The sequence below is a fragment of the Methylobacterium sp. 142-1Y genome, from assembly GCF_057747795.1.
Map to the genome: position 1 here is coordinate 220001 of NZ_CM173224.1, position 223885 is coordinate 443885.

Annotated in this window: 203 protein-coding genes, 1 tRNA gene, 1 other RNA gene and 5 pseudogenes (2 of these 210 cut by a window edge); 108 read left to right on the plus strand and 102 right to left on the minus strand. The window is 70.6% G+C overall.

Annotated elements, in window-relative coordinates:
• A protein-coding gene (gene ubiG / locus AC3AOF_RS00970) for a bifunctional 2-polyprenyl-6-hydroxyphenol methylase/3-demethylubiquinol 3-O-methyltransferase UbiG (RefSeq protein ID WP_488347444.1) crosses the window boundary here: on the minus strand, positions 1 to 670 show its 5' portion. Its footprint begins 80 nt before the window's first position; only the first 670 of its 750 coding nucleotides appear in the window; it begins with the start codon at positions 668 to 670; the stop codon falls past the left edge of the window.
• Between the two features lie 202 nt (positions 671 to 872).
• Here ubiG and AC3AOF_RS00975 point away from each other — a divergent pair, with 202 nt between their 5' ends.
• From AC3AOF_RS00975 to AC3AOF_RS01015, 9 genes are all read left to right on the plus strand, one after another.
• Entirely contained in the window at positions 873 to 2108 is a 1236-nt protein-coding gene (locus AC3AOF_RS00975; RefSeq protein ID WP_488347445.1) for an aspartate kinase, read from the plus strand.
• A gap of 254 nt (positions 2109 to 2362) precedes the next feature.
• Complete coding sequence (gene ptsP / locus AC3AOF_RS00980) at positions 2363 to 4624, plus strand: phosphoenolpyruvate--protein phosphotransferase (RefSeq protein WP_236990507.1); 2262 nt, start codon at positions 2363 to 2365, stop codon at positions 4622 to 4624.
• 178 nt (positions 4625 to 4802) lie between these two features.
• Positions 4803 to 5882 carry a peptide chain release factor 1 gene (prfA, locus tag AC3AOF_RS00985; RefSeq protein WP_236990506.1) on the plus strand — a complete coding sequence of 360 codons (1080 nt, stop codon included), beginning with the start codon at positions 4803 to 4805 and terminating at the stop codon, positions 5880 to 5882.
• Positions 5883 to 5923: 41 nt separating this feature from the next.
• Positions 5924 to 6745: a peptide chain release factor N(5)-glutamine methyltransferase gene (gene prmC, locus AC3AOF_RS00990; protein WP_236992814.1), complete on the plus strand. Its 822-nt coding sequence runs from the start codon at positions 5924 to 5926 to the stop codon at positions 6743 to 6745.
• Between the two features lie 416 nt (positions 6746 to 7161).
• Positions 7162 to 8256, plus strand: a complete 1095-nt coding sequence (locus AC3AOF_RS00995) for a DUF4167 domain-containing protein (RefSeq protein ID WP_488347446.1) — start codon at positions 7162 to 7164, stop codon at positions 8254 to 8256.
• 161 nt (positions 8257 to 8417) lie between these two features.
• The gene (locus AC3AOF_RS01000; RefSeq protein WP_488347447.1) at positions 8418 to 9335 is read left to right on the plus strand and encodes an SDR family NAD(P)-dependent oxidoreductase; all 918 of its coding nucleotides are present in this window, start codon (positions 8418 to 8420) and stop codon (positions 9333 to 9335) included.
• 251 nt (positions 9336 to 9586) lie between these two features.
• A complete protein-coding gene (gene zwf, locus AC3AOF_RS01005) occupies positions 9587 to 11062 on the plus strand; it encodes a glucose-6-phosphate dehydrogenase (protein ID WP_236990503.1) in 1476 nt (491 codons plus the stop codon).
• Between the two features lie 186 nt (positions 11063 to 11248).
• The gene (locus AC3AOF_RS01010) at positions 11249 to 11914 is read left to right on the plus strand and encodes an invasion associated locus B family protein (RefSeq protein ID WP_488347448.1); all 666 of its coding nucleotides are present in this window, start codon (positions 11249 to 11251) and stop codon (positions 11912 to 11914) included.
• 42 nt (positions 11915 to 11956) lie between these two features.
• The gene (locus tag AC3AOF_RS01015; protein ID WP_488347449.1) at positions 11957 to 12151 is read left to right on the plus strand and encodes a hypothetical protein; all 195 of its coding nucleotides are present in this window, start codon (positions 11957 to 11959) and stop codon (positions 12149 to 12151) included.
• 270 nt (positions 12152 to 12421) lie between these two features.
• Here AC3AOF_RS01015 and ung read toward each other — a convergent pair whose 3' ends face one another.
• Positions 12422 to 13126, minus strand: coding sequence for a uracil-DNA glycosylase (ung, locus tag AC3AOF_RS01020; protein WP_488347450.1), 705 nt, complete (start codon positions 13124 to 13126; stop codon positions 12422 to 12424).
• A 6-nt stretch (positions 13127 to 13132) separates the two neighbouring features.
• Complete coding sequence (locus AC3AOF_RS01025; protein ID WP_236990691.1) at positions 13133 to 14644, minus strand: bifunctional metallophosphatase/5'-nucleotidase; 1512 nt, start codon at positions 14642 to 14644, stop codon at positions 13133 to 13135.
• 221 nt (positions 14645 to 14865) lie between these two features.
• On the opposite strand from AC3AOF_RS01025, the gene hemH reads away from it, so the two are divergent.
• Both hemH and AC3AOF_RS01035 read left to right on the plus strand, forming a co-directional pair.
• Complete coding sequence (gene hemH / locus AC3AOF_RS01030) at positions 14866 to 15948, plus strand: ferrochelatase (protein WP_488347451.1); 1083 nt, start codon at positions 14866 to 14868, stop codon at positions 15946 to 15948.
• A gap of 62 nt (positions 15949 to 16010) precedes the next feature.
• Positions 16011 to 16559, plus strand: coding sequence for a methylated-DNA--[protein]-cysteine S-methyltransferase (locus tag AC3AOF_RS01035; protein ID WP_488347452.1), 549 nt, complete (start codon positions 16011 to 16013; stop codon positions 16557 to 16559).
• Between the two features lie 148 nt (positions 16560 to 16707).
• Here AC3AOF_RS01035 and AC3AOF_RS01040 read toward each other — a convergent pair whose 3' ends face one another.
• From AC3AOF_RS01040 to groES, 4 genes are all read right to left on the minus strand, one after another.
• Positions 16708 to 17190, minus strand: coding sequence for a PIN domain-containing protein (locus AC3AOF_RS01040; RefSeq protein WP_236990694.1), 483 nt, complete (start codon positions 17188 to 17190; stop codon positions 16708 to 16710).
• The gene (locus tag AC3AOF_RS01045; RefSeq protein ID WP_236990695.1) at positions 17190 to 17432 is read right to left on the minus strand and encodes a type II toxin-antitoxin system Phd/YefM family antitoxin; all 243 of its coding nucleotides are present in this window, start codon (positions 17430 to 17432) and stop codon (positions 17190 to 17192) included. Before AC3AOF_RS01045 ends, AC3AOF_RS01040 begins: the two co-directional genes overlap by 1 nt.
• A gap of 142 nt (positions 17433 to 17574) precedes the next feature.
• Positions 17575 to 19215: a chaperonin GroEL gene (gene groL / locus AC3AOF_RS01050; protein ID WP_236990696.1), complete on the minus strand. Its 1641-nt coding sequence runs from the start codon at positions 19213 to 19215 to the stop codon at positions 17575 to 17577.
• A 104-nt stretch (positions 19216 to 19319) separates the two neighbouring features.
• Complete coding sequence (gene groES / locus AC3AOF_RS01055; RefSeq protein ID WP_048428985.1) at positions 19320 to 19607, minus strand: co-chaperone GroES; 288 nt, start codon at positions 19605 to 19607, stop codon at positions 19320 to 19322.
• A 209-nt stretch (positions 19608 to 19816) separates the two neighbouring features.
• On the opposite strand from groES, the gene AC3AOF_RS01060 reads away from it, so the two are divergent.
• Positions 19817 to 20830 carry a magnesium transporter CorA family protein gene (locus tag AC3AOF_RS01060; RefSeq protein ID WP_488347453.1) on the plus strand — a complete coding sequence of 338 codons (1014 nt, stop codon included), beginning with the start codon at positions 19817 to 19819 and terminating at the stop codon, positions 20828 to 20830.
• Positions 20831 to 20837: 7 nt separating this feature from the next.
• Here the strand turns inward: AC3AOF_RS01060 and AC3AOF_RS01065 are convergent, their stop codons facing one another.
• Positions 20838 to 21704 (minus strand): DMT family transporter, encoded by an 867-nt coding sequence (locus AC3AOF_RS01065; RefSeq protein WP_488347454.1) that lies wholly within the window; start codon positions 21702 to 21704, stop codon positions 20838 to 20840.
• A gap of 170 nt (positions 21705 to 21874) precedes the next feature.
• On the opposite strand from AC3AOF_RS01065, the gene AC3AOF_RS01070 reads away from it, so the two are divergent.
• From AC3AOF_RS01070 to AC3AOF_RS01100, 7 genes are all read left to right on the plus strand, one after another.
• On the plus strand, positions 21875 to 23119 hold the full coding sequence (locus AC3AOF_RS01070; RefSeq protein ID WP_488347455.1) for a glycosyltransferase family 4 protein: 1245 nt from the start codon (positions 21875 to 21877) through the stop codon (positions 23117 to 23119).
• 157 nt (positions 23120 to 23276) lie between these two features.
• The gene (locus AC3AOF_RS01075; protein WP_236990700.1) at positions 23277 to 24707 is read left to right on the plus strand and encodes a lipopolysaccharide biosynthesis protein; all 1431 of its coding nucleotides are present in this window, start codon (positions 23277 to 23279) and stop codon (positions 24705 to 24707) included.
• Positions 24708 to 24839: 132 nt separating this feature from the next.
• Positions 24840 to 26018: an FAD-binding protein gene (locus tag AC3AOF_RS01080; RefSeq protein WP_488347456.1), complete on the plus strand. Its 1179-nt coding sequence runs from the start codon at positions 24840 to 24842 to the stop codon at positions 26016 to 26018.
• A 21-nt stretch (positions 26019 to 26039) separates the two neighbouring features.
• Positions 26040 to 26450 carry a VOC family protein gene (locus AC3AOF_RS01085; RefSeq protein ID WP_236990702.1) on the plus strand — a complete coding sequence of 137 codons (411 nt, stop codon included), beginning with the start codon at positions 26040 to 26042 and terminating at the stop codon, positions 26448 to 26450.
• Between the two features lie 93 nt (positions 26451 to 26543).
• Positions 26544 to 27443 carry a metallophosphoesterase family protein gene (locus AC3AOF_RS01090; RefSeq protein ID WP_236990703.1) on the plus strand — a complete coding sequence of 300 codons (900 nt, stop codon included), beginning with the start codon at positions 26544 to 26546 and terminating at the stop codon, positions 27441 to 27443.
• 225 nt (positions 27444 to 27668) lie between these two features.
• Positions 27669 to 29315 (plus strand): tyrosinase family protein, encoded by a 1647-nt coding sequence (locus AC3AOF_RS01095; RefSeq protein WP_488347457.1) that lies wholly within the window; start codon positions 27669 to 27671, stop codon positions 29313 to 29315.
• A gap of 110 nt (positions 29316 to 29425) precedes the next feature.
• The gene (locus AC3AOF_RS01100; RefSeq protein ID WP_488347458.1) at positions 29426 to 30247 is read left to right on the plus strand and encodes a copper chaperone; all 822 of its coding nucleotides are present in this window, start codon (positions 29426 to 29428) and stop codon (positions 30245 to 30247) included.
• Positions 30248 to 30424: 177 nt separating this feature from the next.
• Here AC3AOF_RS01100 and AC3AOF_RS01105 read toward each other — a convergent pair whose 3' ends face one another.
• Positions 30425 to 32176, minus strand: a complete 1752-nt coding sequence (locus AC3AOF_RS01105; protein WP_236990706.1) for a flagellin N-terminal helical domain-containing protein — start codon at positions 32174 to 32176, stop codon at positions 30425 to 30427.
• 414 nt (positions 32177 to 32590) lie between these two features.
• On the opposite strand from AC3AOF_RS01105, the gene AC3AOF_RS01110 reads away from it, so the two are divergent.
• Both AC3AOF_RS01110 and AC3AOF_RS01115 read left to right on the plus strand, forming a co-directional pair.
• On the plus strand, positions 32591 to 32932 hold the full coding sequence (locus tag AC3AOF_RS01110) for a hypothetical protein (RefSeq protein WP_488347459.1): 342 nt from the start codon (positions 32591 to 32593) through the stop codon (positions 32930 to 32932).
• A gap of 125 nt (positions 32933 to 33057) precedes the next feature.
• Positions 33058 to 33657: a L,D-transpeptidase gene (locus AC3AOF_RS01115; RefSeq protein WP_236990707.1), complete on the plus strand. Its 600-nt coding sequence runs from the start codon at positions 33058 to 33060 to the stop codon at positions 33655 to 33657.
• A gap of 313 nt (positions 33658 to 33970) precedes the next feature.
• Here the strand turns inward: AC3AOF_RS01115 and AC3AOF_RS01120 are convergent, their stop codons facing one another.
• The 5 genes from AC3AOF_RS01120 to AC3AOF_RS01140 form a co-directional block, all read right to left on the minus strand.
• A complete protein-coding gene (locus tag AC3AOF_RS01120) occupies positions 33971 to 34489 on the minus strand; it encodes a prolyl-tRNA synthetase associated domain-containing protein (RefSeq protein WP_236990708.1) in 519 nt (172 codons plus the stop codon).
• Positions 34486 to 35442: a threo-3-hydroxy-L-aspartate ammonia-lyase gene (locus AC3AOF_RS01125; protein ID WP_236990709.1), complete on the minus strand. Its 957-nt coding sequence runs from the start codon at positions 35440 to 35442 to the stop codon at positions 34486 to 34488. Before AC3AOF_RS01125 ends, AC3AOF_RS01120 begins: the two co-directional genes overlap by 4 nt.
• Position 35443: 1 nt before the next feature.
• The gene (locus AC3AOF_RS01130) at positions 35444 to 36217 is read right to left on the minus strand and encodes an enoyl-CoA hydratase (RefSeq protein ID WP_236990710.1); all 774 of its coding nucleotides are present in this window, start codon (positions 36215 to 36217) and stop codon (positions 35444 to 35446) included.
• A 287-nt stretch (positions 36218 to 36504) separates the two neighbouring features.
• The gene (locus tag AC3AOF_RS01135; RefSeq protein WP_488347460.1) at positions 36505 to 37245 is read right to left on the minus strand and encodes a phosphatase PAP2 family protein; all 741 of its coding nucleotides are present in this window, start codon (positions 37243 to 37245) and stop codon (positions 36505 to 36507) included.
• Positions 37245 to 37757 (minus strand): 2'-5' RNA ligase family protein, encoded by a 513-nt coding sequence (locus AC3AOF_RS01140; RefSeq protein WP_236990712.1) that lies wholly within the window; start codon positions 37755 to 37757, stop codon positions 37245 to 37247. Before AC3AOF_RS01140 ends, AC3AOF_RS01135 begins: the two co-directional genes overlap by 1 nt.
• Before the next feature lie 99 nt (positions 37758 to 37856).
• Here AC3AOF_RS01140 and AC3AOF_RS01145 point away from each other — a divergent pair, with 99 nt between their 5' ends.
• Positions 37857 to 38792, plus strand: a complete 936-nt coding sequence (locus tag AC3AOF_RS01145; protein ID WP_236990713.1) for an alginate O-acetyltransferase AlgX-related protein — start codon at positions 37857 to 37859, stop codon at positions 38790 to 38792.
• Between the two features lie 62 nt (positions 38793 to 38854).
• A complete protein-coding gene (locus AC3AOF_RS01150; protein ID WP_488347461.1) occupies positions 38855 to 39832 on the plus strand; it encodes a glutathione S-transferase family protein in 978 nt (325 codons plus the stop codon).
• Positions 39833 to 40410: 578 nt separating this feature from the next.
• Here the strand turns inward: AC3AOF_RS01150 and puuE are convergent.
• The gene (puuE, locus tag AC3AOF_RS01155) at positions 40411 to 41853 is read right to left on the minus strand and encodes an allantoinase PuuE (RefSeq protein ID WP_488347462.1); all 1443 of its coding nucleotides are present in this window, start codon (positions 41851 to 41853) and stop codon (positions 40411 to 40413) included.
• Positions 41854 to 42157: 304 nt separating this feature from the next.
• Positions 42158 to 43438 (minus strand): glycosyltransferase family 4 protein, encoded by a 1281-nt coding sequence (locus AC3AOF_RS01160; RefSeq protein WP_488347463.1) that lies wholly within the window; start codon positions 43436 to 43438, stop codon positions 42158 to 42160.
• A gap of 256 nt (positions 43439 to 43694) precedes the next feature.
• Between AC3AOF_RS01160 and AC3AOF_RS01165 the strand changes: the two genes are divergently transcribed.
• The 13 genes from AC3AOF_RS01165 (at position 43695) to rcdA (ending at position 56465) form a co-directional block, all read left to right on the plus strand.
• Positions 43695 to 44015, plus strand: coding sequence for a rhodanese-like domain-containing protein (locus AC3AOF_RS01165; protein WP_236990717.1), 321 nt, complete (start codon positions 43695 to 43697; stop codon positions 44013 to 44015).
• 172 nt (positions 44016 to 44187) lie between these two features.
• On the plus strand, positions 44188 to 45321 hold the full coding sequence (locus tag AC3AOF_RS01170; protein ID WP_236990718.1) for an efflux RND transporter periplasmic adaptor subunit: 1134 nt from the start codon (positions 44188 to 44190) through the stop codon (positions 45319 to 45321).
• A gap of 81 nt (positions 45322 to 45402) precedes the next feature.
• A complete protein-coding gene (locus tag AC3AOF_RS01175) occupies positions 45403 to 48591 on the plus strand; it encodes an efflux RND transporter permease subunit (RefSeq protein ID WP_236990719.1) in 3189 nt (1062 codons plus the stop codon).
• 382 nt (positions 48592 to 48973) lie between these two features.
• Complete coding sequence (hisB, locus tag AC3AOF_RS01180) at positions 48974 to 49576, plus strand: imidazoleglycerol-phosphate dehydratase HisB (RefSeq protein WP_488347464.1); 603 nt, start codon at positions 48974 to 48976, stop codon at positions 49574 to 49576.
• Between the two features lie 38 nt (positions 49577 to 49614).
• On the plus strand, positions 49615 to 50106 hold the full coding sequence (locus AC3AOF_RS01185; RefSeq protein ID WP_488347465.1) for a DUF2628 domain-containing protein: 492 nt from the start codon (positions 49615 to 49617) through the stop codon (positions 50104 to 50106).
• A gap of 43 nt (positions 50107 to 50149) precedes the next feature.
• Complete coding sequence (hisH, locus tag AC3AOF_RS01190; protein ID WP_488347466.1) at positions 50150 to 50809, plus strand: imidazole glycerol phosphate synthase subunit HisH; 660 nt, start codon at positions 50150 to 50152, stop codon at positions 50807 to 50809.
• A gap of 42 nt (positions 50810 to 50851) precedes the next feature.
• Entirely contained in the window at positions 50852 to 51604 is a 753-nt protein-coding gene (hisA, locus tag AC3AOF_RS01195) for a 1-(5-phosphoribosyl)-5-[(5-phosphoribosylamino)methylideneamino]imidazole-4-carboxamide isomerase (RefSeq protein ID WP_236990723.1), read from the plus strand.
• A gap of 85 nt (positions 51605 to 51689) precedes the next feature.
• A complete protein-coding gene (locus AC3AOF_RS01200; protein WP_236990724.1) occupies positions 51690 to 52178 on the plus strand; it encodes a DUF29 domain-containing protein in 489 nt (162 codons plus the stop codon).
• Between the two features lie 188 nt (positions 52179 to 52366).
• Entirely contained in the window at positions 52367 to 52852 is a 486-nt protein-coding gene (locus tag AC3AOF_RS01205) for a DUF29 domain-containing protein (RefSeq protein ID WP_488347467.1), read from the plus strand.
• Positions 52853 to 52862: 10 nt separating this feature from the next.
• Positions 52863 to 53645 carry an imidazole glycerol phosphate synthase subunit HisF gene (gene hisF / locus AC3AOF_RS01210; RefSeq protein ID WP_203158668.1) on the plus strand — a complete coding sequence of 261 codons (783 nt, stop codon included), beginning with the start codon at positions 52863 to 52865 and terminating at the stop codon, positions 53643 to 53645.
• A gap of 96 nt (positions 53646 to 53741) precedes the next feature.
• Positions 53742 to 54065, plus strand: a complete 324-nt coding sequence (locus AC3AOF_RS01215; protein WP_488347468.1) for a phosphoribosyl-ATP diphosphatase — start codon at positions 53742 to 53744, stop codon at positions 54063 to 54065.
• Positions 54066 to 54091: 26 nt separating this feature from the next.
• Entirely contained in the window at positions 54092 to 55084 is a 993-nt protein-coding gene (gene coaA, locus AC3AOF_RS01220; RefSeq protein WP_236992829.1) for a type I pantothenate kinase, read from the plus strand.
• An 856-nt stretch (positions 55085 to 55940) separates the two neighbouring features.
• Positions 55941 to 56465, plus strand: a complete 525-nt coding sequence (rcdA, locus tag AC3AOF_RS01225; protein ID WP_236990727.1) for a protease adaptor protein RcdA — start codon at positions 55941 to 55943, stop codon at positions 56463 to 56465.
• A gap of 128 nt (positions 56466 to 56593) precedes the next feature.
• Here rcdA and rpmE read toward each other — a convergent pair whose 3' ends face one another.
• The gene (rpmE, locus tag AC3AOF_RS01230; RefSeq protein ID WP_236992830.1) at positions 56594 to 56830 is read right to left on the minus strand and encodes a 50S ribosomal protein L31; all 237 of its coding nucleotides are present in this window, start codon (positions 56828 to 56830) and stop codon (positions 56594 to 56596) included.
• A 213-nt stretch (positions 56831 to 57043) separates the two neighbouring features.
• Here rpmE and AC3AOF_RS01235 point away from each other — a divergent pair, with 213 nt between their 5' ends.
• The gene (locus tag AC3AOF_RS01235; RefSeq protein WP_236990728.1) at positions 57044 to 58849 is read left to right on the plus strand and encodes an ABC transporter transmembrane domain-containing protein; all 1806 of its coding nucleotides are present in this window, start codon (positions 57044 to 57046) and stop codon (positions 58847 to 58849) included.
• A 600-nt stretch (positions 58850 to 59449) separates the two neighbouring features.
• On the opposite strand, the gene AC3AOF_RS01240 is transcribed toward AC3AOF_RS01235, so the two are convergent.
• The 5 genes from AC3AOF_RS01240 to ssrS all read right to left on the minus strand — a co-directional run bounded on the left by AC3AOF_RS01240 (position 59450) and on the right by ssrS (position 63236).
• Positions 59450 to 60463 carry a peptidoglycan -binding protein gene (locus AC3AOF_RS01240; protein WP_236990729.1) on the minus strand — a complete coding sequence of 338 codons (1014 nt, stop codon included), beginning with the start codon at positions 60461 to 60463 and terminating at the stop codon, positions 59450 to 59452.
• Positions 60464 to 60488: 25 nt separating this feature from the next.
• Entirely contained in the window at positions 60489 to 61529 is a 1041-nt protein-coding gene (locus AC3AOF_RS01245; RefSeq protein ID WP_488347469.1) for a MotA/TolQ/ExbB proton channel family protein, read from the minus strand.
• A 118-nt stretch (positions 61530 to 61647) separates the two neighbouring features.
• A complete protein-coding gene (locus tag AC3AOF_RS01250) occupies positions 61648 to 62469 on the minus strand; it encodes a TIGR00282 family metallophosphoesterase (protein ID WP_203154019.1) in 822 nt (273 codons plus the stop codon).
• An 8-nt stretch (positions 62470 to 62477) separates the two neighbouring features.
• Positions 62478 to 63068: a 5-formyltetrahydrofolate cyclo-ligase gene (locus AC3AOF_RS01255; RefSeq protein WP_236990731.1), complete on the minus strand. Its 591-nt coding sequence runs from the start codon at positions 63066 to 63068 to the stop codon at positions 62478 to 62480.
• Positions 63069 to 63078: 10 nt separating this feature from the next.
• Positions 63079 to 63236: non-coding RNA, 6S RNA (ssrS, locus tag AC3AOF_RS01260), on the minus strand.
• Between the two features lie 322 nt (positions 63237 to 63558).
• On the opposite strand from ssrS, the gene AC3AOF_RS01265 reads away from it, so the two are divergent.
• On the plus strand, positions 63559 to 63978 hold the full coding sequence (locus tag AC3AOF_RS01265) for an MAPEG family protein (RefSeq protein ID WP_488347470.1): 420 nt from the start codon (positions 63559 to 63561) through the stop codon (positions 63976 to 63978).
• Between the two features lie 125 nt (positions 63979 to 64103).
• Here the strand turns inward: AC3AOF_RS01265 and AC3AOF_RS01270 are convergent, their stop codons facing one another.
• Positions 64104 to 64292 (minus strand): hypothetical protein, encoded by a 189-nt coding sequence (locus AC3AOF_RS01270; protein ID WP_236990733.1) that lies wholly within the window; start codon positions 64290 to 64292, stop codon positions 64104 to 64106.
• 111 nt (positions 64293 to 64403) lie between these two features.
• Between AC3AOF_RS01270 and AC3AOF_RS01275 the strand changes: the two genes are divergently transcribed.
• From AC3AOF_RS01275 to AC3AOF_RS01285, 3 genes are all read left to right on the plus strand, one after another.
• Positions 64404 to 65696, plus strand: a complete 1293-nt coding sequence (locus tag AC3AOF_RS01275; protein WP_488347471.1) for an RsmB/NOP family class I SAM-dependent RNA methyltransferase — start codon at positions 64404 to 64406, stop codon at positions 65694 to 65696.
• A 237-nt stretch (positions 65697 to 65933) separates the two neighbouring features.
• Positions 65934 to 66944 carry an alpha/beta hydrolase gene (locus AC3AOF_RS01280; RefSeq protein WP_488347472.1) on the plus strand — a complete coding sequence of 337 codons (1011 nt, stop codon included), beginning with the start codon at positions 65934 to 65936 and terminating at the stop codon, positions 66942 to 66944.
• A 106-nt stretch (positions 66945 to 67050) separates the two neighbouring features.
• Positions 67051 to 67986: an alpha/beta fold hydrolase gene (locus AC3AOF_RS01285; RefSeq protein ID WP_488347473.1), complete on the plus strand. Its 936-nt coding sequence runs from the start codon at positions 67051 to 67053 to the stop codon at positions 67984 to 67986.
• A gap of 49 nt (positions 67987 to 68035) precedes the next feature.
• Here the strand turns inward: AC3AOF_RS01285 and AC3AOF_RS01290 are convergent, their stop codons facing one another.
• Positions 68036 to 68272, minus strand: a complete 237-nt coding sequence (locus AC3AOF_RS01290; RefSeq protein ID WP_236990737.1) for a hypothetical protein — start codon at positions 68270 to 68272, stop codon at positions 68036 to 68038.
• A 141-nt stretch (positions 68273 to 68413) separates the two neighbouring features.
• Here AC3AOF_RS01290 and guaA point away from each other — a divergent pair, with 141 nt between their 5' ends.
• Both guaA and AC3AOF_RS01300 read left to right on the plus strand, forming a co-directional pair.
• On the plus strand, positions 68414 to 69970 hold the full coding sequence (gene guaA, locus AC3AOF_RS01295; protein ID WP_236990738.1) for a glutamine-hydrolyzing GMP synthase: 1557 nt from the start codon (positions 68414 to 68416) through the stop codon (positions 69968 to 69970).
• Between the two features lie 178 nt (positions 69971 to 70148).
• Positions 70149 to 72191, plus strand: coding sequence for a putative bifunctional diguanylate cyclase/phosphodiesterase (locus AC3AOF_RS01300; protein ID WP_236990739.1), 2043 nt, complete (start codon positions 70149 to 70151; stop codon positions 72189 to 72191).
• 37 nt (positions 72192 to 72228) lie between these two features.
• On the opposite strand, the gene AC3AOF_RS01305 is transcribed toward AC3AOF_RS01300, so the two are convergent.
• Positions 72229 to 73248 carry a TRAP transporter substrate-binding protein gene (locus AC3AOF_RS01305; protein ID WP_236990740.1) on the minus strand — a complete coding sequence of 340 codons (1020 nt, stop codon included), beginning with the start codon at positions 73246 to 73248 and terminating at the stop codon, positions 72229 to 72231.
• A gap of 283 nt (positions 73249 to 73531) precedes the next feature.
• Between AC3AOF_RS01305 and AC3AOF_RS01310 the strand changes: the two genes are divergently transcribed.
• The 3 genes from AC3AOF_RS01310 (at position 73532) to AC3AOF_RS01320 (ending at position 75445) form a co-directional block, all read left to right on the plus strand.
• Positions 73532 to 74275 (plus strand): lysophospholipid acyltransferase family protein, encoded by a 744-nt coding sequence (locus tag AC3AOF_RS01310; protein ID WP_236990741.1) that lies wholly within the window; start codon positions 73532 to 73534, stop codon positions 74273 to 74275.
• Between the two features lie 210 nt (positions 74276 to 74485).
• Positions 74486 to 74860, plus strand: a complete 375-nt coding sequence (locus AC3AOF_RS01315) for a GCG_CRPN prefix-to-repeats domain-containing protein (RefSeq protein WP_236990742.1) — start codon at positions 74486 to 74488, stop codon at positions 74858 to 74860.
• 156 nt (positions 74861 to 75016) lie between these two features.
• Positions 75017 to 75445: a hypothetical protein gene (locus AC3AOF_RS01320; protein ID WP_236990743.1), complete on the plus strand. Its 429-nt coding sequence runs from the start codon at positions 75017 to 75019 to the stop codon at positions 75443 to 75445.
• Between the two features lie 7 nt (positions 75446 to 75452).
• Here the strand turns inward: AC3AOF_RS01320 and AC3AOF_RS01325 are convergent, their stop codons facing one another.
• Positions 75453 to 76430, minus strand: coding sequence for an extensin-like domain-containing protein (locus AC3AOF_RS01325; protein WP_488347474.1), 978 nt, complete (start codon positions 76428 to 76430; stop codon positions 75453 to 75455).
• Positions 76431 to 76578: 148 nt separating this feature from the next.
• Complete coding sequence (locus tag AC3AOF_RS01330; protein WP_236990745.1) at positions 76579 to 77439, minus strand: DMT family transporter; 861 nt, start codon at positions 77437 to 77439, stop codon at positions 76579 to 76581.
• Positions 77440 to 77583: 144 nt separating this feature from the next.
• Here AC3AOF_RS01330 and AC3AOF_RS01335 point away from each other — a divergent pair, with 144 nt between their 5' ends.
• A complete protein-coding gene (locus AC3AOF_RS01335; RefSeq protein ID WP_488347475.1) occupies positions 77584 to 79026 on the plus strand; it encodes an aminotransferase-like domain-containing protein in 1443 nt (480 codons plus the stop codon).
• Here AC3AOF_RS01335 and AC3AOF_RS01340 read toward each other — a convergent pair.
• From AC3AOF_RS01340 to AC3AOF_RS01355, 4 genes and pseudogenes are all read right to left on the minus strand, one after another.
• Positions 78989 to 79075, minus strand: a tRNA-Leu gene (locus AC3AOF_RS01340). The two genes, AC3AOF_RS01335 and AC3AOF_RS01340, sit on opposite strands and share 38 nt — an antisense overlap.
• A gap of 362 nt (positions 79076 to 79437) precedes the next feature.
• A pseudogene (locus AC3AOF_RS01345) lies at positions 79438 to 80304 on the minus strand (efflux RND transporter periplasmic adaptor subunit); the annotation flags it as partial.
• 10 nt (positions 80305 to 80314) lie between these two features.
• Complete coding sequence (locus AC3AOF_RS01350; protein ID WP_488347476.1) at positions 80315 to 80509, minus strand: DUF1656 domain-containing protein; 195 nt, start codon at positions 80507 to 80509, stop codon at positions 80315 to 80317.
• Positions 80510 to 80512: 3 nt separating this feature from the next.
• Entirely contained in the window at positions 80513 to 82501 is a 1989-nt protein-coding gene (locus AC3AOF_RS01355; RefSeq protein ID WP_488347477.1) for an FUSC family protein, read from the minus strand.
• 131 nt (positions 82502 to 82632) lie between these two features.
• Between AC3AOF_RS01355 and AC3AOF_RS01360 the strand changes: the two genes are divergently transcribed.
• Positions 82633 to 83790, plus strand: a complete 1158-nt coding sequence (locus tag AC3AOF_RS01360; RefSeq protein WP_488347478.1) for a zinc-binding dehydrogenase — start codon at positions 82633 to 82635, stop codon at positions 83788 to 83790.
• Positions 83791 to 83861: 71 nt separating this feature from the next.
• Positions 83862 to 84275, plus strand: a complete 414-nt coding sequence (locus AC3AOF_RS01365; protein ID WP_488347479.1) for a DUF2147 domain-containing protein — start codon at positions 83862 to 83864, stop codon at positions 84273 to 84275.
• 348 nt (positions 84276 to 84623) lie between these two features.
• On the opposite strand, the gene AC3AOF_RS01370 is transcribed toward AC3AOF_RS01365, so the two are convergent.
• Together AC3AOF_RS01370 and AC3AOF_RS01375 are read right to left on the minus strand one after the other, a co-directional pair.
• Positions 84624 to 85031 (minus strand): DUF4345 domain-containing protein, encoded by a 408-nt coding sequence (locus tag AC3AOF_RS01370; RefSeq protein WP_488347480.1) that lies wholly within the window; start codon positions 85029 to 85031, stop codon positions 84624 to 84626.
• 66 nt (positions 85032 to 85097) lie between these two features.
• Complete coding sequence (locus tag AC3AOF_RS01375) at positions 85098 to 85556, minus strand: MaoC family dehydratase (protein ID WP_236990752.1); 459 nt, start codon at positions 85554 to 85556, stop codon at positions 85098 to 85100.
• Between the two features lie 290 nt (positions 85557 to 85846).
• Between AC3AOF_RS01375 and AC3AOF_RS01380 the strand changes: the two genes are divergently transcribed.
• Positions 85847 to 85978: a hypothetical protein gene (locus tag AC3AOF_RS01380; RefSeq protein WP_272913282.1), complete on the plus strand. Its 132-nt coding sequence runs from the start codon at positions 85847 to 85849 to the stop codon at positions 85976 to 85978.
• Between the two features lie 225 nt (positions 85979 to 86203).
• Positions 86204 to 87469 carry an MFS transporter gene (locus AC3AOF_RS01385; protein ID WP_488347481.1) on the plus strand — a complete coding sequence of 422 codons (1266 nt, stop codon included), beginning with the start codon at positions 86204 to 86206 and terminating at the stop codon, positions 87467 to 87469.
• A 103-nt stretch (positions 87470 to 87572) separates the two neighbouring features.
• On the opposite strand, the gene AC3AOF_RS01390 is transcribed toward AC3AOF_RS01385, so the two are convergent.
• Entirely contained in the window at positions 87573 to 88391 is an 819-nt protein-coding gene (locus AC3AOF_RS01390) for a ComF family protein (RefSeq protein ID WP_488348944.1), read from the minus strand.
• A 172-nt stretch (positions 88392 to 88563) separates the two neighbouring features.
• Between AC3AOF_RS01390 and AC3AOF_RS01395 the strand changes: the two genes are divergently transcribed.
• Positions 88564 to 88770 (plus strand): hypothetical protein, encoded by a 207-nt coding sequence (locus tag AC3AOF_RS01395; protein WP_236990755.1) that lies wholly within the window; start codon positions 88564 to 88566, stop codon positions 88768 to 88770.
• Positions 88771 to 88809: 39 nt separating this feature from the next.
• Here the strand turns inward: AC3AOF_RS01395 and AC3AOF_RS01400 are convergent, their stop codons facing one another.
• Complete coding sequence (locus tag AC3AOF_RS01400; protein ID WP_488347482.1) at positions 88810 to 89574, minus strand: restriction endonuclease; 765 nt, start codon at positions 89572 to 89574, stop codon at positions 88810 to 88812.
• A gap of 283 nt (positions 89575 to 89857) precedes the next feature.
• Between AC3AOF_RS01400 and AC3AOF_RS01405 the strand changes: the two genes are divergently transcribed.
• The gene (locus AC3AOF_RS01405) at positions 89858 to 90655 is read left to right on the plus strand and encodes a DUF1194 domain-containing protein (RefSeq protein ID WP_488347483.1); all 798 of its coding nucleotides are present in this window, start codon (positions 89858 to 89860) and stop codon (positions 90653 to 90655) included.
• A 60-nt stretch (positions 90656 to 90715) separates the two neighbouring features.
• Here AC3AOF_RS01405 and AC3AOF_RS01410 read toward each other — a convergent pair whose 3' ends face one another.
• The gene (locus tag AC3AOF_RS01410; protein WP_236990758.1) at positions 90716 to 91174 is read right to left on the minus strand and encodes a Ros/MucR family transcriptional regulator; all 459 of its coding nucleotides are present in this window, start codon (positions 91172 to 91174) and stop codon (positions 90716 to 90718) included.
• Positions 91175 to 91901: 727 nt separating this feature from the next.
• Positions 91902 to 92942 carry an adenylate/guanylate cyclase domain-containing protein gene (locus AC3AOF_RS01415; protein WP_442919371.1) on the minus strand — a complete coding sequence of 347 codons (1041 nt, stop codon included), beginning with the start codon at positions 92940 to 92942 and terminating at the stop codon, positions 91902 to 91904.
• Between the two features lie 323 nt (positions 92943 to 93265).
• Between AC3AOF_RS01415 and AC3AOF_RS01420 the strand changes: the two genes are divergently transcribed.
• Positions 93266 to 93499: a hypothetical protein gene (locus AC3AOF_RS01420; RefSeq protein WP_236990759.1), complete on the plus strand. Its 234-nt coding sequence runs from the start codon at positions 93266 to 93268 to the stop codon at positions 93497 to 93499.
• Positions 93500 to 93548: 49 nt separating this feature from the next.
• Here the strand turns inward: AC3AOF_RS01420 and lanM are convergent, their stop codons facing one another.
• On the minus strand, positions 93549 to 93956 hold the full coding sequence (gene lanM / locus AC3AOF_RS01425) for a lanmodulin LanM (protein ID WP_488347484.1): 408 nt from the start codon (positions 93954 to 93956) through the stop codon (positions 93549 to 93551).
• A 125-nt stretch (positions 93957 to 94081) separates the two neighbouring features.
• Positions 94082 to 95404, minus strand: a complete 1323-nt coding sequence (locus AC3AOF_RS01430; RefSeq protein WP_236990761.1) for a hemolysin family protein — start codon at positions 95402 to 95404, stop codon at positions 94082 to 94084.
• Between the two features lie 376 nt (positions 95405 to 95780).
• Between AC3AOF_RS01430 and purH the strand changes: the two genes are divergently transcribed.
• A complete protein-coding gene (gene purH / locus AC3AOF_RS01435) occupies positions 95781 to 97382 on the plus strand; it encodes a bifunctional phosphoribosylaminoimidazolecarboxamide formyltransferase/IMP cyclohydrolase (protein WP_488347485.1) in 1602 nt (533 codons plus the stop codon).
• A 110-nt stretch (positions 97383 to 97492) separates the two neighbouring features.
• The gene (locus tag AC3AOF_RS01440; protein ID WP_236990763.1) at positions 97493 to 98776 is read left to right on the plus strand and encodes a DUF3422 family protein; all 1284 of its coding nucleotides are present in this window, start codon (positions 97493 to 97495) and stop codon (positions 98774 to 98776) included.
• A 31-nt stretch (positions 98777 to 98807) separates the two neighbouring features.
• Here the strand turns inward: AC3AOF_RS01440 and AC3AOF_RS01445 are convergent, their stop codons facing one another.
• The 9 genes from AC3AOF_RS01445 to AC3AOF_RS01485 form a co-directional block, all read right to left on the minus strand.
• Positions 98808 to 99317, minus strand: a complete 510-nt coding sequence (locus tag AC3AOF_RS01445) for a GNAT family N-acetyltransferase (protein ID WP_236990764.1) — start codon at positions 99315 to 99317, stop codon at positions 98808 to 98810.
• 3 nt (positions 99318 to 99320) lie between these two features.
• The gene (locus AC3AOF_RS01450) at positions 99321 to 99614 is read right to left on the minus strand and encodes a type II toxin-antitoxin system TacA family antitoxin (RefSeq protein WP_236990765.1); all 294 of its coding nucleotides are present in this window, start codon (positions 99612 to 99614) and stop codon (positions 99321 to 99323) included.
• Between the two features lie 104 nt (positions 99615 to 99718).
• Positions 99719 to 101410, minus strand: a complete 1692-nt coding sequence (locus AC3AOF_RS01455) for a cation acetate symporter (protein WP_488347486.1) — start codon at positions 101408 to 101410, stop codon at positions 99719 to 99721.
• Complete coding sequence (locus AC3AOF_RS01460; RefSeq protein WP_488347487.1) at positions 101407 to 101715, minus strand: DUF485 domain-containing protein; 309 nt, start codon at positions 101713 to 101715, stop codon at positions 101407 to 101409. Before AC3AOF_RS01460 ends, AC3AOF_RS01455 begins: the two co-directional genes overlap by 4 nt.
• Positions 101716 to 102010: 295 nt before the next feature.
• On the minus strand, positions 102011 to 103960 hold the full coding sequence (gene acs, locus AC3AOF_RS01465) for an acetate--CoA ligase (protein ID WP_488347488.1): 1950 nt from the start codon (positions 103958 to 103960) through the stop codon (positions 102011 to 102013).
• Between the two features lie 148 nt (positions 103961 to 104108).
• Complete coding sequence (locus AC3AOF_RS01470) at positions 104109 to 104369, minus strand: hypothetical protein (protein WP_488347489.1); 261 nt, start codon at positions 104367 to 104369, stop codon at positions 104109 to 104111.
• A 465-nt stretch (positions 104370 to 104834) separates the two neighbouring features.
• Positions 104835 to 105725, minus strand: a complete 891-nt coding sequence (locus AC3AOF_RS01475; RefSeq protein ID WP_203156219.1) for a LysR family transcriptional regulator — start codon at positions 105723 to 105725, stop codon at positions 104835 to 104837.
• A gap of 112 nt (positions 105726 to 105837) precedes the next feature.
• Positions 105838 to 106830: a thioredoxin-disulfide reductase gene (trxB, locus tag AC3AOF_RS01480; RefSeq protein WP_236990770.1), complete on the minus strand. Its 993-nt coding sequence runs from the start codon at positions 106828 to 106830 to the stop codon at positions 105838 to 105840.
• A gap of 31 nt (positions 106831 to 106861) precedes the next feature.
• Entirely contained in the window at positions 106862 to 107848 is a 987-nt protein-coding gene (locus AC3AOF_RS01485) for a mitochondrial fission ELM1 family protein (RefSeq protein WP_488347490.1), read from the minus strand.
• A 252-nt stretch (positions 107849 to 108100) separates the two neighbouring features.
• On the opposite strand from AC3AOF_RS01485, the gene AC3AOF_RS01490 reads away from it, so the two are divergent.
• From AC3AOF_RS01490 to AC3AOF_RS01515, 6 genes are all read left to right on the plus strand, one after another.
• Positions 108101 to 109351 (plus strand): GTP cyclohydrolase II, encoded by a 1251-nt coding sequence (locus AC3AOF_RS01490; RefSeq protein WP_488347491.1) that lies wholly within the window; start codon positions 108101 to 108103, stop codon positions 109349 to 109351.
• A 34-nt stretch (positions 109352 to 109385) separates the two neighbouring features.
• Positions 109386 to 110621: a URC4/urg3 family protein gene (locus AC3AOF_RS01495; protein ID WP_488347492.1), complete on the plus strand. Its 1236-nt coding sequence runs from the start codon at positions 109386 to 109388 to the stop codon at positions 110619 to 110621.
• 35 nt (positions 110622 to 110656) lie between these two features.
• Positions 110657 to 111319, plus strand: coding sequence for a uracil phosphoribosyltransferase (upp, locus tag AC3AOF_RS01500; RefSeq protein ID WP_236992832.1), 663 nt, complete (start codon positions 110657 to 110659; stop codon positions 111317 to 111319).
• A gap of 66 nt (positions 111320 to 111385) precedes the next feature.
• Positions 111386 to 112393 carry an NAD(P)H-quinone oxidoreductase gene (locus AC3AOF_RS01505; RefSeq protein WP_236990774.1) on the plus strand — a complete coding sequence of 336 codons (1008 nt, stop codon included), beginning with the start codon at positions 111386 to 111388 and terminating at the stop codon, positions 112391 to 112393.
• Positions 112394 to 112533: 140 nt separating this feature from the next.
• Positions 112534 to 112851: a hypothetical protein gene (locus tag AC3AOF_RS01510; RefSeq protein WP_236990775.1), complete on the plus strand. Its 318-nt coding sequence runs from the start codon at positions 112534 to 112536 to the stop codon at positions 112849 to 112851.
• Between the two features lie 170 nt (positions 112852 to 113021).
• On the plus strand, positions 113022 to 113501 hold the full coding sequence (locus AC3AOF_RS01515) for a hypothetical protein (protein WP_236992833.1): 480 nt from the start codon (positions 113022 to 113024) through the stop codon (positions 113499 to 113501).
• Between the two features lie 31 nt (positions 113502 to 113532).
• Here the strand turns inward: AC3AOF_RS01515 and AC3AOF_RS01520 are convergent, their stop codons facing one another.
• From AC3AOF_RS01520 to AC3AOF_RS01545, 6 genes are all read right to left on the minus strand, one after another.
• On the minus strand, positions 113533 to 114414 hold the full coding sequence (locus tag AC3AOF_RS01520; RefSeq protein WP_236992834.1) for a 3-hydroxybutyryl-CoA dehydrogenase: 882 nt from the start codon (positions 114412 to 114414) through the stop codon (positions 113533 to 113535).
• Positions 114415 to 114561: 147 nt separating this feature from the next.
• Positions 114562 to 115512: an electron transfer flavoprotein subunit alpha/FixB family protein gene (locus tag AC3AOF_RS01525; protein WP_236990776.1), complete on the minus strand. Its 951-nt coding sequence runs from the start codon at positions 115510 to 115512 to the stop codon at positions 114562 to 114564.
• 43 nt (positions 115513 to 115555) lie between these two features.
• Positions 115556 to 116305 carry an electron transfer flavoprotein subunit beta/FixA family protein gene (locus AC3AOF_RS01530; protein ID WP_236990777.1) on the minus strand — a complete coding sequence of 250 codons (750 nt, stop codon included), beginning with the start codon at positions 116303 to 116305 and terminating at the stop codon, positions 115556 to 115558.
• Between the two features lie 152 nt (positions 116306 to 116457).
• Complete coding sequence (locus tag AC3AOF_RS01535) at positions 116458 to 117045, minus strand: cob(I)yrinic acid a,c-diamide adenosyltransferase (protein ID WP_236990778.1); 588 nt, start codon at positions 117043 to 117045, stop codon at positions 116458 to 116460.
• A 93-nt stretch (positions 117046 to 117138) separates the two neighbouring features.
• Entirely contained in the window at positions 117139 to 117741 is a 603-nt protein-coding gene (locus AC3AOF_RS01540) for an acyloxyacyl hydrolase (RefSeq protein ID WP_236990779.1), read from the minus strand.
• Between the two features lie 136 nt (positions 117742 to 117877).
• Positions 117878 to 118063 (minus strand): twin transmembrane helix small protein, encoded by a 186-nt coding sequence (locus AC3AOF_RS01545; RefSeq protein WP_236990780.1) that lies wholly within the window; start codon positions 118061 to 118063, stop codon positions 117878 to 117880.
• 377 nt (positions 118064 to 118440) lie between these two features.
• On the opposite strand from AC3AOF_RS01545, the gene AC3AOF_RS01550 reads away from it, so the two are divergent.
• Positions 118441 to 119211, plus strand: a complete 771-nt coding sequence (locus tag AC3AOF_RS01550; protein WP_488347493.1) for an outer membrane protein — start codon at positions 118441 to 118443, stop codon at positions 119209 to 119211.
• A gap of 102 nt (positions 119212 to 119313) precedes the next feature.
• On the opposite strand, the gene AC3AOF_RS01555 is transcribed toward AC3AOF_RS01550, so the two are convergent.
• The 6 genes from AC3AOF_RS01555 to AC3AOF_RS01580 form a co-directional block, all read right to left on the minus strand.
• On the minus strand, positions 119314 to 121935 hold the full coding sequence (locus AC3AOF_RS01555; protein ID WP_488347494.1) for a TIGR02302 family protein: 2622 nt from the start codon (positions 121933 to 121935) through the stop codon (positions 119314 to 119316).
• Between the two features lie 86 nt (positions 121936 to 122021).
• A complete protein-coding gene (locus AC3AOF_RS01560) occupies positions 122022 to 122231 on the minus strand; it encodes a hypothetical protein (protein WP_236990783.1) in 210 nt (69 codons plus the stop codon).
• Positions 122232 to 122426: 195 nt separating this feature from the next.
• Positions 122427 to 122834 carry a DUF2000 domain-containing protein gene (locus tag AC3AOF_RS01565; protein WP_236990784.1) on the minus strand — a complete coding sequence of 136 codons (408 nt, stop codon included), beginning with the start codon at positions 122832 to 122834 and terminating at the stop codon, positions 122427 to 122429.
• A gap of 32 nt (positions 122835 to 122866) precedes the next feature.
• Entirely contained in the window at positions 122867 to 123730 is an 864-nt protein-coding gene (locus AC3AOF_RS01570) for an AraC family transcriptional regulator (RefSeq protein ID WP_236990785.1), read from the minus strand.
• A complete protein-coding gene (locus AC3AOF_RS01575) occupies positions 123727 to 124386 on the minus strand; it encodes a YoaK family protein (protein ID WP_236990786.1) in 660 nt (219 codons plus the stop codon). Before AC3AOF_RS01575 ends, AC3AOF_RS01570 begins: the two co-directional genes overlap by 4 nt.
• 31 nt (positions 124387 to 124417) lie before the next feature.
• The gene (locus tag AC3AOF_RS01580) at positions 124418 to 127159 is read right to left on the minus strand and encodes a bifunctional acetate--CoA ligase family protein/GNAT family N-acetyltransferase (protein WP_236990787.1); all 2742 of its coding nucleotides are present in this window, start codon (positions 127157 to 127159) and stop codon (positions 124418 to 124420) included.
• 289 nt (positions 127160 to 127448) lie between these two features.
• Here AC3AOF_RS01580 and AC3AOF_RS01585 point away from each other — a divergent pair, with 289 nt between their 5' ends.
• Entirely contained in the window at positions 127449 to 127775 is a 327-nt protein-coding gene (locus tag AC3AOF_RS01585) for a hypothetical protein (protein ID WP_236990788.1), read from the plus strand.
• A gap of 196 nt (positions 127776 to 127971) precedes the next feature.
• The gene (locus AC3AOF_RS01590; RefSeq protein WP_236990789.1) at positions 127972 to 128877 is read left to right on the plus strand and encodes a peptidylprolyl isomerase; all 906 of its coding nucleotides are present in this window, start codon (positions 127972 to 127974) and stop codon (positions 128875 to 128877) included.
• 242 nt (positions 128878 to 129119) lie between these two features.
• Here the strand turns inward: AC3AOF_RS01590 and AC3AOF_RS01595 are convergent, their stop codons facing one another.
• Positions 129120 to 130844: a class I adenylate-forming enzyme family protein gene (locus AC3AOF_RS01595; RefSeq protein WP_488347495.1), complete on the minus strand. Its 1725-nt coding sequence runs from the start codon at positions 130842 to 130844 to the stop codon at positions 129120 to 129122.
• Positions 130845 to 131238: 394 nt separating this feature from the next.
• Positions 131239 to 132012, minus strand: a complete 774-nt coding sequence (locus tag AC3AOF_RS01600; protein WP_236990791.1) for an SDR family oxidoreductase — start codon at positions 132010 to 132012, stop codon at positions 131239 to 131241.
• A gap of 237 nt (positions 132013 to 132249) precedes the next feature.
• Here AC3AOF_RS01600 and AC3AOF_RS01605 point away from each other — a divergent pair, with 237 nt between their 5' ends.
• From AC3AOF_RS01605 to tkt, 5 genes are all read left to right on the plus strand, one after another.
• Positions 132250 to 133452: an acetyl-CoA C-acyltransferase gene (locus tag AC3AOF_RS01605; RefSeq protein WP_488347496.1), complete on the plus strand. Its 1203-nt coding sequence runs from the start codon at positions 132250 to 132252 to the stop codon at positions 133450 to 133452.
• 76 nt (positions 133453 to 133528) lie between these two features.
• Positions 133529 to 135634 carry a 3-hydroxyacyl-CoA dehydrogenase NAD-binding domain-containing protein gene (locus AC3AOF_RS01610; protein ID WP_488347497.1) on the plus strand — a complete coding sequence of 702 codons (2106 nt, stop codon included), beginning with the start codon at positions 133529 to 133531 and terminating at the stop codon, positions 135632 to 135634.
• Positions 135635 to 135926: 292 nt separating this feature from the next.
• Positions 135927 to 137135, plus strand: a complete 1209-nt coding sequence (pimC, locus tag AC3AOF_RS01615; protein ID WP_488347498.1) for a pimeloyl-CoA dehydrogenase large subunit — start codon at positions 135927 to 135929, stop codon at positions 137133 to 137135.
• A gap of 233 nt (positions 137136 to 137368) precedes the next feature.
• Positions 137369 to 138517, plus strand: coding sequence for an acyl-CoA dehydrogenase family protein (locus tag AC3AOF_RS01620; protein WP_488347499.1), 1149 nt, complete (start codon positions 137369 to 137371; stop codon positions 138515 to 138517).
• Positions 138518 to 138647: 130 nt separating this feature from the next.
• A complete protein-coding gene (gene tkt, locus AC3AOF_RS01625) occupies positions 138648 to 140624 on the plus strand; it encodes a transketolase (RefSeq protein ID WP_488347500.1) in 1977 nt (658 codons plus the stop codon).
• A 61-nt stretch (positions 140625 to 140685) separates the two neighbouring features.
• On the opposite strand, the gene AC3AOF_RS01630 is transcribed toward tkt, so the two are convergent.
• From AC3AOF_RS01630 to AC3AOF_RS01655, 6 genes are all read right to left on the minus strand, one after another.
• Positions 140686 to 141627, minus strand: a complete 942-nt coding sequence (locus AC3AOF_RS01630) for a dihydrodipicolinate synthase family protein (RefSeq protein WP_488348945.1) — start codon at positions 141625 to 141627, stop codon at positions 140686 to 140688.
• 38 nt (positions 141628 to 141665) lie between these two features.
• Positions 141666 to 142436, minus strand: coding sequence for a FadR/GntR family transcriptional regulator (locus AC3AOF_RS01635; protein ID WP_488347501.1), 771 nt, complete (start codon positions 142434 to 142436; stop codon positions 141666 to 141668).
• 113 nt (positions 142437 to 142549) lie between these two features.
• Entirely contained in the window at positions 142550 to 143614 is a 1065-nt protein-coding gene (locus tag AC3AOF_RS01640) for an endonuclease/exonuclease/phosphatase family protein (protein ID WP_236990798.1), read from the minus strand.
• Positions 143615 to 143701: 87 nt separating this feature from the next.
• A complete protein-coding gene (locus AC3AOF_RS01645) occupies positions 143702 to 144496 on the minus strand; it encodes a hypothetical protein (RefSeq protein ID WP_488347502.1) in 795 nt (264 codons plus the stop codon).
• Positions 144497 to 144714: 218 nt separating this feature from the next.
• Positions 144715 to 145635, minus strand: coding sequence for a site-specific tyrosine recombinase XerD (locus AC3AOF_RS01650; protein ID WP_236990800.1), 921 nt, complete (start codon positions 145633 to 145635; stop codon positions 144715 to 144717).
• Between the two features lie 27 nt (positions 145636 to 145662).
• Positions 145663 to 145809: a hypothetical protein gene (locus tag AC3AOF_RS01655; RefSeq protein ID WP_048433578.1), complete on the minus strand. Its 147-nt coding sequence runs from the start codon at positions 145807 to 145809 to the stop codon at positions 145663 to 145665.
• Between the two features lie 234 nt (positions 145810 to 146043).
• On the opposite strand from AC3AOF_RS01655, the pseudogene AC3AOF_RS01660 reads away from it, so the two are divergent.
• Together AC3AOF_RS01660 and aroB are read left to right on the plus strand one after the other, a co-directional pair.
• Positions 146044 to 146616, plus strand: a pseudogene (locus AC3AOF_RS01660) (shikimate kinase); the annotation flags it as partial.
• A gap of 177 nt (positions 146617 to 146793) precedes the next feature.
• Positions 146794 to 147912 carry a 3-dehydroquinate synthase gene (gene aroB, locus AC3AOF_RS01665; RefSeq protein ID WP_488347503.1) on the plus strand — a complete coding sequence of 373 codons (1119 nt, stop codon included), beginning with the start codon at positions 146794 to 146796 and terminating at the stop codon, positions 147910 to 147912.
• A 73-nt stretch (positions 147913 to 147985) separates the two neighbouring features.
• Here the strand turns inward: aroB and AC3AOF_RS01670 are convergent, their stop codons facing one another.
• Together AC3AOF_RS01670 and AC3AOF_RS01675 are read right to left on the minus strand one after the other, a co-directional pair.
• Positions 147986 to 148555 carry a Uma2 family endonuclease gene (locus AC3AOF_RS01670; RefSeq protein WP_488347504.1) on the minus strand — a complete coding sequence of 190 codons (570 nt, stop codon included), beginning with the start codon at positions 148553 to 148555 and terminating at the stop codon, positions 147986 to 147988.
• Between the two features lie 40 nt (positions 148556 to 148595).
• Positions 148596 to 149159 (minus strand): DUF3237 domain-containing protein, encoded by a 564-nt coding sequence (locus AC3AOF_RS01675; protein ID WP_236990803.1) that lies wholly within the window; start codon positions 149157 to 149159, stop codon positions 148596 to 148598.
• A 191-nt stretch (positions 149160 to 149350) separates the two neighbouring features.
• Here AC3AOF_RS01675 and AC3AOF_RS01680 point away from each other — a divergent pair, with 191 nt between their 5' ends.
• Positions 149351 to 151000 (plus strand): tannase/feruloyl esterase family alpha/beta hydrolase, encoded by a 1650-nt coding sequence (locus AC3AOF_RS01680; RefSeq protein ID WP_488347505.1) that lies wholly within the window; start codon positions 149351 to 149353, stop codon positions 150998 to 151000.
• Positions 151001 to 151157: 157 nt separating this feature from the next.
• Here AC3AOF_RS01680 and soxZ read toward each other — a convergent pair whose 3' ends face one another.
• From soxZ to AC3AOF_RS01715, 7 genes are read right to left on the minus strand one after another with little or no spacing between them, the layout of a single operon-like run.
• On the minus strand, positions 151158 to 151478 hold the full coding sequence (soxZ, locus tag AC3AOF_RS01685; protein WP_236990805.1) for a thiosulfate oxidation carrier complex protein SoxZ: 321 nt from the start codon (positions 151476 to 151478) through the stop codon (positions 151158 to 151160).
• A 2-nt stretch (positions 151479 to 151480) separates the two neighbouring features.
• Positions 151481 to 151948 (minus strand): SoxY-related AACIE arm protein, encoded by a 468-nt coding sequence (locus AC3AOF_RS01690; RefSeq protein ID WP_488347506.1) that lies wholly within the window; start codon positions 151946 to 151948, stop codon positions 151481 to 151483.
• Entirely contained in the window at positions 151945 to 152358 is a 414-nt protein-coding gene (gene soxX, locus AC3AOF_RS01695; protein WP_488347507.1) for a sulfur oxidation c-type cytochrome SoxX, read from the minus strand. The genes AC3AOF_RS01690 and soxX overlap by 4 nt, the downstream gene beginning before the upstream one ends.
• A gap of 11 nt (positions 152359 to 152369) precedes the next feature.
• Positions 152370 to 153626, minus strand: a complete 1257-nt coding sequence (locus AC3AOF_RS01700; RefSeq protein ID WP_488347508.1) for an FCSD flavin-binding domain-containing protein — start codon at positions 153624 to 153626, stop codon at positions 152370 to 152372.
• Positions 153623 to 153886, minus strand: coding sequence for a c-type cytochrome (locus AC3AOF_RS01705; RefSeq protein ID WP_488347509.1), 264 nt, complete (start codon positions 153884 to 153886; stop codon positions 153623 to 153625). Before AC3AOF_RS01705 ends, AC3AOF_RS01700 begins: the two co-directional genes overlap by 4 nt.
• Positions 153883 to 156078, minus strand: coding sequence for a xanthine dehydrogenase family protein molybdopterin-binding subunit (locus AC3AOF_RS01710; RefSeq protein WP_488347510.1), 2196 nt, complete (start codon positions 156076 to 156078; stop codon positions 153883 to 153885). The genes AC3AOF_RS01705 and AC3AOF_RS01710 overlap by 4 nt, the downstream gene beginning before the upstream one ends.
• Positions 156079 to 156089: 11 nt before the next feature.
• Positions 156090 to 156557: a (2Fe-2S)-binding protein gene (locus AC3AOF_RS01715; RefSeq protein WP_236990811.1), complete on the minus strand. Its 468-nt coding sequence runs from the start codon at positions 156555 to 156557 to the stop codon at positions 156090 to 156092.
• A 352-nt stretch (positions 156558 to 156909) separates the two neighbouring features.
• Between AC3AOF_RS01715 and AC3AOF_RS01720 the strand changes: the two genes are divergently transcribed.
• Positions 156910 to 157416, plus strand: coding sequence for a L,D-transpeptidase (locus AC3AOF_RS01720; RefSeq protein ID WP_488347511.1), 507 nt, complete (start codon positions 156910 to 156912; stop codon positions 157414 to 157416).
• Positions 157417 to 157580: 164 nt separating this feature from the next.
• Here the strand turns inward: AC3AOF_RS01720 and AC3AOF_RS01725 are convergent, their stop codons facing one another.
• The 3 genes from AC3AOF_RS01725 to AC3AOF_RS01735 form a co-directional block, all read right to left on the minus strand.
• The gene (locus AC3AOF_RS01725) at positions 157581 to 157898 is read right to left on the minus strand and encodes a cupin domain-containing protein (RefSeq protein WP_488347512.1); all 318 of its coding nucleotides are present in this window, start codon (positions 157896 to 157898) and stop codon (positions 157581 to 157583) included.
• Between the two features lie 68 nt (positions 157899 to 157966).
• Complete coding sequence (locus AC3AOF_RS01730; RefSeq protein WP_236990814.1) at positions 157967 to 158341, minus strand: PH domain-containing protein; 375 nt, start codon at positions 158339 to 158341, stop codon at positions 157967 to 157969.
• 10 nt (positions 158342 to 158351) lie between these two features.
• On the minus strand, positions 158352 to 158549 hold the full coding sequence (locus tag AC3AOF_RS01735; RefSeq protein WP_488347513.1) for a DUF1674 domain-containing protein: 198 nt from the start codon (positions 158547 to 158549) through the stop codon (positions 158352 to 158354).
• A 187-nt stretch (positions 158550 to 158736) separates the two neighbouring features.
• Between AC3AOF_RS01735 and AC3AOF_RS01740 the strand changes: the two genes are divergently transcribed.
• The 5 genes from AC3AOF_RS01740 to AC3AOF_RS01760 all read left to right on the plus strand — a co-directional run bounded on the left by AC3AOF_RS01740 (position 158737) and on the right by AC3AOF_RS01760 (position 166933).
• Positions 158737 to 160101 carry an RsmB/NOP family class I SAM-dependent RNA methyltransferase gene (locus tag AC3AOF_RS01740; protein ID WP_488347514.1) on the plus strand — a complete coding sequence of 455 codons (1365 nt, stop codon included), beginning with the start codon at positions 158737 to 158739 and terminating at the stop codon, positions 160099 to 160101.
• Positions 160102 to 160202: 101 nt separating this feature from the next.
• Positions 160203 to 161915 carry a heparinase II/III family protein gene (locus AC3AOF_RS01745; RefSeq protein ID WP_488347515.1) on the plus strand — a complete coding sequence of 571 codons (1713 nt, stop codon included), beginning with the start codon at positions 160203 to 160205 and terminating at the stop codon, positions 161913 to 161915.
• A gap of 171 nt (positions 161916 to 162086) precedes the next feature.
• Positions 162087 to 163247, plus strand: a complete 1161-nt coding sequence (locus AC3AOF_RS01750; protein ID WP_488347516.1) for a GGDEF domain-containing protein — start codon at positions 162087 to 162089, stop codon at positions 163245 to 163247.
• A gap of 142 nt (positions 163248 to 163389) precedes the next feature.
• Positions 163390 to 164418: an aldo/keto reductase gene (locus tag AC3AOF_RS01755; protein ID WP_488347517.1), complete on the plus strand. Its 1029-nt coding sequence runs from the start codon at positions 163390 to 163392 to the stop codon at positions 164416 to 164418.
• Positions 164419 to 164581: 163 nt separating this feature from the next.
• Positions 164582 to 166933, plus strand: a complete 2352-nt coding sequence (locus tag AC3AOF_RS01760) for an MHYT domain-containing protein (protein ID WP_488347518.1) — start codon at positions 164582 to 164584, stop codon at positions 166931 to 166933.
• A 236-nt stretch (positions 166934 to 167169) separates the two neighbouring features.
• On the opposite strand, the gene rnhA is transcribed toward AC3AOF_RS01760, so the two are convergent.
• Positions 167170 to 167904 (minus strand): ribonuclease HI, encoded by a 735-nt coding sequence (gene rnhA / locus AC3AOF_RS01765; RefSeq protein WP_488347519.1) that lies wholly within the window; start codon positions 167902 to 167904, stop codon positions 167170 to 167172.
• A gap of 269 nt (positions 167905 to 168173) precedes the next feature.
• On the opposite strand from rnhA, the gene AC3AOF_RS01770 reads away from it, so the two are divergent.
• Both AC3AOF_RS01770 and pucL read left to right on the plus strand, forming a co-directional pair.
• Positions 168174 to 169574 carry a nucleobase:cation symporter-2 family protein gene (locus AC3AOF_RS01770; protein ID WP_488347520.1) on the plus strand — a complete coding sequence of 467 codons (1401 nt, stop codon included), beginning with the start codon at positions 168174 to 168176 and terminating at the stop codon, positions 169572 to 169574.
• Between the two features lie 129 nt (positions 169575 to 169703).
• Positions 169704 to 170540 carry a factor-independent urate hydroxylase gene (gene pucL, locus AC3AOF_RS01775; protein WP_236990823.1) on the plus strand — a complete coding sequence of 279 codons (837 nt, stop codon included), beginning with the start codon at positions 169704 to 169706 and terminating at the stop codon, positions 170538 to 170540.
• Between the two features lie 342 nt (positions 170541 to 170882).
• On the opposite strand, the gene AC3AOF_RS01780 is transcribed toward pucL, so the two are convergent.
• Together AC3AOF_RS01780 and AC3AOF_RS01785 are read right to left on the minus strand one after the other, a co-directional pair.
• Positions 170883 to 172019 (minus strand): YbdK family carboxylate-amine ligase, encoded by a 1137-nt coding sequence (locus tag AC3AOF_RS01780; protein WP_488347521.1) that lies wholly within the window; start codon positions 172017 to 172019, stop codon positions 170883 to 170885.
• A gap of 179 nt (positions 172020 to 172198) precedes the next feature.
• Positions 172199 to 172963, minus strand: a complete 765-nt coding sequence (locus AC3AOF_RS01785) for a 16S rRNA (uracil(1498)-N(3))-methyltransferase (RefSeq protein ID WP_236990825.1) — start codon at positions 172961 to 172963, stop codon at positions 172199 to 172201.
• Positions 172964 to 173221: 258 nt separating this feature from the next.
• Between AC3AOF_RS01785 and AC3AOF_RS01790 the strand changes: the two genes are divergently transcribed.
• Positions 173222 to 173707 carry a hypothetical protein gene (locus AC3AOF_RS01790; RefSeq protein ID WP_236990826.1) on the plus strand — a complete coding sequence of 162 codons (486 nt, stop codon included), beginning with the start codon at positions 173222 to 173224 and terminating at the stop codon, positions 173705 to 173707.
• Positions 173708 to 173747: 40 nt separating this feature from the next.
• A complete protein-coding gene (ubiA, locus tag AC3AOF_RS01795; RefSeq protein WP_236990827.1) occupies positions 173748 to 174689 on the plus strand; it encodes a 4-hydroxybenzoate octaprenyltransferase in 942 nt (313 codons plus the stop codon).
• Positions 174690 to 174702: 13 nt separating this feature from the next.
• Here ubiA and AC3AOF_RS01800 read toward each other — a convergent pair whose 3' ends face one another.
• Positions 174703 to 175104 carry a DUF6101 family protein gene (locus tag AC3AOF_RS01800; RefSeq protein ID WP_236990828.1) on the minus strand — a complete coding sequence of 134 codons (402 nt, stop codon included), beginning with the start codon at positions 175102 to 175104 and terminating at the stop codon, positions 174703 to 174705.
• Between AC3AOF_RS01800 and AC3AOF_RS01805 the strand changes: the two genes are divergently transcribed.
• From AC3AOF_RS01805 to AC3AOF_RS01825, 5 genes and pseudogenes are all read left to right on the plus strand, one after another.
• Entirely contained in the window at positions 175103 to 175264 is a 162-nt protein-coding gene (locus AC3AOF_RS01805) for a hypothetical protein (RefSeq protein ID WP_236990829.1), read from the plus strand. The genes AC3AOF_RS01800 and AC3AOF_RS01805 overlap by 2 nt on opposite strands.
• Before the next feature lie 350 nt (positions 175265 to 175614).
• Positions 175615 to 176427, plus strand: coding sequence for a 3'(2'),5'-bisphosphate nucleotidase CysQ (locus AC3AOF_RS01810; RefSeq protein ID WP_236990830.1), 813 nt, complete (start codon positions 175615 to 175617; stop codon positions 176425 to 176427).
• A 509-nt stretch (positions 176428 to 176936) separates the two neighbouring features.
• Complete coding sequence (gene fumC / locus AC3AOF_RS01815) at positions 176937 to 178421, plus strand: class II fumarate hydratase (protein ID WP_488347522.1); 1485 nt, start codon at positions 176937 to 176939, stop codon at positions 178419 to 178421.
• A gap of 314 nt (positions 178422 to 178735) precedes the next feature.
• Positions 178736 to 179131 (plus strand): cupin domain-containing protein, encoded by a 396-nt coding sequence (locus AC3AOF_RS01820; RefSeq protein WP_488347523.1) that lies wholly within the window; start codon positions 178736 to 178738, stop codon positions 179129 to 179131.
• A 13-nt stretch (positions 179132 to 179144) separates the two neighbouring features.
• Positions 179145 to 179399: pseudogene (locus AC3AOF_RS01825) on the plus strand (malate:quinone oxidoreductase); the annotation flags it as partial.
• A gap of 17 nt (positions 179400 to 179416) precedes the next feature.
• On the opposite strand, the gene AC3AOF_RS01830 reads toward AC3AOF_RS01825, so the two are convergent.
• Positions 179417 to 180007, minus strand: coding sequence for an IS630 family transposase (locus tag AC3AOF_RS01830; RefSeq protein ID WP_236993125.1), 591 nt, complete (start codon positions 180005 to 180007; stop codon positions 179417 to 179419).
• Positions 179920 to 180492: a helix-turn-helix domain-containing protein gene (locus AC3AOF_RS01835; protein ID WP_236990882.1), complete on the minus strand. Its 573-nt coding sequence runs from the start codon at positions 180490 to 180492 to the stop codon at positions 179920 to 179922. Before AC3AOF_RS01835 ends, AC3AOF_RS01830 begins: the two co-directional genes overlap by 88 nt.
• Positions 180493 to 180583: 91 nt before the next feature.
• Between AC3AOF_RS01835 and AC3AOF_RS01840 the strand changes: the two are divergent.
• The 5 genes and pseudogenes from AC3AOF_RS01840 to cydB all read left to right on the plus strand — a co-directional run.
• A pseudogene (locus tag AC3AOF_RS01840) lies at positions 180584 to 181828 on the plus strand (malate:quinone oxidoreductase); the annotation flags it as partial.
• Between the two features lie 20 nt (positions 181829 to 181848).
• The gene (locus tag AC3AOF_RS01845; protein ID WP_488347524.1) at positions 181849 to 183135 is read left to right on the plus strand and encodes a threonine/serine exporter family protein; all 1287 of its coding nucleotides are present in this window, start codon (positions 181849 to 181851) and stop codon (positions 183133 to 183135) included.
• 268 nt (positions 183136 to 183403) lie between these two features.
• Positions 183404 to 185140, plus strand: a complete 1737-nt coding sequence (gene poxB, locus AC3AOF_RS01850) for a ubiquinone-dependent pyruvate dehydrogenase (RefSeq protein WP_488347525.1) — start codon at positions 183404 to 183406, stop codon at positions 185138 to 185140.
• Between the two features lie 56 nt (positions 185141 to 185196).
• Positions 185197 to 186621 (plus strand): cytochrome ubiquinol oxidase subunit I, encoded by a 1425-nt coding sequence (locus tag AC3AOF_RS01855; protein WP_488347526.1) that lies wholly within the window; start codon positions 185197 to 185199, stop codon positions 186619 to 186621.
• Positions 186618 to 187610 (plus strand): cytochrome d ubiquinol oxidase subunit II, encoded by a 993-nt coding sequence (gene cydB / locus AC3AOF_RS01860; RefSeq protein WP_488347527.1) that lies wholly within the window; start codon positions 186618 to 186620, stop codon positions 187608 to 187610. The genes AC3AOF_RS01855 and cydB overlap by 4 nt, the downstream gene beginning before the upstream one ends.
• A 112-nt stretch (positions 187611 to 187722) precedes the next feature.
• On the opposite strand, the gene AC3AOF_RS01865 is transcribed toward cydB, so the two are convergent.
• From AC3AOF_RS01865 to AC3AOF_RS01875, 3 genes are all read right to left on the minus strand, one after another.
• Positions 187723 to 188220 (minus strand): cytochrome b, encoded by a 498-nt coding sequence (locus tag AC3AOF_RS01865; RefSeq protein WP_488348946.1) that lies wholly within the window; start codon positions 188218 to 188220, stop codon positions 187723 to 187725.
• Between the two features lie 62 nt (positions 188221 to 188282).
• On the minus strand, positions 188283 to 189395 hold the full coding sequence (locus AC3AOF_RS01870; RefSeq protein WP_236990838.1) for a catalase family peroxidase: 1113 nt from the start codon (positions 189393 to 189395) through the stop codon (positions 188283 to 188285).
• 253 nt (positions 189396 to 189648) lie between these two features.
• The gene (locus AC3AOF_RS01875; RefSeq protein ID WP_236990839.1) at positions 189649 to 189999 is read right to left on the minus strand and encodes a hypothetical protein; all 351 of its coding nucleotides are present in this window, start codon (positions 189997 to 189999) and stop codon (positions 189649 to 189651) included.
• Positions 190000 to 190223: 224 nt separating this feature from the next.
• On the opposite strand from AC3AOF_RS01875, the gene AC3AOF_RS01880 reads away from it, so the two are divergent.
• From AC3AOF_RS01880 to AC3AOF_RS01895, 4 genes are all read left to right on the plus strand, one after another.
• Entirely contained in the window at positions 190224 to 191072 is an 849-nt protein-coding gene (locus AC3AOF_RS01880) for a sensor histidine kinase (protein ID WP_236990840.1), read from the plus strand.
• 97 nt (positions 191073 to 191169) lie between these two features.
• Complete coding sequence (locus tag AC3AOF_RS01885; protein ID WP_488347528.1) at positions 191170 to 193059, plus strand: PAS domain-containing sensor histidine kinase; 1890 nt, start codon at positions 191170 to 191172, stop codon at positions 193057 to 193059.
• Positions 193056 to 193691, plus strand: a complete 636-nt coding sequence (locus tag AC3AOF_RS01890) for a response regulator transcription factor (RefSeq protein ID WP_488347529.1) — start codon at positions 193056 to 193058, stop codon at positions 193689 to 193691. Before AC3AOF_RS01885 ends, AC3AOF_RS01890 begins: the two co-directional genes overlap by 4 nt.
• A gap of 130 nt (positions 193692 to 193821) precedes the next feature.
• Positions 193822 to 194229: a response regulator transcription factor gene (locus tag AC3AOF_RS01895; RefSeq protein WP_488347530.1), complete on the plus strand. Its 408-nt coding sequence runs from the start codon at positions 193822 to 193824 to the stop codon at positions 194227 to 194229.
• Between the two features lie 251 nt (positions 194230 to 194480).
• Here AC3AOF_RS01895 and AC3AOF_RS01900 read toward each other — a convergent pair.
• A pseudogene (locus AC3AOF_RS01900) lies at positions 194481 to 196233 on the minus strand (redoxin domain-containing protein).
• Between the two features lie 234 nt (positions 196234 to 196467).
• On the opposite strand from AC3AOF_RS01900, the gene AC3AOF_RS01905 reads away from it, so the two are divergent.
• The 5 genes from AC3AOF_RS01905 to AC3AOF_RS01925 all read left to right on the plus strand — a co-directional run bounded on the left by AC3AOF_RS01905 (position 196468) and on the right by AC3AOF_RS01925 (position 201509).
• On the plus strand, positions 196468 to 197214 hold the full coding sequence (locus AC3AOF_RS01905; protein ID WP_236990845.1) for a response regulator: 747 nt from the start codon (positions 196468 to 196470) through the stop codon (positions 197212 to 197214).
• On the plus strand, positions 197211 to 198551 hold the full coding sequence (locus AC3AOF_RS01910; protein ID WP_488347531.1) for an ATP-binding protein: 1341 nt from the start codon (positions 197211 to 197213) through the stop codon (positions 198549 to 198551). The genes AC3AOF_RS01905 and AC3AOF_RS01910 overlap by 4 nt, the downstream gene beginning before the upstream one ends.
• Positions 198552 to 198770: 219 nt before the next feature.
• Positions 198771 to 199820 carry an alpha/beta fold hydrolase gene (locus AC3AOF_RS01915; RefSeq protein WP_488347532.1) on the plus strand — a complete coding sequence of 350 codons (1050 nt, stop codon included), beginning with the start codon at positions 198771 to 198773 and terminating at the stop codon, positions 199818 to 199820.
• Positions 199810 to 200367: a cytochrome P460 family protein gene (locus tag AC3AOF_RS01920; protein ID WP_488347533.1), complete on the plus strand. Its 558-nt coding sequence runs from the start codon at positions 199810 to 199812 to the stop codon at positions 200365 to 200367. The genes AC3AOF_RS01915 and AC3AOF_RS01920 overlap by 11 nt, the downstream gene beginning before the upstream one ends.
• A gap of 110 nt (positions 200368 to 200477) precedes the next feature.
• Positions 200478 to 201509: an adenylate/guanylate cyclase domain-containing protein gene (locus AC3AOF_RS01925; protein ID WP_488347534.1), complete on the plus strand. Its 1032-nt coding sequence runs from the start codon at positions 200478 to 200480 to the stop codon at positions 201507 to 201509.
• A 670-nt stretch (positions 201510 to 202179) separates the two neighbouring features.
• Here the strand turns inward: AC3AOF_RS01925 and AC3AOF_RS01930 are convergent.
• Positions 202180 to 203127 carry a hypothetical protein gene (locus AC3AOF_RS01930; protein WP_488347535.1) on the minus strand — a complete coding sequence of 316 codons (948 nt, stop codon included), beginning with the start codon at positions 203125 to 203127 and terminating at the stop codon, positions 202180 to 202182.
• A 219-nt stretch (positions 203128 to 203346) separates the two neighbouring features.
• Here AC3AOF_RS01930 and AC3AOF_RS01935 point away from each other — a divergent pair, with 219 nt between their 5' ends.
• Positions 203347 to 203967 (plus strand): carboxymuconolactone decarboxylase family protein, encoded by a 621-nt coding sequence (locus AC3AOF_RS01935; RefSeq protein ID WP_488347536.1) that lies wholly within the window; start codon positions 203347 to 203349, stop codon positions 203965 to 203967.
• A gap of 49 nt (positions 203968 to 204016) precedes the next feature.
• Here the strand turns inward: AC3AOF_RS01935 and AC3AOF_RS01940 are convergent, their stop codons facing one another.
• The 4 genes from AC3AOF_RS01940 to gltB form a co-directional block, all read right to left on the minus strand.
• Positions 204017 to 206227 carry a TonB-dependent siderophore receptor gene (locus AC3AOF_RS01940; RefSeq protein ID WP_488348947.1) on the minus strand — a complete coding sequence of 737 codons (2211 nt, stop codon included), beginning with the start codon at positions 206225 to 206227 and terminating at the stop codon, positions 204017 to 204019.
• Between the two features lie 323 nt (positions 206228 to 206550).
• Positions 206551 to 207975: a glutamate synthase subunit beta gene (locus tag AC3AOF_RS01945; protein ID WP_488347537.1), complete on the minus strand. Its 1425-nt coding sequence runs from the start codon at positions 207973 to 207975 to the stop codon at positions 206551 to 206553.
• 11 nt (positions 207976 to 207986) lie between these two features.
• A complete protein-coding gene (locus tag AC3AOF_RS01950; RefSeq protein WP_488347538.1) occupies positions 207987 to 208622 on the minus strand; it encodes a glutathione S-transferase family protein in 636 nt (211 codons plus the stop codon).
• Between the two features lie 245 nt (positions 208623 to 208867).
• The gene (gltB, locus tag AC3AOF_RS01955) at positions 208868 to 213559 is read right to left on the minus strand and encodes a glutamate synthase large subunit (RefSeq protein WP_488347539.1); all 4692 of its coding nucleotides are present in this window, start codon (positions 213557 to 213559) and stop codon (positions 208868 to 208870) included.
• Between the two features lie 689 nt (positions 213560 to 214248).
• Between gltB and AC3AOF_RS01960 the strand changes: the two genes are divergently transcribed.
• Positions 214249 to 215310, plus strand: a complete 1062-nt coding sequence (locus AC3AOF_RS01960; protein WP_488347540.1) for a threonine aldolase family protein — start codon at positions 214249 to 214251, stop codon at positions 215308 to 215310.
• Between the two features lie 260 nt (positions 215311 to 215570).
• On the opposite strand, the gene AC3AOF_RS01965 is transcribed toward AC3AOF_RS01960, so the two are convergent.
• On the minus strand, positions 215571 to 216929 hold the full coding sequence (locus AC3AOF_RS01965; RefSeq protein WP_488347541.1) for an SGNH/GDSL hydrolase family protein: 1359 nt from the start codon (positions 216927 to 216929) through the stop codon (positions 215571 to 215573).
• A gap of 298 nt (positions 216930 to 217227) precedes the next feature.
• Between AC3AOF_RS01965 and AC3AOF_RS01970 the strand changes: the two genes are divergently transcribed.
• On the plus strand, positions 217228 to 217518 hold the full coding sequence (locus AC3AOF_RS01970) for a hypothetical protein (protein WP_488347542.1): 291 nt from the start codon (positions 217228 to 217230) through the stop codon (positions 217516 to 217518).
• On the opposite strand, the gene AC3AOF_RS01975 is transcribed toward AC3AOF_RS01970, so the two are convergent.
• Positions 217502 to 218146, minus strand: coding sequence for a transglutaminase-like cysteine peptidase (locus AC3AOF_RS01975; RefSeq protein WP_488347543.1), 645 nt, complete (start codon positions 218144 to 218146; stop codon positions 217502 to 217504). The genes AC3AOF_RS01970 and AC3AOF_RS01975 overlap by 17 nt on opposite strands.
• A gap of 156 nt (positions 218147 to 218302) precedes the next feature.
• Complete coding sequence (locus tag AC3AOF_RS01980) at positions 218303 to 219418, minus strand: multidrug effflux MFS transporter (RefSeq protein WP_236992839.1); 1116 nt, start codon at positions 219416 to 219418, stop codon at positions 218303 to 218305.
• Positions 219419 to 219856: 438 nt separating this feature from the next.
• Here AC3AOF_RS01980 and AC3AOF_RS01985 point away from each other — a divergent pair, with 438 nt between their 5' ends.
• Complete coding sequence (locus AC3AOF_RS01985) at positions 219857 to 220126, plus strand: hypothetical protein (RefSeq protein ID WP_236990860.1); 270 nt, start codon at positions 219857 to 219859, stop codon at positions 220124 to 220126.
• A 131-nt stretch (positions 220127 to 220257) separates the two neighbouring features.
• Positions 220258 to 220593 carry a hypothetical protein gene (locus AC3AOF_RS01990; protein ID WP_488347544.1) on the plus strand — a complete coding sequence of 112 codons (336 nt, stop codon included), beginning with the start codon at positions 220258 to 220260 and terminating at the stop codon, positions 220591 to 220593.
• A gap of 31 nt (positions 220594 to 220624) precedes the next feature.
• Here AC3AOF_RS01990 and AC3AOF_RS01995 read toward each other — a convergent pair whose 3' ends face one another.
• The 3 genes from AC3AOF_RS01995 to AC3AOF_RS02005 form a co-directional block, all read right to left on the minus strand.
• On the minus strand, positions 220625 to 221164 hold the full coding sequence (locus tag AC3AOF_RS01995) for a helix-turn-helix domain-containing protein (RefSeq protein ID WP_236990862.1): 540 nt from the start codon (positions 221162 to 221164) through the stop codon (positions 220625 to 220627).
• Between the two features lie 129 nt (positions 221165 to 221293).
• Complete coding sequence (locus tag AC3AOF_RS02000) at positions 221294 to 221800, minus strand: CC0125/CC1285 family lipoprotein (protein WP_488347545.1); 507 nt, start codon at positions 221798 to 221800, stop codon at positions 221294 to 221296.
• 15 nt (positions 221801 to 221815) lie between these two features.
• Positions 221816 to 222238, minus strand: coding sequence for a translation initiation factor 2 (locus tag AC3AOF_RS02005; RefSeq protein ID WP_236990864.1), 423 nt, complete (start codon positions 222236 to 222238; stop codon positions 221816 to 221818).
• Between the two features lie 536 nt (positions 222239 to 222774).
• Between AC3AOF_RS02005 and AC3AOF_RS02010 the strand changes: the two genes are divergently transcribed.
• Positions 222775 to 222918, plus strand: coding sequence for a hypothetical protein (locus AC3AOF_RS02010; protein WP_236990865.1), 144 nt, complete (start codon positions 222775 to 222777; stop codon positions 222916 to 222918).
• 13 nt (positions 222919 to 222931) lie between these two features.
• Here the strand turns inward: AC3AOF_RS02010 and AC3AOF_RS02015 are convergent, their stop codons facing one another.
• Positions 222932 to 223885, minus strand: the final stretch of a protein-coding gene (locus AC3AOF_RS02015; protein ID WP_488347546.1) for a DUF3772 domain-containing protein. Its footprint extends 1374 nt past the window's final position; 954 of the gene's 2328 nt are visible here — the last part of the coding sequence; its start codon lies beyond the right edge, outside the window; its stop codon occupies positions 222932 to 222934.

Sequence of the window (223885 nt, forward strand, 5' to 3'; positions counted from 1 at the left end):
TGAACACGACGCCGGTCGTATCCGTCACCGAGAGGCCGCCACCCTCGACGGCGCCGCGCAACTCGTCCGGCGTGACGAACTTCTCCCAGTCGTGGGTGCCCTTCGGCAGCCAGCCGAGGACGTATTCGGCCCCCACGATGGCCAGCGCGAAGGAGCGCATCGTCCGGTTGATCGTGGCGGCGAAGAGCAGGCCGCCGGGCTTCACGGCGTAGCAGGCCGTGCGCACGAAGGCCGGCATGTCGGTGACGTGCTCCACCACCTCCATGGCGCAGACCACGTCGAAGCGTTCGCCTGCCGCGACCACCGCCTCGATCGTCTCGGCCCGGTAGCGGACCGGCACGCCGGCCGCGTCGGCATGGGCTTGCGCGACCTTCACGTTTGTCACCGCCGGGTCGAGCCCGGTCACCTCGGCGCCCAGCCGCGCCAGCGGCTCCGACAGCACGCCGCCGCCGCAGCCGACATCGACGAGGCTCAGCCCCGCGAGAGGGTTGGGCGCGAGCGGGTCGCGATCGAAATGGCGGCAGACCGTGTCGCGGATATAGGTCAGGCGCACCGGGTTGAAGCGATGCAGCACCCGCATCGGTCCGGCCTCGTCCCACCAGGTCGCGGCGAGGCGATCGAAGCGGGCGACCTCGTCGCGGTCGATCGAGGGTCCGGTCGGTTCGCTCATCGGCGCCAGGCTTTCGTGCGGGGATAAGGAATTCATCTCGGCCGTCGAGGTAGCGCAGCCGCCGCCCCGGGCCAACCGCCGCGATGCCTCATGCGCGGGGCGATCCTGCGTCAACATTGACACCGCCCCGGACCGCTTGTACCCGCCGGACGCCCACGGCTTCGGCTCACGGCACACGAGAACAAAGTTCGATCGGATCCCCATGCCCCGCCTGGTGATGAAATTCGGCGGCACCTCCGTCGCCACGGTCGACCGCATCCGCAACGTCGCCCGCCACGTCGCCCGCGAGGTGCGGGCCGGCTACGAGGTGGCGGTCGTCGTCTCGGCGATGTCCGGCAAGACCAACGAGCTGGTGGCCTGGTGCAAGGACGCCTCGGCGCTCTACGCCCAGTCCGAGTACGACGCGGTCGTGGCCTCCGGCGAGCAGGTCACGTCGGGCCTGCTCGCCATCGTGCTCAACGAGATGGGCTTCAAGGCCCGCTCCTGGCAGGGCTGGCAGATCCCGATCGAGACCTCCGACCAGCACGGCTCGGCCCGCATCCAGAGCATCGACGGCGCCCGCCTCGATGCCGGGTTCAAGCGCGGCGAGGTCGCGGTGATCGCCGGCTTCCAGGGCATCCATGCCGAGACCGGCCGCCTGACCACCCTCGGCCGAGGCGGCTCCGACACCAGCGCGGTCGCGGTCGCGGCGGCGATCGGCGCCGAGCGTTGCGATATCTATACCGACGTCGACGGCGTCTACACCACCGACCCCCGGGTGGTGCCGAAGGCCCAGCGCCTCGAGAAGGTGGCCTTCGAGGAGATGCTGGAGATGGCCTCGCTGGGGGCCAAGGTGCTCCAGGTGCGCTCGGTCGAGCTTGCCATGGTGCACCGGGTGCCGACCACCGTGCGCTCCTCCTTCGACGACCCCGACGACGCCCGCCCCGGCACCCTCATCTGCGACGAGGACGATATCGTGGAACAGCAGATCATCACGGGCATCGCCTTCTCGAAGGACGAGGCGCAGATCACGCTTCGCCGGGTGAAGGACAAGCCCGGCATCGCCGCCGCCATCTTCGGTCCCCTGGCGGACGCCAACATCAACGTCGACATGATCATCCAGGTCGTGTCCGGCGACGGTGCGGCCACCGACATGACCTTCACGGTTCCGGCCGCCGATTACGAGCGCGCCCGGGCGATCCTCGACGCGCAGTCCGGCACGGTCGAGTTCGAACGCCTCGAGGGCGCCACCGACGTGGTGAAGGTCTCGGCGATCGGCGTCGGCATGCGCAGCCATGCCGGCGTCGCCGCCAAGGCGTTCCGGGCACTTGCCGAGAAGGGCATCAACATCCGGGCGATCACCACGTCCGAGATCAAGTTCTCGGTGCTGATCGACGCCGCCTACACCGAGCTCGCCGTGCGCACGCTCCATTCGCTCTACGGCCTCGACAAGGCCTGATCGCCATACGGGCAGAGTCCGATCTCGGCCCGATGGTGAAAGCGCCCCGCCCGCGATGCATCGCGGGCGGGGCGCTCGCGTTTTTCGGCCCCGGCATCCCCCGGTGAAAACCGACTCCCCCGGAAGGACGCTTGCCCGCCGGGCGCCGGACTCGCTATACGGCGGTAACGGGACCGATGCGTCAGGCCCGCGCAGGCCAGCCTCACGGTTGCGCCACACGCGGCCCGGCTCGCCAAAGGGTGGAACACGACACGATGCCCGCAGCGCCTGGAGGCCCGCGCCTGCTACTGCGCCGCCTTCGCGAGGCCATGGCGGAGCCGGTCGGCCCGCAGGCGCGCCTCGACCGCATCGTCGTCCTGATCGCGTCCAACATGGTCGCGGAAGTCTGCTCGGTCTACGTCCTGCGCGACGACGGCAACCTGGAGCTCTTCGCCACCGAGGGCCTGAACCGCGAGGCGGTGCACCTCACCACCATGCGGGCCGGCGAGGGTCTGGTCGGCCTGATCGCCGCCACCGCCGAGCCGCTGTCGCTCTCCGACGCCCAGTCGCACCCCGCCTTCTCCTACCGCCCGGAGACCGGCGAGGAGGTCTATCACGCCTTCCTGGGCGTGCCGCTGCTGCGGGCCGGCAACACGCTGGGCGTGCTGGTGGTGCAGAACCGCACCTACCGGGTCTATTCCGAGGAGGAGATCGAGGCGCTCCAGACCACCGCCATGGTGCTGGCGGAGATGATTGCCTCGGGCGAGCTGCAGGCCCTGTCGCCCGGCACGGTCAGCGCCTCGCGCCGGGCGCTCAGCCAATGCGGCGTGGCGCTGGCCGACGGCGTGGGCCTGGGGCACGTCGTGCTGCACGAGCCGCGCATCGTCGTGCGCAACCTGATCGCCGAGAACGTCGAGCGCGAAGCCTCGCGCCTCGACACCGCCATCGCGGAGGTGCGCGCGGCGATCGACGACCTCGTCGAGCGCGGCGACGTGGCGGGGGCCGGCGAGCATCGGGAGGTGCTCGAGACCGTCAGGATGTTCGCCCACGATCAGGGCTGGCTGCGACGGATGCGCGAGGCGGTGCTCTCGGGCCTCACGGCCGAGGCCGCGGTGGAGCGGGTCCAGTCGGACAACCGCGCCCGGATGCTGCGCCAGAGCGATCCTTACCTGCGCGAGCGCCTGCACGACCTCGACGACCTCGCCAACCGGCTGCTGCGCCAGCTCGTCGGCCGCCCGATCGGCGGGCAGGAGGCGATGCCCGAGAACGCCATCCTGGTGGCCCGCTCGATGGGCCCGGCCGCGCTCCTCGACTACGACCGCTCGCGCCTGCGCGGCGTCGTGCTGGAGGAGGGCGGGCCGACGAGCCACATCGCCATCGTGGCCCGGGCCCTGGGCATCCCGGCGGTGGGCGAGGTGGCGAATGCCACGGCGCTCGTCGAGAGCGGCGACGCCATCATCGTCGATGGCGGCACCGGTGAGATCCAGATCCGGCCGGGGCCGGAGATCGAGGCGGCCTATGCCGAGAAGGCGCGGCTCAGGGCTCGGCGCCAGGAGCAGTACCGGGCGCTTCGCGACGTGCCGGCGGTCACCCGCGACGGCGTCGCGGTCGGGCTGCAGCTCAATGCCGGCCTCATCGTCGACCTGTCGCACCTGAACGAGACCGGGGCCGAGGGGGTCGGGCTGTTCCGGACCGAATTGCAGTTCATGGTCGCCGAGCGGATGCCGAGTGCGGCCGAGCAGCAGGTCCTGTACGAGGCGGTGTTCGACGCCGTCGGCGACCTGCCGGTGACGATCCGGACCCTCGATATCGGCGGCGACAAGGTGCTGCCCTACATGAAGGCGCTGGAGGAGGAGAACCCGGCCCTCGGCTGGCGGGCGATCCGCATCGGCCTCGACCGGCCGGGCCTCCTGCGGATGCAGCTGCGCGCGCTCCTCAAGGCCGCCCGCGGGCGGCCGCTCAAGATCATGTTCCCGATGGTCGCGACCGTCGAGGAATTCGTCCAGGCGCGGGGAATCGTCGAGCGCGAGAAGGCGCACCTCACCCGCCACGGCCACCCGCTGCCGGCGGATTGCCGCCTCGGCGTGATGGTCGAGGTGCCCTCGCTCCTGTTTCAGATGGACGAGATCGCCGCGGAAGCCGATTTCCTCTCGGTCGGCTCGAACGACCTGATGCAGTTCCTGTTCGCGGTCGACCGCGAGAACCGTCAGGTCGCCAACCGCTTCGACCCGTTGAGCGCCGCGGCGCTCCGCGCCTTCCGGCTGATCGCCGAGCGGGCCAACGCCGCCGGGACACCGGCGACGGTCTGCGGCGAGATCGGCGGGCGGCCGCTCGAGGCGATGGCGCTGATCGGGCTGGGTTTCCGGGCTCTCTCGATGTCGCCGGCCTCGATCGGCCCGGTCAAGGCGATGGTGCTGGGGATCGATGCCGGCGCGGTGGCGGCGTTCCTGGAGCAGGAACTGGCGCGGACCAGGGACGGAGCGTCGTTGCGGCCGGCTTTGGCGGCGTTTGCCGAGGAGCACGGCGTGCCGGTCTGACGCATCGGTGCCGGATCCGCAAAGGGTCCCGCCGGCGCTCGGGACGCGATCACGGCTTTTGTCCACGGCCGCCACGACTCCCCATCCCCCGCAGACCTGCTATACGCGGCACCATCTCCGGCACCGGGCGCGGGCCGCCCCGGCTGAACCGGCCGATGCGAATGGCCATATCTCCTGCATGATCGCGATCCCGTCCGACCGTCTCGACGCCATCCTGGCCCGCCACGACATCGTCACCGCCACCTTGAGCGCCGGGGAGGCCGAGGCGGAGAGCTTCGTGCAGCTCTCGCGCGAGCTCTCCGAGCTCGATTCCGTCGTCGAGGCGATCCGCGCCTTCCGGGCCGCCGAGAGCGCCTTGCGCGGCGTCGAGGAGATGATCGAGGAGGGCGATCCCGAGATGCGGGCGCTCGCGGCGGAAGAGAAGCCGGAGGCCGAGGCCGCCCGCGACGCCGCCGCCCGGGCGCTTCAACTCCTGCTCCTGCCCAAGGATGCCGCCGACGAGAAGAGCGCCATCCTGGAGGTACGCGCCGGCACCGGCGGCGACGAGGCGGCGCTCTTCGCCGGCGACCTCTTCCGGATGTATTCGCGCTACGCCGACCTGAAGGGCTGGCGGGTCGAGGTCATCTCGGAGAGCCCCGGCACGATGGGCGGCTACCGCGAGGTGGTGGCCGAGGTGAAGGGCCGCGGCGTCTTCGCCCGGCTGAAGTTCGAGAGCGGCGCCCACCGGGTGCAGCGGGTGCCCGACACCGAGACGCAGGGGCGCATCCACACCTCGGCCGCCACCGTGGCGGTGCTGCCGGAGGCGGAAGAGGTCGACATCCAGGTCAACGAATCCGACCTGAAGATCGATACGATGCGGGCCCAAGGCGCCGGCGGCCAGCACGTCAACAAGACCGAGTCGGCGATCCGGATCACCCACGTGCCGAGCGGCATCGTGATCTTCGTCCAGGAAGAGCGCTCGCAGCACAAGAACCGGGCCCGCGCCATGGCGCTCCTGCGGGCCAAGCTCTACGACCAGGAGCGCAGCCAGAAGGATGCCGCCCGCGCCGCGGATCGCCGCGCCCAGGTCGGCAGCGGCGACCGGTCGGAGCGGATCCGCACCTACAACTTCCCGCAAGCGCGGGTGACCGATCACCGCATCAACCTGACCCTGTACAAGCTGGAGGAGGTGATGGCCGGCACCGCCCTCGACGAGGTGGTGGACGCGCTCATCACCGAGCATCAGGCGGCTTTGCTCGCCGCCGAGGGGATGGCGTGACGGCGATCACGCCTGGGACGAGCCGGATCGCGGCCCGGGCCATGGCCGCCGATGCCCTCGCGGCCCGCGGCATCGAGGCCGCCGCCCTCGATGCCCGTATCCTGGTCGAGGAGGCGTTGTGCATCACCGCCACCGACCTGGCGCTCCGCGGGGCCGAGCCGGTCGGCGAGGAGGGGGCTGCGCGTCTCACCGCCTACCTCGCCCGGCGCACCGCCGGCGAGCCGGTGGCGCGGATCATCGGCGCCTGGGAGTTCTGGGGGCTGCCCTTCGGGCTCTCGCCCGAGACCTTGGTGCCGCGTCCCGACACCGAAACCCTGGTCGAGGCGGCACTCGGGCTCAGGCCGGACGGCCCGGCCCGCATCGCCGATCTCGGCACCGGCTCCGGCTGCATCCTGGTGGCCCTGCTCACCGAATGGCGGCACACTTTCGGTGTCGGCCTCGACCGGTTGCCCGGCGCGCTCGGAACCGCGCGGATGAATGCCGCCCGCAACGGCGTCGCCGGCCGTGCCGCCTTCGTCGCCGGCGACTGGGCCGCGTCGCTCGCCGGACCGTTCGACCTCGTGGTGGCGAACCCGCCCTACATCGCCAGCGGCGTCGTCGATGGCCTGTCCGGGGAGGTGCGCGACCACGATCCCCGCCTTGCCCTCGATGGCGGGCCTGACGGGCTCGCCGCCTACCGTACCATCCTGGCCCAGGTGCCGCCTCTCCTCGTGCCCGGCGGGCATCTCCTGGTCGAGATCGGATACGACCAGGAGGCGGCGTTGCGGCAGCTCGCCGCCGATCACGGCTTGCGCGCGGAGGTGCGGCGCGACCTCGCCGGGCACCCGCGGGTGGTCGTCATGACCGCGGGGAACGCATCCTGACGTGGATTCTTCAGGTTCCTGTGGCCTTTGTGCGCAAAATCGGTGCGAGGTCACTTGGCGCGGCGGGTCTAACCCGCTAACGTCCCGGGGCAGATCGTGAACGGTCCGGACAACACAGCCAGGCTCAGTTCTCAGGCGCGACATTGAGCGCGGACCTTCGGACGATCTTCCACCACCGGGCAGACCAATGAGCGCGTAGGCGGTCCGGTGCACCGCATCTGTGGATCGACGGTGGCCGGATCGTGAGACGGCCCGCGGTCGCACAGGGCAAGGCGGACATCGCTGCGGAGACGGAACAGGGCCCGGCAGAGGCCCCCGGCTTCGCGGACGAAGACCCGCCGCGCGCGTGAAGTTCCGCCCTTCAAGTCGTCGAAGAGGGTCAGTCGAGGCCGATGAGACCGAACCAGAACAGGCGTATGCGTGGTCGCAACCGCACCAACAACAAGGGGCCGAACCCGCTGACCCGGGCCTACGAGTCGAACGGCCCCGATGTGAAGATCCGCGGTACCGCCCAGCACATCGCCGAGAAATACGCCCAGCTCGCCCGCGACGCCCAGGCGAGCGGCGATCCCGTGATGGCCGAGAACTACTTCCAGCACGGCGAGCACTATTTTCGCATCATCACGGCGGCGAACGAGCAATACCGCCAGCAATATGGCGCCAATTACGGCCGCCAGGGCTATGACGATGAGGATGACGGCGACGACGAGGGCGCGCCGGCCAACGGTTACCCGCAGCAGCAGGAGCGCGGCGGCGCCAACGGTTATCCTCAGTCCGGCTACGGCGCCGCCGACGATTACGGCGACCCCGGCCAGCAGCCGCAGCCCTACGACAGGGGCGGCGACGACCGCCCGTCCCGCTTCGACCGCCAGGACCAGCCGCGGCAGGATCAGCAGCGCCAGGACCGGCCCGACCGGCAGGAGCGCCGCGAGCGCTTCCAGAACCGCCAGGAGCGTCAGCAGCGCGACCGCCAGGAGCGGGTCGAGCAGCGGGCCGAGCGCCAGGACCGTCCTGAGCGCCAGGATCGTCCTGAGCGCCAGGACCGCCCCGATCGGCAAGATCGTCCCGACAGGCAGGCCGGCGAGCGCCAGGACCTGTCCCGTGCCGAGCAGCCCCGGCAGGAGCCGGTGCGTCAGGAGGCCCCGCGGCAGGAGGCCCCGCGGCAAGAGAACCTACGGCAAGAGAGCCCGAGACCGGAGGGCTACCGCGAGGGCGGCCGCTCCGAGTTCCGCCGCGAACGCCGCCGCGAGGAGCCCCGCTCCGAGCCGGTCCTGGCCGCCGACGAGCCGACCGGCCTGCCGGCCTTCCTGACCACCCCGGTGCGTCCCGCCGCCCCGGCGCCCGCCCCGGTCGAGGAGGCGCCGCCGGCACCCCCCGCCATGCCGGTCGAGGCGGAGGCCGAGGCCCCGGCGCCGCGGCCGCGCCGTCGCCGCCGCACCCGGTTCGAGGGGGCCGAGGGTGAGCCCGCCGGCGAGCTGTTCCCGAAGCCCGCCGAATCCTCGGGCGAGTGAATCACAGCCGAGCGACCCTGCGCCCGGCCTTCGGCAACGGAGGCCGGGCGCAGTGCATGGAGAGGCCCCCGACGATTTTTACGCCGTCGCCCGTGGTGTTTTCCGCGCGGCTGCCTACCTGCCGCCGTGACACGAGCCTCATGGTCCCGGCGGAGCGCAGAATGAATTACCACCCCGCACTCGCGAAGGGCCGCGTCGCCGTCGTTACCGGCGCAGCGAGCGGCATCGGCCTGGCGGCCGCCACCGCCTTTGCCCGGGTGGGCATGCGGGTGGTGCTGGCCGACCTCCCCGGCGAGGCCCTGGACCAGGCCGGCCGCGCGGTCGCGGCGGCCTCCCCCGGCGGCGAGGCGGATGTCCGCGCGGTGCCGACCGACGTGACGAAGCCGGAGGTGCTGGAGGCCCTGCGCCGAGAGGCCGAAGCCCTCGGATCGATCGCGGTGCTGATGGCCAATGCCGGCATCGAGGCCGGCGGCCGATTCTTCTCCGACGCCGCGACCTGGCACCGCATCGTCGACACAAACCTCTGGGGCGTCGTCAACGCCGTCCAAACCTTCGTGCCGGGGATGATCGAGGCGAGGCAGCCCGGCGCGGTGATCGTCACCGGCTCGAAGCAGGGCATCACGACCCCGCCGGGCAACACGCCCTACAACGTCAGCAAGGCGGGCGTGAAGGTGACGGCCGAGGCGCTGGCGCACGAATTACGCGAGGCGCGGTCGCTCGTCACCGCCCACCTGCTGATCCCGGGCTTCGTCTATACCGGCCTCACCCGCGCCCGCGGCGTGGCCGAGAAGCCGGCCGGCGCCTGGACGCCGGAGGAGACCGTGGATGTCCTCCTCGACAAGATGGCGGCCGGCGATTTCTACATCCTGTGCCCGGACAACGAGACCACCCGGGAGATGGACGAGAAGCGGATGCGCTGGTCTTCCGACGACGTGATCCGCAACCGCCCGGCCCTGTCGCGCTGGCACCCCGACCACAAGGCGGCCTTCGCCGCCCATATGGAGGCGCCCCTGGAGGGCGGGGCGAAAGGGGCGGACGAGGGGATCAAGGAGGCCGCGGCCACCCCGGCCTCGTTCTGAGAGCTCGTCTCTCGGAGAGGCAAGCACCAAACCCACCCTCGTCCTCCCGCTCGCGACCTCATCCTGAGGAGTGAGCGGCGCGAGCCTCGAAGGAGGGCTCCAGACAGCCCTGAGATTTCTGCAGCCCTCCTTCGAGGCTCCCTTACGGTCGCACCTCAGGATGAGGTTGCGGGTAGGACAATCCGCCGAAAGACACAGACTGGCCGCGCCCTTGCAGGGCCGGCCGGTCCCAGCGGGAGACCCGTCACCCGATGCACAAGATCATCCCCGTCGCCCCCTTCGATGCCGTCGTGTTCGGCGCCACCGGCGACCTGACGATGCGCAAGCTGCTGCCGGCGCTCTATTACCGCTTCCGCGATCGGCAGATCCCGGAGGAGAGCCGCATCATCGCCGCAGCACGCACCCATCTGAGCACCGGGGAGTACCGCGACCTCGCCGCCGCAGCGCTCGAGCGCCACGTCCCGGCCGCCGATCGCGAGTCCGACACGGCGACGCGCTTCCTCGACCACCTGGCCTATGTCGCGGTGGATGGGGCAGGGGATGCGGGCTGGGAGGATCTGGCGAACCTGCTCGCCGAGCATCCGAACCACGTCCGGCCCTATTATCTCGCCACCTCGCCGAGCCTGTACGGTGCGATCTGCCGCAACCTCAGCGCCCATGGCCTGATCGGCGAGCGCTCCCGCGTGGTGCTGGAGAAGCCGATCGGCCACGACCTCGCCTCGGCGCGGGCCATCAACGACCAGGTCGGCAAGGTCTTTCCCGAGAGCCAGATCTTCCGCATCGACCATTACCTCGGCAAGGAGACGGTGCAGAATCTCCTGGCCCTGCGCTTTGCCAACACGATCTTCGAGCGGCTGTGGAACGCCGACGTGATCGACCACGTGCAGATCACCGTGGCCGAGACGGTGGGGGTCGAGGGCCGCGGCGGCTACTACGACACGTCGGGCGCACTGCGCGACATGCTGCAGAACCACATGCTGCAGCTCCTCTGCCTGCTCGGCATGGAGAGCCCGCTCTCGCTCGACGCCGATGCGGTGCGCGACGAGAAGCTGAAGGTGCTGCGCGCCTTGAAGCCGATCCCCGCCCACGAGGTGCCGCTGCGCACCGTGCGCGGCCAGTACGTCGCCGGCGCGGTGAACGGCCAGCCGGTGCCGGGTTACGTCGCCGACCTCGCCGAGGACCGGTCGAGCCTGACCGAGACCTTCGTGGCGTTGAGGCTCGAGCTGATGACCCCGCGCTGGGCCGGGGTGCCGTTCTACCTGCGCACCGGCAAGCGGCTGCCGCAAAAGGTCTCCGAGATCGTGGTGCAGTTCCGCTCCTCGCCGTTCAGCATCTTCTCGGACGAGTTCGCCCGCGAGCCGAACCGGCTGGTGATCCGGCTGCAGCCGCAGGAGGGCATCAAGCTCGAGGTGATGACCAAGGAGCCGGGCCCCGGTGGCATGCGCCTGCGGGCGACCGGCCTCGACATCTCCTTCGAGGAGACCTTCAACCAGCGCTATCCGGATGCCTACGAGCGCCTGCTGATGGATGTGGTGCGGGGCAACGCCACCCTGTTCATGCGCCGCGACGAGGTGGAGGCCGCCTGGGCCTGGGCCGACACCCTGCTCAACGCCTGGGCCGACCGCCCGGAGCCGCCGCGCCCCTATCCGGCCGGGACCTGGGGTCCCACCGCCGCCATCGCGCTGATCGAGCGCGACGGCCGCACTTGGCACGAGGACATCGGCTGACGCCGATCAGGGCCTGGACACATCGACTGACGCAAAGGCGCTGATTGGAATAAATCCAAGTTATTTCAAGGGCATGACGGTGGGATCGCATCCGCCGCGGCTTCCCTTCCGGTGCGCCGCGCTCTAGAGCGGACCGCAAGTGTGAAGGCCCGCGCGCCGGCGTGCGCGGGCGTCGAGGATTGCATCATGTCGCCCTGCCGCCCGTCCCTCGCCAGCCTCCTGGTCCTCGCCGCCCTCGTCGCAGGGCCCGCGCGTGCCCAGGAGGAACCCGCCGGCGAGGCCCCGGCGGCCGAGGCCCCTCCGGCCCACAAGCCCGCGCCGAAGCCCCGCCGCCCTGCGCCGAAGCCCGCGCCGGCCCCGAAGGCCGAGGCGGCACCCGCCGCGGTCGCGGCCCCGACCGGGGCCTGGCCCAACGGCGCGAGCGCGGTCAGCGAAGTCTACGGCGACTGGACCATCAGCTGCACCCGCGACAACGACAAGCGCCAGTGCCAGCTGTCGCAGGCGCAAGGGGTGGCCCAGACCGGGCAGCGCCGCTTCAGCATCGAGCTGAATGCCCCCCAGGACGGCCGCAGTACCGGTCTTCTGCTGATGCCGCTCGGCCTGTCGATCGATCCCGGCGTGACCTTCAAGCTCGACGACGCGACCCTCGGCAAGGGCGCGCCCTACACCTCCTGCGTCCAGGCCGGCTGCATCGTGCCGATCAGCTTCCCGACGGTGGCCACCGACGCGATGAAGACCGCCGTGAACCTGCGCGTCACCGGCACAAAGCCCAACGGCGAGGCCGAGACCATCACGGTGCCGCTCGCGGGATTCGCCGCCGCGCTCGCCCGGATGTCGCAGCTTTTGAGCTGACGCGTTCACGGCCCGCTCAAGGTTTCGACGCAGGATGGCGGCATGAGCCTCAGCACCGCCTCCCTCATCTCCGGCGCCGTCTCCCAGCAAGGCGCCGCCTTCACCCGGCAGGTCGCGACCCTCGCGGTCCGCCGCCAGCTCGATGCCGAGCGCGCCGTCGCCGGCCTCGTGGCCGAGACGGCGGCGAATGCTCCCGCGCCGCCCGGGCAGGGCCAGCGGCTCGATATCCGGGTGTGATACGCAATCCGGAAGATCGCTTCCGGATTTCGTATCACCAGCCCGCGCGGCGCGTGAGCGAAGCTGATTTCCGCATCGCGAAGCGATCAATCGGAAATCGTATGAGGGATTGCTGGGGTTGCAGAACCAACAGCGCAGAAAAGCCTTCCATCCCATTCGCGACTTCATCCTGAGGTGTCAGTCCATCGAGATGGACCGACACCTCAGGATGAGGTCGCGTGTGGGACGGACTACGCTGATCAGACAAGCAAGATCTGACAGAAGATCCCTCTACGCCAGCCGCCAGTCGATCGGTTCCAGCCCGTTCTCCTCCAGCCATGCATTGGCCCGCCCGAACGGCCGGCTGCCGCGGAAATCCGCCTTGCGGTTGAGGGGCGAGGGGTGACCGGCCTCCAGAACCAGATGCTTGGTGCCATCGATCAGGGCGGCGCGCTGGCGGGCCGGTGCGCCCCAGAGCAGGAAGGCCACCGCCGGGCGCTCCGCCGAGACCGCTTGGACCGCCTGATCGGTCAGTGCCGACCAGCCGAGCTTCATGTGGGCGCCGGATTTCCCCGCCTCGACGGTGAGCGCCGCATTGAGGAGCAGCACGCCCTGGCGCGCCCAGGGGGTGAGGTCGCCGGAGGCCGGCACCGGGGAGCCGGTCTCCTCCGCCATCTCGGCCAGGATCACCTTGAGCGAGGCCGGCAGCCGGCGCCTGCCGACATACGAGAAGGCGAGGCCGTGGGCGTCGCCCGGAGTCGGGTAGGGGTCCTGCCCGAGGATCACCGCCCGCACCCGGTCGAGCGGCGTCAGCGTCAGCGCGTTGAAGATGTCGTCCGGCGCCGGCAGCACCCGGGCGCCGGCGGTCCTGCGGGCATCGACCGCCTCGGCGACCCGCTCGGCGCTGCCGTCCTGGAAGAAGGGCAGGGCGAGCCAGGGCGACCCGGAGGCCTGGAAGCGGGCGAGCGCGCCCGCCACGGAATCGTCTGTCGGCATCGGACCTCAGGAGCGGCGGAGGAGGAGGCGCCCCGTCTCGATCGTCAGCGGCGCGTGGGCGCGGATGTAGGACATCACCACGTTGGCGACGAGCGTGCCGTCGGTGGCGCCGACCAGCGTCCGCCCCTCGGCCAGCATCCCGTAATCGTTGCCGCCGGCGAGCATGAAGTTGTTGGCCGCGACCGTGTAGGACCGGGCCGGATCGAGGGCTGTGCCGCCGACGCGGACCTCGACGACCCGTTTCCCGATCGCAGCGGCGGGATCGACCGTGACGGTGATCCCGGAGACTTGCGGGAAGCGCCCGGCGGAGCGGCCGAGTTCCGAAAAGCCGTTCTCCAGGGCGGCGAGCACCTGGGCGCCCGAGATCTTGACCAGCACCGAAGTGTTGCCGAAGGGGAGTTCCGTCAGCACGTCGCGGCGGGTCAGCGCGCTGTCGGCCGGGTAGGTTCGGTTGCCGCGGATGCCGCCGCCGTTCATCAGGCCGATCTCGGCCCCGGCGGCGTGGCGCAGCGCATCCGCGACGAGGTCGCCGAAGGCGGCCTCGCCCCGGCGCACCACCTCGATGCGGGTGTCGAGGGCGTTGGTCACCCGGCCGAGCGGCACGTCGAGCTCGCGGGCGAGGTCGCCTTCCAGGCGGTTGACCACCGCCAGCACCTCCGGGTCGGGCTCGATCTCGGCGGTGTCGTGGATGCGGAAGGCGGCGGTCCAGGTGAGCGCCGTGCCGGTCCCTTCGGCCTTGATGTCGATGGCAGTGACGTATTCGGCATCATGGCCGGATTCGGCGAAGACCGTGCGGCCGTCGTAGCGGAGCGCCAGGTCGTGGTCGTGGCCCGAGAGCACGATGTCGGCGTGCCGGCTCGCCACCAGGGCCTCGTCGGTCGCCCGGTCGGTGTGGCAGACCGCCAGCACCATCTCGGCGCCTGCCGCCCGCAAGGACGCCGCCTCGCGGGCGAGGGTCGCGACGGCGGGGCCGAATGTCCAGTCGCCCGATTGAGACTTGGCCGGGGTCTCGGGCAGCGCGATGCCGACCACCCCGAGCTTGATCCCGCCGACGGTGAGAATCGTCGATTCGCTGGTGCCCGGCACCGGCGAGCCGTCGGGCCGGCGCAGGTTGGCGGCGAACACCGGAAAGTTCGCGGCCCGCATCCGCTCCAGATAGATCGTCTGGCCGAAATCGAACTCGTGGTTGCCCGGCACGAACACGTCCGGCTTGATGAGGTTGGTGAGTTCGATGATGTGGCGGCCCTTGTCGATGCCCGACATCAGCGAGGGCGAGAGGGTGTCGCCGGCATGGCAGACCAAGACTGGTCGGCCTTTCGCCCGCTCGGCCTTGACCACGGCCGCGAGCTTCGGGAAGCCGCCGCGGCCGTCGACCGGCCCCATCCGGTAGATGTCGTTGACGAGGACCAGGGTGAAGTCGGTATCCGGCGCCCGGGCGGCGGCCCGCCCGACCGTCAAACCGGCGAATCCGGCCCCGAGGCCGAGGGCGAGGGTCTGGCGGCGGCTCGGCGAGGTCATGCAGGGTCTCCGGCGGGGGCGGGATGCCCGGGGCGCGGGCGCCACTGTCCCATGGCAATCTTGACCGGCGAATGTCTCGGGGAAACATCTCGTGCGCAAAGCGGTGCAGCGTCGCGACGCGTTGGTTCGGGCGGTCTTTGCGCTATGTAGACGGCACCCGACGCGAAGACAGACGGGCCCGGGCGCGCCAACCTCCGGGCCGACAAGCAGACCGGACGATCATGAACGAGGTGACCCCGAACGCCGCGCTCGCCCGCGGCGCCACTCCCGTGGGCCAGACCGGTGCCGGCGCTCTGCCGACCGGCCACCCGGCCGTGCGATGGGGCCGGATCGGCGTGCTCCTGATGAATCTCGGCACGCCCGAGGGCACGAGCTACTGGCCGATGCGCCGCTACCTCAAGGAATTCCTTTCCGACCGGCGGGTGATCGAGGTGCCGCGCGCGGTCTGGTGGCCGCTCCTCAACCTGGTGATCCTGACCAAGCGCCCGGGCCCGAAGGGGCGCGACTATGCCTCGGTCTGGAACAACGAGCGCGACGAGGGCCCGCTCAAGACCATCACCCGCGGCCAGGCCGAGAAGCTCCAGGCGGCGATGGGCGACCGCGTCGTGGTCGACTGGGCGATGCGCTACGGCAAGCCCGAGGTCGACAAGCGCATCCAGGCGCTGCTCGATCAGGGCTGCGACCGGATCCTGCTGGTGCCGCTCTATCCGCAATACGCCGCTGCGACCTCGGCCACCGCCTGCGACCAGGCGTTCCGGGCCTTGATGAAGATGCGCTGGCAGCCGACCGTGCGGGTCTCGCCGCCCTATCACGACGACCCGGTCTATATCGAGGCGGTGGCGAGCGCGATCCGCCGCGACCTCGCCGCCCTCGACTTCGAGCCCGAGGTCATCCTCACCTCGTTCCACGGCGTGCCGAAATCGTACCTGATGAAGGGCGATCCCTATCACTGCCAATGCGTGAAGACCGGCCGCCTGATCCGCGAGGCGCTCGGCTACTCGCCGGAGCGGATGCGCACCACCTTCCAGTCGCGCTTCGGCAACGAGGAATGGCTGAAGCCCTATACCGACGAAACCGTGAAGGAGCTGGCCGCCCAGGGCGTGAAGCGCCTCGCCATCGTGGCGCCGGGCTTCACCGCCGATTGCCTCGAGACCCTGGAAGAGCTCGACGGCGAGAACCGGCACTATTTCGAGGAAGGCGGCGGCACCCACTTCGCCTACCTGCCCTGCCTCAACGACGGAGCCAAGGGCATGCGGGTGATCGAGCACGTCGTCGCCCGCGAGTTGAAGGGCTGGCTCGACTGAGCGGTGGATGGCCCGCCGCGGCCGTCGCGGCGGCCCCGCGCCCGGGTTAACGTCGGGCGATCATGTCCGCGCCTGCCACCTTCCTCCTCGGCACCCTGCCGACCCCGATCGGCACGATGCTGCTGGTCTTCGACGAGGATGCGACCTTACGCGCCCTCGACTGGTCGGACCACGAGGCGCGGATGCGGCGCCTGCTGCGGCTGCATTACGGCACCGCCTTCACCCTCAGGGACGCCGCCCTGCCGCCGGCGATCCATGATCCGCTCGCGGCCTATTTCACCGGCGATCTCGGCGCCATCGACGGGCTGGCGGTCCGCCACAACGGCACGGCCTTCCAGCGCGAGGTCTGGACCGCGCTCCGCACCATCCCGGCTGGCACGACGACGAGCTACGGTGCCCTGGCGCAGCGTCTCGGCCGGGACAAGGCGGTGCGGGCGGTGGGGCTCGCCAACGGCGCCAACCCGGTCGGCCTCGTGGTGCCGTGCCACCGGGTGATCGGGGCGAATGACAGCCTTACCGGCTATGGCGGCGGGCTCCATCGCAAGCAGTGGCTGCTAGTCCATGAAGGTGTGACGCTCGGCGGGCGGCAGGGGCGGCTGGATCTGGGGTGACGCCGAGTGCCCCCCTAGAGCGGTTCGGGACGCCGGAGGAGGTCGCGGCGGTGGCGGCGATGCTGGCCTCGGACGAGGCCGCCTGCATGACGGGGGCCGAACTCACTCTCGCTGGCGGGGTCGGCGGCGAGCCCGGGGTGACATCGCTTCAGGATCCCCGAGGCGAGCCGCCCGGTCGGTCAGGAAGGGCCGGCAGACCGTCCTCGTACGGATTGATGAACGCGATGCCCATCGGTGCGAAATCCTTGGCGTTGCGCGTCATCAGGCGCAAGCCGCGCGTTTCGGCCGTCGCCGCGATGGCAGCATCGGCGAAACCCGGTGAGGCTCCGGCCATTCGCGCTCGCGCGGAGAGAAGTCCTGCAAGGTGCGCCGCGTCACGGTCGAGTGGCAGGATGCGGCTCCCGTACAAGTGCTCCACGGCCGCCAGCCACGTGCGAAGCCGGGCCGCCTTTCGATGCTCGCCCTTCAAGGTCGACCGCTCCACGCCGTCCGCGATCTCGCCGGTGGTGACGACGGAAATCCAGAGGTGCGCCGTCGCGGCTTTCAGCCAGCCCGCGAGGTCGTCGAATGCAAGGCCCGGCTCTTTCGTCGGCGCCCCTTGCGACAGGATATTGGTGTCCAGCAGGTACATCAGAAATCGATGTCGCGTAGCGGGGTCTTGTCACGCTCGGGAAGATCACCGTCGCGCAGCCCCGAGGACGCGAGAAGCTCTCCAAAGCTCGGCACGGTCGAGAGTCGCTGCCATTCCGCGAAAGAGAGGACGACGGCTTCGGGCCGTCCGTGCCGGGTGATGATGCTCGGCTCGCCGCGAACAGCATCATCGACGACGGCGGACAGGGTGGCCTTGGCATCCCGCAACTGAATCTCGCGCATCATACCCTACTGTGACTACATTGGTCATACCTTATGCGATGAAGTCGGGTCTGCAAGGCCGCGTGAAGGTGGCGGCCCCCAACGGAAAAGGGGCCGCCTCGCGGCGACCCCCTTCCGTCTTCTCAGGACCGGTTGGCCGGACTTAGAAGTCCATGCCGCCCATGCCGCCGCCCGGCATCGCCGGAGCAGCGCTCTCCTTCTTGGGGGCGTCGGCGACCATCGCCTCGGTCGTCACCAGCAGGCCGGCCACCGAAGCGGCGTCCTGCAGGGCGGTGCGCACGACCTTGGCCGGGTCGACGATGCCGGCCTGGATCATGTCGACGTACTCTTCGGTCTGGGCGTTGAAGCCGTAGGTCTCCGAGTCGCCCTTGTCGCCGATCTTGCCGACCACGATCGAGCCCTCGACGCCGGCATTGCTGGCGATCTGGCGGATCGGGGCCTCAAGGGCCTTGAGGACGATCTTGATGCCGGCCTGGACGTCGGCGTTGTCGCTCGAGAGAGCGGCCACGGCCTTCTTGGCGCGCAGGAGCGCGGTGCCGCCGCCGGGGACGATGCCTTCCTCGACCGCCGCGCGGGTGGCGTGGAGGGCGTCGTCGACGCGGTCCTTCTTCTCCTTGACCTCGACCTCGGTCGCGCCGCCGACGCGGATCACCGCGACGCCGCCCGCGAGCTTGGCCAGACGCTCCTGGAGCTTCTCGCGGTCGTAGTCCGAGGTGGTCTCCTCGATCTGCGCCTTGATCTGCTGGACGCGGGCCTGGATGTCGTCCTTCTCGCCGGCGCCGTCGATGATCGTGGTGTTCTCCTTCTCGATGCGGACGCGCTTGGCGCGGCCGAGCATCGGGAGGGTCACGTTCTCGAGCTTGATGCCGAGGTCCTCGGCGATCATCTGACCCTGGGTCAGGATCGCGATGTCCTCGAGCATGGCCTTGCGACGGTCACCGAAGCCCGGCGCCTTCACGGCCGCGACCTTGAGGCCGCCGCGCAGCTTGTTGACGACGAGGGTGGCGAGCGCCTCGCCCTCGATGTCCTCGGCGACGATCAGCAGCGGCTTGCCGGTCTGGACGACGGCCTCGAGCACCGGCAGCATCGCCTGGAGCGACGACAGCTTCTTCTCGTGGATGAGGATATAGGGATCCTCGAGCTCGGCGATCATCTTCTCCGCATTCGTGATGAAGTACGGGGAGAGGTAGCCGCGGTCGAACTGCATGCCCTCGACGACGTCGAGCTCGGTCTCGGCGGTCTTCGCCTCCTCGACCGTGATCACGCCCTCGTTGCCGACCTTCTGCATGGCATGGGCGATCATCTCGCCGATGTCCTTGTCGCCGTTGGCCGAGATCGTGCCGACCTGGGCGATCTCCTCCGAGGCCGACACCTTCTTGGCGCGGCTCTGGATGTCCTTCACGGCGGCCTGGGTGGCGAGGTCGATACCGCGCTTCAGGTCCATCGGGTTCATGCCGGCGGCGACGTACTTGGCGCCCTCGCGGACGATCGCCTGGGCCAGCACGGTGGCGGTGGTGGTGCCGTCACCCGCGATGTCGTTGGTCTTCGAGGCCACTTCGCGCACCATCTGGGCGCCCATGTTCTCGAACTTGTCGGCGAGCTCGATCTCCTTGGCGACGGTCACGCCGTCCTTGGTGATCCGCGGCGCGCCGAAGCTCTTCTCGATCACGACGTTGCGGCCCTTCGGGCCGAGCGTGACCTTCACCGCATCCGCCAGGATGTCGACGCCGCGCAGCATCTTCTCGCGGGCGTCGGAGGCGAAACGAACGTCTTTCGCTGCCATGGTGATTCCTCACTGTCGATCGGTGTTTCGGAAAAAACCCTCCGGCGTCGGCTTCCCGTGCGGGGCGCCGCCGTCAGGCCTCAGGGCGTCTCAGGGGTGTGGGCTTACGCCAGCACGCCCATGATGTCGGACTCCTTCATGATGAGGAGGTCCTTGCCGTCGATCTTGACCTCGGTGCCCGACCACTTGCCGAACAGGACGCGGTCGCCGGCCTTGACGTCGAGGGGGGTCAGCTTGCCGGACTCGTCGCGGCCACCGGGGCCGACGGCGACGATCTCGCCCTCTTGCGGCTTCTCCTTGGCGGAATCCGGGATGATGATGCCGCCCTTGGTCTTCTCCTCGCTCTCGATGCGACGGACGACGACACGGTCGTGCAGCGGACGGAATTGCATGTGCTGCCCTCTTGCTTCGCAGAACGCATTGCGGTTGGTGCTGGCGCCGAAGCCACCTGCCCAACCCGGGCATTAGCACTCCCATGAGGTGAGTGCTAAGGCTGGCGTGGAGATAATCGGGCCGCGCGGACGAGTCAAGGCGCTGGCCTGTGGCTTGCGCGGCACAATTCCGACGGGCGACCCCCGTCGCGCGAGGAGCCCATCCGGTCATGATCACGCTTCACGGCGCCGCGGGCGTGGTTGCCGAAGGGCATGCCTGCGCGGCCCATCCCCTTCCGGCCCACGGCACCTGGCTCGACCTCGAGGATCCAAGCGAGGCCGAGACGGCGTTGGCGGAAACCGCCACCGGGCTCAAGGTCCCGTCCCGCGCGGCCTTGAGCGAGGTGCAGAATTCCCGCCGGCTCAACCGGCGCAAGGACGCCTTCTATCTCAGCACCCCGATGATCTCGTTCCGCGACGACGACCTGACGATCCGCCCCCTCGGCTTCGTGCTGACGCCGGAGCGGCTGCTCACCGTCCGGTTCCAGCCGCTCGCCGCCTTCGACACCGTCAAGGAGCGCCAGGCCGAGCGGGACGGACCGGCCTCCAGCGTCGAGACCTTCCTGGCGCTCAACGAGGAGCTGATCGACCGCATGGCCGACACCCTCGAGACGATGAGCGACGAACTCGATTCGCTCTCGACCCGGATCTTCACCTTCGACACCAGCGCCAACGGCCATGGCCGGCGCGAGGGGGCGGCGCCCAAGAACTTCGCACCCAAGCGGCGCGACCTCGCCCTGCGGCGCCTGCTCCGCGCCATCGGCCGGCGCGGCAAGGCGTTGGCGAAGCTGCGCGCCTCGCTGCTCGGCCTCGGCCGCATCCTTCCTTACGTCGCCGGCGAGGCGGAGACCTGGTTGAAGCCCGAGGAGAAGGCCCGGTTCGAAAGCCTGCGCCTCGACGTCGCCTCCCTCGACGAGTTCGAGACCCGACTCTCCGAGACGGTGCAGTTCCTCCTCGACGCCACCCTCGGCCTCATCAACATGGAACAGAACAACACCTTCCGGGTGCTCACCGTGGTCTCGGTGATCGGCATCCCGCCGACCCTGATGGCCTCGGTCTACGGGATGAACTTCAAGCACATGCCGGAGCTGGACTGGGCCTGGGGCTATCCCTACGGGCTCGCCGTCATCGGGCTGAGCGCGCTGGTGCCGGCGATCTACTTCAAGCTGAAGGGGTGGTTCTGAGGCCCGCTCACCGCCGTGCCGCCAGCGCCGACCCGGCGAGGATCAGGCCGGCGCCGGCGAGCGTCGCGACCCCCGGCACCTCGCCGAAGGCGACGTAGCCGAGGCCGATCGCCCAGAGGAGGGCGGTGTACTCCATCGCGGCGAGGCGCGATGCCTCGGCCCGGGCATAGGCGCGGCTGAGCACCAGGTGCCCGGCGACTCCGAGCACGCCGACGAGGACGAGGAGCGCCCAGTCGGGGGCCGCCACCGGCGTCCAGGTCCAGGCGGCGGGGGCGGCCAGCATCGCGGCGGGACCGGCATTCTGGATCGCCACGATGGTGACCACCGGGTCGTGGCGGGCGCGGGCGCGCAGCAGCACCATCGAGAGCGCATAGGTCAGCGCCGAGGCGAGGATGGCGGCGATGCCCCAGGCGGAGCCCCCCTCCCGCGGCCCCTCCGCGCCGACCTGGCCCGCCACCACGATCCCGACGCCGAGGAAGCCGACGGCCAGGCCGGCCCAGACGGGAGGGCGCACCCGCTCGCGCAGCAGCAATGCGGCGAACAGCGCGATGAAGACCGGGCTCAGGAACGAGAGCGCCAGCGCTTCGGCCAGCGGCAGCACCGACAGGCCGTGGAAGAAGCAGAGCGCCGTCGCCACCACCAGCACGGCCCTGAGGCCGTTGGTGCGCCAGGTCTCGGCGGAGGGCCAGCCGGGGCGAAGCACCGCGAGCAAAGCCGCCATGACGAGCGTGCCGACGAGGTAGCGGGAAAAGGCGATGCCGGTGACGCCGTAGCGGTCGGACAGGCCCTTGATGGTGGCGTCCATCAGCGACAGGAGCCCGATGCCGAGGGCGGCGAGCAGGATCGCGGAGGCGGGGGAGGGGCTGGGGCGCATGGTCTAAGCCGGATGGCCTGGCCGAGCGCGCGGCGCAAGGGCCGGCAGCGGCCAAGCGTCGAGGCGTTTCCTTAAGGGGTCCGACCCATCCTCGCTTCCGATCCGCGTCGCCCGAAGGAAGCCCGACCGATGCTGCATGAGGGTCCCGTCTCCCCTGAGCGGGGGCGGCGGTGAGAATCGTCCTCGTCGCCGACCACGCATACATCAATGGCGGCCAGGCCAAGGTGTCGCTCGAGAGCGCGATCGGGCTGTCCCGCCGCGGCCACGAGGTCGTGCTGTTCGCCGCCGTCGGCCCGGCCGATCCGCGGCTTGCCGCGGCGGGGGTGCGCACGGTGCTCCTCGACCAGACCGACGTGACGCAGGCCCGCTCGCTCGCCCGGTTCGGGGTGCAGTGGCTGTGGAACGCGCCCGCCGCCGCCCGGCTGAAGGACCTGATCGGCGAGACCGATCCGCGCGACACGGTGGTCCACGTCCATGCCTGGGCGAAGGCCCTGTCGCCCTCGATCGGACCGGTGCTGCGGGGCAGCGCCGCTCCGGTGGTCTACACCGCGCACGAATACTATCTCGCCTGCCCGAATGGCGGCTTCTACGATTATCCCGTCGCCGCGACCTGCCACCGGGTGCCGAACGGGCCGGCCTGCCTGACCCATAATTGCGATTCGCGCACCTATCCGCGCAAGCTCCTGCGGGTCGCCCGCCATGCCCTGATGCGCCGCACCGGCCTCGTCCAGGGCATCGACGCGATGATCATCATCAGCCGGCTCCAGCGCGAGGTGCTGGCGCCCTACCTGCCGGCGGAGACCCGTTACTTCGACGTGCCGAACCCGGTCGATGTCGAGCCCCTCGGCCACCGGGCGGGACCGCCGGGCGACTTCGTGTTCGTCGGCCGGCTCTCACCCGAGAAGGGGCCGGGGATCTTCGCCGAGGCCGCGCGCCTTGCCGGAACCCGGGCGGTCTTCGCCGGCGACGGGCCGGCACGGGCGGAGCTGGAGGCGCGCTATCCGGAAGCCTCTTTCCTCGGCTGGCAGAACCCGGACCAGGTCAAGCAGGTCCTGCGCGGCGCCCGCGCCCTGGTGTTCCCGTCGGTCTGGTACGAGGGCCAGCCGCTCACGGTGCTCGAATCGTTAGGCCTCGGCACTCCGGTGATCGTCAGCGACGTCTGCGCCGGCCGCGAGGCGGTGCGCCACGGCGAGAGCGGATTGTGGTTCCGCTCGAACGACCCGCGCTCGCTCGCCGAGGCCATGGGGCATCTCGCCAACGACGCCACGGCAATGCGGATGGGGCGGGCGGCCTACGACCTGTTCTGGGCCGACCCGCTGACGCTGGAGCGCCACCTCGATGGGCTGGAGCGAGTGTATCGCGAGGTGGCGGGGCAGGAGGGGCGTGTGGCGCCGATCGCGCGGGCGGCGGGGTAGGGGTTTCCGTTCCCTCGCAATCTGACGGAGGGCGCGGGTTTCCCCCTTCCCCGCAGAGGGGGAGGGAAAACGCCCGCTCCATACTGGCACCATTTTTCCCGTCGCAATCAGCGGAAACCACACCGCCTCCCGGCCCCTCGAACGAGCACCCACTGCAATGGCGGTCATCGCGGCCTTCGTGGTCAACGCGGTCCTCAACCTGGCCCTCGGCCTGCTCATCGCGCAGATCCTGGGGCCGGCGGATTTCGGCCGCTTCGCCCTCGGTACGGCCGGCGCCGTGGTGCTCAACATCCTGCTGTTCGAGTGGCTGCGCCTCTCGGCGACGCGCTTCTACTCGGCCCGGGTGCGGGAGGCGGAGCCGTGGATCCGCGCCATGCTCGACCGGGCCTATGCGGCGACCGCCCTCGGCCTTTCGGGTGCGGCGCTGCTGGCGCTGGCCGGCCGGCCCCTCGTCGGCGAGCCGGCCCTGCTCGCCGCCGCCGCGGCCGGGGCGGCGGTCGGCATCGGGCTGTTCGACTACCAGGCGGCGCTCGCCCGCGCCCGCTTCGTCGGCGGGCTGTATCTGCGCCTCGTGCTGATCAAGAACGGCCTCGCCCTGGTGCTGATGGTCGCCACTGCCTGGACGACGCGGGATGCCGCCGCGGTGATGCTCGCCGGGGGCCTGAGCCAGTTCCTCGCCGCCTTCCTCATCCGCCGGGCGCTTGCGGACCCGCCCACGTCCCACGACGCGGCCCGCCGCCGCGAGACGCTGCGGCTGTTCATGGCCTACGGCCTGCCGGTGGTCGCCGCCAACGTGGTCTACCAGCTGATGCCCTTCGCCAATCGCTCGGCGGTCGCGGCCGCCGCGGGCTTCGCCGAGGCGGGCTACTTCTCCCTCGCCGCGGATATCGGCGGGCGGATCTTCAGCACGCTGGGCGCCGCCCTCGACCTGCTGCTGTTCCAGATCGCCGTGCTGGCCGCCGAGACCCACGGCCACGAGGCCGGCGAGGAGCAGGTCGCCCGCAACGGCGCCGTGGTGCTGGCGCTGATCCTGCCGAGCGCCGCCGGCTTCTGGGCTCTGGCCCCGGCACTCGAGGCGATCGCCGTGCCGGCGGCCTATCGCGGCCATTTCGTGGATTACACGCTGCTGCTGCTCCCGGGCCTCGTCGCCCTGGCGCTGATGAATTTCGCCCTCAATCCGATCTTCCAGATCCGCCGCCGCACCCTGCCGCTCGTGGCGGCAGGCCTCGTCGGGGCGCTGGTCAACCTCGCGGCGGCCCTCGCGCTCGCTCCGCCCTTCGGCTCCCACGGCATCGCCGCGGCGCAATCGCTGGGCTTCCTCGCCGCGATGCTGTTCCTCGGGGTTCGCGCCCTCACCGGACCGGGCCGCCTGCGGATGGCCTGGCGCGATCCGCTCGCCGTCGTGCTCGCCACCGTGGCGATGACGGGCGCGATCCTTCCCTTGCGCGGGCTCGACCCCTGGCTCGCCCTGCCGGCCTGCATCGCCGTCGGCGGCCTCGTCTACGGCGCCCTGGTCTGGCGCTTCGACATCGCGGGGTTGCGGACGGCGGTGGTCGCGCGGTTCGGGCGGGCGGTGCCGGCGGAGTAGGGGCGCGGGCGAAGCGATGGCAGCCCGATCTGCCGTCGGCGCCTCCGCTTGCAACCCGCCCCGGTTGCCCGCAATGATCCGCCCCCCGACCGCGCCACCCGGCGCGATCCCGCCCAGCGAGTGAGCGCCGCGATGAGCATCTACCAGCCCCGGAGCGAGGCGGAGGCCGCCGCCCTGATCGGCGCGGCGGCGGCGCGGCGCGAGCGGCTGCGGCTCGTCGGCGGCGGTACCCGGGCGGGGATCGGGCGGCCCGCGCAGGATGAGGCCACGTTCTCGGCGGCGGGGCTCACCGGCATCACCCTGTACGAACCGGCCGAGCTCGTCATCGCGGCCCGGGCCGGGACGCCGCTCGCCGAGGTCGAGGCGCGGCTTGCCCAGGGCGGCCAGATGCTGCCCTTCGAGCCGATGGATCACCGCGCGATCCTCGGCACCACCGGCGAGCCGACGATCGGCGCGATCGCGGCCGGCAACATCTCGGGCCCGCGGCGGATCGCCGGGGGCGCCGCCCGCGACAGCCTGATCGGCGTGCGCTTCGTCAACGGGCGCGGGGAGGCGGTGAAGTCCGGTGGCCGGGTGATGAAGAACGTCACCGGGCTCGACCTCGTGAAGCTGATGGCCGGGTCGTGGGGCACGCTCGGCTTCCTCACCGAGGTCACCTTCAAGGTGCTGCCCGTCCCCGAACGCACCGCCACCCTGGTGCTCGCCGGCCTCGACGATTCCCGCGCGATCGAGGCGATGAGCCTCGCCCTCGGCTCACCCTTCGAGATCACCGGCGCCGCCCATCTGCCGGAGGGGATCGACGGACCCGCCCGCACATTCCTGCGCATCGAGGGATTTTCCGCCTCCGTCGATTACCGCCTCGGCCGGCTGACCCGCCTGCTGCGCGGCTTCGGCGCTCCCGACACGATCGAGGGCGAGGCCGCCGCCACGCCATGGCGCAGGGTGCGCGACGTGCTGCCCTTCGCCGGCGGCGACGAGGCGGTGTGGCGCCTCTCGACCGCGCCGAGCCGCGGTCCCGCGGTGGCGGCCGCCGTCGCGGCGGCCCGGCCGGCGCGCTGGTTCTACGATTGGGGCGGCGGCCTCGTCTGGCTCGCGACGGCGGCGACCGGCGATGCGGGCGCTGCCGACGTGCGGGCGGCCCTCGGCGGCGCCGGCCACGCGACGCTGGTGCGGGCGCCCCATTCCATCCGGGCAGCGGTGCCGGTCTTCGAGCCCCTGCCCGAGCCGCTGATGCGGATCACCGCCGGCCTCAAGGCCGCGCACGACCCCGCCGGCCTGTTCAATCCGGGGCGGATGTACGCGGGGATTTGAGCCGATGAGGAGCCGCCGGTCATGAGCGTCATCTCGCATGTTTGCCTCGGCACCGCCGACCTCGCCCGCGCCTTTCCCTTCTACGCCGCGTTGTTCGACGAGCTCGGCCTGAAACTCCGCTTCAACGAGCCGGACCAGGGTTGGGCCGGCTGGATGCCCCGCGACGCCGACCGGCCCCTGCTGATCGTCGGCCGACCCTGGAACGGAGAGGCGCCCGATCCGGGCAACGGCCCCATGACCGCGCTGACGGTCCGCTCCCGGGCGAGCGTCGACCGCTGCCACGCCCTGGCGCTGGCGGCGGGCGGCACCTGCGAGGGACCGCCCGGACTGCGGCCGCACTACCATCCGGCCTATTACGGCGCGTATTTTCGCGATCTCGACGGCAACAAGCTCTGTGTCGTGTGCCACGAGCCCGACGAGGATGGGCGGTAAGGGGATGCGGAGAGGCCCGGTCCGCTGCTACGGGGGACCGGCCGCGACATCTCTGCAGCGGACCTGATCCTCTCTCATGCGTTCCTGCCCTCGATGACGTTCCGCCTCGCCCACCTCACCGATCCCCATGTCGGGCCGCTCTCCCGCCCGCGCCTGCGCCAGCTGATGAGCAAGCGCGCCACCGGCTGGGTCAACTGGAGCCGCGGCCGCAAGCTCACCCACGACATGGAGATCCTGGCCGCCCTGGTGGCCGATCTGCGCGCGAGCGCCCCCGACCACATCGCCTGCACCGGCGACCTGTGCAACATCGGCCTGCCGAGCGAGTGGGAGACCGCCCGCACCTTCATGGAGGGGCTGGGCGAGCCCGGCTTCGTCAGCTTCGTGCCCGGCAATCACGACGCCTATGTCCGCGGCTCGCTGAAGGGGCTCCTCGACGCGGTGGCTCCCTGGACCCGGGACGATGCCGGCCGCGACAAGGCGTTTCCTTACTTGCGCCGGCGCGGGCCCCTGGCGCTGGTCGGACTGTCCTCGGCGATCCCGACCGCGCCCTTCGTGGCGACCGGGCGCCTCGGCTCCGACCAGATCCGGGCCGCCGAGCGGATGCTGGCGGCGCTCGCCGCCGAGCCCGAGCGGCCGTGCCGGGTGGTGATGATCCACCATCCGCCGCATGTCGGCGGCGCCAAGGCGGGGCGCAACCTGACCGACGCCCACGCCTTCGAGGCGATGATCGGCCGGGTCGGTGCCGACCTCGTGCTGCACGGCCACAACCATGTCGGCTCGGTCGCCTTCCTGATGGCCCCGGGCGGGCGGCGCGTTCCGGTGATCGGCGCGCCTTCGGCCTCGGCCCGGGGCGGGACGCTCAAGCATTGCGCCGGCTACCACCTCTACGAGATCGAGCGCACCGGCTCCGGCTTCTCCCTCACCGCCACGTTGCGCGGCATCCTGCCGGACGGGGCCCTGGGCGATCTCGGCACCCTGACGCTCCGGGGCTGAGACCGGTCTGCTTCGAAATCGCGTGTGATGTCCCGGCTCGACGGAGCCGTCTCGACGCCCCCACCGCGACGGCGGGTCGGGACCGGATCTCGACGTTGCGTGCTGCTCTGCTTGAGCCTGCGTGAGTGCTGGGCCTGGGAAAGTGTTTTGCGGTTTTTCCCGTTTCGAGCTAAGGTCATGCCGCTGTAAAAGAGGCGCACGCTGATTCGACGGGAGGCGAATTTGGTGTTCGTTCGGCAAAACGTCTACGAGATGGGGTCGGATTGGGCCGATCCGATCCTGTGGTATGCCCGTGCCGTCGCGGAGATGAAGAAGAGGCCGCTGGCCCATCCGCTGGCCTGGCGTTTCTACGGCGCGATCCACGGCTTCGACCGGACGCTCTGGACGGAACTGGATCAGCTGGCACCGTCCGATACGCTCCCGAATTCCGACCTGATCGAGAAATTCTGGAATCAGTGCCAGCATGGCAGCTGGTATTTCCTGCCGTGGCATCGGGGTTATCTCTGGGCCTTCGAGGCCGTGGTCCGCGACGTGGTGCACGGCCTGAAGGGACCCGCTGACTGGGCGCTGCCCTACTGGAATTATTTCGGGCCGAACCAGAACGCATTGCCGCCCGCCTTCGCGTCGCAGGACTGGCCGGACGGGAAGGGCGACAATCCGCTCTTCGTGCAACGGCGCTACGGCCCCTACGGGGACGGCAACGTCTTCGTCCTGCTCGACGTGGTCGACCTCGACGCCCTGGATAAGCCCCAGTTCACGGGCGTCGCCAATGGCGGCGATCCCGGGTTCGGCGGCGTCGATACCGGATTCTCGCATGGCGGCCCGGTGCACGGGGGCATCGAATCGCAGCCGCACGATCAGGTGCACGGCCTCGTCGGCGGGCGCCGGAAGGGAACGATCTCCCCCGGCCTGATGTCCAAGCCGGCCACGGCCGGCCTCGACCCGATCTTCTGGCTGCATCACGCCAACATCGATCGGCTCTGGCAGGTCTGGCGCCGGCGCGCCCCGGGCCACGCCGATCCGAGCGCGGCGGCGTGGACCGGCGGTCCGGCGACGCTCGGCCAGCGTCCCTTCGTGATGCCCGTGCCAGGCGCTCAGGGCGGCTGGACCGACTGGAGCTTCACCCCCGGCCAGACCGAGAGCACGACGGAACTCGGATACGAATACGACGATGTCTCGACCGGCGAGGTCGCGGCGGCTGCCCTTCGCTCCGAGCCCCTCGCGCAGGTCGCCGCGGCGAGCGCTCCCCGGGGTGGCGCCGGCCGGGGGAGTACCGGCCAGGGGAGCACGGGCAAGGGGAGCACGGGCAAGGAGAGTTCGGCCATGGCCGCTGGAAAGACAGTCGAGCTGATCGGGGCGAGCCAGGCCGCGATCCCTGTCGTCGGGGCGCAGGCGCAGGCCTCCGTCGCCCTCGAGCCGGAGGCGCGCAAGCGAGTCTCCGCCGGGCTGGCGGCCTCGGCCCGGGGCGTCTCGCCTCAAGCCGCTTCCGCCCAGAACGCTTCTCCCCAAGGCGCCGCGCCCGCCCGACCCGAGCGCGTCCTGCTCAACCTCGAGAACGTCCGCGGCCACACGGATGCGGTGGTGTTCCGGGTCTATGTCGGCCCCCAGGGGACCGATCCCTCCGGCAGGCCGGAATGCCTGGCGGGCAGCGTCGGCCTGTTCGGCGTCACCGAGGCGAGCGAGCGGGACGGTCCCCACGGCGGCAGCGGCCTGACCTACGTCCTCGACATCACCCCGATCGTCGAGGCGATGCACCTGAACCGGGATCTCGAGGCCGACAAGCTCGACGTGCGCATCGTGCCGGTGGACTCCGTGCCCGAGGAAGCGAAGATCACGATCGGGCGGGTCGGCGTGTTCCGCCAGGGCCGCTAGGGCGCGTCACGATCGGGCGGCCAGCGCGAATTTCTCCAAGTCCTCGTTGAGATCGGTCCCATCGACGAGCCGGTATCCACATCGTCGGACAATGCTCCAAGGGGGATGCCATGACTCCTGCCGCCCGCGAGCGATGGGGCATCCGGGGCCCGGTCCTCGCGGTCAGTGCCGCCGCCTGGGCGCTGCTGGCTGCGGCACCGCCCGGATGGACCCTGCCGGAATCCTGCGCCGTCGCCTGGCGACCGCCATCGTCCGACGACGTCATCCTGGCCCTTTCGCTCAATCCGCCCGGATCTCTCGCGGCGGCCTGGATCCTGATGCTCGCGGCGATGATGGGGCCGATCCTGGTTGCGCCCCTCGGCCACCTGCGCGGCCGCAGCCTCGCTTCCCGGAGAGGACGCTCCCTCGCCCTCTTCCTCGCCGGCTACGCGGCGGCCTGGAGCGTCGCGGGGATCGGCCTGGCGGCCCTGGCCCTGACCCTGCGGCTGAGCGCGCCCAGCGTGGCGCCGGTGCCGGCCCTCCTCGCGATCCTGGTCTGGCAGGCCTCGCCCGCCAAGCAGACCTGCCTCAACCGCTGTCACGATCGACCCGCCCTGTCCGCCTTCGGCGTCGCGGCGGATCGCGACGCCGCGCGGTTCGGGCTGGTCCACGGGGTGTGGTGCGTCGGGTCCTGCTGGCCGCTGATGCTGGCGATGCTGCTGCCTTCCGACGGTCACCTCGTCGCGATGATCGCGCTGGCCGGGTGGCTCCTGGCCGAGCGCGTGGCGCCCGCGGTTCCGCCGGGGTGGCGCTGGCATCCCTGGCGCGGCGGTCCGGTCCTGCGCATCGCCGCCGGGTTCGCGGCCGCCGCATGGTCGCGGCTCGCGACGCGGGTCGCATCGCCCCCGTCGCTCGTCGCGGCGCCGATCCCGCCGCCCGGAAATGCCCCCTGACGTCAGGTATCCGGTTTTTCGGGACCCGCGGCCGATCCGGCCTCTCGCGTAGCCCCGATGAGCAACCCCGGCGCCGCGAACGGCTCGGCGTTGCCCGGACCGCGGCGGCGGCGGGGCGGCGGACCTTGCCGGGGCCGGCGTTCGCCCCTGCACGCTCCGCCGCCCGACGCCTCCGGTTCAGCGGAAGAGCGAGAGGATGTTCTGGCTCGACGAGTTGGCGATCGACAGCGCCTGCACCGCCAGCTGCTGCTGCGTCTGCAGCGCCTTCAGCTTCGTCGATTCCTCTTCCACGTCCGCGTCCACCAGGATGCCGATCGTGCGGTCGTTGGCCTTCATCAGCGTATCGACGAAGGTCGATTGACCGTCGATCTGCGTCTTGTTGGCACCCAGCTTCGTACCCGCATCCGTCACCTTGCCGATCGCCTTGTCGACGGCCGTGATGATGTTCTGGAGGTCCTGGTCGCCGCTCGTGCCCACCAGCGTCGAGATGTCGAGATTGGCGACCGAGTACGACCCGCCGCTGGAATAGGTGCCGACCGCAGTGTCGAGGATGCCCTGGGCCTGGGTTGTACCGGCATCGGTGCCTGCGGCGTTGCGGGCGACCACGGTGCCGCCGGCGACCGCGTTGGTGGTCGCGTTCGCCAGGCCGAACGACGCATCCGCGGCGCTGACGATGATCGAGGCGGTCGAGGACGAGTTGGTCAGCGTCAGCTTGCCGCCGGCGAACGACGCCGACACCGTGCTGGCCGTCGCCGCGCTCAGGGTCGCGTTGAGCATCGCCGCCACGTCGGTGCCGTTGACCGACGTGTTGCTCGCCGAGGTCGCCGCACCGCCGAGCGCCGTGAAGCTCGCCGCGTTGAGGGTGATCGTCTTCGAGGTCGTGCCGTCGCTGATCGTAATCGCCTTCGAGCCCGACGACAGGTCGATGTTGCTGAAGGCGGTGCCGGTCACGATCGCCTGTTGCGCGCCCGCCGTCACCGTGCCGAAGCCGATATCGATCACCTTCTTGTTCGCCGACGGGTTGGCGAGCTGCACGTTGAGGGTCGTGGCCGCACCGGTGCCGGTGGTGGTGAAGTTGAGCCGGCCCGACGAATCGAGGCCCGCCGTGACCTTGCCGGCGAGATTGCCGTTGGCGGCGATCTGGTTGTTGAGGGCGGAGATGAACTCGCTGGTGGTGACCTGCGTCAGGTCCTTGGCGGCCGACTTGAGGGTGGCGGCGTTGAGGGTCAGGGTGCCGGCGACGCCGCCGACCGTCACGGAGAGCGAGACCTCGTTGGGGCCCGAGAAATCCGCCGTGCCGGTGCCCGAGCCGAACCCGGCGGTGCCGGTCAGCGAGGTCGAGGACAGCACCTGGGCGTTGGTCGCGGAGGTGGTGACGCTGGTCGAGTTCGCATCGTAGAGCTTGATGCTCTGCACGTTCACGGCGATCTGCGAGAAGGTGATCGTGCCGTTCGACGAGCGGGCGAAGCCCCCGACCACGTTCTGCGTCGCCTGGTAGGCGCTGTTGCTGGCCGATGAATTGACCGAGAGCCAGTTCTGGCCGCTGGCATTCGAGGAATCGGCGGTGGCCTTCATCTTCGACTGGATGGCGGCGATCTCGACCTGCACCTTCGAGCGGTCGACGCCCGGGGTCATCGCGGTCTGCAGCTTGGCCCGCATGTTCTGCAGGTCGTCGAGGATGCTGTTGAGGCCGTTATAGGCCGTATCGACCGACGAGGAGCCGAGGCCGAGCGAGTCCTTGACCGCACCGAGCGAGGCGTTGTCGGTGCGCACCGTGGTGGCGATCGACCAGTAGGCGGCATTGTCGGCGGCGGACGAGACGCGCTGGCCGGTCGAGACCCGGTTGCTGGTCGTGTCGAGCTGGTCGTTGATGCTCTTGAGGGTGGTGAGCGCCGTCAACGCGGCGGTGTTGGTCAGGAGGCTGGTCACGGCTGGGGCTTCCAGTGCTTCACGGGGGCAGGAGTGTTCGGTTCACATCCGTGGATCAGGCATCCGGGCTTTTACCGGCAGGGCGGGCCGACATCATGTCTTGGATCCGATGGGTCCATCCGCCAAGCTTGCGTTCATTCTGAACGTTGCCGGAGTTTTTCTCCGGACACATGTATATGATAGCTAAAAAAGATTTTTATCGCGTTAATACCATAAGAAATGAACGTGAAATGTTCAGAATTACTATGTTATTTCTAGGTTGTATGAAGCGGGGCCGCGACCGGACGAACGATCTCGCGATGCGCAGACCGACGCCGCGAGGAGGGGCCGGCCTCCGGGGCCGGAAGCCCGGCCCCTCGCGCAGCCGCACCATTTCGACGGGGGGCGGCATTGCCCCGTCGACGGCACCGGATCGTGTCGGGGCCTGCCCTGCACCGGCCCGGCCGCTTCGACGAGCTGGTCTACGTGCCGGTGCCGACCATCGCCCGGCGGCCGCCACATCCTCGGCATCCACACCCGCGCCATGCCGCTTTCCGACGATGTCGACTTCGACGGGCCGGCCTGATCGCCTTGCGCGAGAACCTGTCGAGCGAGCGGGTGACACAGGCGCATTTCGACGCGGCACTTCACGAAGCCCGGTCCCCGGTGACGCCCGAGATGGAGCAGGATTATGAGACGATGCCGCGCGCCCTCGAGCAGGAGGGCCCGCAGCGCCAGCCGATCGGCTTCGTGCCGCGCAGGCAGGCGGCGGAATAGAGCCGTCCTGGCCGGGCTGGCCTGTGGCGCTTATGCACCACGGGCCGGCCGGCGATTGTTTCCGCCCTGTTTTCGCCACAGCCCGGCGGCCAACCCGTTCGACGTTAACCGAACGGGAGGGGACGATGACCCGTCAGACCGCGCCGCGGCGCTTCGCAAGATCGAGCTTCACGAGGTCGATCCTGGCGGCGACCGCACTCCTGGCCCTCGCCGTGCCGGCCCAGGCGATCGGCCTGCTCGACCGCGGGCCGATCGCCGACTTCCTGACGGTCTTCCGCCAGCAGGGCGTGCCGCGCCAGACCATCGGCTGGAACAGCCCCTACAAGCCCGGCACGGTGGTGATCTCGACCAGCCAGCGCCGACTCTACTACATCCTGCCGAACCAGGAGGCGGTCCAGTACGGCGTCGGCGTCGGCCGCGAGGGCTTTTCCTGGTCCGGCACCAAGACCGTGACGATGAAGAAGGAATGGCCGGCCTGGCGCCCGCCGGAGCAGATGATCAAGCGCCGCCCCGACCTGCCGCGCTACATGGCCGGCGGCAACGACAACCCGCTCGGGGCGCGCGCGCTCTATCTCGGCTCGTCGCTCTACCGCATCCACGGCTCGAACGAGCCGGAGACCATCGGGGCGGCGGTGTCGTCGGGCTGCATCCGCATGACCAACCGGGACGTGATCGATCTCTACGACCGGGTGAAGGTGGGGACGAAGGTGGTGGTGCTGCCTTAAAAGAATATTTTTCGGCCGCCTGCGCTCGGAGGGCCGGAAAAATCCTATCCTCTCATACGATTTCCGGCTGATCGCTTCGCGATGCGGAAATCGGCTTCGCTCAGGCGCCGCGCGGGCTCGTGATACGAAATCCGGAAGTGATCTTCCGGATTTCGTATCACCTCATCCTGAGGTGTTCGTCGATCGAAGATCGACTGACCTCGAAGGAGGGCTCCAGGAATCGCCGAGGCTTCTGGAGCCCTCCTTCGAGGCCGCTACGCGGCACCTCAGGATGAGGTTGTGATTGGGAGGGAAGTGTTCACGGGCCCTGTGATCAAACAGCCGCGTCCTCCGGCTCCGGCAGCGCCATCACCCGGGGCGGGTGCCCGGTCGCGTCGAGGAAGCGGATCAGGTCACCCGGCGCGACCGACGTGGTGGCGCCGTTGTGGAGCGGATGGAAATTGACCGGGTCGTGCGCCATCAGCCCGGCATCGAGGATCACCGAGACGGTGCCGTCGCGGTCGTTGATGAGCCCGAACGGCGTCACCGAGCCGGGGCGCACGCCGAGCCGCTCGTAGAGCAGGTCGGCCGACCCGAAGGACAGCCGGCCGCGGGCGCCGAGCGGCCCGTGCAGGCGCTTGAGGTCGATCCGCGCCTCGGCTTCGGCGACGACGAGGAACAGCCGGCCGTTCTTGTCCTTGAGAAACAGGTTCTTCGAGTGCCCGCCCGGCATCCCGGCCTTGAGGTCGCGGGATTCCGCCACCGTGTGCACGGGGACGTGCTCCACGGTGGCGTGCGCGATCCCGAGGCCGTCGAGAAAGGCGAACAGCTCCTCCGGGGTCGCCGCACTCATGCGGCGAGATGACGGGCGAGCGCCGCCGGGTCGACGTTGCCGCCCGACAGGATCACGCCGACGCGCTTGGCCCTAACCGGCACCGCGCCCTCGAAGGCCGCGGCCGCGGCGAGGCACCCGGTCGGCTCGACCACGAGCTTCATCCGCTCGACGAAGAACCGCATGGCGGAAACGAGCTGCGCATCCGTCGCCGTCACGATGCCGGCGGCCTCGCGCCGGATGATCGGGAAGGTGTGCCGGCCGAGATGCGTCGTCAGTGCTCCATCGGCGATCGAGACCGGGACCGGGATGCGCACCACCTCGCCCTTGGCGAGCGATTGCTGGCCGTCATTGCCGGCCTCGGGCTCGACGCCCCAGATCTCGACCTCCGGCGACAGGGCCCGGGCCGCGAGGCACGAACCGGCGAGCAAGCCGCCGCCGCCGAGGCAGACGAGCAGGACGTCGAGGGGGCCGACCTCCTCGATCAGCTCCTTCACGGCGGTGCCCTGGCCGGCGATCACGTCCGGGTGGTCGTAAGGCGGGATCACCGACAGGCCGCGCGCCTCGGCGAGGCGCCGGCTGACCTCCTCGCGGTCCTCCTTGTAGCGGTCGTAAACCACGATCTCGGCGCCGTAGCCGCGGGTGGCCGCGACCTTGATGGCGGGAGCGTCGTGCGGCATCACGATCACGGTCGGCACGCCCTGGAGCGCGCCCGCATACGCGATCGCCTGGGCGTGGTTGCCCGACGAGAAGGCCAGCACCCCGCGGCTGCGCTGCTCGGGCGAGAGCGCCGCGATGGCGTTGCAGGCGCCCCGGAACTTGAAGGCGCCGGCCCGCTGCAGCGGCTCGGCCTTGAAGAACAGGGTGGCGCCGGTCCGCGCATCCGCCGTGCGGGAGGTGAGCACCGGAGTGCGGTGGGCGATGCCCTCGATGCGGCCGGCAGCGGCCTCGACATCGGCGAAAGTGACGCTCATGTCAGCGATTCTCGAAGTTGGGCTTACGCTTCTCGACGAAGGCCTTCATGCCTTCCTTCTGGTCGTGGGTGGCAAACAGCCCGTAGAAGACCCGGCGCTCGTAGCGGATGCCCTCGGTGAGCGTGGTCTCGAAGGCGCGGTCGATGCTCTCCTTGGCCACCATCACGGCGGGCAGCGACATCGACGCGATGGTCTCGGCCGCCTTCATGGCCTCGGCCATGAGATCGGCCGCCGGCACGACGCGGGCGACGAGGCCGGAGCGCTCGGCCTCCGCCGCATCCATCATCCGGCCGGTGAGGCAGAGTTCCATCGCCTTGGCCTTGCCGACCGCGCGGGTCAGGCGCTGGGTGCCGCCGGCGCCCGGGATGACGCCGAGCTTGATCTCGGGCTGGCCGAACTTGGCATTGTCGGCGGCGAGGATGAAGTCGCACATCAGCGCCAGCTCGCAGCCGCCGCCGAGCGCGTAGCCCGCGACCGCGGCGATGATCGGCTTGCGGCGCCGGCCGACCTTGTCCCACTCGCCGAACGGATCGGCCATGTAGAATTCGGGATGGGTGCGGTCCTGCATCTCGCGGATGTCGGCGCCGGCGGCGAACGCCTTCTCCGAGCCGGTGATGACGATGCAGCCGATGCCGTCGTCGCGCTCATAGCCGTCCAGCGCGTGGTTCAGCTCGGCGATCAGCGCATTGCACAGCGCGTTCAGCGCCGCCGGACGGTGCAGGGTGACGAGCGCCACCCGCCCGCGCGTCTCGACCCGGATGTTTTCGTAAGCCACGGCGTTCTCCCGATCGTCTCTCCCGCTTGGCTAGGGGAGGGCGAAGCGGGGCGCAAGCGGCTCGGCGGGAGGGCAGGGCTGCCGGGGGATCACCCCCCGTCTCCTCACCCTCGACGTCGTCCCGGGGCCGCGCAGCGGAACCCGGGATCCATATCCGCCGACGATTCAGGATGAAGCGGAACGGGATACGCCCCGGTCTGCACCGCCAGCGGTGATGGATGCCGGGTTCTCGCCTGCGGCGAGCCCCGGGACGACATCGAGGGTGTCGGGTCCGTGGGAGAAAACGTTCACGCCGGCGGCGGCGGATCCGGGGCCTCCACCACCTCCTGCCTCTGAAGCTGGAGGGCGACGAACCAGCACAGGGACGCCCAGGCGGCGCCGATGCACCAGCCGGCGAGTACGTCGCTCGGCCAGTGCACCCCGAGATAGATCCGGCTGATCCCGACCAGCAGCGTGGTGACGACGCCGAGCCCCATCACGAAGGCCTTGACCTTGCGTGAGCGCTCGACCCGGGCGAGCAGGATCGCGAGCGTCAGGTAGGCGATGGCCGACAGCATGGCGTGGCCGCTCGGGAAGCTCGCCGTGAAGGTCTCCATGCCGTGCGGCACCAGCTCCGGCCGCGGGCGGTGGAAGAACAGCTTGAGTCCCGTCGACAGGATCTCGCCGCCGCCCACCGCCACCGCGACGAACAGGGCGGCGCGCCGCCGTGCCGTGATGGCGAGGTACAGGATCACGCAGGCCGTGACGTAGACGATGCCGAACACGCTGCCGAAGGCGGTGATGTCCCGCATCGTCTCGGGCAGCCAGGACGGGCCGATCGGCTGGGCGAGATCGCCCGGCACCCGGAGCGCCAGCAGGAGGCGATCGTCGAAGCCGAACGAGCCGCCCTCGCGGATCTCGTCGGCGAGCTTGAAGAAGCCGAAGCCGAACAGGCTGACGGCGAGCAGCGAGGCGAGCGGCCCGATCTCGTTGAGGCGTAAGCGCAGCCACATCGCCGTGGCGTGGCGCCGGAACGGAATCGCGACCATCAGGCGCCCCCGCACGGAAACCGGCCGCGGGCCTCCCACGGCCCACCGAGATAGCGCCAGAGCAGGAGCCCGGTGCCGGTGATCTCCCGGGGCACGAAACCGGCCTCCAGTTCGCGGTGCAGGGCGCGTGCCTCCTCGGGCGCGACCTTGTTCTGCACCGTGACGTGGGGCCGGTAGCCCTGCCGGTCCTGCGGCGTCAGCCAGTGTTCGAACGTGGCGGCGAGCCGCCCGCGCAAGCGCGACAGGCGCGGGGATTCGAGGGCATAGGCGACGCCGCGGCCGATGAAGCGCAGGGATGCGACCTGGACCGGGATCGGGCCCTCCGCCCGCATCTCCGCGGCCAGGGTCTCGACGATGCCGCGCTCCTCCTCGCCGGGCAGGTGATGGAAGAGCGTGACATGGGCCGGAATCTTGTTGAGGGCGGCCGGGAAGTGGCGGCGGCGCTCGCCGTCGAACTCCGCGAAGGCGGCCTCGTCGAGCTCCAGGGTGAGGATCAGGGGGTGTTGCGTCATCCTCCCGGCGAAATGGCGCGCGGGACCGGAATGGCCAGGGCGGAACGGCCAGGATCGGCGGCGCTGTTCAGCTCGGGCACTTCCCGCTACACGCCCCGCATGCGCGACAGCACCGACATGGTCCATCTCGGCCGGGACGGATGGCTCTTCCTGACCGGCGGCACCAACCGGGTGCGGCAGCAATACCGGGCGAGCCTGCCCGTCGCCTGGCGGCTGTGGCGCTGGCGCCGGCTGATCGAGGCCCGCACGGCGAAGGCGGCCTCCCTGGGCCTGCGCGCCTTCCACGTCGTGGTGCCGGAGAAGCTGAGCGTCTACGACGACCGCCTCGACGGGCTCGCCCTCGACCCCGCCCTGTCGCCGGCCCGCCGCCTCGGCGCGCGCCTCGCCCGCTCGCCCGCCGCGCGGGCCTGGATCGACCTCGTCGGGCCGTTGCGGGCGGCGCGCGACGCCGAGCCGCCGCTTTACCTGCGCACCGACACCCATTGGAGCCAGGAGGGCTGCCGCCTCGCCTACGGGGAGATCATGCGGGCGCTCGGCGCCGTGCCGCCGCCTGACCTCGCGAGCCGGCCGTTCCACGACCATGACGGCGTGCGCGACCTCGGCGGCAAGCTCGATCCGCCCCGGCGCGAGACGATGCGGGTCTACGAGATGCAGCGCGACGCCGTGCGGATCTTCGCCAACCCGCTGGTCGAGGGCCACGAGGCGCGCGGTACCGCCGCCGACCTCCATGTCGGCGCCCACGTGGTCTTCCGCAACGACAGCCCGGCCGCCGATCCGCGCACGCTGATGCTGTTCGGCGATTCCTGCTCGCATTTCCACCCGATCTTCCTGACCGGGCTGCTGGCCGAGAGCTTTCGCGAGCTGCACTTCGTCTGGTCGTCGAATCTCGACTGGGATTACGTCGCACGGGTGCGCCCGCACCTGCTGCTGGTCGAGGTGGCGGAACGCTTCCTCGCCCGGGTGCCGACCGATCGGTTCGACGTCGAGGCGGAGGGCGCGCGGGCGCTCCCCTCCCGGGACGGGGCCGGGATCTGAGCGACGGCCATTGCGGCGCGGGGCGGCCGCCCCACCTTCGGGCGGATGGCGAGGAGGGTGCGATGGGGCTTCTGGTCGACGGCGTCTGGCACGACCAATGGTACGACACCAAGGAGACCGGCGGGCGCTTTGTGCGCAAGGATGCGGCCTACCGCAACTGGGTGACGCCGGACGGTGCGCCCGGCCCGAGCGGGGAGGGCGGGTTCCCGGCGGAACCCGGGCGCTACCACCTCTACGTCTCGCTCGCCTGCCCCTGGGCCCACCGTACCCTGATCGTGCGGGCCCTCAAGGGGCTCGAGGACGCGATCTCGGTCTCGGTGGTCGATCCGCATATGGGCGCCGAGGGCTGGGTGTTCGGCGACAGCCCGGGCGCGGGGCCGGATACGGTCAACGGCGCGACCCGGCTCTACGAGGTCTATCTCAAGGCCGACCCGCATTATACCGGCCGGGTCACCGTGCCGGTCCTTTGGGACAAGGTCCGGGGCACGATCGTGTCGAACGAATCGGCCGAGATCATCCGGATGCTGAACGGCGCCTTCGCCGGCCACGGCCCGGATTTGTACCCGGCGGACCTGGCGCCCGGGATCGACGCCCTGAACGCGCGGGTCTACGACCGGGTCAACAACGGGGTCTACAAGGCCGGCTTCGCGACCCGGCAGGACGCCTACGAGGAGGCGGTGACGGCGCTCTTCGAGGAACTCGACGCGCTTGACGCCCGGCTCGACCGCTCGCGCTACCTGATGGGCGACCGGTTGACCGAGGCCGACATCCGGCTGTTCACCACGCTGGTGCGGTTCGATCCGGTCTATGTCGGGCACTTCAAGTGCAACCTGCGCCGGATCGCCGACTATCCCAATCTCGCGCCCTACACGCGCGACCTCTACCAGATTCCCGGCATCGCCCCGACGGTGAACCTCACTCACATCAAGCGGCACTATTACGAGAGCCACCCGACCATCAACCCGACCGGGATCGTGCCGGTGGGCCCGGTGCTGGATTACGACGCGCCGCATGGGCGGGCGGAGCGGTTCGGGGCCTGACCGGCGGCCACGCAGGAACCCTCCCCCCTCTGCGCAGGGCTGTCCGGGGAAAGACGAGGCGCAGGAAATTCCCTCTCCCCGCGGGCGGGGAGAGGCTTTCGTCCCCCTTGTCGGGGACGAAAGGAGCGGAGGCGAAAGCCGCAGCGAGGGTGAGGGGGTGTTTCCGGATGAGGCTCCTTCGGAAACACCCCCTCACCCTCGCCCTTCGGGCTTCCTGAGCCCCTTCGGAGCTCAGGCCTCTCCCCGCAACGAAGTCGGGCTTGCCCGACTTCGTCCGTCGCTTGCAGATCCCGGGCAAGCCCGGGATCTGTCGGGGAGAGGGGAAACCCGCGCTTTTTTCTTTCCCCGGACAGCCCTGCCCTCTGCGGGGGAGGGTGCCCGGCTGCGAGTGCGAAGCACTCGTGCGCCGGGCGGGAGAGGGGAACCACGGTTCCGGACAAGACTGAACCGTTCTGAAGAGCGCCCCCTGGATCAGCGTCGCGCTGCCCCTCTCCCGGCCCCTGCTGACGCAGGGACCACCCTCCCCCGCAAAGGGGGGAGGGTTGACCCGTGGCGACTGTCGCAGCCGCATCGAAAGACTACGCCGTCGCCGAGAACACATCCGGCAGCGACGGCAACCTCTGCCGCAACCGCAGCAGCGCGATGGTCTCGATCTCGGCGAGCGCGCGGGCCCGCTCGTCCTCCGGCGGGTTGTCCAGCCGCTCGGCGAGCTGCGCCAGAATCTCTTCCGGCCCCTTGCCCCGCACCGCCATCACGAACGGGAAGCCGTGGCGGGTGCGGTAGCGCTCGTTGAGGGCGAGGAAGCGGGCGCGGCCCTCCTGGTCGAGGGCGTCGAGCCCGGCCGAGGCCTGCTCGGCGCGGGATTCCGGCGCGAGGTCGGCGGCCGCCACCCGGCCCGCGAGGTCGGGATGGGCGCGGATGAGGGCGAGCTGGCGCTCCGGATCGGCCGCCCGCATCACCGCGATCATGGCGGCGTGGAGCCCGTCGGCCGAGTCCTGCATGCCCGACAATCCGGTCGCGTGGGCGCCCTCCGCCACCCAGGGCGAGTGCTCGAACACGTCGCCGAAGTGTTCCACGAACAGGGCCCGGCCCATCCGGCTCGGGGTCAGGCCGGCCGGCGCATGGGTCTTCGCCCAATGCCGGGCGATGTCGATGCGCCGGCTTACCCACACGTCGTTGTGGGCGGCGACGTGGTCGAGGAAGCGGGCCAAAGCCGCGATCCGGCCCGGCCGGCCGACGAGGCGGCAATGCAGGCCGATCGACAGCATCCGGGGCGTCTCGGCACCCTCGGCGTAGAGCACGTCGAAGGAGTCGCGCAGGTAGGCGAAGAACTGGTCGCCGGCGTTGAATCCTTGCGGCGTCGCGAACCGCATGTCGTTGGAATCGAGGGTGTAGGGCACCACCAGTTGCGGTGCGCGCGGCCCCTCGACCCAGTAGGGCAGGTCGTCGGCGTAGGAATCCGCCGAGTAGAGGAAGCCGCCCTCTTCCATCACCAGCCGCAGGGTATTTTCCGAGGTCCGGCCCGTGTACCAGCCGAGCGGGCGCTCGCCGGTCACCTCGGTGTGGATCCGGATCGCTTCGCTCATGTGGGCCTTCTCCTCCTCGTAGGAGAAGTCGCGGTAGTCGATCCATTTGAGGCCGTGGCAGGCGATCTCCCAGCCGGCCTCGCGCATGGCGGCGACCGCGTCGGGATTGCGCTGGAGGGCGGTGGCGACGCCGTAGACCGTCACCGGCAGGTTGCGCCCGGTGAACAGCTTGTGCAGGCGCCAGAAGCCGACCCGCGAGCCGTACTCGTAGATCGATTCCATGCTCATGTGGCGCTGGCCCGGCCAGGCCTGCGCGCCGACGATCTCCGACAGGAACGCCTCCGAGGCCCGGTCGCCGTGGAGCAGGCAGTTCTCGCCGCCCTCCTCGTAGTTGATCACGAACTGCACCGCGATGCGGGCGCCGTCCGGCCATTGCGCCTGGGGCGGGGTGCGGCCGTAGCCGACGAGGTCGCGGGGGTAGGGGGAGTCGGTCATGGGGGCGGTCCGGGATGAGCCGTCACCGCGCTACCCTGGACGAGTTCGCGCGGGATCCCCTCTCCCGTGTGGGAGAGGGGTAGGGGTGAGGGTGCCACGGTCCTGTGTCAGGCTCGGACCGTCCCGCGGCCAGCACCACGTTCAGCGTTCACTGCTGAAGCGTGTCACCCTCACCCCCAGCCCCTCTCCCACACGGGAGAGGGGGGAGCGCGCTCTCGTCCGCGGCAGGGCAATGAGGGCCGCGTGGAAATCGTGCCGCAACCTTAGCCGTGCGGCAGGCCGCACGCAAAACCGCCCCCGGCCCTCACCCCGCCAGGGCCGCCAGCGTCGGATCGACCCGGGCGAAATGGTCGGCCCAGGTCGGGGCCCGGTAGCCCGCGAGGCGCTCCGCCATCGTGGCCCGCAAGGGCGAGCCCGGCGCCGCGAGGTCCTCCACCACCCGCATCCAGCCCAATCCGTCGAGCGGGTGCAGGAACTCCGCGAAATCGCCCGCGATCTCGCGATGGACCGGGATGTCGGAGGCGACGACCGGCAGGCCGGAGGCGGCGGCCTCCAGCACCGGCAGGCCGTAGCCCTCGGCGAAGGAGGGCATCAGGAGGGCGGTGGCGCTTCCCATCAGCCGTACCAGACCGGCGGTCGACAGGCCCGAGGCCTCGGTGACGTGAGCGCGCACCGCCGGGCAGCGCTCCAGGAGGTCGATCACGTTCTCGCTCTCCCAGCCCCGGCGCCCGACGACGACGAGGCGCGGCGTCGCCTCCCCGTGCCGAGCCGCGAGCTCGCGCCACGCGGTGAGCAGGCTGATGAGGTTCTTGCGCGGCTCGATCGTGCCGCAGACCAGGAAGAACGGCCGGGCGGGCGGCACCGACGGCGCAGCATGGAAGGCCGCCTCGATCCCGAGCGGGCCGACGGTGACCGGCGGCACCCGGCGCCCGAGGCCGGCGAGATGGGCCGAGAAGCGCTGCCCGACATCGGCCGAGTTCACCACGATGGCTTGCGCGTGGCGGGCCACCGTCTCCATCCGCACCCGGTGCCGCTCGGCCTCGCCGTCGCGACCGTATTCGGGATATTCGATCGGGATCAGGTCGTGGATGAAGAAGACCGGTCGGATGTCGGGCCGGTCGTAGAGCCAGTCGAACCGCGCCGGCTTGTCGAGGCGCAGGTGCGAGGTGTGCACGTAGAGCGCGTTCATCGGCACGCTTTCCGGGCCCGGCGCCCGCAAGACCGCGAGCCAGGCCTCGAGCTGGCGCCTGCGGCGTGCGCGCGCGCCGTCCGGCTTCGCGGCGGAGGGGCCCGAGGCCGGGACCGGCAGGCCGAGCCGGCCTGCGAGGTCGCGGTAGACAGGATCGTCGCCGGCCGCGACCTCCTCGGTCCAGGCCGCGACTGCCGCCTCGACGAGGCCCGCCATCTGGCCTCCGTCGAGCACCTTCGGGCCGAGCGGCGTCGACACGATGCCGAAGCGGGGGCCCGGCTGCGCCAGCAGGTGCCGGGCATAGGCGAGGTCGACCCGGTCGATGCCGGTCGGGCTCGCATGGCGCAGGCGGGTGACGAGGCGGGTGAGGTCGAGGGCGACGGGATGGGGGCGCATGAAGCCTGTGAGCCTGAAGTCCTGGAGACGGGGAGGTCAAGTCGCCCGCCTTCCTACACAGTGGCGGGGGCTTTCGCCGAATCCGTCCTGTGCGGCAGCGCACAAGACGCGGGCCGGCCTGTGGATGGTCGCTCTTGCAACGCTGAGCGGTGATGATTTATCGCATTCGTCACCGCTCCGTCGCGTCGCGGTGACAAGTGTCGGGCGCGTCGATTAGGATCGTGGGTCGGCGCTGGGTCGACGTTCGGGTGAGACAATGGCGATCGTCGATCTGGATCGGGATGCGGTGAAGAACGGCTTGGCGGACGGCTCCGTCCTGCTGATCGACGTGCGCGAGCCCAACGAATTCGAATCGGGCCACATCCCGGGCTCGGTGTCTTTCCCGCTCTCGGCCTTCGACGTCGAGCGGCTGCAGGCGCTGATCGCCGAAGACGGCCGCCGGCCGGTCCTGTCCTGCGCCGCCGGCGTGCGCTCGGCCCGGGCGCTGCAATACCTCCAGAGCCAGGGCGTGCCCTTGAGCGAGCATTATGTCGGCGGGTTCAAGGACTGGGCCAATGCCGGCGAGGCCGTGGAATAACTGACGAACACTGTCCGCCTCGCTCTTGGCGGTTCGACCCCTCAAGGCCCCGGGAGGGCCGCGCCGAGGACGGCGCGGTTCCCGAATCTGCCAGCCGCCCGCCGATGCACCCTGGCGCATCCTCGGCGCGCGTCCGGCGGGCCGCATGCACGAGATGAACGGGAGAACGAGTATGCGCAGGCTGAGGCTGGCGGCGGTGATCCCGGCGCTCCTGCTGATGGCCGGGATCCCGGCGCGGGCCCAGGCCCCCGGCGGGCCGCCCCCGACGGTCACGGTCGCCAAGCCCGTGGTCAAGGAGGTGGTGGAGCACGACGACTTCACCGGCCGCTTCAACGCGATCGAGTACGTCGAGGTGCGGGCCCGGGTCACCGGCTACCTGCAAAAGATCCATTTCCAGGACGGCGCCGTGGTGAAGAAGGGCGAATTGCTCTTCACCATCGACCGGCGGCCCTACAAGGCGGCCCTCGACCAGGCCACGGCGGCCCTGGCCTCGGCCCAGGCCCGGCTGAACTTCACCCAGACCGACCTCGAACGCGCCCAGACGCTGAGCCGGTCGGGCAACATCTCCGAGCAGGTCACCGACCAGCGCCGGCAGAACTCGCTCACCGCCCAGGCCGACGTCGACAGCGCCACCGCGGCGTTGCGCCAGGCCCAGCTCAACTACGACTTCACCGAGGTACGCTCGCCGATCGACGGGCGGATCTCGCAGCGCCTGGTGACCGAGGGCAACATCGTCATCACCGACCAGACGATGCTGACCACCATCGTCTCGCTCGATCCGATCTACTTCTCCTACACGGTCGACGAGCGCTCGTTCCTGGCCTACCAGAACACGCTCAAGATCGGCATGGGGGCGACCCAGAAGGAGCACACGGCGCCGATCCTGGTGGCGCTGACCGGCGAGGCGAAGCCCACCCGCAAGGGCATGCTCGATTTCGTCGACAACCGGGTCGACGAGGCGACCGGCACGGTGCTCCTGCGCGCCACCGTCGAGAACCCCGACCGGTTCATCAAGCCGGGCCTGTTCGGCATCGTCAGCATGCCGGCCTCCAAGCCCTATCGCGGCATCCTGATCCCCGACGACGCGATCGCCGCCAACCAGGACAAGCGCCTCGTCTACGTGGTCGGACCCGACAACGTCGTCCAGCCGCGCAACATCCGCCCCGGCCCCAAGATCGACGGCTACCGGGTGGTGCGCGACGGGCTGAAAGGCGACGAGACCATCGTGATCGTCGGCCTGACCCGGGTCCGCCCGGGCGCCAAGATCACGCCCGAGGTCAAGGAATTGCCGCCGGTCCGCGAGTGAGCGACCGCGCCGCCCGCTGACGGGCGGCGCCTCCCGTCAGGACGCCACGCCCGAACACCGAAGGGCGCGAGAGGCCCACCGATGCGTTTTGCCCATTTCTTCGTCGACCGGCCGATCTTCGCCTCGGTGACCTCGATCGTCATCCTGATCATCGGCTACGTCTCGTACATCTCGCTGCCGGTCTCGCAGTACCCCGAGATCGTGCCGCCGACCGTGGTGGTGCGCGCCTCCTATCCGGGCGCCAATGCCGAGACCGTGGCGGCCACCATCGCGACGCCGATCGAGCAGGAGATCAACGGCGTCGACAACATGCTGTACATGTCGTCGCTGTCGACCAACGACGGCAACATGCAGCTGACCGTCACCTTCGCGCTCGGCACCAACCTCGATATCGCCAACGTGCTGGTCCAGAACCGGCTCTCGGTCGCCCAGCCGCGCCTGCCCGGCGACGTGCGCAACCTCGGCGTCACGGTCCGCAAGTCCTCGCCCGACCTGATGATGGTCGTGCACGTGCTCTCGCCCGACGGCACCTTCGACCAGAACTATCTCGCCAACTACATCTACCTGCGCCTGCGCGATCCGCTGCTGCGCCTCAACGGTGTGGGCGACATCACGGTGTTCGGCGGCTCGGAATACGCGCTGCGGCTCTGGCTCGACCCGAACAAGCTCGCCTCCTACCAGCTCTCGACCACCGACGTGATCAACGCGCTGCAGGAGCAGAACGTCCAGGTCGCGTCCGGTGCGCTCGGCGCCCCGCCGGCCCCGGCGAGCCAGGCGTTCCAGCTCACGGTGCAGACGCAGGGGCGGTTCCAGGACCCGAGCGAGTTCCGCAAGGTCATCGTCAAGGCGTCCGACGGGCGCCTGGTCCGGGTCTCCGACATCGCCCGGGTCGAGCTCGGCCAGAAGGACTACACGACGAAGTCGTTCCTCAACGGCCAGCCGGCGATCGGCATCGGCGTGTTCCAGCGGCCCGGCACCAACGCGCTCGAGGCGGCCGAGCAGGTCCAGGCGCTGATGAAGACCCTGGCCAAGGATTTCCCGCCCGGCCTCGAATTCAAGATCGCCTACAACCCGACCGAGTTCATCGCCGAATCGGTGCACGAGGTCTACAAGACGCTGGGCGAGGCGGTGGTCCTCGTCGTCGTCGTGATCCTGATCTTCCTGCAGAGCTGGCGCACCGCGCTGATCCCGATCATCGCGATTCCCGTCTCGCTCGTCGGCACCTTCGCGGTGATGGCGCTGCTCGGCTTCTCGCTCAACAACCTGACGTTGTTCGGCCTCGTGCTCGCCATCGGCATCGTCGTCGACGACGCGATCGTGGTGGTGGAGAACGTCGAGCGCAACATGGCCGAGGGGCTCTCGCCCGGCGAGGCGGCCCACAAGACCATGGACGAGGTCGGCGGTGCGGTCGTCGCCATCGCGCTGGTGCTGTCGGCGGTGTTCATCCCGACCGCCTTCATCCCGGGCATCTCGGGCCAGTTCTACCGACAGTTCGCGCTGACCATCGCGGCCTCGACCATCATCTCGATGTTCAACTCGCTGACGCTGTCGCCGGCGCTCTGCAAGCTGCTGCTGAAGCCCCATTCCGAGCACCACCGGCCGCGCTTCTTCGTGGCTCGGTTCGGCGCCTGGGCGGCCAACACCTTCAACCGCGGCTTCGACGCGACGGCGAATGCCTATGCGGCGACGGTCCGCTTCCTCACCGGGCGGCTGGTGCCGCTCTTGGCGATGCTGCTGCTCTATGCCGGCGTGATCTATGGCGTGCTCCACCTCGTGCGCACCACGCCGACGGGCTTCATCCCGCTCCAGGACCAGGGCTACCTGCTGGTGGTGGTGCAATTGCCGCCGGGCTCGTCGCTGGAGCGCACCACCGCGGTGGTGCAGGAGGTGTCGCGCCGCTCCCTCGACATCGACGGCGTCGGCAATACCGTCGTCATCGCCGGCTTCGACGGTGCGACCTTCACCAACACCACCAACGGTGCGGTGATGTTCCTGCCGCTCAAACCCTTCAAGGAGCGGCTGGCGAAGGGCCTGACGGCGGGCAAGATCCTCCAGGCCGTGCTCGCCAAGACCGCGCCGATGCAGGAGGCCCGCATCATCGCGATCCCGCCGCCGCCGGTGCGGGGGCTGGGCAATGCCGGCGGCTTCAAGATGCAGGTGCAGAGCCGCGAGGGCTCGGACATCGCCCGGCTGCTCCAGGTCTCGGGCGACCTGATCGGGGCGGCCAACCGCGACCCGGCTCTCACCCGCGTCTTCACCACCTTCGGCAACGACACGCCGCAGATCTATCTCGACATCGACCGCACGGTGGCGCGGATGCTGAACGTGCCGCTCGCCAACGTATTCTCGACGCTCCAGGTCAATCTCGGCGGCGCCTACGTCAACGACTTCAACACCTTCGGCCGCGTCTACCAGGTCCGCGCCCAGGCCGACGCCAAGTACCGGATGGAGAAATCGGACATCGAGCGGCTGAAGGTGCGCTCCTCCACCGGCGCCCTGGTGCCGATGGGCACGCTCGCCAGCATCCGCGACATCTCCGGTCCGCAGATCGTCCAGCGCTACAACCTGTACTACTCGATTCCGGTGCAGGGCGATTCGCGGCCGGGCGTGTCCTCGGGCCAGTCCCTCGACGCGATGGAAAAGCTCGCCCGCCAGACCCTGCCCGACGGCATGAGCTTCGAGTGGACCGACATCGCGTTCCAGGAGAAGGCGGTCGGCAACACGGCGGTCTACGTCTTCGCGCTCGGCGTGCTGCTGGTCTTCCTGGTGCTCGCCGCCCAGTACGAATCCTGGGCGCTGCCGCTCTCGATCCTGCTGGTCGTGCCGACCGGCGTGCTCGCGGCCTTGGCCGGCGTGCAGTTCCGGGCCCAGGACAACAACATCCTGACCCAGATCGGCCTCATCGTGCTCATCGGTCTGGCGGCCAAGAACGCGATCCTGATCGTCGAGTTCGCCCACCAGATCGAGGAGAGCGAGCGCCGCGGGCCGGTCGCCGCCGCCGTCGAGGCCTGCCGCTTGCGCCTGCGGCCGATCCTGATGACCGCCTTCGCGTTCATCCTCGGCGTGGTGCCGCTCGCCTTCGCCACCGGCCCCGGCGCCGAGATGCGCCAGGCGCTCGGCACGGCGGTTCTGTTCGGCATGCTCGGCGCCACGGTGTTCGGCCTGTTCCTCACCCCGGTCTTCTACGTGGTGATCCGCAACATCCTGATCCGGATCAACCGCTGGCGCGGGGTGGACGACCACCACGGGGAGCCCGAACCGGCGCGGTAACGGCGTTCCGGCTTCACTGCCGGGGAAGGCATGGCACGGGTTTCTCCTCTCCCCGCATGCGGGGAGAGGGCTGCGTCCCCGTTCAGGGGATGCAGCGAGCCCGCAGGGTGAGGGTGAGGGGGTCTCGACGAGTGAGCCTCCTCCGGAAACACCCCCTCACCCTCGCTTCGGCTTTCGCCTCCGCTTCTTTCGTCCCCGACGAGGGGGACGAAAGCCTCTCCCCGCCCGCGGGGAGAGGGGAAAGCCCGAGCCACTTCTTTTCTCGGCTAGCCCTGCGGCACCGGGGGGCAAGAGACGGGGACCCCGCCACGAACCCCCCTGGCGTTTCCGCGGGCTGCCTTTTAACAAGGCAGCCCGTTTCCGTTGGCGACAGACTTCCGCGATGACCGATACTCCCCTCCGCGCCGGCCGCGTCGACCGCCGCACCGCCGAGACCGACGTCAGCGTCGCGCTCACCCTCGACGGCACCGGCCGGGCCAGCATCGCGACGGGCGTCGGCTTCCTCGACCACATGCTGGAGCTGCTGGCCCGCCACGCCCTGTTCGACCTCGACGTCAAGGTGACGGGCGACCTCCACGTCGACCAGCACCACACCACCGAGGATTGCGGCATCGCGCTCGGCCAGGCCTTCGCCCAGGCGCTCGGCGACAAGCGCGGCATCCGCCGCTACGCCGACCTGCACCTGCCCATGGACGAGGCACTGACCCGCGTCGCGGTCGACATCTCGGGCCGGCCGTTCCTGGTGTTCCGCACCACCTTCGCCCGCGAGAAGATCGGTGCCTTCGACACCGAGCTGGTGCGCGAGTGGTTCCAGGCCTTTGCGATGAATGCCGGCCTCACGCTGCACGTCGAGACGCTGTACGGCGACAACCAGCACCACATCGCCGAGAGCTGCTACAAGGGGCTGGCACGTGCCTTGCGGCACGCGGTCGAGGTCGATCCCCGCGAAGGGGGCCGGGTGCCATCGACCAAGGGCTCGCTCTAGAGCGGCCGCAAAGACGAAAATTGCCCGGGGGGAGCCGGATGACCACCTATACCCTGCACGTTCCCGACGAGGTCGATCCCGGCGAGCCGGAGGCCCTGGACCGCGCCAAGCTGGTGCCGGACGCCTTCGTGTGGCCGGCCTTCTGGTTCTCGGCCCTGTGGTTCTTCTGGCACCGGCTCTGGCTCGCCGGGCTCATGGTGCTGGCCGCCGAGATCGTGGTCTGGGCCATCGGCCTTGCCCTCGGGTTGCACCCGGTCGTGGGCTTCGTGATCGCGGTGCTCCTGTCCTGGCTCATCGGGCTCGAGGCCTCGTCGCTGCGGCGCTGGACCTATGCCCGCACCGGCCGCCCGATCCGCGATGCGGTGACGGCCTCGGACGTCCGGGAGGCCGAGGTGAAGGTCGTCGCCCGCTGGCTGCGGGAGGAGGGCACCCGCCTCGGGTCCGCCGCGCCCCGGCCGGCGACCCCGGCGAACATCCGCGCCGACAGCCCGGCGCTCGGCCTGTTCCCTGAGGCGCAGAGCCCCCGGTGAGCACCCTTTTCACCATCGCGACCGCGACCCGGGAGGAACTCCGTTGAGCGCGGACACCGTCGCCATCATCGATTACGGCTCGGGCAACCTGCACTCGGCCGCCAAGGCCTTCGAGCGCGCCGCCCGCGAGACCGGGACCGAGTCCCGCATCGTCGTCACCTCCGATCCCGCCGTGGTGGCCGCCGCCGACCGGGTCGTGCTGCCGGGCGTCGGCGCCTATGCCGATTGCCGGCGGGGGCTGGATGCCGTCTCCGGCATGGTCGAGGCGATGACCGAGGCGGCGCAGGGCCGCGGCCGGCCGTTCCTCGGCATCTGCGTCGGCATGCAGCTGCTGGCGAGCCGCGGCCTCGAATACGAGGTCACCCCCGGCCTCGGCTGGATCCCGGGCGACGTGGCGCCGATCACGCCGTCCGATCCCGGCCTGAAGGTGCCGCATATGGGCTGGAACACCCTGGATGTGCGCCACGCCCACCCGCTGCTCGACGGCATCCCGACCGGCGGCGAGGGCCTGCACGCCTATTTCGTGCACAGCTACGCGCTCGTGCCCGCGGAACCCGGCGACGTGGTCGCCACCGCCGATTACGGCGGCCCGGTCACCGCCATGGTGGCCCGCGGCACCGTCGCCGGCACCCAGTTCCATCCCGAGAAGAGCCAGACCCTCGGGCTGCGGCTGATCGGCAACTTCCTGCGCTGGCGCCCCTGACGGCGCTGCTTTCCCCATCCTCAAGCCTTGCGGTGACGACGCGTGATCCTGTTTCCGGCCATCGATCTCAAGGAAGGGCGCTGCGTCCGCCTCGTGCAGGGCGACATGGCGCAGGCCATCGTCTTCAGCGACGATCCGGCGGCGCAAGCCGGGACGTTCCAGGAGCAGGGTTTCTCCTGGCTCCACGTGGTCGACCTCGACGGCGCCTTCGCGGGCGCGCCGATGAACGCGGCTGCGGTCGACGCGATCCTGGCCGCGGTCACGATCCCGGTGCAGCTCGGCGGCGGCATCCGTGAGATGCGCACCGTCGAGGGCTGGCTCGCCAAGGGCGTCAGCCGGGTCATCATCGGCACCGCCGCCGTGAAGGACCCGACCTTCGTGCGCGAGGCGGCCCGCCGCTTCCCCGGCAAGATCGCGGTCGGCATCGACGCCAAGGACGGGCGTGTCGCGGTCGAGGGCTGGGCCAAGACCTCGACGGTGACGGCGGAGGAGCTGGGCCGCCGCTTCGAGGATGCCGGCGTCGCCGCGATCATCTACACCGACATCGCCCGCGACGGCATCCTCAAGGGCCTCAACATCCCGATGACGCTGGCGCTGGCGCAAGCGGTGAAGATCCCGGTCATCGCCTCGGGCGGGCTGGCCTCGATCGAGGACGTGCACCGCATCCTGGAGCCCGATTGCGCGGGGCTCGCCGGCGCCATCACGGGCCGCGCCCTCTATGACGGCCGGATCGACCCGAAGGAGGCACTGGCTGCCATCGCGCGGGCGAAGGCGGCGCAGGGCAAAGGCGCTTGAGGACAAAGAGCCTGCCGGCTGCGTGAGGCGGATGGAGCCGGCTCGTGATAGGATCGGGACGGCTTATCCAGAGGCGTGAGACGACGTGACCGCCGCGACCCGTAAACCCAAGCCGGCTCCTGCTCGGCCAGCTCCCCCGCTGCCGATGACCGCCTATGCCGACGATATCTACGGCTGGGCGATGGAGCAGGCCGCCGCTCTGCGCACCGGCAACCTGTCAGTGCTCGACCGTGAGAACCTGGCCGAGGAGATCGAGAGCTTGGGCCGCTCTGAGTTCAATCGCCTCGTCAGCTTCTACGCGCTGGTCCAGCTTCACATGCTCAAGTGGCACCATCAGCCGAGCCATCGCTGCGCGAGTTGGGCCGTCTCGATCTCGACACATCGCAAGCATGTGAGCCTGACGATCGCCGACAACCCGAGCTTGAAGTCGCGTCTCGACGAAGCATTCGAGCGCGCCTATCTGCAGGCGCGGCACGATGCGATCCGTGAGACCGGCTTCGCTCCGGCAATATTTCCGATCGACTGTCCCTTCACGCGCGACGAGGCGATGTCACTCCCCTTCCTCTACGAGTAGAGCCAGCATCCCGTGCGCAAGACCCGCATCATTCCCTGCCTCGACGTCAAGGACGGCCGGATCGACTCGATGCAGGCGCCGATCGCCATCGCGCGGACGGCAGGCGCCCGGGCAGGTTGAGGCGGACGAGTTTGCCGCGTGATAGGATGGCGACGGCTTTCCGAAAGGCGTGTGACGACGTGACAGCCGTGACCCGTAAATCCAAGCCGGAGCCGGCGCGATCGACCTTGTGCCCGGCAACGGCTTATGCCGACGACATCTACGGCTGGGCGATGGAGCAGGCCGCGGCCTTGCGCGCCGGTGACCTCTCCGCCCTCGACCGCGAGCATCTGGCGGAGGAGATCGAGAGCTTGGGGCGCTCCGAACTGAGGAGCCTCGTCAGCGCCTGGCGGGTCGTATTGCTGCATATGCTGAAATTCGACCACCAGCCAGCGCGGCAGACGAGGAGCTGGGCACTGTCGATCCGTGACCAGCGCGACGAGGCGGCCGACATTCTCGCCGACAGCCCCGGCCTGAAAAGCCGGCTCGACGACGCGATGGCCCGCGCCTATCGCGGCGCCCGGGTCGATGCCGCGCGGGAGACAGGTCTCCCGCTGCGGACCTTTCCCGAGACATGCCCTTACACGCGCGACGAAATGCTCACGCGCGATTTCCCCATCGACTCGAACTCCTGAAACGGCGCCCGTGCTCAAGACCCGCATCATCCCCTGCCTCGACGTCAAGGACGGCCGCGTCGTCAAGGGCGTCCAGTTCCTCGAACTGCGCGATGCCGGCGATCCGGTCGAGGCCGCCAAGGCCTATGACCGCGCAGGCGCCGACGAGCTCTGCTTCCTCGACATCACGGCGAGTCACGAGGCGAGAGGCATCCTGCTCGACGCGGTGAGCCGCACGGCGGAGGCCTGCTTCATGCCGCTCACCGTCGGCGGCGGGGTGCGCAAGGTCGAGGACATCCGCACCCTGCTGCTCGCCGGGGCCGACAAGGTCTCGATCAACACCGCGGCGGTGAACGACCCGGATCTCGTGGCACGCGCGGCGGAAAAGTTCGGCGCACAGTGCATCGTCGTGGCGATCGACGCCAAGCGCGTCTCCGGCGAGGGCGAGCCAGCCCGCTGGGAGATCTTCACCCATGGCGGCCGCAAGCCCACCGGGATCGACGCGATCGACTTCGCCCGGCTCGTGGCCGGGAAGGGGGCGGGCGAATTGCTCGTCACCTCGATGGACCGGGACGGGATGCGCTCCGGCTACGATATCGGGCTCACCCGGGCGATCAGCGACGCGGTGAACGTGCCGGTGATCGCGTCGGGCGGCGTCGGCGGCCTCGACGACCTCGTGGCCGGCGTGCGCGACGGCGGGGCGAGCGCGGTGCTCGCCGCCTCGATCTTCCATTTCGGCCAGCACACCGTGGCGGAGGCCAAGGCCCACATGGCGGCGGCCGGCCTCGCCATGCGGCTCGATCCGACGCCCTGATCGTCGGCAATCATCGCGGGACTTCGTCGGGCAAGCCGCTTGACCATCCGGCACGGCCGGCCCCAGGGTTCACCCGGAGACATCTATGGCAGCCGCATGACCGCCTTCACCCTCGCCGACCTCGACCGCATCGTCCGCGAGCGCGCCGCGGCCGCGCCGGAGGAATCCTACACCGCCAAGCTCGTCGCCGGCGGGCCGGCCCGGCCGGCGAAGAAGCTCGGCGAGGAGGCGGTCGAGGCCGCGATCGCCGCGGTGCAGGGCGACCGCGCCGGGCTGACGGCGGAGGCGGCGGACGTGCTCTACCACCTGCTGGTGGTTCTCAGGGCCGCCGAGGTGCCGCTGGAGGCGGTGATGGCGGAACTGGAGCGGCGCACGGCCCAGAGCGGCATCGCCGAGAAGGCGGCAAGGAGGCCGGCATGAACGAGGCCGGCATCGACGGAGCCAGCATGCCCCCGACCCTCGGCGCGGCGGAACTGGCGGCGAGCCTCGACGAGGCGACCGACCACCTCTCGCCCTACCGGGTCTTCGCCCGCGAGGAATGGGCGCATTTACGTGCCGACACGCCGCTCACCCTCACGGCCGACGACGTGATGCGGCTGCAATCGCTCAACGACCCGATCTCGCTGGAAGAGGTCATCGCGATCTACCTGCCGCTGTCGCGGCTGCTCTCGCTCTACGTCGCGGCGACGCAGGGGCTGTTCAAGGCGACCCAGCGCTTCCTCCTCGCCGAGCGCGAGGTGAAGGTGCCCTACATCATCGGGGTCGCCGGCTCGGTCGCGGTCGGCAAGTCGACCACCGCCCGGGTGCTGAAGGCTTTGCTCGCCCGCTGGCCCAACACCCCGAAGGTCGACCTCGTCACCACCGACGGGTTCCTGCTGCCCAATGCCGAGCTGAACCGCCTCGGCCTGATGGAGCGCAAGGGCTTTCCGGAGAGCTACGACTCCCCGAAGCTGTTGCGCTTCCTCGCCGACATCAAGGCCGGCAAGCGCCACGTCGCCGCGCCGCTCTATTCCCACCTCGTCTACGACGTGGTGCCGGGGGAGACCACGGTGGTCGACCGGCCCGACATCCTGATCGTCGAGGGGCTGAACGTGCTGCAGCCCGCGCGCCTGCCGCGCGACGGCACCGCGATCCCGTTCGTCTCGGACTTCTTCGACTTCTCGGTCTATCTCGACGCCCACGAGGAAGACCTGCACCGCTGGTACGTCAACCGCTTCCTGCGCCTGCGCCATACCGCCTTCCGCGATCCGCTGTCGTATTTCCGCAAGTATGCGGAGATCAGCGAGGAGGAGGCGCTGGTCATCGCCGACGGGTTGTGGAACCGCATCAACCTCCTGAACCTGCGCGACAACATCGTGCCGACGCGCCAGCGCGCCAGCCTGATCCTCGCCAAGGGCGCGAGCCATCGCATCGAGAGCGTGGCGTTGCGGCGGTTGTAGGACGCGCCGCAGCACGTTTCATCGCCGTCGACCACAAATCTAGGCTTGTCCGGGACGCGGGCTCCCTTCCCCCTGCGGGCGGCCAAGGGCCACCCAGGCTTCGGCCGGTTTGCCGCGCCGGGCGTCGTTCGTCCTTTTCCCGGAACGGGAGGGACGGATGGAAGGGGTCGGCGGCGGGAACGCATCCGCTCCTGGCTGCGGACGCGCAGGACGAGGCGGTGCTGACTCGAGATCGTGTCTCGACCGCCGAACTGCTCCGGAATCACCGCCGGCGCGGCAGGGCATGCATCCGGACCGAAATTCGACCCGGACAGCTCTGCCGCCCGCGGGGAGAGAGGATGTGCGGCGCCTCGTTCTTGTCCCGCCGAGCCTCGCTCCTGTCGCAGCAGGCCGGATTCGGGCGCTCCTCGAGGCCCTTGAGGTTGCCGCATCGCCCGCGACGAACCGGTCTCCACGTCGTCGGGAAAGGCTCCAGCCGCCTGCGCCGGCACCGCTTTTCCGGTCTCGCCCCGCCAGCGTTAACCATTTTTTAAGCCTTCCAGGCGATAACCAAGGCGGTCCAGCTTTCTGGATGTCGAGTGGTCTCTGTCCACTCTGTTTGATGCCTCCCTGTACGACTCTTTCAGCCGCCCCCCGTGGGCGGCTTTCTTTTTTCCGCTCCCTTGCCGCCGTTCTCCGCGATTTTCCCGCTTTCCCCGGGATCGTCCATCCCCTGCCCGCGTTGACGTTAAGGTTAATCAATCGTTGACGGCGCGCGATCCGCGTCATGGCGCTATCGTTGCGCCAGACAGCCCGAGCGCACCGTGAATGTCCCGTAACGAAGCGGGACCGGCGTCGCGGTGGCACAGGAGGGATCATGGGCGTGATGGACGTGATGTTTCGGGACGAGCAGCCCACCGTGCGGTTCGGCGAGACCTTCGTGGCCTCCGAGAGCTTCAAGATGCTGTTTCGCGAGGGAATGACCCTGGTGGAGGAGACGGCGGCCTATCTCGACGGTCCCGGCCGCGACGAATCGCGCCTGCTCGCCCGCCACGCCGCCCTGACCTATGCCAGCGAGAGCATGCGGCTCACCACCCGGCTGATGCAGATCGCGTCCTGGCTCCTGGTGCAGCGCGCTGTGTCCGAGGGCGAGCTGAGCCTGAGCGAGGCCGCCGAGGAGAAGACCCGGGTTCGCCTTTCCACCACCGAGCCGAACGAGAGCGGCCCGGTCCTGATCGCCGAACTGCCGCTGTCGCTTCAGGCCCTGATCGCGCAGTCGAAGCGCCTGCATGCCCGCATCGTCCACCTCGATCGCCTGATCTCCGACGACCGCCCGACCCCGGAGCCTCGGGTGAGCCCGGTCTTCGCCCAGCACGACATGCTGCGCGTGGCCTTCGGCTGAAGGCCGGTGCAGGGGGGAGGGCGCGCCCCTCCCCGGTGCCCGGTGCGGCGAAAGACCCGGGAGATCCGGGCACGAAAAAAGCCCCGACCGCGAGGCCGGGGCTTTTTTCGTGCGAACGATGCCGCTGCTTACTTCTTGGTGAACGAGATACCGGCGAAGCGCGAGTTGAAGCGGGACAGGCGACCGCCGCGGTCCAGCAGCTTCTGCTCGCCGCCGGTCCAAGCCGGGTGCGTGTTCGGGTCGATGTCGAGGTTGAGGGTGTCGCCCTCCTTACCGTAGGTGGAGCGCGTCATGAACGAGCTGCCGTCGGTCAGCACCACCTTGATGAAGTGGTAGTCCGGGTGCTCGGTCGCCGTGCGGGCCACCTTGGGGGTCGCGACCGACTTGCCGGCGGGGACCGCCTGCTTGGCGGCGGGGGCTGCTTGCTTTGCCATGACGAATTCCTAGAGTGCGACCCGCGCCGAACGCTCCGCTTCGGGCCGCGGCCATTGATCGCGCGTAATCGGATGAGCGGCGGCCTATACCTCACCTCCGTGCGCCAAACAAGCGCCGGCACCCCGGACAGCACGACAGTTCAGATGGCACGTAACGACACCGCCCGTCCCCGCGCCTCCCTCGGGGCCCTGAAGCCCCTCATTCCCTTCGCGGCGCGCTACAAGGGCCGGATCGGCGCCGCGATCGTGGCGCTCGTCGCCGCCTCGGGCGCGACCCTGACGGTGCCGGTGGCGGTGCGCCGGGTGGTCGATCTCGGCTTCGCTCACGGCGAGGTCGGGATGATCGACGCCTATTTCGGCGGCCTGATCGGGGTGGTGGCGGTCCTCGCCGTCGCCAGCGCCGCCCGCTACTACTGCGTCGTGACGCTCGGCGAGCGGGTGGTGGCGGATTTGCGCGCCGCCGTGTTCTCCCGCCTCACCACCCTCGATCCCGCCTTCTTCGACCGGGCGCGCAGCGGCGAGCTGGTCTCGCGCCTGACCGCGGACGCCGCCCAGGTGAAGTCGGTCTTCGGGGTCTCGCTCTCGATCCTGCTGCGCAACCTGTTCCTGTTCGCCGGCGCGGTCGGGATGATGGTCTGGACCAGCCCCCGGCTCTCGGTGCTGGTGCTGGCGGCGATCCCGCTCATCGTCTTCCCGCTGATCCTGTCGGGCCGCGGCGTGCGACGCCGCTCGCGGGCCGCGCAGGACCGGCTCGCCGACGCCTCGGCCTTCGCCACCGAGGCGGTGGGGGCGGTGCGCACCATGCAGGCCTTCGGCATGGCGCCGGCCACCGCCGCCCGCTTCGCCGCGGCGTCCGAGGAGGCGTTCCTGGCCTCGCGCGGCTCGGCCCGGGCGCGGGCGCTGCTCACGGGCGTGGCGATCTTCCTGATCTCGGCCAGCGTCGTCGGCGTGCTGTGGTACGGCGCGCAAGGGGTGGCCGCCGGCACGATCTCGGCCGGGCAATTGTCGCAATTCGTGCTCTACGCGGTGTTCGGCGCGAGTGCGCTCGGCCAGCTCTCGGAGGTCTACGGCGAGTTGACGCTCGCCGCCGGTGCCGCCGAACGCCTGGGCGAGATCCTCGACACCGTGCCGGTCATCGCCGCGCCGGACCGGCCCCGCGCCCTGCCGGTGCCGCCGCGCGGCGAGATCGCCTTCGAGCATGTGCGCTTCCATTACCCGACCCGGCCCGAGCACGCGGCGCTCCACGATCTCAGCTTCACGGCGGCGCCGGGCGAGCGCGTGGCCCTCGTCGGGCCGTCGGGCGCCGGCAAAAGCACGGTGCTGCAACTGCTCCTGCGCTTCTACGATCCGGAATCCGGCGAGGTGCGGATCGACGGCGTGCCGGTCGACGCGGTCGAGCCCGAGGCCTTGCGCGCCCGCATGGCCCTGGTGCCGCAGGACCCGGTCGTGTTCAGCGGCAGCATCCTCGACAACATCCGCTACGGCCGGCCCGAGGCGGACCAGGCCGAGGTGGAGCGCGCAGCGACCCAGGCCCATGCCGACGGTTTCATCCGCGCCCTGCCGCAGGGTTACGCGACCCATGTCGGCGAGCGCGGCGTCACGCTCTCGGGCGGCCAGCGGCAGCGCATCGCCATCGCCCGGGCGATCCTCAAGGATGCCCCGGTCCTGCTCCTCGACGAGGCGACCTCGGCGCTCGACGCCGAGAGCGAGCGGGCGGTCCAGGCCGCCCTCGACGTGCTGATGAAGGGCCGCACCACCCTGGTCATCGCCCATCGCCTCGCCACCATCCGGGCCGCCGACCGCATCCTGGTGCTGGAGGACGGCCGCATCGCCGAGGAGGGCACCCACGACGCGCTACTGGCGCGTGGCGGGCTCTACGCCCAGCTGGCGGCATTGCAGTTCGGTGCCGGGGTCGACCTGGCGGGGGAGCGGCAGGTGGCGGAGGTGTGATACGAAATCCGGAAGAACACTTCCGGATTTCGTATCACCAGCCCGCGCGGCGCGTGAGCGAAGCCGATTTCCGCATCGCGAAGCGATCAGTCGGAAATCGTATGATACGGCTTCCGAAGATTCCTTCCGGACGCCGTATCACCAGGCCCGCGCGGTGAAGCCGTAGGCTTCACACGCCTGAGCGAAGCCGGTTTCCGCATCGCGAAGCGATCGATCGGAAGCCGTATGCGAGGCGCCTCGCCCGTTCCGGTAGGTCCTTCCCCCATCCCTCGACCTGATCCTGAGGTGTTGGCGACCGGAGATCGCGCTCCATCGGAGATGGACTGATCTCGAAGGGGGCTCCAGTTAGCCCTGAGACTTCTGGATCCCTCCTTCGAGGCTCCTTTCAGTCGCACCTCAGGATGAGGCCGCGGATGGGAGGAGGATGCAGATCGCGTTGCAGCGTGAGCCGTAATACCAACGGCCCGAGATGCTGACGCCTCGGGCGTTTGGCCCATCTCGAATCTTCGACACCAAGCCCAGAAGTCCGGGACCTCGGGCTTGGCGAAAATCCGAGAACGGGACCAATGGTCGTTTTCAACGACCGTCGGGATAATCCTGTCACCGCTCCGTCAGCTTCATCTCGATCCGACGGTTGCGGGCATAGGCCTCCTCGCTCGTCCCGGTGTCGAGGGGCTGGAACTCGCCGAAGGCGCCGGCGAGCAGGCGCTGGGGCGGGATGCCCTTGCCCACGAGGTACTGCACCACCGCGATGGCGCGGGCCGCCGACAGCGCCCAGTTCGACGGGAATTGCGAGGAGTTAATCGGCCGCGCATCGGTATGGCCGTCGACCCGCAGCACCCACGGGATGTCGGCCGGGATCTGGCGGTTGAGCTCCAGGATGGCGCTGGCGATCCGGTCGATCTCCGGCCCGGCCTCGGGCTTGAGCACCGCCTGGCCGGCGGAGAACAGCACCTCGGATTGCAGCACGAAGCGGTCGCCGACGATGCGGATGTCGGGGCGGTTGCCGAGGATCTGGCGCAGGCGCCCGAAGAAGTCCGAGCGGTAGCGCGCCAGTTCCTGCACGCGCTGCGCCAAAGCCACGTTGAGGCGGCTGCCGAGATCGGCGATGCGGGCCTGGCTCTCGCGGTCGCGGGTCTCGGACGCCGCGAGCGCATCCTCCAACGCTGCGAGCTGCTGGCGCATCGCGGAGATCTGCTGGTTCAGGAGATCGACCTGGCTGAGGGCGCGGGTGGTGGCGCCCTTCTCGGCATCGAGCTGGCGGCCGAGTTCCGCCGCCTTGCCTTCCGCGCCCTGGCCGCCGGCGAGCAGATCCTGCAGCCGTCGGCGCTCGGCTTCCGACCCTTGCAGGTTCGCCCGAAGTCCCGCGGCGCTGTCCTCCAGCGCACGCTTGCCGGAGCGCTCCAGCGCCAGGAGGTCGGTCAGCTCGGAGATCTGGCGGTTCAGCCGTTCCAGCACCGTGTCGCGGCCCGACAATTCCTGCGACAGGAAGAACTGGCCGGTGACGAAGATGGTGAGCAGGAAGACGACCGAGAGCAGCAGCGTCGTCAGCGCATCGACGTAGCCGGGCCAGACATTGAGGGCGCGGTCGCGCCGGACGAGGCGGCCGGCCATCAGGGTCTCACTCCACCTTCGTCTCTCACTCGACCTTCTCCCGGGCGAGGCGGTCGAGCACCTGCTTCAGCTCGCGCTCGCGGTTGGCCTGCGCCTCGACCCAGTCGCGGATCATCTGCTGCTCGGCCCGCATGTGCTGGACGAGGCCCTGGATGCCCTCGGCGAGGTTCGCCATCGCCTGGGTGCTGGCGCGGCCATGCGCCGTGCTGTCGCCGACCAGGGTGCCGAGCCGCGTCATCGCGTCGGCGATGTCCTTCAGCACCGCGTCGCCCTTCGGGGCGGGCTCGGGTGGGCGCGGCGGGGCGCTAGCGAGCGCGGCCGATGCCGGCACCGTGACGGGGACCGGAACGGGCGCCGGCGCCGGGCCCGCGGCGGTGACGAGCCAGTCTTCGAGTTCGTTGTAGAACCGGTTGTGGGCCTGCCCCGCCTGGAGGTCGAGGAAGCCGATCACGAGGGAGCCGGCGAGGCCGAACAGCGAGGCCGAGAAGGCGAGGCCTATTCCCGACAACGGCACCGCGAGGCCGCTCTTCAATTCGTCGAACATCACCGCCGCGTCGCCGCCGCCCGCCCGCATCGAGCGGATCACGCCGCCGACCGCCGAGAGCGTGTCGATCAGGCCCCAGAAGGTGCCCAAGAGGCCGAGCAGGATCAGGAGGCCGCCGATGTAGCGCAGGATCTCGCGCCCCTCGTCGAGCCGCGACGCCACGCTGTCGAGGAGCGGCTGGAACTGCCCTTGCGGGTGCGGCCGGCCGGCCCGCGCCTCCTGGAGCGCCGGCACCAGGGCGCCGAGCACCCGGGGGCTGCCGGGATCGGCGGCGCCGGTGGCGGTCCGGTTGGCGAAGCGCACCTCGCGGAAGAGGCGCTGCACCTGCCCGAACGCCATGATGATGGCGATCGAGGTCGCGCCGAGGATCAGGCCGTTGAGGCCCGGATTGGCCATGAAGGCCGGCACGATCTGGCGATAGAGCACGAAGGCCAGGAAGCCGGCCAGCGTCAGGAACACCGCCATGCGGACGAGGTAGATCCGCGGCGATGTCAGGGGAGGGGACGCTGCGCTCGCCGCCATCGCGGGCCGTACTCACTGTCGCGGGGCCATCCCCTGCCTCGCGTGGCGGGGGCCGCCGGCACTGTGCCGGGTGCGGCTTGGCCGATCAAGCCGGCCCGAGCCGGCGTCCCGGGGGTTTTCAATCCCAGTGCCGCGGCCAGGTTTCCTCGAGATGCGGCCCGAGGCGCACCGGGCTCACCCGCCGGGCGAGGCCGGTGGCATCGTCGGTCTCGACCGCGATGCCGCAGAGCGTGCCCTCGCCGGTCGCGGCTTCGAGCCGGCTGCCTGGGGTCTTCTGCAGGAAGCGGCGGACCGGCTCGTCCTTCTGCATGCCGAGGACCGAATCGTAGTCGCCGCACATGCCGACATCCGACATGTAGGCGGTGCCGCCCGGCAGGATGCGGTGGTCGGCGGTCGGGACGTGGGTGTGGGTGCCGACGACGAGGCTCGCACGCCCGTCGAGGAACCAGCCGAAGGCTTCCTTCTCGCTCGTCGCCTCGGCATGGACGTCGACGATCACCGCATCGGCGGCGTCGCGCAACGGGCAGGCCGACAATTCGCGCTCGGCCGCCGCGAAGGGATCGTCGAGCGGATCGAGGAAGATCCGGCCCATCACGTTGACGACGAGGACCCGGGCGCCCGCCCGCGTCTCGACCACCGTGGCGCCGCGGCCCGGCGTGCCGGGCGGGTAGTTCGCCGGGCGCACCAGCCGGGGCTGGCGGGCGATGAACACCATCGCCTCGCGCTGGTCGAAGGAGTGGTTGCCGAGCGTCACCGCGTCGGCGCCGGCATTGATCAATTCGTCGCAGATGCTCTCGGTGATGCCGAAGCCGCCGGCGGCGTTCTCGCCGTTGATCACCACGCAATCGAGGCGCCAGCGCTCGCGCAAGGCCGGCAGGCGCTCGCTCACCGCCAGGCGGCCCGGCCTGCCGACGATGTCGCCGAGAAAGAGGAGGCGCATGGCGGGGTTCAGTCTCCGGTGGGGTGGATCAGGCCCGCCTCGGTCACGATGGCGTCGAGGGGCCGGTCGTGCGGGCCGTCCGGCACGAAGGGGGTTTCCTGGGCGGAAAACGCGATGCCGATGGCGAGCGCACGGACCGGCACGTCGAGGCGGGCCAGCGCCCGGTCGTAATAGCCCTTGCCGTAGCCGATGCGGTGTCCGCGCCGGTCGAAGGCCGCGAGCGGCACCAGCAGCACGCGGGGATCGACGATCCGCGCATCGGGCCCGGGCTCGCTCAGGCCGAAACCGCCGGGGCTAAGCGCGTCGCCCTCGGCCGTGAGGCGGAACACCAGCCCGTCGGGCGTGACTTGCGGCAGGGCCACGGCCTGTCCGCGGGCGCGCAAACGCGCGATCAGCGGCCGCACGTCGACCTCGCTGCGGATCGGCCAATAGGCCGAGACCACGTCGGCCTGCGCGATCTCGGGGAGGGACAGGACCGTCTCGGCGATGCGGCGGGAGGCGTCCTCGCGGGCCTCGACCGCCAGCCCGTCCCGCCGCGCGAGGGCGGCGTTCCGCAACGCGGCCTTGTCCGGGGAGGCGGGGGAAACGTCCGTCGTCATGTCAGTCCAGCGCGGAGCCACGAGAGCCGTTGGAGAATCGATCCCGGGAAACCTACGAAGTAGGTGGGCGCCGTTATGCCCCGGTCCACGGACCAGGGCAGTGACAGCTCCCGAGGGAGTCGATAAGGCCCCGGGGATATTGTCTCCTGACGAGAACCGCAGCCCCGCCGACCCCATGTAGCGTCGCCGGGGCGGTTGCGAAAGGGGGCGGATGGGGGGATTTGGGGCCGAGGGCTGAAGCGGAGGAGCGGGTGCATCCCGCACGACCGCGGCATCGGGAATGTCCCACCCCGCGACCTCATCCTGAGATGCCGCGCAGCGGCCTCGGAGGAGGGCTCCAGACACCTCAGAGATCCCTGGAGCCCTCCTTCGAGGCTCCCTCCGGTCGCACCTGAGGATGAGGTCGCAAGTCGGGGTGTCTTTACCACGCGATCCGACGCAGGCCTCTCGAATAAAGATCGCAAACGCTCAACAAATCCCACAGGACCCCATGAGCCCGAAAGCCGTCCTCGCCCCCGTCTTCGTCCAGGTCCTGCTGACCCTTCTCCTGCTGCTCTGGACCGGGCGGGCACGCTTTGCCGCGGCGCGGGCCGGCGCCGTGACGCTGAAGGACATCTCGCTCGGCGAGCGCACCTGGCCGGCGCCGGTGCAGCAGGTCTCGAACGCCTTCGCCAACCAGTTCGAATTGCCGGTGCTGTTCTACGTCCTGACCGGGTTCGCGCTCGCGACGGGCAAGGCCGATCACCTCTTCGTCGGCCTCGCCTGGCTGTTCGTGCTGACCCGGATCGCCCATGCGGGGATCTACGTCACCGGCAACGTGGTGATCCGGCGCTTCCAGGCCTTTTTGGCCGGGGCGATCGTCCTGATGGCGATGTGGGGGATCTTCGCCGTCAGGATTCTCGTCGCTTGAAGCCGGCTTCTCGCCATCCCGGCGCGAGGAGGGTAAGGGGGCCATCCGTGTCTTTCACGAAACTCCCGATCACCGTCGTCGCGCGCCGAGGCGGCGTCGGCGCGGCGGGAGTTTCGCGAGGGCACTCAGTAGCGCGGGGCCCGCGGCGGCGGGCTGCCGTATTCGAGCTGCGTCTTGGCATCGTAGGGCCGGGGCGGCGGCGGGGTGAGGTCGACGGCCGGCGCCGCCGGGGCGGTGGCGCAGGCGCCGGCCGCCAGGGCGATCAGGCCGGCGAGACTCACGGCGAGGGCGGACGGGATGGGACGACGGATCATGCGAGCGGAACTCCGGCTCTGCGGGTGGAACGGTCAAGGTGTCGGGACGCGCCTAGCCGAAAGCTTGGCCGGGATGAGCCGGTCCCGCGGCACAAGCGTGGCGGTTTCGCGATGACCCCCGGCGCCCGTCTCTCCGCCGCCATCGAGGTCCTGGCCGATATCGCCGAGCGCCGCCGCCCGGTGGCCGATGCCCTGAAGGATTGGGGCCTCGCCCACCGCTTCGCCGGCTCCGGCGACCGGGCCACCATCGCCACCCTGGTCTACGATGCCTTGCGCCGGCGCGCCTCCGCCGCCTGGATCATGGGCGAGGAGACGCCCCGCGCCGTGCTGATCGGCTCGCTGCGGCTCCAGCGCGGCCTCGCGGCCCAGACGGTCGCCGGTCTGTTCACCGGCGAGCGCTTCGCGCCCGCCCCCCTCACCGAGGCCGAGCGGACGAGGCTCGAGACCGGGACGCTCAATGACGCTCCGGTCCACGTCGCCGGCGACGTGCCCGAATGGGTGGTGCCGTCGCTGGCGGCAGCGCTCGGCGACGATCTCCTGCCCGAATTGCGAGCGCTCGCCCGCCGTGCGCCCCTCGACATCCGGGTCAACACCCTGAAGGCGACCCGCCAGGGCACCGCCGAGGCGCTGCCCCATCTCGCGCCCGAGCCGACGCCGCTCTCGCCGGACGGCCTGCGGGTGCCGCTGGGCGAGGACGGCCGCGGGCCGGCGCTCCACGTCGAGCCGGAATTCCTGGACGGCTGGTTCGAGATCCAGGACGAGGGCTCGCAGCTCGCCGCCCGCCTCTCCGGGGCGGATGCCGGCATGACCGTGATCGACCTCTGCGCCGGCGGCGGCGGAAAGACCCTGGCGCTCGCCGCCCTGATGAACAACGCGGGCCGGCTGATCGCCACCGACGGCGATCCGCGCCGCCTCGCGCCGATCCACGAGCGCCTGCGCCGGGCCGGCGCCACGGCCGAGATACGCACGCCGCGCGGCGGAAAAGGGCGCCCGGACGTGCTGACCGACCTCGACGGCACCGCCGACCTCGTCCTCGTCGATGCGCCCTGCACCGGCTCGGGCACCTGGCGGCGCAACCCGGATGCCAAGTGGCGCCTGCGCCCCGGCAGCCTCGCGACGCGGGTCGCCGAGCAGGAAGCGGTCCTCGACCGCGCCGCGCGGCTGGTGCGGCCGGGCGGGCGGATCGTGTACATCACCTGCTCGCTCCTGCCGGAGGAGAACGACGCGGCCGTGGCCGGGCTCGCAGGCCGGCGCGACGACATCGCGCCCCGGCCCCTCGACCTGCCCGACGCGGTCGCCGCCAAGGTCCGCCGCACCGCCCACGGCATCCAGATGAGCCCGGAGCGGACCGGCACCGACGGCTTCTACGTCGCGCTCCTGGAGCGCACCGGCGCTCACCCTTGAGACGCGCACGGGCCGGATCATCCCTGAGACGGGCGCGTCGCATCGCCAGGGATCGTGTCCCAGGGCGTGCCCGGTACTTTTCGGCCCGGTACTTTTCCGCCGTGCATTATCGGCAGCTTGGCTTATGCAGGGTGGACGAGGGGTCGTCCCGCGGCCGGCGAGCCTTGGCCTCGCGCGCTTTGGGGCATGGGTCTTCGGGATAGGGGTCGGGTCCTTCGGGCGTATCGGACGGTCGGCATGGCGCTGCATCGCAGGACGTTGCTCACGGGAACGGCCGCCCTCGCCCTCGCGCCCGCCGCCGCGCAGGAGCGGCCTGCGGGCCAGGACAAACCCCGGGAGACACCCTTGGGGCACGACGCACCGCCGGAGACCGCGCCCGGCGCCACCCTGGAGGTGATGCCGCTCTGGCCCGGCAGGCCGCCGGGGGGCGGCGGGCCCGGTCCGGACGGGCCGCGCTTCGACGAGAGCCGCGAGGGCGTGGTCACCGGCGTCGCCGAGCCCTGCCTGCTGGTGATGCGCCCGGCGCGGTCGACCGGGAGCGCGATGGTGATCGCCGCCGGCGGCGGCTACCGTCGCATCGATCTCGGCCACGAGGCGGTGCCGGTCGGGCGCTGGCTCAACAGCCTCGGCGTCACCGCCTTCGCGCTGGTCTACCGCCTGCCCGGCGAGGGCTGGGCGGCAGGGGCCGACGCGCCGATCCAGGACGCCCTGCGGGCGACGCGGCTGGTGCGGGCGCGGGCCCGGCGCTACGGCTACGAGCCGAACCGCGTCGGGGTGATGGGCTTCTCCGCCGGCGGCCACCTCATGGGCGCGGCCAGCACCCGCTTCGCCGCGCCGCTCTACAAGCCCGTGGACGAGGACGATGCGGTCTCCGCCCGGCCCGACGTCGCGGCGCTGATCTACCCGGTCATCACCCTCAAACCCCCGTTCGACCGTACCTCGAGCCGCCGCGTCCTCGTCGGCGACAGCCCGACCCGGATCGCCACCGAGACCTACTCGGTCGAGACCCGCGTGCCGCCCGAGACCCCGCCGACCTTCCTGGCCCAGGCCGCCGACGATCCGATCGCGGTCGTCGACAACTCCCTCCTGATGTTCTCGGCTTTGCGGGCCGTCGAGGTGCCGGTGGAGATGCACCTGTTCGAGCGCGGCGGCCACGGCTTCAACCTCGGCGTGCCGGGGTCGCCCGCGGCGGCCTGGCCGGGCCTGTTCGCGACCTGGGCGAGGCGGCGCGGGTTCATCCGGCTGTGAGACACCGGATTTTCGAATGGAAGCGTCCATCAGACCAACCAAGGTCCATACTGGTTCTTCCAATCCCGATTGACACGGCGTCCGGCCGCGCCGCATCATCGCGGCCGTGACCGACCAGCTGCCCCCCGACCCGAACCTCTCCGCCCCCCTCGGCCACCTGGAGGGCGAGTCTCCGCCGGCCCCCGACTGGTTCCGGGACGCCGTCGCCGCCGCCCCCGAGATCGGCCGCGTGACGGTGAAGGGCGCGCGCCTCGAGACCTTCGCATGGGGGGAACGCGGGCGACCGGGGCTGATGCTGCTGCACGGCAACGGGGCCCATGCGGGCTGGTGGCGCTTCATCGCGCCTTATCTCGCGGACGGCTACCGGGTCGCGGCCCTGTCCTGGTCGGGCATGGGCGGCTCGGACTGGCGCGAGACGTACGACCTCGACACCTTCGCCGACGAGATCGAGGCGGTGGCGAAAGGCACCGGGCTGTTCGACGCCGGGATGCCGGTGATGGTGGGGCATTCCTTCGGCTGCTTCCCGATGCTGACCGAGGCGGGACGGGAATCCGGACGCTGGCGCGGCGCGGTGATCGTCGATCCGCCGATCTTCTCCCCCGAGCGCCGCACCGGCCGCCGGCGCGAGGACGGGCGCTACGCAGCCCATCGGATCTACCCGACCCTGGAGGCGGCTTTGGCGCGGTTCCGCTTCGCGCCGATGCAGCCCTGCGACGCGCTCTACATCGCCGATCTGATCGCCCGGGAATCGCTGAAAGAGGTGGCGGGCGGCTGGACCTGGCGCTTCGACCCGTCGCTCTGGGCCCGCCTCGCCCTGCCGGACCGGGCCGCGATGGTGAAAGGAGCCCGCTGTCCGCTGGCGCTCGTCACCGGTGCCCGCTCGGACCTGATGCGGCCGGCCGATGCGGCCTACGTGCAGGGCCTGCTGCCGCCGGGCTCGCCCCGGATCGACCTGCCGGAGGCCTATCACCACGTGATGGTCGACCAGCCGCTCGCCTTCGTGGCGGCGCTCCGGACGCTTCTGGCGCTCTGGCCGAACTGAAGAAGAGGGCGGCCCCGCGGGGCCGCCCTTCCGCAATCTCAGGCGTGGCTCAGTAGCAGCGGCGCACCTTGCGCACCACCACCCGGCCGAAGGGCCCGCGGGTGCGGGTCACCTGGACCGTGCAGCGCGGGCCGCGGCGGACCACCCGGCGGGTGACGTACTGCGCCTGCTCGATCGAGGCGACGGGCGCGACGCCGTGGCCGGGGGCGACCGGCATGGCCGAGGCCGGCGCGAGGCTGAGGCCCGTGGCGAGGGTGGCGGCGATCCCGAGGACGATGGCTCGCATGGCGAGGTTCCCTGTCTGGTGGGTTGGGGGCGCCTCACTCGCCGTTAGCGCCTGAACATCCGGTTAATGCCGTGGACGCACCATGGCCTTGCGGCTGCGGCGCGTTGCGCGGAGCTTGAGCCTCGTCTAACTCATCGTTCCATGACGACCGAGCACGACAAGATCCTCATCATCGATTTCGGCAGCCAGGTGACCCAGCTCATCGCCCGGAGGGTGCGTGAGGAGGGCGTCTATTCCGAGATTGTCCCGTTCCAGGCGGCCGAGGCGGCCTTCGCGGCGATGAAGCCGCGGGCGGTGATCCTGTCGGGCGGGCCGGAATCGGTCACGGTCGATTCCTCGCCGCGGGCGCCGCAAGCGGTGTTCGAGGCCGGCGTGCCGGTGCTCGGCATCTGCTACGGCGAGCAGACCATGGCGGCGCAGCTCGGCGGCGAGGTCGAGGGCGGCCACCATGCCGAGTTCGGCCGGGCCGAGGTCGAGATCATCGCCGACAGCGCGCTGTTCCGCGGCGTCTGGCATGTCGGCGAGAAGTATCCCGTCTGGATGAGCCACGGCGACCGGGTGACGAAGCTGCCCGACGGCTTCACCACCGTGGCGATCTCGCCCAACGCCCCCTTCGCGGCGGTGGCGGACGAGGATCGGAAATTCTACGCGGTGCAGTTCCACCCCGAGGTGGCCCACACCCCCCACGGCGCGCTGCTGATCCGCAACTTCGTGCGCGACATCGCCGGCTGCACCGGCGACTGGTCGATGGCCGCCTTCCGCGAGGAGGCGATCGAGCGGATCCGCGCCCAGGTCGGCGGCGCGAAGGTGCTGTGCGGCCTCTCCGGCGGCGTCGATTCGGCGGTGGCCGCGGTGCTGATCCACGAGGCGATCGGCGAGCAGCTGACCTGCGTCTTCGTCGATCACGGCCTCCTGCGCCAGGGCGAGGCCGAGGAGGTGGTGCGGCTGTTCCGCGACCACTACAACATCCCGCTGGTCCACGTCGAAGCCTCCGACCTGTTCCTCGGCGAGCTTTCCGGGGTCACCGACCCGGAGGTCAAGCGCAAGACGATCGGCCGCCTGTTCATCGACGTGTTCGAGGCCGAGGCGAAGAAGATCGGCGGGGCCGACTTCCTGGCGCAAGGAACCCTCTATCCCGACGTGATCGAGAGCGTATCCTTCACCGGCGGTCCGTCGGTCACGATCAAGAGCCACCACAATGTCGGCGGCTTGCCCGCCCGCATGAACATGAAGCTCGTCGAGCCCCTGCGCGAGCTGTTCAAGGACGAGGTCCGGGTGCTCGGCCGCGAGCTCGGCCTGCCCGAGGCCTTCGTCGGCCGCCACCCCTTCCCGGGGCCGGGCCTCGCCATCCGCTGCCCCGGCGAGATCACGGCCGAGAAGCTCGATGCCCTGCGCAAGGCCGACGCGATCTATCTCGAAGAAATCCGCAAGGCCGGGCTCTACGACACGATCTGGCAGGCCTTCGCGGTGATCCTGCCGGTCAAGACCGTCGGCGTGATGGGCGACGGGCGCACCTACGACCACGTCTGTGCGCTTCGCGCCGTCACCTCGGTCGACGGCATGACCGCGGATTTCTACCCCTTCGACATGGCGTTCCTGGGCCGGGTCGCGACCCGGATCATCAACGAGGTCAAGGGCATCAACCGGGTCACCTACGACATCACCTCCAAGCCTCCCGGCACGATCGAGTGGGAGTAGATCGGTTTCCGAACGATTCGTTCGGAAACCGAATCAGAGGGGCTGACGCCACACCGAACCCCGCGCCGGGGCATAGGCCGAGAATGCGACTCAACCTCCGGCAACAAATCGCATAGCGTACGCCTCGAACGAGGCGCGCACGCGGAAGCGGCCCGCGGCGCGATGGGGCTTTGTGGTGATGCGGAGTGAAGCGATCGCGGTCCGCGCGGAGGAACCTGATGCGGGCTCCGCCCTTCACGATGCCTGTTGCCGCCTCGTCTGGACCGCGACCGACCTGGCCTTCTGCCTCCTCGATCCGGCCGGGCGGGTCGTGGCCTGGAATCCGGGCGCCGAGCGCCTGACCGGCTTGCCCGGAGCCGAGGTGATCGGCCGCGCCTTCGCGTATGGCGAGACGCCCGAGGAATCGGCCGCCGCCCGCACGGCGGCGCTCGAGGCCGGACGCTACGAGACGGAAGGATGGTGGCCGCGGCGCGACGGCAGCCGGTTCCGCGCCCGCACCGTCATCGCGGCGGTGCGCGACGGCGACACCCTCGTCGGCTTCGCCCAGGTCATCCGCGACGCGACTCCGCAGGGGGAGGAGGGCGGCCAGTTCGAGGCGGTGGCCCTGATCCTCGACCTCGCCCTCTCGACCATGTCGCAGGGCCTGTGCCTGTTCGACGCCGACGGCAAGGTGCGGCTCCTCAACCAGCGCTTCTTCACGATGTTCGCCGTGGCAGGCGGGCGCGACCTCGTCGGGATGCCGATCGAGGCATTGTGGGCCCTCGCCTTCGCGAGGCCGGATGCCGGGGAGGGCGCGGGCGTCGCCCTGCTCGCCGGGCACGAGGCCTCGCTCGCCCGCGGCGAGACGGTCGTGGTGCCGACGCCGGACGGCCGCGCGATCGCGGTCGTGCGCCGGGGCGTCCCGGGCGGGGCCTTCGTCGTCACCTTCGAGGACGTCACACGCCAGCGCGAGGCCGAGCTGGAGATCAGCCGGCTCGCCCACCACGACGCGCTCACCGGTCTGGCCAACCGGGCGATGCTGTGGCGGTGCCTGCGCGAGAGTGCCGAGGGCGAATCGCTGCCGGCCGGCACCGCGCTGCTGTTCCTCGACCTCGACGGCTTCAAGGCCGTCAACGACGATCTCGGGCACCAGGCGGGCGACGCGCTCCTCCAGCAGGTGGCCGAGCGCCTGCGCCGGGCCATGCCGCAGGCCGGACTCGCCGCCCGGTTCGGCGGCGACGAGTTCGCCCTGCTGCTTCCGGGGGCGGCCGGCCAACTTGCGGTGTCCCTCGCCGAGGGGCTCCTGATCGAGCTCGCCCGGCCCTACGCGATCGAGGGCCAGCGGCCGCGCCACGTCACGGCCAGCATCGGCATCGCCTTCGCGGAGGACGCGACCACCCCCGATGCGATCCTGCATCAGGCCGATTGTGCGCTCTACGCCGCCAAGGGCGCCGGCAAGGCCGCCTGGCGCCCCTTCACTCCGGAGCTGGAGACCGAGCGCAGCGACGAGGAGCGTCTCGAGCAGGACCTGCGGCATGCCATTGCGGCCGGCCAGCTCGGCGTCGCCTATCAGCCGCTCATCGGCCTCGCGCACGGCGCGGTCACCGCCCGGGAGGCGTTGCTGCGCTGGACCCATCCGGGTCGCGGCCCGGTCCCGCCGCGAAAGTTCATCCCGCTCGCCGAGAAGTCGGACCTGATCCGGACGCTCGGCCTGTGGGTGCTCGACCGCGCCTGCCGCGACGCTGCCGCCTGGCCCGACCAGGCCCGGATCTGCGTCAACGTCTCGGTGCGCCAGCTCGGCGACGGCAGCCTGCCGCGGGCGGTGCAGGAAATCCTGGCGCGGACCGGCCTGGTTCCCCGGCGCCTCGAACTCGAGATCACCGAGACGGTGCTGAGCAACACCGCCGAAGGCATCGTCGACGACCTGCAGCTCCTGCACGCCATGGGCGTGCGCATCTCGCTGGACGATTTCGGCGTCGGCTCCTCGTCCCTCAGCCGCCTGCGCGCGTTTCCGTTCGATCGCATCAAGCTCGACGCCTCGTTCGTGCGCGACGCCGTCGAGCGGCCGGATTGCCGGGCGATCGTCGGCGTCGTGGCCGAGCTCGGCCGGCGCCTCGGGATCGAGACGGTGGCGGAGGGCATCGAGACGCCGGCCCAGCTCGCCGTGGTGCACGAGGAGGGGTTTACGGAAGGGCAGGGCTACCTGTTCGGCCGCGCCATCATCACGGCCCCGGCGGCGTGAGTCGCCGGGCGCCGCTCATATCGAACCTGCCCTTGGATCAGGCGATCTGGCCGGTATGCTTCTCGAGCAGCGCCCAGGCGTCGTCGCCGAACTTGCCCTTCCATTCCTTGTAGAAGCCGGCCGATTGCAGCTTGGCCTGGAACGCCTTGGTGTCGACGTCGCGGATGTCGAGGCCGCGGGTCTTCAGGTCCTGCTCGGTCGTGCCCGCGCGCTGGGCCATGTCCGCACGCTGCGCCACGGCTTGCGTGTTGAAGTGCTTGGCGATCACGGTCTTCACGTCCTGCGGCAGGCCGCGCCAGATCTTGCCGTTCGACAGGAGCCAGAAGCCGTCCCACATGTGGTTGGTCTTCGAGAGGTACTTCTGCACCTCGTAGAGCTTGGCGGTGTCGATCAGCGTCAGCGGGTTCTCCTGGCCCTCGGCGATCTTGGTCTGCAGCGCCGAATATACCTCCGCGAAGTTGATCGTCATCGGGGCGGCGTCGAAGGCCTTGAACATCGATGTCCACATCGGGCTCGGCGGGACCCGGATCTTGAAGCCCTTGAAGTCCTCCGGCTTCAGGATCGGCCGGGTCGACGAGGTGGTCTGGCGGAAGCCGTTCTCCCAGATGCGGTCGAAGGCGTAGAGGCCCGACTTCTCGATCTGCGCCCGCACATGGGCGCCGAGATCGCCGTCCATCGCCGGCCACAGCTTGTCGTAGGAATTCCAGGCGAAGCCGACGCCGCTGATCGAGGCCGCCGGAACCAGGGTGGCGAGGATCAGGGGCGAGAGGGTGAAGAATTCCAGCGCGCCGGAGCGCAGCTGGCTCAGCATGTCGGTGTCGCCGCCGAGCTGGTTGTTGGGAAACAGCTTGATGTCGACCTTGCCGCCGGTCTCCTCGCGGATCCCGTCCGCGGCCTTGGTCATGTAGACCGTGAGGGGGTGGCTGATCGGGGTGTTGTTGGCGGCCTTCAGGCTGAACTCGGCCGCGTGCGCCCGGGTGATGCGCAGCACCGCCGGGCCCGCGACGGCGCCGGCGACGGCGAGATGGAGCGCGCGGCGGCGCGTGAGCGTGGTCATGGCTTCCTCCGTGGAAGGCCCGGTCGTCCGGGCCGGCAGTTTTCCCGCATCTCTCGCGCGGGTCCGTCGTGGCTTAAAGCACGTTTTTTGCGCTCCGACATCCGCCGCGCGGACCCCGCCGCGCCGTTTGTCCGGCCGCACCGTTGACCCGGTGCGCGCCGCTGGCAATCGCCGTTACGCGGGCGCCGAAATGCTCTAAGGAGGGCACCTCCCCGTCACGCGGGCGGCGCGCGATCTTCTCGCGGGATCGGCGCCGGCCCGGAAGGTTCGCTTTTCCCCCGTCATGCCGCTCGTCCGTTCGATCCTGTTCACCGTCGCCTTCTATCTCGTCACCACGGCCTTCCTCATCGGCGGCCTGCCGACCCTGGCGAGCCGGCGCAGCGTGGTGTGGCTCGCCCAGACCTGGGGCCGCGTGACCCTCGCGCTGCTCGAGGCCATCGTCGGCCTGCGGGTCGAGTTCCGCGGGCTGGAGCATCGGCCGGCCGGCGGCGTGCTGGTCGCCGCCAAGCACCAGTCGGCCCTCGAGACCCTGGCCCTCGTCACGGTGCTCGACGACTTCACCTACATCCTCAAGCGCGAGCTGATGTGGCTGCCGCTCTTCGGCTGGTACCTCGCCCGCAGCGAGATGGTGGCGATCGACCGCTCGAAGGGCTCGCGGGCGCTGGCGCTGATGAACGAGGAGGCCGCCGCCGCCATGGCCGACGGCCGCCGCCTGATCATCTTCCCCGAAGGCACGCGCAGGGCGGTCGGCGCCCCCCCGGCCTACAAGTACGGGGTCGTGCACATGTACGACCGTCTCGGCGTGCCGTGCCTGCCGGTGGCCCTCAATACCGGGGTGTTCTGGGGACGCCGCCGCCTGACCTACCGGCCCGGCACGGCGGTGATCGAGTTCCTTCCCGTGATCCCGCCGGGCCTGCCGCGGGACGCGTTCCATGCCGAGTTGCAGGAGCGGATCGAGACCGCCTCGGACGCCCTGGTGCGCGAGGCGGAGGGGGCCGGTGCGGCGCGCGACGCGGTCCGGCGCTAGGGGACACGGCGTCGTTGCTCGGATGAGGCCGGTCTTCCGAGGGTGAAGCCGGCGACCATACGGGCCGGTTTCTCCAGCCTCCGTGCGGTATCGAACGAAGCGCAAGCACAGCCGTAGACGGGCTGTGCGCACCGAACATGAACTCTTCGTAACCTCGAAACGATTTCCCCATCCCGTGCATTTCATGGGCCTCACGAACAGGAGGCCATGATGCGTTGGACAATGGCTGCAGGCGCCGCGATCCTGTCTCTCGGCGCCCTGGCGGGCACGGCGACGACCGCGGAAGCGCGGGACGGCTGCGGTCCCGGATTCCATCGGAACTGGCGCGGCTGGTGCCGCCCGAACGTCTGGGGCCCCCGGGTCTATTACGCCCCGGTCGTCGGCTACCGGACGGTCGTCGTCGGCCCGCGCTGGGGCTACGGCTGGCGCCGCGCCGGCTGGCATCGGCCTTGGGGCTACCGGCCTTGGGGCTATGGCGGCTGGCACCGGGCCGGCTGGCACCGTCCCTGGGGCTATGGCGGCGGCTGGCACCGTGCCGGTTGGGGTGGCGGCTGGGGCCATCACGGCTGGCACCACCGCTGGTGAATGAGCGTGCGGCGGCCGGGTTCTCGGCCGCCGCACCCCGTTCTCCTGCCGCGGGACGGACCCGGCCCTTGAACCCCGCGCAGCCCTCGCCAGATCTCGTGCACTGCGATCGTTCGCGCTTGACGGACGTCTGGAATCGGAACTAGGCTGGAACAAATGGCGAACAAGCGAGCCCTGTCCTGGTCGGTGGCGATGCGGGACATCCAGAACGACCGCGCGAGGAGAATGGACGTGCGTGAGGAGCGCCTGAGAACGACCACGGGTCTGCGCGGCACCCCGGCCCTGCCGCTGAGCGCCTGGCGCGGCCGTTCCGGCCGCCGCTACGTGGTGGGGATCCATGCCCTCGACGACGATCCGGCGGCGGTCGGCGATGCGGTGGTGATCGCGGTGCGCCGGGGCGGCGACGGCACCGCGGAACTGGTGGCGGTGGCCGCGGCCGGCGAGACCCCGCGCGAGCGCCTCGCCCGCGGCTGGCTCACCCGCGCCCGGGCTCGCGGCGCGACCGAGATGCACGTCCACCGCCTGGCCGAGGATGCCGCGGCGCGCCGTGCCGTGGTGGCGGATCTCGGCGGCGCGTCGGCGTGAGGCGTCGTCAGTAGATCGGCCCCGACGACCAGGTCGGGCTCGAGAGCGGCAGCGGCTCCGGCAGGGCTCGCGGCTCGGCGGCGAGGGCCGGCCGCGAAGGCGGCGGGGCGTAGGCGTGGACCGGCGCAAGGTTCGGCGAAGGGGAGGGCGATCTCGCGACCCTGGTCCCGGTCTCCCGGGCGCTCGTCGGCGACAGGCCGTAGGGATCGTCCTGCTCGACGTCGATCGGCGCCGGATCGGGGGCAGGCTGCCAGGCCGGCGGCTTCTTGCGGATCGGGGAGAGCGGCGTGCCGGGCGGCGGCAGCCGCGATTCGTACTTGATCAGCGGCTTGCAGATCCGGCGCAAGCCCCGGGGGTCGTGCCGCGCCAGATCGAGATGGATGTGGTCGTAGTGGTAGACGTTCGACCCCGGCGCCAGCACGGTCGTGAAGTGGTTGCACGCCCCCAGGAACACCTCGCGCAGGAAGCCCTGCTCGGCTTCCGTGCCGCGCCAGCCGCCCTTCACCGTCACCACGTAGCCGTCGGCGAAGCGGAAGGACATCACGTCGACGGCGTTGCCGAACGAGTGCTCCGACAGCTTGGCGCCGACCTGGTTGTTGCGGCCGCGGCAGGAATACGAGCCGGAATTGATCTCGACCACCGGCTGGCCGAAATAGATCTCGGCGGCCGGCTGCACCGTTCCGGCGAGCCAGGCCTCGACCTCCGGGATGATCGGGCAGGCGAGCGTCATGCGCTGCTTGAGCGCCACGGTGCCGCCGGCGAGCCGCGTGACCCGGAACGGATGCACCATCCCGCACACGCCCGGCCCGTCGATCTCCTTGACGGGCTGGATATCCTCGCTCGGACGAACGAGTTTCTGGGCGAGGCAGACCTCTTCGGCCTGATTCCGCCAGGGTTCGCGCTGCTCAAACCGATTGAGCGCGCATCCGGTAAGCCCCAGGCCGAAAAGCGTGAAGGCTGAGAACGCTACGATGCCATTACGCATGGTGCGGAGAATGCGCACGATGCCGTAAACACCGCGTCAACCTCGGCCGTCAGCGTCTGGCCCAGGATGGGGCGGTCCGCTCACGCGAACCACATGCTTGTTGCGACGGTCCGCTTATGCGAACCACATTCTTGGTGGGACGGTTCGCTCACGCGAACCTTTTGGCCCCCGCCACGCACAGGACGACCAGCCCCGTCACGGCGATCATCGACGGGGCGACGGGCTCGCCGAGCAGCAGGCCGGCGAGCGCCAGGCCGAGGAAGGGCTGGAGCAGTTGCAGCTGGCCCACCCCGGCGATGCCGCCCCGGGCCAGACCGCGATACCAGAACACGAAGCCGACCAGCATGCTGAACACCGAGACATAGGCGAGGCCGAGCCAGGCCGGCCCGCCGACCTGCGCCACGCCCGCCGGCCGGGTCGCGAGTGCCAGGACCAGCATCGCCGGCAGGGCCAGAACCAGGGCCCAGGAGATCACCTGCCAGCCGCCCAACCGGCGCGACAGGGCCGCTCCTTCCGCGTAGCCGAGTCCGCAGAGCAGGATGGCGGCGAGCATCAGGAGGTCGCCGGCGAACGACCCCGCCCCACCCTGGACGAGGGCGAAGCCCGCCACCGCCGCACTGCCGATCAGCGAGAACAGCCAGAATGCCGGCCGTGGCCGCTCACCCCCGCGCAGCACCCCGAACAGGGCGGTGGCGAGCGGCAAGAGGCCGATGAACACGATCGAATGGGCCGAGGTGACGTGCTGGAGCGCGAGCGCGGTCAGGAGCGGGAAGCCCAGCACCACGCCGAACGCCACGATGGCGAGCGACATCAGGTCCGACCGCGCCGGTCGCGCCTGCCGCAATCCCCATAGGAGAGCCGCCGCGAGGGCGGCTGCGATCACCGCCCGGGCCGAGGTGAGGAAGAGCGGCGAGAAGCCCCCCACCGCCACCCGCGTCGCCGGCAGCGAGCCGCTGAAGATGACCACCCCGAGGAGACCGCTGCCCCATCCGTCCGCCGACCGTCGCATCGCTCACGTCTCTTTTCGCAGCGGGACGCTCCGTGCATCCGGCGGGAGAGATACCGCGGCACGGGCTATCCCCCGAAGGCACGGTCCCATACGGCATTGTCGAACTGTACGGGTGACCCCACCCACACTGTCGGGGATGAGGCGATGGCGGAAGGCGGCCGCACGGCGGCGGTGATGGCGGCGATCCGGGGGCGGATCGCCGCGCGGGGGCTGGCGCCGGGCGAGCGGCTGCCGTCGATCCGCGGGCTCGCCGCCGCCATGGGGGTCTCGCCCTCGACGGTGGTCGAGGCCTATGAGCGCCTGGCCGCGGAGGGGGCGGTGCGCTCGCGGCCCGGCTCCGGTTTCTACGCCGCGGCGCCGGGCCCGCTGCCGGCGTTCGCCGAGACCGGCCCGCGCCTCGACCGGGCGGTGGACCCGCTCTGGGTCTCGCGACAATCCCTCGACGCCGAGCCGGAAATCCCGAAGCCCGGCTGCGGCTGGCTGCCGCCGGCCTGGATGCCGGTGGCGGCGCTCCGTCGCGCCGCCCGCGGCCTCGCGCGGGCCGAGGATGCGGTGCTCACCGATTACGGCGCCACGCGGGGACCGCTCCCGTTGCGCCGCCTGTTGGCGCGGCAATGCGCCGGGGAGGGACTGGCGATCGGTCCCGACCAGGTCCTGCTCACCGGCTCGGGCACGCAGGCGATCGACCTGATCTGCCGCCTGCTGGTGCGCCCCGGTGACACGGTGCTGGTCGACGATCCCTGCTACTTCAACTTCCAGGCGCTGCTGCGCGCCCACCGGGCCGATGTGGTCGGCGTCCCCATGACCGAGGCGGGACCGGATCCGGAGCGTTTCGCGCAGGCCGCCGCCGCGCACCGGCCGCGGCTCTACGTCACCAATGCGGCGCTCCACAACCCGACCGGCGCGACGCTCTCGCCCGCAATTGCCCACCGGCTCCTGAATGCCGCCGCCGCCCACGACATCACGATCGTGGAGGACGACATCTTCGCGCCCTTCGAGCCCGAGCCGTCGCCGCGGCTGGCCGCCCTCGACGGGCTCTCGCGGGTGATCCGGATCGGCAGCTTCTCCAAGACCCTCTCGGCCTCGATCCGCTGCGGCTACGTCGTGGCGAAGGCGGATTGGATCGAGGCGTTGATCGACCTCCAGGTCGCGACGAGCTTCGGCGGGGTCAGCCCGGTCGCGGCGGAGCTGGTGGCGGGCGTGCTCGGCGACGGGCAGTACCGCAAGCACCTCGACTCCTTGCGCCGCCGCCTCGACCGGGCCCGGCGCGAGGCCGCCGACCGGCTGGCTCCGCTCGGCATCCGGCCCTGGCTGATGCCGCGGGGCGGGTTCTATCTCTGGTGCAGCCTGCCGGAGGGGCGCGACGCCGCCGATGTGGCCCGGGCCGCGCTCCGCGAGGGCGTGGTGCTGGCGCCGGGCGACGTGTTCAGCGTCTCGCGCATGGCGGGATCGCGCATGCGCTTCAACGTGGCGCAGATGGGGGATGCGCGGGTGATGCCGGTGCTGGAGCGGGCGCTGGCCGCGCCGGTAGAGGAGCCGAGCAACAGGGTGGTGCGGGCGGTCGGACTCGAACCGACATATCCGTGAGGACGGCGGATTTTGAGTCCGCTGCGTCTACCAATTCCGCCACGCCCGCGCGCGGTGAAGCCCCTCTCCTGTGCCGTGCGAAGCGGGAGCGTGTCAATCCCGTGCGGTGCGGCCGGTGCCCGGATTGCGGTGGGAGCCGCGCTGCTCCTTGCCCTGACCGTCCTTGCCCTGACCGTCCTTGGCACTCTCCGGTGCCGCGTTGATGCCGGGTGCGATGCCCGGGGCGATCTCGTCGGCGCTCGGGCCCGCCTTCGGATCGGGCGCCGGCAGGGTCGAGACATCGTGCGGCCCCTTGACGGTGGTGGTGATTCCCGCCGGCGACACGGCGGCGCCGTCCGGCCGCCGGGGGCCGAGGCGGTCGACGAAGGCGCTGAACACGTCGCGCAGGCGGTCGCCGGGCTCGGCATAGGCGCCGACCGAGACCGTGGCGGTCATCCCGGCGACGAGGGCGATGCCGGGCGGCACCGCGTCGATGCGGATGCGCACGGGCACGCGCTGGGCGAGGCGGACCCAGGTATAGACCGGATCGACGCTGGGGAGCCCCTGCGTGCTCGCCGCGGCGTTCGGCGTGCTGATGCCCCGGGTGATGCTGTCGACCCGGCCGCGGATCGGCGCGGCATAGCCCATCAGGGCGGCGGTCGCCGGGTCGCCGACCCGGATATGGTCCATCTTGGTCTCCTCGAAATAGCCGTCGATCCAGTACGAATCGGCGTCGATGACCGAGATGTTGGAGGTGCCGGACGCGGCGTAGTCGCCGACCCGCAGGAGCAGGTTGGTGACGTAGCCGTTGACCGGGCTCCGTACCTCCGTGCGCTTCAGGTTGATCTCGGCCTGGGCGGCCTGCGCCTGGGCCGAGGCGAAGGCGGCCTCCGCCTGCTTGGCGGTGCCGGCGAATTGCTGCTTCTCCTCGATCGAGGTCGAGACCGTGGTCAGCGCCTCGCGCCGCGCGGCCTGCGCCCGCTTGACCTGGAGGTCGGCGGCGCGGTTCTCGACCTCGGCTTTCGCCGAATCGAGCGCGACCTTGAAGTCGAACGGATCGATCACGTAGAGCACGTCGCCCTTGCGGACGAGCTGGTTGTCGATCACCCGCAATTCGGTGATCTGGCCCGAGACCTGGGGGGCGATGCGCGCCACCTGCACCCGCCCGTCCCGCGTCCATGGCGCGGTGACGTAATATTGCCAGACGATGAGCGCGGCGAATGCGGCGAGCGCCAGCACCACGAGGGTCGCCAGGATCCGCACCAGCCGCCGGCCCCGGGTCGTCCGCTTCACCGCCACCCCACTCTCCTCAGATCAGCACGATCAACAGCGCCAGGATGCACAGGTAGATCCCCGCCTCGGCGAGCGGCGGGTTCGCGAAGACGCGCTCGAACCGCATCAGGCGCAGGAGCGGCCGCACGGCCAGCAGGATCGCCAGCGCGAGGGCCGCGTAGACGACGAAGGGGGAGACCAGGACCCCGCCGATCGTCAGCTCGTGGAACATGGCCTAGCGGGTCCCCCACAGCTTGAGGCGCCGCAGCACCCGGCCCTGCCCCTCGACGACATAGGACGCGGTAGCGAGGTCGGCCACGATCCGCGTTGCGATGCGGCGCGATTCCGCCGGGGCCTCGCGGGCCGCAGCGAGGAGGGCGGCGCCCGCCTCTCGCAAGGGCCCGGCTTCGGCCCGCCGCAGCGCGCTCCTCGCTTCCCGCACCCCGCCGTCATAGGCCGGTATCCCGGCGAGCCGGTTCAGCCCGCTTTGCGCGCCCGCGGCGGCGGTGTCGAGGGCGGCGAGCGCGAAGGCGTGCTGCAGGGTGGCCCGGCGCACCGCGCCCGCGGTACCGGCCCAGCCGGCGAACTGCACCACCCGGTCGGCGTCAAGATTGACCCGCTCGTCGGCCTCCTGCGGCTCGCCCGACAGCGCCTCGATCACGTCGGCCCGGGCGGCCCGGAGCGACCAGCGTCGGCGCTGGGCGTTGGTGGTCGGCAACACGATCCGGATCACCAGGAACAGGATCAGCCCGGAGACGCAGAACAGCACGCTCGCGTTGATGTAGGATTCCGGGTTGTAGGGCTGGGGGTTGGCCGGCGACAGCACCACGGGGAAGAACACCAGCAGGATGAAGCCGAGGCTCGCGGTCGCCGGCCGCAGGCTGAGCAGGCAGGCGGTGACGATCACCGGCGCCATCGCGATGGCGAGCAGCGGGAAGCCCTGGCCTCCGTCGAGCAGGATGAACTCGACCAATCCGGCGCAGATTGCGGCCAGCGGCATGCCCCAGAGCGCGCCCGTCGCGAAGGCGACGGGGTTGGGGTTGATGGAAGCGAGCGCCGCGAAGGCCGAGACCTGGAGCAGGGCCGCGGAGGTCGCCGGCCAGCCGCTCAGCACGAAGAGCGCGGCGCTGATCGCCACCGTGATGACGACCCGGGCGGCGTTGCGCAGGGCATCCGGAAAATCGCGGTGCACCGGCAGGCGCATGTCGCGCAGAGGTTCGCAGCCGGTCTCCAAAGCCGCGATCCCGTCCTCGGCGAGGCGATCCTGACGCAGGATGTCGATGGCACGCCGGTGCCGCAGCACCGCATCGGGATCGGCCCCGCCGCTTGCCGCGAGCGCATCGAGGCGGGCCACCAGGTCGGGCAGGGCCTCGCGGTCGCCGTCGAGGCCGGCCAGCACGCGGGCGCGCAAATCTTGCGGGTCGTCGGAGCGCGAGACCGCCAGCGCGAAGGAGCGGGCCGCCGCCACCGAGGCGAACAGGGCCGCCACCGCGCTGCGGGCGCCGGCCGCCCGGTTCTCGCCGTCGTGGAACTCGGTCGCGACGACGCCGATCGCATCGCGGGGGGCGGCCACCAGGCGCATCGCGTCGGCGGCGTCCTCCGGGCCCGGATCGCCGTCCCGGATCGCCCGGCGGACGAAGTCGCGCACCGTGTCGCGGGCCTTTCCCATGCCGGCGCTGAGATCGGGGAACACATAGGGCGCGCCGAGCGCGTCGTTGATGAAGGTGATCGATACGATGCCGAGCATGATCGCGGCGACGCGGGCAATGCCCGATTCGAACACCGATTGCGGCGCGTCGATGTTGTTGATTGCGATGATCGCCACCGTGTAGCCCGACAGCATGGCGCCGTAGGCCTTGGTGCCCTGGAGGTAGTTGGCGACGAAGACGCAACATCCCATCCAGGTCGCGAAGGCGACCAGCAACTCGACCCGGTCCTGTCCGAAGAGAGCCGTGAACAGGATCGCCACCGCGAAGCCGATCACCGTGCCGAGGAAGCGGTAGGCGGCCTTCGACAGGGCCTGCCCGCGCCGGGGCTGGGCCAGGATCGCCACCGTGACGGCGGCCGAGGAGGCGCTTTCGAGCTGGAGCCAGAACCCGGCATAGAGCGCCAGCATCATGGCGAGCCAGATCCGCAGGGCATAGGCCCAGGCGGAGACGGGCGGCGGCTCGATCCGATCGAGGACGGCGTCGATCCAGCCGCGGCCCCGCATCGCCTCAGCCATGCTGCCCCCGGAGATCGATCGCGCCCGATTGGGATGCACGATTCGAATTCGATGGTAGGCTAGGGGTGGTCGGGCAGAGACCCGGCTCGCGGCCGCGCGCCGCGCCAGAACAGCCAGCCGAGGAAGCGCCGATGAGCAAGCCAGAGATCCGCGTCGCCACGTTCGCGGGCCCCGGGGCGGAACCCGTCATCCAATCGGTGCCCTGGCCGAAGGTTCCGCGCAAGGCCGCGCTGATCAAGGTCGGCGCCTGCGGCGTCTGCGGCACCGACCAGCACATCCTCAAGGGGCATTGGCCCAAGCCCCTGCCGTGGCCGTTCACCCTCGGCCACGAGATCGGCGGCGTCATCGTCGAGAAGGGCGACGAGTTCACCGCCGACTTCATGGAGAAGCCGCTCCAGGTCGGATCGAAGGTGATGATCCCGCCGCTGATGCCGTGCGGGCACTGCTATTACTGCGTCCATTATCCGGAGCAGGCCAACAAGTGCCTGACCCCGGTCTATTACGGGCGCTATCTCGGCTTCGACAAGGCGCCGCACCTGTGGGGCGGCTGGGCCGAATACGTCTATGTCGATCTCGAGATGCTGCCGGGCACCAAGGTCTACAAGCTCCCCGACGACATGTCGCTGCGCCTCGGTGCGCTGTCCGAGCCGCTCACCTCCTGCATCCGCGCCTTCAACCGGGCGACGAAGGCCGGCGGCTTCAAGTGGGGCGACACGGTGGTGATCCAGGGCTCCGGGCCGATCGGCATCCTGGCGGTGGCGGCCGCCCAGGAGATGGGGGCGGGCCGGGTGATCTGCGTCGGTGCGCCGGAGGAGCCGCGTCTCGCCCTCGCCCGCAGGTTCGGCGCCGAGGCCACGATCGACATCACCAAGGTCACGAGCCCCGAGGCCCGCATCGCCGCGGTGCGCGAGATCGTCGGCGGCTTCGGCGCGGACCTGGCGATGGATTGCTCGGGCCACCCGAGTGCGGGGCCGGAGGGGATCGAGTTCCTGCGCGACGGCGGCACCTATGTCGAGATGGGCCAGTTCACCGATGCGGGCAAGATCGAGACCTCCTGGCACCGGATCTGCTCCAAGGACCTGAACGTGCTGGGCTCCTGGGCCTTCACCGGCAACGACCTGCCGCTCGGCGTCGACATGCTCTACCGCGCCCGGGACAAGTATCCGTGGCTGGAGATGCAGACGGTCTATCCCTTCACCCAGGAGGGCGTGTCGCAGGCGGTGAAGGACGCGATGGCGATGAAGACGGTGAAATCCACCATCGTGCCGTTCCCGGACCTCGTCGCCTGAATGCATGGCGGCGCGAGCGCGAAGGCGCTAGGCCGGGGGCTCGCCGATTCGCTCACCGGGAGCCCCCGCCGTTGCGTCCGACCGTTCTCGCCGCCCTGTTCCTCGCCTGCGCACCGGCGCTCGCCCATGCGCAGGCGGGCCCCCAGCCCGCCGGCACCTGGCTCACCCCCGGGGGAGATTCGCAGATCCGCATCAGCCGCTGCGGCGCCGGCTATTGCGGCACCATCGCCAAGGTGATGGCCGGCGAGACCAAGGACGTGAACAATCCCGATGCTTCCTTGCGCGGTCGCAGCCTCGTCGGCGTCGCTCTTACCCGCGACATGCGCCCTTCTGGTGAGGGCTGGGAGGGCTCGCTCTACAATTTTCGCGATGGGAAGACCTATTCGGGCAAGCTCGCCATGAAGGGACCGAACGTACTCGAACTGTCGGGCTGTGTGCTCGGCGGGCTGATCTGCAAGAAGCAGATGTGGACGCGGGTCGATTGAGAGACGCGCCGACCCCTCAACCCTACCCCCTCTGCGGCAGGGCTGTGCGGGGAAACTTTCGAGACGAGAAGAGCGCGGGTTTCCCCCTCTCCCCGCGGGCGGGGAGAGGACTTCATCGACCTTGCCGTCGATGAAGTGAGCCCGCAGGGCGAGGGTGAGGGGGCGTTGCCGGAGGAGCCTCAAGCGTCGAGCCCCCCTGACCCGCGCTCCGGCTTTCGCCTTCGCTTGCCGACGACGCGACAAGGTGCCGTCGGCCCTCTCCCCGCCCGCGGGGAGAAGGGCAAGCCCGCGCCTTTTCTTTTCCCCGGACAGCCCTGCGCAGAGGGGGGGAGGGTCAGGGCGTCGCTCTCACAGCACCGCCGCCCCCGCCCGGTTCGCCACCCGGATCTGCCACAGGCAGAGCAGCGGCGTGACCACCAGTTCCATGCCCAGCGCCGCCAGCATGGTGAGCGAGGGCACCCCGGTGAGCCACAGGCCGAGGAGCCGGCTCAACCCGCCCAGGACCACGACCATCGTCAGGAAGCGGAACAGCGACGTCTTGGTTTCGATACCCGGAATCGTCGACCAGAACAAAAGGCCGATCCCGAGCAGAAGACCCGACAGGTAGCGGAAGTGGCTGTCTGTCGAGACGTCGAAGGCGCCCCCGCCGAGGCCGGCCTGGCCGAACAGCACGCCGTAGAGCCCGCCCAGAACCGGCACGAGCCCCGCCACCGCCACCACCCGCTGCAACGCCCGCCGCTCCGTCTCGTAGGTCATCCTTACGGCCTCGCTGCTTGTCCCCGACAATCCGTCAGGAGGCGCAAGGTTCACCATCGGCCCCGGTCACCAGTGGTGCAGCACCACCGCGTCGGCGAGGCAGGCCGGCTTCTCGGCGCCCTCGATCTCGACCGTCACCCCGTAGGTGGTGCGCAGGCCCCGGGGCGGCACGTCGAGGGCCGCGGCCACCCGTACCCGGCCGCGCAGGCGCGCATTCACCACCACGGGGGCGGGGAAGCGCACCCGGTCGAGGCCGTAATTCAGGCTCAGCCGCAGGCCCTCCAGCCGGCGGACCCCGGCGATGAAGCGCGGCACGAGCGACAGGGTCAGGTAGCCATGCGCCACCGTGGCGCCGTAGGGCGATTCGCGCGCCGCCCGCTCGGGATCGACGTGGATCCACTGGTGATCGTCCGTGGCCTCGGCGAAGCGGTCGATCATCGCCTGGTCGACGGTGACCCACTCGCCGACGCCGATCTCCTGCCCGATCGCCGCCTTCAGGGCCTCCGGCCCGTCGAAAATCTCCATGCGGTCTCCCCCGTTCCCCGCCATCATCTTGCCCGCGCACCTTACGACCGGTTCGCCGGCACGGCCACGGTCGATCGGGGATCGGTACTCCTGAGGAGTGTTCTGCTCAGCCCGGGAGAGCTTCCGTTCGAGGGCGTATCGCCGGTGGGCCGGACGAGCGTGCGGGTCGCGATCGCGGGCGTCGGCCATTGCGCCTCCTCCGTCCGTGCAGGGCCTGATCCATGACCGGGAGGCCGGCCCCGGCACGCCAGTGCCAGGCCTGATGAGCCCGGATCTCGGGGGGCTACCGGGTGCGTGACGTGACGGCGGCGGCGGCCTTCGACCTGGCGCAGGCCAAGGTCGGCCGCGACGCGGTCCCGCCCGCCCTCAACCAGACGATCCTCGTCGTGCCGTCCCGCGCGCCAGATTCTGCCTGCCCTTGAGGCAGGCGGTCGGTCGGAAGTTCCGGCAGGCCTTCATGCGCAGCTGGCACGAGATCTGCAAATCCACCAGCAGGCTGGCCTCACGGCCCGCGGGGCAAAGACGCCCGAGCCTTGGACACGGAAGTCCGACAGACGGGAGAGCGTGACCGGGATGCCCCGGGCCGCGATCCTCACCCTGAAGCGCGTCGAAGACCCCCCGCGGGGGCTGTGCGTGAGGCTCCGAATATGGCCAGTTTCAAGACCGTCATGAAGTCGGGTCATCCCCCGACCCTGTTCGCCGCGTTCCTGTATTTCGATTTCTGCTTCGCGATCTGGGTGCTCAACGGCGCCATGGGGCCGTTCATCACCGAGCATTACAAGCTCTCGCCGGCCGAGACCGGCTTCATGATCTCGCTGCCGATCCTCGCCGGCGCGATCATGCGCTTTCCCCTCGGCGTGCTCGCCCAGTATATCGGGCGCAAGAACGCCGCCATCACCGAGATGTCGCTGATCGTCCTGGCGATGGCCTACGGCTTCTTCCTGGTGCACAACTTCACCGACGTGCTCGCCATGGGCGTGCTGCTCGGCATCGCCGGCGCCTCGTTCGGCGTGGCGCTCTCCCTCGGCTCGGGCTGGTTCCCGGCGGAGCACAAGGGCCTGGCGATGGGCATCGCCGGCGCCGGCAATTCGGGCACCGTGCTGGCGGTGCTGTTCGCGCCGCCGCTCGCCCAGGCCTATGGCTGGCAGGCGGTCTACGGCTTTGCCGGATTGTTCATGCTGATCCCGCTCGCGGTGATGATCGTCTTCGCCAAGGAGCCGCCGGACCGCGAGCACCAGAGCTTCAAGCAGCACGTCTCGTGCCTGTTCGAGAAGGACGGCTGGGCCTTCAACCTGGTCTACGTCATCACCTTCGGCGGCTTCATCGGCCTGTCGAACTTCCTGCCGACCTTCTTCTACGAGCAGTTCGCCGTCACCAAGATCGAGGCCGGGCGGCTGACCATGCTGGCCGCCCTGATGGGATCGGGCATCCGCGTCCTCGGCGGCTACTTCGCCGACCGGATCGGCGGCATCCTGGTGCTGACCGTGGTTCTGCTCGCCGCCGTCGGCTCGTTCCTGATGCTCACCGCCGCGCCGACCTTGTTCGTCACCACGCTGCTGTTCATGTTCTGCTTCGCGGCGCTCGGCGCCGGCAACGGCGCCCTGTTCCAGCTCGTCCCCTTGCGCTGGCCGACCAACACCGCGGTGGCGGGCTCGATGATCGGCGAGGTCGGGGCGCTCGGCGGCGCCATCCTGCCCAACGCCATGGGCCTGTCGAAGCAGTATACCGGCGGCTTCGCGGCGGGCTTCCTGTTCTACGCCGCCTTCACGGCGGTCGTGCTCGGTTGCCTCGCCCTGTGGTCGCGCAAGTGGGTCGGCGTCTGGGTGGGTCCGCGCGGCAAGGTGCTGGCCCAGGCCGGAGCCGAGGCGCCGGCCCAGCAGGAGACCCCCATCGGCGGCGTGCAGCGCGCCTGAGCCGGAGCATTTTCCGACGAAGTGGATGCCGGTTCGCCGTAGAAAATGCGGCGAAATCAAAGGCCCAGAGAGCTTCGCGTTTGCAGCGCGATCGTGAAGTGCTCTAGATCACGTCGCGCCCGTCGCTCACCACGCGGGCGAAGACCAGCACGTCGACCGCCGCCGCCCCGCCGCGCAGGAGCGCCCGGGCGGCGGCGTTCGCCGTCGCGCCCGTGGTCAGCACGTCGTCGACGAGGAGGACCCGCTTGCCCAGGAGAAGCGGCCGCGCCGCCTCCGGCACCCGGAAGGCGCCCTGCAGGTTCTCCGCCCGGGCGGCGCGGCTCAGGCCGACCTGCTGGCGGGTGCGCCGCACCCGGGCGAGCAGCTTGGATGCGACGGGAACGTCGCTGCCGCGCGTGGCCGTCCGGGCGAGCAGGGCGGCCTGGTTGAAGCGCCGCCACCACAGCCGCCAGCGCCAGAGCGGCACCGGCACCGCCACGTCGGCCTCCGCCAGCAACTCGGCCCCCGCCCGCGCCATCATCGCCCCGAGGGCGCCCGCGAGATCGAGGCGGTCCTCGTATTTCAGGCGCTGCACTAGCCGCCGCGCGGTCGCATCGTAGCGCGCCACCGCCCGGGCGCGCTGATAGACCGGCGGGTCGGAGAGGGCGGCCGGCGAGAGCAGGCCGGGTGAACCGAGATCGACCGCGAACGGCGTGCCGAGCCGTTCGCAATAGGGCCGCTCGATGAAGCGCATCTCGTTCCAGCAGGCCGCGCAGAGGGCGTGCGGCACCGCCGTGGCGGCCCCGCAGGCGATGCAACTCGGCGGATAGACCAGCCCGACGACGCCGCGGAGCGCGAGGCCGGGCAGCCCGGCCAAGCGGTGCAGCCCGGTCACGGCCGCCGCTCTCCCCGCCCTCGGCCTCCGGCTCCGTGTGGCAGGCATGCCGTGCGGCATGGCATGAATCCGGTGCTCATCGGACGGACCTACTGTGTTCGCGTGGGGACAGGTCGCGATAAACGCTTAGCCGTGACCATTTCTCGTGCGAAGGGCATTGCAACGCGGCAGTGGCCGGCGCAAGAATAAGCACAACAAGAGCAACGAGGAGGAAATGATCATGACGCTGGCCCCGATTCAGCCTCTGACCATGGCCCGGTCGCACGCCATGGTCGATGGCGCGAAGCAGGATGCGCTCGCTGCGCCCAACCCGGTCGAGGGAGCCGAGGCCGCCGATCGCCCTGCCGTCGTGGCGCTCGAGGATCAGCGCGAGCGCGCCCAGCAGGAATTCAAGCGGATCTGGAATCTCTGCACGTTGATGCAATAGAGCCGGGTCGGGCACGCGGCCTCGCCGAGCCGTGCCGGTTCAGCGCGGCCGTCCCGGCCGCGCGCCCAGGGCGGCGAGCGCGTCGTGATGCAGCAGCAGCACGTCGGTCGCCGCCGCCAGCTTGCGGGCCGCCGGCGTGAAGCCGGCATTCGAGACCACGGCGGCGCGGTCGGCGCCCCAGTAGCTGCGGGCCGCCACCACCTCCTGCACCGCGCCGTTGCCGACCGGCTTCGCGTAGCGCTTGCACTGCACAACCAGCCGCACCCCGTCCCGCTCCGCCACCACGTCGGCACCCTGGTCGCCGGCGGCCTTCGTCGTGCGCGCCTCCCAGCCGGCCTGTTCGAGCAAGGCGGCGCAGTAGCGCTCGTAGGCGATCCCGTCCTCCGGCAGATCCTCGGCCTCGTCCGGCGCCGCGACGCTCAACGAGGCCGCCTCGACGATGTCCAGGATTTCGTCCCAGCGCGGCTCGATCAGGCCGCCGTAGCCCTCGGCCTCCAGCCGCGGCAGCAATGTGCGCTCCGCGAAGTAGCGGCGCTCCCGCAGCCAGCCGTCCAGGATCTCGTTGCCGTAGGGGTCGACGTAGCTTTCCTGCCGCCGGCGCAGGGCCAGGGTCTCGCGGTGCCGCCGGGCGATCGCCCGGACCCGGCGCCGGAAGCGGCCGCCGCGCCCGAGCCGATGCACGACCAGCGCCAGCGCCACCAGGCCGGCGACGGCGAGTGCCTTCGGGCCGAACCACAGGCTCGCCGCACCCCCGGCCACGATGGGCCAGAACAGGCGGTCGGCGAGGCTGGAGGTGCGGCGCATCGGCGGGTCTCTCGTGAACGAATCCGGCGCCGCGCGGCGGGGCCGGATCGGTCCGGATTGTCGGCGGGACGGCGTTGTCCCCAGCCTAAGACGCCACCTTTCCCCGGCTTCATCCACAGCAGAACGCGTCGCGCTCCGCGGCGGCGGCAGGCGGTGCGGGAGATGCGGCCTCACGCGAGCGTGTCAGGCCAAGGCCTTCGCGGCGCTTGCATTCGGGCCGGCGGGCATCCGATCCTGGCCCTTCGCCGGAGCCTCGCACGGGCCGGCGCAGGGGAGTCCCCGGATGAGATCACGCGTCGTCGCGCTTCTCGCCTGCCTGCTCGTGGCCGGCGCGGCCGGGCCCCCGGTCCGGGCGGGGGGCGACCCGGTCGAGGTCGATGTCGCCCTGGTGCTCGCCGTCGACGTCTCCCTGTCGATGACCGGCGACGAGCAGGCGGTGCAGCGGGAGGGCTACGTCGAGGCGTTCCGCAATCCGGCGGTCCACCAGGCGATCCGCCAGGGCATGGTCGGGCGCATCGCCGTCACCTATGTCGAGTGGGCCGGTGTCGGCAACCAGCGGGTCGTGGTGCCCTGGACGCTGATCGCCGGGCCCGAGGAGGCGGCCGGCTTCGCCGACCGGCTGGGCCAGAGCCCGCCCCGGCGCTCGACCTGGACCTCGATCGCCAGCGCCATCGACTTCTCCGCCGGCCTCCTGGCCGGCAGCGGCTTCGAGGCGACGCGGCGGGTGATCGACGTCTCGGGCGACGGCCCGAACAACCAGGGCCGCTCCGTCACCAAGGCGCGGGACGACGCCGTCGAGCAGGGCATCGTCATCAACGGCTTGCCGCTGATGATCCGCGAGCCCAGCGGTCCCTGGGACATCAAGGACCTCGACCTCTATTATCGCGACTGCGTCATCGGCGGCAGCGGCAGCTTCATGGTGCCGGTGCGCGAGCGCGACCAGTTCGCGGCGGCGATCCGCACCAAGATCATCCGCGAGGTGGCGGGCCGGGAGACGGCCGGGCCGCTCGTGCGGCCGGCCCAGGGCGAGCCCAGGGCCAACTGCCTCATCGGCGAACGTCCCAATCCCGACTGGGATTAGGGCGCCCGGGATTTGCAACCTGAGCGTGTTTAGATCGGGCGGGTACGGCCGCCGGGCCGGTCAGTCCTCGACGTCCAGGTCGTGCCCGTTACCCGTGCCGCCGCGCAGGGACTTGCGCCGCTGCTGCCCAAGGCCCATGGTCTTCGCCAGTTCCGAACGAGCCGCCGCATAGTTCGGTGCCACCATCGGATAGTCGGGCGAAAGATTCCAGCGTGCCCGGTAATCCTCGGGCGACAGGCCGTATCGCGTGCGCAGGTGGCGTTTCAGCGACTTGAACTTCTTGCCGTCTTCCAAACAGACGAGATAATCCGGCATGATCGACTTCTTGATCGGAACCGCCGGGGTCAGGGGCTCGGCCTGTTCGGCCGCGACGCCGCGACCGAGGCCGCCCAGGGCGGAATGAACCGAAACGATCAGGCTCGGCAGATCGGCGGCCGGGACCGAATTGTTGCTCACGAAAGCCGCCACGATATCCGCCGCGAGCCCGATATGGTTCGTCGACGCCTCACTCTCACTCATCACGTCGGCCCTCTTCTCAGGGTAGATCCTGCAAGACGCTTAGACATTCCGCCCTCAGTCCCCCGATGCCGCGGGGCAGGTCTGTCTTTGCTTACCCGTGCAACTATGATGGCATGACGGCAATCGCAAGAGGAAAAAGAAGCGGCTCTCGCCTTCGGTCAAGCGTTCGCCGAAATTCTTGTTGAAGCCGGTTGCAGGGTAAGGTTGTGCTGCGTTCACCGTTGGCGTCCTGCCATCCAACTCGGCGGAGGGTGGGACACCGGCTCTATCCTCTTCGGCTTATGTCCGAGGAGCCGGGACAGCACCTTTCGGATGAAAGGAAGAACACATATTGGTCGTTGATGGTGCCCGGCAGAAGGGGGCGCCGCGACCGCAGCAACCGTGGGATGCCGGCAGGTTCAATAAGTGTTAACCGTTGATCGACATCAACGCAATTCCATCACGCGCGAACAGATCAGCCGTGAATCGGGCGCCGCGCCCGGGTCGAACACGCGGTCGCGATCCGCCGGCCCGGTCTTCGATAAACAAATGTTGGAATCGATGTCCGAGGGCAACCGGACGTGGACGCCTTCCGGACAGACGATCGCCCATGGCTGCGACAGGGCCGGCCGACTTATGCTGGACGGGAGCGGACCGGATCGCGACCGTGGCGAAACCCGGCATGGTGCCGCCATATCGGAGGCGCGTACGGTCTTTGCGTCTCGCCGTCCGGCCGTGCCTCCCGCGTTCAGGCGGCCGCGCGGACAGGGCGCGGGGCGGGCTCCAGGGCGGCGACCGCCAGGACCTGGTCGCGCCCGCGCACGGCGTGCTCGCCGAGCGGCCGGGCCCGCACCCCGTCGGGCAGGCGGGGCAGCTTGCCCAGGAGGTCGCCGGAGATCAGCACCGGCGCGTCGAGGGTCCGGCACAGGGCCTCGAGCCGGGCCGTGACGTTCACCGCATCGCCGAAATACGCGATCTTGTGCCGGTCGACCCCGACCTCGGCGGTGACGACCGGCCCGCCATGCAGGGCGGCCCGGATGCGCGGCACGGCACCGAACCGCTCCTCCCAGGCCGCCGCGTCCCGGGTCAGGCTCTCCTGGATCGCCAGCACGCAGGCGACGCAGCGCGCATCCTGCAGGCCGCGGGCCATCGGCCAGGTGATCATCGCCATGTCGCCGATGAAGTCGTCGGTCGAGCCCTGGCAGCGCCGCACCGGCTCGGCCAAAGTCGCGAAGACCGCGCCGAGGAAGGCCTGGGTCTTGAGGGCGCCGTGGGTCTCCGCGTAGGCCGTCGAGCCGACGACGTCGACGAACAGGAAGATCCGCTCCTCTTCCACCGGCCGGTGATAGCGCCCGACCAGCAGGTTGACGAAGACCTCGGCGCCGATGAGGTCGCGCATCCGCACCACGAAGACGAGGAGCGCCGAGACGGCGAGCGCGTAGACCAGGACCCGGAGCGAGGGCACCACCGCCACCGCGAAGGGCTCGGGCGTCAGCCCGGTGACCCAGACGATCACGCCGCCCGTGGCATGACCCAGCGTGATCATGCCGACATAGGCGAGCTCGGCGATCGGCACGTAGAGGAAGGTCGGAAGGCGGCGAAGCCGCGCCTGCAGCCGCGGCAGCAGGGTGCCGCGCTCCATCAGCAGCGCGCAGGCGCCGATGAAGAAGCCGTGGATCGCCGCCACCAACGGGATGCCGTTCTGGAACAATGCGTCGTAGAGCAGGCCGGCCCCGGCGCTGAGCAGCAGGATGCCGATCCAGAACCAGGCATGCTGCGGGATCGGCAGCCCGGCCACGCGCCAGGCCTGCGCCAGGCGTGCCGGAAGGCCGGCTTGCTCCGCCTCTCCCGATGAGCTGCGGTCGACGGGGCCGGCTGCGGGCACGGTGGTGGTCTCCTGGCGCGGGGCCCAGCGGTCCGGCCCGCGGCTCTGCGGCAATTCAACCGCGATTCACGCCGTTTTGAGGGCATCCGCAAGGCGCAAAACGCCCAAGGCCGGCACATCGCCCGGATCGCCGCCCGACGCTTCGTGAGACTGTGTGAAAACTAAGGAACCGTCGGCTTGACTATGGCGTTTGCAGCACGATTCGACGCTCAAGCCTGGAGATCGGCATGTCCTTCCGCCTCGTCACCCTCGCGGCCCTCGGCGCCCTCGTCACGGTTCCGGCCCTTGCCGAGGACGTGACGGTGATCCGCCGCGATTCCGCGCCGGTGGAGCGCAGCACCGTGATCGAGAAGCGCTCGGTCGAGTCCACCGGCTCCGTCGGCGGCTGCGAGACCAAGACCGTGAAGAAGACCAACGAGTACGGCGACAGCAAGACCGTGCACAGCGAGCGCTGCGACTGATCAGGGAAGAGTGGGGCGGCCCGCCAGGGGCCGCCCCACCCCACAGTCCTTACTTCAGCAGGCGCGCCAGGGCCTTGCCGGCCGGGGTGCGCATTTCCTTGGCGTCGAGGGTGCCGTCGTTGTCCGGGTCGGCCAGCTTGAAGCGGGCCTCGACCAGGGCGAGGTACTCGTTCTTGTCCAGGGTGCCGTCATTGTCCGGATCGGCCTGCTTCATGTCCTTGCGGCTGACGCGGCCCTGCAGCTCCTTGGTGTCGAGGGTGCCGTCGGCATCCTTCTCGAGCTTGTCGAACACCGTGCCGGCGGCGGCCTTGGCCTCGGCGAGGTCGATCGTGCCGTCCGAATCGGTGTCGACGGCCGCGATGGTGCGGTCGGCCTTCGGCTTGGCCTCGGCCGAGACCGGCAGGGCGAGCGGCGCGGCCAGGAGGGCGGCGAGCAGAAGGGCCCGGTTGAAGGTCATGATGCGATCTCCATAGCTGAAGCCGGGCGCATGGTCTCGTCGACAAGGCGGCCCGGGATAATCTGGCAGCGTGATACCTAACCCCACGGCGAAGGTTTGCAACCCCGATTCACCCTGGGGAAGGTTCAGGCCTGCATCTTTTCGGCCAGGATCTTGTCGACCCGGCGTCCGTCCATGTCGACGACCTCGAAGCGCCAGCCGTTGCGCTCGAACCCGTCGCCGGCGGTGGGAATGCGGCCGAGCTGGAAGATCACGAAGCCGGCGAGCGTCGAGAAGTCGTCGCTGTCGGGCCGCTCGGTGAGGCCGAGGCGCTCGAAGGCCTCGACCGCCGGCATCATGCCGTCGATGAGCAGCGAGCCGTCCTGGCGCTCGACCACCATCGGCTCGTCGTCGTCGGTCTCCGGGATGTCGCCGGCGATCGCCTCGAGGAGGTCGGTCTGGGTGACGATGCCCTCGAGGTCGCCGTACTCGTCGACGACGATCGCCATCCGGACGGGCTTGGCCTTGAAGGTCTCGAGCACCCGCAGGATCGGCATGCCCTCGTGGACGACGATCGGCTCGCGAATGATCGCGTCCAGCGTGATCGGCGCCCCGTCGAGGAGCTGGTTGAGAACGTCCTGCTTGCGCAGCACGCCGACGATCTCGTGGATCTCGCCCCGGCTCGCCACCAGCTGCTCGTGGCGGCAGGCGCGGATCGTCTCCAGCACCGCCTCGCGCGGGTCCTCGACGTCGATCCAGTCGACCTCGTGGCGCGGGGTCATGATGTCCCGCACCCGGCGCTCGCCGATGCCGAAGATGCGCTGCACCGCCGCCTGCTGCGATTCCTGGATCAGGCCGGCCTCCTGGCTCGCCGCCACCAGCAGCGACAACTCGGCGGTAGAGTGCAGCGAGCCCTCGCCGGAGCCCGGCTGCAGCCCGCACAGACGCAGCACGCCGTTGCCGAGCCCGTTGAGGAACGAGATCGCCGGGCGGAAGACCAGTAGGAACACCCGCAGCGGCCGCACGATGGCGAGCGCCGTGCGCTCGCTGCGCTGGAGCGCCAGGCTCTTAGGGGCCAGCTCGCCCAGCACGATGTGCAGCGAGGTGATGACCACGAAGGAGAACACCACCGCGATGGCGTGGGCACCGGCGGTGCTCGTGCCCTGCGGCAGGAAGGCGAGCAGCGGCTCGATCAGATGGGCCAGGGCGGGCTCGCCGACCCAGCCCAGCGCCAGCGACGAGATGGTGATGCCGAGCTGCGTGGCCGCCAGATGAGAATCCAGGCTGTCGACCGCCCGCTGCAGGGCACCCGCATTGGCCCGCTTCTCGGCTACGAGCTCCTGGACCCGGCTGCGCCGGACCGCCACCAGGGCGAACTCGGCCGCGACGAAGAACCCGTTCGCGAAGACCAGGAACACGATGGCGAACAGGCCGAGGCCCGTTCCCCAGGGACTGTCGGAGAAAATCACCGCCTCCCGTGGCGCGACCGGCCGCGTCCGGGGTCGGACGCGGCCGGCACCCTCATAGCAAGTCTGTCCCCCGGAGCCTATCCGTCAGACGGCCCGGGCGCGCGCTCCTCCACGGCCGATGCCGCCGAGTAAGATGCGCGGCGCCTCGTACGCTTGCCGATCCATCGCTTCGCGATACGGCAAGCAGCTTCGCTCAAGTGCCGCGCCGGCTTGTGATGCGCTGTCCGGAAGAAGGCTTCCGGACAGCGCATCACACCGTTTTGCGGCGCAACATCTGGCCTCGACCCGCGGTTTCTGCTAGGCGCGCCGGAAATTCCTGTGCCGGCTCGGGGTTTTCCGCGGGCCGGCGCCTACGACCGAAAGACCCGGTGTCATCATGGCGAGCGACCTGTCCCGCATCTCCCGCGCGCTCCTCTCCGTCTCGGACAAGACCGGGCTGGTCGAGTTCGCCCGTGCGCTCGCCGCCCGCGGCGTCACGCTGGTCTCCACCGGCGGCACCCACCGGGCCCTCACCGATGCCGGGCTGACCGTCACGGAAGTCTCCGACCTGACCGGCTTCCCGGAGATGATGGACGGGCGGGTCAAGACCCTGCATCCGGGCGTGCATGGCGGGCTGCTCGCGGTCCGCGACAACCCGGAGCACCAGGCCGCCATGCTGGCCCACGGCATCGCGGCGATCGATCTCCTCGTCGTCAACCTCTATCCCTTCGAGGCGACGTTGGCCGCGGGCAAGCCTGCTTCCGAGTGCATCGAGAACATCGACATCGGCGGCCCGGCGATGATCCGCGCGGCGGCGAAGAACCACAAGGACGTCGCGGTCGTGGTCGACGTAGCGGATTACGCCGCGGTGCTCGCCGACCTCGACGCCCATGACGGCGCGGTCACGTTCGCGACCCGCCGGCGCCTCGCCCAGAAGGCCTATGCGCGCACCGCCTCCTACGACGCCGCGATCTCGACCTGGCTCGCCGGCGAGATCGCGGCCGCGCCGGAGGCCCAGACCTTCCGGGCGCTGGGCGGCACGCTGGCGCAAGGCCTGCGCTACGGCGAGAATCCGCACATGAAGGCCGCGTTCTACCGCACCGCCGGCGCCCCGCGCCCGGGCGTGGCGACCGCGCGCCAGCTCCAGGGCAAGGAACTCTCCTACAACAACATCAACGACACCGATGCCGCCTTCGAGGCGGTGAGCGAGTTTGATCCCACCCGGACCGCCGCGGTGGTCATCGTCAAGCACGCCAATCCCTGCGGCGTCGCGGAAGGCGCCGACCTGATCGAGGCCTACGAGCGGGCGCTTCGCTGCGATCCGGTCTCGGCCTTCGGCGGCATCGTCGCGCTCAACCGCACGCTGGACGCGGAAGCCGCGAAGAAGATCGTCGAGGTCTTCACCGAGGTGATCATCGCGCCCGACGCCACCGAGGAGGCGGTCGCGATCGTCGCCGCCAAGAAGAACCTGCGCCTCCTCACCACCGGCGGCGTCGCCGATCCCCGTAGCCCCGGCCAGGCCTGGCGCACGGTGGCCGGCGGCTTCCTGGTGCAGGACCGCGACAACGCCGTCGTCGACGACATGCCGCTCAAGGTCGTCACCAAGCGCGCGCCGACCGAGGCCGAATTGTTGGATTTGCGCTTCGCCTTCCGGGTCGCCAAGCACGTGAAGTCGAACGCCATCGTCTATGCCAAGGACGGCGCCACGGTCGGCATCGGCGCCGGGCAGATGTCGCGGGTCGATTCCTCGCGCATCGCCGCCTGGAAGGCGGCGGAAGCCGCCAAGGCCGCCGGCCTGCCCGAGAGCCTCGCCCGCGGGGCGGTGGTGGCCTCCGACGCGTTCTTCCCCTTCGCCGACGGCCTCTTGGCGGCGGCCGAGGCGGGCGCTACGGCGGTGATCCAGCCCGGCGGCTCGATGCGCGACGACGACGTGATCCGTGCCGCCGACGAGGCGGGCTTGGCCATGGTGCTGACCGGCCACCGCCACTTCCGGCACTGAGGAACCCCGGTCGGCCCGTTGACCGACGGGCCGGCCTCGGCCAACCGGCCCGTTGACCGACGGGCCGGCCTCGGCCAAGCCTCACGGCGACGTGAGGAGAGGCGGACGCGATGCGGCTGGACGAACACCCCCTGCGGGCGCGGGTGCTGGCGGAGGTCCATGCCCGGCCGTTCACCCCGGTCAAGACGCCCCGCCGCTTCCTGCACTACGCCTTCCTGACCGACGGCGACGCCGCGGCGGCCGATCGCGACGCGCTGGAGGCCTATTGCACGGGCTTAGGGCATCCGGGCCCGGCGCCGGGGGCCAAGCAGCACCGGGTGGTGTTTTCCGGCGCGATCCTGCGCTGGGAGAGCCACAGCGAGTTCACCACCTATACCTGGGAGTTCGGCGACCCCCAGGGCCACGCCTTCCAGCCTCAGCCCGACGCCCTCGACGGCGCGATGGGGGAGGTGGCCCAGCCCGGCCCGCTCCTCGTCGCGGTCGACCTGCACCTCGTGCCGGCGGTCAATGACGGCTTGCCGTCCGACGCGGTCTCGGGATTCAACGCCGCCTCCCTGGCCATGGCGGAGGCGGAAGGGGGCGCGGCGGTGATCGCCACCGACTTCCAGCCCGATCCGCACGGCTATGTCCGCATCGTGGTCGCCGACCGGCGCCTGAGCCGCCTCGGCGCCGGCACCCTGGTGCAGCGCCTGCTCGAGATCGAGACCTACCGGACGCTCGCCCTCCTCGGCCTGCCGGAGGCGCAAGGCCTCGGGCCGACGATCCGGCGGATCGAGACCGCCCTGCCGCCCCTGATGGAGGCGATGCGCTCCAGCGAGGGGTTTTCGGAGAACCACGCCCTCCTCGACGAGCTGATCGGGCTCGCGGCGGAGCTGGAGGCCGGCGCATCCCGGGCGATGTACCGGTTCGGGGCGACGCGGGCCTATGACGAACTGGTGCGTCTGCGCCTCTCCTCCGCGGGCGAGCACGCGCTGCCGGGGCAGACGAGCTGGTCGGTCTTCCTCGCCCGGCGCTACAACCCGGCGATCCGCACCTGCACGACGATCGCCGAGCGGCAGGACCTGCTCTCGCGCAAGCTCGCCCGGGCGGCGCAGATGCTGCGGACCCGGGTCGATATCGACCTGGAGCGCCAGAACCAGGCCCAGCTCCAATCGATGAACGACCGGGTGCGGCTGCAATTGCGGCTGCAGCAGACCGTCGAGGGCCTCTCGGTCGCGGCGATCACCTACTACGTCGCCAGCCTCGTCCACCATGTGCTGGAGGGCGTCCACCATGCCGGTGTCCCGGTCGATGCGACGGTCGGGACGGCGATATCGGTGCCGCTGGTGCTGGTGGGGGTGTGGTGGACGGTGCGGCGGATCCGGCGGGCGCATGCGGAGCCGGGGGGGCATTGAGGAAACCGGCCGATGCCCACGCCGGCGTGCATCACCTCCGAGAGGCAGTGAACGAAGCGGCGATATCGGCGATCGAACGGACGAGTTCGTATTCGCTGTTCCGCGTGGCGACGAATCCCCATCGCTGCCAGAATGCCACGGCCTCTTCGTCCACCGCATGAACCATGACCGCACGTCCGCCGACGAGCGCCGCCGCCTTCACACAGCGGGTCAGCGCGTGGTTGAGCAAGCCTTTACCGATTCCGCGCCCTGCCCAACCGACATCTGTCGCAAGCTGGCCTAGCAGCAGGCACGGCACCGGATCGGGTGGCTGCCCGGTTCGGATCGCGCGCGGCAGAATGTTCGGAACGACGGCCGTTGGCGCCAGTCCATAATAACCGACCACCCGGCAGGCCTCGTGCACGACCATCACTGCCGTGAAGCCTTTCTCCTGGTTGGACAGGGCTCGTGTCTTGAGCCACCGATCGAGAACCAGCTTGCCGCATGAGAACGCCGCGGTCTCGTGCGACGCGCAGAGCGGTTCGGGCGCGGACAGGCCCACGTATCAGCCTTCGTCGTCTCGGTTGTCCCAAGGCGCGCGGTGTCTGGCGATCTCGACGATTTCAGGCACCACAGTGGCGGGCGCCGAAATGATGCTCATAAATTCCGCGAATGCTTCGGGATCGAGGCGAATCAGCCGCTGGTCCATCAGCACTTCTTCAGCCGTGAGAACGGCGGCCTCGCGGACGAAGTCGGTGCGGGACCTGCCGCGCAATCTCGCGGCCCGGTCGATCAATGCCAGGTCAGACTCCGGCAGGCGCATCGAGATCGGGTGATCCTTCCGGGCATTGGCGGGCATGACACCTCTCCTCCACGAGAAGGTAAGGGAGCGTCATGCATTCTGCAATACAATCCGGATCGCCTGAGGGGCGGCGCCCAATGGCTGCCGCCCCCCTCATCCCATCAATGCGCGTGCGCGCCGGCCGCCCCGATGCCGGTCTCGGAGCGCACGAACTGCGCCTCGAAGGCCGCCCGCTCGCGCTTGGCCCGGGCGCTGTTGTCGATCTTCGACACGATCCAAATCCCCAGGAACGCGATCGGCATCGAGAACAGGGCCGGGTTGTCGTAGGGGAAGAGCGCCGCGGGATGGCCGAAGGTGGTGACCCACACCGCCTTCGACAGCACCACCATCACGACCGCCGCGACGAGGCCGGCGAGGCCGCCGACGAGGGCGCCGAGCGTCGTGGTGCCCTTCCACAGGATCGACATCGCGAGGACCGGGAAGTTGCAGCTCGCCGCCACCGAGAAGGCGAGGCCGACCATGAAGGCGACGTTCTGGTTCTCGAACACGTAGCCGAGATAGATCGCCACCAGGCCGATCACCACGGCCGCGCCCTTGGACAGGTTGACCTCGGTGCGCTCGGTGGTGCGGCCGCGGGCGAAGACCTGGGCGTAGAGGTCGTGGCTCACCGCCGAGGCGCCGGCCAGCGTCAGGCCGGCCACCACCGCCAGGATCGTCGCGAAGGCCACCGCCGAGATGAAGCCGAGGAAGTACGGGCCGGCCACCGCGTTGGCGAGGTTCACCGCCACCATGTTGGTCGAGCCGTTCATGCCGGCGAGCTTGTCGTAGGTGCCGTCCGCGGCGAGCTTGAAGTAGCTCGGATCCGACATCAGCAGGGCGATGCCGCCGAAGCCGATGATGAAGGTGAGGATGTAGAAATAGCCGATCAGGCCGGTGGCGTAGAACACCGACTTGCGGGCCGCCTGCGCGTCCGAGACGGTGAAGAAGCGCATCAGGATGTGCGGCAGGCCGGCGGTGCCGAACATCAGGCCGATGCCGAGCGAGATGGTGTCGATCGGGTTCGCCACCGGGCTTTTCGGATTTCCGCTCGGGCCCATGATCGCGTCGCCGTTGGGGTGGACGCTGGTGGCGGCGGCAAACAGCTTCTCGGGGCTGAAGCCGTACTTGTAGAGCACGGCGCCGGCCATGAAGGTCGCGCCGAAGAGCAGCAGGCAGGCCTTGATCACCTGGACCCAGGTCGTCGCCTTCATGCCGCCGAAGGCGACGTAGACGATCATCAGCAGGCCGACGATGATGACGGCGTAGAGGTAGGGCAGGCCGAACAGCAGCTGGATCAGCTTGCCGGCCCCGACCATCTGGGCGATCAGGTAGAACGCCACCACCACGAGCGTGCCGGTCGCCGACAGGATGCGGATCCGGGTCTGGTCGAGGCGGAAGCTCGCCACGTCGGCGAAGGTGAACTTGCCGAGATTGCGCAGGCGCTCGGCGATCAGGAACAGCACGATCGGCCAGCCGACGAGGAACCCGGTCGAGTAGATCAGCCCGTCGAAGCCGAAGCTGTAGACCATGCCGGAGATGCCGAGGAACGAGGCCGCCGACATGTAGTCGCCGGCGATCGCCAACGCGTTGGTGCCGGCCGAGATGCCGCCGCCGGCGGCGTAGAAGTCGGCGGCCGATTTCGAGCCCTTGGCCGCCTTGTAGGTGATGCCGAGGGTGAACAGCACGAAGAACAGGAACATGCCGATCGCCGGCCAGTTCGTGGCCTGCTGCTGCACGGCGCCGAGGTCGGGACCGGCCGCGAGGGCGACCGTCGGAGCGAGGAGCGCGAGGATGCTGAAGGCGAGGCTTTTCATCGGGCGAGGTCCCGGTTCAGGTCGCGGGTGAGGTCGTCGAAGCGGCCATTGGCGCGGAAGACGTAGATCCCGGTGAGCAGGAAGGCGGCGAGGATCACGCCCACGCCGAGCACCAGGCCGAGCGAGGCGGTGCCACCGAAAACCTTCGTCGACATCAGGCCGTGCGCGAAGGCGATGAGCAGAATGAAGACGAGGTAGATCGCCAGCATCAACCCGGAGAGGATCCAGGCGAAGCGGGTGCGCTCGTGCACCAACTGGCGGAATGTCGGGTTCGCCAGAACCCGTGCGGTGTCTGCCTCTGCCATCGGCGGGCCTCCCCTATGTTTCTCTTCTGTAGCCGGACACGGCTCCGCCGCGCGCCGCGAGCGGCACGGCACGATGAAACCGGTGCGTCGATCCGTCTGTTGCCTGGTCTCGACAGGCTTGAGCTTGCGCCGACTGTCCGTGCTGCGGCGCAATAATCCCGATGACGCGATTCTCTAGCGAATGCCAGCGCAAAGGGACTGAAAACATCCGCGATGCGACGAAGGTCTGATAAGCGCGGCCGTCTCGTGCGGGATTAAAAAGGCCGGGGCCCCGAGCGGGGCCCCGGCCTCACGATCACTTCGCGCGGTTCTGCCGGTTCTCGATCAGGTCGTCGACCACCGCCGGCTCGGCGAGCGTCGAGGTGTCGCCGAGCGACGAGAACTCGTTCTCGGCGATCTTGCGCAGGATGCGGCGCATGATCTTGCCCGACCGGGTTTTGGGCAGGCCGGGGGCGAACTGGATCAGGTCGGGCGAGGCGATCGGCCCGATATCCTTGCGCACCCAGGCGACCAGCTCCTTGCGGAGTGCGTCGGTCGGCTCCTCGCCCTGCATCAGGGTGACGTAGGCGTAGATCCCCTGGCCCTTGATGTCGTGGGGATAGCCGACCACCGCGGCCTCGGAGACCTTCGGATGGGCGACGAGGGAGGATTCGACCTCCGCCGTGCCCATCCGGTGGCCCGAGACGTTGATCACGTCGTCGACTCGGCCGGTGATCCAGTAATAGCCATCCGAATCGCGCCGGCAGCCGTCGCCCGAGAAGTAGCGGCCCGGGAAGGTCGAGAAATAGGTCTGGACGAAGCGCTCGTGGTCGCCCCACACGGTCCGCATCTGGCCGGGCCAGGAATCGTCGATGCAGAGGTTGCCCTCGCAGGCGCCTTCCTGGACCACGTTGTCGCCGTCGACCACCACCGGCTTGACGCCGAAGAACGGCCGGGTCGCCGAGCCGGGCTTGAGCGGGGTGGCGCCGGGGAGGGGGGTGATGAGGATGCCGCCGGTCTCGGTCTGCCACCAGGTATCGACGATCGGGCAGCGCTCTTCGCCGACGACCCGGTAGTACCATTCCCAGGCCTCGGGGTTGATCGGCTCGCCGACCGAGCCGAGCACGCGCAAGGTCTTCCGCGAGGTTGTCTTCACCGGCTCCTCGCCGGCGCCCATCAGCGAGCGGATCGCCGTCGGGGCGGTGTAGAAGATATTGACCTTGTGCTTGTCGACCACCTCCCAGAACCGCGAGATCGACGGGTAGGTCGGGATGCCCTCGAACATCAGGGTGGTGGCGCCGTTCGCCAGCGGCCCGTACAGGATGTAGGAATGCCCGGTGACCCAGCCGACATCGGCGGTGCACCAGTAGATGTCGCCCTCGTGGTAGTCGAAGACGTATTGATGCGTCATCGACGCGTAGACGAGGTAGCCGCCGGTGGTGTGGACCACGCCCTTCGGCTGGCCGGTCGAGCCCGAGGTGTAGAGCAGGAACAGCGGATGCTCGGCCTCGACATGGGCGACCGGGCATTCGTCGGTAACCTGGGCGGCGGCTGCGTCGTAATAGACGTCGCGGACCGGGTCCATCTCGACGGCGCCGCCGGTGCGGCGCACCACGATCACGTGGTCGACGCTGTCGGCCGGAAGGCGCTGGATCGCCGCGTCGACATTGGCCTTCAGCGGCACCTTGCGGCCGCCGCGCAGGCCCTCGTCGGCGGTGATGACGAGCTTCGAGTCGCAGCCCTGGATGCGGCCGGCCAGCGAATCCGGCGAGAAGCCGCCGAACACCACCGAGTGGATCGCGCCGAGCCGGGCGCAGGCCAGCATGGCGTAGGCGGCTTCCGGAATCATCGGCAGGTAGATGGTGACCCGGTCGCCCTTGGAGACGCCGCGGTTGCGCAGGACGTTGGCCATCCGGCACACCTGCGCATGCAACTCGCGGTAGGTGATATGGCGCGATTCCGACGGATCGTCGCCCTCCCAGATGATCGCGACCTGGTCGCCACGGGTCTCGAGGTGGCGGTCGATGCAATTGTAGGCGGCGTTGGTAACGCCGTCGGAGAACCACTTGATCGAGACGTCGCCGGGGCCGAACGTCGTCTCCTTCACCTTGGCATAGGGGGTGAACCAGTGGATCCGCTTGCCGTGCTCGCGCCAGAACGCCTCCGGATCACGGATCGAGGCCTCGTACCAGGCCTGATACTTGGCCTCGTCGATATGCGCCCGCGCCCGCGCATCCTGGCTGACCTCGACGACCCGCTGGTTCATGGCGCTCCTCCCCTGTATGCCGTGCCCGGTCGAGGACCGGTTGGTTGCAGCCGGTTTAGGCGCCGGCTCGCCGCGCCCGCAACCGCTCATTCCGTCTAATGCAGACCGGATTAATGCGCCCGGGCCGACGTAACGGTGACGCGCCCCTCTACTCGGTGCAACCGGCGCAGATGCCGGTGTCGATGTGGCGCTGGATCGCGCGGTCGCGCTCGCGCAGTTCCGGGGTCAGGCCGGCATCGGGGCCCAGCGCCGCGCCCGGCGGCTTGGTCTGGCCGACGCCGGTGGTCTCGCGTGGGGCGATGGAGCCGGTGACGCCGGGATCGCGCGAAGGGGGCTCGGACTGCGCCAGCAGCGGGAAGGGGGCGAGGGCCGCCGTGAACAGGGCGGCGGCGAGATGCGCGTGACGCATGGAGGCCTCCTTCGATAATCCGAAGTGCCCGGAAATCGATTCCGGGTCTCTCGTAAGGACAACGTAAGGGCATCGCCCCGGTTCACGATTGATATGTGCGCCCGAGCACTTGCCTGTCGGTACGGCAGCGGGTGCGCCTCCGCCTCATGAATTCGGGGCGATCGCGCGAGGCGCAAGGCTGTCCCGGATCGAGAAATGGCGCTGGATTCCCCTCTCCCCGCGGGCGGGGAGAGGGCTGCTGACCCCTTGTAGGGTCAGCAGCGAGCCCGCAGGGCGAGGGTGAGGGGGTGTTTCCGGAAGAGCCTCATCCGGAAACACCCCCTCACCCTCGCTCCGGCTTCGCCTCCGCTTGCCGTGTCTCCTGAACGTCGACACGGCCCTCTCCCCGCCCGCGGGGAGAGGGGATGTACCGCGCGTTTTCTTTCCCGGAACAGCCCTGCGCGAGGCCGGCGGGGCGATGCCCGCTCAATAGGTCCAGCGCTGCGCCTTCGCGACGAGGAAATCCCGAAAAGCCTGGACGCGGGCGACCGTCCGCATCTCCTCGGCATAGACGAGGTAGCTCTCGAGGTTCGGCATCTCGTAGTCGCGCAGGACCTGAACCAGCTGCTCGTTTCCATCCGCCACGTAGTCCGGCAGGATGCCGATCCCGGCGCCGGTCTCGACCGCGAGCTGCAAAGCCGAGATGTTGTTGACCGTGAAGTGGATGGTGCGGTGCTCGCGCCCCTCGCGGCCGACGGTGGCGAGCCAGTGGGTCGCCATCAGGTAGGAGGGCTGATCGCCGCCGAACGAGACCAGGCGGTGCTTGTCGAGATCGTCGATCGTCTTCGGCTCGCCGAACCGCTTCACGTATTCGAGCGAAGCGAAGACATGGTAATGTACGGTGAAAAGCCGACGCTGGATCAGGTCGGGCTGGGCCGGGCGGCGCAGGCGGATCGCCACGTCGGCCTCGCGCATCGCGAGGTCCAGTTCCTCGTTGGTGAGGATCAGCTCGACGCGCACATCCGGGTGCAGGTCGAGGAATTCGGCGACCCGCTGGGCGAGCCAGGCGGTGCCCAAGCCCACCGTCGTCGTCACCTTGAGGTCGCCCGAGGGGCGCTCGCTGGTCTCGACGAGGCGCGCCCGCGTGGTCTCCAGCCGCATCTTCATGTCCCGGGCGGCCCGGAACAGGAGATCGCCCTGCTCGGTCAGGATCAGCCCGCGGGCGTGGCGGTGGAACAGCGGCGCCTTCAGTTCCCGTTCGAGGGCGCTGATCTGGCGGCTGACCGCCGACTGGCTGAGCCCGATATCGTCGCCCGCCTTGGTGAAGCTGCCGGCTTCGGCGACGTTGAGGAAAATCCGGATCTTGTCCCAGTCCACGGCCGTCAAACCCCTCGCCAGAGCCCCGGCCGGCTGGTTTAGAGCCGGTGAGTTCAGAGCGAACGCCACAAGGCCGGAACCGGGGCTCATCCCCGGCCCCGGTACAATTCTCCTACTCGGCCGCGGCCTGGCGCGGCGCTTCGCCGATCGCCAGGTTGGCCAGGTACTTCTCCGCCTCGAGAGCGGCCATGCAGCCCATCCCGGCGGCGGTGATCGCCTGCCGGTAGACGTCGTCGGTCACGTCGCCGGCGGCGAACACCCCGGGGATCGCCGTCATGGCGGTGCCGGGCGTGACTTCCAGGTAGCCGCCGGCCCGGAAGGGCAACTGCCCCTCGAACACGGCCGTGGCCGGCTGGTGGCCGATGGCGACGAACACGCCGTCGGCCTTGCGCTCGGTGATCGCGCCGCCGACCGTGTCGCGCAGACGGACATGGGTGACCGAGGGGGCCGGCTTGTCCTGGCCGCAGATCTCCTCGATCGCGTGATTCCACACCACCTCGACGTTCGGATGCTTGAACAGGCGCTCCTGCAGGATGCGTTCGGCCCTGAACGTGTCGCGGCGGTGGACCACCGTGACCTTGGAGGCGAGATTGGCGAGGTAGAGCGCTTCCTCGACCGCGGTGTTGCCGCCGCCGACGACCACGACCTCCTTGCCCCGGAAGAAGAACCCGTCGCAGGTGGCGCAGGCCGAGACGCCGAAGCCCTGGAACTTCGCCTCGGAGGGCAGGCCGAGCCACTTCGCCTGGGCGCCGGTGGCGATGATGAGCGCGTCGCAGGTGAAGACGGCACCCGAATCCGCCTCGAGCCGGAACGGCCTTTGCGAGAGATCGACCTTGGCGATGTATTCCGAGACGATCCGCGTGCCGACATGCTCGGCCTGGAGGCGCATCTGCTCCATCAGCCACGGGCCCTGGATCGCCTCGGCGAAGCCCGGATAGTTCTCGACGTCGGTGGTGATCATCAGCTGGCCGCCGGGCTGGAAGCCCGAGATCAGCAGCGGCTCGACCATGGCGCGGGCGGCGTAGATCGCGGCGGTGTATCCGGCCGGGCCGGAGCCGACGATCACGAGCTTCTCGTGCTGGGGAGCCTGCTTGGTCGTGGACATAAGGATCTCCGGGGCTGCCGCCGAGCGGGCCTCAGGAGGCCGTCCGGCGGGCGAGCGCGTCGCGATGCCCGATATAGGCATTCGCCACAGCCTGCGCGATCGCGAGTGTCATGTCTAAGGGCTTGCACCGTAACGGTTCAACCCGTCCCGTGAAAGGATGCACAGGTCCGTGCCGTTTCAGCGCGTCGTACAGCGTGTGATGGCGTTGATAGAGGTTGTGCGGCTCGAACAACCGGACCGGGACGCCGGCGGCACAGGCCTCCGTCACCATGTTGGCCGAGTCGGCCGTCGCCACGATCGTGTCGGCGAGGGCCAGGAGGGCGAGATAGGGGTTCTCGCCGCTGCCGTCCCAGAAGAAGCCGCCATGCCGGCGGGCGAGATCCGCAAGCGCCGCCCGTAAGCGGTCCGGCGTGCGCCGCGACGTGGTGATCATCAGGCTCGCCTCGCCGGCCAGGCGCTCCAGCCCGGCGAGCAGGTTTCGCGCGTCCTCGTTAGAGAAGCGCCCGTGCCGGCTGTCACCGCCGACCAGCACCGCGGCGCGGGGGCGGGGGAGGGCGGCGAGCCGCGGATCGGGATGGTGTCGCGCGGCGGCGAGGCGGTCGGGCGAGACCGGGTGCGGGCCGGTCTCGGTCACGATCACGTTCGCGCCGCGCAAGGAATCGTGCGCCGGCACCCAGATCAGGTCGGCGGCCCGGGGGCCGATGCGCGGATCGCGCAGGAAGACCGTGAAGGTTTCGTTCCTCGAACGACGCTTGACCGCGCGGAGCGCCGGCACCGCCCGGCGGCCGGTGGCGATGGCGAGATCGGGCAAGGGCGGCGTCAGCGCCCGCTCGCGCGGATCCGCTGGGCCGCGGGGCGCGAGCCAGGAGAAGGGCGGGCGCGGCGCGACAACCCGCTCCTGCGCCACCACGCCCAACGCCGCGGCGAGGCCACGGCAGGGCGCGAGGTCGCCGGCCTTGCCGTCGGTGATCAGCCAGGCCGTGGTGCCGGCCGGCAGAAGGGGAGAGGGGGAGGCCACGATGCGGCGATGTGGCGGCGGGGCAAGCGCTGTCAAGGCTCGGGCGAAGGCGGACCGGGAATTCCGGGGCAAGCAGCGGGCAGGACGCTGGACCATCGATCAGCGCCGCCCATCCCGCCAAGTCCCGCGGGTGCCGCAGGCTTGAGCTTGACGCGCCGAATCGGCTGGGCCACCCTCTCTCAGGTCAAGCACTCGACAGGCTCCTCGCGGCCCCCGCGGGGAGCCTTCTCCGTTGAAGGACGGCGCGTCCGCATGACCAGTTCCAACCGCTCGACGCATATCCGGCTCACCTCGCATCCGGAGCCCGGCGCCGCCCGCTGGCCGATCCGCTGGGGCGCCGCCGACCCGCGCGAGCGGGGCCCGATCATCGGCACCGTCACAAACCCGGCCGACCGCAACGTGGTCGGGGCCAATGGCGGCGCCTATTCGCTCTACCGGGCGCTCGCCATCGCCGGCCGGGCGATGAACCCGCTGGCGCGGCCGGACCTCACCAACACCCATCCGGTGGTGGCGATCGGGCCGCACCCGCAATGGGCCGACCCGGACAAGATCGTCTCGCTCGATCCCTGGGGGCACATGCCCGGCGAGGTCTTTCGCGATGCGATCGGCACCGGCACGGACATCAGGCCGACCATCGCGGTCACCAAGGCGCGGTTGAGCCTGCCGGAGATCCTGGCGGCGATGGGCGCCCATCGCCTCGCCGCCGACGGCACGGTGCTGCATGCCACCGGCGACATCTCGGTCACCAAGATCGCGGTCGATCCGGTCTGGTACCTGCCGGGCGTCGCCGCCCGCTTCGGCACCAGCGAGACGAACTTACGCCGCACGCTGTTCGAGCAGACGGGCGGCATGTTCCCGGAACTCGTCACACGGCCGGACCTCCAGGTCTTCCTGCCGCCGATCGGCGGCTGCACCGTCTACGTGATGGGCGAGGTGGCGGGCCTCACCGATCCGCGCCGGCGCATCGCCTGCCGGGTCCACGACGAGTGCAACGGCTCGGACGTGTTCGGCTCCGACATCTGCACCTGCCGGCCCTACCTCACCCACGGCATCGAGGAATGCGTGCGCGAGGCGCAGGCCGGCGGCACCGGCGTCATCGTCTACAACCGCAAGGAAGGCCGCGCGCTCGGCGAGGTGACCAAGTTCCTGGTCTACAACGCCCGCAAGCGCCAGGAGGGCGGCGATTCCGCCGCCACCTATTTCGAGCGCACCGAATGCGTCGCCGGCGTCCAGGATGCCCGCTTCCAGCAATTGATGCCCGACGTGCTGCACTGGCTCGGCATCCGCCGCATCGACCGGCTGATGTCGATGTCGAACATGAAGTTCGACGCGATCACCGGATCGGGCATCGAGGTCGGCGAGCGGGTGCCGATCCCGCCGGAGCTGATCCCGCCGGATGCCTCGGTGGAGATGGAAGCCAAGAAGGCGGCGGGCTACTACGCGCCGGACGGCGTCACCGACTCCCTCGACGCCGTGAAGGGCCGCGACCTCGAGCGTTTCTGACATCGCCCGATGGCGCCGCCAAACACCCCTGGAGATGCCCGTGCCTGAGTTTTCGACCGCCCGCAGCCTGCTCTCGGCTCGCGCAGTGCGCGCCCGCGCCGAGACCCTGCTCAAGGCCGGACTCGACGGGCAGCTCGACCATTTCGTCGTCGATCTCGATCGCCTGGGGGCTTGCGCCGACGCGGTGGTCGAGACCATCCGCGAGGCCTATCCCGACCTCGCCATCCCGTATCACGCCCGCTGGCGCCATTTCTCGGTCGGCGGATTCGAGCGCTGGGGCTCCCTCGTCCACGCAGCCCCCTTCGAGGACCCGGCCGAGCAGGCCCGGGCCGCCTTCGACCTCGTGGTGGTGAGCGTGCTGCTGGATGCCGGCGCCGGCCCGACCTGGCGCTACGAGGAGGGCCGCACCGGCGAGACCTATGCCCGCTCCGAGGGGCTGGCGGTGGCGAGCTTCGACATGTTCGTGTCGGGCCTGTTCTCCTCCGCGCCCGAGGATCCGTTCCGGGCCGATGCCCGCGCGCTCGCGACCCTGACCGAGGCGGAACTCGCCGACGGCTTCCAGGTCACCCCGACCAACCCGCTCGTCGGCCTGTCCGGCCGCACCGCGCTCCTCAACCGCCTCGGCCAGGTCGCGGCGGCCGACCCGGAGGGTTTCGGGCCGGATGCCCGCCCCGGCTTCCTGTTCGACCGCATCAAGGCCAAGGCTCATGATAGCGCCGTCTCGGCCGAGGCGGTGCTGGAGGTGCTGCTGACCCATCTCGGGCCGATCTGGCCCGGCCGCATCGTCCTCGATGGGGTCGACCTCGGCGACACCTGGCGGCACCCGCTCGCCGGCGGCACCGGTCCGACGGAGGGGCTGGTCCCGTTCCACAAGCTGTCGCAGTGGCTGGCCTATTCGCTGCTGGAGCCGCTGGAGGAGGCGGGCCTGACCGTCACCGGCCTCGACGCCCTGACCGGCTTGCCCGAATACCGCAATGGCGGCCTGTTCCTCGATACCGGGGTGCTGGCCCTGCGCCGGCCCGAGGAGGCGAAGGTGGCGCACCCGGTCGAGTCGCGCCTCGTCGTCGAGTGGCGGGCGCTCACCGTGGCGCTTCTCGACCGGCTGGCGCCGCTGGTGCGCCAGAGGCTGGAGATCGAGGACCCGGCCGACCTGCCGCTCGCCAAGGTGCTGGAGGGCGGCACCTGGGCCACCGGCCGGCGGCTCGCCAAATCCTTGCGGCCGGAGGGTGCGCCGCCTCTCGCCATCGCGAGCGACGGCACCGTATTCTGAAAGACTTGAGCGTGATCGTGAACGGGGAGACGGCGATGCAGGGTGCGGGTGCGCGCGGGGAGACGGGGGTGGCGCCGGTCACGGTGGTCGATCACCCGCTGGTGCAGCACAAGCTGACCCTGATGCGGGACAAGGCCCGCTCGACCAAGGGCTTCCGCCAGCTCCTGAACGAGGTCGGGATGCTGCTGGCCTACGAGGTCACCCGCGACCTGCCGCTGGAGCCGGTCGAGATCGAGACCCCGCTGGTGACGATGCAGGGCGCGCAGATCGCCGGCAAGAAGCTCGTCCTGGCGCCGATCCTGCGCGCCGGCGTCGGCTTCCTCGACGGGATGCTGTCGCTCCTGCCCTCCGCCCGCGTCGCCCATATCGGCCTCTACCGCGATCCGGATTCGCTGGAGGCGGTGGAATACTACTTCAAGGCCCCGTCCGACCTCGCCGACCGCACCGTGCTGGTCCTCGACCCGATGCTGGCGACGGCGAACTCGGCGGTGGCCGCGGTCGACCGGCTGAAGGAGCGCGGCGCCCGCGACCTGCGCTTCGTCTGCCTGCTCGCCGCGCCGGAGGGGCTGGCCAAGTTCCAGGGTTCGCATCCCGACGTGCCGGTCTGGACCGCCTCGATCGACAGCCACTTGAACGAGCACGGCTACATCCTGCCGGGCCTCGGCGATGCCGGCGACCGGATGTACGGGACGCGCTGACCCCTTGCCGCTGGCGTACCGGCGCGGCAGGTAAGGGCGCACATCCCGTCAATGCGGAGCCGCCCCATGCCGTCGATCCCCGCCACCATGCGCCAGGTCCGCTTCAACGGGGCCGGCGGTCCGGAGGTGATCGGGATCGAGACCGTGCCGGTGCCCCGCCCGGGCCCGAACCAGGTGCTGGTCGAGGTCGTGGCGGCGGGCGTGAACCGGCCCGATTGCCAGCAGCGTGCCGGCAAGTATCCGCCGCCGCCCGGGGCCACCGAGGTGCCGGGGCTGGAGATCGCCGGACGCGTCGTCGCGCTCGGTGAAGGCGTCACCGGTCTTGCCGAGGGCCAGGAGGTCTGTGCGCTGACGATCAGCGGCGGCTATGCCGAGTATTGCGTGGCGGAAGCCGCGCTCTGCCTGCCGAAGCCCGGCCCGCTCTCGCTCGTCGAGGCGGCGGGCCTGCCGGAGAATTACTGGACGGTCTGGACCAACGTGTTCGAGCGCGGCCGCCTGCACAAGGGCGAGCGCTTCCTGGTCCATGGCGGGTCGAGCGGCATCGGCTCGACGGCGATCCAGCTCGCCAAGCGGTTCGGCGCCGAGGTCTTCGCCACCGCCGGCTCGGCCGAGAAATGCGCCTTCTGCGAATCGCTCGGCGCCGACCACGCGATCAATTACCGCGAGGCGGATTTCGCCGCGGAGGTGAAGCGGCTCACCGACGGCAAGGGGGTCGACGTGATCCTCGACATGGTCGGCGCCGCCTATCTGGAGCGCAACCTGAAGTCCCTGGCCCTCGAAGGCCGGCTCGTCATCATCGCCTTCCTGCAGGGCTTCCAGGCCGAGAACCTCAACCTGACGCCGATCATGATCCGGCGCCTGACCGTCACCGGCTCGACCTTGCGCCCCCGCACCGTGGCGCAGAAGGCCGCGATCGCCGAGGGCTTGCGCAAGGAGGTCTGGCCGCTGCTCGAATCCGGCACCGTGAAGCCGGTGATCCACGCCACCTTCCCGCTCGACGAGGCGCGGGCGGCGCACGAACTGATGGAATCGAGCGCCCATCTCGGCAAGATCATGCTGCTGACCGGCAAGTAGAGCGAGGGGCCAAGCGGCGCGCGCGGCATCCGGGCGCGCCGGAAGCCCGACCCAGGAACCTCGGCCGATCGGTGACGTTGCCCGACACACCGTTCATCGCTCGGCGCCACGCCCGCCGTGCTTCAAGCCCGAGGTTCCCCATGGACAACAACCGCACCGTCGAGACCCCGACCGCGGCCCGCCAGGGCGCGAAGGGACGCCCCGTCCTCTACGTGCTTCTCGGAAGCCTCGCCCTCCTGGCGGTCGCCATGGTGGCCCTGCTCGGCTGGAACGGCGCCAACGCGCCGAAGGACTATGCCAGCCAGAGCCAGGACGCCTCGCGCCAGCAGATCACCGGTTCGCCGAATGGCAGCGGCGGCACCTCGTCGGCGAACAGCGCCGGCGTGCCGGCCGGCAACCCGGCCTATCCGGCCCCGGCCGAGCCGAAGTCGACCGGCTCGACCACGACCACCAAGTAAGCGCCACGCCGCTCCTGCGAAGGGCCGCCTCTCGACCCGGGAGGCGGCCCTTCGGCCGTTCGGCTGGCACCCGATCGGCACGGGAATGTGATTCCCCTCGGCTCGACGCCGTCCCTTACGCTCTCGCCCGCAGGCTCGCGAAGGCTGCACGGGGAAATCGTGTCGTGGCGATGCGGCGCTTGATGAAGTTCCTGCACACGATGGGGGCGATCGGCCTGATGGGCGCGATGGCGTGCCTGATCGTGCTGCTCGGGCTCGCACCCCCGCCATCCGCCTTATCCGGCTACGCGCTGATGCGCGGCGCGATGGCGGCGGTAGCGACCTGGATCTTTCTGCCGTCGCTGGCCCTGATGCTGGTCGCCGGCTTGCTGGCGATCGCGCTCAACCGAGCCTTTCACCAGGCCGGATGGGCCTGGGTGAAGCTCGCGACGGGGGTGCTGATGTTCGAGTACGGCTTCATCGGCGTGCAGGGGCCGATGCAGCGGGAGGCCGAGCGCAGCGCCCAGGCACTCCTCGGCCGGGTCGATCCGGCGACGCTCGCCGAATCGCTCGGCGCCGAGCGGGGGACCTTGTGGGTGCTGCTCGCCATCGCGACGGCGAACGTGGTCTTAGGCGTCTGGCGGCCCCGCATCCTGATCCGGGTCCGCTGACCGGGACGTCGGAGGCGGGGCGAATGAGCCTTCAGCGCGTCGGCACCGGCTCCGCGCCGCGGTAATCGTAGAAGCCGCGCTTGGTCTTGCGTCCGAGCCAGCCGGCCTCGACGTATTTCACCAGGAGCGGGCAGGGGCGGTACTTCGAATCGGCCAGGCCTTCGTAGAGCACCTGCATGATCGACAGGCAGGTATCGAGGCCGATGAAGTCAGCGAGCTGGAGCGGGCCCATCGGGTGGTTGGCACCGAGCCGCATCGCGGTATCGATCGAATCGACCGAGCCGACGCCCTCGTAGAGGGTGTAGATCGCCTCGTTGATCATCGGCAGCAGGATGCGGTTGACGATGAAGGCCGGGAAATCCTCCGACACCGTCACGATCTTGCCGAGGCGCTTCACGAAGGCCTTGGCCGATTCGTAGGTCGGATCCCCGGTGGCGATGCCGCGGATCAGCTCGACGAGCTGCATCACCGGCACCGGGTTCATGAAGTGGATGCCGATGAACTGCTCCGGCCGGTCGGTCGAGGCCGCGAGCCGCGTGATCGAGATCGACGAGGTATTGGTCGCCACCATCGTCTCGGGCCGCAGCGACGGACACAGCGCGTTGAAGATGCTGCGCTTGATCGCCTCGTCCTCGGTCGCGGCCTCGATCACGAGGTCGCAAGGGCCGAAATCGTCGAAGGAATCGACCGCGATGATGTGCTCGATCGCGTCGCGGCGCTGGCTCTCGGTGATCGCTCCCTTCGAGACTTGGCGCTGCAGGTTGCCGTTGACGTTGGCGAGCCCGTTCTTCAGGCGCTCGGGATCGCGGTCGTTCATCCGCACGTCGAGCCCGGCCAGGGAGCAGACATGGGCGATGCCGCTGCCCATCTGACCGGCTCCGATGATGCCGACCGTCTTGATCTCGATGCCCATCACACCCCTGCCTTCCGCCACGCCGCGCCGAGCGTTCATATCACCGCGCCTTCGCAGATGCGAAGGGTTCCGAAGACGCTGCCCGGTTCCTGTGCCGCCCCCCGCGCGGTGCCCGCGCGAGGAGCGCATCCCCTCAGCCCTTGGTCCTCAGCCCTTGGCCTTGGCGATTTCCTGCTGCAGGTCCGGCACCACCTGGAACAGGTCGCCGACCAGGCCGTAATCGGCGACCTGGAAGATCGGCGCTTCCTCGTCCTTGTTGATCGCGACGATGACCTTCGAGTCCTTCATGCCGGCGAGGTGCTGGATCGCCCCCGAGATGCCGACCGCGACGTACAGATCCGGCGCCACGACCTTGCCGGTCTGGCCGACCTGCCAGTCGTTCGGTGCATAGCCCGCGTCGACCGCCGCGCGCGAGGCGCCGACCGCGGCGCCCAGCGAATCGGCCAGAGGCTCGATCAGCTCCTTGAATTTTTCCGCCGAGCCGAGCGAGCGGCCGCCCGACACGATGATGCGCGCCCCGGCCAGCTCCGGACGGTCGGACTTGGCGATCTCCTCGCCCTTGAACGACGACTTCGTCTCCGGGGCCGCGGCGGAAGCGGCAGCCTCCACCGGAGCCGCCGCACCGCCCTCGGGGGTGGCCTGGAAGGCGGCGGTGCGGACCGTGATCACCCGCTTGGCATCGGTCGCCTGCACGGTCTGGATCGCGTTGCCGGCGTAGATCGGCCGCTCGAACGTGTCGGGGCCGACCACCTTGATGATGTCCGAGACCTGGGCGACGTCGAGGAGGGCGGCGACGCGCGGCAGCACGTTCTTGCCCTCGGTCGAGGCGGCGGCGATCACGGTGTCGTAGGCGCTGGCGAGTTCCGCCACCAGGGCGGCGGTCGGCTCGGCGAGGAGGTGGTCGAAGGCGGCATCCGCCGCCACCAGCACCTTCTCGACGCCGTCGAGCTTGGCGACGGCTTCCGCCGCGCCTTGTGCATCGGCGCCGACCACGAGGGCGTGGACCGGGGCGCCGAGCTGCTTGGCCGCCGTCAGGGCCTTGGTGCTGGCGTCCTTCACGGCGCCGCCGGCATGCTCGACCAGCAGGAGAGTGGTCATGGCGTGTCGTTCCTTCCTTTCCAGGGATGCCGTCACGTCCTCGTCAGAGGACGCCGGCCTCGACCTTCAGCTTGTTGACGAGCTCGGCGGCGCTGGCGACCTTGACGCCGGCCTTGCGGCCGCCCGGCTCGACGGTCTTGAGCACCTTCAGGCGCGGTGCGATATCGACGCCGAGCGCTTCCGGCTCGACCGTATCGAGGGGCTTCTTCTTCGCCTTCATGATGTTGGGGAGCGACGCGTAGCGCGGCTCGTTCAGGCGCAAGTCCGTCGTGACGATCGCCGGCAGCTTCAGGTTCAGGGTCTGCAACCCGCCGTCGATCTCGCGCGTGACGTCGAGGGCGCCGTCGCCGATCTCGAGCTTGAACGCGAAGGTACCCTGCGGCCAGCCGAGCAGGGCGGCGAGCATCTGGCCGGTCTGGTTCGAGTCGTCGTCGATCGCCTGCTTGCCGAGGATGACGAGGTCCGGGCTCTCTCGTCCCACCAGCGCCTTGAGGAGCTTGGCCACGGCGAGCGGCTCGACGGCAGCGTCGGTCTTGACCAGGATGCCGCGGTCGGCGCCCATGGCCAGCGCGGTGCGGATCGTCTCCTGGGCCTGCTGCGGGCCGATCGAGACGGCGACGATCTCCGTGACCTTGCCCTTCTCCTTCAGGCGGATCGCCTCCTCGACGGCGATTTCGTCGAAGGGGTTCATCGACATCTTGACGTTGGCGAGTTCGACGCCCGAACCGTCCGGCTTGACCCGGATCTTCACGTTGTAGTCGACTACCCGCTTGACGGGCACCAGGACCTTCATGATCGTCGCATCCTTCAGGATGAAGGGGCGATCGTGGTCGGGCCCTCCCTGTGGCCGGCCCGCGATCATCCCCGATGGAGCAAGGTGGCGCGGACCGTAGCGGCCCATTTTCCGAATTGTCAACGCGCCCCGGAAGCCCGCCGCCCCACCGTTCAGCGCGCGTCTTGAGCGCGGGTTTTTCCTGGAACCCACAGCACGTCGGCGGCGCCGCCGTCGTTGGCGACCCGCGCGGCGACGAACAGGAAATCCGACAGGCGGTTCAGGTACTGGATCGCCACCGGCGAGACGGTCTCGCCCGGCGTTGCCGCCAGGGCCACCGCCAGGCGCTCGGCCCGGCGGCACACCGTGCGGGCGAGGTGCAGGGAAGCCGCTGCGGGCGAGCCGCCCGGCAGCACGAAGGAGCGCAAGGGGGTGAGCCCGGCATTCAGCGCGTCGATCTCGCGCTCGACCCGCTCGACCTGGGCGGCGACGATCCGCAGCGGCTCGTAAGGCAAGGGTTCGCCGGTCTCGGGCGTCGCGAGGTCGGCGCCGAGATCGAACAGGTCGTTCTGCATCCGGCCCAGCATCGCATCGAGGTCGCCGGTCGTGTGCAGGCGCGCCAGCCCGAGGCAGGCATTGGTCTCGTCGACGGTGCCGTAGGTCTCGACGCGGAGATCCGCCTTCGAGCGTCGCTCGCCGCTGGCGAGCGCGGTGGTGCCGGAATCGCCGGTGCGGGTGTAGATGCGGTTGAGGACGACCACGGCACGCTCCCTTCGGCGGGGCGTGCCCGCTCGCTGGCGAGTTCTAGCGCTCCTCCGTCGAAGCGCCAGCCCCACCCACAGGGAGGGCAGCCGTCAGAAAGTATAGGCGATCTTGCCGCCGAAATTGGTCAGGCCGCGGTTGTTGACGCAGAGGCCGGCATTCGACATGTGCTCGATCGTCGCCATGACGCTCCAGTGCTCGGTGAGTCGGAAGCCGACGGCCGCCGCCTCGCGGAACAGCGGGTTGCAGCCGAGCGAGTTGAAGGTCTTGGGCACGTAGACCTTCGGGCCCGTCCAGCCGTCGTGGAAGCCGGCGCCGAAGAAGCCCTCGACGAAGATCCGGTCGGTGATGTCGGCGGTCCAGGTCGCGCCGAGATAGGCGTAGCTGGTGCGGCCGTCGACGTTGTAGCTGCCGCCGACGGTCGGGCGCGGCACGAAGGCGGCCCAGAACCGGTCGAGCCCGGTCACCGGCTTGGCGAACAGCAACTCGCCGTTAATGTTGCTGGTGTTCTTCTCGTTGCTGCCCGGATCCTGGGCGGCACCGCCGATGCGGAACTCCGAGACGATGCTGAGGGGCTGAACCGGGGGCCGGTAGACGGGCACCAGGGCCGTAGGGTCAGCGGCCTCGGCGGCCGGTGCAGCCAGAACGACCGTGGCGGCGAACGCCGCGGCGAGGCTCGGAAGGGTTACGCGCATCTGTCGAACGGGTCCACCGCCCCGTTGCTGGGGCGCCGATCACCTTAGCCAGGGCGCGCGCGTCTCGTCTCGCCGCACAATCCGTCTCACCGTGGTTTTCCACCCCGTGCGTCCACCCCGCCACAGTGTCGCTGGGTCAGCCGCCGCGCCACCACAGGACCCCCATGATGACCAGGATGGCGACGAACTGGAGCATCACCCGCAGGCGCATCAGCCGCTGCGAGAGGTTGGCGCTGCCGCCGCGCAGCATGTTGGCGAGCCCGAACAGCAGCACCACGGCGACCGCGAGGCAGGGGATGAGAACGAGGGTGTTGCCGGACATGCGGTGAGGCTCGCGAGGTGGAACGGCCTGATAGGGCGGATCGGGACCGTCCGGGGAGGCGGCCCCGCGCCGCAGGAGCACGAGACGGCGCCGAGACCTGTCCGCCGTTACCCCATCCGGCCGTCGGCGAGATGATGTCGCCAAGCTCTCGATCCAGCACTGGCGGCGTGTTCCAGAATCGTCGCCACAATTACGGCGGCCGACGCAGGGTCGCTCGACCTTCGACCGCGGGCATTGGTGTTGCGCAAATGCGATAGCCTCGAACAACCCATCATGATTGTGTGCGGCCGCTGAGCCGATCCGGCGCGACCCTGCGTCCGCCCGGCACGACATCCGAACCGGGCGGCGACCGCATGATCGGGCCGGCCCGACGATCCATGGGGGTTGTTCACGTGAAGTCCTACCTGCTCGCCGCCACGGGCCTGCTCGCGCTGGCGGGTGCCGCCCAGGCCGCCGACCTGCCGCGTCGCGTCGCGCCGCCGCCGGTCTATCCGGTGGCTCCGCCGGCCTTCACCTGGACCGGGTTCTACGCCGGTGTGAACGCGGGCGGCGCCGTCGGCGGCGACTTCCACGCCTCGACGACCTCCCCGCGTCCGGCCGCCCTCCCGGCCTCCCGCGCCGAGGCCTCGGCCGCCGGCTTCGTGGCGGGCGGCACCGTGGGCTACAACTACCAGTTCACGCCCGGTAACGGCTTCGTGGTCGGCATCGAGACCGATGCGAACTACTCCGACATCCACAACGAGTTCCGCGCGTCGGCCGGTGCCGCCAGCGCCAATGGCGGCCTGAAGACCGACACCTACTTCGTCACCGTCCGGGGCCGCGTCGGCTACGCCTGGGGGCCGCTGCTGGCTTACGCCACCGGCGGCTGGGCCTTCACCGAGATCGGCATCCGCGGCATCGCCACGGGACCGGGCCTCGTGCTGCCGGCCTCCATCAACGCCTCGGTCCCGGTTGACGGCTACACCGTCGGTGCCGGCCTCGAGTACATGATCACTCCGAGCCTCTCGGTGAAGGGCGAATACCTCTACGCCGATCTCGGGCGGGACGTCCGCTTCCGCGCCTTCGGCACGCAGTTCGGCGCGCGCACCGGCCTCGACACCCACCTCCTGAAGGTCGGCATCAACTACCACTTCAACCTGTTCAACTGAGCGCGCGGGGCCGCTGCGGCGGCTCCTCCGCTCCGTGGAACGGTCATACGAAAGGCGGCGCGGTCCCCCCGGACCGCGCCGCCTTTCACTTCGGAATCCTGCTCAGTTCCGCCGCAGCAGGCGCTCGAAGTAATCGAGCTCTTCCGCCGGGCGGCTCGGATCGCCGAGCTTGCGGCGCAATTCCTCCAGGATGCGCCGGGCCCGCTCGACGCCGGATTCCTCGGCGGTCGGCACGCGCACGCGGCCGTCGGAGAAGTCGCGGCTGCGGGTCGGGCGGCCGAGGGGATCGTTGTCGCGGGCGCCCTGACGGCCGGGCTGGGTGGGATTGCCCTGGCCCTGCTGCTGCCCGTCGGCCTGCTGGCCGTCGCCGTCCTGGCCCATCTGCTGCATCTGCTGGGCCATGCCCTGCGCGCCGCGCTGCAATCCTTCGAGGGCACGCCCCTGGGCGTCGACGGCGGACCCGTCCTGGCCCTGGCCGAGGGCGTTCTCGGCTTCGCGCATCGCCTGCTCGGCATCGGACAGGCCCTGCTCGCCCTGCATGCCGAGCTCCTTCATCCGGCGCTGCAAGTCCTCCAGGCGCTGGCGCAGGGCCTGCTGGCGATCCCCGACCCCGCCTTGCTTCTCGCCCTGCTGCCCCCCTTGCTGGCCGGGCTGCTGGCCGTCCTGCCCCTGGGGTTCGCCGCGCTGGCCCTGCTGCCCGCGCTGGCCTTGCTGGCGCTGGCCCTGCTGGCCGGGCTGCTGCGGCTGGCCGCGATTGCCGAAGCGGCGCTCCTGGCCCTGGCGGAAGGTCTCGTCGCGCAGGCCCTGCTGCTCGCGGGCCATCGCCTCCAGGTCCTGCATCTGGCGGTTCATCTCGCGGGCGGTGGGGTCGCTCATACGCGAGTTGGGCTGGGCGGTCTGCAGGTTCTCCAGGATGCCGCGGAGCTGGTCGAGCAGGCGCTGGGCCTCCGCCACGTCGCCGCGCTTCATCGCCTCCTGCATCTGGTCGAGCATTTTGGAGAGGTCGTCCGGCGTCACCGTCCGGTCGGCCTGCTGGTTCTGCTGCCCGGGATTCTGCGGGTTCTGCTGCTGGCGCTGGGCGAATTCCTTCAGGAAGCGGTCCATCGCCTGGCGCAGCTCCTCGGTGAGCTTGGCGATCTCCTGGTCGGAGGCGCCGCGCTCCATCGCGTCCTTGAGCCGGTCCTGGGCGGCGCGGAGCGCCTTCTCGGCATCCGAGAGATCGCCCTCCTCGATCTGCAAGGCCATGGTCCAGAGAAGGTCGGCGACCTCGGTCAGCGCCTCGTCGGTCTTCGCGGTGCGCAGGCGCTGCGCCGCCTCCCGCAGGCCGAGGAAGACGCCCCATTGCGGCGTGAACCGCTCCGGCGCGATCAGGAGCGCGTCGAGGGAGGTCTCGACCCGGGCCCGGCTGCCGTCCGGGTCGAGGACGAGGCGGCGCCGCTCCTCGGCCAGCGAACGCGCGAGCGGCTTGGTGAAGAACCGGCCCGGCAGGGTGAAGGCGAGGGGGGCGGAGCGCCCCTCCTGGCCCGCCTCGTCCTTCGCCACCAGGGTCAGCAACACCTTGGCGCCGGCCCAGGGGTTGTCGGTGAGGTCGATCAGCGTGCGGGTGTCGCCGGTCCCCTGCGCATCGGCCGGCAGGCTCAGGGTCAGGCGCGGCGGCGGCACCAGGCTGCGCCCCTTCGTCTGCGGCTCGACGATCCCTTCCGCGGAGGCGATGCCGTAATCGTCCTTGGCCCGGTAGGCGAGGGTGAAGGTACCGCGCCCGTTGGTCTCCGGCTGGCCCGCGAAGGCGATCTCCGGCGGCCGGTCGGGGATGGTCTCGATGGTCAGCCGATGGGTGCTGGCAAAGCCCGTCTGCACCGCGACCTCGGCGGTGCCGCCGGTGAGCGTGAAGCGCTCCTCGCGCAGGTCGGGCCGGGCCGGCGCGGTGGCGGGCAGGGCCTTGAGGCCGGCGCCCGGCGTCACCGTCGCGTCGCCGGACCCGGCGATGCGCACCACCAGCGTCGAGTTCACCGGCGCCCGCAGGCGCTGGCCCGCCTCCGCCAGGGTCACGATGAGGGGGGGCGTCCGGGTATAGAGCGGCGGGTCGATCCAGCCGTCGACCCGGAACGAGGGCGCGGCCGCGACGGGCCCGCGCCAGTCGAAGGCGGCGCGCAGGCGCTCGCCGGCTTCCGGCCCCGCCACGAAGGCGGCACCCACGGCGGCGAGGATCGCGCCGGCGCGCAAGGCGAAGGGATCGCGCCGGGTCATCCCGGGCCGCGGGCCGGAGACCTTAAGCCGCGCCAGCGTGGCGGCGGCGCGGTTCCGATGCAGGGCCCAGAGCGCCCTTGTGCCGGGATCGTCCTGGCCCAGCGCCAGCGTGTCCTCGAGCGTCCGGGCCGGGCGGTGGCCGAGGCCCGCATCGCGGTCGATCCGCGCCAGCGCCTGGGTCCGTGCGATCCGGCGCAGGCGCACGAGCGGCAGCAGGGCGGCGGCGAGGGCGAGACCGAACAGCGCCACCCCGGCCATGCGCCAGGCCGGCCCGGCATCGAGCCACAGCCCGAGCCACGAGACGGCGAGGAAGGCCAGCAGAACCGCGAGGCCGCGCCACAGGATCGGCCAGGCCTGCTCCCACAGGGTCACCCGCCCGGCCCGCAGCACCAGCCGGTCGAGCCCGGCGCGCACCGGATCGGCCCGGCCCTCCTGGGCGGGCTTGCGTTGCGCGCTCTCCGGCTCGGCCTTCATCATGCCTGGCTCCCGTTGGCACCGTCCGCGGACGGGCGACGAGGGCAGGCTAGCATGCCGGCCGGGTCGGGCCAGCGGGTCAAATCGGCTCAGGCCGGCCGGTCCTTGCGCGGCCTGTCCGCGTCGGGGGCATGCGGCACGCCCCCGCTCTGCCGTACCGCCGCGTCGCGCAGGGGCTGCACGGCGTTGCGGGCCTGGGCCAGGGTCGCCTGGTGCTCGGCGGCGACGCGGAACGCGCGCGCGACCACGGCCTCGGCGCGGGCGAGAAGATTGCCTTGGAGATTGCCTGGGGGTGCCATTCGTCAGCGTCTCCCGGATCACATGCCGGGACGTTAGCCGGAGAGGACTGGTCACCCCGTTCGGAAATCCTCTCGCATTTTAGCGATCACGGCTCGGGCGGCGCGGGAGATCGCCGCCGGTCGGGATCGTCTCGATCGCCTTTGGGGTGACGGGGAGACGACTGCCATCGGTTCGGACCCATGCTCGGTCCTGTTTCATGGATGCAAAGCCGCCCCCTTCGTCGCCTTGTCGACGTCCTTCCTCGGGCCGTGGAGGGCGAGGCCGACGAGGTCCGGCGCGTCGGCGGGCTCGGACCGGAACACCTCGCGGTTGGCGGCGTCGTGCCCGGTCTCGAACATCGTCCGGACATAGGCGCTGCGGGCGAGGTCGCGCCGGATCGCCTGCTGCCAGGCGCGCTGGAGCACCTCGGTGGTAGCGGCGAAGATCAGCATCGGCTGGCCGAGCAGGCGGGCGTGGCGGCGGCCCGCCGCGTCGAGATAGGGTTCGCCCATCGCCTCGGGCACGGCACCGGCGATGCCGGTCGCCAGGAACGCGGTGACGTTCAGCTTCTGCCACACGGCGAGGTCGTCGCGGACCAGGATGGCCACCTTGGTGTCGAACATCGGGCTCTCCCTGCGGGTGATGGAGCGCAGGGCTAGTCGAGGGCGATCGCTCCGTCTGGAACGTTCGTGCGCCCGCTCCGGTAGACCGCCGGGGTGAGGCCGTAGGCGCGGCGGAACCAGCGGCCGAGATGGCTCTGGTCGGAGAAGCCGGCGGCGAAGGCGGCCTCGGCCGGCGGCGTCCCGGCGCGAAGCAACGCCCGGGCCCGGGCGAGGCGGATCTCGACCATGCAGGCATGCGGCGAGGTGCCGAAGCGCCGCCGGAAGGCGCGGGCGAGCTGGAACCGGTCCGCCGCCCCGGCGGCCCGGGCGAGCGTGTCGAGGCCGAAGGCCGTCGCGGCGTGGGCCCTGATGAAATCCATCGCCCGCTCGGCGACGACCGGATCGCCGTCGGGCGGCGGGGTGGAGGATGCGGCGCCGAGATGGCGGCGCAGGTGCCCGGCGAGATCGTCCAGGGCCGCGTCGGTCGCGAGCGGCGAGGCGGCGCCGAACACGGCGCGACATGCCCGGGCGATGGCCCCGCCGAGATGCCGGTCGTCGGCCAGCGTGCGGCGGAACCCGATTCCCGCATCGCTGCCGCCCATCTCGCGTCGCAGCCAGTCCTGCGGCAGGTAGAGCATGCTGTAGCGGAAGCCCGGCTCCTCCAGAGCCTGCCCGTCATGGCGCTCGCCGGGCTCGATCAGGATCACCCGCCCGGCGACGCTCTGCCGGCGCGCGCCGCGGCAGTAGAAATCCTGGATGCCCTCATGGGTCACCCCGACCAGCCACTCGTCGTGGTGGTGCATGTCGTAGGCGTGGCCGAGGAACCGTGCCGTCACCGCCTCGATGCCGCTGGCGGCATCGCGCCGGAGATGGACGAAGTCGCGAACCGGCGGGCCCTGGTTCGATCCGCCGGTCACGCCGCCGCGCCCACCCGCATCGCCCGTCCCACCGCGAGCGCCAGCACCAGCCCGACCACCGTGACCGGGACCACCAGCGCCTCGAGCCCGTAGCCCCGATAGGCCAGGCCCCCGGCCACCGCCCCGCCGACCAGCGCCAGCCAGGTGCAGGCATCCGGCACCCAGCCGAAGATCGGGCCCATCCGCGTCGCGGCCTGCGCCAGGGTGTGGCTGAGGCTGAACAGGGTACCGGTCACGAAGGTGACGCCGGGGCGAAAGCCCGCGCTCCGGCGCAAGGCCGCGTTCTGCGCCCCCATGGCGGCGGCGAGCAGCGGCGCCACCGGGCCTTGCGCCGGGCTGAAGGCCAGCGACAGCGCGACCATCAGGAGCGCGGCCTCGACGCAGAGCACCGCCGCCGGCCCCCAGCGCCCGGGCACGCGCAGCGAGACCAGGCTGCCGCAGAAGCCCCCGGTGAGGAAGCAGACGAACAGGAGGGCAATCTCCCAGGCGACGGGGTGGCCCGCCTGGGACAGCGAGACCGCGAACTGGGTCGAGTTGCCGCTCATGAACGAGGTGTAGAGCCCGTCGAGCCGCAGGAAGCCGACGGCGTCGACGTAGCCTGCGGCGGCGGTGAGCAGCAGGCCACCGGCGATGTCGAGGGGAGGAGTGTCACGCATGCGGGAGCGGAATCTTGCGAGAGCCTGACTCTCAGGGGGACGGCGCGGCACTCTCCTCCGTCAGGGCGCGCCGCACCAGCATCAGGTCGGGGTCGGAGGGGTCCGTCCTTACCGTAAAGCCGAGCTTGCGGCACATCGCCAGCATGGTGGTGTTCTCGCGCAGGACCTGGCCCTCGACGTGGCGTAAGCCCTCGGCCCTCGCCCAGTCGAGCATCAGCCCCATCAGCGACCAGCCCAGCCCGAGGCCCTTGAGGTCGGAGCGGACCAGGATCGCGTATTCGCCGGTCTCGTGGTTGGCATCGGCATGGAGGCGCACCGCCCCCATCATCGTGCCGTTGGCCTCCTCGATCGCCACGAAGGCGATGGCGCGGGCATAGTCGAGCTGGGTGAGGCGGGCGAGGAAGGCGTGGCTGAAGTCGCGCACCGGCGCGAAGAAGCGCAGGCGCAGGTCCTCGGCGCTGACTTGGCGGAAGAAGGCCTCGAACAGCCCCTCGTCCTCGGCCCGGACCGGGCGGACCAGGATCGCCTGCTCGTCGAGGGTGATGCGGCGCTCCCAGGCGCCCGGATAGGGCCGCACGGCGAAGCGCGCATGGCTCGGGCCGGCCCCCGCGTCGCGCCGCCGCTCCGGCGGCAGCGGCGCGACCGCCGCGCGGGCGTCGAGGGCGATGACGCCGTCGCGGTCGGCCAGCAGCGGGTTGATGTCGAGCTCGCGCAGTTCGGGCAGGTCGGCGGCGAGCTGGCCGAGCTTGACCAGCACCAGGGCGACCGCCGCCTCGTCGGCGGCCGCGACATCGCGATAGGCCTTGAGCCGGCGCGCCACACGGGTGCGGCCGATGAGGTCGGCGGCGAGCCGCCGGTCGAGGGGCGGGAGCGCCAGCGCCCGGTCGTCGATCACCTCGACGGCGGTGCCGCCGCGGCCGAACACCACGACGGGACCGAAGACCGGATCGTCGACGAGCCCGGCGATCAGTTCGCGCGCTTGCGTCCGCCGCAGCATCGCCTGGACGACGAACCCGGTCACCCTTGCATCGGGCCGCTCCCGCGCCGCCCGGGCCAGCATCTCGGCCGCCGCCTCGCGCACCGCCGCCTCGCTGGAGAGCCCCAGCCGCACGCCGCCGATGTCGGACTTGTGCACCACGTCCGGCGAGGCGAGCTTCAACGCCACCGTGCCCCCCGCCGCGATGATCGGCCAGGCGGCCTCCGCCGCCGCGTCGGAATCGGCGGCGAGGGTCACCCTCTGGGCCGGGATGCCGTAGGCGGCGAGCAGGTCCGCCATCTCGCGCGGGTCGAGCCAGGTCCGTCCCTCGGCGAGCACACGATCGACGATCGTCCTGGCGGCGCCGGCATCCGGCACCAGGTCGGCGGGGAGCATCGCCGGGGTGGTGGTGAGATCGTCCTGCGCCTCGCGGTAGCGCACCAGATGGGTGAAGCCCTCGACCGCATCGGCATCGGTGGCGAAGCGCGGAAGGCCGGCCTGGCTCAGGATCTCGCCGGCCGCCTCGTCGCCGACGGTGACGGCGAAGACCGGCCGGGCGCGAAAGCTGCCCTTGCGGCCGGTCTTCACCGCCTCGACGATCGCGCGCGCCACCGCACCGCCGCTCGAGAGGGCGGTGGGCACGTTGATGACCAGCACGGCGTCGTTGTCGCGGTCGGCCATCAGCGCCTCCAGGGCGGCGGCGTAGCGCGGCCCGTCGGCATCGGCTCCGATATCGACCGGGTTGCGCCAAGCGGCCGGATCGGTGCCCGGGACCACCGTCGCCAGCCGCGCCCGGGTCTCGTCCGAGAGGCCCGCCAGGGTACCGCCGAGATCCATCAGCCGGTCGACCGCGATGGCGCCGACGCCGCGGCCATTGGCGAGGATCGCGAGGCGCCGCCCCGGGAAGGGACGCTGGCGCCCGAGCGTCTCGACCGCCGAGAACATCTCGTCGAGGTCCTGCACCCGCAGGAGGCCCGCCCGCCGGAAGGCGGCGTCGTAGACCGCGTCCTTGCGCGCGAGAATCCCCGTATGGGTGGCGGCACGGCCGTCGATCGCCCGGGCGGTGTCGTGCCGCCCCGAGCGCAGCACCACCACGGGCTTCGCCCGCGCGGCGGCCCGCGCCGCCGACATGAATTTCGGCGCGTCGGACACGCTGTCGATGGAGAGCAGGATCGCCCGGGTGCGGATGCAGGCGGCGAAATGATCGAGGCAATCGGCGATGTCGACGTCGATCGCGTTGCCCAGCGAGACGATGCCCGAGAAGCCGGTGCCGCGTCCTTGCGCCCAGGCGACGATACCCGCCGCCACCGTGCGCGACTGCGAGATCAGCGCCAGGTCGCCGGGGAGCGGCGCCCGGGCGAGCAGGCTGGCATTCAGCGCGCTCCCCGGCACCGCGAGCCCCATGCTGTCGGGCCCGACGAGGCGAAGGGAATGCCGCCGCGCCGCCGCTCGCGCCGCTTCCGCCAGCGAATCCGGTCCGCTGCCGAGGCCTGTGGTGATGATGACGGCCGCCCCGCAGCCCCGGCGGCCCGCCGCCGCCACCACCTCCGGCACGGTCTCGGGCGGGGTGACGATCACCACGAGGTCGGCGGGCTCGGGCAGGTCGGCGAGATCGGCGAAGGCCTGCACGCCGTCGACGCGGTCGTGGCGCGGGTTCACCGGCCAGATCGGGCCCTGGAAGCCGGCCTCGCGCAGGTTGCGCAGGATCGCGGCGCCGAACGCGTTCGGCCGCTCGCTCGCGCCCACCAGCGCCACGGAGCGCGGGCTGAGGAGCCTGTCGAAGCGGTAGGTGCTCATGAACGTCCAGGCTCCGGGTCGGCGACGGCGGGCGGCGCGGATCGGCCAGTGGGCAAGTCAGTTAGGGCAGGGCGGCCCGAAGGTCACGGGACGCCCGGACCGGGGGAGGGCGCGACGTCGCGGCACGAGGTCACCGATGACGAGCATGAATGGGTGTGCAAGCGTGCGATGCTGCAATGCAATATGTTTCTATTGCATCGCACCATGGTGAATGATCTACTGCGGTCTCCCGGCAGATCCCGGCTTTCCGGATGCGCTTCCCGCGCCGGACAGAACTCCTGGACCACCGATGCGTCTCCTCTCCCTCACCGCTCTCGGCCTCGTCCTCGCGACCGCGGCCGGCGCCTCCGAGCTGAATCCGCGCCAGGCCCACAGCCTCGATCTCGGTCCGGTGCGCGGCTCGGCCTACTACACCGTCGAGAAGGACGGCCTGCGGGTCGTCGCCACCCTGGCTCCGGCGGATGCCGGTGCCGCGACCCCGCTGCGGGTCATCACCACGCTGGCCTCCGACCAGGTCGTCAGCTTCTCGGTGCCCGGCACCCAGGACGGTGCCGCCGCCTCGGTGGCCTTCGCCCGCCGCGGCAACCGGGTCGAGGTCGCCTCGACCGGCTACTGAGTTCCAGCCTCCCTCGCGGATCACGGGATCCGCGGGGAGACCCCCTGTGCGTCCTGCCGGTGTGTTTCCTGCCGCGGGAGTGAGTGCCTGGGCCCTGCCGCTGCGGCGCACGCGCCGCTTGTCTTGTCTGCCGATCTTTGCCACCTGTCCGCCGGTCTCAAGACCGACTTCGCGCACGGGCCCCAAGGATCACGCCATGCCGACCCTCTCCCCCCTCTGGCGCAACGGCGCGCTCGCCCTCGGGCTCCTTCTGCCGGGAGCGGCACTCGCTCAAGCGCCCGCCCCCGCCGCGGCCCCTGCCGCCGCTCCGGCCCCCGCCCAGTCGCCCGACACCGTCGTCGCCAAGGTCAACGGCTCACCCATCACCGCCGGCGATCTCGCGGTGGCGGCCGACGATCCGGCCCTGTCGCTGCCCGGCGTCGACGAGGCGCAGAAGAAGGGTCTCCTCGTCGACTACATGGTCGACCTGAAGATCGGCGCCCAGGCAGCCGAGAAGGCCAAGATCGCCGACAACCCGGACTTCGTCCGCAAGCTCGCCTACTTCCGCGACAAGCTCCTCCTCGACGAGTACCTGGAGCGCGAGGCCAAGAAGGCGGTGACGCCGCAGGCCGAGCGGGCGCTCTACGACGAGACCGTCAAGGCGATGAAGCCCGAGGAGGAGGTGCATGCCCGCCACATCCTCGTCGACAACGAGGCCGAGGCCAAGAAGATCGCCGCGCGCCTGAAGGCCGGCGAGGACTTCGCCAAGGTCGCGGCCGAGACCTCGAAGGATCCCGGGTCGAAAGCCGAGGGCGGCGATCTCGGCTGGTTCACCAAGGAGCGGATGGTCGCGCCCTTCGCCGACGCGGCGTTCAAGATGGAGGCCGGCAAGATCTCCGACCCGGTCAAGACCCAGTTCGGCTGGCACGTCATCAAGGTCGAGGAGAAGCGCACCAAGCCGGTGCCGAGCTTCGACGAGATGAAGGAGCAGGTCGAGGCCTATCTCACCCGCAAGACGCAGCAGGACCTGATCACCAAGCTGCGCGAGGGCGCGAAGATCGAGAAGACTGCGGCGGCCCCGGCCGCTCCGGCGACCGCGCCGAAAGCGGACGAGAAGAAGTAAGACCCGACTTCGGTCGACGGAAAGCCCCGGGGAGCACGGCTTCCGGGGCTTTTTGCCGGGGAACGCGGTACACGACACTGGTCTGAAGTCTGCCGGCTATCGGGCTCTCACAGCCGCGACCTCAGGATGAGGTCGCGGCTGTGAGAGGCGATCGCTGCGGATTCCGCGGGCCGACACGACGCGGACGGGACCTGCATCGTTGAGAACGATCACAAGATAAAATCTGCAACTTTCTTCCAAGATCAAAACAACTTCTTCAACTCTCCCTTCAAGATCTTGCCGCTCGGGTTGCGCGGCAGAATCTCGTCGTGGAGCAGGATGCGAACCGGTACCTTGAAGGCGGCCAGCCGCGCGGCCACGAAGGCGCGCAAGTCCGCCTCGCTGGCTTCCGCACCGCGGGCGATCGCCACCACGGCGCCGGGCTCCTCGCCCAGCGTCGGGTGGGGGATGCCGACGACGGCGGCGTCGACCACCGCCGGGTGATCGTAGAGGACGCCCTCGACCTCGGCGCAGTAGATGTTCTCGCCGCCGCGGATCAGCATGTCCTTGGCCCGGTCGACGATGGTGATGAAGCCCTCCTCGTCGATCCGCGCGAGGTCGCCGGTGCGCAGCCAGCCGTCGCGAAACACCGTCGCGTCGGCGTCGGGCCGGTTCCAGTAGCCGGCGACCACGATCGGGCCCTTGACCCATAATTCCCCGACCTCGCCGGACGGCAGCGGGTTCTCCTCCGGGTCTCTCACCTCCGCTTCGCAGATCGGCAGGGGCGGGCCGCAGCTCTCGGGGCGGTGGACGTAATCCTCGCTCTGGTGGTGGGTGAAGGTGGCGGTGGTCTCGGTCATGCCCCAGCCGGTCGCCGGCTGGGCGTTCGGGAAGGCGGCACGCAGGCGGCGCACCAGGTCGGCCGGGGCCGGGGCGCCGCCGTAGCTGATCGTCTCCAGGGACGAGAGGTCGTGGGTGCCGGCCGCCATCCCGTCGAGGAGCTGGAACGCGATCGTCGGCACGCCGCCGGCGCTGGTGCAGCGCTCGCGCTCGATCAAGGCCATCGCGCGGGCGAGGTCCCAGCGCCGCATCATCACCAGGCGCCCGCCGCGGAAGAGGTTCGGCACCAGGGTGGCGAAGCAGCCGGTGACGTGGAAGAGCGGGATCGAGAGCAGGCCCACCTTCTGGGGCGCCGACGGGTCCGGTGCCGGGACCGGCTCGCCCCGGCGCAGGAAGGCGCGGGCGGCCGAGAACGGATGCGCCATCACGTTGCTGGCGCCGGCCCGGTGGGTGCCGATCGCTCCCTTCGAGCGGCCGGTGGTGCCGGAGGTGTAGAACAGGGTGGCGACGTCCTCCGGACCGATCGGCAGGTCGGGGATCCGGCCCTCCGGCAGCTTGGCCCAGTCCGCGATCGGGCCGATGAGGTCGGTCAGGCTCTCGGTGCCGACGGCGGCCGGCGCGCGGGCGATCAGCACCCGCTTGAGGGCCGGATAGCCGTCGCGGCGCTCGCTGATGCGGGCCCAGCGTTCCTCGTCGACGATGGCGACGCAGGCACCGGAATCGATGAAGCCGTGATCGAGCTCCGGGCCAGTCCACCAGGCGTTCAGCGGCGTCGCGATGGCCCCGGCGAGGAGCGCCGCGAAGAACGCCACCGGCCATTCCGGCAGGTTGCGCATCGCGATCGCCACCCGGTCCCCGGGGCGGACGCCGCCGCGGATCAGGTCGTCGGCCAGCGCCAGGGTGGCGCGGCCGAACGCCTCGAAGCTCGCCCGCTCGTCCTCGTAGACTAGGAAGGTCTTGTCCCCGTGCGCGCGTCCGGCGAGGAACACGTCGCGCAGGGTGAGCGGCGCGTTGGCCCAGATCCGGGTCGGCACGCCGCGGATCGCGATCTCCCTCACCGCGAAGGGCGAGCCCGGCGCGGTCAGGCGCGCATTCACCTCGGCAAGCGAGAGGGCGGGCCAGGACGGGGCAATCGTCTGCTCGGTCATCGGCGGGCTCGTGACTGGCGGCTCGCTGGGAGCCTGTTTGGCTTGGATGTTCTAAGCAGACTTGCGTTGGCAGGCCAACGCTTCGTCCGCTTAGATCCTTGTTTTATCGCAGATTTTTTCCGCAAAACCGGCGGCCACTTTTGCGAAATCTGCTTAGCCTCTTGCTCCCACCCGCGACCTCATCCTGAGGTGCTGGCGATCGAAGATCGCATTCGACCGCAGTGAGCCTCGAAGGAGGGCTCCAGAGAGCGCGGAGAGTTCTGGATCCCTACTTAGAGATCGGTCGATCTCCGATCGAGTGCGATCTCTGATCGCCAACACCTCAGGATGAGGTCGCGGGTGGGATGGAAAGGCATGACGGATGGCGACGTGACGGGGTGGGCTGTGCGCCCGGTCAGGTGATCGTCTGGCCGCCGTCGATCACGATGCTCTGGCCGGTCATGAAGGCGCCGGCCGGGCTCGCCAGGAACACCGCGGCGCCTGCGATCTCGTCGGGCTGGCCGATGCGGGCGAGCGGCGTGCGCGCCGTGTAGGCGGCCCGCGACGTGGGGTCCTCCCACAGGGCGCGGGCGAAGTCGGTCTGGATCAGGCCCGGGGCGATGCAGTTGACCCGCACGTTGTGCGGTCCGAGCTCCACCGCGAGGTTGCGGGCGAGCTGGAAATCGGCCGCCTTCGAGACGTTGTAGGCGCCGATCACGCCCGAGCCCTTCAGGCCGCCGACCGACGAGACCAGGATGACCGACCCGTCCCGACGCTCGATCATGCCGGGGGCGCAGAACCCGATCAGCCAGTGGCTGGCGATCACGTTGTTGTCGAGGATCTTGCGGAACTGGTCGTCCGAGATGCCGCTCATTGGCCCGTAATAGGGATTCGAGGCGGCGTTGCAGACCAGCGTGTCGATGCGGCCGAAGCGGTCCTCGGTGCCCTTCGCCAGGCGCTCCAGGTCGCTCTTCGACGAGATGCTGGCGGCGATCACATGAGCCCGTTCCGCGCCGTGGCGGGCATTGATCGCCTCGGCCACCGGCGCGCAGGCCTCCGCCTTGCGCGAGGAAATCACCACCTTGGCGCCGTGCTCGGCCAGGCGCTCGGCGATGGCGCGGCCGATGCCGCGGGACGAGCCGGTGACGATGGCGACGCGGCCGGTGAGATCGAAGAGCGGCGTCTGCATGGGGGCGTCCTCCCGCGGGGCCTTCTCAAACAGGCCTTGCTTTTGCGGCGAGCTTAGCCCCGTATGGCGATTAAGCAAGCCGTGTTTTCGAAAACGCGGCCGTAGCGAGGGCGGAACCGAGAGCAATTCCCTCGCTCCGGCCCAGAGTCCGGGGGCTTGCGGCTCCATACCCAATCCCCGATAATACGGCAAAACCCGTCCCCCGTAGCGGTGGGCGGCATCGGAGGAGACCACCAGATGCGGGAAGCCGTCATCGTCGCCACCGCGCGCACCCCCATCGGCAAGGCCTACCGGGGCGCCTTCAACGACACGCAAGGGCAGGCGCTCGGCGGACACGCCATCGCGCATGCCGTGAAGCGCGCCGGCATCGACCCGGCCGAGATTGGCGACGTGGTGATGGGCGCAGCCCTCCAGCAGGGCTCGACCGGCGGCAACATCGCCCGTCAGGCGGCCTTGCGTGCCGGGCTGCCCGAGACGGTGGCCGGCATGAGCCTCGACCGGCAATGCGCGTCGGGCCTGATGGCGATCGCCACGGCGGCCAAGGAAATCATCACCGACGGGCTCGACGTCGCGGTCGGCGGCGGTCTCGAATCGATCTCGCTGGTGCAGAACGACAAGGTCAACCGGTTCCGGGCCCAGGATCCGTGGCTCGTCGAGCACGTGCCGGCGATCTACATGACGATGATCGAGACCGCCGAGAACGTGGCGGCGCGCTACGGCATCAGCCGCGAGGCGCAGGATTCTTATGCCCTGCAATCGCAGCAGCGCACGGCCCGGGCGCAAGCCGAGAATCGGTTCGCCGACGAGATCGTGCCGATGGCCGCCCGCATGGCGGTCGTCGACAAGGCGACCGGCGCGGTCTCGCACAAGGACATCACGCTCGCGCAGGACGAGGGCAACCGGCCCCAGACCAAGCTCGAGGACCTCCAGGGCCTCAAGCCCGTGTTCAAGGACGGCCAGCGGATCAAGGAAGGCCGGTTCATCACCGCCGGCAATGCCAGCCAGCTCTCGGACGGGGCGGCGGCGGTCGTGCTGATGGAGGCGCGCGAGGCCGAGCGCCGGGGTGTGACGCCGCTCGGTGCCTATCGCGGCATGGCGGTGGCCGGCTGCAACCCGGACGAGATGGGCATCGGCCCGGTCTTCGCGGTGCCCAAGCTCCTCAAGCAGCACGGATTGAGGGTCGAGGACATCGATCTCTGGGAGCTGAACGAGGCCTTCGCCAGCCAGGTGCTCTATTGCCGCGATAAACTCGGCATCCCGGACGAGCGCCTGAACGTCAATGGCGGCGCGATCTCGATCGGGCATCCCTACGGCATGTCGGGGGCACGGATGACCGGGCACATCCTGCTGGAAGGACGGCGCCGCGGCGCCAAGTACGGGGTGGTGACGATGTGCGTCGGCGGCGGCATGGGCGCCGCGGGCCTGTTCGAGATCTACTGATCCTGCCACATTCCGGCTCGTGACGGCGCCCGGCAAGAGGCGCCCGGAGGAAGCCGGCAGAGGGATTTTTTGGGATATGGCGCAAGATTCCAACGCCCAAGGTACGCCGACCAACGACAACGTCGTGTCGAGCGCCCGCGAGGGCGCGGTCGCGGTGCTGACGCTGCAATCCGGCCCGGTCAACGCGCTCGGAACCGCGCTCCGCCAGGGCATCCTGGCGGCGGTGGACGCCGCGGAGGCCGATCCCGCCGTCAAGGCGATCGTGCTGATCGGCGGCGGCCGGATGTTCTCGGCGGGCGCCGACATCACCGAGTTCGGCAAGCCGCAAAGCGGCATCAGCCTGCCCGACCTCCTCAACCGCATCGAGGCGGCGAGCAAACCCGTCGTCGCGGCGATCCACGGCAACGCGCTGGGCGGTGGCTTGGAGACGGCGCTCGCCTGCCATTACCGGGTGGCTTTGCCGAGCGCCAAGGTCGGCCTGCCCGAGGTCAAGCTCGGCATCCTGCCGGGGGCCGGCGGCACCCAGCGCCTGCCGCGGGTGGTGGGCCCGCGCAAGGCGCTCGAGGTGATCGTCGGCGGCTCGCCGATCGGCGCCAAGGCGGCGGCCGCAATGGGGCTGATCGACGAACTGGCCCCGGAGGACGGGCTTCGCGCCCACGCGGTCGCCTTTGCCGAGCGGGTGGTGGCGGAAGGCCGGCCGCTCCTCAAGATTCGCGACCGCGACGACAAGATCGCCGAAGGCCGCGACAATCCCGGCCTGTTCGCGGAATTCCGCCAGGAGAATGCCCGCAAGACCCGCGGCTTCGAGGCGCCGGAAGCCTGCATCGCCTGCATCGAGGCGGCCTGCCGGCTGCCCTTCGACGAGGGGCTGGCCTTCGAGCGGGCGGAATTCCAGAAACTCGTCTCCGGCACCCAGTCGGCGGCGCAGCGCTATGTGTTCTTCGCCGAGCGCCAGACCGCCAAGATCCCGGACGTGCCGGACGACACGCCCGCCCGCCCCATCGCCCGCGTCGGCGTGATCGGCGCCGGCACGATGGGCGGCGGCATCTCGATGAATTTCCTGAACGCCGGCATCCCGGTGACGATCGTCGAGACGAAGCGCGAGGCGCTCGATCGCGGCCTCAAGACCATCCGCACCAATTACGAGAACACGGCCAAGAAGGGCCGGTTGAAGCCGGAGGACGTCGAGACCCGGATGGGCCTCCTCACCGACACCCTGGAGCTCGAGGCGCTGGCCGAGTGCGACCTCATCATCGAGGCCGTGTTCGAGGATATGGGCATCAAGAAGGAGATCTTCTCGAAGCTCGACACCATCGCCAAGCCCGGCGCGATCCTGGCCTCCAACACCTCCTATCTCGATATCGACGCCATCGCGGCGATGACGAACCGGCCGGCCGACGTGATCGGCATGCACTTCTTCTCGCCGGCCAACGTCATGCGCCTCTTGGAAGTCGTGCGCGGTGAGAAGACCGCCAAGGACGTCGTCGCCACCGCGATGCAGATCGGCCGCAAGATCGGCAAGATCTCGGTGCTCGTCGGCGTCTGCCACGGCTTCGTCGGCAACCGGATGCTGGCCGAGCGCCAGCGGGAGGCCAACCGGCTGATCCTCGAGGGCGTCACCCCCTGGGACGTCGACCGGGTGATCTACGAGTTCGGCCTGCCGATGGGCCCGTTCACCATGAGCGACCTCGCCGGCCTCGACATCGGCTGGAGCCGGGAAACCAACAAGTCCGAGAGCGTCCGCGACCTCCTCTGCGAGCAGGATCGCCGCGGCCAGAAGACGAGTGCCGGCTTCTACGACTACGACGCCAAGCGCAAGGCGACGCCCTCGAAGGTCACCGAGGAGATCATCGCGAAGGTGGCCGAGCGCCAGGGCGTCAAGCGCCGGGATGCCACCGACCAGGAGATCCTGGAGCGCACCCTCTACCCGATGATCAACGAGGGCGCGAAGATCCTCGAAGAGGGCAAGGCGATCCGGGCCTCCGACATCGATATCGTGTGGATCAACGGCTACGGCTGGCCGGTCTATCGCGGCGGCCCGATGTTCTGGGCCGACACGATCGGGTTGCCCAAGGTGCTGGAACGCCTGCGCGCCTACCAGGCCGAGTACGGCGACGCGTTCAAGCCGTCGGCGTTGCTGGAGCGGCTGGCGGCCGAGGGCAAGGGCTTCAAGGATCTGTAAGGCGCCCGAACCCTCCCCCCACGGAACTCGGGCTTGCCCGAGTTCCGCATCCCTGTGCCCAAGTCGGGCAAGCCCGACTTGGGCACAGGGGAGGGTGCCCGGCGGAGCCGGGCGGGAGAGGGGACGCCGCTTCCGGATCGGACTGAACCGCTCTGACGGGCGCCAATCCTGAAGCGTCGCGCTGCCCCTCTCCCGGCCCCTGCTGACGCAGGGTCCACCCTCCCCCGCAGAGGGGGGAGGGTCGGGCGCCGAGCCGATACAGTTAAGACTATAAACGAGTCAGGAGGCACCCATGGACCTTCGCTTCACCCCCGAGGAGCGCGCCTTCCGCCAGGAAGTCCGCACCTTCTTCCAAGAGAACCTGCCGCCGGAGATCCGCCAGAAGCTGATCGACGGCCGTCATCCGTCGAAAGACGACATCGTCACCTGGCAGAAGATCCTCAACAAGAAGGGCTGGGCGGTGCCGAACTGGCCCGTCGAGTGGGGCGGCACCGGCTGGGATCCGGTGCGCCAGTACATCTTCCTCGACGAGCTGCAGAGCTTCCCGGCCCCGTCGCCGCTGCAATTCGGCGTCTACATGGTCGGGCCGGTGATCGCCCAGTTCGGCAACGACGCCCAGAAGAAGCACTTCTTGCCCCGCATCGCCAACATCGACGACTGGTGGTGCCAGGGCTTCTCCGAGCCGGGTTCGGGCTCCGACCTCGCCTCTCTCAAGACCAAGGCGGTGCGTGAGGGCGACCACTACATCGTCAACGGCCAGAAGACCTGGACCACGCTCGGCCAGTATGCCGACTGGATCTTCTGCCTGGTGCGCACCGACGCCACCGTGAAGAAGCAGGAGGGCATCAGCTTCCTCCTCATCGACATGAAGACGCCGGGCATCACCGTGCGGCCGATCCAGACCATCGACGGCGGGCACGAGGTCAACGAGGTCTTCTTCGACGACGTGAAGGTGCCGGTCGAAAATCTGGTCGGCCAGGAGAACAAGGGCTGGGACTACGCCAAGTTCCTGCTCGGCAACGAGCGTACCAACATCGCCCGGGTCGGCGTCTCGAAGCAGCGCATCCGGCGCCTGAAGGAGCTGGCGGCGATCGAGCGCGTCGGCGACACGCCGATCCTGGAGAATCCGCGCTTCCGCGAGAAGCTGGCGGCGCTCGAGATCGAGCTGAAGGCGCTGGAGATGACCCAGCTGCGGGTGGTGGCGGCCGAGCGCACCCGCGAGAAGGGGAAGCCCGACCCGGCCTCCTCGATCCTCAAGATCAAGGGCTCGGAGATCCAGCAGGCGACGACCGAATTGCTGCTCGAGGTCGTCGGCCCCTACGCCCTGCCTTACGCCGCCGAGGACGAGGGCGACGAGCCCTTGAGCAACGAGCCGCCGGTCGGTCCCGACTGGGCGGGGCCGGCCGCGCCGACCTACTTCAACTGGCGCAAGATCTCGATCTACGGCGGCTCGAACGAGATCCAGAAGAACATCATCGCGAAGGCGATCCTGGGGCTTTGAGGATAGGGGAGGGTTGGGCTGGAAAGTAGCCACCCGACCCTTCCTCCCCTCGACCTCATCCTGAGGTGTCAGTCGATCGAAGATCGACTGACCTCGAAGGAGGGCTCCAGGGATCGCCGAGACTTCTGGAACCCTCCTTCGAGGCTCCCTCCGGTCGCACCTCAGGATGAGGTCGTGATTGGGATCAATCGAACAAGCCGCGTTTCGAGACCGGCGAGAACGGAAACGACCCGATGGATTTCGATCTGAGCGAGGAGCAGCGCCTCCTCAAGGACAGCGTCGAGCGGCTGCTGACCGACCGCTACGATTTCGAATCCCGCAAGCGCTACGGGAAGGAGCCGGAGGGCTTCGCCAAGGCGATGTGGGTGGCTTACGCCGAGCAGGGCCTGCTCGCGGTGCCGTTCTCGGAGGAGGATGGCGGCATCGGCGGCGGGCCGGTCGAGACGATGATCGTCATGGAGGCGTTCGGCGGCGCGCTGGCGCTGGAGCCCTATCTGGCGACCGTCGTGCTCTCCGGCGGCGTGCTGCGCCACGCCGCGAGCCCGGAGCAGCGCGCCGAATGGCTGCCCGGCCTCATCGCCGGCGAGACCCGCTACGCCCTCGCGCATAGCGAGCGCCAGGCCCGCTACGACCTGCACGATGTCGGCGTCACCGCGCGGCGCGACGGCGACGGGTGGGTGCTGGAGGGGGAGAAGTCGCTGGTCCTGCACGGCGACAGTGCTGACCGGCTGATCGTCTCCGCCCGGACCGCGGGCTCGCGCCGCGACCGCGACGGGATCGGCCTGTTCCTGGTCGAGGGCAATGCCGAGGGCGTGTCGCGCCGCGGCTACCCGACCCAGGACGGGATGCGGGCAGCCGAGGTGTCGCTGTCCTCGGTCCGCGTCGGAGCGGACGCGGTGATCGGCGATCCGGCAGGCGCCCTCCCGGTGATCGAGCGGGTCACCGACGAGGCGATCGCGGCGCTCTGCGCCGAGGCGGTCGGCGCCATGGACCGGATGCACAACCTGACGGTCGAGTACCTCAAGACCCGCAAGCAGTTCGGGGTGACGATCGGCTCGTTCCAGGTGCTCCAGCACCGGGCCGCCGAGATGTTCATCGCGCTCGAACAGGCCCGCTCGATGGCCTTCCTCGCCACCATGATGGCGGGCGAGGACGAGGCGGACGAACGCGCCCGGGCGATTGCCGGCGCCAAGGTGCAGATCGGCCGCTCCGGCCGCATCGTCGGCCAGGGCGCGGTGCAGCTCCATGGCGGCGTCGGCGTCACCATGGAGTACAGCGTCGGCCACTACTTCAAGCGGGTCACGATGATCGACCAGCTCTTCGGCGATGCCGACCACCATCTCGGCCGGGTCGCCCGGATGGGCGGGCTGATCGCCGCCTGACGCGAGATCGGGCGGGAGATGAATCCCGCTCATCCCGGCGCGGATAAAACTCGTTTGAGTTCCGCTCCGGGCGATTGTTGGGTGATCTCGCCTCAAGAGCATCCGACAATTCCCCTGGGAGGGACCCCCAATGACCGGCATCGAGCCGCGCGCGCTCGCGGATGCGATCCGCTTCCTGTCCATCGACGCCATCGAGCGGGTGGGCGAGGGGCATCCGGGCACGCCGCTCGGTGCCGCCGACACGGTGACGGCGCTCTTCACCCGCCACCTCAAGTTCCTGGCTCGCGAACCCCTATGGTTCGACCGCGACCGCTTCGTCGAGTCGAACGGCCACGGCTCGATGCTGCTCTACTCGCTGCTGCATCTCTCGGGCTATGCGGGGATCGGGCTTGACGACATCAAGCGCTTCCGCGAGCTCGGTTCGCCCTGCGAGGGCCATCCGGAATACGCCCCCGCCCACGGCATCGAGACCACCACCGGGCCGCTGGGCCAGGGCATCGCCAACGCCGCCGGCATGGCGCTGGCCGAGGCCTACCTGAATCGCTGGCTCGGGCCCGACCTCATCGACCACCGCACCTATGCCCTCGTCGGCGACGGTTGTTTGCAGGAGGGCGTCGGCCAGGAGGTGATCTCGCTCGCCGGCCACCTGGGCCTCGGCAAGCTGACCTTCCTGTGGGACGACAACCGGATGACCGACGACGGCGCGATCGACCTCGCGCTGAGCGACGACATGGCGGCGCGGTTCCGCCTGAGCCACTGGCACGTCCAGGAGGTCGACGGCCACGACATCGAGGCGGTCTCGGCCGCCCTGCTGCTGGCCAAGGCCGATCCGCGCCCCTCGATGATCCGCTGCTCCACGGTGATCGGCCGCGGCCTGCCCGGCGTCGAGGGTACCCGGGCGGCCCATTCCGCCCGCATCCCGGCTTCTTTGAGCGAGGCCGCCCGCAAGGCGCTGAACTGGCCGCATCCCGCCTTCGAGATCCCGGACGAGATCCGGGCCGCCTGGCGCGCGGCCGGCGAGCGCAACGCCCCCGAATTCGACTCCTGGACCCGCCGCGTCGCCGCCCTGCCGCCGGAGCGCCGCCGCCTGCTCGACCGCCTGCGCGACGGCAAGCTGCCGGAGGGCTGGGAGGCGCCCCTGCGCGCCTTCCGCGACGAGGCCGCCCGGTCGGGCAAGGCGCAATCCGGGATCGCGCTCTCGGGCGAGCTGGTCGACCGTCTGGCGGACGCCATCCCCGAACTCCTCTCCGGCGCGCCGGACCTGGAAGGCGCGACCCAGCACAAGCGCAAGCTGAAGGCCTTCACCGCCGAGGACCAGAGCGGGCGCTACGTCCATTACGGCATCCGCGAGCACGCCATGGGGGCGATGATGAACGGCATGGCCGCCCATGGCGGCGTGGTGCCGGTCGGCGTCACCTACCTGGTCTTCTCCGACTACCTGCGCCCGACCTTAAGGCTCGCCGCCATGATGGGGCTGCCGGTGCCGTTCGTGTTCAGCCACGATTCGATCGGCATCGGCCGCAACGGGCCGACCCACCAGCCGGTCGAGTACCTGGCCTCGCTGCGCGCCATTCCCAACATGCTGGTCCTGCGTCCGGCCGACGCCGTCGAGGCGGCGGAATGCTGGGAGATCGCACTTCAGACCCGCACCGGCCCGTCCTCGTTGATCTTCGCCCGCCAGGCCCTGCCGGCCCTGCGTCGCGACGGCGCGGGCGAGAACCGGTCCGCCCGCGGCGCCTACGTGCTGGAGGAGGCGTCGGGCCCCCGCCGCGTGACGTTGCTCGCCACCGGCTCCGAGGTGGCGCTCGCCGTCGAGGCGCGGCGCCGGCTGGAGGAGGAGGGCATCCCGACCGCGGTGGTCTCGATGCCGTCCTGGGAGCTGTTCGAGCGCCAGGACGCCGCCTATCGCCGCGAGATCCTGGGGCCCGGGACCGTGCGGGTCGGGATCGAGGCTGCGGTCCGTCTCGGCTGGGACCGCTATCTCGGCGAGGACGGCGGCTTCGTCGGCATGAGCGGCTTCGGTGCCTCGGGGGCGGAAGCCGACCTCGCCCGCCATTTCGGCTTCACCCCGGAGCGGGTCGTGGAGGAGGTGCGGGCGCGGCTGTAGCGCGCCGGGTCCCGCCCTTCCGGGAGCCTCAAGCAGAGGTTCCCAGGAGGGCGAAGCCCGTTCACCGCCCCCAGCGCAACACCGCCGCATCGAGGCTCCGGGCGATCTCGATGAGCCCGGCCCGGGTCGCCGGATGCGGCAGCTCCAGCGGCGCCCGCACCGCATCCGAGCGGATGATGCCGCCTTCCCTCATCAGGATCTTGGCCGCCGCCAACCCGGTCTGGCGGTTCTCGTAGTTGATGAGCGGCAGCCAGTGGCCATAGGCCTGCACCGCCTCGTCGCGGCGCCCGGCGAGGTAGGGGTCGATGATCTGGCGGATGCCGTCGGGATAGCCGCCGCCGGTCATGGCGCCGGTGGCGCCGGCATCGAGGTCGGCCAGCAGCGTGATCGCCTCCTCGCCGTCCCACGGGCCCTCGATCGCGTCGCCCCCGAGTTCGAGCAGCGTGCGGAGCTTGGCCGCCGCCTGCGCGGTCTCGATCTTGAAGTAGGACACGTTCTCGACCTCGCGGGCGAGCCGCGCCAGGAAGGCGGCCGACAGCGTGGTGCCGGAGACCGGCGCATCCTGGATCATGATCGGGATCGAGATCGCGTCGGAGACCTGTTGGAAGAACCGCGCGATGCCGGCTTCGGTCACCCGGATCGTCGCCCCGTGATAGGGCGGCATGATCATCACCATGGCGGCCCCCAGGTCCTGCGCCCGGCGCGAGCGCTCGGCGCAGATATGGGTGGCGAAGTGAGTGGTGGTGACGATCACCGGCACCCGGCCGGCGACGTGCTCCAGCACGGCCTGCATCACCTCCTCGCGCTCGGCATCGGTGAGGACGAACTGCTCGGAGAAGTTGGCGAGGATGCACAATCCGTGCGACCCGGCCTCGATCATGAAGTCGATCGCCCGGCGCTGGCCGTCGAGGTCGAGGGTGCCGTCATCGTGAAAAATCGTCGGGGCGACGGGGAAGACGCCGCGATAGGGGCGGGGAGCAGTGGACTTTTCTTGGTTGGACATGGCGTTGTTGGACACGGCGTTTGCCTCCTTGGGGGTTTTCAGGCCGCCGCACCGTGGCGGCGCAGGCCGTTATGGATGACCTCGCGCAGGGCCGCCGCCGCGGCCTCCGGATCGCGGGCCGCGATCGCCGCGACGATGGCGGCGTGGGCGGCCAGCACCGTCTCGCGCTCCGCCGCCTCGACCGGGGCACTGAGCTGGAACGAGGCCCGGAGCGCCACCTCGATCACCCCGCCGATCGAGCGCATGAACGGATTGCCGGAGGCGACCGCCACCGCGACGTGGAGCGCGAGGTCGCCTTCGGCAAAGCCGATGGAATCGGACGGCTCGGCCCGCATCCGCGCGAGGCCGGCCTCCAGGGCGGCGAGGTCGTCGGCGGTCCGGCGTTCGGCCGCCAAGGCCGCCGCCGCCGGCTCGACCGCGAGCCGGATCTCCGCGAGGTCGCGCAGGAAGCGCCGGTCGATGCCGGCCTCGAGGTGCCAGGCCAGCACGTCGGCGTCGAACATGTTCCAGGCCGCGCGCTCCCGCACCACCGTGCCGACCCGCGCCCTGGTGGTCAGCAGCCCCTTGGCCACCAGGGTCTTGACGCTCTCGCGCAGGACCGGCCGCGACACCCGGAAGGCGGCGAGCAGCTCGCCGTCCCCCGGCAGCTTGGCGCCGGCCGGATAGCGCCCGGCAATGATCGCGGTGCCGAGGCTGCGCGCCACCTCGGCGTGGTTGGAGCGGGAACGCCCCGCCGGGATCACCACCAGGCCGGTGCCCGCAGGCGGGGGAGACGTGGTGACGGGGGAAGTGGCGAAGGGTGCGCGCATTCCGCGTGACGAACCGACCGGGAGAGGCGCCCCGACGGCGCCGACCAGCCTCTTACACCACGCCCGCGCCCGGCTGAATAGTCATACTGTTTGACTTTTACGACCGGAGCTTTCTATGACTCCGCAGCCTCCCGCGCCTCCGCCACCGCCTCGGCGCCCTCGCGCCGGTCCTCGGCATCGGCGGCGGGCGGTTCCTGCACCGCCGCGGCCCTCGGGTCGCGGCACAGGGTGATCAGGATCGGGAAGTGGTCGGAGCCGATATTCGGCAGCCGCTCCAGCCGGGCGAGCAAGAAATGCTCGCTGAAGAAGACGTGGTCGAGTGGCCAGCGCAGCATCGGCCACCGGGCGTGGAACGTCGGATAGGCGCCGCGGCCGACCCGCGGATCGAGGAGGCCGCCGATCGCCTGGAACAGGCGCGTGGTGCGCGACCAGGCGACGTCGTTGAGGTCGCCCGCCACCACGGCGGGCCCGCCCTCGCGCGCGACCTCGCGGGCGACGAGCACCAGTTCCCCGTCCCGCGTCGCGCTGCTGTTGCCCGGATGCGGCGGGCGCGGATGCACCCCGTGGAAGACGAAGCGGTCGCCCGAGGGCAGCGTGACGCCGGCCCGCACCGAGGGCACGTCGTCCTCGATCAGGAAGCGTAACCGCACGTCGTCGAGGGGCAGGCGGGAATAGAGCATCAGCCCGTAGGTATTGTCCTGTGCCTGGTCCACCCCGTGGGGATAGCGGGTGCGCAAGGGGGAGAGCGCGTCGCGCCAGCCCGCATCGGTCTCGAGAGCCAGGATCAGGTCGGGGTCGCTCGCCGCCAACGCCGCGAGCAGGCGGTCGTAGGCCCGGTTCGATTGCAGCACGTTGACGATCAGGATCGCCACGCAGGAATCCGGGCCTGCGTCCGCCGGGGCCGCGCGGGCGGTCGGCGTCGTCAGGCGGGTGAAGGGCAGAATGTGCCTGAGCTGCAACCCGAGTGCCCCCAGGAGTCCGGCCCCGAGGACGAGGGAGACCGGATCGTCCCCGATCGCCACCAGCAGGATCACGGTTGGCGGGATCGCGGCGGCGATCTGGAAGCGCGGGAAATCGAAGGTTCGTACCAGCCCGGTCCGGCTGCGCCAGAACGGCAGCAGGGTCGCGGCGATCAGCACCAGCGCCAGGGCCTGCGCGGCCATGGACAGGAACGGCATGTGACCTCCTCCCCGGGCGTTCTTCCATGCCCGGCCTACTCAGCCCTCAAGGAGCGGCGGCCCCGCCTCGCCCGAAGCTGGTCCGTTTCACGCCCGCGCGGCAATCCCGTAGGCCCGCAGATAGTTCCCCAGGTCGTAGAGCAGCGACCATCCGAACCGCGGATTGACCTCGAAGATCTTCGGAATGCCGTCGACGACCTTGTAGTCGAAGCAGCAGGTGCCGTCCGTGAATCCGGCGATTCGGAGAATGTCGGCGAAGACGTCCAGGAATCTTTCGTCGTGACTACCCGTCATCGACCGGTGCTGGCACCACTGTCCTTTCACGAATGGCTGCTCTCCCATGTCGTAGGCGACGGTATAGGCATGAACGATACGGCCATTGCGCAGCAGAAGATGGGTTGCGCGCTCCTCGCTTCCGGCAATATATTCCTGCAGGAAATAACCGGGCGATCCGATCCTCCTCGACCATGTGACGGCATCGGCCTCGCCATGGAGGATGAGCGAGTTTGTCCCGTACTCGTCCATCTTCTGCTTCAGGATGCAGGGAAACATCAGGCCGTCGGCTTTGTCGATCAGCCGCGGAATCGTGGCGTGAAAGCGCGTGAGCGACAGGGCGCTGCTGAAGCCATGCTTGTCGTGGCAGAAGGCCACGGCCTGCGCGCTGGGACACAGCGCTTTGCCGGCGAGGCGGATGCCGGCTTTCCGCAGCATCCACCCGTCGCGGATTGTCAAAGGAACGATCAGGTCGAACGACTGCCAGTCGTTACGGGCGCACCATCCCTCACCGCCGACCACGATGTCGTAATCCGCACCGACGCACGCCCGGATATCTTTCTCCCAGTCAGGCTTGTGCCCGAAAATGATTTTTTCTTTCTGTGTCATCGCTGTAGATCAGGCGGCCTCCCGGCGACGAGACATGCGCCGGTGCGAGACGATCTTCAAGATCTCGACCCCTCCGATCCGGCCGGCCCCCGTGATTGCAGGGGCACGGCGCCATGACGCCGCCGCACCACGACGCCGCACTCGGAACCTTCGCCGAGACGACGCTCCGACGCGCGAGGTTCCGGGCTCGACCGGGACGTGATGCGGCGTCGGTAGCGTCAGGCGCCCGCCAGGGGGTGGAGGTCGCGCACCATCTGCTTCAGACGCTCGTCGAGCACGTGGGTGTAGATCTGCGTCGTCGAGATGTCGGCGTGGCCGAGCAGTTCCTGCACCACCCGCAGGTCGGCGCCGTTCTGCAGCAGGTGGCTGGCGAAGGCGTGGCGCAGCACGTGCGGGCTGATCTTGTCGGTGCGCAGGCCGGCGGCGGCCGCCACCGCCTTCAGGTCGCGGGCGAAGGCCTGGCGGGTGAGGTGGCCGGTCTCGCTGTCGGCGGGAAACAGCCAGGGGCCGGGGGCGGTCAGGGTGGCGAGGTGGGCCGCCATGGCGCTGCGCGCCACCTCGGTCAGCGGCACCAGGCGCTCGCGCCCGCCCTTTCCCTTCACCACCAGGAAGCGCTCCTTGGTGGAGCCCGCGGCGCGGGGCAGGGCGACCAGCTCGGAGACGCGCAGGCCCGTGGCATAGAGGAGCTCGATCAGGCAGTGCATCCGCCCGGCCCGCGCCGCCTCGGCCGGGTTCGGCGCCTTGGCGACGGCCTCCTTGGCGACGCCGAGCAGCCGGTCGACCTCCGCCACCGAGAGCACCTTCGGCAGGCCGCGGCCGCGCTTCGGCCCGGAGACCGGCGCGGTGGGATCGCCCTCGACGAGGCCTTCGGCGTAGAGGAAGCGGTGGAAGCCGCGCACGCAGGAGAGCCGGCGCGCCGCCGACGTGCTCTTGAGGCCGCGTGCCTCCAGTTCGGCGAGGTAGGCCCGGATGCCCGCGGGCTCGACGGCGCCGGGATCGATGCGCTTGCCCGCCAGATGGGCGAGGTAGTCGTCGAGGTCGCGCCGGTAGGCGGCGAGGGTGTTGGCGGCGGCCCCCCGCTCGGCGGCCAGCATGTCGAGATAGGCGTGCATCAGGCCCTGGGGACCCATGGTGCTCATGGCCCGGCGCTCATTGTGGCCCGCCGCTCATTTCGGCTGCAGCTTCGCGTTCGGGATGGTGACGGAGATCTCGCGCGGGGTCGGCTCGACGAAGGTGGCGAGCGCGAACATCGCCGCGAAGGCGAGACCGGCCAGGATCGCCACCACGGCCAGGAAACGGAAGAGGGTCGGCACGTCGGCGGGGCCCCGGACTACGCGTGACAACGGGCGGTCCGGACGCTGAGGTCGCGGGCCACCTTGGCCGTCGGTTCGACCACGCGTTGTCCCGGGAGGCAAGACCGGCGGGCGCCGTCCCGGCGGAATGCCGGCCGCTGTTGCGCGGGTGCCCGAGGGGAGGGCGGAAAGCCGGTGGTTTTCCCCGCTATCCGCCGTTTCGTCCTGCGCGAAAAACAGGCTAAAGAACGCCGCATGAACCAGCGTCCCCCTCATGAACAGACGATCGAGTCGCGCGTGCGCCGGGGTCTCGGCCTGCGCTCGATCGTGCTGGTCGGGCTCATGGGCGCGGGCAAGAGCACCGTCGGCAAGCGCCTGGCGGGGCGCCTCGGCCTGATCTTCAAGGACGCCGATCACGAGATCGAGGCGGCGGCCGGCCTGACCATCCCGGACATCTTCGCCATCTACGGCGAGCCGAGCTTTCGCGATGGCGAGGAGCGGGTGATCGCCCGCCTCCTGCGCGAGGGCCCGATGGTGCTCGCCACCGGCGGCGGCGCCTTCATGCGGCCCGAGACCCGCCAGCGCATCGCTGAGGCCGGGGTCTCGGTCTGGCTCAAGGCGGATCTGGACGTGCTGATGCGCCGGGTGCGCAAGCGCCCGGGGAGGCCGCTGCTCCAGAACGAGGATCCCGAGGGTACGATGCGCCGGCTGATGGACCTGCGCCATCCCGTCTATGGCGGGGCCGACGTGGTGGTCCTGTCCCGCGACGTCTCCCACGACCGGGTGGTGCAGGACGTGCTGGACGCTCTCGACGCCCATATGGCGGGGGGAGCGCCGGGAGAGTTCGCGGGAGGGGCGATGGGCTCCCTGCAGAGGGACCGCCCGCAAGAGGGCGATGACGCCGACCCGGCGCCCGCTGCCGGCGAGGGCGGCTCCGAGCCCGGCACGCCAGAATTCGCCGGCCACGGCCTCGCCGCGCAGTAAGACGATTCCCGACGGACTTCGATGACCACCGTGCAGACCGAGACCGTTCATGTCCCCCTCGACGGGGGCCGAGCCTACGACATCCTGATCGGCCGCGGGCTTCTGGCGGGGATCGGCCCCCGCATCGCCGCGCTCAAGGCCCGGGCCGTCGGGGTGGTGAGCGACGAGACCGTAGCGGCGGAGTACGGGAAGGCCGTCACCGCCTCGCTGGCCGAGGCGGGCTTACGTACGACCCTGATCGCGGTGGCGCCGGGCGAGGGCTCGAAGAGCTATGCGGGCTTTGCCCAGGTCTGCGACGGGCTGATCGCCCACCGGATCGAGCGCGGCGACCTCGTGCTCGCGCTCGGCGGCGGCGTCGTCGGCGATCTGGCGGGGTTCGCGGCGGCCTCCTTACGCCGGGGCGTGCGCTTCGTCCAGGCACCCACCACCCTCCTCGCCCAGGTCGATTCCTCGGTCGGCGGCAAGACCGGCATCAATTCGCCTCACGGCAAGAACCTCGTCGGCGCCTTCCACCAGCCGAGCCTGGTGGTCGCCGACACCGCCTCCCTCGACACCCTGTCGCTGCGCGAGATGCGCGCCGGCTACGCCGAGGTGGCGAAGTACGGGCTGATCGATTCGCCGGACTTCTTCGCCTGGTGCGAGGCCAACCTCGCCGGGATCTTTTCCGGCGGGCCCGCCCGCGAGGCAGCGGTGGCCGCCTGCTGCCGGGCCAAGGCCGGCGTGGTGGTGCGCGACGAGCGGGAGGACGGCGAGCGGGCCCTGCTCAATCTCGGCCACACCTTCGCGCATGCCCTGGAACGCCTGACGGCCTACGATTCCGCACGCCTCGTCCACGGCGAGGCGGTGGCGATCGGCCTGTGCCTCGCCTTCCGGTTCTCCGCCCGGCTGGGCCTCTGCCCGGGCCAGGATGCCGGCCGGGTCGCCAACCACCTGGCGCTCGCCGGCCTGCCGACCACGCTGGCGCAGGTCCCGGGCGGATGCGGCGATGCCGACCAGCTCCTCGACGCCATGCGCCAGGACAAGAAGGTCCGCGACGGCGCGCTCACCTTCATCCTGGCGCGCGGGATCGGGCAAAGCTTCATCGCGCCCGGGATCGAGCCGGGGGCGGTGCGGGAGTTCCTGGTGACGGAGCTGGGGTGAGACGTGCCGCCGTCTCATCCGACCGGCGCAACGGCTCGCGGCCTTCGTCGAACCGATCTCCGCACACTTCCTTCTAAAACAGAGGCATGTCGTCGTAGATCGTCGCGAATGTCAGTGTAACGCCGATCTCCTGTAGATCGATGGCCTCGGTGCAGACGAAGGCCGAGAGGCCGCCCTCCGGATTACGGCGATGCACCGTCACTGCCTGCCGGTCTTGGCGCACCAGCACGACGCTCTGGATCGACGGGACGGCGGCATAGGCCGCGAGCTTCGACGCCCGACGCCGCGGTCTGTCGCTGGGCGACAGGACCTCGAACACCACGAGGGGCGTGGGCGTGATACAGAGGTCGTGGCGGCCATCATCGATCGCCACGAGAATGTCGGGCGCCACGGTGCGGGGCGCGCCCGGCACCGGGACCTGGCTCGGACCGGAGGGACGCCAGGGGCTGGCGTGAAAGCGCCGGTGCTGGCGCAAGGCCTCGAGGATGTTGACTTGGATCCAGTCGTGCCGCCGCGTGGGGCCCGGGTACATCAGCGGCACCCCGTCGTCCAGTTCCCAGCGCTCGCCCTTCGGCCGGTCCTCCAGGAAGGCCAGGAAGCCGTCGAGGCTCATCGGAGGGTCGCGTGTCTCAGCGGCGCGCATGGCGGGCGCTCCCGGTTGTCCGACGTGATCGTACCATACGTCACGCCAACCGGAACGCCCGCACCAGCACCGCCTCGCGGGCGGGCCGCAGGCTGTGCAGGGTGCCGACCAGAACCAGCCGGTTGAGCCAGGCATGCGGCCCCTCGGGCGCCGTGACCTCGATGGTCGAGAAGCGGGTGTCCGGCGCGCCGTCGCGGCCGGGATCGATCGTCACCTGGTTGCGCACGGTGAGGATCGCCCCGTCCTCGGTCTTCATCTCGTAGAGGGCGTCGAGGCGCCGGACGCCGTCCTTGCGCACGAGCTGCCGGTCGGCGCCGCCGGGCAGGACCGTGCCGCGCAGCCGCGGCCCCTGGAAGCGGCCGCCGGTGATCGGCACGATCCGGCGCTCGCCCAGGGGCGAATCGCCGAGCGGCACCATCGGGGCGATCTCGACCACCGCCTCGTAGACGAATTCCGTCCGCGGCATCACCAGCGGCACGTCGGCGAGGGGGCCTGTGGATGGCGCTTCGGCGGCGGCCGGTGCCGCGAGACCGATACCGGCGAGGCCTGCACCCGCCAGGATCAGCATCCGGCGGTCGATGGGCGGGGTGTCGCGATGCGTCATGGCGGAATCCCCGGCGATGGTCTTCCCCCGATCATGCGCCGGCTCCTGCCGCGGCGACAGGGCGGGAGACGTGCTGCCGCAGGGTTTCGTCGCCGCCGTCGCTTGACGGGGGAGGCCCATCGGGGCCGAGTGTCGCCCGAAATCGCGCCGGGCGCTCGACGGCCTTGGCGAATCTCTGGGGAAGGGGGCTCATGGTGCGCACGATCACGCGGGGGGCGGGGTTCGCCCTGCCGGTCGTCATCGCCGGTTCCCTCGCCCTGCCGGCTCTCTCCGCCCCGCTCGCCTGCGGCGACCTCGCGCGGCTCGGTCGGCCGGACCTGCGCATCGCCCGGGCCGAGACGGTGCCCGCCGGGACCCTGCCGGCCGACAATCCCGGCCGCGCCGCGCTGACCGGGGCCGCCCGCGCGAAGGCGGCCCTGCCGGCCCATTGCCTGGTCGAGGGCACGGTCGATCCGCGGGTCGGGGCTGGCGGCGTCGAGTACGGCATCGCCTTCCAGTTGCGCCTGCCGGAGACATGGAACGGCCGCTTCCTGTTCCAGGGCGGCGGCGGGCTCGACGGGGTGGTCGGCGAGGCGCTCGGCGCGATTCCGGTCTCGGGCGCGACGGCGCCGCCGGCCCTGCTGCGCGGCTATGCCGTCGTCTCGACCGATTCCGGCCATCGCGGCCGCGACAATGCCGACGCCTCCTTCGGCCTCGACCAGCAGGCGCGGATCGACTTCGCCTACGGCGCCGTCGGCACCGTCGCGCGGGAGGTCAAGGCCCTGATCGCGGCCCGCTACGGGCGCGCCCCGGCGCATGCCTATTTCATGGGCTGCTCCAATGGCGGCCGCTCGGCCCTCATGGCAGCGACCCGCTACCCCACCGCCTTCGACGGCATCGTCGCCGGCGCCCCGGCCTTCCGGCTCACCCGGGCGGCCCTCGGCCAGGTCTGGGACACGCGCGCCTTCCTCTCGGCCGCTCCGACGAACGCCGAGGGCAAGCCGATCCTGGCCGAGGCCTTCAGCGAGGCCGACCTGAACCTCGTCGCCGATGCAGTCCTGAAGACGTGCGACGCCGCCGACGGCCTGACCGACGGCGCGGTCCAGGCGGTAGCCTCCTGCCGGTTCGATCCTGCGAGCCTCGCCTGTGCGGGCGACAAGACCGCCAGCTGCCTCAGCCGGGCGCAGGTCGAGGCGCTGCGGACAAGCTTCGGCGGCGCCCACGATTCGCAAGGGAGGCCGGTCTATGCCTCCTGGCCCTGGGATCCGGGCCTCGCCGCGCCGGGCTGGCGGGCCTGGAAACTCGGCACCTCGAAGACCGCGATGCCGAACGCCCGCAACGCCACCCTCGGGCCGGCCGCGATCGCCAACTACTTCCTCACCCCGCCCGATCCGGGGTTCGATGCGCTGCGCTTCGATTTCGACCGCGACACCCCGCGCATCGCCGAGACCGCCGCCCTCAACGACCCGACCGGCACCTTCCTGTCGACCTTCACCGCCCGCGGCGGCCGGCTCCTCGTCTACCAGGGCGTCGCCGATCCGGTCTTCTCCGCCCGCGACCTCGTCGATCACTGGCAGGACCTGAGCCGCCACAACGGCGGCGCGGCGGCTTTCGCCGATCGTGCACGCCTGTTCCTGGTCCCGGGCATGAACCATTGCGGCGGCGGACCGGCGCTGGACGATTTCGACCCGCTCGCCGCCATCGAGGCCTGGATCGAGCGCGGCGAGGCACCCGACCGGCTCGTCGCCCGCGGCACCGCCTTCCCGGGCCGCACGCGGCCGCTCTGCCCTTTCCCCAGGGAGGCGCGCTACCAGGGCGGCGAGGCGGACAAGGCCGAGAGCTTTTCCTGCAAGGAGCCGTGAGGCGGTCCCGACATCCGTTCGGAGGACATGGGTGATACGAAATCCGGAAGATCACTTCCGGATTTCGTATCACCCATGTCCCCGAATACCGGTAACCCTCGTCACCGGTCCGTATGCGGGGAGCGGGGGAGGCGGGTCGCTTCTCTCCCCGACATCCTCACGCCACCGTGATCCCCACCTCCTCCGTCTGCGAGAATCCATTGTCCCCCGTCCAGGTGAAGCGCAGAGTGCCGGTCCTCGTCGCCACGGTGGTGAAGGTGAGGTACGGGTTGGCAGCGCTCGCCGACGACAATTCGGCGCGAAACACCTCCTCGCCGTCGTAGGCGCACACGAACTCCGTGATGATGTTGCGCGGGATCAGGCGCCCGTCCGGGCCGGGGCGGTAGCCGGTCTCCATCGGGTGCGAGATCAGGGTCTTGATCTCGATCACCGCGCCGGCCGTGGCGGTCTTCGGCAGGTTGATGAGGGCGCGGGCCATTCTCACGATCCTTCCACGCAGGCCGCGAGCGTCACGATCGCATCGGCGGTCGCGGACCAGAAGGTGCCGTCCTGCATCTCCGCGATGGCGGTGATGGTCTGGGAATCGGCGAGCCGTATCCGTGTATTGACCGCGGCGCGGCCGGCCCGGGGGCCGAGATGCAGCGTCACCACGTGGGGCTGCGGGTTCTTGTCGTTGAACACCGCGATGCGGCGGACGAAATCCGTCGCGCTCATCGGGCTCTCGACGGTGATGGAAAGCGGCACGGTGTTGCCGTTCTCGACGAGCGGCGGCATGTCGAGGTGGATCCGGCCTGCCCGGATCGGGGCGCCGCCGGTGAAGCGGCGGATCGCCTCCACGGTCGCCTCGCGGGTCGGGCGGACGATCGCCGCGCATCCCGGCCGCACCAGCGCGATCGTCAGCAGGCCGGCGCCCCCGGCGAGGATCGTGCGGCGGTGGAAAGCCGTCATGGCGTCCTTAGGGCCCCCTTCAGGGTGACGAGATAGGCGATCACGTCCTCGATCTCGCCCGCCTCCAGCACCGGCCGGCCGCGCCAGGCGCGGGCGACCCGGGTGCCGTCGGTCCGGTAATAGGAGGGCATCAGGGTCGCGGGGTTCAAGGCGCGCCCGTCGACGAGGCGCAGCCGCAATTGCCCTTCCGAGAGCCGTGCCCCGACCTCCGAGAGATCGGGCCCGAGGTCGCCCGCCGGGCCCGTGCCGCCGAGGCCGGTATGGCAGAGCGGGCACAGGCCCTTGCGGGTGTCGGTGGCGATGGCCCGGCCGCTTGCCGCATCGCCGGTCCGGCCGTCGAGGGGCAGCGGGATCGCGTCGCCGACGATCGCGACCGGCGCGAGCGCGGTCTGGGTGAGGGCCAGCAGCATGGCCGCCCGCCTCACCCGAACACCGCATGGGTGATGGTGCGGTACCAGTCCTCGGCGTAGGCCGCCTCCTGCCGGCGCACGGTGTCGGGCGCGTCGACCGGGCTGGTCCCGCCGGCGCCCTCGACATCGGCAAGCACGCCCTTGTCCGGGCGGTACACCCCGGCGACCGAGATGCCGTAGCCCGGCGCGACGAGGCTGTAGCAGGTATTGATGAGCTTCGGCGGCTCGGGCACCCGCCCGGCCAGGAGGTCGATGACGGCCTCGGCGCAGACCTTGGCTTGCGCATTGGCCGCGAAGGCGGATTTCGGCATCGCGCCGGCGATGGCCGCATCGCCGACGACGTGGATCCGCGGCACCAGCCGCGATTCGAAGGTGACCGGATCGATCGGGCACCAGCCCGACCGGTCGGCGACGCCGGCCGCCGCGGCGATCGGCGCCGCGCGCTGGGGCGGAATGATGCAGGCGACGTCGGCCTTGTAGGTCTCGAAGTCGGTGGCAACGGTCATGGCGCCGGGATCGACCGCCGTGACCTGCCCGCCCGAGGCGAGCGGCACGTAGTCGAGGATGCCGGGATAGAGCGCCTTCCAGGCCTGCTCGAACAGCTTCTGCTTCGAGAAGGTGTCCTTCGCGTCGAGCACGATCAGCTTGGCGCGGGGCTTCCGGGTCTTGAGAAAGTAGGCGATCAGGCTCGCCCGCTCGTAGGGGCCGGGCGGGCAGCGATAGGGATTGGCCGGCACCGACAGCACCACCGTGCCGTTATCGGGCATCGCCGCGAGTTGGCGGGCGAGGAGATCGGTCTGCGCCCCCGCCTTCCAGGCATGCGGCATCCTCTCGGCAGCCGCCGCGTCGTAGCCCGGCAGGGCGTCGAAGCGGAGCGCGATCCCGGGCGAGAGGATCAGCCGGTCGTAATCGAGGGTGGATCCGTCGGCGAGGCGGACCTGTCGGGCGGCGCCGTCGATCGCCGCGGCTTTGGTCCTCGCCACGATGACGCCGCTCGCCCGCAGGCCGTCATAGCCGAAGGCCTGCGCCGAGAGCGGGCGAAGGCCCGCGATCACCTCGTTGCTGAACGGGCAGGCCCAATAGGTCTCCGCCGGCTCGACCAGGGTGACGGCGACGCCCGCCCGGTGCAGCACCCGCGCGGCGGTGGCGCCGCCGAAGCCGCCGCCGACCACGACGACGCGCCCGTGCGCGCCCTGCGCCAGGGCAGGGCGAGGGAGGGCGGCGGCGGCGAGTCCCGCCAGCACCGCCCGGCGGACGATCGTCGTCACTGGCCGCCTCCTGCGATCCACTCGGCGATCGCCCGGCTCTCCTCGTCCGAAAAGCCCTTGGCGATGCGGGTCATCACCGTGGCCGGCCGGGCGCCGGTCCGGAAGGCGGTGAGCGAGGCCGCGATGTCCTCGGCCGACTGACCGGCCAGGCTCGGCACCGCCCCACCCGGGGCCCCGTGGCACCCGGAGCAGGACGAGGCGCCCGGCGGCGAGGCCGCCGCCGGGCTCGCGAGGAGCAGGAGCAGGAGAACGGACCTCACGCGCGCTTCAGGTCCGTGCGGCTCGCCGGGATCCGGCGTACCCGCTTGCCGGTGGCGGCGAAGACCGCGTTGAGCACGGCGGGCGCCGCCACCGCGATCGTCGGCTCGCCGACGCCGCCGATGAAGCCGCCGGACGGCATCAGGATCGCCTCGACTGCCGGCATCTCGTCGAGGCGCAGCACCGGGTAGGTGTCGAAGTTGGTCTGCTCGATCCGCCCGTCCTTCACCGTGCATTCGCCGTAGAGCGCCGCCGACAGCCCGTAGACGAAGGAGCCGGCGACCTGCGCCTCGATCTGCTGGGGATTGACCGCGATGCCCGGATCGGTGGCGGCGACGATGCGGTGAACCTTGATCCTGCCGTCGTCGCCGACCGAGACCTCCGCTGCGGCCGCCACGTAGCTGCCGAAGCCCATGATCTGGGCAAGCCCCCGATGCACGCCGGACGGCGGCTTGGTGTCCCAGCCGATCCGCTCGGCCACCGCGTTCAGCACGGCGAGGTGCTTGGGGTGCTTCTCCATCAGCGAGCGCCGGAAGGCGAGGGGGTCTTTTCCTGCCGCATGCGCCACCTCGTCGAGGAAGCATTCGAGGTAGATCGCGTTCGGGTTGGTGTTCACCCCGCGCCAGAAGCCCGGGATGATCGGCGGGTTGCGCATCGCATGATCGATGAGGAGGTTCGGGATCGTGTAGCCGATCGCGGCTTCCGCCCCGCCGGGATTGAGGCCCTGGAAGGTCACCGGGTCCTTGCCGTCGGGCCCAAGGCGCCCCGGGATGATGCCGGCCAGGATCGACTGGCCGGAGATCCGCATGTGCAGGCCGGTGAGGTTGCCGGATTCATCCAGCGCCGCCCGCATCCGGCACTGGGTGACCGGGTGGTAGCGGCCATGGGTCATGTCCTCCTCGCGGGTCCAGATCAGCTTGACCGGAGTGCCGGGGAGTTCCTTCGCGATCAGCACCGCCTGGCGCACCCAGTCGTGGGTGGCGCCGCGCCGGCCGAAGCCGCCGCCGAGATGGATTTTGTACACGTCGCATTGGCGGGCCGAGAGACCGGCGGCCTCGGCCGTCGCGGCCAAAGCCGCCTCGCCGTTCTGGGTCGGGGTCCAGACCTCGCAGCGCTCCGGCGTCCAGCGCGCCGTGGCGTTCATCGGCTCCATCGTGGCGTGGTTCTGGAACGGGTAGGCATAGGTCGCCTCGACCACCTTGGCGGCGCCTTTGAGCGCAGCCGCCGCGTCACCCGCCTTGTTGCCGATGAAGGCCTCGGGCGCGTCCAGGCCCTCCTTCAGCATGGCGGCGATCGTCTCGCTCGACACGCCGGCATTCGGGCCCTCGTCCCACACGATGGTGAGCGCCTCCACGGCCGTCTTGGCGCGCCAGAACGTGTCGGCCACCACCGCGACCGCGCTGTCGCCGACCCGCACCACCTTGCGCACGCCGGGCATCTTCTCGACTGCCGCGGCATCGACGCTCTTCACCGTGCCGCCGACCACCGGGCAGTCGCGGATCGCGGCGTTCAGCATGCCGGGGAGCTTGAGATCGATGCCGTAGACCTGCGACCCGTCGGTCTTCTCCACCGTGTCGAGGCGCTTCAGCGGTTTTCCGGCGATGATCCAGTCCTTCGGATCCTTGAGGACCACGTCCTTCGGCACCTCCATCCGGCCCGCACTACCCGCGACCGTGCCGAAGGTGGTGGAGCGGCCGGACGCCGGATGGCTGATCGTGCCCCGCTCGACCCGGCACTCGCCGGGCGGCACGTTCCACTCTGCTGCTGCCGCCGCGACCAGCATCGTGCGGGCGGCGGCGCCGCCCTGGCGCACCGCGACGTAGGATTCGCGGATGCCGCGGCTGCCGCCGGTGGAGAAATCGCCCCAGGCACGGCCGCGGGCGAGGTTCTGGCCCGGGGTCGGATACTCGGTCGTCACCTTGGTCCAGTCGCAGCCCAGTTCCTCGGCGACGAGCTGGGCGAGTCCGGTGAGCGTGCCCTGGCCCATCTCCGAGCGGGCGATGCGGATCACCACGGTCTCGTCCGGGCGCACCACCACCCAGGCATTGACCTCGGGCGAGGTGGCACCGGAGGCGGCTTGCGCGGAAGGCAGATCGAAGCCGAGGGCCAGGCCGCCGGCCGCGGCGGCGGAGCCGGCGAGGAAGAAGCGGCGCGACAGGGCGGGGCAAGGGGTCGTCGTCATGGTGTCGGTCATGGCGTGTCCCCTCAGCCGCGGCCGGTTTCGCCGCCCTCGGCGGCGAGTGTGATGCCGGCGAGCACCCGGTTGTAGGTCCCGCAGCGGCAGATATTGGTGATCTCCTGGCGGATCTCGGATTCGCTGGGTTTCGGCTTCTGCGCCAGCAGGGCGGCGGCGGCCATGATCATGCCGGACTGGCAGAAGCCGCATTGCGGCACGTCGAGCGCCGCCCAGGCCTTCTGAACCGGGTGCGAGCGGTCGGGGCTCAGGCCCTCGATGGTCACGATCCTCTGGTTCGGCTCGACGCTCGAGATCGGCATCGAGCAGGAGCGGACCGCCTGCCCGTCGATATGGACCGTGCAGGCGCCGCACTGGGCGATGCCGCAACCGTACTTCGTACCGGTAAGGCCGACCTGCTCGCGGATCACCCAGAGCAGCGGCGTGTCGGGCTCCGCCTCGACCTCCCGCACGGAGCCGTTCACGTTCAGGCGTATCATGGGCGCTTCCGTTCGGGTTGGGCCGGCGCTCGGGCGACGCCGTGGGGGAGGGCGGCCGCGTGGGGCACCGCCGGTGGGCCGTCGATTCGCACCTTTTAGCGCTGACAGCTTCGCGGCGGCCGGCTGTGTCTGTCAATTGACGGATGCGCGAGCGACGCGCGGGCAACCGTCGACGGCGTGCCCCGGCACGGTGGGTCGGCGACGCGATTCGGGCTCGCCGGTAACCACTCCTTGACGCTCCCGGGCGGCGACCCGCTCTTCACCCCCCGGCAAGCATCTTTGCCAACCGGAACGACAGGTTTCCCGGCGGATTATCGCTCTGCTCAAAAGGTCACGCTCGAGGACCGCAGGGATGTACAAGCAGAGTGGATGGACCGCGGCGGCGATCGTCGCGGCGACGATGGCAGCCGGTCCGGCGGCCGCGCGGGAACTGGTCGCCTTCGACGCGGCGGCGGAGGCCGGCACGGTGGTGGTGCGCACCGCCGAGCGGCGGCTGTACTTCGTCAACGGCGACGGGACGGCGATCCGCTATCCGGTGGCGGTCGGCAAGGCCGGCAAGCAATGGACCGGCTACGCCCGCATCGACGGAAAATATCTGAGGCCGGCCTGGTCGCCACCCGACGAGGTGAAGCGGGACAATCCCCGACTGCCGGAGGTGATCGCCGGCGGCTCGCCGAGCAACCCCATGGGGGTGGCTGCGCTCACCCTCGACCGGGGCGAATACGCGATCCACGGCACCAACCGGCCGGGCTCGATCGGCACCTTCGCGTCCTATGGCTGCATCCGGATGTACAATCAGGACGTGGCCGATCTCTACGGCCGCGTCCAGGTCGGTACGACGGTGGTGGTGACACGGTGACACTTCAGGTTGCTTGATGGGGAGCGACGGCTGCCGCGCGTGACCCTCCCCCCTCTGCGGGGTAGGGTTCACGCACGGCTTTCGTCACGCCCGCACTCGCACCTACACAGCCTCCCATGTCGCGGACAGCCCGTGCAACCCCCCTCAGCCCTCGCGCCCCTGCCTTACGCGGGCGGCGAGGTCGCCTCGACGGCGGTGAAGGTCTCGAGGATGCGGTAGGTGTGCTCGGCACCCGCCGGCACCAGCCAGGAATCGCCCGGCTCCAGCCGTACGGTCTGGCCCTCGACCACCAGCTCGGCCCGGCCGGCGATCACGTAGCCGACGGTCTCGTAGTCGCGGGCAGCGCTCGGCTTGTCGTCGGTCGGCGGCTCGTCGACCCACAGCCGCATCGCGACCTGCTTGCCGGAGGCGAGGTAGTGCTGGCCGTCCGGCCCCTGCGGCGCTTGCCCGCCGGAGACCTTCTTGATCGTCGTGTCACCCATGGTCGTCGCTCCTGTCGCGGGTTTCGCGACCCCAACGGAAGCGGAGGGCGGGCGTTCCGGACGTCAGGTCACCGCAAGGTCGCGGCGATCGCCCGCTGGATGCCGCGGATGTCGGCCCCGCGCTTCAGGGTGCGGCTGATCGGGTCGGGCCGGCCCGAGACCCAGATCGTCAGCTCCGAATCGAGGTCGAAATTGCCGGCATTCTCGATCGAGAACGAGGTGATCGCCCGGTAGGGCACCGTGAGGTAGGAGACCTTGCGACCGGTCACGCCCTGCTTGTCGACCAGGATCATCCGCCGGTCGGTGAAGACCATCAGGTCGCGGATCACCCGGAACGCCACCTGCACGGTCTCGCCCGGCACCAGCATCCCGTCGAGTTCCTGCGCCACCGCCTCCGGCGCCGCATCGCTGCCATGGCCGAGCAGGCCGTCGAGCAAGCCCATCGTTACCTCCTCAGAAGTCGGTCGCCAGCCCCTTCACCTCCCAGTCGTCGTAGCGCACCGGCTCCAGGCCGCCGCGCCCGTTGATCTCGCGCTCGCGCCGGATCTCCTCCGCCCGGGCGTCGATCTCGGCCCGCCGCGCCTCGGCCTCGGCCAGTGCCCGCTGCGCCGCCGGGGACAGGGTCCTGGAAGGAGTCTCGCTCTCGCTCATCGATCGGGTCTCGCTCGGTCTCGACGTCGCGGCGCTTGCATCTCGGGCGGCCGGATGCCACCCCGGGGACAAGGGCCGCCGGTTCCCTTCGAGGTGGAGGGCGCGGGCGGCAGCGTCAAGATCAGGCCCGCAGGACGGGCGAGGCGCGCGCGGGCCGTTCCAGGCCTGTGGGCGCGGTGGAGTGAGGATGGACGGACAACATAACGGCGGCGCAGGATCGGTGGGCGCAGGACCCGAGGCCGCCGGCCTGCCGGCGCGGCGCCTCGCCTGGGGGATCGTAGCGGACCTGCTCGGCAAGAATCGCGGTACGGCGCTTGAGGACGTGATGGAGCCGGTCGTCCACCGGGCCGCGCTGCCGCCGCAGGATGCCGGCCTCGCCCGCGCCATCGCCACCACGACGTTCCGGCATCTCGGGGTGATCTTCAACGCCCTCGACCAGTGCCTGGCGAAGGGATTGCCGGAGGACCAGCCGGGCCTCGTCGCGCTCCTCGCCACCGGGGCGGCGCAGATCCTCTACCTCAACGTCCAGGACCACGCCGCCGTCGACCTGGCGGTGCGCCTCGCCAAGGCCGAGCCCGGTCTCCAGCACCTCGGCGGACTCACCAACGCCGTCCTGCGCCGGATCGTCCGCGAGCGCGACGCGATCCGCCAGGAGGGCGACGCCGAGCCGCTGCGCCTCAACACGCCGGGCTGGCTCGCGCAGCGCTGGATCAAGGCCTATGGCGAGGAGACGGCCCGGGCCATCGCGGCGGCCCATGCGCGCGGGGCGGGGCTCGACCTCACCCTGCGCCCGGGCGCCGCGCTTCCCGACGGCCTCGACGGGCGGCGCCTGCCGAGCGGCTTGAGCCTGCGCCTCGACGATGCCCGCACGCCGGTGCCGGATCTGCCCGGCTTCGCGGACGGCGCCTGGTGGGTGCAGGACGCCGCCGCGGCGCTGCCGGCCCATCTCCTCGCCGTGCGGCCCGGCGAGCGGGTCGCCGATCTCTGTGCCGCGCCCGGCGGCAAGACCGCCCAGCTCGCGGCCAGCGGCGCCACGGTGCTGGCGGTCGACCGCTCGGCCCCGCGCCTGCGCCGGCTCGAGGCGAACCTCGCCCGTCTCGGTCTCTCGGCCGAGGTACGGGCGGTCGATGCGCTCACGCTGCCGGAGGACCAGCCCTTCGATGCGGTGCTCCTCGATGCGCCGTGCAGCGCCACCGGCACGGTACGGCGCCACCCGGATGTCGCCTGGTCGAAGCGCGAGAGCGACCTGCCCCGCCTCACCGCGCTCCAGGCCCGGCTCTTCGACAAGGCGGCGCGGCTCACCCGCCCGGGCGGGCGCCTCGTCTACTGCACCTGCTCGCTGGAGCCGGCGGAGGGCGAGGTGCAGGCCGAGACCTTCCTCAAGCGCCATCCGGGCTTCGTCCGCCGCCCGATCACGCCCGAGGAGGTCGGCGACCCCGCCGTCGTCACGCCGTCGGGCGACCTGCGCACCCTGCCGTCGCACTGGCCCGACGAGGGCCGCGGCGGGCTCGACGGCTTCTACGCGGTGCGGCTGGAGCGGCTCGGCGCGTGAGGAACCTGTTCACGGGGCGGTCCGGCGGTTTGACCCCGCGATGATCCTTGACCATTCCTTGAGCGTGGCCGCCCGTCGCCGGCCAGCGGGGAGGAGGTGGCGTGGGTTGGGGGCCTGACCGCTGGCGATTCTACCGGCTCGTCGGGCACGAGGCGGGGCGCGTCCTGCGGGGTGCGGCCGTCCGCGCGACCTCGCGCCCCTCGGCGCTCGCCCGCCTGCGCCCGACCGGCCTCGTCATCGCGCCGCAGGACCTGCGCACCAGCGACCCGACCATCGCGGCCGACATCTATGCCGGCCTGTTCGTGTTCGCCGGCCGGGCCCTCGCTACCGGCGGGCGCTCGCCCTTCGACTTCGCGCCGCCCTCGCCGCAATGGGGCGAGGCGCTCTACGGCTTCGGCTGGCTTCGCCACCTGCGTGCCGCCGAGAGCGCGCTGTCGCGCGCCAACGCCCGCGCCTTCGTGCAGGATTTCATGGCCGGCCGCGGCGATCCGGTCCTGGCCCAGCGCCCCTCCGTGGTCGCCCGTCGGCTGATCTCGCTCCTGTGCCAGTCGCCCCTGGTGCTGGAGGGGGCCGACCACGCCTTCTACCAGGCCTTCCTGAAGCTGATCGGGCGCTCCACCCGCAGTCTCGACCGGGCGCTGCGCCGCGGCGTGATGCCCCGCGACCGGCTCGTCTGCGCGGTGGCGCTCGCCTATGCGGGCCTGTGCTGCGAAGGCTTCGAGCCCGTCCTGCGCCGGGGCACGCGGCTCCTCCACCGCGAGTTGACCCGCCAGATTCTGCCCGATGGCGGCCATCGCAGCCGCGATCCGGGCTTTGGCAAGGACCTGCTCCTCGATCTCCTGCCGCTCCGCCAGAGTTTTCTCAGCCGCGACATCGCCCCGCCGGACTCCCTGCTCAACGCCATCGACCGGATGCTGCCGCTCCTGCGCCTCCTGCGCCACGGCGACGCCTCGCTCGGCCACCACAACGGCATGGGGGCGACCGCCGCCGACCAGCTCGCCACCCTGCTGGTCTATGACGGCGCGCTGGCCAAGCCCCTGATGCACGCGCCGCATTCCGGCTACGCCCGCCTCGAGGGCGGGGGCGGCACCCTGGTGGTGGTCGATATCGGGACCGCTCCGCCGCCGGCCTATTCGGCGCTGGCCGGGGCCGGCTGCCTGTCCTTCGAGCTGTCCTGCGGGCCGCAGCGGCTGGTGGTGAATTGCGGCATGCCGGCCACCGGCGAGGAGATGCGCGAACTTGCCCGCACCACCGCGGCCCACTCCACCGCGTGCCTCTCCGATTCCTCCTCCTGTCGGTTCCTCGCCCTGTCGCAGCCGGGCCTGATCCATCCGCTCGCCGCCTGGCTGAAGCGCCGGATGGGGCCGATCGTCGTGCGCGGTCCCGAAGAGGTCACGGTCGAGCGCGGCACCGACGCGGCCGGGGCCGGCGTGCTCGCCGCCCGGCACGACGGCTACGCCCCGACGCTCGGCTTCCTGCACGAGCGGCGCTGGCGCCTGCACCCGGACGGCGCCCTGCTGGAGGGCCATGACGGCTTCGTGCACGACGCGAGCGGACGTGGGGGCTCGGTCGAGGCGGCGATCCGCTTCCACCTCCACCCGACCGTTCGGGCGAGCCGGGTCGGGCGCGGCGTGCGGCTCGCCGGAGCCGGCGCGCCCTGGCTGTTCGAGGCCGACGAGGTCGATCCGGTGATCGAGGAGAGCGTGTTCTTCGCCGCCTTCAACGGGGCCCGCCGCACCGAGCAGATCGTGCTGCACCTCACCGCCACGGACGGCACCCGGGTGGGCTGGCGCTTCCGCCGCCTGGCGGCGTGAGCCCGCTCCTTCGCTCTCGTCCCGTCCCGGTTCTTGATCCGGTCCGTCCCGCCGAAAAATTTCCTCGGTTCTCACCCATTTGAGGGTTTCGCGGCGACAATCGACCGGTTTTCGGGCAGCGGCCGTGCTACAACCCTGCGCCGAGTCGGGCCTGGGCGGGAAATCCACGGGATGAAGCTGGACGCGCCCACCCTGGTGACCGTGACCGTCTTCGTGATGGTCGTCATGGGCGCGCTGTACCTCCTGTCCTGGAGCCAGGCCCGGCAGACCCGGGCGCTGGGCTTCCTCGGGGCGGCCCAGGTGGTCGGCGCCGCCGCGGTCACGCTGTTCGGCCTGCGCGGCGTCATTCCGGACTGGCTGTCGATCGGGCTCGCCAATGCCGTGATGCTCGGGGCCTTCGGGCTGATCTGGGGTGGCGCCCGCTCGTTCGAGGGGCGGCGCGTCCCGTTCGCCTGGCTCGCCGCCGGCCCGCTCCTCTGGCTCGCCGCCTGCCTGGTGCCGCCCTTCTACGCCTCGCTCGGCGCCCGGGTGATCCTGTCCTCGGCGATCGCCGGGCTCTGCTGCACGCTCGCCGCCCGCACCCTCTGGCACCATCGCGGCGACCGGCTGCCGTCGCGGGCCCCGGCGGCGATCCTGCTCGCCAGCGAGGGGCTGCTGATCTGGGCGCGGATCCCCGCCACCCTGGTCCTGCCGGTCCCGCCGACCGGCACCCCGACCCAGACCGTCTGGGTCGCGATCCTGTGCTTCGTCGCCCTGCTCTACACGGTGGCGGTCTCGGTGCTGTTCATGGCGCTCGCCAAGGAGCGCCTGGAGGCCGAGCAGCGCCGCGTCGCCGGAACCGACCCGCTCACCGGCATCGCCAATCGCCGGGCGCTGGCGGCCGAGGCCCGCCGCGTCCTAGCCGCCGGACCCGTCGCCCTGCTGCTGTTCGATCTCGACCACTTCAAGCGGGTCAATGACACCTTCGGCCACGCCGTCGGCGACGCGGTGCTGATCGGCTTCTGCGCCGCCGCCCGCCAGGTCCTGCCGGCGGACACCGCGTTCGGGCGCCTCGGCGGCGAGGAATTCGCCTGCCTCCTGCCGGGCGTCGGCGCGGCCCAGGCGGCCTCCGTCGCCGAGACCGTGCGCCTCGCCGTGGCGGCGATGCGCCCCGACCTGGTGCCCGGCCTCGCCGTCACGGTCAGCGTCGGCGTCGCCAGAAGTTCCGGCGCCGGGGGCGCGGGCGATTTCGAGACCCTGCTCGGCCTCGCCGACCGGGCGCTCTACCAGGCCAAGGCGCAGGGGCGCGACCGGGTGGTGCTTGCCGGGCCGGGGTTGCGGCAGGTGGCGTGAGGCGGCGGCTTTCTGCGGCAAGCCTCCCGGTGCAGCCCGGATCCCGCATCCGCCCGGCTTGTCGTCCCTTGGCCGGCTCCTAAGACAACCCCATCCCACGTAGGCCGGGCGGATCGCCCGGCGCCAGATGAGGGCATGCGCCATGGACTATCGGCAGTTCGGCCGCTCCGGCCTCAAGGTTCCGGTTCTGAGCCTCGGCACGGGCACCTTCGGGGGCAACAACGAGTTCTTCCAGCGCTGGGGCCGGACCGACGTCGCCGAGGCGAGCCGGATGGTGGACCTCTGCCTCGATGCCGGGGTCAACTTCTTCGACACCGCCGACATCTACTCGCAGGGCGCCTCCGAGGAGATCCTGGGCCAAGCGCTCAAGGGCAAGCGCGACCGGGCTTTGATTTCCACCAAGGCGACCTTCCCGATGGGCGAGGGGCCGAACGACAAGGGGTCCTCGCGCTACCACCTGGTGCGGGCCTGCGAGGCCAGCCTGAAGCGCCTCGGCACCGACCATATCGACGTCTACTTCATGCACGGCTTCGACGCGCTCACCCCGGTCGACGAGACCCTGCGGGCGCTGGACGACCTCGTCCGGGCCGGCAAGATCGGCTATATCGGCGCCTCGAATTTTTCCGGCTGGCAGCTGATGAAGGCGCTCTCGACCTCCGAGCGCTACGGGCTCGCCCGCTACGTCGCCTATCAGGGCTACTACTCGCTCGTCGGCCGCCATTACGAGTGGGAGCTGATGCCGCTCGGCCTCGACCAGGGCGTCGCCCTGATGGTCTGGAGCCCGCTCGGCTGGGGCCGCCTCACCGGCAAGATCCGCCGCGGCGCCAACGCCAGCGGGCGCATCAAGGCGGGCGGCGCCGAAGGGGGACCGCCGGTCGCCGACGAGGCCCTGTTCCGGGTCGTCGACGTCCTCGATGCCCTCGCCGCCGAGACCGGTCGCAGCGTGGCGCAGGTGGCGCTCAACTGGCTGCTCAGCCGCCCGACGGTGGCCAACATCGTGGTCGGCGCCCGCAACGAGGAGCAGCTGAAGCAGAATCTCGGTGCCGTCGGCTGGAGCCTCGATCCGGCCCAGATCGCCCGCCTCGACGCGGCGAGCCACGAGACGCCGATCTATCCCTACTGGCACCAGAAGGGCTTCGACGAGCGCAACCCGAAACCGACCACCTGGTAGCCCTGCAATCGCCAGCTGATCAAATGCGCTCGCACAACTCCCAATTCGTGCATCGCGCGGGCGGGTGAGCTGGAGTATCAAATGATGCTCGAATCCCCGGCTCGGCCGAGCCGGGGCCGGACGGTCCCGCTCCGGGGCCCGCTCCCGCGACTCAAGGTGCCCGATGGCGCATGAAGGCGTCCACGATCCCGTCCTCGTCGGCCTGTCGATCGCGATCGCCATGCTGGCGTCCTTCGTGGCGCTCGACCTCGCCGGCCGGATGACGGCTGCGACCGGCTGGGCCCGGCGGGCCTGGCTCACGGTCGCCGCCCTGGTGCTCGGCGGCGGCGTCTGGTCGATGCATTTCGTGGCGATGCTGGCCTTCCGCCTGCCGGGCCTCGACATCACCTACGATCTCGGCCTCACCCTGCTCTCATTCGCGCTGCCGGTCGCCGTCACGGCGTTCGGCCTCGCCATCGCCCAGAGGCGGAAGGCCGGGTCGGGCGCGATCGTTGCCGCGGGCGTCGTGACCGGGCTCGGCATCGCCTCGATGCATTATACCGGCATGGCGGCGATGCGGCTCCCCGCCACGCTCCACTATGATCCGGCCTGGGTCGCCGCCTCGGTGCTGATCGCGGTCGGGGCCGCCACGGTGGCGATCCGGCTGGCTTTGGCCGAGAGCGGGCTTCCCCTGCGTGTCGCGGCCTCCGGGGCGATGGGGCTCGCCATCGCGGGCATGCATTACGCCGCCATGCGGGGCCTGCACGTGTCGCAATCGGGCGGGGCCGACCATGCCGGGATCGGTGCGGGGGTCGACCAGATCCGCCTCGCCGTCGGCGTCACCGCGGTCACCTTCCTGGTCCTCACGCTCGCGCTTGCCGCCGCGGCGATCGACCGTCGCGTCTCCCAGCGGGCCGCCCGCGAAGCCGCGGCCTTGCGCGCCAGCGAGGAGCGCTACCGCCTGCTCCTGCAGAGCGTGACCGACTACGCGATCTTCATGCTCGACCGCGACGGCGTGGTGGCGAACTGGAATGCCGGCGCCCGCCGGATCAAGGGCTACGAGGCCGAGGAGATCGTCGGCACCCACTTCTCGCGCTTCTACACCGCGGAGGACCGGGAGGCGGGCGTGCCGGCCCGGGCGCTCGCCACCGCGGCCGGGCGCGGCAAGTTCGAGGCCGAGGGCTGGCGGGTGCGCCGGGACGGCACGCGGTTCTGGGCCAGCGTCGTCATCGACCCGATCGTCGGCGAGGACGGCCGGCTCGTCGGCTTCGCCAAGGTCACCCGCGACATCACCGAGCGCAAGGCGGCGCAGGAGGCCCTGCTCCAGGCGCAAGCGGCCCTCGCCCAGGCCCAGAAGATGGAGGCGGTGGGCCAGCTCACCGGCGGGGTCGCCCACGACTTCAACAACCTGCTGATGGCGGTGCTGGGCAGCCTCGAATTGCTGCGCAAGCGCCTGCCCGACGATCCCCGCCTGCTGCGCCTGCTCGACAATGCGGTGCAGGGCGCCGAGCGCGGCGCGGCGCTCACCCAGCGCATGCTCGCCTTCGCCCGGCGCCAGGAGTTGAAGCCCGAGGCGGTGGATCTCGCGCGCCTCGTTTGCGACATGACCGATCTGCTCCGGCGCTCGATCGGTCCGGGCGTGCGGATCGAGACGCGCTTTCCCGCCGGGCTGCCGCCGGCCCTGGTCGATGCCCACCAGCTGGAGCTCGCGCTCCTCAACCTCGTGGTGAATGCCCGCGACGCGATGCCGGCGGGCGGCATCGTCACGGTCGCGGCCCGGCTGAGTGAGGCGGAGCCGGCCGGGGAAGACGGGCTCGATCCCTGCCTTCCCGCCCTCGGCCTCCCCATGCTCTGCCTTTCGGTAGCCGATACCGGGACCGGCATGGACGAGGCGACCCTCGCCCGGGCGCAGGAGCCGTTCTTCACCACCAAGGGCGTCGGCCGGGGCACGGGCCTCGGCCTCTCGATGGTGCACGGCCTGGCGGCGCAGTCGCGCGGCCGCCTGGTGCTGCGCAGCCGGCCGGGCACCGGCACCACCGCCGAGATCTGGCTGCCGGTGGCGGCGCCCGAGGCCGCGTCGGCGCCCTCGCCGGGGGAGGCGCCCTCCGGCCGCGTCCCGCTCCGCCCCGTGGCGCCGCAGGTGGTCCTCGTCGTCGACGACGATCCCCTGGTGCTCGAGAACACCGCGGCGATGCTGGAGGACCTGGGCCACCGGGTGATCGAGGCCCGCTCCGGCCGGGAAGCCCTGGAGCTGATGCGCCGCGCCCGCACCCTCGACCTGGTCCTGACCGATCACGCCATGCCGGAGATGACCGGGCTCCAGCTCGCCGCCCGCCTCGCCGCCGAGCGGCCGGCGCTCCGGCTCATCCTCGCCACCGGCTATGCCGACCTCGGCCCCGACGAGGCCACCAGCCTGCCGCGGCTCGCCAAGCCCTACGACCAGGCGGCGCTGGCCCGGATGATCGAGGCGGTGGTGCGGGGGACGCAGGCCGGTGCGGATGACGACACGGTGGTGCCGTTTCCGAAGAGCGCGTGAACAGGCCGTGCTGGCTTTCCCTACCCGCGACCTCATCCTGAGGTGCCGCGTCAGCGGCCTCGAAGGAGGGCTCCAGATATCACGGAGACGTCTGAAGCCCTCCTTCGAGGCTCCCTACGGTCGCACCTCAGGATGAGGTCGCGGGTGGGAGAGACGATCGCCGACGGTTTCGCGTCGGTGCCGTGTACCGTCCGGGACGTCCGATCAGGACCCTCCGTCCGTGGAGGCGGGCCGCGTTACGCCGCCGGCAGCTTGCGGGCCTTCGCCTCGCGCAGGAGCGCCAGCCCCTCGGGCCCGAGATCGAGCGTGAGGCGCAGCACCTCGTCGGCATAGGCCTGCGGCGTGGTGCCGGCCTGCTTGGCCGCCCGCGAGAGGCGAAGACCCAGCGCCCCGTCGACCGGGATCGAGGTCCCGCGCGGCGCGGGCTCCGCGTGCGGAGCGGCGGGAGCCGGGGAGGCAGCCGGCATCGTGGCGGGTGCGTTGCTGGCGGGAGTCTGGTTGGCGGGAGTCTTGGCCGGCGCGATGTCGGCCCGCGGCGGCAGGCCGAGGGCCTTGCGCCGCCCTTGCGCCGCCAGCCGGTCGGCGCGCTCGTTGCCGGCCTCGCCGGAATGGCCCTTCACCCAGACCCAGCGCACGTCGCGCCGCGCGGCCAGCTCGTCGAGGCGCTGCATCAGCTCGACGTTCTTCACCGGGCCGGTGGTGGTGCGCCAGCCCTTGAGCTTCCAGCCGCGGATCCACTCCGTGACCGATTTCACCACGTACTGGCTGTCGCAGCGCATCTCGATCGCCGCGCCCTCGGGAAAATGCTCCAGCGCCCGGATCGCCGCGGTCAGCTCCATGCGGTTGTTGGTGCTCTGCGGGTCGCCCCCGCACAGCTCGACGGTGCCCTCCGGCGCCTGAATCACCACGCCCCAGCCGCCCGGGCCGGGATTGGGATCGCAGCCGCCGTCGGCATACACGATGGTTCGCATGGCTGCCTTTGCCTGAACGTCAAAAACGGATAGCGGCCTCAACCCCTCGCAAAGGGGCTGCCGGCCGCGCGGGCAGTGTCGGCCCGGAATGGTGAACAAATACCCGGGCGCCCCCGATCGCAACCCGCAACCGGCATCCTGTCCTTGCGCTGGCACGGCGCTTGCGGCTCCCCCAGGATGGACGATGATGAGGCGTCGGGGCGACGTAAGGAACGTCGCAATCGGTCCGCCCGCATCGCCCCCGGATGCCGCAAGAAGAGACGCGCCCCATGCCAGTCGAGCCCGCCGACGCCGTCGACGAGATGTTGCCGCCGGCCCGCCTCGTGCCGCTCGCGCTGCAGCACGTGCTGGTGATGTATGCGGGCGCCGTGGCCGTTCCGCTGATCGTCGGCCGGGCGCTGGGCCTGAAGCCGGAAGAGGTCGCCTTCCTCATCAGTGCCGACCTGTTCGCCTGCGGCCTCGCGACCCTGATCCAGTCGGCGGGACTCTTCGGGTTCGGCATCCGCCTGCCGGTGATGATGGGCGTGACCTTCGCGTCGGTCGGCCCGATCCTGTCGATGGGGGCGCTGCCGGAGGTCGGGCTTCTCGGCATCTACGGTGCGGTGATCGCCTCCGGCGTCTTCGGCCTCTTGGTCGCGCCCCATGTCAGCCGCCTGCTGCCGCTGTTTCCGCCGGTCGTCACCGGCACGATCATCCTGGTCATCGGCATCTCGCTGATGCGGGTCGGGATCAACTGGGCCGGCGGCGGCCAGCCGACCCTGACGAAGATCATCGACGGCGTGCCCGTCGCCGTGCCGAACCCGAATTACGCGCAGGCCGGCGGCCTCGGCATCGCCCTCCTGGTGCTGCTCGTGATCCTCGCCCTGCTCCGCTGGGGGCGGGGCTTCATCGCCAACGTGGCGGTGCTGCTCGGCATCGTCGCTGGCTCGGTCGTGGCGGCGATGCTCGGCCTCATGCATGTCGACAAGGTCGCGGCCGCCCCCTGGTTCGCCCCCGTGCTGCCGTTCCATTTCGGCTGGCCGCAATTCCATCTGGTGCCGATCGCCACGATGTGCGTCGTGATGATCGTGACGATGATCGAGTCGACCGGGATGTTTCTGGCGCTGGGCGAGATCACCGGCCGGCCGGTCTCGCAGAAGGACCTCGCCCGGGGCCTGCGCGCCGACGGGCTCGGCACGCTGTTGGGGGGCATCTTCAATACCTTCCCCTACACCTCGTTCTCGCAGAATGTCGGCCTCGTCGGGGTGACCGGGGTGCGCTCGCGCTATATCACGGTGGCGGGCGGCGTCATCCTGCTGGCGCTCGGATTGCTGCCGAAGATGGCCGCCCTCGTCGAGGCGGTGCCGCAGGTGGTGCTCGGCGGCGCGGGGCTGGTGATGTTCGGCATGGTCGCGGCGACCGGCGCGCGCATCCTCACGGCGGTGGACTTTCGCGGCCAACCGAGGAACCAGTTCGTGGTGGCGGTCGCGGTCGGCTTCGGCATGATCCCGCTGGTGGCGCCGACCTTCTTCCGCAACCTGCCGCACGCGCTGCATCCGCTGCTCGAATCGGGCATCCTGCTCGCCTCGATCGCCGCGGTGCTGCTCAACGCCTTCTTCAACGGGCTGGGCAGCACCGAGCAGGCGGGCCGGGACGCCACCAAAGCTGCGGCCGCCGCCGAACACGTCTGATACGGCTTCCGGAAGATTCCTTCCGGAAGCCGTATCACCAGCCCGCGCGGCGCCTGAGCGAAGCCGCTTTCCGCATCGCGAAGCGATCAATCGGAAAGCGTATGATCCGGATTTCTTCAAGAGGAACCCATGACCCTGCTGCACAAGACCTACGGCAAGGGCCGGGTGCGGGTGATGCGCGTCCACCGCGACGGCGACCGGCACGAGGTGCGCGAACTGACCGTGAAGGCGATGCTGACCGGCGCCTTCGACCGCACCTTCACCGATGCCGACAACAGCGCCACCGTCTCGACCGACACGGTCAAGAACGTGGTCTACATCGTCGCCCGCGAGAACCCGGCCCTGCCGACGGAGGCGTTCTGCCGCGCGGTGGCGCAACGTCTGCTCGACAGCTACCCGCAGATGGAAACGGCGACCGTCACCGGCCACGAGACCCGCTGGAACCGCCTCGCGGTCGATGGCGCCGCCCATCCCCACACATTCACGCTCGACGGCAACGGCCAGCCCTTCGCCCGGGTGGCCCTGTCGCGCGGCGGCGCGACCGTGGAATCCGGCCTGTCGGGCTTCACCTTCCTGAAGAGCACGGAATCGGGCTGGGCCCACTACGTCAAGGATCCCTACACGACGATCCCCGAGACCCACGACCGCATCGCCGCCACCAGCATGGAGGCGACCTGGCGCTGGTCTTCCGAGCCGGCCGATTACGTGGCTGCCAACGCGCTGACCCTCTCGACGCTGCTGCGGGTCTTTGCAGGCAGCTACAGCCACAGCCTGCAGGACAGTCTCTACCGGATGGGCATGGCGGCGCTCGAGGCGGTGCCGGAGATCGAGACCATCACGCTCGCCTGCCCGAACAAGCACTACCTGCTGGCCAACCTCACGCCCTTCGGCCTCGACAACCCGAACCAGGTCTTCATCGCCACCGACGAGCCGCACGGGCAGATCGAGTGTACGGTGGGGCGGTGAGGGGCCGAAGTTTCTAACACGGATACGCCATACGATAGGCGCAGTGCAGTCGCGGACGAGAAGAGGCGCGGGTTTCCCCTCTCCCCGCGGGCGGGGAGAGGGCCGAGCCCTCGTTCAGAGGGCGCGGCAAGCCCGCAGGGCGAGGGTGAGGGGGCGTTTCCGGAGTAGCCTCACTCGTTGACACCCCCTCACCCTCGCTCCGGCTTTCGCCTGCGCTCCTTTCGCCCCCGGCAAGGGGGGCGAAAGCCTCTCCCCGCCCGCGGGGAGAGGGGGATCCCGCGCCGCTCTCGTCCCGGATGGTCTGGGGCCGGCGAACGTGTAGCGAACCGCTCGGACAGAGCATCAATGCCGCGTCGGGTTCGCCCCCACGGTCTCGGCGGTGAGCCAATCGACCACCTCCGCCAGCGCCTCCCGCGGCGGCAAACCTCGCCCTTGAGCTTCAGTGAACAGGGCGAGCTGGCGGTCGGCGCTGGTGCCGCGGGCGATGATCCAGCGGGCGAGATCCAGCTCGGCCTCGCAGCCCAAGGCTCGGGCATCCTCGGCGACCAGCGCAAGCGTCTCGGCGAGCACCGTCGCCACCGGCCGCGCCGCCCGCGTCGCCTCGCAGACGAAGCTGCCGTGGATGCCGTAGCGCTGCGCCCGCCAGCAATTCTCCGCCGCGATCGCCTGCGAGGCGCCGGTCAGGTCGCGGTGGAGCGCCGGATCGTGGGCGAGGCGGCGCACCAGGCAGCGGTAGAGCGCCGCGACGGCGAGCGCGTCGTCGAGGCGGGTGCAGCTGTCGGCGATGCGCAGGTCGAGGCCGGGGCCGCTGGGGGACGGGCAGATCACCCACCAGACGTGGCGCGGGTCGTCGATGGCGCCGCTCCCCACCACCATGTCGAGGTAGCGGGCGTAATCGGAATCGTCCCGGAACAGCGGCGGCAAGCCGCTGCGGGGCAACTCTCGCGATGCGGCGAGGCGGTAGCCGAGGAGGCCGGTGCGCTGCGCCTGCCAGAACGGCGACGAGGTCGAGAGGGCGAGCAGCAGGGCGAGGTAGGGCTGCATCCGGTTCATCAGGTCGACCCGCGAGACGCCGTCGGGCACCCCGACCCCGACGCTGAGGCCGCAGACGATGGTGCGGCTGCCGACCATCTGGAGGTCGCGCAGCACCCGGCCGCGGGCGGCCTGTTCGCGTGGGCGCACCCGGCTCCACTGGGCCAGCGGATGGGTGCCCGACGCCATCAGGGCGAGGCCGCGGGCGGCAGCCCGCGCGCCGATCTCGCGGCGCAAGGATGCGAGGGTCCGGCGTGCGTCGCCGAGGTCGCTCACCGGCTCGGTCGCCCAGACCAGTTGCGGCTCCATCAGCTCGGTGCGCACCTGGGGGTGGGCGGACCGGCAGGCGGCCAGGAAATCGCGGGTGCGGGCCCGGGCGGCGTCGCGCTTGCCCGCATCGTTGATGAACACTTCCTCCTCGAGGCAGACGTCGAAATCCGCTCGCATACGCAACACCTCCGGCAACAGCGGGCCGCGACGCGCCCATGGTCGCGAGCCGCGAATCGGCTCGCGCCCGCGGGGCGGCTCGGTCAGTCAGCGCTTGAATTGCGGCGCGATCCCGGACGGGCGGCGCCGCGGAAACGGGGCGGATCAGGCCCCGTCAGGCTCTCACGAGGCCTCCGGCCTCATGACACCTGTTGCCGCCCGTCGCCGAGCACGGCCTGGACCAGGGCCAGCACCGCCACGGCGGCGGTGTCGGCGCGCAGGATCCGCGGGCCGAGGGAGAGACGGACGGTGTGGGGACGGTCTCCGATCAGGGTGCGCTCCTCCGGCGTGAACCCCCCCTCCGGTCCGATCACAACGGCCAGCGGGACGGCGGCGTTCCCGGGTGCTGCCTGCCGCAACGCCATGACCGGATCGGCGAGCGGCGCGTCCTCGTCGCAGAACACCAGCAGGCGCTCCGGCGCGAGGCCGGCCAGGGCCTGCCCGAGCGGCGTCGCGTCCCGGATCTCCGGCAGGCTCAAGATTCCGCATTGCTCGGCGGCCTCGATCGCGTTGGCCCGCAACTTGTCGAGCTTGATCCGGTCGCCCTGCGTGCGCCGCGTCACCACCGGCTGGATCAGGCTGGCGCCCATCTCCACCGCCTTCTGGGCGACGTAGTCGAGGCGGGCGGCCTTGAGCGGGGCGAACAGGTAATGCAGGTCGCCCGGCGGCGTCTGCGGCCGGGTTTGGGCCCGCAGCACCAGGTCCGCCGCCTTGCGGCCGGTGGGCTCGATCTCGGCCCGCCACTCGCCGTCGCGGCCGTTGAACACCAGCACCGGCTCGCCCGCATCGCGCCGCAGCACCGAGAGCAGGTAATTCGCCTGCGCCCGGTCGAGGGTGTGCCGTGCCCCCTCCCGCATCGGGATGTCGAGGAAGAGCCGGGGAGCGTTGAAATCGTAGGCTGCCATGGCCGCCCTGCTCGCCGAGTCGGGGGCGGGATGTCAATTGCCGGTCCTGTTGCGCCCACCATGTTGCTGTTCTGCAACAGCGAGCGCCGACCGTGGCCGGAGCGCCTGCCATCGGGCGCATCCCGCATGAAGGCGCCACATTCCTGTGCAGAAAGCACGACGAGGCCGGGAGCGGCACGGAATTCTTCACTATGCCGGGCGCGCCGCGAAAGAATGCGGCCAGACGGTTCGGGGCTGACAGCTTTGGGGGGTTGGGAGATGACTCGCATGCGTGTGACCGTGGCGGCGCTGGCCGGAAGCCTGCTCGGCGCGACGCTCCTCGGCGGGGCCGCCCAGGCCCAGGGCGCCGATTGCTCGGCGATCCAGAAGACCCTGACCGAGCGCAAGGACATCGTCGGCAAGGTCAACGCCGCCTCCCAGGGCAAGAAGGCGAAGATCACCGCGGCCGCCGCCTGCACCCTGTTCACCAAGCTCCAGGCCAACGGCACCGAGGGCCTGAAGTGGATCACCGCCAACAAGGATTGGTGCTCGATCCCGGATTCCTTCGTCGAGGGCTTCAAGGCCGATCACGGCCGGGTCTCGACCCTGCGCACCAAGGTCTGCCAGGCGGCGGTGCAGCAGGCGGCGATGGAGAAGAAGGCCCGCGCCATGGCGGCCCAGCAGCAGCAGGGCGGCGGGGGCGGCGGCCTCCTCGGCGGGCCCGGCCTGACCGGCAGCTTCCGGGTGCCGCAGGGCGCCCTGTGAGCCCGATGCCGATGACGGCCCGGGCGACTCACGCCGAGAGATGAATCCAGCCCCCGACCGTCCGGTCGCCGATGCCGTCACCGGGCACTGGGTCGACCGGCACGCCCCCGAGGCGGTCCGGCCCTACCTGCGGCTCGCCCGCATCGAGCGGCCGATCGGCTGGTGGCTGCTCCTGCTGCCGTGCTGGTGGTCGGCGGCGCTCGCGGCCATCGCGGCGGGGCGCCCGGGCCCGAGCCTGTGGCACCTCGCCCTGTTCCTGGTCGGCGCGGTCGCCATGCGGGGGGCGGGCTCGACCTACAACGACATCGCCGACCGCGACCTCGACGCCCGCGTCGAGCGCACCCGCCTGCGGCCGCTGCCCTCCGGGCGCATCCGCGTGCGCCACGCCCTGACCTTCCTGGTGCTGCAGGCGCTGATCGGCCTTACGGTGCTGCTGCAATTCAACAGGACGGCGATCCTCGTCGGCATCGCCTCGCTGGCGCCCGTCGCCATCTACCCGTTCATGAAGCGGGTGATGCCGGTGCCGCAAGCCGTGCTCGGCCTTGCCTTCGCGTGGGGCGCGCTGATGGGCTGGGTCGCCCTGTTCGGCCGCCTCGATGCCCCGGCCTACTGGCTCTATGCCGGCGCCATCGCCTGGGTCATCGGCTACGACACCATCTACGCGGTGCAGGACATCGAGGACGACGAGATCGCCGGCATCAAGTCCTCGGCCCGCTTCTTCGGCACACGGGTGCGCCTCGCGGTGGCGGGCTGCTTCCTGGCCTGCGTCCTGTTCATCGGCCTTGCCCTGTCGGGGGCCGGGGCCGGGCCGATCGGTCTTGCCGGTCTCGCGCTGTTTGCCGGCCACCTCGCCTGGCAGGTCGGGCGGCTCGATCCGCGCGACGGCGCGGAGGCGTTGCGGCTGTTCCGCAGCAACCGGGATGCGGGGCTGATCCTGTTCTGCGGCCTCACGCTGGACGCGCTCTGGCAAGGCTTGATGTAGCCGTCGGGAGCGCTCAGACGCTCCCGCCCTCGGTCATCAGCGCCTCGTCGCGGTAGACCAGCGGGCGCAGCGGCAGGCGGCCGGTCTTGCGGCGGGTGAGGAAGCGCGGCCGGCGGTGGTTCAGCAGCCCGTGCCGGCGGCGGATCCGCACCGCGCCGAGCTTCACCCGGCCGAGCTGCTCGCCCATCGGGGAGACCGCGCCGTCCTCCTGGATCACCACCAGGGGCAGGCCCGATTCGGCACCGAGCCGGCGCCACACCGCCACCACCTCGTCGTCGCCGTAGAGGCCGAGCCGCATCAGCGGGTCGCCGCTGCGGTCGAGCACCATCACGGCGAAGCGGTCCTCGCCGGCGGCGTCGCTGGCATCGCCGTCGAGGCACAGCGCGAGGCTGCCGGCGGTGCTGGCGCCCGGCATGCGGCCGATCATCGGAAGCGCCGTCGGCTCGGCCTGGACCGGGCCGCGATGGATGACGGGGAGCCCGACATCGCGACGGGCGGCGCTGCTGCTCGAAGACCGGCTGTTCGACGAAGGGAATCTGGTGATCATGGTTCTGCTCGACGCCCTGTCCGCGTGAGGCGGCGACCTCTGTCGTGTCGTCCGCTGTTGATCCGACATTGGACCCGCACCGCCTCAGAACGCCTTAAAAGGCAGCGTTAAGCGATAGTTGGCGCGGCACAGATGAGCCGAATGCTCAACGGATCCTTGTCGCGACCCGATTCATTTATCGTTCACCGCCAGTACAAGGCAGGGCCGCGGAGTGAAACGGTTCGATAAGACGATGCGGCATCGCCATCACCGGGCGCGCCGCGACGAATCCTTGTGGCGCCCGGTGCCGGAGCCTACAACGAAGGAAATCCCGCTTCGGCTCGACCCGTGCCCGCCGCGGGGCGCCGGGCACTCCCCTCGAATCAGCGGCGGCCCTTCATGCCTCTCTCCGACGACCTGCGTCCTCTCCTGCCTCAGGTCAGGGCGATCATCCGCGAGGCCGCCCTCCTGGCGCTGCCGTATTTCCGGCAGGGCGAACGCACCTCTGCCCGGGTCTGGAACAAGGCCGGCGGCTCGCCGGTGACGGAAGCCGACGTGACGGTGGACACCTTCCTGAAGGTGCGCCTGAGCGAGCTGATCCCCGGCGCCGCCTGGCTCTCGGAGGAGACCCGCGACGATCCGGTCCGCCTCTCCCACGATCTGGTCTGGATCGTCGATCCGATCGACGGCACCCGCGCCTTCCTGTCCGGCGATCCCGACTGGTCGATCGCCGTGGCCCTGCTCGCGAACGGCCAGCCGGTCCTCGGTCACGTCGCCGCGCCGGTCACCGCGACCCTCTACGAGGCCGTGGCCGGGGAGGGAGCCACCAAGGACGGCGTGCCGATCCGGGTCTCGGCCCAGGCGGCCATGGCGGGGGCCCGCGTCACCGGCCCGAAGCCGATGGCCGACCGGCTCGAGCGCCAGCTCGGCCTCGGCGGGACCCCGGGCGCGCTGGTGCGGCTGCCGCGGATCCCCTCGCTCGCCCTGCGCCTGGTGCGGGTGGCGGAGGGCCTCGTCGATGTCGGGCTGGTCTCGTCGGATGCCCGGGACTGGGACCTCGCCGGGGCCGACCTCATCCTGCGCGAGGCCGGCGGCGCCGTGCTCGGCCTCGACGGGCAGGCCCCGGTCTACAACCGGCGCGACCCGATCCATGGCGAACTCGTCGCCCTGCCGCAGGCGTTGCGGGAGGCGGTGCTGGCGGGGCTTGCCTGAATGGCGGCGGCCGTCAGGCCACGCGTGGAAGTCTCCAGGTAGAATTGAGGCACGGGCTCCCCCCCTTTCCCCGCGGACGGGGAGAGGGTTGCGTCCCCGTCCAGGGGATGCGGCAAGCCCGAAGGGCGAGGGTGAGGGGGGCCCGGACGAGACTCCGCCGGCACCACCCCCTCACCCTCGCTCCGGCTTTCGCCTGCGCTCCTTTCGCACCCGGCAAGGGGTGGCGAAAGCCTCTCCCCGCCCGCGGGGACAGGAGCAGACCAGCACCTTTTCCTTTTCCCGATCGCCCTTCGCCAGTCGCGCTCATGCGGTTTGCCGGCGCAGAACGGTCGTGGAGCGGTCTCCCGCGTCGCAGTCGCGGCATCCGGCCGTTTCAAATGTTAAAGCCAAGCCGCGTATCTGCATCAATATATCCAAAACTCCATCAGATCATTCAAGAAGGCCGGCGCCGGCCGGTCTAGTTGGCGTGCAGCGCGTACCTCACCCTCGATTTCTCGCGCGGAGGCACGATGACAGCGAACGAAGCGGGCGACATCCCGGTCTCGCAGGAAATCCCGCCGGTCCTGCAGGAGGTCCCGATCGGCCTGGCCGAGACCGGCACGCGGACCGAGTTCGATTCGATGGGCCGGGTCGAGGTGCCGGCCGATCGCTACTGGGGGGCGCAGACCGAGCGTTCGCTGCACCATTTCGACATCGGCGGCGACCGGATGCCGAAGGCGGTCTACCACGCCTACGGGACGGTCAAGAAGGCCTGCGCCCTCGTCAATGCCGCGGCGGGCCGCCTGCCGGGCTGGAAGCGCGATGCGATCGTGCGGGCCGCCGACGAGACCATCGCGGGGGCGCTCGACGCGCATTACCCGCTCTTCGTCTGGCAGACCGGGTCCGGCACCCAGTCCAACATGAACGTCAACGAGGTGATCGCCAACCGGGCGATCCAGCTCCTCGGCGGGCGTCTCGGCAGCCAGCAGCCGATCGGCCCCAACGACGACGTCAATATGGGCCAGTCGTCGAACGACACCTTCCCGACCGCGATGCACGTCGCCACGGTCGAGGCGATCGATGCGCTCCTCTTGCCGCAGGTCGGCCGCCTGGCCGAAACGATCGAAGCCAAGGCCGATGGCTGGATGGAGGTGGTCAAGATCGGCCGCACCCATCTCGAGGACGCGGTGCCGCTCACGGTCGGCCAGGAATGGCACGGCTGGGCCGGGCAGATCCGCGCCGCGCTGGCCGAGATCGAGCGCAGCCGGGAAGGGCTCTATGAACTGGCGGTCGGCGGCACCGCGGTCGGCACCGGGCTCAACGCGCCGGCGGGCTTCGCCGCCGCGGTGGCGAAGACGATCGCCGAGCTCACGGGCAAGCCCTTCGTGACCGCGCCGAACAAGTTCGCCGCGCAAGGCTCCCTCGACCCGATGGTGCGGGCGCATGCCGGCCTGCGCGGCCTCGCCGTGGCGCTGATGAAGGTCGCCAACGACATGCGCTGGCTCGCCTCGGGCCCGCGCTGCGGCCTCGGCGAACTGATCCTGCCGTCGAACGAGCCGGGCTCGTCGATCATGCCCGGCAAGGTCAACCCGACCCAGTGCGAGGCGATGGTGATGATCGCCATCCAGGTCCTCGGCAACGATGCCGCCGTGGCCTTCGCGGGCAGCCAGGGCAATTTCGAGCTGAACGCCATGCGCCCGGTCATCATCAGCAACGTCCTGCACTCGATCCGCATCCTGGCCGATGGCTGCGCCCGGTTCCGCGAATTCTCGGTCGAGGGGACGGAGCTGAACCGGGAGCGGATCGCGGCCTATGTCGAGGGCAGCGTGATGCTGGTCACCGCGCTCTCGCCGGTGATCGGCTACCAGAACGCCGCCCACATCGCCGAGAAGGCGATCGCCGACGGGACCACCCTGCGCGAGGCGGCGCTCGCCTCCGGCAAGGTCGACGCGGCGCTGTTCGACAGGACGATCCGGCCGCTCGACATGGTGGGGCGGGGTCTCGCGGGCGCGTGACCTTCGGTCGAGGGCATCTGCTTCGGTCGAGAACTCCAGGCCATCCGCGACCTTGTCCTGACGTGCGAGCGAAGCGAGCCTCGAAGGAGGGCTCCGGATATCCCAGAGACCTCTGGAGTCCTGCTTCGAGGTCGGTCGATCTTCGATCGTATGCGATCTGCGATAGCCGACACCTCAGGACGAGATTGCGGGTGTGATGATAAAGGTATCGTCGATGTTGGTATCGCAATAATAATTCGTATTTTTATTTAAGACATCTGAGATTGCGAACGAGACGAACGACACCCGTCGACCACCCTCCAAGGAGAGGCACGATGATCCGTTGCGTCAGGATGTGGACCGGTCCCGACGGCGATTCCCTGTTCGAGGAAGGAACGATCGCGCTCGACGAGGGCGAGCGCGGCGACCTGATCGGCGGGGGGATCGCCGCGAAGGAAATCTCGTTCCGGGAGACCGGTTCTGGCGGGTCCTTCGCCTGGCACCAGGACCCGGTGCCGCGCTTCGTGCTCACCCTGTCGGGCACGCTCGAATTCGAGACCAAGTCCGGCCGGACCTTCACCATCCGCCCCGGCGACGTGCTGCTCGCTGAGGACAACAGCGGCTCCGGCCACCGCTGGCGGCTGATCGGCGACGAGCCCTGGCGGCGCGCCTACGTCGTCTACGAGGACGGGGCCGCGCTCCCGTTCACGCCCGCCGTCCGCAACGATTGAGCGCGAGGGGATCATGGCCTTTCATCCCAACGACAATCCCGACATCGTCCTGATCGGGGCCGGGATCATGAGCGCGACCCTCGGTACCGTGCTCAAGGAACTCGATCCTGCGCTCACCGTGGCGATGATCGAGCGGCTCGGCGACTGCGCCCGGGAGAGCTCGGAGGCCTGGAACAATGCCGGCACCGGCCACGCCGCCAATTGCGAGCTGAACTACACGCCCCAGCGGCCGGACGGCTCGGTCGACATCGCCAAGGCCCTGGAAGTCATACGCTTTCCGGTTGATTAGGCCAGCTTGGGCTTTGGCTTTGCGGTTTTGGGCAGCCAGTGGAAGCTTGTGCGTGAGCTGATGAGGCCGGGCTGCTCGCTTAAGGTCGCGCACCGCTGCTCGACCACGCGTTCCAACTCATCCAGGTTGGCGATGTACCGATTGACCACCGGCTCATCGACCAGCGGCCACAACGTCTCGGCCGGCTGCAGTTCGGGCGTATAGGGCGGCAGGTAGACGAGCCGCACACCCTCGGGCACGCTTAGATTGGGCTGCGTGTGCCAGCCGGCATTGTCGAGCATCACCACCGCCCGGCAGCGCGTGCCGGCTCCGACCTCGCGCGCGAAGTCGGCCAAGAGTCGCTCGAAGAACGGCTTGGACAGGCCGTTGGAGAGGTACCACACCGTCTCGCCCATGGCCGGCGCCACGAAGGCGGTGACGTGCAGCCACTTGAAGCGATGCTGGCCCAGCGCCACCGGCCGCTCTCCCGCCGGCGCCCAGACCCGTCGCGTGACCGGCTTCAGGCCGAGGCGGTGCTCGTCCATCGCGTAGACGACGACCGGCAGGCGCGGCTCACGGGCCTCCTCCTCGTCGACGGCCTGCGCCAACTTTTTTTAAAAGCCTGCGCAGCCTCGGGCGTGGCCGCGCGCGGGTTGCGCGGGCGCGGCCGTTGCAGCGACCAGCCCAGCGCCTTGAGCGCCTCCCAGCCGCGCTGCACCGCCACCTGCTCGCGCCCCAGGTCCTGGGCCAGGACGTCCGCCACCGTGCGGCTCGTCCACACGCCCCCGTCCGGCGGCGGCTCGGCCAGGCGCTGACGCAATCGCTCGAGGACATCTGGCGTCAGGAGGCTGGCCGCGGCCCCGTTGTGGCGGCGCCGATCACCCAGCGCCTCGACCCCCTCAGCGTTGTAGCGCTCGCACAAACGGCGCACCCAGCGTTCGCTGAAGGCGGTCGCCGCGGCGGCTTCTGCGAAACTGTGGCCCTTGGCCAGAAGCCAGATCGCCTGGGTCTGGCGGGCGGTGCGCGCGTCACGGCAGGCCGTGAAGCGCTCCGCCAACTCCGACACGCTCAGGTGGGCTACCGGGCCAGCCATCGCCGCCTCCTTCGACAAACAGCATGACCGACCAATGCGCCAGCACACCCGTCAGTTCACAGCTAAGCTGATCGAATCATACGGAAATCGTATCAATACCGAGTTCGACCTGTCGCGCCAGCTCTGGGCCCATCTCGTGAGGAAGGGCGCCATCCCCGATCCGCGCGCCTTCCTGCATCCCTGCCCGCATATGAGCTTCGTCTGGGGCCGGGAGAACGTGGACTTCCTGCGCACCCGCTACCGGGAGATGTCGGCGCATCATTGCTACCATGGCATGGACTACAGCGAGGACCGGGCGACGATCGCCGCCTGGGCGCCGCTCGTCATGGAGGGGCGCGAGCCCGGCCAGCCGGTAGCGGCGACCCGGATCGTCACCGGCACCGACGTCGATTACGGTGCGCTCACCCATCTGCTGGTGGCGCAGCTCTCGGCCCAGGACGGGTTCTCGGTCCATTACGACCGCGAGGTCGTGGGGCTCGACCGGGAGCCGGACGGGCGCTGGCGGGTGACCGTCACGGATACCTACGACGGCACGCAGGAGATCCTGCGGGCGAAGTTCGTCTTCATCGGTGCGGGCGGAGCCGCCCTCGACCTCCTGCAGACATCCGGCATCCCGGAGGGGAGGGGCTATGGCGGCTTCCCGGTGAGCGGGATCTGGCTGCGCTGCGACTCCGATGCGGTCTCGCGGCGCCACCACGCCAAGGTCTACGGCAAGGCCGCCAGCGGCTCGCCGCCGATGTCGGTCCCCCATCTCGACACGCGGGTGATCGGCGGCAAGACCTCGCTGCTGTTCGGCCCCTATGCAGGCTTCTCGTCGAAGTTCCTCAAGCACGGCTCGGTGACCGATCTCTTCCGCTCGATCACGCCCGGGAACGTCGTGCCGCTCCTCGAGGTCGCCAAGGACAACGTGGCGCTGACCGAGTACCTGATCGGGCAGGTGCTGCAGAGCGCGCACCACCAGTTCGCGACCTTGCAGCAATTCTTCCCGCAGGCCCGCCGCGGCGACTGGCGGGAGGCGGTGGCCGGCCAGCGGGTGCAGATCATCAAGCCGGATCCGGAGCGGGGCGGCGTGCTCGAATTCGGCACCGAACTCGTCTCGGCACAGGACCGCTCCCTCGTCGCGCTGCTCGGCGCCTCGCCCGGGGCGTCGACGGCGGCCTCCATCGCCATCGCGGTGCTGGAGCGCTGCTTTCCCGACCGCCTTAGCGGGGACGGTTGGCTGCCGGCGCTCGAACGCATGATCCCCACCTACGGCATCGACCTCAAGGTCGATGCCGAGGCCTGCCGGCGCAGCCGTGCGGAGACCGCCGCCCTGCTGCGCATCGAGAATGTCTGAGCGCGAGAATGTCTGAGGGAATGTCCGATGCCGCGGCCGGCCGGGTGGCCGGAACGGGCCTCGAGGCCTTCGCCCGCCTCGCCCTGCGGCTCGGGCGGCTCCTCCTCGCCAGCGGGTCCGACGCCGACCACGTCGTCGCGCGGATCGAGGCCGTCGCCGCCCGGCGCGGGATCGTCGCCCAGGTCTTCGCCGGCAGCGAGCGGCTGCTGCTCACGGTCGAGGCCGGCGGCGCCTTCCGCACCCGGATCGGGCACGCGCTGCCCGGCGGCGGGGTCGATCTGGGGCGCCTGTCGGCGCTGGAGCGCATCCTGGACGATCTCGCGGCCGGCGCAATCGACCTCGTCGAGGCCGGGAGCCGGGCCGATGCGGTCGAGGCTGCAGCCCCGACCTATCCGGCCTGGCTGGTGGTGGCCGCGGTGGCGACCACGACCGCCTGCCTCGCCCGGCTGTTCGAGGCCGCCTGGACTGTGGTCGCGGCGGCCTTGGCGGCCGGGATCGTCAACACGCTCCTGCGCCGCGCCTTCGCGGCCCGGCACCTCAACCCGATCGCCGCCGCCTTCCTCACCGCCGCGGCGAGCGGGCTCACGGGCGCGCTCCTCCTGAAGCTCGTCCCCGGCGCTTCTCCGGCTTTGTGCCTGGCGGCGGCCGGGATGATCCTGGTGCCGGGCGTGCCGCTGATCAACGCGATCGACGACCTCGCCCATGGCCATGCGGGGATCGGCCTCGCGCGGCTCGCCACCGGGACGGTCACGATCCTGGCGATCGGCTTCGGGCTTTTCTTCGCAGCCTCGCTCGCGGGCGATGCCCTGCCGGTGGCGGCGGGCGGCGGGCGTCTTCCCGTGCCGGAGGACGCCCTGGTCTCGGGCCTCGCGGCGATCGGCTACGGGCTGCTCTTCGGCGTACCGCCCCGCGCCCTGCCGGCCTGCGTGATCTGCGGGATCGCCGGCCATGGCGGCCGCACGGCGCTCGCCGTCACCGGCCTCGACCTCGCCGCCGCCACCCTGGCGGCGGCCGCGCTCGTCGGCCTCCTCGCCACGGGTGTGGGGCGGCGCCTGTCGCTGCCCTGGACCACCTTCGCGTTCCCGGGCGTCGTCGCGATGATCCCCGGCTCCTACGCCTTCCGGGCCGCAACCGGCGCCCTCGCGGTGATGGAACAGGGAGCCGCCGCACCCCCCGGCCTCGTGGCGGAGACGCTCGGCCTCGCGGTCGCCGCCATGGTCATGACCGCCGCAGTGGGGAGTGGCCTCCTCCTCGCCGTCTCGGCGCGGCGGCTCCTCGGGAACCGGCGCCGTCACGCCCGCGGGTGAGGGGATCATGCCTGCGTATGATCCGCCCAACCCTGCATCCGGTATTCATCGCATCCGCCGGCTGCCAGAATCGCCATCGATCGGATGCAGCCGATCCGAGGAGCAAACCGTCCAAATCCACGCCGATCGTCACAAGACGGGACGGGCCTGCAACGCCGAGACTTCATGACAAGACTTCACGAATCGTGTGCGCCTCGCGCGCTGCCGGCCGCGACCGGTCTTCGCGAATGTTCAGATCGTCGCTTTCAGATCATGATGGAGGATGCCGATGTCGACGGGCAATGTGGCCGAGCTGATGCTGGACGTGCTCGAGGAGGCCGGGGTCGCGCGCATCTACGGCGTGGTCGGCGACAGCCTCAACGGCCTGACCGAGGCCCTGCGCCGCCGCGGGACGATCGAGTGGATCCATGTCCGCCACGAGGAGGTGGCGGCCTTCGCGGCTGCCGGTGAATCACAGGTCACCGGCCAACTCGCCGTCTGCGCCGGCTCCTGCGGGCCGGGCAATCTCCACCTCATCAACGGGCTCTACGACGCCCAGCGCACCCGCACCCCGGTCCTCGCCATCGCGGCGCAGATCCCGTCGGCCGAGATCGGCGGCGGCTACTTCCAGGAGACGCATCCGCAAAACCTGTTTCGCGAGTGCAGCGTCTATTGCGAGCTGGTGACCGAGCCGCACCAGTTGCCCTACGTGATGGAGAACGCCGTCCGGGCGGCCGTCGGCCAGCGCGGCGTCGCGGTGATCGTCGTGCCGGGCGACGTCGCCCTGAAGCCGGCGCCGGGCCGCGGCGTCTCGGCCCGGGCGGGCCTCCTGCCCCCGGCCCCGGTTGTCAGGCCCTCGGAGCCTGAGCTCGACGCGCTGGTCGGGCTCCTCGACGGCGCCGAGCGGGTCACCCTGTTCTGCGGCCGGGGCTGCGCCGGGGCACATGCGCCGTTGATGCGGCTCGCCGAGACCCTGAAGAGCCCGATCGTCCACGCGCTCGGCGGCAAGGAGCACGTCGAGTACGACAATCCCTACGATGTCGGCATGACCGGCTTCATCGGCTTCTCGTCGGGCTACGAGGCGATGCATGCCTGCGACGTGCTGCTGATGCTCGGCACCGACTTTCCCTACAAGCAGTTCCTGCCGAGTGCCTGCCGGATCGCCCAGGTCGACATCCGGCCCGGGCAGCTCGGCCGCCGGGCAAAGCTCGATCTCGGGATCGTCGGCGACGTCGCCGAGACGATCGCCGCGCTGCTGCCGCGTCTGTCGGAGAAGACCGACCGCCTCCACCTCGACGACAGCCTCGCGCGCTACCGGGAGGCGCGGCGCGGGCTCGACCACCTGGCGCAAGGAACGCCCGGCCGCCCGCCGATCCACCCGCAATACCTCGCCCGGCTGGTGAGCGAGGCGGCGGCCGAGGACGCGGTCTTCACCTTCGACGTCGGCACGCCGACGATCTGGGCTGCGCGCTACCTGGCGATGAACGGGCGCCGCCGTCTCGTCGGCTCACTCGCCCACGGCTCGATGGCCAATGCCCTGCCGCAGGCGATCGGCGTGCAGGCGGCGCAGCCGGGCCGGCAGGTGGTCTCGCTGTCGGGCGATGGCGGCTTCACCATGCTGATGGGCGATCTCATCACCCTGACCCAGCAGAGGTTGCCGGTGAAGGTGGTGGTGTTCAACAACGGCACCCTCGGCTTCGTCGCCCTGGAGATGAAGGCCGCGGGCTTCGTCGAACTCGGCACGAGTCTTGAGAACCCGGACTTCGCCGCCATGGCGCGGAGCATGGGGATCCACGCGATCCGCGTCGAGGATCCGGGCGACCTGCCCGGCGCGGTGGCCGAGATCCTAGCCCATGACGGACCGGCCCTCCTCGACGTGGTGACGGCGCGCCAGGAATTGTCGATGCCGCCGACGATCGGACTGGAGCAGGTCAAGGGCTTCAGCCTCTGGTTGATCCGCGCCGTGATGAGCGGGCGCGGCGACGAAGTCCTCGACCTCGCCAAGACCAACCTCCTGCCGCGCTGACGCAGACGCCCGCCTCGCCCTAGGTAAGCCATCACGACCGACCCGAGGAGGCCGCTGTGGACCTGACGCCGCTGATGCTGTCGCGGATCCAGTTCGCGTTCACGATCTCGTTCCACATCATCTTCCCGGCCTTCACGATCGGGCTCGCCGCCTGGCTCGCCTTCCTGGAAGGCTGCGGGCTCGTCACCGGCCGGCCGATCTACCGGCGCCTGTCGGATTTCTGGCTCCGGATCTTCGCCGTCGCCTTCGGCCTCGGCGTCGTGTCGGGGATCGTGATGGCGTTCGAGTTCGGGACGAACTGGAGCGAGCTGTCGCGGCGCACCGGGCCGATCCAGGGCCCGCTGCTCGGCTACGAGAGCTTCACCGCCTTCGCGCTGGAGGCGGGCTTCTTCGGCGTGCTGATGTTCGGCCGCAACCGCGTGCCGCGCTGGGTCTACTTCCTGGCCTGCCTGATGGTCTGCCTCGGCACCAGCCTGTCGTCGTTCTGGATCATGGTGAACAACACCTGGATGCAATGGCCGACCGGCTTCACCACCGGGGCGGACGGGGTGTTCGTGCCGACCGACTGGTCGGCGATCATCTTCAACGAGGTGGTCTGGGTGCGCTTCCCGCACATGATGCTGGCGGCCTACGTCACCTCGGCCTTCTGCATCGCGGCGACCGGGGCCTGGTACATGCTCCGGGAGCACGGCGCCTACGAGGGCCGGGTGATGCTGACGATGGCGCTGCGCCTCGCGGCGATCCTGGTGCCGATCCAGATCGCCTTCGGCCACCTCGCCGGCGACTACGTCCACGACAAGCAGCCGGCCAAGTTCGCCGCCATCGAGGGCCGCTGGCAGGACGAGCAGCCGGCCTCGGAAATCCTGATCGGCTGGCCGGACGAAGCCGCCGAGACCACGCGCTATGCCGTGGCGATCCCCTATCTCGGGAGCGTGATCGGCTCGATGAGCCTGACGGCGAAGGAGATCGGCCTCAAGAGCTTCCCGCCGGACCAGCGCCCGCCGGTCGTCATCCCGTTCTTCGCCTTCCGGGTCATGGTCGGCTGCGGGCTCGTGATGCTGGGGCTCGCCTGGCTCGGGGCCTGGCTGAGCCTGTCCGAGCGCATCCGGCACGCGCGGCTCTTCCTGCGGTGCACCTTCCTGTCCTTCCCGCTCGGCTTCGTGGCGACGCTGACGGGGTGGTTCACCGCCGAGGTCGGGCGCCAGCCCTGGGTCGTCTACGGGCGCTTACGCACCGCCGACGCCGTGACCCCGTTCCTGACCGCGCCGCAGGTCGGCACGAGCCTGACGGTCTTCGCCGTCGTCTACGCGCTGATCTTCGCCTTCGGCACCTTCTACATCTACCGCCAGCTCCGGGCAGGGCCGGTCCCGGCGCCCGACCTGCCGGACCGCGCCACCAACCCGAAGCGCCCGCTCTCGGTCCCCGGGGCGAGCCCGGGACTTGCGAGAACCTCTGCCGGAACCATGGAGGCCGGGGAATGACCCTCGTCGATTTCTGGGCCGCCGCGCTCGCGCTCTCGATCCTGCTCTACGTCCTCCTCGACGGCTTCGACCTCGGCGTCGGCATGCTGTTTCCGTTCGCCCCCGGCGAGGCCGGGCGGCGGCAGATGCTGGCGGCGATCTCGCCGGTCTGGGACGGCAACGAGACCTGGCTGGTGGTGGCTGCCGCGACCCTGTTCGGGGCCTTCCCGACCGTCTACGCGCTCCTGCTCTCGGCCTTCTACCTGCCGCTCCTCCTGATGCTCGCCGGGCTGATCCTGCGCGGCGTCGCCTTTGAGTTCCGCTACAAGTCGCAGGCGATGCGTCCGCTCTGGGATGCCGGCTTCGTCGCCGGCTCCTATGCGGCGGGCTTCGTGCAGGGCACCGCCGTCGGCGCGATCGTCGAGGGCCTGGCGGTCGAGAACGGGCGCTATGTCGGCAGTCCCTTCGCCTGGGCGACGCCCTTCGCGCTCCTGTGCGGGATCGGCCTGTGCATCGGCTACGCGCTGATCGGCGCCTGCTGGCTTGCCGGCAAGGGCGCGTTCGACGTGCGCGCCTTCAGCCTGCGAATCCTGCCCCGGCTGATGGCGGCGCTGGCGATCTTCCTGGTCGCGGTGTTCGTCCACGCGGCGATCCTGCACCTGCCGGTGCTGCACCGCTGGAGCGAGCGGCCTTACCTCGTCCTGTTCCCGATCGTCGGGCTCGCGGCCTTCGCCACGATGGCGCTCGCCCTGCGCCGGGACCACGACCGCCTCCTGTTCCCCGCCGGCGCCGCGATCTTCTGCGCCGCCTTCGCCACCCTGGCGGTGTCGTTCCTGCCCTACATGGTGCCGTTCACGGTCACGATCGCCGAGGCGGCGGCGCCGGAGAGTTCCCTGCGCTTCCTGTTCTGGGGTGCCGGCCTCTTCGTCCTGCCGATCACGCTCGCCTACACCGCCGCGGTCTATTTCATCTTCCGCGGCAAGGTCGACACCGATGTCGATTACCACTGAAACGGTTTCCGACGGATCGCGTCGCGATGCGGAAACCGGCTCCGCTCAGGCGCCGCGCGGGCCTGCGATACGGGTTCCGGAACGTCTTCCGGAACCCGCATCATCCGCGCGTTCAGCCCCGCCCGGTCCCCGCCCGCCACGACGCCATGCTGGTGAACACGCCGTCCCGGCGGATCAGCCCGTGCAGCAGCGCCGCCCCGAGATGGGCGAGGACGATCCCGAACAGCGCGTAGGCGAGCACGGTGTGGAGGACCCGCAAGGCCGCATAGAGCATCGGGCTGCCCGGCAGGATCGGCGGCAGCACCAGCGGGCCGGCGAGCGCCACGGGATAGCGCGCCGCCGAGAGCATGCCCCAGCCGACGAGGGGCAGGGCGAGCATCAGCCCGTAGAGCGCGACGTGCGAGGCATGCGCGGCCCGTTTCTGCCAGGCGGGCAGGTCCGCCGGCAGGGGCGGCGGGGCATGGCGCCGACGATAGGCGAGGCGCAGGAGCGCCAGGACCAGGATCGCGGCGCCGAGCGGCCGGTGCAGCGAGACGAGCGCGTGGTAATGGCTCAGCGACGTCACCATCGCGACGCCGATCAGCAGCATGGCGAGGATCAGGACCGCCATGCTCCAGTGGAGCAGGCGTGCCGGCCAGGTGAAGCGTGCAGCGTCGGTCCGGACGGAACTCGTCACAGGGCGGCTCCATGAAGCGATGCGCCGGTGACGGCCGAGGGCGTCTTCGCCTCGCCGGAGCGCCGGGTGAAGGACTGCGAATAGGCGGCCGAGCGGGCGCTCAGGAGGGGATCGTCGGAGGGCGCGATCCCGTCAGGCAGGACGAGGGGATCGAAGTTGATGTCCCGGCAATCGCCCGGAGCCTCGGGCGCGGCGCCGGTGAGCGTGAGGGTTCCGGCATCGACGGTCTCGCGCTCCGCCGGCCACGGAATCGTCGCGTCGTCGGTCGCGTCGCCCGGCCGGCCGATCGTGACCACGAGGTGCCAGCGCACGGGCTCCCGCCGCAGGGTCGCCGCGAACTCGCCGAACAGGAAATTCGTGTCGGCGCTCGCCGCGGTCGCGCCCGCCTGCGGCGCGGCATCCCGCTCGGGAATGTAGGCGAAGCGCACCGGCGTGGCATGGCCGTCGGTCGCCACGAACCGGAATGCGTTGAGGCTCCGGTAGGTGTCCTCGGAAAAGCCCGCGGTGATCGTGCGGGCCTTGATCAGGGCGGCGGCCTTCGCGCTCTCCGGATGCGCCGCCAGGAAGGCGTGCATCCGTTCGGGATCGGGCTTGCCGGTGGCCGGATCGGGCCTGGCGGCGCGCAGCTGCTCGTAGAAGGCTTCGGGTGTCCCGACCGGGAAGACCGGGATGTCGTTCATGGCGGTGCGCCACTCCTCGCCGTCCGGCAGCCGGAAGCGCAGGGCGAGGCTGCGCACGGTGGCCTCGGCATCCGCCGCATAGGGCTGGCCGCCCGCGAGCGCGACGCGGCCCTCCACCGGGGTGACCCGGCCCGCGGCGAACAGGGAGGCTTTCGAGAGCCGCGCGCCCGCACCGCTCGCCGCGAATTCGCCGGTCACGCACAGCCCCTTGGCGTGGTTGCGCCGGAAGCCGGGATGCGGGCCGTTCACCGCCTCGAACCGGTCGATCAGCCGGGCCGGGGTGAGGGCCCCCGGCGTGAGCCAGCCGCCCGCATACGCGAAGGTGCCGGCAGTCCCGGCGAGCACCGCACCGATGGCGCAGAGGCGCAAAGCCAGGGCGCGCCGGGACAGGCCGGGCGGTGCCCCGATCAGGTCGTTCAGCCTCATCATCGGAATCCTCGAAGGGGAGCGTCGCGCCGTGCACGACCGATGGATGATCCGTCCTCGACATCCTCCGGCCCGTCCCGGACCCGGCGGGCGGTCCCGCCGGGCCTGCAACCGAATGCCGGAGGCGCCGCGTCATACGCTTTCCGATTGATCGCTTCGCGATGCGGAAAGCGGCTTCGCTCAGGCGTGTGAAGCCTACGGCTTCACCGCGCGGGCTGATGATACGAAATCCGGAAGTGATCTTTCGGATTTCGTATCATTCCGGGATCAGGGCATCCGCCGGGCCGCCCGCATGGCTGCCGCTGTAGCGATAGTCGGGGTTCACCGTCCGGCGAACCAGCGGGGCCGGCGTGCCCTCCGGGATGAGCGCGTCCGCGGGACCGCCCGCATGGCTGCCCGGATAGGCATAGGCCGGGTTCACCGCCTTGCGGCGCACCGGCTGCGGGACGCCGTCGGGGATCAGCGCATCGGCCGGCCCGCCGGCATGGGTGCCGGAGTAGGCGTAGGCGCCGGCGGGGCGGCCATGGTCCTGGGCGTTATCCTGAGCGGTCGCGGCGCCCGTCGAGGCCAGGAGGAGCAGGACCGGGAGCAGATTTCGCGTCGTCATGACAGTATCCTCGTCCGTGAGGTTGCGAGATCTCCGGCTGGAGATGCGATCGTTGTACCGGCCGTTCCGCATTCCCGCAGTCAGACCAGGATTTACGCGACTCACAACAAAGGACGGGACAGTCATACGTCGGTATGGTCGTCTGTCCGGTGCGCCGTCGCACGCGCGCTTCGACGGACCATCCCTAAACCTCCGTATGGTTTCGAACGATCACGGTGCGGGGCATGGTCCGGCTCAGCCGCAACGGCCGGGATGGTGCGGGCGAGGAGGAGGGGACCGACATGGCGCTGGACATGACGATGGACACGGCAATGCCCTCCTCGGCGATGGCGCTCCCCGGCGGCGGACAGGCGGCCGGCGAGGCCTTGCGCCGCGCCGAGGCCGCCCGCAGCGCCATGGCGCGCCTCCTCGCGGTCGCCGGCCACGACCTCAAGCAGCCCCTGCAGGTCGCCCTGATGGCGATCGAGTGCGCGGTCTCGGACGGCGTGGCGCCCCGCGCCGCCACGCGGCTCGGCATGGCGAGCGACGCGCTCCTGCGCCTCGGGCGCGAGCTCGACGACCTCGCCCGCACCTCGCAGGCCGGCGAGGCGGTGCCGCATCTCGGCCCCGTGCCGCTCGGCCCGCTGCTGGCGACGGTGGCGGAGGAATGGCGGGCCCTCGCCGATGTCCGCGGCATCGCCCTGCGCGTGCACCCGACCGGAGCCTGCGCGGCGACGGATGCAACGATGCTCGCCACCATCCTGCGCAACCTCGTGGGCAATGCCGTGAAATACGGGCGGACGGGCGGGCGGGTGGTGATCGGCTGCCGCCGCCGCGGCCGGCGCCTCGCGATCGAGGTGCACGACGACGGTGCGGGCATCGCGTCCGAGCGGCTCGCCACGATCTTCGAGGCCTTCGACCGGGCCGGGCGCCGGGACGGCGCGGGCCTCGGGCTCGGACTCCACATCGTGCGCCAGACCGCGCAGGCGCTGCGGGCGCCGGTGCGCGTCGCCTCGGTCCTCGGGCGCGGCACGGTCTTCGGCGTGACCCTGCCCCGCGCCGAGCCCCGGTCCAAAGATGCGTACGACGCCTAAGCAGATTTCGCAAAAATGGCCGCCGGGTTTGCGCAGAAAAACTGCGACAAAACAAGGATCTGAGCGGACGAAGCGTTGGCCTGCCAACGCAAGCCTGATGAGACCCGAGATTACCACCGGGGCCGGTCCCCGGGTCGCGGCGCTGGCCATCGCGCTCGCGGTCTTCCTGTTCGACGTGCTCTCGCCCATCGAGGGCGCGGTCGCCGTGCTCTACGTCGTGGTGGTGCTGATCGCCGCCCGGGCCTTCAGCCGGCGTGGCGTGGTGCTGACCGCGGTCGGGTGCCTCGCTCTCACGGCGACCGCCTACCTGATCTCCCATGGCCCGAACGAGACGGGGGCGCCGCTGCTGCGCTGCCTCGTCAGCCTCGCGGCGACCGGCATCGCCACCGCGCTGGCCTTGCGTCACAAGGCCGATGCCGCGATCCTGGCCGAGCAGGCCCGCCTCCTCGACCTCACCCACGACGCCGTCTTCGTGCGCGATGCCCGCGAGGTGATCACCTTCTGGAATCCGGCCGCGGAGGCGCTCTACGGCTGGAGCGCCGCCGAGGCCGTCGGCTGCGTCGCGCACGACCTCCTGCGCACGCGGTTTCCCGCCGAGAAGGGGGCGATCCTGGCCGAGCTGCACCGCACCGGCCGCTGGGAGGGCACCCTCGTCCAGCACGTGAGCACCGGCGGGACCATCACGCTGGAGAGCCGCTGGGCACTGCAGCGCGATGCGGCGGGCGCGCCGCTCGCCGTCCTTGAGACCAACACCGACGTCACCGAGCGCGAGCGCACGCATGCGCGCCTCGTCGCCAGCGAGCGGCGCTACCGCTCGATCTTCGACAACACCCAGGTCTCGATCCTCCAGCAGGACTGGTCGGCGGTGCAGGCCGAGCTCGACCGGCTGCGCGCCGACGGCGTCGCCGACCTCGCCGCCCGCGCGGCGGACCCGGCCTTCGCCGCGCGGGCGCGCCGGCGCGTCGCCCTCGTCGACGTGAACGCCGCCACCTTGCGCATGCTGCGGGCGACCGATCGCGAATCCCTTATCGGCCCCCTCGCGGATCTCCTGCCCGAGACGGATCAGAGCTTTCCCAAAGCCCTCGCGGCGCTCGCCTCCGGGGCCAGGACCTTCGAAGGCGAGGCGCAGATGCGCGCCCGCGACGGCACCCTCGTGCCGGTCCTGTTCGGCATCCGCTTCCCGGCCGATCCGGCCGAGCTCGACGCGGTGCTCGTCCACGCCCTCGACATCACCGACCGCAAGGCGGCGGAGGCCGCGCAGCTCACCCTGCAGGCCGACCTCGCCCACGCCGCCCGCGTCGCCACGATGGGCGAGCTCACCGCCACCATGGCGCACGAGATCAACCAGCCGCTGGCCGCCGTGGTGACGAACGGCGAGGCCGCCCTGCGCTGGCTGAAGCGCCCTGTGCCGGATCTGGGCGAGGTGACGGACGCGCTCGGCCGGGCGGTGGCCAACGGCAAGCGGGCCGCCGAGATCGTGGCGCGCATCCGCGGCTTTCTCAAGAAAGCCCCGCCGCGCCGCGAGAGCCTCGATCTGCCCGAGATGATCGCCGAGGGCGCGCAACTTCTCGACCGGGAGCTGGCGCGCCAGGCCGTCAGCCTCGTCACCGAGGCCGGGCCAGACCTGCCGCGGGTGCGCGGCGACCGGGTGCAACTGCAGCAGGTGGTCGTCAACCTGATGGTCAACGGCATCCAGGCGATGGCGGCCACATCCGGCCGGGCGCGGGTGCTCACCCTGCGGAGCACGTGGCAGGACGACGGACAGGTGCGCGTCGACGTGACCGATACGGGCGACGGGATCGCCCCGGAGGCGCGGGAGCGGATCTTCCAGCCGTTCTACACGACGAAGGCCGACGGCATGGGCATGGGGCTGGCGATCTGCCGCTCGACGGTCGAGGCCCATGGCGGCCGGCTCTGGATCTCGGAGGCCGGGCCCGGCGCCGCGTTCCACATGCTGCTGCCGGTGGACGGGGAGGACGTGCCGTGACCCAGACATCCGCGCCTGCGCCGACCGTGTTCGTGGTCGACGACGACCCGGACCTGCGCGCCGCCCTGGCCTCGCTGTTCCGCTCCGTCGACCTCGCCGCCGCGACCTTCGCCTCCGCGGCGGAGTTTTTGGCGGCGAAACGCGGCGACGGGCCGGGCTGCCTCGTCGTCGACGTGCGGATGCCGGGCCTCAGCGGGCTCGAGTTCCAGGACCGGCTCGCGGGTCTCGGGATCCCCCTGCCGATCGTCCTGATGACCGGCCACGGCGACATCCCGATGTCGGTCCGGGCGATGAAGGCCGGTGCCGTCGACTTCCTCGCCAAGCCTTTTCGCGATCAGGACATGCTGGATGCCGTCTCGGCGGCGCTGGCGCGCGACGCGCAGCGGCGCAGCCGCGACACCGGCCTCCAGGCGCTCAGGACGGCCTACGAGACGCTCACCGTACGCGAGCGCGAGGTCCTCGCCCAGGTGACGGCGGGGTTGATGAACAAGCAGATCGCGGGAAACCTTCACTTGAGCGAGATCACCGTCAAGATACACCGCGGCAACGTGATGAGGAAAATGGCGGCGCGCTCGCTCGCCGATCTCGTGCGCATGGCCGAAGCGCTGGGGATCGACCAAACCTCAGTATGATGTCAAAGCGCCGGGGGTGGGCCCATAGTCGCCGACAGGCACCCTCCCTCTCGGTCAGCCGGATCCGCTCAGGCCGCCGGACCGGGTCGGCCGGGCTTGGTTGGCCGGATTTGGCAGCGCAAGGCACACGATGTTCCGCACCCCGACGATCGCGATCGTGGACGACGACGAGGCCGTCCGTACCGCCACGGCGAGCCTCGTGCGCTCGCTCGGCTACGCGGCGCAGACCTATGCCTGCGCTCAGGACTTCCTCCGCGCGGCGCCGGCCACTTCGCCCGATTGCCTGATCACCGACGTGCAGATGCCCGGCATGACCGGGATCGAGCTTCAGGAGCGCCTGCGGCAGGAGGGTCGTACGCTCCCGGTCATCGTCGTCACGGCCTTCGCGAGCGACGCCCTGCACCGGCGCGCCGTGGCGAGCGGCGCCTGCGCCTTCCTCGAGAAGCCGGTCGGGGGCGACCTGATGGAGCATTCCCTGCAGGTGGCGCTGGCGGAGGGCGGGTGCCGGCAGGGGGCCGCGGTGACGGGCGGCGCCTGATACCAACGGTCGTTGAAAACGACCGTTGGTTCCGTTCTCGAATTTTCGCCAAGCCTCTGGCCTGGTGTTGACGATTCGAGATGGGTCAACGGCCCCGTCGATCCCGGGCTTGACCGAGATCGAATCGATGCGTCGGCATCTTGGGCCGTTGGCATGAGCCGGCATCGGGAGAGGGCCGCGCTCGTCGGGCGACGACCCTCGGCTGCGCGCCGTCCCGGGCCCCGGAAGGTCCGCGATCGCCCGACGGCCTTTCAGCCGAAGGTGAAGGCGTAGACGCGGATGCCGGAGCCGTGGAAGCGGACCGCGAAGGTGCGCTCGCGAGCCGGGTCGGACTGGCGGACGAGCTGGTAGAGGCGCGTCTCGGCGATCGTCCCGCCGCCGTCCGGGCCGGCATCCGTTCCGTGGTCCTCCCCCGGCGGCGCGCCGTCGAGGGTCACGTCGAAGCGCACCGGACGCCCGTCCGGCCCGGGCCCGGCGACGAGGTGGAGGTCGCGGGCGCGGAAGCGGACGGTCACGCTGCCGCCCTCCGCCGCGAGGCGCGCATGGTCCGGCTCCACGGCCCAGGTTCCGGCGAGCGACCACTGGTTCGGCCGCAGCCGGCCGGGACTATAGACGCGCGGGCCGAAGGACAGCCCCTCGGGCGAGGCGAAGGTCGCCGCCTTGTCGGAGCCGAGATAGATCTCGCCGGAGCGCAGATGGGCGAGATCGGGCGCGGCCTCGGCCCCGGCCGCCCGCGTCGGCGTCGCGCCCCGGTCGGTGGCGCGCCGTCCCGCGGCCTCGGCGAGCAGGTCCTGGATCGCGGCTTCGGACCGGGCATAGCCGCCCTCGCCGAACTGGTGGTGACGGATGCGCCCCTCCGCGTCGACGACGTAGAGGGCCGGCCAGTAGCTGTTGCGCAGGCCGCGCCAGAGCCGGAATTCGTTGTCGACCGCCACCGGATAGGGCAGCCCGTGGCGACGGATCGCGGCGGCGACGGTTCCGACATCGTGCTCGAAGGCGAATTCCGGCGCGTGGATGCCGATCACGGCAAGCCCCTGCTCGCGGTAACGCTCGGCCCAGGCCCGCAGGTACGGCAGCGTGCGGATGCAGTTGATGCAGGACGAGGTCCAGACATGGACCAGCACCACCCGGCCGCGCAGGCCCTCTTTCGTCAGCGAGCCGCCGTTGAGCCACTGCGTGGGCGCCCGCGAGGTCCGGCAGGGCGCCCTCGACCGGCAGAAGACTGCGAGAGGGCTCGGCCCGGGCGGGCTCCACGCCGAGCGCCGTCAGGATCGACTCCTCGGCGGCGACGGTGCCCGCTGCGGGATAGCGTGCCAGCAGGTCCGCATCGGCCCCGAGGGCGAGTGCCGCGAGCCAGGCGAGCAGGCCGGCCCCGACGGCCCGACGGAGCCTGTCCCCGAGGCCGAGATGCCGACGCAGGACCGCGGCGAGCGGGCGGCCGAGCCGGGCGGCGCCGGCCAGGACCGTCGCGGCGCCCGCCGCATAGGTGGCGATGAGCGCCGTCGTCTGCCAGCCGGCCCCGTTCAGGGCCGCGCCGGTGAGGACGAGGCCGAGGATCGGCCCGGCGCAGGGCGTCCACAGGAGGCCCGTCGCCGCGCCGAGGCAGAGCGAGCGGAAAGGTCCCGGGATGCCGGTCCCCCTGCGCGACGATGGCGCCGCCGAAAGTCCCGCGACGGCTGCGCCCAGCCGCACGAGCGGCCGGTGGAGCCGGTCGGAGACCCGGTGCGACAGGAGCGAGACCGCGAAGGCGGCGAGCAGGCCGAAGGCGAGCAGCCGTCCGGCCGTGCCGAGCCGCGCGACGAGGCCGCCCCCGACAGCTGCGGGTCCCGCGGCCGCCGTGAAGGCGAGGCCGAGGCCGGCCAGGAACGGCAGCGTGCCGGCGACGAGCGGGCGGCCCGACCGTGCCGGGACGAAGGACACCAGGACGAAGGGCAGCACCGGGACGATGCAGGGGCTCAGCAGGGTCAGCACGCCCGCCAGGTAGGCGGCGAGGAAGAGGGTCATGACGGCTTATCCGATCCGACGCGCCGGGAAGGCCGCTTTCCTCATCAGCCCCGCATATCCCGCCTGTGTACGGCGTCCGGCCGCTTCGTATCGGTCTGTAGCGGGTGGGAGCGATCCTCCTCCGGGCGCGGCCCACCCGGCTACGTTGCGTGACACGCGCCGTCTCGCCGGCCGGCGCCGGGCCGGCTATCCCGGGCATGAGACGAGGACGCGCGGGCACGGGCCGAGGGCGGAATGGCGGAGCACATCGATCACGTCCTGATCGTCGACGACGATCGCGACATCCGCGAGCTGGTCTCCGCCTATCTCAGGAAGAACGGCCTGCGGGTGAGCGTGGCCGCCGACGGCCGCCAGATGCGGTCCTTCCTGGAGGCGGACCGGGTCGACCTCGTGGTGCTCGACATCATGATGCCGGGCGACGACGGCCTCGTCCTGTGCCGGGACTTGCGGGTGGGCAAGCACAAGGCGGTCCCGGTCCTGATGCTCACCGCCCGCAGCGACGAGACCGACCGGATCGTCGGCCTCGAGATGGGGGCCGACGATTACCTGGTGAAGCCGTTCGCCGCGCGCGAGCTGCTCGCCCGGATCAAGGCGGTCCTGCGCCGGACCCGGATGCTGCCGCCGAACCTCCAGGTGACCGAGGCCGGCCGGCTCATCGCCTTCGGAACCTGGCATCTCGACACCACGGCGCGGCACCTGGTCGACGAGGCCGGGACCGTCGTGCCGCTCAGCGGCGCCGAGTATCGGCTGCTGCGCGTGCTGGTCGACCATCCCCAGCGCGTCCTCACGCGGGACCAGCTCCTCAACCTCACGCAGGGGCGGGAGGCGGAGCTGTTCGACCGCTCGATCGATCTCCTCGTCAGCCGCCTGCGGCAGCGCCTGCGGGACGATGCCCGCGAGCCGGCCTACATCAAGACGGTGCGCAGCGAGGGCTACGTCCTCGCGGTCCCGATCACAATCGTGCAGGCGCGCGAGGCATGACGGCGCCCGTTCCCCCCCGGCGGCCTCGGCCCAGCCTCCCTCGTCCTCGGATTCCTTGGCCCCGCAGCCTGCGCGGCCGCCTCTTCGCGATCCTGCTCGCCGGCCTGCTCCTGGCGCAGGGGCTCTCCGCATCCGTCATGGTGCTGGAACGGGACCGGTCGGCCCGCGCGGTGATGCTGACGACGCTCCAGCGCGACGTCGTCGTCGCCGTCACCCTGCTCGACCGCCTGCCCGCGGCGGAGCGGCCGGGATGGCTCGCGCTCCTCGACCGGCCGACCTACGGCTTCGACCTCGGCACCGGGCTGCCGGGCGGGGCCGCGCTCACCCCGCGCCTTCGCGTCATCGCCGACGAGATTCGTCCAGCCCTGGAGCCCCGCTTCCCCGTCCGGTTCGAGGCGGTGCCGGGAGGGCGCGAACGCCTCCAGGGTCGCGTCGTCCTGTCGGACGGCGCCCCCCTCACCATCGACGTCCGCCCGGCCGCGCGGCCGATGGCCTCCTGGCTGCCGGTCGCTCTCGCCGGACAGCTCCTCCTCACCCTCGGCTGCGTCTGGCTGGCGGTGCGCCTCGCGGTGGCGCCGCTGACGCGGTTTTCCCGCGCGGCCGAGACCCTGGTGCCCGGCCGGCCGGCCGTGCCCTTCCCGGAGACGGGGCCGGACGAGCTCGCGCAAGCCGGGAAGGCCTTCAACGCGATGCAGCACCGCATCGCCCGCCATCTCGACGAGCGGGTGCGCATCCTGGCGGCGATCTCCCACGACCTGCAGACGCCGATCACCCGCATGCGGCTGCGCGTCGAGACCGGCCTCGACGGGCCGGAGCAGGACCGGCTTCTGCACGACCTCGACGGCATCGAGGCGCTGGTCCGGGAGGGGATCGCCTATGCGCGGAGCGGGCACGAGGGAATCGAGGAGCCGGCCCGCCTCGACCTGCGCGCCTTCGTCGAGAGCCTCGTCTTCGACTACCAGGATACCGGCCGGGACGTGACGGCCGAGGCGCTGCCGCCGGTCACCGCGGTGACGCGCCCGAAGGCGCTGCGGCGCATCCTCACCAACCTGATCGACAACGCGCTCCGCTATGCCGGCCGGGCCGAGCTCTCCCTCGAGGCGGGGCCTGCAGGCTTTACCATCGCGGTGCTCGACCGCGGCCCGGGCATTCCGGCCGACAAGCTCGACGACGTCCTCCTGCCCTTCGTCCGGCTGGAGGAATCGCGGAGCCGGGAAACTGGCGGGACGGGCCTCGGCCTCGCCATCGCCGACCAGCTCGCCCGGGCGATCGGCGGCAGCCTCACGCTCCAAAGCCGCGAGGGCGGGGGCCTGCGGGCGATGGTGCACCTGGACTGACCGCGTGGTCCGTCCGTATCACGGCAGGACCGTGATACATGCGCTTACAAGATCGCATGTCGCGCACACATCCGGCACACTCGCCGCCGGCTCAATGCGGACGAACGCACGGGGGCGCAATGATCCGCCAGAGCCTCCGTCCGCCATCGGGCGATGCGCCGGACCCTCGACGACGGGCCGCGCGTCGGCCCCGTGATCGTCGGGATCGGGAGCCACGACATGGAACGGATGACAGGACCGGCCCGCCGGCAACTGCTCGGGGGCCTCGGTGCCGCCCTCGCTCTCGGCGCCGCCTCGCGCATCGCGCCCGTTGCTGCGCAAGGGGCTGCCGCTGCGCAAGGGTCACTCCCCGGCGCGGGGTCCGGCTCCCCCGCCTTCGGCCCGCTGAAGCGGGTCCGGGCCGGGGATCTCGACATCGCCTACGCCGAGGCCGGACCGGCGGAGGGGCGGCCCGTCCTGCTCCTCCACGGCTGGCCCTACGACATCCACAGCTACGTCGAGGTCGCGCCGGTGCTGGCGGATGCGGGCTACCGGGTGCTGATCCCGTATCTGCGGGGCTACGGCGCGACCCGCTTCGTCTCGGAGGCGACGCCGCGCAACGGCCAGCAGGCGGCGCTCGCGGTGGACGCGGTCGATTTCCTCGACGCGCTCAAGATCGAGCGGGCGCTGGTGGCCGGCTACGACTGGGGCGCGCGTACCGCCTGCATCCTCGCGGCCCTGTGGCCGCAACGGTGCCGGGCCCTCGTTTCGGTCAGCGGCTACCTGATCGGCAGCCAGCAGGCCAACGCCATGCCGCTGCCGCCGAAGGCCGAGCTGCAATGGTGGTACCAGTTCTATTTCGCCACCGAGCGGGGGCGCGAGGGCTATGCCCGCTACACCCGGGACTTCGCCCGGCTGATCTGGGAACTCGCCTCGCCGCGATGGCACTTCGACGATGCCACCTTCGCCCGGTCGGCCGCGGCCTTCGAGAATCCGGACCACGTCGCGGTCTCGATCCACAACTATCGCTGGCGGCTCGGGCTGGCGCCGGGCGAGGCGCGGTACGACGCGATCGAGAGCAAGCTCGCGACCTTCCCGAGGATTGCGATTCCGACCATCACGCTCGAGGGCGACGCGAACGGTGCGCCGCATCCCGAGCCCGCCGCCTATGCCAGGAAATTCAGCGGGCCCTACGCACACCGCACCCTCACGGGCGGCATCGGGCACAACCTTCCCCAGGAGGCGCCGCGCGCCTTCGCGCAGGCCGTGGTGGACGTCGATGGCCTCTGATCCGCATAAACCCGTCCTGCTCCTCGCCGGTGCTCTCTGCCTCGCCCTGGTCGCGGCCGGGGCGGCCGGCCAGGATGCCAATGACCAGGCCAAGGAGAAGGCCAAGGACCAGGCCAAGGAGAAGGCGAAGCCCGCTTCGCCGATCTACGGCGTCACCGTCCCGGACGGCTTGCGCGACTGGCGCCTGATCGCCCCGGCGCTGGAGGATGCCCCGCTGAACGAATTGCGGGCGGTGCTCGGCAACGACCTCGCGGTGGCGGCCTATCGGGACGGTACGCGGCCGTTCCCGGACGGCACGGTCCTGGTGAAGCTCGCCTGGGAACGGATGCGCTCCCCCGACTTCGAGTCGGCCACGGTCCCGGGCCGCGCCACGACGGTGCAGGTCATGGTCAAGGACTCCCGGCGCTATCCTGAGAGCGGCGGCTGGGGCTTCGGCCGCTTCGTCGACGGCCAGCCGGTCGACGCGGGCCAGCACGAGACCTGCTTTGCCTGCCACGAGGCGCGGGTGAGTGACCGCGACTTCGTCTTCACCCGCTATGCCCGATGACGGTCCGACGCTCGGGCGGCGAGGGCGTCGCCGAGAATCGGGATCCCGGACGGGAGTGGTTCGCGACGATCGATGCTATGACGGCCGGGTCGGGCGATGTGCGGACCACGATGCTGACCCTCCGAGCCGGATTCTGGATCCTGGCGCCCGTCGCAGGCGCGCTGGCGGGCCTCGTCTACGGCCTTGCCTTCGACATCGAACCGCTGGTCTCCGCCATGCGCGGCGCGTTCATCGGGGCGCCCGTCCTGCTCTACGAGCGCGGCGTGCTCCTGCGGCGCTGGCGCGACCTGATCCGCCGGGCCGCGACGCCGGTCTTCGGCCTGGCGACGCTCGCGACCTATATCGGCATGATCGTGCTCGGCAACGCGGTCGCCGGCACCATCCTCCACCGCGGCTTCGGCTACATGGCGAATGCCCAGGTGGCGATGCGGATGTCCGAGACCGGCTTCGCCTACGCCCTCGGCATCTCGGCGCTCGCCACCTTCGTCCTGCGCGTGCGCGACCTGATGGGCCCGCGGGTCTTCGCCAGCCTCCTCGTCGGCCGCTACCACCGGGCGATCACCGAGGAGCGCATCTTCCTGTTCCTCGACGTGGCCGGCTCGACGCGCTTCGCCGAGGAGCAAGGCGACCTGGCCGCCCAGGTCTGGCTCGGGGCGATCTTCGCCGCTTTGGCCGCGCCGGTGCGCCGCTCGCAGGGCTCGATCGACGATTACATCGGCGACATGGCGCTGGTGAGCTGGTCGATGGATCGCGGTCTGCGGAATGCGGCCTGCCTGGACTGCGTGTTCGATTTCCTGCGCCTCGTCGAGGCGGATGCCGAACGCTGGACCGCCCGGTTCGGCCAGGTCCCGACCTTCCGCGCCGCCATCCATTGCGGCCCCGTCGTGACGGCGGAGATCGGGTTGGAGCGGCGCAAGATCGCGTATTTCGGCGACACGCTGAACACGACGAGCCGGCTCGAAGGGCTGGCGAAGGAACTCGGCGCCGGGATCGTCGTCTCGGGCGATCTGCTCGACAGACTGGCCGAGCTGCCCCCGCACATGATCGTCTCCGATCTCGGCCTGCGCCCCTTGCGCGGCCGCAAGGAGCCGCTGCGGATCGCGGCGGTCCGTACCCGTGACAGAGTGGGGAGCGGCCTGTAGGGTGGGGTTCAGGAGCCCTGCGTGCAGGGCCGTTCGGGAGAATGCGCGGGAGAAACAGAAGGCGCCGGTTTCCTCCTCTCCCCGCGGGCTGGGCTATGGCATTCTCACCTCTCGGTCGGAGTGATACGAAATCCGGAAGATCACTTCCGGATTTCGTATCATCAACCCGCGCGGTGAAGCCGTAGGCTTCACACGCCTGAGCGATGCCGCTTTCCGCATCGCAAAGCGATCAATCGGAAAGCGTATGATACCAACGGTCGTCGAAAGCGACCTTTGGTTCCGTTCTCGAATTTTCGCCAAGCCCGAGGTCCCGGACTTCTGGGGCGTGGTGTCGACAATTCGAGATGGGTCAACGGCCCCGTCGATCTCGGGCCTGCCCGAGATCGAAGGGATGCGTCAGCATCGCGGGCCGTTGGTATGATACGGCTTCCGGAAGATTCCTTCCGGACGCCGTATCATCAGCCCGCGCGGCGCCTGAGCGAAGCCGGTTTCCGCATCGCGAAGCGATCAATCGGAAACCGTATGACTCGTGCCGCGGAAGCATCACCGCGGTCAAGCGCGACGCGCGTTGAGCAGACTTGCGTTGGCAGGCCAACGCTTCGTCCGCTTAGGTTTTTGGTCTGTCGCAGATTTGTGCCGTGAAACCGGCCGCCACTTTTGCGAAATCTGCTTAGTCCTTCGCCGGCTCGTCCTTACCCGGAACCTGAGTGATGCCGCCGATCACCCGGACCGGGCGGTTTCCCTCGGGCGGGGTCTTCCAGCCGCCGTCCTTGGCCTCCGCCGGCTTCGGCGGCGCGGCCTCGGCCGCCTTGGCGGGCGGAGCGGCCGGCTTCGCGGCGGGCTGCGGCGCCAGGGGCGGGACGAGGGCCGAGGGGGTCTCGATCTTCTCCGGCGGCTTGGTGCGGGCGGCGGTCTTGCGGGGCGCCTCGTGCTTGGCGCCCTCGGGGGCAACGCTCTCCCGGCGCGGCGCCGCGCCGGTGCGGGCGGCCGGGCTGTCGGGATTGAGGCCCATCGGGTTCGGTCCGGCGGCGCGCGGCATGCGCGGGGAGGGCGCTTCGGCCGGCGGCACGGCCTGGAGATCCTGCGGCGGCTGCGGACGGGCGGCGACGCGGCGCTCCTCCGGCCGGCGGTCGACCGGCGGCAGCGGCTCGGCCCGGGACAGCGGCACGGGGGCGTAGGTCCCGCCGTCGCGCCAGGCGTTGTCGCGCCGGGGAGGTTCGCGGAACGCGTCGTCCCGCGGCCAGGGCTGGCGCGCCTCGGCCTCGGTCCAGCCGTAGCCCGGCCGCCGGCCGCCCGGGACCGTGCCGGGGGGAATCAGCGGCGCCTCCAGGCGCTCGCGGTCGAGGATGCGGCCGGTGCGGGCATCCACGACCAGCTGCACCCGGTTGCCCCAGGGGCTGTCGGCCTCGACCCGGTAGGTCTCGCCGTCGAAGCGCGGATGGGTCATGCCGGTGAAGCCGGCCCGGCCGAGGCGGAAGATCACCGCCCGCGGCGGCAGGATCACGGCGTCCTCGTCCTCGACGGTGAAGCCGTAGCCCTGCGCCCGCGCAGGACCGGTCGGCACCGCTCCCGCGAGCAGCGCGGCGGCGAGCGCAGCCATGATCGCCGCGCCCGTCACGGACCGCTTATCCGTCTTCGACGGCAGTGCAGTCATCGTCCCGCATTCCCTTGTTTCAGGGGTCGTGTCGGGGGGTGAGCCCCGCATTCCCCTCGTGCTCGGACAAAGTTCTGTTAACCGTGGGAATGAGGCGGGATTGCGGGAGCGGGGCCGTCGTGGGCATCGCCTTTCGGGTAAAGGACTGACAGGCGACCGATCGCCCGTCCCGGAGACCCCACCATGTCGCGTCTGCTGCCCGCCTGCCTCGCCGCCCTCCTGCTTGTGCCCGGCGTCGCCCGTGCCGAGGACAGGCTGCCGACGATCCCGCCGGCCCAGTACAGCCCGGAGCAGAAGCAGGCCGCGGAGGCCTTCGAGGCCGCCCGCAAGACCCCGGTCTTCGGGCCGTTCGAGCCGCTGATGCACTCGCCCGAGGTGATGAGCCTCGCCCGCTCGATGGGCGACTACCTGCGCTACAAGCCGAAGATCGGCACCACGCTCTCGGAACTCGTCATCCTGGTCAATGCCCGTCACTGGACGCAGGATTACGAGTGGTACGTCCATGCGCCGATCGCCAAGAAGGTCGGCATCGCGCCGGAGACCATCGCGGCGATCCGCGACGGCCGGCGCCCGACCGGCCTGCCGGAGGACCAGGAGACGGCTTACGACTTCACCGCCGAGCTGTTGCAGAACAAGCGGGTCTCGGACGCGACCTTCGCCCGGGCCGAAAAGCTCTTCGGCAAGCCGGGCGTCGTCGATCTCACGGCGGTCAGCGGCTACTACACCTTCCTGGCGATGGAGCTGAACGTCGCTCGCTATCCGCTGCCGAAGGACGGCACGCCGCTGCCGCGCCTGCCGGAGTGAGCCTGACCGGGGATCGGCCACGGCCGGCCGATCCCCGGACGCGGGACCGCTACATCCGCGCCGTGAGCGTCGCGAGAACCGAGAACGGCGCCCCCGGGATGTTGTTGAACTGGTTGAACGGCGCCTCGATGTACCGGGCGTCGGTCAGGTTCTTCAGGTTCAGCGAGAACCGGGCGTGCTCGTTGAGGTCGTAGAAGACCGCGGCGTCGACGCGGGTATAGGCACCGACCTTGTAGGTGTTGGTGATGTCGCCGAAGCGCGAGCCGACATGGGTCACGCCGGCACCGATTCCGAGCCCGCGCCAGGGCCCTTCCTGGACCTGGTAGGTGGTCCAGACGCTGCCGCTGACCTGAGGCGCACCGTCGAGGCGGTTGCCGACCGGAATGGTGGTGTCGCGCGTCACCCGGGCATCGGTGTAGCCGATGCCGCCGATGACCTTCCAGCCCGGCAGGATCGTGCCGGCGAGGTCCGCCTCGACGCCCTTCGAGCGCTGCTGCCCGGTGATGATCGAGAAGCCGCTATTGACTGGATCGTTGGCCGAGACGTTGTTGCGGGTGATGTCGAACACCGAGGCGGTCAGGCTCAGGTCGGGCGAGAGGTCGAAGCGGGTCCCGACTTCGATCTGCTCGCCGGTCTCCGGCGGCGGGTTGGCGACGCCGAGGACGTTCGCCGTCTGCGGCTTGAACGAGGTCGTGTAGCTCGCGTAGAGCGCCAGCGGCTCGGCCACCCGGTAGATCAAGCCGACCCGCGGCGAGATGCCGGAGAGTTCCTGCTCCGGCGGGATCGTGCGCGAGGTCGGCGTGCGGCTGAAATAGAACTGGTTGCCGGTGTCGTAGCGCACCCCGAGCAGCAATTGCAGCCCGTAGCCGAGCTCGATCTGATCCTGGGCGTAGAGCCCGGTCAGCTCGTTCTTCTGCTTCAGGTCGCTCTGCAGCGACAGCGCCCCCGGCAGGGCCAGGCCCGGGACCGGGTCGAAGAAGCTCACCGAGGCGAGCGGCCCCTGCGTGGTGACGGCCCGCCGGTAGCCGTTGAAGTACTCGATGCCGACGAGTGCGGTGTGGCGCAGGCCCAGGAAGTCGAACTTGGCCACCAGCTCGGTCTGGCTGTCGACGGACGCGTAGGTCGAGGTGGCGGCGGTGGTGCGGCGCTGGACCGTGAGGCCGTTCGCCGAGAGGCCGGTGGCGCGGGACGCGAATGCGTCGAAGCTGCCGCTCTGGGCGTTCAGCACCTGGCGCAAAGTCAGGTTCTCGCTGAAGTCGTGCTCGATCTTCAGCGTGCCGAAATTGGCGTTGGCGTTGTAGCGCGAGAACGGCTCGCCGTAATAACGCGAGATGTTGTCGAGCGGCACCCGGCCGTTCCGGGTGATCAATCCCTCGTCATAGACCGTGTCCTGCCGGGTGAACTCGCCGATGAACGAGACCCGGGTATCCGGGCTCGGGTTCCAGGTGATGACGGGCGCGGCGAAGAAGCGGGAATTGTCGCGGCCGGCGAGATCGCGGAACGTCGGGTCGACCTGCGTCGCGACGCTGAGGCGGGCGGCGAGCCCGTCGGCGCCCGGCACCGGGCCGGAGACCGAGCTCTGCACCCGCCGGAAGCCGAAGCTGCCGCCCTGGATGGTGGTATCCGCCGTCGGCACCAGGCTCGGCTGGCGGGTGACGATGTTGATGACGCCGCCCGGATCGCCGCGGCCGTACAGCACCGAGGCCGGGCCCTTCAGCACCTCGATCCGCTCGACATCGGCGAGGTCGCGCTGGACCGGATAGAAGTTGCTGGCCTGGTTCATGAACACGCCGTCGATGGCGTAGGTCTGGGTCCGGAAGCCGCGGATGATGAAGGTGTCGCTGCGGCCCTGGATCGTGCCGCCCGGCTGCACGTTGCTGACGTTGAACAGCGCGTCGGCGAGCCGCGTCTCGGCACGGTCGACGATCACCTCGCGCGGCACGACGTTGACGGTCTGGGGCAGGTCGCGGAGCGCCGTGTCGGTCTTGGTGGCGGTGGCGCTGCGGGTCGCGCGGTAGCCCTGAACCGGACCGGTCGCGGTCTCCCGGAAGGCCGGCGCGCCAGCCACCGTGATCGTGTCGAGGGCGATGGCTTCGCCGGATTCCTGCGCGTCCGCTCCCCCGGCCGCGAGGATCGGCGCCACCCCCGCGAGCAGCGCGAGGAACAGCGGCGACCGGCGCCGGACCGCGGGGCAGGGGGGTGAGCGCACGGGGACCTCGGGTGGAAGGAATGGCTTCCTGCGGCGTAATCGCCCGGTCAGCGGCAATCAATCGCCTCATCCCGCTAAGGTCTGGAACGATTCCAGGGCCGGTCGCAATCGTCCGTCCTGTTGCCTTTGCGCATCTTCCGCAATGTTCGTCATTGGGCGGAAGCGGTGGACAACTCGGCCTCCACTGCATGAATTAGAATAGATACAAAAAGAACAGATGACTTGCACGCCATCGGGCCTCGACATCCCACCGCCCCGGTTCCGCCCGGCCTGGGACCCGAACGAAAGCGGGACCCGCCCCGGAAGGAGCGGATCCCGCATGTCGTCGATGACAATCCGGACCGGCGGGGAAGCGCCCCGCCGCCGACCCCCGTTCAGAGCGGCAGGGTCGTCGCGCCCATCAGCGCCTCGTCGATCGAGCGTGCGGCCTGCCGGCCCTCGCGGATCGCCCACACCACCAGGGACTGGCCGCGGCGCATGTCGCCGGCGACCCACACCTTGTCGGTCGAGGTGCGGTACTGGGTGTCGTCGGCCTGGACGTTGCCGCGCTTGTCGCGGGCGACGCCCGATTCCTCGATCAAGCCCTGGGCCACCGGGCCGGCGAAGCCGATCGCCATGAAGACGAGGTCGGCGGGCAGCAGGAACTCGGAGCCGGCGATCGGCTTGCGGGCCTCGTCGACCCGGGCGCAGACGACGCCCTTCACCTTGCCCTTCTTGCCCTCGATGCGCAGCGTCGCGGCCTGGAACTCGCGCTCGGCGCCCTCCGCCTGGCTCGACGAGGTGCGCATCTTGGTCGCCCAGTACGGCCACACGGTCAGCTTGTCCTCGCGCTCCGGCGGCCGCGGGCGGATGTCGAGCTGGGTGACCGAGAGGGCACCTTGGCGGAAGGCAGTGCCGACGCAATCCGACGCCGTGTCGCCGCCGCCGATCACCACCACGTTCTTGCCGGCGGCGAGGATCGGTTCCTCGGCCGTGGGCGCCTCGTGACCGACGCGGCGGTTCGACTGGACGAGGTACGGCATGGCGAAATGCACGCCCTCGAGCTCCTGGCCCGGCAGGCCGGGATCGCGCGGGGCCTCGGCGCCGCCGGCGAACAGCACGGCGTCGAACTCGTCGTGCAGGCTGGCGAAGGAGCGGGTCACCCCGACATTGACGCCGTAATGGAACTGCACGCCCTCGGCCTCCATCTGCCGCACCCGGCGGTCGATGTGGCGCTTCTCCATCTTGAAGTCGGGGATGCCGTAGCGCAGCAGGCCGCCGGCCTTCGGCTCGCGCTCGAAGACGTGGACGTCGTGGCCGACCCGGGCGAGCTGCTGGGCCGCAGCCATGCCGGCCGGCCCCGAGCCGATCACCGCGACCTTCTTGCCGGTCTTCACCGCGGCGGGCTCAGGGACCACCCAGCCCATACTCCAGGCCTTGTCGGCGATCGCCTGCTCGATGGTCTTGATCGCGACCGGCTGGTTCTCGAGGTTGAGGGTGCAGGCCTCCTCGCAGGGGGCCGGGCAGATGCGGCCGGTAAATTCCGGGAAGTTGTTGGTGGAGTGCAGGTTGCGCGCCGCCTCCTCCCAATCCGCGTTGAAGACGAGGTCGTTCCAGTCCGGGATCTGGTTGTGGACCGGGCAGCCGGTCGGGCCGTGACAGAACGGGATGCCGCAATCCATGCAGCGCGCCGCCTGCTTCTTCAGGTCGTGCTCGTCGAGCGGCAGGGTGAATTCGAGGAAGTGGCGCACGCGGTCGGCCGCGAGCTGATACTTCTGCTCCTGCCGGTCGAATTCGAGGAAGCCTGTGACCTTGCCCATCGGTGGAGTGCTCAGTTCATGAAGTGATCGGGCCGGCGGTGGGTCTTGGCGACCCCGGCGACGGTGGCGGATGTGGGGAGCGCGTCCCCGCAGCGGGTGAGCCAGGCCCGGATCGCGGGCCGGCCCGAGAGATCGAATCCGCCCTCGTCGGCGAATTGCGTATAGGCGAAGAGTGCGACATCCGCGATGCTGACCGCACTCCCGACGAACCAGTCGGCGGCGGTCAAGTGTCGCTCCATCAGGTCGAGGGCGGCTTCGCCCCCGGCTACCTTCTTCGGGTCGCGGGTCTCGGCCGGTTCGCCCTTGTAGCGCATGTGGAAGCGGCAGACCGCGATGGTCGGCTCGTGGCTGTACTGTTCCCAGAACAGCCATTCGTCGATCTTCGCTTGTGTCCAAGCGTCGTCCGGAAGCAGGGCGGAGCCGCGGGCGAGGTATCGGATGATCGCGTTCGACTGGGCGAGCATCCGCCCGTCCGGGAACTCGACGCCCGGGACCTGGCCGGCGGGGAAGCGGGCCAGATATTCGGGCGTGCGGCTCTCGCCCTTCATGATGTCGACCGGGATCCAGTCATAGGCGAGCCCGAGGTGATCGGCGACGTACCGCACCTTCAGGCAGTTGCCCGACATCATGTCGCCGTAGACCTTCACCGCGGGATCTCCTTGATTCCCCGATCGTCGACGAGGCGCCACCCCCAACCCTCCCCCCTCTGCGGGGGAGGGTGCCCCACGGAGTGGGGCGGGAGAGGGGCAGCGCGACGCTGATCCAGATGGCGCCTCTCAGAACGGTTCAGTCGTTTCCGGAAGCGTGGTTCCCCTCTCCCGGCTCGCTCCGCTCGCCACCCTCCCCCGCAGAGGGGGGAGGGTTCAGCCGCGCGGCCTTCAGTACCGGTGGATTACTCCGCCGCCACCGGCATCCGGGCCCGCTCCATCTCGCGCAACGCCCGCCGGTACTCGACCGGCATCACCTTCACGAACTTGGTGCGGTAGGTCTCCCAGTTGTCGATGATTGCCTTGGCGCGCACCGAGCCGGTATACTTCAGGTGGTTGTTGATCAGCCCGACCAGGCGCGCCTCGTCATGGCCCGACATGTCGGCCAGGATGTCGATGCGCCCCTTGGTCTCCAGGTCGCCGTCCTGGTGGAAGCGGCGCATGAACTCGTCCTCCTCCTCGACCGGCTCGAGATCGACCATCGACAGGTTGCAGCGCTTGGCGAACGACCCGTCCTCGTCGAGAACGTAGGCGATGCCGCCCGACATGCCGGCCGCGAAGTTGCGCCCGGTCTCGCCGATCGACACGACGACGCCGCCGGTCATGTACTCGCAGCCATGGTCGCCCATGCCCTCGACCACCGCGATGGCGCCCGAGTTGCGGACCGCGAAGCGCTCGCCGGCGGCACCCCGGATATAGGCCTCGCCGGCGATCGCCCCGTACAGCACCGTGTTGCCGACCATGATGGTGCGGTCCGACGGCGAGCCCAGCGCATCCGAGGGCCGGATGATCAGCTTGCCGCCCGACAGGCCCTTGCCGACATAGTCGTTGGCATGCCCGGTCAGGCTGAGCGTCACGCCGGCGGCGAGCCAGGCGCCGAAGCTCTGGCCGGCGGTGCCGGTGAGCTTTACCGTCAGGGTGTCGTCCGGAAGCCCCTCGTGGCCGTGCGCCTTGGCGACCAGGCCCGACAGCATCGCGCCCGCGGCCCGGTCGGAGTTGCGGATCGTGTCCTCGACGGTCACCGCCACGCCGGTCTCGATCGCGTCGCCGACGGCCGCGATGAGGCGACGGTCGAGGACCTGGTCGATCGGGTGCTTCTGGGTCTCGACGTGGCGGAGCGCGACACTCTCCGGCACGTCAGGCTTGTGGAACAGACGGGTGAAGTCGAGGCCCTTGGCCTTCCAGTGCGAGATCGCCGCGAGCTTGTCGAGGTATTCCGAGCGGCCGATCAGCTCGTCGAGCTTGGTGACGCCGAGAGCCGCCATCAGCTCGCGCACCTCTTCCGCCACGAAGAAGAAGTAGTTGATGACGTGCTCAGGGGTGCCCTTGAAGCGCTTGCGCAAGACCGGGTCCTGGGTCGCGACGCCGACCGGGCAGGTGTTGAGGTGGCACTTGCGCATCATGATGCAGCCGGCCGCGATGAGCGGCGCGGTCGAGAAGCCGAACTGGTCGGCGCCGAGCAACGCCGCGATCAGCACGTCCCGGCCGGTGCGGATGCCGCCATCGGCCTGGAGCGCGACCCGGCCGCGCAGGTGGTTGAGCACCAGGGTCTGCTGGGTCTCGGCCAGCCCGATCTCCCAGGGGCCGCCGGCATGCTTGATCGAGGTGAGCGGCGCCGCACCGGTGCCGCCGTCGAACCCTGAGATGGTGATGTGGTCGGCGCGCGCCTTGGCGACGCCGGCCGCCACCGTGCCGACCCCGACCTCCGCCACCAGCTTCACCGACACGTCGGCCGCCGGGTTGACGTTCTTGAGGTCGAAGATCAGCTGGGCCAGATCCTCGATCGAGTAGATGTCGTGGTGCGGCGGCGGCGAGATCAGGCCGACGCCCGGGGTCGAGTGGCGGACCTTGGCGATCTTGGCATCGACCTTGTGGCCGGGCAGCTGGCCGCCCTCGCCGGGCTTGGCACCCTGCGCCACCTTGATCTGCATCATGTCGGCGTTGACGAGATAGTCCGTCGTGACGCCGAAGCGGCCCGACGCCACCTGCTTGATCGCCGAGCGCCGCGAGCGGCCGTCCGGCAGCGGCTTGAAGCGCTCGCGCTCCTCGCCGCCCTCGCCCGAGTTCGAGCGGCCGCCGAAGGAATTGACGGCGATCGCAAGCGTCTCGTGCGCCTCCTTGGAGATCGAGCCGTAGGACATCGCACCGGTGGCGAAGCGCTTGACGATCTCGACCGCCGGCTCGACCGCGTCGATCTCGACCGGCGCCCGGCCGAGTTCCGCCGCGCTCTTGATCCGGAACAGGCCGCGGATCGTCTTGAGGTGGTTCTCCTGCTCGTTGACCATCTTGGCGAAGGCCCGGTAGCGGTCGGGCAGGTTGAGCCGGACCGCGTGCTGGAGCGTCGCGACGGTGTCGGGCGTCCAGGTATGGGCCTCGCCGCGCAGGCGGTAGGCGTATTCGCCGCCGACATCGAGGGCGGTGCGATAGACCGGCGCGTCGCCGAAGGCGTCGCGGTGGCGGCGCACCGTCTCCTCGGCGACCTCCGCCATGCCGACGCCTTCGATGGTGGTCGCCGTGCCGAAGAAGTCACGCGCGACGAAGGCCGAGTTGAGGCCGATCGCGTCGAAGATCTGCGCGCCGCAATAGGACTGGTACGTCGAGATGCCCATCTTGGACATCACCTTGAGCAGGCCCTTGTCGATCGACTTGATGTAGCGATAGACGATCTCGTCGTCGGTCAGCTCCGGCGGCAGCTCGTCCTTCATCGCGATCAGCGTCTCGAAGGCGAGGTAGGGGTTGATCGCCTCGGCGCCGTAGCCGGCGAGACACGCGAAGTGATGCACCTCGCGCGGCTCACCCGACTCGATCACGAGCCCGACCGAGGTGCGAAGCCCCTTGCGGATCAGATAGTTGTGGACCGCCGCCGTGGCGAGCAGCGCGGGAATCGGGATCCGGTCCGGGCCGACGGCGCGGTCGGAGAGCACGATGATGTTGTAGCCGCCGCGCACCGCGGCCTCGGCGCGGTCGCACAGACGGTCCAGCGCCCCCTCCATCGCCTGCGCGCCGGTCTCGGCCGGATAGGTGATGTCCAGGGTCTTGGTGTCGAACCGGTCCTCGAAATGGCCGATGCAGCGGATCTTCTCTAGGTCCGCATTGGTCAGGATCGGCTGGCGCACCTCGAGGCGCTTCTTGCGCGAGGTGCCCTCGAGGTCGAGGATGTTCGGCCGCGGCCCGATGAACGAGACGAGGCTCATCACGGCCTCCTCGCGGATCGGGTCGATCGGCGGGTTCGTCACCTGCGCGAAGTTCTGCTTGAAGTAGGTGTAGAGGAGCTTGGGCTTGTCGGAGAGCGCCGAGAGCGGCGTGTCCGAGCCCATCGAGCCGACCGCCTCCTGGCCGGTCACGGCCATCGGCTGCATCAGGAGCTTCAGGTCTTCCTGGGTGTAGCCGAAGGCCTGCTGGCGATCGAGCAGCGACACGTCGGTGCGCGACTCGCGCGGCTGCACCGGGCGCAGGTCCTCGAGCACGATCTGGGTGCGCTTCAGCCACTCCTTGTAGGGGTGGGCGGCGGCGAGCTCGTTCTTGATCTCCTCGTTGGAGACGATGCGGCCCTTCTCGAGGTCGATCAGCAGCATCCGGCCCGGCTGGAGGCGCCAGGACGAGACGATCTTCTCGTCCGGGATCGGCAGCACGCCCATCTCGGAGGCGAGCACGACGAGCCCGTCATCGGTGACGAGGTAGCGGGCGGGGCGCAAGCCGTTGCGGTCGAGGGTGGCGCCGATCTGGCGGCCGTCGGTGAAGCAGAGCGCGGCCGGGCCGTCCCACGGCTCCATCAGGGCAGCGTGGTACTCGTAGAAGGCGCGCTGCTCCTCGCTCATCAGCGGATTGCCGGCCCAGGCCTCGGGCACCAGCATCATCATCGCGTGGGCGAGCGGGTAGCCGCCCTGGACGAGGAACTCGAGCGCGTTGTCGAAGCAGGCGGTGTCCGACTGGCCCTCGTAGGAGATCGGCCAGAGCTTCGAGATGTCGTTGCCGAACAGGTCCGAATCGACGCTGGCCTGGCGCGCCGCCATCCAGTTCACGTTGCCGCGCAGCGTGTTGATCTCGCCGTTATGGGCGACCATCCGGTAGGGGTGCGACAGGCGCCAGGTCGGGAAGGTGTTGGTGGCGAAGCGCTGGTGCACCAGCGCGAGCGCCGAGACGAAGCGCTCGTCCTTCAGGTCGAGGTAGTAGTGGCCGAGCTGGTTCACCAGCACCATGCCCTTGTAGACGATGGTGCGCGAGGACAGGGAGACCGGGTAGAACTCCTTCAGCCGCTCGTCCTTGAGGGTGTAGACGGCGTTCGAGATCACCTTGCGGACGAGGAACAGCCGGCGCTCGAAGGCGTCCTGGTCGGCGCTCGACGCCGGGCGGCCGATGAACACCTGGCGGTGGCGCGGCTCACTGGCCTTCACGCTCTCGCCGAGGTCGCTCGGGTCGACCGGCACGTCGCGCCAGCCGAGCAGGCTCAGGCCCTCGTCGGCGATCGCCTTCTCGACGATCTTCTCGACGAGCCGGAAGCCCTCCTCGTCCTGCGGCATGTAGAGCTGGCCGACGCCGTAATGGCCGGCCTCCGGCAGCTTGATGCCGAGGCGCTCGGCCTCCGCCGCGAAAAAGCCGTGCGGGACCTGCACCAGGATGCCGCAGCCGTCGCCCATCTTCGGATCGGCGCCGACGGCGCCGCGATGGTCGAGGTTCTCCAGGATCTGGAGGCCCTGCTGGACGATGGCGTGGGTCTGGCGGTTGTGCATGTCGGCGATGAAGCCGACGCCGCAGGCATCCTTCTCGTTGCCCGGGTTGTAGAGGCCCTGGCGCGCCGGCAGGGCCGGATCGCGCACGACGAGGGCGGGGACCGCCTGCCCGCGGGAGGGGTGCTGGGACTGGTCCGTGCCGCTCATGGTCTGGTCTCCCAAGGTCCGGTCGTCGTGGCGAGGCGCGCGGGCGCGCTCGATGAGGGTCGAGAAGGGCCGGACGCGCCGGCCGTCGAAAGGGTCTCCTGCCGCAAGGACAGGCATCCTGCCTCGGCGGCAGGCTATCCCACCGTCACCGGTGGGCGAAGTGGCGCGGACGGCCGCAGGGCCTCCGCCGGCATGCGGGCCGAGGGCCCGGCCGCTGCCTTATCGTTCTTCAGCCGCGGGAGGGTCGGTCGCGTCTCGCGAAGGGAGCGCCCGCACCTCGCGAGCGCCCGGCAGGCCTGGTTTCAGGCCGCGTGCGCCCGCACCGCCCGAATGGCGGCGCGTTTGGTATCTCGTTTGGCCGTCGTGCAAGCCACAAGCCAGCGCCCTTGCGACCCGGGGGCACGGGGCCCGGCCGGGAAAATGGGACAGCGGTACTGTCCTAACTCGGGGAACCTGCCAGATTTCAATCGGTCCAGCAAGAGGCCATTCGGTCGGGGCTTGTGCTTTTCTTGCGTATCGCGTCGGAGCGCCGCAACGAAATGCCGAATCCGGGTGGTATCACGCATCATTCCCCCGCAAAGCGCGCAGCATGATCGGCGGGGCATGCCGGGCATGAGCGGGGATGCCTCGTCTGCCTCTGTCCTTCCCGGCATGATGACATCCGCACGATCGAGGGAGCGCAGGGACCGATGAACTTCGCGAGCGACAACGTGGTGGGGGCGAGCGCTCCGGTGCTGGAGGCGATCGTGCGCCACAACGGTGGGGCGATGCCGGCCTACGGCGCCGACCCGCTGACGCTCGGGCTGACCCCGCGGTTCCGGGCCTTGTTCGAGCACCCCGACCTCGCGGTGTACCCTGTCGCGACCGGCACCGCGGCGAATGCGCTGGCGCTCTCGGTGATGGTGCCGCCCTTCGGCCTGTGCGTCTGCCACGAGGAGGCGCACGTGATGGAGGACGAGTGCGGCGCGCCGGAATTCTACACCCATGGCGCCAAGCTGCACGGCCTGCCTGGGGCCGGCGGCAAGATCGCCGCCGACACCCTCGATGGATTCTTGGGCGGCCTGACCCGGCACGTGAAGCAGATGCCGCCCCACGCGCTGACCCTGTCGCAGCTGACCGAGAGCGGGCAGGTCTACACGGTCGAGGAGATCGCGACCCTCGCGGACATCGCCCATTCCCACGGCCTCACCGTCCACATGGACGGGGCGCGCTTCGCCAACGCGCTCGTGGCCCTCGGCTGCTCGCCGGCCGAGATGACGTGGCGGGCGGGCATCGACATCCTGTCCTTCGGGGCGAGCAAGAACGGCGCGCTCGCCGCGGAGGCCATCCTGGTCTTCCGCCAGGACCTCGCCGAGACCCTGGACTTCCGCCGCAAGCGCGCCGGCCACATCCTGTCGAAGGGCCGCTTCCTCGCCGCCCAGCTCGACGCCTATCTCGCCGACGACCATTGGCTGGCCAATGCCGCCCATGCCAACCGGATGGCGGCGCGCCTCGCCGCGGGTCTTATCGAGATTCCCGGCGTGCGCCTGGCCTGGCCGGTCCGGGGCAACGAGCTGTTCCCGATCCTGCCGGCCGGGCTCGATGCGGCCCTGCGCCGGGGCGGGGCGCTCTATTACGACTGGGCGAGCCGTAGCCTAGCGGAAGGGGAGAGCGTGGAGGAGGGCGAGCGGATGATCCGCCTGATCACGGCCTTCTCGACCAAGGAGGCCGAGGTGGAGGAGTTTCTGGTGCTCGCTCGTCGGGGCAGCTGAGGGCCTGTTCGAGCAATTTTGCCGAATGTTCGATAGCAACGGTGCTTCCCTTCCTCACCCCTCATCCTGAGGTGTTAGCCCATCGAAGATGGGCTGACCTCGAAGGAGGGCTCTAGGGACTGCGGAGAGTTCTGGAGCCCTCCTTCGAGGTCAGTCGATCCCAGATCGACTAACGCCTCAGGATGAGGTGGCGGTTGGGACTATGTGCCTATAATCAAGTATGTGATAGCAAAACCTGCTCGAACAATCTCCGAATATCCTCACCCCCGCGGCCAGCGGAAATCATCCGCCCGGCCGGGCTGGGGCGTCGGCGCCGCGCCGCGGACCAGGCTGCGCTCCAGGGTGTAGCCGGTGTCGCGGTCGATCCGCGGCCGGCCGGTGACGAGCTGGCCGCCCGGGGCGACGTCGTTGCGGGTGAGCGGCAGGACCGGGCCGGCGGCGGGCTTGACCGGCAGGGCCGGGATGCCCGGCGGCTCCGGCAGGCTCGGCAGCATCGCGGTGATGAGCCGGTCGATCGCCGCGTCGTCGTCGAGCTTGGCCTCCCCGGCGGGGGCCGGCGGCGCCTCCGGGGTCAGCGGCGTGACCGCGTCCGGCAGGGCAGGGGCGCCGGTGGTCGCCTCGATCAGCCGCTTGATCTCGACATCGGCGAAATGCGCCGCCTTGCGGGCGCCCGCCTGGGTGAAGTGCACCCCGTCGGAGGTGCGCAGGCGCGCCTGCTGCCCTTCGAGGTCGGGCCCGTTTACGGCGTAGCGGTTGTCCTCGCCGACGAAGGCCGGCCAGATGTCGACGTAGACGCCGCCCGCCCGCTGCACCCGATCGCGAAACATCTCGTTGAGCGAGGTGATGTCGGCCGACAGGGTCTCGCTCTTCATCGGCGGCTCGCCGACCCAGACTACCGGCACCTTGCGGTCGGTGAAGACCTTCAGGAGCGCATCGATCCGGTCGCGGTAGAGGGCGCGCCAGCGCTCGCTCAGGGGCTCGACGGTCTGGTCGCCGTCGCGCAGGGGCTGACGGTCGTTGGCGCCGACCATGACGACGGCGTAACTCACCTTGGGGTTGGACTTGAGGTAATCCTCCGCCGCCTTCGGCCAGTCGACCACGTCCTTGCGCACGAGGCCGCTATCGCCCTTGGCGCGGCGGATCACCACCACATCCGGGTTCGCCTCGTAGACGGTGTCGAGGCCCTGGCCCAGCAACTCGGCGAGGGAATCGCCGAACACCGCGATCTGCGTGCGCGGGTCGGTCTTCGGCTTCGGGGCGGCGGGCCTCGCGACGACCGGGGCCGGGCGGGGCTTGGGCCGCTGCACCGAGCGGCCCTCGCGGCTGTGCACCACCTCGCGCTCCCGCTCCCGACGGGGGCGGGGGGTGCGGTAGGCGCCGCGATAGGCGGGCCGGCCCGGATCCTGCGCCTGGGGCTGGGCCGAGGGGCGGTCCTCCCAGGGCCAGTAGAATTGCCGCTGCGGCTCGGGGGCCGGCACCGGCCGGGTGGCGGGCGCGCGGCGGTAGCCGTAGCCGTCGTCGTAATATTGCGCCCGGGCCGCCTCCGGCGCCCCGACAAGGCCCGCGAGCAGGCTCCAGAGGACGAGGCGCGGCAGCCTCCGCCCCGTCGGCCACCCCATCGGCATGTTTTCCGGCTCCGCCCGCATCCTCATGGCTCGAGTATAGCGCGGCGACGGGGCCCGGCCCACCCCGGCCGGGGCGGGTGATTTTCGGGTTCGCGCTCTATCAAGGTTAGGGAATGATGCAAGGTTAGGGGATGATGAAGGCCAGTGTAAAACCTCCGTTCAGCATCCCCGAACATCGCCTGTGCGCGACGAGACGACGAACCGCGGCGACGACCGGCCGTTAAGCGGCGCCGGCCCATGGTCTGCCTCACGCGAGCGACGGACGAACAACACGTCGCCGCACGACAGGCGGGTGATCCTCATGTTTCGGACCGTACGGCGGCTGGGTGCCCAGGCCGCGCTCATCCTGGCGATCGGGTCGGCGGTGCTGCTGAGCCGGGGCGGACGGGAGGCCGTGGCCGTCCCGTTGCGCCCGGCGCTCGATCCGGCGCCGATCACCGCACCGATGGCGCGGCCGGCCGTCCCGGCGCCGGCTCCGGGCGTGCGGGTAGTGCTGGCCCTGCCCTGGACCAATGGCAGCGCCGAACTGGCGAGCGAGGTTCTGGCCGCCCAATACGGCGCCAGCCTCAGCGATTCGCGGTGACGACCGGCGACACCGCCCGGCCGAGGGAGACCCAGCGCGTGCTCTCGTCGCCCTCGCGCTTGATGTAGGTGTAGCCGGTCTTGTGCCAGGGCAGGATGGCACTGGTCTTGTTGTCGAGAACAAGGTCGCCGCGGTCGGTGCGCAGCATCAGCACGGCGTGGCCCTCGCCCTTCTCGTCGATCACCACGGTCATCCGCATCGCCCGGCGCGGCAGGCCGGCCTGGGCGAGCAGCTTGCGCTTGAGGAGCTGGAAATCCTCGCAATCGCCCGAGCCGTCCTCGGCCAGGTCCCAGCGGTCCGGCACGCCCCAATGCTCCTGGTCGGTGACGGCGCGGAGCGAGGTGTTCACCTGGCGGTTGACGCCGGTGACCGTGTGCCACAGCCGCGGGGTCAGGGTGACCTGGGCCGGCTCGCTGACGTCCACCGCACATTCGGAGGCGTAGCGGGCGCAGAACTCGGTCCAGGCCGGGACCGGCCGGGCCTCGCCGACCGTGGCGGCCGGGATGGTGACCGCGGGAAGCGCCGCCAGGGTCTGGCTGCCCGCCCCGCTCGCGGACGCCAGGAGCCCGGCGACGACCGCCGCGGCCTGCGCGATTCCGAACACGACCTTGCGACCCGCGATACGCATCCGACCCGTACCCGCAACCGTTAAGCTCTCGTTAACGAGTTGGTCGCACGTCGGGTCCGCCGGGGCAACGGCCGAGTTAAGAAAAGGTTAACGTGTGTTCACAGGCACGCGCAGGGGGCAGCGCAGGGGGCAGGCGAAGGGCTCAGGTGAGCCGGCTCACGCCCGCCGCAGCGAGAGCGCGGCGATGATGGCGGCGCCGATCAGGGTCGCCGCTACCGGGGTCGCCGAGCCGTCGTGCCAGGTCGCGACCACGAGGGTGAACAGGGCGCCGAGCGCCATCTGGGTGAAGCCGTAGAGGCTCGAGGCCGCGCCGGCGGCCTGGGGATCGACGTTCATCAGTCCCGTCACCGCGTTCGGGCCGAGGAGCCCGATACCGACCGCGTAGACCACCAGGGGGCCGAGCAGCGTCACCACCGTGAGGGATCCGCTGCGGTCGACCGCCAGCAGGACCAGGGCCGAGGCCAGGCAGATGCCGTTGCCGACCTTCGCGGCGCGCAGGATCGGCATCCGGCCGGCGAGGCGCCCGGCGGCAGCCGACCCGACCACCATCCCGGCCACCACGATCAGGCAATCGAGCCCCACTTCCTGCGCCGAGCGGCCGAGCCGGTCGACGAGGAGGAACGGCGCCACCGCCAGGAAGGCGTAGAGGCTGGTTCCGGCGCAGGCCCCGGCAAGCAGGTAGGCGCGATAGGCGGGATGGCGCAGGAGGCGCCAATAGGCGCCCGCGACGGCGCCGATCCCCGGCAGCGCCACCGGCCGCCGGTTGGTCTCCGGCAGCGTCACGACCACCAGCGCGGCCAGGGTCGCCACCAGGGCGGCCAGCACCACGAACACCGCCCGCCACCCGAAGGCTCCGGCAACGAGTCCGCCGATCGCCGGGGCGAGGGCCGGGGTCAGCGTCATCGCCATGGTGAGGATCGCGATCTTGCGGGCGGCGTCGGTCGCGGTCGAGACGTCGCGCACCATCGCCCGGCCGAGCACCAGCGAGCCGCAGGCGCCGAGCGATTGCAGGACCCGGGCGACGATCAGCACCTCGATCGAGGTGGCGGGGATCGCGAGCAGCAGCCCGGCGAGGTAAAGCGACAGGCCGGCGATCAGCACCGGGCGGCGCCCGAACCGGTCCGAGAGCGGCCCGTAGACCAGCTGGCCGCAGGCGAGGCCGACGAGGTAGAGGGTGATGGTCAGCTGCGCCGCCACCGGCGTGGTGCCGAGATCGGCCGCGGCGGCGGCGAGGGCCGGCACGAAGATGTGCAGGGCCACCGTTCCGGTCATGGTGACGGCGACGAGGAGCGGCAGCGAGGCTCGGCTGGGGCCTCCCCGGCCGGACTCCACTTGGCCGGACTCCACTTGGCAGGGTTCCACTTTGCAGCGTTCCACTTGGCCGAACGACGCCTGGCCGGTCGCTCGGTCGGGACGCCTCGGTGACATCTTCATCGCGGGGTCAACTCACGGTTCGTCGGGGCCTCCTGCTTGTGTAAGGCGAGCCCGGCCGTGGGAGGCATGCCGGTCGCGAATGGCTGGGCCTTGCCGCCGGTGCCGCCCCTCGCGTCTCCGCCGGATGGAACCGGCCTGCCCATCACATCCGGGTGAGGGCGTTCATCTCGTTTGTCTGCGAACGAACGGGCCGGTAACCTGCGTTCAATGGTGCGGGGATCGGATCGGGCGCAGCATCGGCGAGCGCAGGGGCGGGCCCGATTGCAGGAGGTGACGATGTCCGATGGCGTGTTCCGTTCCGGCAGATGGCCGAAGCATTCTCGCGGAGACGACGCGGTCACGGCCGACAGTCTGTCGGCGCAGCGCCTGCGCGAGATCGAGGGCGTGCTCGGAGTGGCGATCGATCCGTCGGAGGCGGGCCTCCCGCAGGGGAGGGAGTTCGAGCGTCAGGCGATCGAGCTGCTGCGCGCCTTCGGCCGGATCACCGATCCGCGCACCCGCCGCGACGTGCTGCATTTGGTCCAGGCCGCGTCGCGCGAGGCGTAGAGCGAGGATGGTGCCGTGCGACACCGGCGCCGCGCCCCGTCGCCCGAACCGGAGGTGAGGTCATCCGTTGCCCGGGGCTGCCGCCCGCGAGAGGCGGCTCATGGCCGGAGGACACCCCGATGCGAGGGACGTTGCGAGGACTTCTGATCTCGGCATCCGTTCTGGTTCCCGTCGCCGCCGCGGCGACACCCTGCGCCGAGCAGATCGCCACGATCGAGCGCCGGCTCGAGAGCCCGGGAGCCAAGGCGGTGACCGGCGGCACGCCGACGAGCACGGGCTCGCCCAAGGCCCTGGCGGCCCCGCCGCCGGGACGGCCGAGCGACCCCGCGACGGTGCCGCAGGCGGACCACGTCGCCGAGGCGCGCGGCCTGATCGCCACGGCACGCGAGCAGGATCGCGCCGGCAACGCTCAAGGTTGCAACGACACGATGACCCGCGCCAAGGAACTGATCGGCGCGCTGCCCTGACCCGGCGCAGGACGCCGTCCGGGACCCGGCGTCAGACGGCCTCCCTCATGCGCCGCATCGTATGCGCCCAGTCGCTCGGGCCGAGGCCGGCGGCGATGCCGATCGGGTTCAGGCCTTCGCGGGCGCGGTTGCGAGCCTCCCGCGGGCTCATCGCGAACCGGGCCCGGAACGAGCGGCTGAAATGGGTCTCGCTGGTGAAGCCGCTCCGGAAGGCCACCTGGGCGATGCTGCTGCGCCCGTCGTCCGACCGGCACAGGGCCACGAACGACCGGTCGAGCCGGCGCCCGGCGACATAGGCCATGACGCTTCCGTCGAAGCCGAACAGCCGGTACAGGGTCGCCCGCGACACCCGGCAGGCCGGCGCGATGCCGGCGGGGCTCGAGGCCGGGTCGTCGAGGTGGCGATCGATATAGGTGCGGATCCGCTCGCGGACGCTGGCGCAGGTTGCCGCGCGGGCCAGCGGGTCGGCCTCCCGCAGGTCGCTGCCCGAGATCAGCAGGCACAACGCCTCGAGGGCGTCGCTGGCCTCCCGCGGCGCGAGCGAGCCGGCATGCTCGGCGAGGCTGCGCATGTGGCTCCCGATTCGCGCTTCGACCCATCGACCGTCCCGGTCCGTTGGGGCACGGACGGCCCCAAGGACGGAAGCCGTCGCGGATCGCCTCCTGGCGGTCGCGAAAGCCCGGCGTTCCGGGCCTTCGGATCAATCGTCTTGCGCCACGCGGGGACCGACCACCCGGATCACGTCCGCGGCGTCGAGGGCGTCGGGCGGCAGCGGGCCGGCGGATTTCGCGAGCAGGCGCACATACGAATCCTCGCCCGGCCGCACCACGGTGTTGACGAAGCCCGGCGTCTTGGTGACGACGCGGGAATCACCCCGCCAGACCGTCTCCGATCGGGATGGTCCGCGGTAATGGCTGCGCTCGGTGGTGTCGCGGGAATCCGTGATGAGGAAGTGCGTGCGGCCGTTGGCGAGGGTGATCTCGGCCGCCTTCATCATCACGAAGTCCTGCACCCGGCCCTTGCTGGTGAAGCCGTTGCCGCGCGCCTCGATGCGGTAGAGGTCCGGCGTCACCGCCTCGGCACGCACCCCGCCGGTGAGGCCGATGCCGTTGCTGTTGCCCTTGTAGGAGGTCTGGCAGGCGCCGACCGCCAGGGCGAGGAGGAGCGCCGCGCCGGCCGTCAGGCGGCGCATGAGGGTCGGGGACATCGAGGGGATGTCCTTTCAGCTCTGCGGCGCCGCACGGCGGCGGCGCGCCGGCAGCGGCGAGGAGAACGGGACCATCCGGCCGATGACCGGGTTCGGAGTGTGGTCGTAGGCGGTCCCGTTATAGGCGTCGACGCCGGCGCCGATGACGCCGCCCGCGACGAGGTTGCCCGCCATGCTGGCGCCGCCCGTCCCGCTCACCTTCGTGACGACCGGCACGTCCACGTCGGCGTGGCCGGGCAGCGAGAAGGTCGAGACGAATTCCTGCTTGCGCGGAATGTCGAGCGTGCAGGGCGTGATCGGACAGGTCGGCCCGAACGAGGTGCGCATCGCGGCACCCGGCGGTTCCGACAGGAAGGTGATCTGTTCGGTCGTGCCGCGGGTCACGGTCCCACAGGCGGTCAGGGCGAGGAAGCCCAAGGAGGCGGCGATGATGCGCATGACGTCGGGCTCGCGCGGAGGGCCGCCCGGCGGCCGCGTCCACTGGTAAGAGGGTGGGAGATGACGAGGAGGGTCCCGGCCCGGTCGCAGCAAGCTCGACCGTTGGGGCCGTTCCGCTTGTTTCGCAACGATATCCGGCCGTCCAGTGCGGCCGTCCCGTTTGAGACGTCGAGTTCTGACAATGAGACGGTGGGGTCGGTCGATGCGGCCGGCACCCCGAAGACCATCGTCCCGCTCCGCTGGAGCATTTTCCGACGACGCGGATACCGGTTCGCCGTAGAAAATACGGCAAAATCAGAGACCTCGAGCACTTCGCGATTGCACCGCGATCGTGACGTGCTTGAGGTCGACCGACGGATAGTCCCATGGCGGACGATCAGGACGGACGCCGCCCGGCATCGCCGACTTGCCCGCCGCGCCGTCGTGAGACGCCCGATAAGACTTTTGGGACGCCGCGCATGGATTTCAGCCCCTGTCGTCTTGCGGATCATGCTAATGCGGCCCCGAACATCCATGCGTCGGCCACCAGTCCCGTCATGATCAGCCCGAATCTCGAACGGTTGCCCTGGACGGCAACGGGGCGCCCGCCGGCCGGGCGAACGATCTCCCTGGTGCTGGCCGCCGCGCTCGCCCTGGCCATCGCCCTCGTGGCCGCCGTCCCCCTCGTCGGGGCGCTCTGAGCCACGGGCCGTCTCAGGCCGGCGGCGGCCCGCCGAGCTTGATGCCGGCGCGGCGAAACAGCGTCAGCCAGATCGTGTTCAGCTCGCTGCGGGTCGCGTCGCCCGCCGCGAGATCGACGAGGAAGCAGCGCACCTCGTATTCGAGGCCGTGCTCGCCGATCCGCATCAGAAGGGCGCTCGGGGCGGGCGTTGCCGCCACGTTGGGATGGCGCTCCACCACCTTCATCAGGATCTCGTGCAGCACCTCGAGGTCGGTCTCCTTGTCGAGGAGCAGCGGCACGCGCAGGCGCTGGGTGTCGTCGGTGAGCGTCTTGTTGCGGACGATCGAGGTGATGAGGTCGGTGTTCGGCACCACGAGGTCGGTGCGGTCGCCGGTGGCGATCAGGGTCGAGCGCACGCTGATCTTCTTCACCCGGCCCTCCTCGCCCTTCACGGTGACGAGGTCGCCGACCCGCACCGGCCGCTCGGCGAGCACGATCAACCCCGAGACGAAGTTCGACACGATGCTCTGCAGGCCGAAGCCGATGCCGACCGAGAGGGCACCGGCGATCACCGTGAGGCTCTGCGGGTTCACTCCGAGCTGGCCGAGCGCCACCACCAGCGTCAGGGCGAGGCCGCCATAGCCCACCACGGTGATCACCGAGTAGCGCGCCCCGGCATCGAGCCGCGTGTGGGGCAGGAAGCGCCGGTCGAGCCAGCCGGTGGCGAGCCGGGTCGCCAGCAGGCCCGCCGCAAAGGCGAACAAGGCGAGGCCGGCGGCGCCGATCCAGCCGCGCAGATCCGCCACCGTCGTGCCGAGGAACGCGTCCTGGAACGGGTTCAGCTCGCCGTGCGCCAGGCTCCACGGGCCGACGACCACGAACAGCATCGCGCCGACGACGAGGGCGTGCAGAAGGCCCGAGACCACGATCGAGGCGAGCGCCAGCGTCCCGGGCCGGAGCGTGAAGGTGCGGCACAGCCGCGACAG

Excerpts from the sequence above, each read along its gene's own strand:
- AC3AOF_RS01360 (WP_488347478.1), top strand. The coding sequence starts at position 82,633 with ATGAGCAAGCCAGAGATCCGCGTCGCCACGTTCGCGGGCCCCGGGGCG.
- AC3AOF_RS01040 (WP_236990694.1), bottom strand. The coding sequence starts at position 17,190 with ATGTACCTGCTGGACACCAATATCCTGTCGCAAGGGGCGCCGACGAAA.
- AC3AOF_RS01935 (WP_488347536.1), top strand. The coding sequence starts at position 203,347 with ATGTCGCGTCTGCTGCCCGCCTGCCTCGCCGCCCTCCTGCTTGTGCCC.
- AC3AOF_RS01410 (WP_236990758.1), bottom strand. The coding sequence starts at position 91,174 with ATGAGTGAGAGTGAGGCGTCGACGAACCATATCGGGCTCGCGGCGGAT.
- soxX (WP_488347507.1), bottom strand. The coding sequence starts at position 152,358 with ATGCTGCTGGCCCTCACCCAGACCGCGCTCGCGCCGGTCGCGATCGTC.
- AC3AOF_RS01510 (WP_236990775.1), top strand. The coding sequence starts at position 112,534 with ATGGACAACAACCGCACCGTCGAGACCCCGACCGCGGCCCGCCAGGGC.
- AC3AOF_RS01495 (WP_488347492.1), top strand. The coding sequence starts at position 109,386 with ATGCCCGTGCCTGAGTTTTCGACCGCCCGCAGCCTGCTCTCGGCTCGC.
- fumC (WP_488347522.1), top strand. The coding sequence starts at position 176,937 with ATGACAGCGAACGAAGCGGGCGACATCCCGGTCTCGCAGGAAATCCCG.
- rnhA (WP_488347519.1), bottom strand. The coding sequence starts at position 167,904 with ATGCGAACCATCGTGTATGCCGACGGCGGCTGCGATCCCAATCCCGGC.
- AC3AOF_RS01395 (WP_236990755.1), top strand. The coding sequence starts at position 88,564 with ATGACGCTGGCCCCGATTCAGCCTCTGACCATGGCCCGGTCGCACGCC.
- AC3AOF_RS01000 (WP_488347447.1), top strand. The coding sequence starts at position 8,418 with ATGAATTACCACCCCGCACTCGCGAAGGGCCGCGTCGCCGTCGTTACC.
- AC3AOF_RS01670 (WP_488347504.1), bottom strand. The coding sequence starts at position 148,555 with ATGCGCGCCGCTGAGACACGCGACCCTCCGATGAGCCTCGACGGCTTC.
- acs (WP_488347488.1), bottom strand. The coding sequence starts at position 103,960 with ATGAACCAGCGGGTCGTCGAGGTCAGCCAGGATGCGCGGGCGCGGGCG.
- AC3AOF_RS01355 (WP_488347477.1), bottom strand. The coding sequence starts at position 82,501 with ATGGCTGAGGCGATGCGGGGCCGCGGCTGGATCGACGCCGTCCTCGAT.
- AC3AOF_RS01915 (WP_488347532.1), top strand. The coding sequence starts at position 198,771 with ATGGAACGGATGACAGGACCGGCCCGCCGGCAACTGCTCGGGGGCCTC.
- AC3AOF_RS01245 (WP_488347469.1), bottom strand. The coding sequence starts at position 61,529 with ATGGCGGCGAGCGCAGCGTCCCCTCCCCTGACATCGCCGCGGATCTAC.
- AC3AOF_RS01720 (WP_488347511.1), top strand. The coding sequence starts at position 156,910 with ATGTACAAGCAGAGTGGATGGACCGCGGCGGCGATCGTCGCGGCGACG.
- AC3AOF_RS01785 (WP_236990825.1), bottom strand. The coding sequence starts at position 172,963 with ATGGCAGCCTACGATTTCAACGCTCCCCGGCTCTTCCTCGACATCCCG.
- AC3AOF_RS01730 (WP_236990814.1), bottom strand. The coding sequence starts at position 158,341 with ATGGGCTTGCTCGACGGCCTGCTCGGCCATGGCAGCGATGCGGCGCCG.
- prmC (WP_236992814.1), top strand. The coding sequence starts at position 5,924 with ATGGCCGCCGATGCCCTCGCGGCCCGCGGCATCGAGGCCGCCGCCCTC.
- AC3AOF_RS01145 (WP_236990713.1), top strand. The coding sequence starts at position 37,857 with ATGCGCGACAGCACCGACATGGTCCATCTCGGCCGGGACGGATGGCTC.
- hisB (WP_488347464.1), top strand. The coding sequence starts at position 48,974 with ATGACCGATACTCCCCTCCGCGCCGGCCGCGTCGACCGCCGCACCGCC.
- AC3AOF_RS01905 (WP_236990845.1), top strand. The coding sequence starts at position 196,468 with ATGGCGGAGCACATCGATCACGTCCTGATCGTCGACGACGATCGCGAC.
- AC3AOF_RS01925 (WP_488347534.1), top strand. The coding sequence starts at position 200,478 with ATGCTGACCCTCCGAGCCGGATTCTGGATCCTGGCGCCCGTCGCAGGC.
- AC3AOF_RS01600 (WP_236990791.1), bottom strand. The coding sequence starts at position 132,012 with ATGCAGACGCCGCTCTTCGATCTCACCGGCCGCGTCGCCATCGTCACC.
- pucL (WP_236990823.1), top strand. The coding sequence starts at position 169,704 with ATGACCCTGCTGCACAAGACCTACGGCAAGGGCCGGGTGCGGGTGATG.
- AC3AOF_RS01800 (WP_236990828.1), bottom strand. The coding sequence starts at position 175,104 with ATGCCGGGCGCCAGCACCGCCGGCAGCCTCGCGCTGTGCCTCGACGGC.
- AC3AOF_RS01530 (WP_236990777.1), bottom strand. The coding sequence starts at position 116,305 with ATGAAGGTCCTGGTGCCCGTCAAGCGGGTAGTCGACTACAACGTGAAG.
- AC3AOF_RS01690 (WP_488347506.1), bottom strand. The coding sequence starts at position 151,948 with ATGACGGCTTTCCACCGCCGCACGATCCTCGCCGGGGGCGCCGGCCTG.
- AC3AOF_RS01760 (WP_488347518.1), top strand. The coding sequence starts at position 164,582 with ATGGCGCATGAAGGCGTCCACGATCCCGTCCTCGTCGGCCTGTCGATC.
- AC3AOF_RS01175 (WP_236990719.1), top strand. The coding sequence starts at position 45,403 with ATGCGTTTTGCCCATTTCTTCGTCGACCGGCCGATCTTCGCCTCGGTG.
- AC3AOF_RS01330 (WP_236990745.1), bottom strand. The coding sequence starts at position 77,439 with ATGCGACGGTCGGCGGACGGATGGGGCAGCGGTCTCCTCGGGGTGGTC.
- AC3AOF_RS01575 (WP_236990786.1), bottom strand. The coding sequence starts at position 124,386 with ATGCGTGACACTCCTCCCCTCGACATCGCCGGTGGCCTGCTGCTCACC.
- groL (WP_236990696.1), bottom strand. The coding sequence starts at position 19,215 with ATGGCAGCGAAAGACGTTCGTTTCGCCTCCGACGCCCGCGAGAAGATG.
- AC3AOF_RS01015 (WP_488347449.1), top strand. The coding sequence starts at position 11,957 with ATGAGCCTCAGCACCGCCTCCCTCATCTCCGGCGCCGTCTCCCAGCAA.
- AC3AOF_RS01140 (WP_236990712.1), bottom strand. The coding sequence starts at position 37,757 with ATGACGCAACACCCCCTGATCCTCACCCTGGAGCTCGACGAGGCCGCC.
- AC3AOF_RS01240 (WP_236990729.1), bottom strand. The coding sequence starts at position 60,463 with ATGGCCGGCCGCCTCGTCCGGCGCGACCGCGCCCTCAATGTCTGGCCC.
- AC3AOF_RS01505 (WP_236990774.1), top strand. The coding sequence starts at position 111,386 with ATGCCGTCGATCCCCGCCACCATGCGCCAGGTCCGCTTCAACGGGGCC.
- AC3AOF_RS01610 (WP_488347497.1), top strand. The coding sequence starts at position 133,529 with ATGGCGCAAGATTCCAACGCCCAAGGTACGCCGACCAACGACAACGTC.
- AC3AOF_RS01910 (WP_488347531.1), top strand. The coding sequence starts at position 197,211 with ATGACGGCGCCCGTTCCCCCCCGGCGGCCTCGGCCCAGCCTCCCTCGT.
- AC3AOF_RS01525 (WP_236990776.1), bottom strand. The coding sequence starts at position 115,512 with ATGACCACTCTCCTGCTGGTCGAGCATGCCGGCGGCGCCGTGAAGGAC.
- AC3AOF_RS01680 (WP_488347505.1), top strand. The coding sequence starts at position 149,351 with ATGGTGCGCACGATCACGCGGGGGGCGGGGTTCGCCCTGCCGGTCGTC.
- AC3AOF_RS01790 (WP_236990826.1), top strand. The coding sequence starts at position 173,222 with ATGACTCGCATGCGTGTGACCGTGGCGGCGCTGGCCGGAAGCCTGCTC.
- AC3AOF_RS01980 (WP_236992839.1), bottom strand. The coding sequence starts at position 219,418 with ATGACCGGAACGGTGGCCCTGCACATCTTCGTGCCGGCCCTCGCCGCC.
- AC3AOF_RS01885 (WP_488347528.1), top strand. The coding sequence starts at position 191,170 with ATGAGACCCGAGATTACCACCGGGGCCGGTCCCCGGGTCGCGGCGCTG.
- AC3AOF_RS01755 (WP_488347517.1), top strand. The coding sequence starts at position 163,390 with ATGGACTATCGGCAGTTCGGCCGCTCCGGCCTCAAGGTTCCGGTTCTG.
- AC3AOF_RS01675 (WP_236990803.1), bottom strand. The coding sequence starts at position 149,159 with ATGACGCATCGCGACACCCCGCCCATCGACCGCCGGATGCTGATCCTG.
- AC3AOF_RS01400 (WP_488347482.1), bottom strand. The coding sequence starts at position 89,574 with ATGCGCCGCACCTCCAGCCTCGCCGACCGCCTGTTCTGGCCCATCGTG.
- AC3AOF_RS01985 (WP_236990860.1), top strand. The coding sequence starts at position 219,857 with ATGTCCGATGGCGTGTTCCGTTCCGGCAGATGGCCGAAGCATTCTCGC.
- AC3AOF_RS01165 (WP_236990717.1), top strand. The coding sequence starts at position 43,695 with ATGGCGATCGTCGATCTGGATCGGGATGCGGTGAAGAACGGCTTGGCG.
- AC3AOF_RS01920 (WP_488347533.1), top strand. The coding sequence starts at position 199,810 with ATGGCCTCTGATCCGCATAAACCCGTCCTGCTCCTCGCCGGTGCTCTC.
- AC3AOF_RS01545 (WP_236990780.1), bottom strand. The coding sequence starts at position 118,063 with ATGTCCGGCAACACCCTCGTTCTCATCCCCTGCCTCGCGGTCGCCGTG.
- AC3AOF_RS01440 (WP_236990763.1), top strand. The coding sequence starts at position 97,493 with ATGCGGCTGGACGAACACCCCCTGCGGGCGCGGGTGCTGGCGGAGGTC.
- AC3AOF_RS02010 (WP_236990865.1), top strand. The coding sequence starts at position 222,775 with ATGATCAGCCCGAATCTCGAACGGTTGCCCTGGACGGCAACGGGGCGC.
- AC3AOF_RS01550 (WP_488347493.1), top strand. The coding sequence starts at position 118,441 with ATGGGGGTTGTTCACGTGAAGTCCTACCTGCTCGCCGCCACGGGCCTG.
- AC3AOF_RS01845 (WP_488347524.1), top strand. The coding sequence starts at position 181,849 with ATGTCCGATGCCGCGGCCGGCCGGGTGGCCGGAACGGGCCTCGAGGCC.
- AC3AOF_RS01160 (WP_488347463.1), bottom strand. The coding sequence starts at position 43,438 with ATGCGCCCCCATCCCGTCGCCCTCGACCTCACCCGCCTCGTCACCCGC.
- AC3AOF_RS01865 (WP_488348946.1), bottom strand. The coding sequence starts at position 188,220 with ATGGCGGTCCTGATCCTCGCCATGCTGCTGATCGGCGTCGCGATGGTG.
- AC3AOF_RS01975 (WP_488347543.1), bottom strand. The coding sequence starts at position 218,146 with ATGCGTATCGCGGGTCGCAAGGTCGTGTTCGGAATCGCGCAGGCCGCG.
- AC3AOF_RS01580 (WP_236990787.1), bottom strand. The coding sequence starts at position 127,159 with ATGAGCACCTACCGCTTCGACAGGCTCCTCAGCCCGCGCTCCGTGGCG.
- AC3AOF_RS01870 (WP_236990838.1), bottom strand. The coding sequence starts at position 189,395 with ATGATGAGGCTGAACGACCTGATCGGGGCACCGCCCGGCCTGTCCCGG.
- groES (WP_048428985.1), bottom strand. The coding sequence starts at position 19,607 with ATGCAATTCCGTCCGCTGCACGACCGTGTCGTCGTCCGTCGCATCGAG.
- AC3AOF_RS01025 (WP_236990691.1), bottom strand. The coding sequence starts at position 14,644 with ATGACCTCGCCGAGCCGCCGCCAGACCCTCGCCCTCGGCCTCGGGGCC.
- AC3AOF_RS01650 (WP_236990800.1), bottom strand. The coding sequence starts at position 145,635 with ATGAGCACCATGGGTCCCCAGGGCCTGATGCACGCCTATCTCGACATG.
- AC3AOF_RS01335 (WP_488347475.1), top strand. The coding sequence starts at position 77,584 with ATGGCGGAAGGCGGCCGCACGGCGGCGGTGATGGCGGCGATCCGGGGG.
- aroB (WP_488347503.1), top strand. The coding sequence starts at position 146,794 with ATGACCACCGTGCAGACCGAGACCGTTCATGTCCCCCTCGACGGGGGC.
- AC3AOF_RS01630 (WP_488348945.1), bottom strand. The coding sequence starts at position 141,627 with ATGTCCAACCAAGAAAAGTCCACTGCTCCCCGCCCCTATCGCGGCGTC.
- AC3AOF_RS00995 (WP_488347446.1), top strand. The coding sequence starts at position 7,162 with ATGCGTGGTCGCAACCGCACCAACAACAAGGGGCCGAACCCGCTGACC.
- guaA (WP_236990738.1), top strand. The coding sequence starts at position 68,414 with ATGACGACCGAGCACGACAAGATCCTCATCATCGATTTCGGCAGCCAG.
- AC3AOF_RS01715 (WP_236990811.1), bottom strand. The coding sequence starts at position 156,557 with ATGATACGCCTGAACGTGAACGGCTCCGTGCGGGAGGTCGAGGCGGAG.
- AC3AOF_RS00975 (WP_488347445.1), top strand. The coding sequence starts at position 873 with ATGCCCCGCCTGGTGATGAAATTCGGCGGCACCTCCGTCGCCACGGTC.
- AC3AOF_RS01710 (WP_488347510.1), bottom strand. The coding sequence starts at position 156,078 with ATGACCGACACCATGACGACGACCCCTTGCCCCGCCCTGTCGCGCCGC.
- AC3AOF_RS01085 (WP_236990702.1), top strand. The coding sequence starts at position 26,040 with ATGAGCGTCATCTCGCATGTTTGCCTCGGCACCGCCGACCTCGCCCGC.
- AC3AOF_RS01125 (WP_236990709.1), bottom strand. The coding sequence starts at position 35,442 with ATGAGCGTCACTTTCGCCGATGTCGAGGCCGCTGCCGGCCGCATCGAG.
- AC3AOF_RS01075 (WP_236990700.1), top strand. The coding sequence starts at position 23,277 with ATGGCGGTCATCGCGGCCTTCGTGGTCAACGCGGTCCTCAACCTGGCC.
- AC3AOF_RS02000 (WP_488347545.1), bottom strand. The coding sequence starts at position 221,800 with ATGTCCCCGACCCTCATGCGCCGCCTGACGGCCGGCGCGGCGCTCCTC.
- pimC (WP_488347498.1), top strand. The coding sequence starts at position 135,927 with ATGGACCTTCGCTTCACCCCCGAGGAGCGCGCCTTCCGCCAGGAAGTC.
- AC3AOF_RS01585 (WP_236990788.1), top strand. The coding sequence starts at position 127,449 with ATGCGTCTCCTCTCCCTCACCGCTCTCGGCCTCGTCCTCGCGACCGCG.
- AC3AOF_RS01010 (WP_488347448.1), top strand. The coding sequence starts at position 11,249 with ATGTCGCCCTGCCGCCCGTCCCTCGCCAGCCTCCTGGTCCTCGCCGCC.
- AC3AOF_RS01605 (WP_488347496.1), top strand. The coding sequence starts at position 132,250 with ATGCGGGAAGCCGTCATCGTCGCCACCGCGCGCACCCCCATCGGCAAG.
- AC3AOF_RS01780 (WP_488347521.1), bottom strand. The coding sequence starts at position 172,019 with ATGCGAGCGGATTTCGACGTCTGCCTCGAGGAGGAAGTGTTCATCAAC.
- AC3AOF_RS01565 (WP_236990784.1), bottom strand. The coding sequence starts at position 122,834 with ATGTTCGACACCAAGGTGGCCATCCTGGTCCGCGACGACCTCGCCGTG.
- AC3AOF_RS01290 (WP_236990737.1), bottom strand. The coding sequence starts at position 68,272 with ATGCGAGCCATCGTCCTCGGGATCGCCGCCACCCTCGCCACGGGCCTC.
- AC3AOF_RS01645 (WP_488347502.1), bottom strand. The coding sequence starts at position 144,496 with ATGACACAGAAAGAAAAAATCATTTTCGGGCACAAGCCTGACTGGGAG.
- AC3AOF_RS01820 (WP_488347523.1), top strand. The coding sequence starts at position 178,736 with ATGATCCGTTGCGTCAGGATGTGGACCGGTCCCGACGGCGATTCCCTG.
- rcdA (WP_236990727.1), top strand. The coding sequence starts at position 55,941 with ATGGGCGTGATGGACGTGATGTTTCGGGACGAGCAGCCCACCGTGCGG.
- AC3AOF_RS01595 (WP_488347495.1), bottom strand. The coding sequence starts at position 130,844 with ATGACCGAGCAGACGATTGCCCCGTCCTGGCCCGCCCTCTCGCTTGCC.
- AC3AOF_RS01835 (WP_236990882.1), bottom strand. The coding sequence starts at position 180,492 with ATGGCTGGCCCGGTAGCCCACCTGAGCGTGTCGGAGTTGGCGGAGCGC.
- soxZ (WP_236990805.1), bottom strand. The coding sequence starts at position 151,478 with ATGGCCCGCGCCCTCATCAACCTGCCGAAGACCGCCACGGCCGGCGCG.
- upp (WP_236992832.1), top strand. The coding sequence starts at position 110,657 with ATGCAGGGTGCGGGTGCGCGCGGGGAGACGGGGGTGGCGCCGGTCACG.
- AC3AOF_RS01405 (WP_488347483.1), top strand. The coding sequence starts at position 89,858 with ATGAGATCACGCGTCGTCGCGCTTCTCGCCTGCCTGCTCGTGGCCGGC.
- AC3AOF_RS01490 (WP_488347491.1), top strand. The coding sequence starts at position 108,101 with ATGACCAGTTCCAACCGCTCGACGCATATCCGGCTCACCTCGCATCCG.
- AC3AOF_RS01215 (WP_488347468.1), top strand. The coding sequence starts at position 53,742 with ATGACCGCCTTCACCCTCGCCGACCTCGACCGCATCGTCCGCGAGCGC.
- puuE (WP_488347462.1), bottom strand. The coding sequence starts at position 41,853 with ATGACCGACTCCCCCTACCCCCGCGACCTCGTCGGCTACGGCCGCACC.
- AC3AOF_RS01810 (WP_236990830.1), top strand. The coding sequence starts at position 175,615 with ATGCCTCTCTCCGACGACCTGCGTCCTCTCCTGCCTCAGGTCAGGGCG.
- AC3AOF_RS01390 (WP_488348944.1), bottom strand. The coding sequence starts at position 88,391 with ATGCCTGCCACACGGAGCCGGAGGCCGAGGGCGGGGAGAGCGGCGGCC.
- AC3AOF_RS01060 (WP_488347453.1), top strand. The coding sequence starts at position 19,817 with ATGATCACGCTTCACGGCGCCGCGGGCGTGGTTGCCGAAGGGCATGCC.
- ptsP (WP_236990507.1), top strand. The coding sequence starts at position 2,363 with ATGCCCGCAGCGCCTGGAGGCCCGCGCCTGCTACTGCGCCGCCTTCGC.
- ubiA (WP_236990827.1), top strand. The coding sequence starts at position 173,748 with ATGAATCCAGCCCCCGACCGTCCGGTCGCCGATGCCGTCACCGGGCAC.
- AC3AOF_RS01350 (WP_488347476.1), bottom strand. The coding sequence starts at position 80,509 with ATGTTCCACGAGCTGACGATCGGCGGGGTCCTGGTCTCCCCCTTCGTC.
- AC3AOF_RS01640 (WP_236990798.1), bottom strand. The coding sequence starts at position 143,614 with ATGCCGTTCCTGTCCATGGCCGCGCAGGCCCTGGCGCTGGTGCTGATC.
- ung (WP_488347450.1), bottom strand. The coding sequence starts at position 13,126 with ATGCCGACAGACGATTCCGTGGCGGGCGCGCTCGCCCGCTTCCAGGCC.
- lanM (WP_488347484.1), bottom strand. The coding sequence starts at position 93,956 with ATGACCTTCAACCGGGCCCTTCTGCTCGCCGCCCTCCTGGCCGCGCCG.
- AC3AOF_RS01090 (WP_236990703.1), top strand. The coding sequence starts at position 26,544 with ATGACGTTCCGCCTCGCCCACCTCACCGATCCCCATGTCGGGCCGCTC.
- AC3AOF_RS02005 (WP_236990864.1), bottom strand. The coding sequence starts at position 222,238 with ATGCGCATCATCGCCGCCTCCTTGGGCTTCCTCGCCCTGACCGCCTGT.
- AC3AOF_RS01135 (WP_488347460.1), bottom strand. The coding sequence starts at position 37,245 with ATGGTCGCGATTCCGTTCCGGCGCCACGCCACGGCGATGTGGCTGCGC.
- AC3AOF_RS01560 (WP_236990783.1), bottom strand. The coding sequence starts at position 122,231 with ATGGCACCCCCAGGCAATCTCCAAGGCAATCTTCTCGCCCGCGCCGAG.
- AC3AOF_RS01170 (WP_236990718.1), top strand. The coding sequence starts at position 44,188 with ATGCGCAGGCTGAGGCTGGCGGCGGTGATCCCGGCGCTCCTGCTGATG.
- trxB (WP_236990770.1), bottom strand. The coding sequence starts at position 106,830 with ATGTCCACGACCAAGCAGGCTCCCCAGCACGAGAAGCTCGTGATCGTC.
- AC3AOF_RS01455 (WP_488347486.1), bottom strand. The coding sequence starts at position 101,410 with ATGAAAAGCCTCGCCTTCAGCATCCTCGCGCTCCTCGCTCCGACGGTC.
- AC3AOF_RS01635 (WP_488347501.1), bottom strand. The coding sequence starts at position 142,436 with ATGCGCGCACCCTTCGCCACTTCCCCCGTCACCACGTCTCCCCCGCCT.
- zwf (WP_236990503.1), top strand. The coding sequence starts at position 9,587 with ATGCACAAGATCATCCCCGTCGCCCCCTTCGATGCCGTCGTGTTCGGC.
- AC3AOF_RS01250 (WP_203154019.1), bottom strand. The coding sequence starts at position 62,469 with ATGCGCCTCCTCTTTCTCGGCGACATCGTCGGCAGGCCGGGCCGCCTG.
- AC3AOF_RS01590 (WP_236990789.1), top strand. The coding sequence starts at position 127,972 with ATGCCGACCCTCTCCCCCCTCTGGCGCAACGGCGCGCTCGCCCTCGGG.
- AC3AOF_RS01270 (WP_236990733.1), bottom strand. The coding sequence starts at position 64,292 with ATGATCCGTCGTCCCATCCCGTCCGCCCTCGCCGTGAGTCTCGCCGGC.
- cydB (WP_488347527.1), top strand. The coding sequence starts at position 186,618 with ATGACCCTCGTCGATTTCTGGGCCGCCGCGCTCGCGCTCTCGATCCTG.
- AC3AOF_RS01255 (WP_236990731.1), bottom strand. The coding sequence starts at position 63,068 with ATGACGACGGACGTTTCCCCCGCCTCCCCGGACAAGGCCGCGTTGCGG.
- AC3AOF_RS01150 (WP_488347461.1), top strand. The coding sequence starts at position 38,855 with ATGGGGCTTCTGGTCGACGGCGTCTGGCACGACCAATGGTACGACACC.
- AC3AOF_RS01555 (WP_488347494.1), bottom strand. The coding sequence starts at position 121,935 with ATGATGAAGGCCGAGCCGGAGAGCGCGCAACGCAAGCCCGCCCAGGAG.
- AC3AOF_RS01450 (WP_236990765.1), bottom strand. The coding sequence starts at position 99,614 with ATGCCCGCCAATGCCCGGAAGGATCACCCGATCTCGATGCGCCTGCCG.
- AC3AOF_RS01300 (WP_236990739.1), top strand. The coding sequence starts at position 70,149 with ATGCGGAGTGAAGCGATCGCGGTCCGCGCGGAGGAACCTGATGCGGGC.
- AC3AOF_RS01880 (WP_236990840.1), top strand. The coding sequence starts at position 190,224 with ATGGTCCGGCTCAGCCGCAACGGCCGGGATGGTGCGGGCGAGGAGGAG.
- AC3AOF_RS01965 (WP_488347541.1), bottom strand. The coding sequence starts at position 216,929 with ATGGGGTGGCCGACGGGGCGGAGGCTGCCGCGCCTCGTCCTCTGGAGC.
- AC3AOF_RS01375 (WP_236990752.1), bottom strand. The coding sequence starts at position 85,556 with ATGGAGATTTTCGACGGGCCGGAGGCCCTGAAGGCGGCGATCGGGCAG.
- AC3AOF_RS01520 (WP_236992834.1), bottom strand. The coding sequence starts at position 114,414 with ATGGGCATCGAGATCAAGACGGTCGGCATCATCGGAGCCGGTCAGATG.
- AC3AOF_RS01370 (WP_488347480.1), bottom strand. The coding sequence starts at position 85,031 with ATGACCTACGAGACGGAGCGGCGGGCGTTGCAGCGGGTGGTGGCGGTG.
- AC3AOF_RS01325 (WP_488347474.1), bottom strand. The coding sequence starts at position 76,430 with ATGCGTAATGGCATCGTAGCGTTCTCAGCCTTCACGCTTTTCGGCCTG.
- AC3AOF_RS01235 (WP_236990728.1), top strand. The coding sequence starts at position 57,044 with ATGGCACGTAACGACACCGCCCGTCCCCGCGCCTCCCTCGGGGCCCTG.
- AC3AOF_RS01460 (WP_488347487.1), bottom strand. The coding sequence starts at position 101,715 with ATGGCAGAGGCAGACACCGCACGGGTTCTGGCGAACCCGACATTCCGC.
- AC3AOF_RS01120 (WP_236990708.1), bottom strand. The coding sequence starts at position 34,489 with ATGAGTGCGGCGACCCCGGAGGAGCTGTTCGCCTTTCTCGACGGCCTC.
- AC3AOF_RS01065 (WP_488347454.1), bottom strand. The coding sequence starts at position 21,704 with ATGCGCCCCAGCCCCTCCCCCGCCTCCGCGATCCTGCTCGCCGCCCTC.
- AC3AOF_RS01770 (WP_488347520.1), top strand. The coding sequence starts at position 168,174 with ATGCCAGTCGAGCCCGCCGACGCCGTCGACGAGATGTTGCCGCCGGCC.
- purH (WP_488347485.1), top strand. The coding sequence starts at position 95,781 with ATGGCGAGCGACCTGTCCCGCATCTCCCGCGCGCTCCTCTCCGTCTCG.
- AC3AOF_RS01875 (WP_236990839.1), bottom strand. The coding sequence starts at position 189,999 with ATGACGACGCGAAATCTGCTCCCGGTCCTGCTCCTCCTGGCCTCGACG.
- AC3AOF_RS01310 (WP_236990741.1), top strand. The coding sequence starts at position 73,532 with ATGCCGCTCGTCCGTTCGATCCTGTTCACCGTCGCCTTCTATCTCGTC.
- gltB (WP_488347539.1), bottom strand. The coding sequence starts at position 213,559 with ATGAGCGGCACGGACCAGTCCCAGCACCCCTCCCGCGGGCAGGCGGTC.
- AC3AOF_RS01470 (WP_488347489.1), bottom strand. The coding sequence starts at position 104,369 with ATGCGTCACGCGCATCTCGCCGCCGCCCTGTTCACGGCGGCCCTCGCC.
- prfA (WP_236990506.1), top strand. The coding sequence starts at position 4,803 with ATGATCGCGATCCCGTCCGACCGTCTCGACGCCATCCTGGCCCGCCAC.
- AC3AOF_RS01280 (WP_488347472.1), top strand. The coding sequence starts at position 65,934 with ATGGCGCTGCATCGCAGGACGTTGCTCACGGGAACGGCCGCCCTCGCC.
- AC3AOF_RS01740 (WP_488347514.1), top strand. The coding sequence starts at position 158,737 with ATGGACGGACAACATAACGGCGGCGCAGGATCGGTGGGCGCAGGACCC.
- AC3AOF_RS01750 (WP_488347516.1), top strand. The coding sequence starts at position 162,087 with ATGAAGCTGGACGCGCCCACCCTGGTGACCGTGACCGTCTTCGTGATG.
- AC3AOF_RS01945 (WP_488347537.1), bottom strand. The coding sequence starts at position 207,975 with ATGGGCAAGGTCACAGGCTTCCTCGAATTCGACCGGCAGGAGCAGAAG.
- AC3AOF_RS01420 (WP_236990759.1), top strand. The coding sequence starts at position 93,266 with ATGTCCTTCCGCCTCGTCACCCTCGCGGCCCTCGGCGCCCTCGTCACG.
- AC3AOF_RS01725 (WP_488347512.1), bottom strand. The coding sequence starts at position 157,898 with ATGGGTGACACGACGATCAAGAAGGTCTCCGGCGGGCAAGCGCCGCAG.
- AC3AOF_RS01035 (WP_488347452.1), top strand. The coding sequence starts at position 16,011 with ATGTCCGCGCCTGCCACCTTCCTCCTCGGCACCCTGCCGACCCCGATC.
- AC3AOF_RS01045 (WP_236990695.1), bottom strand. The coding sequence starts at position 17,432 with ATGCGCGAGATTCAGTTGCGGGATGCCAAGGCCACCCTGTCCGCCGTC.
- AC3AOF_RS01115 (WP_236990707.1), top strand. The coding sequence starts at position 33,058 with ATGACCCGTCAGACCGCGCCGCGGCGCTTCGCAAGATCGAGCTTCACG.
- AC3AOF_RS01735 (WP_488347513.1), bottom strand. The coding sequence starts at position 158,549 with ATGAGCGAGAGCGAGACTCCTTCCAGGACCCTGTCCCCGGCGGCGCAG.
- AC3AOF_RS01080 (WP_488347456.1), top strand. The coding sequence starts at position 24,840 with ATGAGCATCTACCAGCCCCGGAGCGAGGCGGAGGCCGCCGCCCTGATC.
- poxB (WP_488347525.1), top strand. The coding sequence starts at position 183,404 with ATGTCGACGGGCAATGTGGCCGAGCTGATGCTGGACGTGCTCGAGGAG.
- AC3AOF_RS01100 (WP_488347458.1), top strand. The coding sequence starts at position 29,426 with ATGACTCCTGCCGCCCGCGAGCGATGGGGCATCCGGGGCCCGGTCCTC.
- AC3AOF_RS01960 (WP_488347540.1), top strand. The coding sequence starts at position 214,249 with ATGAACTTCGCGAGCGACAACGTGGTGGGGGCGAGCGCTCCGGTGCTG.
- AC3AOF_RS01275 (WP_488347471.1), top strand. The coding sequence starts at position 64,404 with ATGACCCCCGGCGCCCGTCTCTCCGCCGCCATCGAGGTCCTGGCCGAT.
- AC3AOF_RS01320 (WP_236990743.1), top strand. The coding sequence starts at position 75,017 with ATGGCGAACAAGCGAGCCCTGTCCTGGTCGGTGGCGATGCGGGACATC.
- tkt (WP_488347500.1), top strand. The coding sequence starts at position 138,648 with ATGACCGGCATCGAGCCGCGCGCGCTCGCGGATGCGATCCGCTTCCTG.
- AC3AOF_RS01385 (WP_488347481.1), top strand. The coding sequence starts at position 86,204 with ATGGCCAGTTTCAAGACCGTCATGAAGTCGGGTCATCCCCCGACCCTG.
- AC3AOF_RS01315 (WP_236990742.1), top strand. The coding sequence starts at position 74,486 with ATGCGTTGGACAATGGCTGCAGGCGCCGCGATCCTGTCTCTCGGCGCC.
- AC3AOF_RS01305 (WP_236990740.1), bottom strand. The coding sequence starts at position 73,248 with ATGACCACGCTCACGCGCCGCCGCGCGCTCCATCTCGCCGTCGCCGGC.
- AC3AOF_RS01995 (WP_236990862.1), bottom strand. The coding sequence starts at position 221,164 with ATGCGCAGCCTCGCCGAGCATGCCGGCTCGCTCGCGCCGCGGGAGGCC.
- AC3AOF_RS01515 (WP_236992833.1), top strand. The coding sequence starts at position 113,022 with ATGCGGCGCTTGATGAAGTTCCTGCACACGATGGGGGCGATCGGCCTG.
- AC3AOF_RS01620 (WP_488347499.1), top strand. The coding sequence starts at position 137,369 with ATGGATTTCGATCTGAGCGAGGAGCAGCGCCTCCTCAAGGACAGCGTC.
- AC3AOF_RS01540 (WP_236990779.1), bottom strand. The coding sequence starts at position 117,741 with ATGCGCGTAACCCTTCCGAGCCTCGCCGCGGCGTTCGCCGCCACGGTC.
- AC3AOF_RS01805 (WP_236990829.1), top strand. The coding sequence starts at position 175,103 with ATGCGGCCGATCATCGGAAGCGCCGTCGGCTCGGCCTGGACCGGGCCG.
- AC3AOF_RS01265 (WP_488347470.1), top strand. The coding sequence starts at position 63,559 with ATGAGCCCGAAAGCCGTCCTCGCCCCCGTCTTCGTCCAGGTCCTGCTG.
- coaA (WP_236992829.1), top strand. The coding sequence starts at position 54,092 with ATGCCCCCGACCCTCGGCGCGGCGGAACTGGCGGCGAGCCTCGACGAG.
- AC3AOF_RS01895 (WP_488347530.1), top strand. The coding sequence starts at position 193,822 with ATGTTCCGCACCCCGACGATCGCGATCGTGGACGACGACGAGGCCGTC.
- AC3AOF_RS01185 (WP_488347465.1), top strand. The coding sequence starts at position 49,615 with ATGACCACCTATACCCTGCACGTTCCCGACGAGGTCGATCCCGGCGAG.
- hemH (WP_488347451.1), top strand. The coding sequence starts at position 14,866 with ATGAACGAGGTGACCCCGAACGCCGCGCTCGCCCGCGGCGCCACTCCC.